Raw genomic sequence first — 230,686 nt, 5'->3', positions numbered from 1 at the left:
ATTATGAAATGGAACGTTTGCTGTTGGGTTTTGGAAATGGAATTGAAATCATTAAACCGGAACGCTTACGAAATAGAATGAAGACTATTTTAGAAAGAGCAATCAAGAAATATGATACCGCTAGTGATAGTTAAGACCATGTAATCAAATCGCTTAACCTCATTAATTAATTACTTTAGAAAACTTTCCGTTTAATGAATAATTACCCATAGACGTATTGCAAAAAATAATAGTCATCACAAATCCATCGTTTTCTACATAAATTTTAGTACCGGGTTGTGCAGTTGCTGCCGCTGGTCCACCCATGCCAAAATTCATAATATTTAATCTAGCTTTACCTTTAGAGAGGTTATTAAACGAATTAAAATTGCTTTCATTTGTTATGGTATATTCTCCAGTTAGAGGATAATTTGCATTAATTTCATTAAAGCTTACAAAAATTCTGGCGGCTGAAAAAGAACTCGTAGCTTCAAATTCTAAATTTCCACTTTCTGAATAATAAGCATCTTCATTTAATGAAACATTATTAACATTAAGTTGCCCAAAACCGTAATCAACTCGGTTTGGCTGCGTAGGATTACAAGGTGTAGCAACACCAGTGGTAAACTGATAGGATTCTCCGTAGCCTGCTCCCACTTCATTGACTCCGTATGCTCTATAAAAATAGGTTGTTGCAGGTTGTAAATTGCTATAAGCAATAAAAAATTCACCTAAACGATTTCCTATAACTACTTTAGTATCGTTTATTGTAGGATTTTCAGAAGTGCTTACAACCACACCATATTCTGTAACATCTTTTCCGCCTTCGGCAAGCACGATTCCACCTAAAATAGCACTATTTGTTAAAACATTTTCAGGTTCATACGAAATAACCAATGGAACTTTATAATTGATATTTTCAATTTCACATCCCGACAATAGAGAAACAAATAATACTAATGCAATAAACTTTTTCATTTGTAAAAAATTTTACCAAAAATATATAAATTGGTTTATATTTGCTAACTAAAAATTAAAAAAAGTCCTATTAATAAAATGAAAAAATATTCAACTGTTCTTTTATTTTTTATATTGTCTGCAAACTTCTCATTTGCTCAATTTGGTGGTAGATTTGGTTTTACAGCCGGTGTTACCAATTTTTCAACAAAGACAGAAATTTTATTTTCTAAATCGATGCCCGGTTTTAGTTTAGGAATGGTTGGTACTAGTGAAATTGCGGATAATCTGGATTTATTAGTTGAATTTAATTACAGTCAACATTACCTTAAATTAGTTGGAAGAGAAACACCGGAATCTACTCCGGAAGATATTAAATTCAAAATGGGAAATTATAACATGCCTGTTATATTCAATTATAATGTGTTGAATTTAAAAAACGACTTACAATTTGGTCTTCAATTAGGTGCTTCTGCCAGTTTGATGCATGAGATGAAATTAAACGATAGCGGCAAAGAAGATTATTATTTAGATCCATACTATCTTAAACCGTCTGATTTAGAATTTGACTCTACCAATGGGCAACTTTCATTCAATGCTTTTGCTGTAATGGGTGTAAGTGCTACCTATGAACGTTTTATGGTTAATTTTAGATATTTCAAAGGAATTACAGATCCATACAGACACGCTCCTTTTTATTTTCAGGCTGATGGTATTGATATAAAAGGAAAAGATAATTATTATAATTTCACCCTAATTTATTTTATAAATGAAGGCGGAGGATGGTAAAAATTGTAATTAAATGATTTGTAATTTATTATGAATTTAAAAAATCTTTCAGCTAAACAACTCCAACTGGCTTCCCTGTTCTATTGCCAATAATTTTTTCTTAGCAGACAATCCTCCGGCATAGCCCACTAATTCTTGATTACTTCCAATAATTCGATGGCATGGAATAATAATCGAAATAGCATTTGCTCCATTTGCCGAAGCTACTGCCCGAATGGCTTTGGGATTGTCTAGTTGTTTGGATAAACCCAAATAAGTTTGTGTTTTTCCATAATCAATTTGTTGTAACGCTTTCCAAACGGTTTGCTGAAAATCAGTTCCAATCAATAAAAGCGGTAAATCAAACGTTGTTCGCTTTTTATCGAAATAGGCTTCTAGTTGATTTTGAGTTTCGGTTAATAAAGGAGTTGATTCTTCAACAAATTCGGCTTCTAATGCTTTTAAAATTCGGTTATCTACTTCATTCCGCATTTTACGGTAACGCCAATCACACAAACAAAGTTGATTGTTGAAATCGCCTAAAACCAGTTCTCCAACGGGCGAATTATAATATTGAATGTGAATGGTATTGGGTTGCATTAACGTCTTTATTTATTGATTACTTTATTTCAATTGGTATAGATTATTTTAAAAGTTAGTTTTCACTATACATTTAAAACATCCTATTATTTATACATTTTTTCATAATATTCATCGGCCATGCGTGAAGAATCAAAAAATGGACTCACAGAATTTAGACTAGCTGAAACAATTGAATTCCATTTTTCTCTGTTGAGGTAATAGGTTGGAATGATTTCATTTTCCAGCACATTTAGTAAATTTTCTAAATCTAATGCGTCTTGTTCGTAGGTTGGCAATTGATAATCTACGGTTGGCAAAACAAACGAATTTATACCATTGTTATAGAATTCACAAATCCATCCATCATTGGTAGAAACGTTGACTGCTCCATTCATTGCGGCAGACATTCCGCTTGTTCCGGATGCTTCACGGGTAACTCTGGGTGTGTTTAACCAAACATCTGCCCCTTCTTTTAACTGTCGGGAAAGCTTTAGTTCATAGCCCGTTAAAACAGCCATATTACTAAACGAACGACTCAAATAGGCTAAGGAATTAAAGGTGTTTATCGCTCCATAATCCATGGGATACGGTTTTCCAGCAAAGATTAGTTGAATTGGCATGTTTGTGTTTTCCATTAATCGCTTAAACCTTACTAAATCTCGTGCAATTAAATCAGGTCTTTTGTATTCGGCAAATCTTCTTGCCCACACGATTGTGAGTAGTTGAGGGTTAAATAATTTTCCGGTTTGATCGGCCACTACATCAAATAATTTTTGCTTTAATCTGGTTTTTCGTTTTACTATTCCCGGCATATCGTTGGCTACTCTGTATTCTTCTAAAAACGGATCTGCCCAGAATTTTTTGTTTTGGGCATTGGTAATGTGTGTAATCGGACAAACACCTTCATAGCCTTCCCACATCATTCGAGAAACTTCTCCATGCAATTTTGATACGCCATTTGCTTTTTCGCTAAAGCGTAAACCTACTAATGTATGGTTAAATATACTATCATGAATACCTGAAATTGCTCTGACTTCTGCCATAGGTAATCCGCAAAAGAAACTTAAATTATATAAGAAATTAATGTCGTGTTTTTCGTTACCGGCTTCTTCAGGTGTATGCGTTGTAAAGACGAGTTTTTCTTTGAGTTTATCCAAATTATGTCCGAACTTTTTATATAAATAAAACGCACCCGACAAGGCATGAGCTTCATTAAAATGATACCTATCCGGTGTGTAATCTAACACATCTAAAAGTTTTGCTCCTCCGAGACCTAAAACCATACATTGAGCCACTTTTGCATTGGGATCTGAATCGTATAAACGGAATGTAGTAGATTGTGCTAAATAATCATTTTCCGGCAAATCGGTAGACAAAAAGAACATCGGTGCAGTTCCAAATGTTTCCGGATTTAGAAACATTGCTTTCACTAAAACCGGATGATTGCTGATTTCTATCGTAAATCGAATTCCTGTATCTTCCAGAAAATGAAAAATTTTTTCTTGAAACATGACGCCCATCATACGATCTTCTTTTCGGTATTGATCATAATATCCTTGTTTCCAAAGCACACCAATACCTATTACATTTTGTTTTAAATCGTAGGCACTACGCATGTGTGAACCGGCAAGAAAGCCCAATCCGCCGGAATATATTTTTAAACATTGATCGATTGCAAATTCCATACTGAAATAGGCTACCGATTTTTTATATTTTTTATTGAATGCATAAGGATGTTTAAACTGTGTTGGTAAAGTAGAACTCATGAGAAGTGAATAAATTTATTTAAATCGTTTAAAAAACTTGAAGTATTATTTCAAATGTACTAAAAAAGAAATTGGAATTTGAGAAAAAGTTATCCGCAAAATAGTAATTACTTTGCGGATAAATCTGTTTCTACTACTTTTACTATTTAACCAAGGAAACTTAATAAAACCCCTGCTGCAATGGCACTTCCAATCACTCCTGCCACGTTTGGTCCCATGGCATGCATGAGTAAATGATTAGTTTTGTCATATTCTAAACCAACCACTTGCGATACCCTTGCACTATCTGGTACAGCAGAAACACCTGAATTTCCAATTAATGGATTAATTTTATTGCCTTCTTTCAAAAACAAATTGAAAATCTTGGTAAACAGAACACCCGTTGTTGTTGCGATGATAAAAGAAACCGCTCCAATAGCAAAAATCCCTACCGAATTACCGGTTAAAAAAGTCGTTGCTTGGGTAGAAGCTCCTACTGTTAAACCAATTAAAATGGTTACGATATCGATCAAAGACCCTTTGGCTGTATCGGCTAAACGTTTGGTGACGCCACTTTCTTTTAATAAATTTCCAAAGAACAACATACCTAATAATGGAAGACCACTCGGAACAATGAATGTGGTGAGTAATAAACCAAAAATTGGGAACATAATTTTTTCATTTCTAGAAACAACACGTGGTGGTTTCATTCGAATTAATCGTTCTTTTGAAGTTGTTAATAACCGCATGATTGGTGGCTGAATAACCGGCACCAATGCCATATAGGAATACGCTGAGATGGCGATTGCCCCCATTAATTCCGGTGCTAATTTTGAAGATAAAAAGATAGCCGTTGGACCATCTGCTCCGCCAATGATAGCGATTGCACCCGCTTGTTCAGGTAAAAAACCTAAGGCTAAAGCAGCCATGTATGCTCCAAAAATTCCGAATTGAGCTGCAGCACCAATTAACATCAATTTTGGGTTGGAAATTAAGGCCGAAAAGTCAGTCATCGCCCCTATTCCTAGAAATATCAAAGGCGGATAGATACCTTTCATTACACCAAAATAAAGGTAATTAAGCACACTGCCTTCTTCATAAATTCCTATTTGAAGACCAGGAAAAAAAGGTACATTTCCAATTAAAATTCCAAATCCGATTGGAACCAATAACATCGGTTCATATTCTTTAAAAATAGCTAAATAAATAAAGACCAATCCAATTAAAATCATGAAGCCGTGCCCAATTGTAAAATTAGCAAACGCTGTAAAGGTGAAAAACAGTTGTAAATGTTCTACTAAAAAACTCCAAAACTCATTCATGATTTCTTATTTTATGGTAATTAAAACATCGCCTTCCATCACTGCATCATTAGTATTAAAATGAATTGCTTCCACCACTCCAGCTTTATCCGCTTGGATACTATTTTCCATTTTCATGGCTTCTAGTGTAATTAATTCTTGAGAAAGATTCACCGTGTCACCAACTTTTACATGCAGTTTCAAAATAACGCCCGGTAGTGGTGATTTGATAGTTCCACCACCTTTTGGAGCAGAAGGATTGCTTGTTTTTGCAATTGACTGAGAAGAATCTGTTGTTGGCACGGCAACGGAACGAACCAATTTTGGTGTTTTAGTAACCGATGATTTTTTTTCCAATTCAACCGAATAGGCAATTCCGTTAACTTGAACAGAGGCTAAATCATCTTCTAAGCTGTCAATTTTTACTTCGTAATTGTTTCCGTTTATTTTAAAATTAAATTTTTTCATTGCTGTTTATTTTAATTCCTTACGCATTCCATAGATTTTAGAATTCCATGGTGAATAGTTTCGGTTGATTTTTTTAATAGTTAACAAAGCCGTTTCATGGTCGTGCAATTCTTGTTGGTATAAATAAATAGCCATTGCCACTGCTGCACCTAATTCTAAAGTGGCAGCGTTATCTTTGGTTGTAACAGATTGATTTGTGTTGGAAGATGATTTTTTCCTAAAATCATAAGCAAAAAGTTTGGCTATATTTTTAAACATCAAATAAAGAAAGAGTAATGAGATAAAAACAACAGACATAGCCACCATGGTCATTCCAACCCCATACGGATCCAGTCGGGCAAACTCTGCCGCATCTTTGTGCGAACTAGCTTGTAATAAAATGAATAGATTGTTCATGTTACAATGGTAAATTAGAATGTTTTTTTGGTGGATTAACCACTTTTTTGGTTGCCAATGATTGTAGAGCCCGAATGATTCTGAATCGCGTATTTCGAGGTTCAATTATATCATCGATATAACCGTAGCTGGCCGCGTTATACGGATTAGCAAATTTTTGTTTGTATTCTTCTGTTTTATCGGCTATAAATTGAGCTCTTTCCTCCAGGTTTTCAATTTGCATGTATTCTTTTTGGTAGAGAATTTCAATAGCTCCTTTTGGTCCCATCACGGCAATTTCTGCATTTGGCCAAGCATAATTGATATCGCCTCTTAAATGTTTAGAGCTCATTACATCATAGGCTCCACCATAGGCTTTTCGAAGAATAATGGTCACTTTTGGTACTGTTGCTTCGCCATAAGCAAAAAGCAATTTTGCACCATGAATGATGATTCCTCCATATTCTTGGGTTGTTCCGGGTAAGAATCCAGGCACATCCACCAACGTAACAATTGGAATATTAAATGCATCACAAAAACGAACAAATCGAGCTGCTTTTCGGGAAGCGTTAATATCTAACACACCCGCTAAATAACTAGGTTGATTCGCTACAATACCAACCGGTTGTCCGTTAAATTTGGCATAACCCACCACAATATTTGGTGCATAATGACGATGAACTTCAAAAAACTCATTATCATCGGCAATAGCATGAATAACATCTTTTACATCATACGGTTTATTTGGATTTTCGGGAATAATGGTGTTTAAACTATCTTCAAAACGATCTATCGGATCTAAACAAACAGAAAGTGGTGGTTCTTCGAGATTATTCTGTGGCAAATAGCTCAATAATTTTCGAATAAGTAATAAACCTTCTTGTTCGTCTTCGGCAATAAAATGCGTTACACCCGATTTGGTTCCGTGTACCATTGCACCACCTAATTCATCATCGGTAACTACTTCTCCGGTAACGGTTTTTACTACTTTTGGTCCCGTTACAAACATATAACTGTTCTTTTTAGTCATCATAATAAAATCGGTCAGTGCCGGAGAATAAACAGCACCACCTGCACAAGGCCCGAATACAGCAGAAATTTGCGGAATTACGCCTGAAGCCATGATGTTGCGTTGAAAAACTTCGGCATAACCGGCTAAGCTTGTTACTCCCTCTTGTATTCTAGCTCCTCCACTATCGTTAATTCCGATAATTGGTGCTCCCATTTTGAGAGCCATGTCCATCACTTTACATATTTTTTGAGCAAATGTTTCTGACAATGAACCCCCAAAAACAGTGAAATCTTGTGAAAAAACATAGACTAATCTGGCATCAATGGTTCCGAATCCGGTTACAACACCATCGGCTAAATATTTCTGATCTTCCAGACCAAAATTGGTACAACGATGAGTGACAAACATATCAAACTCTTCAAAACTATTTTCATCCAGCAAGAGTTCAATTCGCTCACGAGCAGTTAATTTTCCTTTGGCATGCTGGGTATCAATTCGTTTTTGTCCACCACCTAATTTGGCTTCAGCACGTTTGTCTAATAAGGTTTTAAGTTGGTTTGTACTTTCCATTAGTCTAGATTTACAAATTATTATTTTCGCAAAGTTCCAGCAACACACCATGCGTTGCTTTCGGATGTATAAAGGCAATGTCTAAGCCTTCTGCACCTTTTCTGGGCGTTTTGTCGATTAACTGAACACCATTAATTTCTAACTCCGTTAAATTTTGTTGAATGTGTTTTACAGCAATGGCAAGGTGATGAATGCCTTCGCCTTTCTTTTCGATAAATTTACCGATAGGTCCTTCGGGATCTGTAGATTCTAATAATTCAATTTTTGATTGTCCGATTTGAAAGAAAGCAGTTTTTACTTTCTGTTCTTTCACTTCTTCAATAGTGTAGCATTTGAGACCAAGCATGTTTTCCCAAAAGGGAATAGCTTCATCTAAGCTTTTAACAGCAATTCCAATATGTTCTATGTGTGATAAATTCATGACCTTATTGTATTTAAAATATACAACAAAGTTAGAATGATATGAAATGTTAAAATCTGATAAATATCAGGTAAATGGATGGAATAGATTGAAAATTAGAATAGTTACTAACTATATCGATTGCGATAATAATTTAATATTTTAAACAAAAAAAAGAGACCTTAGTCTCTTTCCTATATTAATATTCTACCAATTCTGGCAACTCTATTTCAAATCGTTTTTTTTATAAATATTGATATTCCAATGCTTTCGTAGACGGAATTGGTGATTCTAAAGTACCTACTCTTGGAACGGGATCGTCGGAATGTTCAAAACAATTATACATTATCAAAAGATTGACGGTAATTGATGTTTTTATCAAAGTGAATAAAAAACGGCTACAGGAAATTCATGTAACCGTTTTTATTTGATTTGATTTGATTAGAACACTTTTCACATAAAGCAAGTTGAGCTTTATCAATCGTAGCAACACTTTCAACAGCATCAGTCATCACGCATTTTTTATCAGGACAATGTGGCAAACCTAAATTGTGTCCGAATTCATGAACGGTGACTTTCTTTAATCGCATAAAATGAACTTCTTTATTTTTATGTTGAATTCGAAAGGTTGAAACCACACAACTTTTCCCCGGACAATAAGCCAAACCCATAATTCCCCAATCTTCATATTTATGGGCAGGTTCTTTTACTTTTCCATTTTCTTTTTTTGAAGTTGAAATGTCTTTTTCGGTTAGACCGATAATATAATCTAATGAATCTGGAAGTTTTTCTTTTTGAAGTTTGATGATCTTATCGGCTCTGTAACGAGGCGATTTCACTTTAGTAAAAGTTGAAATGTCATGAGGTTTATTGGGTAAAATAATCGTTTCAACACCATAAAATTCATGAATAATTTTTGTGATAGTGTCTGTTTTGGTTTTTGAAAAATCAGCATACGGTTGAATGCCGACTTTAGTATCGGAAACTGATTTATTCTGACAACTGAAAAAAATTAAAATAAAAACAAAGCCTATTTTATTCATATGTTTTCATCACAATTTAAAATCAATTAAGAAGAGTAAGATTTAATCGTCTTTATCTTCTGTTAGAAAAGAATAAAAAAATAAATTACAGCCCAAATTCCAATAAAAAATAACCCTGGAACAAACACTGATTGAAATTTTGACTTTAACTCTTTCTTTACAAAAGCCAGATAAAGCACATAAAATATAAACAAAACAGTTAATATGATTGGAATAAAAAGATATGTCATAATTCAAAAAATAAAAATGTTACTACTCAAAAATACAAAAATTTAAAATAGATTTACAAAAAAAAGATGCAGTCTGACAACTTGAGACAGTTTTTTTTTTCGTTTTTTCTTACATGAAACAGTTGTTTTTTTTGTGTTTTTATATCTGATTTACATATGATTATATGTGAATTTCAAACATTACAATCAACGTCAAACATACTTTTAACTTATCCTTTTGACGATTTTATTTCAGAGAAATATCCCGTTCAGGTAGTTGACCAAGTTGTGGAGTTCATCAACATCCAACCACTGCTAAAGAAATACAGTAAAGCGTTATCATCCGAAAATGTTACTCAAAGTAATGTTGTATACTTATATGACTAACATCTATTCTTAATGTATTCTTAAACAAGTATCCTAAAATTAGTTTTAGTGTCAATCATTAGCTTGTGGAGATTTTATATCTATGTTTTATATTTTTTAATTCTAAGACATGTGCAAAATAAATCGTCTAAAGAATATTCCACATACAAAAAAACAGAAATGATGTAATAAAAATCTATAATTGTATAAGTCATGACAGAGATAATTATCTGAAATTTACACAATAAAATCAAACACTTAATTGCCATACACATGATAACTGAAAAAGCCATTGAAAACCTTAACACATTATTATGTATTAACAATGATAGAGTTGAAGGATATAAATCTGCCATTTACGAAGCAAAAGAAGTAGATATCAAAATAATGTTTTCAACATTAGCACAAACCTCTTTGGAGTGTAGAAAAGAGCTTATTCAGGAATTAAAAAAATTAGGAGGTAAAAGGAATAACGGATTTAGAGAAACCGGTAAATTCTTTAATGTTTGGAGGGAAATGAAAAAAGCAATTAAAAAAGATGATCGTCAAACAATTTTATATTCTTGTAAGCACGGAGAAAACGCAGTGCTAAGAGAATACCTGAAAATAATTAAAGGAAGTATTTCTAATCTAAACTTAGAATGTGAAAGTGTTCTTTCTAGGCAGTATAACATGCTAAAAGCAGACTATGAGAAAATTAATCAGTTGCATAACTATTTTCAAGAAGAAAAAGTTTAAAAAGTTAGAATTATTATTATTTCAATTTAAAAAATAACACAAGAAAAATAAACTATATGTCAAATTGAGCTTGCAATTATTTGTGGTTAGATTTTATGCAGGCTCATGCTGACATTTAAAGTTCTTTAAATGAATTATTAAAATGTTATTTGAACAATATAAAAAAATAATTTAACGTTTTATACTTATAAATTTTTTCATCAGGTAGACAATACTTACATTTGTAAAATAATTTATTTACTCCAAGCAATTATTCAGAATTAGCCGAAGTTCATTCTACAACTGATATTTTATGCCTTCCTAACTCAAATAATTCAGGTGAAATGTTTAGCTCTTTTAAAGTTAAATAAAAGAATTATTATCGTAAGCATTAAATTTGATAAAATTGTTGAAATGAGCATTTTCAGAATAGTATTTTCACTAACATGCTTGTTGTTTGCTCAGTTTATATGGGCTTTTGAACTTGATTTATCTGGCACAAACGAAAGCTGTCCGGGTAACGGATCAATTGAATTTGTGATTTCTAATGCAAATCCATCCGGAACAATTTCTTTTGTTGTATTTAAACTTCCAAACACAACAGTTCCCTATGCAACGCCAACAGCTCCTTTAATTAATGGTCTCGTTGCAGGAGAATATCTTGTTGTGGCAACTGAAACAGTTGAAAATCAAACCACAACAAAGCAAAGCACTATAATAATTACAAATACATTTACACCACTAACCTTTTCTGTTGGCTATATTAATCAATCTTGTAGTGATGTTAGTAATGTAACAGTAAGCGTAAATTCAGGTACAGCATCTAGTTTTGAAATTACTGCCGGACCTGTTTTGTTTCCACCACAAACTTCAAATGTTTTTTCAAACTTACCGGAAGGAACCTACTCAATTCGTGTTTTTGATGAGTGCGGAATTGCAATGGTAACAACATTTACGGTTTCCTATTCAGCCTCCGGATTAACTATTGGAAGTCCGGTTTTGAGTAATACATTTCCTCCTTCATGTGATTTCACAGTAATTACTAACCAAATTACTCCTGATACAGGAACTTCGATTGCTTATCCGTTACAAATTACATACACGATTTTTCCACCTGATGGCTCACCCAGTTATACCATCAACAAAACCATTACATCTGGAAATCCATTGGAAACATCAATTAATGAAACATTTCCAAACTTTAATTCTACAAATTTTAATTATTCTATTGAAATTACTGATAATTGTGGAACAATTACTAACCAAAATTTTATTGCTAATTTAACGGGTTCCGTTACCGTTACGTTGAATAGACAACCCTGTGATTCTAATTATTTTACAATTAATACGGCTAATTTCTCACCGCCTTTTCAACTAAATTTTGACATTGTACCACCGGGGTTTGTACCTGGAGATTTTAATGCAGATTACCCAGGTCCTTTTACTTCTAATGCTATTGTTTTTGGTGGAGCAGATAATTTGGTTCCGCTAGGAAATTATAGTTTTACCATTACAGATTCTTGCGGAAAAATTCAAACGGTCGCTTTCTCTGTCGTGCAAAACACTATTATCCCAAGTATTAGAACAGGAAATAATGGTTGCTATGAAAATAATGGTTTTATCAGAATAACTATACCGGTTAATGAAATTTTAGGTGCAACAGTAGTTGCTGCTCCTACTAGTTATCCTTTTCCTCTACCTCATGATGTTTCAAATCAATTAGTTAATGGAGTTATTGTTTTAGACCCGGTTCCGATTGGATTTTATGAAATAACAATTGTTGACGAATGCAATATTACATATATAATTGACGATATAGAAGTGCCGGTTTATGAAAATGAAGGTTTAGAAGTAACCGAAAGAGTTGGTTGTGAAGTTGGCAAAACATCAATCAGAATAGACAGCAATAATGCCAGTATTACGAATATAATTATTACAAATGCTCCCAGTTCATTTGAACAGAACATTCCGTTTAATGCTTCTAATTTTATTACATCCAATGATGGTGTGTTTTTTATGAATAATTTGCCTCCTGGTGAATATTCATTTGATGTGGATGACGAATGTGGTTTTTTTAATTCTATAACTGTTACATTAACTGAATATGTTATAAACAATTCTGCTTTTAATCCAATCTTTAATTGTGGTTCATTTGACGTGAATTTAAGTTTTTTGAGCAACGGAACAAATGGGCAATCCTTTTGGCTTCAAAAACTAATTGATCCATTAACAGATACTTGGGGACATCCTGCAACAAATGTAATTTATCCTCCTGATAGTACTCCAAATGCAACAAATTCAATCATATTAGCAAACAATACTACAAATTTCAACTTTGTTTTTAATGGCGAATTTCGAATTGTTAGAAAGTTTAATTCTTATAAAAATGGAAACGAAATTGCAAATCAGACTGCTGCAACCAAAGTTTGCTTAGAAATTTTTAATCCAAGTTTTGTATTTAATGAAGCCTTAGAAATTATTGATATTAATCGTTCTCCTTGCACAGACAATGGAACATTAGATATTGTCATTAATGCCATCGGACAAGCTCCCATTAATTATAAATTAATTCTAAAAGATGGCGAAATTATTAATATTGATAATGGTAACTCTCCTATTTTCTATAACCTTCCATTGGGTTTATATACTCTCCAAATAGAAGATTCATGTGGAAACATTAAAACGCAGGTTTTTGATGTAGATACTTTAAAATCAATCATTAATAGTCTTGACCCAGATGATATGACAGTTTGTGTTCCTTTGATTAGCAATAATGAACGGTTTAATCTGACTACACAAATCTCAACAATAATTAATCCGGATGACTTAAATGAATATACCGTTAGTTTTCATACATCGTTAACTGATTCTCAACAAAATCTCAATCCGATAACAAATCCTGAGAATTTTAACCCGGTTTCTAATCCGCAAACAATTTACACTAGAATTATACTCAACCTACTTCCCTCTTGTTATGAAGTCAAAACGTTTGATGTTTTTGTGGGACAGACTCCGTCAATTAATTTGAATTCTGATTACTTATTTTGTGATGAATTACCGTTTACGATAACCATTAACAATCCTTCTCCTAATACGGTTTATGAATGGTCAAATGGCACAATTGGAACTTCGTTTACTACCTCAACACCAGGTATATCGAATATAACTGTTACCGCGACAACAACTTTTACTGACTCCGATCTAATTTGTGAAAATAGTAAAGAAATTACAGTCTCTATTTCAGAACCACCGGTTATCGATTCGATTACAACCGTAGATTGGACAGAAAATCAAAATGAAATTACTATAAATTCAAATAACATTGGATTTCATACTTATTCTATAGACGGAATGAATTATCAAACTGAAAACACTTTTACCAATTTACTGCCCGGAGTTTATACAGTATATGTTCAAGATACGATTGGCTGTGGAACAGTTACAGAATTGGTTTGGCTTTTATATTATCCACGGTTTTTTACTCCAAATGGAGATGGATATAATGAAACATGGTTCATTAAAGATTCCGGTTTAGAAGAAAATTTCATTGTCCATATTTTTGACCGTTATGGAAAATTAATTACCGTTTTTAATTCAAAAAGCGAAGGTTGGGATGGAACTTTTAACGGTCAACCTTTATTTTCTACAGATTATTGGTTTATGATCTATAGAAACGACGGTCGTGTTCATAAAGGACATTTCAGTTTAAAACGTTAAATCACACTTTCAAATTTGATTAATTTCTGATTAATTTGATTCTTAACAAACTGTTAATTAGTGCATTTCGTCGAAAATGCACAATTTTAGTTGGCTAACCTTATTGTTTTATTTATCTTTGAAACAAGTTACCTTTATAGGGTTAAGAATAAATTTGGGAAGAAGCTCCTCTTTTTTGAGGAGCTTTTTTTATGATATTAAATTTATATTTTATAATTTTGAATCTCCAAAACAACAAATCCCCTTTTTAATATATTATTTGTATTTCGTTTTTTGCGAAATGCTATGTTTTATATAATTCCAAAAACCAAAAACCACTACACGTAAAAAGACTTTTGAAATCAAAAGTCTTTTTTTTGTTCAGTTTATTCCAAAAAAAAAGGTGAAATTGCTTTCACCCTTTTTGCCCCAAATTTATTCCATAAACTTAACCTACTTAACTTATGGTGAGTCAAAAGTATGCTAGTGTTCTAGTTAAAAAAAATAATTCTGTTAATAGGAATATAAAATCGATAAAAGGTTATTTTTCAAGCATTTCTAGTCTTTACTTCGTAGAGACACTATAATTCCTATACCTAAAGCAAGGGCGATAAACCCTAATGAAACCCATTCCGGGAATTTAATGTGATGTACCAATAGCATTTTTATACCTACAAATGAAAGAATTGCAATCAAACTATATTCCAGGTGAGCAAATTTATTAAGCATGTGCGACAAAAAGAAATACATGGAACGCAAACCTAAAATAGCAAAAATATTTGAGCTAAATACCAAAAAAGGATCAGGTGTAATTGCTAAAATTGCAGGAACACTATCTAAGGCAAACAAAACATCCATCAACTCAATTACGATTAATGCCACAAATAAAGGTGTAGCGGCTGTAATATGTCTCCGCTTAACAAAAAAATGCTCCTTTTCCATGTGCATGGTGATGGGCATTATTTTTCTGAGGTTTCGATAAATGAATGATTTTTTAGGATTAAATTGTTCTTCGTCTTTTTTAAACAACATTTTAGCCGCTGTAAACAACAAAAAGAGTCCAAAAATATAAGTCATCCAACTAAACTTATTGATTAGAATCACACCAAAGAAAATCATTAAACCTCTAAATACAATCGCTCCTAATATTCCCCAAAAGAGAACTCTATGCTGATATTTCTGTGGGATTTTGAAAGATGAAAAAATAACAGCAATCACAAAAATATTATCCACACTCAAAGATAACTCAATGAGATATCCGGTAATGAATTTCATCGAAGCAATGGCGGGCTCATAATTTTCAGGATTTGCTATGTGTTGATTTTGGTAGAGCCAATAAATAACACCCGAAAAAATAAAAGACATAGTGACCCAAATACCTGTCCAAATACCAGCCTCTTTTGAACTAATAATATGAGGGGTTTTATTAAAAACACCTAAATCTAAGGCTAAAAACAATAAAATGCACGCAATAAAAATAATCCAAACTGTCATATCTTTTTTGTGTAAATGTAATCAGAAATATGAATCAAAAAATAAAATTAATTTTCGGCTTGTTTGTCTTTTGCTTTTTGAACTTTGTCTTTCCAAGTGGCTGAAAGTTCAGTATAATCAATGAATTTTGCCGGTGGTTGACGTTGCAATCTTCCTTCGTTGAATGCTTTAATCAAAATACTCTCGATCAAAAAATCTTCGGTCACTGCAAAAGGATCATATTCTTCCTTTAAATTGATATCGAACACTTTTGCCGTGTTGCTTGCCCAGAAAGCTTTCCAACCACTTTTCAAATCCTTAACCAATGTATATGTTGTTTTTCCTGTTTGACGATGAATAAGTTTTACTAAAATTTGTCCTTGCTTGCGTGACAATTTTTTGAGTTGTTCTTCAAATTCGTTTTCAAGATAATTTTCAACTATTTTAAAATATTTCTTTTTTTCTCTTTCAGTTTTAAATTTGCCCATGTTTTGATTTAGCTTGGTCAAATTATCTGCTGCCGCTTTAGCATAAGGATAAACTTTTAACACACGTTGCTGTAGCAAAAGAAACTTTTTACGATCTTCATCCTCTTTATTTGATTTTTTTCCGGTGACAACAACTTCTTCTAAATCAAGCGATGTGCGAAGAATAGAATCATTACCAATCAAATAATAAATCACCGTAGAATCTTTCTTTGTCTCAGTTTCCTGACCAAAAGCAACGGTTGAAAAGAGTAAGCATACTAAAAATAGTAGATTGGGTTTCATTTTTCTCATAAATAAAAATCAAAAGTAAAGATTTATACTATAACTGTGTTATCTTATTTATATTTTAGCAAAAAAATACAAAATATATGTCTGCAAAAACCATACTAAAAAAATCATCGCTCACTTTTTTAGAGAATTATTTAAATAATGCTTCTCCAACCGGCTATGAATCTGAGGGTCAAAAACTTTGGATGGACTATGTAAAACCGTATGTTGACACGTTTATTACTGATACTTACGGAACTGCTGTTGGCGTTGTAAACCCCGATGCTCCTTATAAAGTTGTGATAGAAGGTCATTCGGATGAAATTTCATGGTATGTGAATTATATCACCGATAACGGATTAATTTATGTAATCAGAAATGGTGGTTCCGATCATCAAATTGCACCGTCGAAACGCGTGAACATTCATACCAAAAAAGGAATTGTAAAAGGAGTTTTCGGTTGGCCGGCAATTCATACCCGAAATCGTGGCAAAGAAGAAACGGCTCGCATTGATAATTTATTTATCGATTTAGGTTGTTCTACTAAAGAAGAAGTGGAAAAAATGGGTGTTCATGTGGGCTGCGTCATCACTTATCCGGATGAATTTATGGTGTTGAATGAAAATAAATTTGTTTGTCGTGCCATCGATAACCGAATGGGCGGATTTATGATTGCCGAAGTTGCCCGATTATTACACGAAAACAAAAAGAAATTGCCTTTTGGATTATACATTACAAATTCGGTTCAAGAAGAAGTTGGTTTGCGTGGTGCCGAAATGATTACCAAAACCATCAAACCAAACGTTGCTATTGTAACCGATGTTTGTCACGACACCACTACCCCAATGATCGACAAAAAAATTGAAGGTGAAACACAAATTGGAAAAGGTCCGGTAATCACATATGCTCCGGCTGTGCAAAATAATCTACGTGAATTAATCATTAACACGGCGGAAGAAAAGAAAATTCCGTTTCAGCGTTTAGCTTCTTCACGAATTACAGGAACAGATACCGATGCTTTTGCGTATAGTAATGGTGGAGTTGCTTCGGCCTTAATTTCGCTTCCTCTTCGTTATATGCACACCACGGTGGAAATGGTTCATCGCGACGATGTAGAAAATGTGATTAAGTTAATTTATGAAACCATACTGAAAATTGAGAATAATGAAACGTTCTCCTACTTCAAATAAAAATAACTAAAATTTAAAATTCCCGACTGTGTTTTTCGGGAATTTTTATTTTAAAAACGATAGATTTGCATAAAAATTAAAACAATGATTAATCCTTCTGCACAAGGTTGGGTAGATAAATTTTTCAGCAAATATTATTTGTTGAATTCGCCTTATTTATACAACACGAAGGATTTTTATTGCAGAACAAGAGAGACCGGATTTATTTACGGTCATGTTGTGAGTATTGATACTCTTGAGCCTTTATCTATGCAAGGTTGGACATCTGAGGAAGTTTCTAAAGTTGCGTTATTGAATACACTTTTTGGCATTTATCAGTTAACTGAAAAAAATCCTGAAAAAGGGAATTTTATAGATTTGACGTTGGATTTTTATAATCTCATGCATCCGAAGGGATTTTCGTTTTTTAAAAAGATTTTACCATCTGAAAGTAAAGCCATTCAATTGGAAAAAATCATCGATTCCAGAGTTCAAACGAATGATAATATTGTGAGCAAGAATTTTTCGCATATTGTTACGAATGCACTTTTGTTTATTGATGTTTTAGCCTTTCATAATTATTTGGTAAACGGTGAATTAACCAAAGGTTATGTTCAAAAACTAGAAGAAATTATTGTTGGTGTTGTTACATTTTCATTAACAACAAAATCAAACAAATCGCATTATGATGATTTATTGATTAAATTATTTGAAACCTCCGTTCGCTATACCAAATTTTCAGGATTCAAGATAAGTGATTTGAATGCATTGAATTTGGATTTCCTTCAAACCGATTTAGAAAAATATTATGTCATGGATTTGGCAGGAATGGCAATTTGGAGTGATGAAAAATTGGAAAAAAATGAAGTTGCTTTTTTATATGATTTAGGTTCTATTTTAAAATTAGAACGATTTTATATTGTTGAAAGTCTAATGGTGATTGATGAATTTATCAAGAAATACCGAGCTGATATTCCGTATTTTAATTATTCCAACCCTATTAAGCATTTTTATGATCAAACCACGCAAAGTGTGGTTATGCTCATTACGCGAAATAGAAAAAGATTATATAAAGAATTGACGGAAAGTAAAGATTTGGTTAAACTTCTCGCCGCCTCAACCACAAGAGAATTAGATGCCAATGAAAAAAAACGAATGAAAAAACAATTGTTGGATGTTTGCAAAACAATTCCATCATTAACAATTTTTTTGCTACCGGGCGGTAGTTTGCTTTTACCTATTTTAATAAAATTTATTCCGCAGATGCTTCCATCGGCATTTAATGAGAATTTGGATTAGAATTTCTAAAAATTAATTTCGTGTAAATTTTTCAATATAGTGTTCATTAATACCATCATTATTTTCATCATAATGATATTGATAAATTAAAGAATTCTCATTTAGTTCAATTATTTCTACTGTTCTACTTTCAGAACCATTAGAAATAGTCAGATTGTTGTTTGTTTTAACAAATGAACCAATCCAATCAACATCTTCTTCACAATCCCAAACATCTATACTTCTTATTTTATTTTGATCATAAAATTCAATATAATCTTTTCCACAAGGTTCATGATCGTCATAAGGAAATACAATATTATTAACTACAATTTCTTTATGAAACCATTTACCATAAATACTTTGTTGAGTTTGTGTAGATTCATCATCATTAGAGCAGCCTATTAAGGATAGTGAACTTAATACTATTATAAATTTTTTCATTTGTTATTTTTTTTAAAAGTGTATCCAATACGTAAATGTAAATCTAAAACAATTTCACTATCATTATCAATATAGCCGTATTGTTTTAAAAAATAATATCGATAACCAATGCCAATTCCAGTTTCAAAATTAAAATTGCTATTGGCAATGTTTCTTCTAATTCCCCATTTTGGAATGAATGACATTTGGTTGAAAACCTGTAAATTGTCTTTTCCTACTACAAACCAATCGGGATGATAACTAATAGAAGTTGTAAAAAAATTTGCACTGTTATTAGATATGTTTTTGTTTTTAGTTTCTCTTTTTTTAATGTTATAATACCATCGCGGTTCAAGACTAATTACTGGAGCTAAAAACAGTCCTGAATTTCCACCATACACATCTCCGCCAAAGATTCCTGCGTCAAATCCTATTTCACTCCGTAAAGCAATGCTCTCTGTTAGTTTTGTTTCATTATTAACCCAAGCTCCTAAAAGTCCTGTTTGTAAATTAAATAGTGAACTCTCTACCCCTTTGCTTTGAGAAAAACAAATAGTAAAACACATTGTTACGACTGATGTAAATAAAACTTTTTTCATTTTTTAAATTTTTATTTTAAAAGATAACACCCACCGAAATACCAAAACCACTTATATTATAATAGCCATTCTCTCTTAATTTTTCGATATGAACTTGTTTCGATTTTTTATAAAGATCAATAAAAAGAGATAAATTTTCGTCATATTTAAAAATTGCTCCCACTCCTAATTTTGAGGAGGTTCCATTTCCATTAAATGAATCAGACCATTTAATATTTTGTCCGGTTTGCAAGTAGGCAAACAAACTGTTGTCTGAATTTTTACTTGAAAACACCCTTAGATCAACGATATAAGGTGTTGACAGAAAACTTTTGTTTATGTTCCAATCTAAACTCATACCAACTGATAAAGCAACATGACCAAAAAATTTTATACCATGAATGGTATTTAGGTCAAAACTTAGACCATCAAAAGTTTTTATGCTATCCTTACTATAATTAGAAAAATAACTCTCTTTATTTTTTGTAATAGAAAGAGACGACATATTTATATATTCAATTTTAAACTTTTGGCTTTGTGAATAACCAAAAGCAAAATTAAATAGTAAGAATAGCATAAAAATTCTTTTCATTTTAGTTTATTCCGCAAATGCTTCTTTCGATTTTTAATGAGAGTTTTGATTAAAAGTTGATAGTATATTTATATAATGCTCCAACAATTACAAATTATCTATTTTATTAATCTTTTGGAATGATTCCTTGAATTTTCCATCTTCAAAAAATATAAAATTATCTATTTTCGATTCATTTGTAGTTAAACCATTTATAAAAAGAGGAAGATATTTTTCGGTTAAATTTGTATTGTAATATTCAACATCAATTCCATAAATAGATCGTTTTAAATTATAGTCAATAGACATTAATTTAGAATCATAATATTCTGCGACAACATATAATACAATATTATTTTTCAAACAACGGTCTTGAATAATATTTAAAGCATAACAAAATTCACTTTTGCATTTAGGTTTCCAAATGTAAATCAGTGCTTTTGAATGTTGATTCAAACATTTTTTTAAATTGATGTGATTGATACTAATAACTTTGTTTTCAATTGCTAAGTCACAGTCTGTCTCAGAATTATATTTTGTAACTAAATTGGGGTTTTCTTTAATTGTTTTATGATAATAACTGTAAAGCCCTTGAAAGCTTCCATTTATTTTGCATGAAGAAAATAGAAATATAATGTATATTAATATAATTTTTTTCATTCAAATCGAAAAAAATAAGTTTACAAACGAATGTAGAAAGATAACTTCAATTTTTTTTAAAATCAAAATTGCTTTATAACCTTCTAGAATAATTTTGTGGTCGTCAATTAATGCTATTTTCATGGCAGATAAATTATTGAATTTCAAATATAAGAAAATTATTAAATAATTCTTATAAAAAAAGCCATCCGAAGATGGCTTTATATTTAAAATTTCAACTGATAAACTTCGTCTAACTCATCGTTATTTTTGAAGTTTACACCTAAATCTGTTACGTAACCGGAATTCAATCCGTAAACCCATCCGTGAATCGTTAAATCTTGACCTGACTTCCAAGCCGACTGAACGATAGATGTTTTAGCTAAATCAAACACTTGTTCTTTTACGTTTAATTCTACAAATTTATTGAAACGATCATCTTCATTTTCAATGTCATCCAATTCGGCTTGATGAAAACGATATACATCTTTTATGTGTCTAATCCAGTTATCAATGACACCGATAGAACTATTTCCCATGGCGGCTTTTACACCACCACAGCCATAATGTCCGCAAACAATAACATGTTTCACTTTTAATGCGTTTACAGCATAATCTAAAACGCTTAGCATATTCATATCGCTATGAATAACCATGTTAGCAATGTTTCTGTGTACAAAAACTTCGCCTGGTGCTGCACCAATAATCTCGTTTGCAGGAACACGACTATCTGAACATCCAATCCATAATAAAGGTGGAGTTTGTCCTTTTGATAATCCTTCAAAAAAATTCGGATCTAATTTTAATTTATTTTCAACCCACTGCTTATTATTGTCTAATATTTTTTTATAAAACTCGCTCATTTTTATTTAATTTTAAATTATTTATTCTTTCTTAAGGGAAACATGCTGCCCTTCATCACTATTATCTAGATTATAGGCATCTTTAAAGCCAATTAAAACAACCTCAATATCTTCATCCACGGCTCTAATGTCTTTAAATTCTTCAATCAAATCAAGTACATCATGTGCAATATAAACCGTATCTGATGCATCAATCACTACTTTTGATTTTTCAGGTAAATTATTCAATGTGTTTTTGATTGCCGCTTTGTTTAAGAAAGAAACCTCTTGAGCCAATTGAATATGAATGACATCATCATCATGATAATCTTCTTTTTTGAACAAATAGGCTCGTTTGAAATTCCCTCTCAAAACAAAGAAAATACTAATCAGCATACCTAACGCAACTCCTTTAAGTAGATCTAAAAATACAACAGCTACAACAGTGGCAATAAATGGAATATATTGGTACTTTCCTTTTTTAATGAAATGGATGAAATGAGCAGGTTTAGCTAATCTGTATCCAATTAAAAGTAATATTGCTGCTAATGTTGCTAATGGAATTTTATTTAAAAAAGGAGCAATTGTGAGCACACTAATCATCAATAAAAGTCCATGAATAATTGCCGAAGATTTTGTTCTGGCACCTGCATTTGCGTTGGCAGAAGAACGTACAACAACCGAAGTCATAGGTAAACCACCAATTAAACCACTTAATAAATTACCAAATCCTTGAGCTTTTAATTCCACATTGGTGTTTGTAAAACGTTTGTATGGATCCATTCTATCAGCAGCTTCAATACACAATAATGTTTCAATAGAAGCAACAATGGCAATGGTTACACCTACTATCCAAACTTTAGGATTGCTAAGTGTAGCAATTGAAAAATCGGGAAGTACAAACATTTCTTTAAACTCTGTAAAAGAAGATGGTGTTGGCAACGAAACTAAATGATCACTTGATACTTGAAGTACACTTCCAGTTCTTATAAAAATTTCATTGATAATAATCCCTGAAAAAACAGCAATTAAAGCTGCCGGAACTAATTTTAAACTTTTTAAGAACGGAACTTTATCCCATAAAATCAAAATAGCTAAAGCTACTAATGTGATTATAATGGAACCGTAATTGATATAATTAAAAGCATCAACAATCGTTTCAAACATATTAGAACCACCTTTTTCAAAGAAAGAAGTATCTCCTTCGCTCACTTTATCATAGCCAACAGCATGCGGAATTTGTTTTAGGAAAATAATAATACCAATACCCGCAAGCATTCCTTCGATAACATTGGTGGGAAAATAATTAGATATACTTCCTGCTTTTAAAAAGCCTAATAAAAGTTGTAAAAGTCCTGCGATAATTACAGCGGTTAAAAAGATTTCATAAGCACCTAAATCGGTAATTGCTGTTAAAACAATGGCCGTTAAACCGGCTGCAGGACCGGTAACACTGATGTGAGATTTACTTAAAAATCCAACTATAATACCACCGATTACACCTGAAATAATTCCGGAAAAAAGCGGAGCACCGGATGCTAAAGCAATTCCTAAACACAAAGGAAGTGCTACTAAGAATACCACCAAACCGGATGCAAAATCTGATTTTAGGTGACCTAAAAGATTTGTTTTTTTTGTCATTGACCTTGAAAATATAATAATGAATAGATAGCAAAAACTGCTAATCCCGTTAGTTAACGTGGATTATTTCATTAAGATAAATCTGGAGGAGGAGAAAAGATTTCTTCTAAAACTGAATCATATTGAATATGATTTTCAGTCACAATTTTTTTTGAAACAGGCATCTCAAATCGAAGAGAAAAAACTTGTTTACAGGTTTTAATAGCTTCTTTTAAATTAAAAGATTTGTGAACTTCTTCTTCTTCTGACATATTATAAACCATAGAAACATCCGCATCATCATCATCTAATACTCCAACAATTGTGGGTAACGATAGGAATGTTACAAATAAAAATATAGCTATGTAAACAACTGTTTTCATTGTTGCAAATATAGTTTTTCAAAAAACTGTATCCGAATATTATTTTATAATTTAATGTAAATTTAACTATATTTCTTCTTCCAACCAAGCCTTCATCATCCACATTATTTTTTCTTGTTCTTTGATAAAATCGCTCATCATTGAGTTAGTTCCCTCATCTAATGCCTCATCTGATTGTTTCAAAATCACTCGTTCAATTTTTAACAATTGAGCTAATGAATTGACAACCAAGCTAACAGCTTCTTCATCTTTAGAAATATCTTTACCTACAAACAATTTATTATTTTTGATATAATCTTCAAATGTATGTAATGGTCTGCCTCCTAATGTTAGAATTCGTTCGGCAATTAAATCAATTTTCAATTGACTATCATTATAAAGTTCTTCAAATTTAACATGAAGATCAAAAAATCGTTTACCACGAATGTTCCAATGTAATCCTCTTAAGTTTTGATAATACACCTGAAAATTTGCTAATAAAATATTTAATTCGGCCGCCAATACCTCTGTTTTCTTTAAATCTAACCCTAAACTGTTCGTTTTCATTTTATTGTAATTTAAATTTTTTATACAATAAATTTACAAAAAAAATAAACTAAATAGTATAAATAAAATTGATAGTTTTTATCTTTGCATCAAATTTTACTATCAAAATGACAATTACTCAATTACAGTATGTTTTGGCTGTAGCCGAACACAAAAATTTTACATTGGCTGCCGAAAAATGCTTTGTTACGCAACCAACATTGAGCATGCAAATTCAAAAAATTGAAGAAGAACTCGGTATTCAAATTTTTGACCGAACTAAGAAACCTATTCAACTCACAGAAATTGGTCAGAAAATTGTAAATCAATCCAAAAACATCGTAAACGAAGCGAATCGAATTCAAGATATTGTAGATCAACAAAAAGGATTTATTGGTGGCGAATTTAGATTAGGAATTATTCCAACCGTTATGCCTACTTTATTGCCGATGTTTTTAAATAATTTTATTAAAAAATACCCGAAAGTCAATTTAATTATTGAAGAATTAAACACTGATGAAATCATTGTTAGGTTGAAAAATGGTCATCTGGATGCCGCTATTGCTGCCACTCCGTTGGAAGAAGAAAAAATTAAAGAAGTTGTTTTGTTTTATGAACCATTTGTGGCTTACATTCCTGAAAGTCATGCCGTTTTTGATAAAAAAGAAATTGAAGTTTCCGATTTAAATTTAGATGAAATTTTATTGCTTCAAGACGGACATTGTTTTAGAGACGGAATTTTGAATTTATGCAAAAACAATCCCGGAAACTCTGATAAATTTAATTTTCACATTGAAAGTGGAAGCTTTGAAACCTTAATAAAATTGGCAGATGAAGGATTAGGAACTACACTTCTGCCCTATCTTCATACGTTGGATTTAAAGGAAAAAGATAAAGCAAAGCTTAAACATTTTAAAGATCCGAAACCGGCTCGTGAAGTAAGTTTAATTTATCCAAAAAATGAACTGAAAATTCACATTATTGATGCCTTACGCAATGTAATTAGTGGCGTCGTTCGAGGAGCAATTGCTTTTCAGGACATTCAGATAATTAGTCCGATTCAAAAGAAGTAAACTAATTCAATAGGATTAGAATTCTATATATTTTGGTTTATCAGTCTAAAAATATCACGATTCTAAAACTAATTTTTTTGCCACGAATTACACAAATTAGCACGAATTAATTTGTGTAATTCGTGGCAAAGTTTTTAAAACATAAAAGATCATGATTTTAAACTATAATTTGAGACAATAAAAAAGGAGCTATTTAGGCTCCTTTAGTTTTTATAGATTAACATAAATTAAACAATTCTTTAGTTCTGGTTTTTCTTTTGTAAAGTTCAACAACCAATCTTTTAGTTGTTCAATTTCATAAGGCAATAATTGGTTCATTGCTTTTATGAGTTCTTTGCTAAAAAGTGTAGGATCAAAACTTACGCTTTCTAAGATTTTCTTAGTGTAAGCAAACATCGGTCTCGTCATTTTCTTCGTTTTTTTATGTAGCGTTTGGTTTTTAAAAAGAACGTTGTGTAAATTTAATAAATTTTAAAACACATCCCTTTTTTTTAACATGCCAATTGGCGAAAGTTTAACGATTATCGCCGTCTAAAAGGTTTCCTAAACCACCTAAAATGCTTCCTTCACCTTTCTGTTTTCCACCGCCTTGAGGAGCCGCAGCCCATATTCTGCCTGCTAATCTGCTAAATGGTAATGATTGCACATAAACAGTTCCCGGACCTTTTAATGTAGCAAAAAACAACCCTTCTCCACCAAAAATTGTATTTCGTATTCCTCCTACAAGTTGCACATCATAATCAACAGTTTGCGTAAAACCAACTACACAACCGGTATCAACTTTAATCATTTCGCCGGGTTGTAAATCAATTTTTGCCATTGTTCCTCCGGCATGAACAAAAGCCATTCCGCTTCCTTCTAATTTTTGCATGATAAAACCTTCGCCACCAAATAAACCGCGACCTAACTTTCTTGAAAATTCAATTCCGATTTTCACACCTTGATTGGCACACAAAAAAGCATCTTTTTGACAAATGAACTTTCCGCCAACAGCGTTTAAGTCAATTGGTAAAATCTTTCCGGGATAAGGCGAAGCGAATGAAATCTTGCGTTGATTAGGATAATTATTTTCGAATAAAGTCATAAACAAACTTTCGCCAGTGAGCAATCGTTTTCCGGCTGAAAATAGTTTGTCCATAATTCCGCCCGCATCGCTTCCGTCTCCAAAAATGGTTTTCATTCGGATGCCATCTTCCATCATCATAAAACCACCAGCTTCGGCAACGACCGATTCTGATGGACTTAAATTTATTTCAACATACTGCATTTCTTCACCGTAAATGGTGTAATCTGTGACTTTGTACATGTTTATAAGTTTAAATTTTAATAAATCATTTCCAGTAAAATAATTCTTCTAATAAAATAATCTGACATATCCGCTTTATAATAAACCAAGCCAAAAGCGATATTGCTATGGTCAATAAAACCTGCACTTTCTTTAATTTTTTGAAACTTTTTAAAAACCGTTCCTCTGTCTTGTAAATTATACAAAGCTTTGGTGTATTTTCCTAAATTATTGGGTTGAAGTTGCTTTAGAGCTTTCATAATAATTTCTTCATCAGAAAACTTTTCATAATCATTAAAACCGGAACAATTATTTTCAGTTTCAAAATCATATTCTACTTTACCAGATTGATTGAAACTTTTATATCGTTTTATTAATTTAGGATATTCTTTATCACAATTTAGCTTCATCACTACTTTATCATCTTTAGTCAAATTTGCTATATCACTGTGTTTATCTCTAGCTATCCAAACAGAATCAGGTTTTAGATAGATTTCTGAAAATAAATCACTATTAGAAAAAACAGTATACATTTTTTTGTGATTTGGATATTCTTTTAATGAATTTCCTTTTTTTATATACACTAAAAAATTATAATATGCTGAATCAAGACTTTGATTTTTGTAATGAACTTTCAAATAATTTTGCTCAAAATCCTCCAAAAGTAAATTAATTGTAGCAACATTTTTCTCTCCTAATTCTTTCTCAAATTCGACAATATCAGAATCAATATTCGTAGGTTGACAAGAATAAAATAAGACAATAACTAGTGAGCAAATTATACTTTTCATATCCTAATATTGATAAAACTTAACAGACAACTGATAACCAACAACAGACAACCTAACCTACTTCCACCCTCTCAACATCTCTCTTTTCCCAGGTGGTCCGGCCAACTTTTCAATTTGAAAACCTCCCTCTTTCATAGCATTTTTAATTGGTCCGCGGCAAGCATAGGTAACTAAAATTCCACCTTCTTTCAAAGCTTCAAACATTTTTGTGAAAATTTCTACACTCCACAATTCCGGTTGAACACGATACCCAAACGCATCAAAATAAATGATATCGAATTGATTTTTATCGTTTATTTCGTTGAATAATTGTTTTCGTTTTGTTAGTCGAAAGTGTTCTGAGATTGTTACATTTTCTTCCCAATCCGATTGATGCATCTTTTTAAATTCTAATTCAAATTGATTTGCATTCAACTGATTAACATAGTTCATTTGTAAAACTTCTTGAGCAGAAATAGGGAAACCTTCTACACCCACATAGTCAATGTTTTGATTGCTTTTCTGACTTTCTAAAAAGGTAATAAACGCATTCAAACCCGTTCCAAAACCAATCTCTAAAACAGAAACGGATTGCCCTTTGCAAAGTGACAATCCGTTTTTTATGAATACGTGTTGAGCTTCCTGAATAGCTCCGTGTTTCGAATGATAACTCTCTTCCCACTCGGGTAAATGGATGGAAGTTGAACCATCGGAAGTAATAATTATTTCTCTTTTCAATTGAAACTATGGTTTGAGTTGTAGCTTTTTTATTCTCGGAATTGGACCGGAACATTTTACTTCGTGACAAGAAATACAAGCCTGCACTGCATTGGAATAATGTTCTTTTGCATTTTCAGGATCTTTATAAATCATTTCCTGTGCTCTTAAAAATATATTGGCATTATCTCTAAAAAATTGATCATTTTCGGATGGATCGGTCATGATAGCTTTGTGAATATCCGCAAAATGCGATGGAAATTCACCTACCGGTTCGCCTTTTTCTATGCGTTCTTTCAGTCGTTGATTGTCCACATACATTTGTTCCATGAGCAAAGCCATTTCGGAAAGCTCATACATTTCGAACGATTTTTTCTCTGTTGTGGCAGTAGAATCAACTTTTTCCTCTGTAGATTCTGCCTTTTTCTGACAACTGATGATGAACAAAAGCGTACATCCAAAAACTAAAATTCTTTTCATTATTCTTTAATTAATACGCCATTGGATAAAAACGAATACGAAACTTTTGGTTCTGTAATCGAATCGATCGCTGCTTGTGATTTGCCGGCATCTTTGGCATAATGTTTTAATTCATCGACTGTTTCTACCGAAATGAAAGCTTTTCCATTTACAATTGCTTCACTACCGGCAGCGTTTAATGGCATAAAAAATCCATAATCTTTAAAACGAACAAACGCATTTTTGTCTTCATTTAAACTCATGTTCATCCAACAACCTTTCTTTTGGCAAACGTCTTTTATATCTGAACGGAATTTAACTTCAATGGTATCACCTTCTTTTAAGGTTTCATATTTAGCTAATAAATCTTCTTTCGAAATCACTCCATCTGCCGAAATTGAATCGCCAAACGTTTTGAAATTTTCAGTTTTAACTTCTGCTACTTCCTTTACTTCTTCTTTTTTACAAGCAATCATCGAAAAAACGGCAATAGCTACTAAAATTGTTTTTTTCATTATAGTATATTTTTCATTTAAAAATTGAATTACAAAAATAGTCAGTTTAATTCTTATGAGATTAAATTTCCAATAATTTTTAGTTCAAAATGCAAAATTCTCAATAATTTATATTCAGTTTAAAGAAATGTAAAAAAGTGGTTTGTTTTTGTGATGTTTTTATAAAACACTCAAAAAATTACTGTTTTTTTTATATTTTAGCCAATTCATAAACTACTTTTTACATTTTCATTATTTAAAATCGTAAAACACTGTTTATCAATTATTTAATTCAACTTTTCATAATAAAATCATATTTAAATGAGTTCAAATCTTATTAACGAAATCGATATAGTTAAAGCTTCAACGTCAAAAATCAGCAGTGTGGATTTTGAAAACCTCACTTTTGGAAATATTTTCACCGATCACATGTTGATGTGCGATTTTAAAGAAGGTGCTTGGCAAAAACCGGTTATCAAACCATATGAACCTTTTATGATTGATCCTTCTGCTAAGGTTTTTCATTATGGACAAGCTATTTTTGAAGGAATGAAAGCATATAAAGATGAAAAAGATGATGTTTGGATGTTTAGACCTGACGAAAATTTTAAGCGTTTTAACCATTCTGCTAAACGTTTGGCCATGCCGGAAGTAACCGAAGATATTTTCATTGGCGGATTAAAAGCTATTTTAGATTTAGAACGTGAATGGGTTAAAAAAGGAAAAGGAAACACATTATATATCAGACCTTTTATGATTGCGATCGGTTCGGGTGTTATTGCTCAACCGTCGACACAATATCGTTTTATGATTATTCTTTCGCCGGCTCGTTCGTATTATTCAGGGGAAGTAAAAGTTATCATTGCCGAACATTATAGTCGTGCTGCAAATGGTGGAATTGGTGCTGCGAAAGCTGCCGGAAATTATTCGGCACAATTTTATCCAACAAAATTGGCTAACGAAAGAGGTTTTCAGCAAATTATTTGGACAGACGATGCTACGCATACCAAATTGGAAGAAGCCGGAACGATGAATGTTTTCTTTAGAATTAATGACACCTTATATACAGCACCAACCGGAGAACGAATTTTGGATGGAGTTACTCGTAAAAGTTTGATTGATATTGCCAGACGAGACGGAATTGAAGTAGAAGTACGTTCGGTTTTAGTTACAGAATTAATCGAAGCTGCAAAAGATGGTTCTTTAAAAGAAATTTTTGGTGCCGGAACTGCAGCAGTAGTAAATCCAATTATTGGGTTTTCTTATCAAGATACATACTACGAATTGCCCAAAATGGAAAATTCGTATGCTTCACAACTAAAAGAAAAATTGACTAACATTCAATATAAATTAGCGGAAGATACTTTTGGCTGGACGGTCAAAGTATAGTTTTCTGTTATCAGTTGTCGGTTATCTGTTAAGGAAACCGACAACTGATTAAGATAAAATTAATATTAAATGAATAATTCAATTTCAATAAAATTTGGAGAACCTCTACACGGATGGATGGCTGTTGATATTTATTATCAAGATTTTCATTTAAATTTTAATGCATCAAATGTCTTAAATAACCCTATTTCAGAACTTTCAACTATAATAAACAATATAAAAGATAACGATTTACAGAGAATCGTTTGGTGGTTAGAGCCGGGAGCTTATTTTATTGATATTCAAAAAAACGGAGAAATTTTTAGCTTAAAAATTATTGAAACTGGAAATCTACACAATAGTAATTCTAGTAAATCTGAAATAATTACAATCCAGGGCAATGAAAACCAAATTTTAAAACCGATTTTTAAAGAACTACATCATTTTTATTCTCAAAATTACCATGAAAAACATTGGTAATTAGATTTAAGTAAAATCTATATTGATATTGAACAAAGTCCTTTACTGTTTTTATTTTAGAATGGCTTCAAAATTAGGTTTAAAGTAATTTGGTCCTTTAAGAACTTTTCCGTCTTCGCGATAAATTGGTTTACCGTTTTCATCTAATTTGCTCATGTTACTGCGTTGAATTTCGTCGAAAACTTCTTCGATTTTGTGTTGCAAACCGTGTTCAATAATGGTTCCGCACAAGATGTAAAGCATATCGCCCAACGCATCGGCAACTTCAACAATATCATTATTCATTGCAGCTTCGAGGTATTCTTCATTTTCTTCTTTCATCAAATTAAAACGAAGTAAATTTTTGTTTTCGCCTAAATTTATTGTTGGTTCTTCTTTAAAACCTAATCCGAATGCCGTATGAAATTCTTTGACGGCTGAAATTTGTTTTTGCATACTTTCTAATTTATTTCGATAAAAATAACTGTTTTTTGAATGTGGTTTGAAAGAGCTATTCAAAAACAATTAACTATTTTTGTTGAAAAATTAAAACTATGTTTTCAACCGGTCAATTGGTATTTGCAGGTTTCTTTGTGGTATGCTTTATAGCGGTGATGATTTATGTGTACCGAAAAGATTTATCGCTCCATAAAACTCATTACAAAGGAAGTTTTAAAGTGCTTTTAGGCTTTATTTTCTTCATAATTTTACTGTTTCTGATTAAAATTTATTTAAAAAAATAATCAAAATTTAAAAATCCCTATTTGTAGGGATTTTTTTTTGTAAATTACTTACGACTTTTGACTTCAACTTTAAAACTAAATACTATGACAGATGTTCGTTACACCGCAATTGGGCACATTAATGAAATTAGTAGAAAGCTCTTTCTAAACATTGGATTGCCCGTAGATACAAATAATAGCTATGAATTTGAAAGCTATAATTTAAGTTTAGCATTGCCTAAAAAAGAAACTCTAAACGTTGTCTTGACAAATTTTAAATTTGGTGAAAGAGAATTAGATCCAGTTGAAAATTATTATCATAAATTAGAAATCAATTTAGATGCTGATTTATTGCAGACGTATAGTAAAATTCCGATAAATTGTGAGAACCCACATTTGTTATTTTTATTAGTTCACGATGATGCTTTATATCCAGATGATATTAAAAATTTGCAGAAAAATATTCTAGAGTATTATGCTTTAGCAAATATCAAAAATACACACCTATCAAATGCATATCAAAAAGGCGATCCAGCATTAGCAGGAAAACCGAGAACTTTAGGAATGAGTATTATAAAGAGGTAATGAAATTAAAAAAAATTAATAAAATTATCCCACTTATTATTCTTCTAATAATGAGTGGGTTTGTCTTTTCACAGACTCCAGATTACAAAAAAGTTGAAAAAATGTCTGCAGAAGGCAGAAATTATTCCGTTATCAAATATTTAACTCCTTTTCAAACATTAAAAAACAAAGAAGAATTAGCAAAAGTCTATAAATACATGGCTTCGGCCTACAGCAAAAACAATCAAGAAGACAAATCTTTTGAATATTACACTAAATCAAAATTAAAATATTTAGAAGCAGGAAACAAAGAACAGTCGATGGAAGTTACATTAGACATCGCCTATCTATGTAGTACTCAAAATCATAACTTAGAAACTGCAAAAAAAATAATTCAAGAATACATTGTTTTTGCAAAAGAAACGGGTAAAGACAACTTGTTAGCTAATGGCTATTATAATTGGGCAACCTTACTGATTGAAGACAATCCTAATGAAAGTAAAATGTTTTTTAAAAAGGCTTTAGAACACAACAATAAAGCATTTAACGAAAAAACATATATAACGATTAATAATAATTTAGGAGTCTTATATAATGAAATGCTTCAAAAACCGGATTCAGCTTTATATTATTTTAATAAAAATTTAGATTTAACAATTAAAACAAATGATCTAAATGAAATTTGTACAAATTACATCAACATAGCGGGATGTTATTATTACAAAAGTGAATACAACAAGGCTATTGAGTTTTTAAACAAAGCGAATGAGTTAGAAATTAATGCTTATGTTGATAAAACAAAAAGTTTGATTCATAATTTCCTCTCTATTAATTATGAAGCTTTAGGTGATTATGAAAAAGGATACAAAAATCTATACAAACACACGCAAATCCAAAACAAAATCAATGAAGAATTACAGAGCATAAAAGTTTCCGAATTACAAATTTTCTATGAAACTAAAGAAAAAGATTTAGAAAACAAAGCATTAAAGAACCAAAATAGTTTATTGGAGAGTAAACGAAAAATAAATCTATTAGTGCTTTTTGTATTAATTGGTGTACTAATTTCGATTATCATAATTTCTTTATTAACGGTTAAAAATGCAAAAAAGAAACAACTAATAGCTGAACAAGAAAAACTGCTCGAAAAACAAAAGTTAGCCACCACCTTAAAAGAACATGAACTTCAAAACATTGATTTAATGTTAGAAAGTCAGGAAAATGAGCGAATAAAAATGGCCAATGAACTCCATGACAATTTAGGAAGTATGTTAGCAACATTGAAATTAAACTTCCAAAACCTTAAACGTCAAAAGGAAGGATTAATAGATGAAGAAAACAAACTCTACGAAAAAACGGATGATTTAATTGAAGAAGCCTATCAAAAAGTACGTGACATGGCTCATTTAAAAAATACCGGTATTATTGGAAATGAAGGTTTGGTTCCGGCTGTTAAAAAAATGGCCGATAAAATGAGTATTTTAAATCTTTTAGAAATAAATGTTATACCTTTTGGATTAAAAGATAGATTAGACAATAAATTAGAAGTCAGCCTTTTCCGTATGATTCAGGAATTGTGCACCAACATCATTAAACACGCCAAAGCCAGTGAAGTAAATATTTATCTAACCCAACATAACGGTACAGATATTAATTTAATAATTGAAGACAACGGTATTGGTTTTGATCCTAAAGCAGTAAAATCTAGCGAAGGAATGGGGTTAAAAAACATTGAAAAAAAAGTAGAACAAATGGGTGGTACTTTTTCTATTGATACTATTAAAAATAAAGGAACAACTATTATAATTGATATTCCACTATGATACGAATTGTAATTGCAGAAGACCATCAAGCATTAATTGATGGAATCAAACTCATGATTGAATTTGAGTCTGATATTGAAGTGGTTGGCGAGGCAAATGATGGCGAAGAATTAATCGAAATTGTGAAGCTAAAAAAACCGGATATTGTTTTAACAGATATTCGAATGCCAAAATGTGATGGAATTTGTGCCACCAAAGCTATCATGGAAAATTTTTCTGAAACTAAAGTTATCGGCTTTAGTATGTTTGAACAAACCGAAGCCATCAGTCAAATGCAAACTGCCGGAGCAAAGGGATATATTCTTAAAAATTCTTCGTTAAAAAAAGTATTAGAAGCCATAAGAACTGTAGCAAAAGGCGGAATTTATTTTGATGATGCCATCACCACCCACGATTGGCTAACCAAAGAAGAAATAATATTAAGTAAAAGAGAAAAAGAAATTTTACAACTCATCGGTGAAGGCAAAACATCACAAGAAATTGCAGATACTTTATTTATTGGCAAAACAACTGTTGACACACACCGTAAAAACATTATCAAAAAAATCAACATTCACGGAAAAACAGATTTGATTCGGTTTGCGGTTGAACGAAAATATGATTTTTAATATCTTCAAAAAACAAAGAAAGTCCCCACTACAAGGACTTTCTTCTAAATTTCCAAAAACTACTAACACGGTTAGAGTTATTAATTAACAAATTAACTAAGACAAAGTTAGTTTATATAGTTATACCAAAACATCCCTATAAGTAGGTATTTTTCAATTATTTTTTAGTTGAATTAGTATTGAAAATTATCCAAAAACTTCTTCCTTCTCGCCATCAAAACTAGCAAAAACCATACTTGGATGAGAATCTTGATGATACATATTTCCGTTTTTATCAATAGCAATTGCTCCAGCAAAACCATCAAAAGGCTTGAGTTCGTTGAAGGTTTTTTCAAAAGCCGCTTCCAATGAAAAACCATCTGTTACACGAGTGACAATTTTTGGTGCCACTGCCCCACTCACAATATCTTCGCCAACACCGGTTAGACTTACACCACAGAACTCATTGGCATAATTTCCGGCTACGGTTGCAGAATCCGAAATACGTCCCGGAATTTCAAAACCTTTTCCACCGGTTGAAGTCGCTACCGCAATTTTTCCATCATTATCTAACGCTACGCAACCTACAGTTCCCGTTCCGGTAGATTTTAATTTGGCTTCATATTCTGCTTTACGTTGTGGAATTTCAGTTGAAAAAGCTTCAAAACCATTTTTTCTGGCAAAATTTGTTGCTCCGCTTCCACCCAAAATTCGATCATCTACATTCATCAAAACTTCGGCTACTTGAATAGGATTTTTTACATCTTCAATATTAATTACGCCACTCATTTTCATAGAAGTTCCATCCATCAAAGCTGCACTCATTCTGATTTTTCCGTCACTTTGAATTTGCGAACCAATTCCGGCATTAAACAATTCGTCGTCTTCCAACAACGAAACAGCATAAACAACAGTTTCTAAAGCAGAATGTATTTGTAAATATTCATACGAATCTTTTACAATCTGAATTAATGCTTTTTGTTTTGCAATTTTCGTTTCGAGATTCGTTGATGATTCGGAGAAAAATCCGCCGTGAATGATTATTTTAGACATAATTGAAAATTAAAAAGAACACAGATTAAAGAAATTTTATACTTTTTATAATTTCTACAATCTGCGTCCCAAAATATTTAAAAAATTTACTATTAAATGTATTGCGAAGAATGAATGTGCATTTTAAACGTACTCAAATCAAACGTATCATGAATACTCAAAACATGCGTAACCAAATGATTGATTGAAATCGGCTGACCTAATTCAACTTGTGTTAAATTGGTGTCTTTAATCTCGCGACCATCTACCAAAATAACCAATCCGGAACCAATCGCTTCCATTTTTGTATTATTGGTGATTAAAAGTCCGGTATCTTCTCCTAAACCAATTCCCAATACTTTCGGATTACCAACAACCGCTTGAAACAAACGACCAATTCGGCCACGTTGAACAAAATGCGTATCAATAATTACATCATCAATTAAGCCCAAACCACTCGTGATTTTTACTTCACCTTTCAAAAGTGCTTCGTGACTACTTCCTTGATAAATCATATTATTGGATGCTGCCGCTGCTCCCGCAGAAGTTCCTGCATAAATAAAATGTTCGTTTTTATATTTATCCAAAATAATGTCATGCAACTTCGAACCGCCTAAAATAGATGACAATCGAAGTTGATCTCCGCCCGTAAACATCACAATATCTGCTGCTTTGATACGATCTAAAACTTCTTCTTCGCCGGCTTGTTCACGTCTTTCAATATGAAGCACATCTACGTTGGAAGCGTTCAAATATTGAAAAGCTTTTACATATTCAGGACCAACTTCTCTCGGAATTTTTGATGCAGTGGTGATGACTTCAATTCTTGAATTTTCTTTATGTTTTGATTCGTCAATGATACGTTTGATGATTCCTTTTTCAAAAAAATTCATATTTTTCGAAACATCTTTATCAAAACTCGATTCAGTAAAACTGCCTTTATCAACAGCTCCGCCAATAATAATTAATTTTCCTTTGGTATTCATGCAGCAAAAATAACAAAATCTTAAAACTAAATCGAAGTTTTACTATAAATGAATTCTACAAATAACAATTAATTCATTAATAATAGCAGAAATTAATGCTCCTTCAATAAAAAATTTAGAACCATAAAATTCTGAAAATCAAAACAAAAAATTCATTTTTAATGACAATTCAAATAAATTTTGATAAACCACACAAAAAAATTATTTTAGTAAAGTAAATATTTCTTATTTTTAACAAAATCATTACACAAAAACGAAACTAACCACTCTTTCAATTTAAGTTTTATGAAAATATTAAAAGTACAAGCTCTTCGCGGACCAAACATTTGGAGTGTTCAACGAAAAAAATTAATTCAAATGCGTTTGGATTTGGAAGAAATGGAACAATTCCCTACCAATAAAATTGACGGATTTAGAGAACGTCTCGAAGCAATGTTTCCTACAATGATTGAGCACAGATGTTCTGAAGGTGTTCGAGGCGGATTTTTTATGCGAATTGAAAGAGGAACTTGGATGGGACATGTCATTGAACATATTGCTCTCGAAATTCAAACCCTTGCCGGAATGGAAACCGGTTTTGGAAGAACCAGAGAAACCAAAACACCCGGAATTTACAATGTAGTTTTTAGTTATACCGAAGAAAATGTTGGAATGTTTGCCGCTGAAAGTTCCGTTAGAATTGCAGAAGCATTGATTGCCGGAACCGATTTTGACTTGGAAGCTGATATTCAAAAAATGAGGGAAATCAGAGAACGTGTTCGACTTGGTCCTTCCACCGGAAGCATTGTTGAAGAAGCCGTTTCAAGAGATATTCCGTGGATTCGATTAGGAACAAATTCATTAGTTCAACTAGGATATGGTGTTCATCAAATGCGTTTTCAAGCCACAATTACTTGCAAAACCAGCAATATTGCTGTGGACATTGCTTGCAATAAAGAAGAAACCAAACGTATGTTAGACATGGCTTCCATTCCGGTTGCCAGCGGTTCGATTTGTGTGGATGTAGAAGATTTGGAAGCAACAATCAAAAAAATTGGTTATCCAATAGTATTAAAACCCTTGGATGGAAATCACGGAAAAGGTGCATCAATCAATGTTGTGACATGGGAAGATGCTGTAGAAGGTTTAGCTCACGCTCAAAAATACAGCCGTCGTGTTATTGTTGAAAAATTTATCACCGGATTCGATTTTAGAGTTTTAGTGATTGATAATAAATTAGTTGCAGCCGCAAAACGTGTTCCTGCTCACGTAGTTGGTGATGGTAAAAAAACAATTCAAGAATTGATTGATATTACCAACCTCGATCCAAAAAGAGGTTATGGTCACGAAAATGTGTTAACCGAAATTACAGTTGATCGAGACACAACTGATTTGTTGGAAAAAATGAATTACTCTTTGGAAACTATTCCAAATAATGGCGAAACGGTTTATTTAAAATCTACCGCAAATTTGAGCACGGGAGGAACTTCGGTGGATGTGACCGACATGATGCATCCCGAAAACATCTTTTTAGCCGAACGAATTTCACGCGTAATTGGTTTGGATGTTTGCGGAATCGATATTATGGCAGAAAATCTTACTCAACCTTTAAAAGAAAATGGTGGTGTAATTTTGGAAGTAAATGCCGCTCCGGGATTCAGAATGCACTTAGCTCCTTCAGAAGGATTGCCTAGAAACGTTGCCGCACCTGTAATTGATATGCTTTATCCTCCGGGAAAACCAAGTCGAATTCCGATTATTGCGGTAACGGGAACGAATGGAAAAACGACCACTACCCGATTGTTAGCTCACATTGTAAAAAATAATGGTTATAAAGTTGGTTTTACGACTTCGGACGGAATTTACATTCAAAACCATATGTTGGAAAAAGGTGACACCACTGGGCCAATTAGTGCAGAATATATTTTGAAAGATCCAACGGTAGAATTTGCGGTTTTGGAAACGGCTCGTGGTGGAATTCTCCGATCCGGATTAGGTTTTAATCGATGTGATATTGCTTTGATTACCAATATTCGTGAAGACCATTTGGGTCTAAATGACATTGATAATTTAGATGATTTAGCTCGTGTAAAAAGCGTTGTTGTTCGAAGTGTAAAAAAAGACGGTTGGGCAATTTTAAATGCTGAAGATGAATATTGCATGAAAATTGCCAACGACTTAAGTTGCAACATTGCTTATTTTTCGATGGATGAAGATACGCCACTCGTGAAAAAATTGAGCAAAGAAGGAAAAATTGTAGCGGTTTATGAAAATGGTTTCATTACCATTAAAAAAGGAGATTGGAAAATTAGAGTCGAAAAAGCTCTTCATATTCCGTTGACGTTGGGCGGAAAAGCGAAGTTTATGATTCAAAATGTATTGGCTGCAACTTTAGCCAGTTATTTGTATGGATTTAAAACGGATGACATTAGTCTTTCCTTGCAAACGTTTATTCCGAGTGTGGCACAAACCCCAGGAAGAATGAATATTTTTGAATTTAAACGATTCAAAGTGATGATTGATTTTGCTCATAATCCTGCTGGTTATTTGGCTATTGAAGATTTATTAAACAATATCGAAGCGACAAGAAAAATCGGAATCATTGCCGGAGTTGGTGACAGAAGAGATGAAGATATTCGTGATTGTGCCGTAATTGCCGCTAGAATGTTTGACCATATTATCATCCGTCAGGAAAAACACTTGCGTGGAAGAACAGAACAGGAAATCATCGATTTAATTTTGGAAGGAATTCAAAAAGCGAATCGTCCGGTTACTTATGAAATTATTCCAAAAGAAATTGAGGCCATCAAACACGCGATTAATATTGCTGATGACGGAACTTTTATTACCGCTTTAAGTGATGTGGTTACGAATGCGATTGGAATTGTTCAGGAATATTTGGATAAGGAGAATGAGGAGAATTTGAATTGATTTGACATAAAACTTTGACAAAGTTTTGAACTTTGTCAAAGTTGAATGATAAAAAAATCCAAAATTAATTTAAACTTTAATTTTGGATTTTTTATTTTGAAAATTATTACGTTTTCTGTTTCTTTTTCTTCGCCGCCGGAAACAAAACGTTATTTAAAATTAATCGATAGCCGGGTGAATTTGGGTGCAAATCTAAAACGGTTGGTGCATCGCCTACTAAATGTTGGTAATCTTCCGGATCGTGACCACCAAAAAAGGTGAACATTCCTTTTCCTTTGGTTCCGTGGATGTATCGAGCTTCGCCGTTGTACTGATTTTGTCCCATCACTAAGACGTGCGATTTTACTAAGTCACTATCAAAAGAAGTAGTTTGTCCCATAAAACCTTTGACTAACATTGTATGATTTTGACAAAGCATCGTTGGAATCGGATCCCATTTGGCAGAATATTCCATTAAAGTGAAATAATCTTTTTCCATAGGCATTCGTCTTTTTGTCGTCATATCAATATCCGAGAATTCGTAAACGGTTGGTGTTCTTTCCAAAATAAAATCTTTAAAAGCAAAAGTTCTGGAATAATCTATTTTTGATTGATAATTGGGTTCGCTTTCGTCTCCATCAAACATCGGTTCACAAATATCAACACCTTCTGCAGAAAGAGCAATATCAAAACTATCGGTTGCCGAACACATCGCAAACATAAATCCGCCACCTATCACGAAGTCACGAATTTTTTTGGCTACAGCCAATTTAGATTCTGACACTTTTGAATAACCTAATTTTGTGGCTAATGCTTCGGCTTCTTTTTTCTGTTCAATATACCAAGGTGCATTTCGATAAGCTCCAAAAAACTTTCCATATTGACCGGAAAAATCTTCGTGATGCAAATGCAACCAATCGTATAAAAGCAATTGGTCGGATAACACTTCTTCGTCATAAACTGCTTTAAACGGAATTTCGGCATAAGTTAAAACCAACGTTACTGCATCATCCCAAGGTTGTTTTCCTTTTGGAGTATAAACAGCAATTTTAGGAGCTTTTTCTAACACCACCGATTCCATATTTTGGGATGGACTGCTTATTTCTTCCAAAATTTGATTGGCTTGACTTTCGGATAAAAGTTCAAAAGAAACCCCTCGAATCTGGCATTCTTTTCTAATTTCAGGAGCATCTGGTAATAAAAAAGAACCACCACGATAATTGAGTAACCAACTGGCTTTGTAATCATTTTCTAAAGCCCAATAGGTTATTCCGTAGGCTTTTAAGTGATTTTGTTGCGTGCTTTCATCCATCGGTAAAAGAATGAAATTGGCTTTTACCGACAGGGTAATCAAAAATATAAATAAGTAAAAAATCGTTTTTTTCAAAATCTGCAATTTTTTTAATTGGCAAAAAAAAGTTCTTAAGTCAAAGATAAACGATTTTGTGTGAAGAAAATGATAAAAAAATCATAACCATATAAGTCATGTAAGTATAAAGAAATAACTTATATGACTTATATGGTAAAAATTTAACTATTAAAACGGTACATCTGAATCGTCTTCTTCCGCATTCATATTACTTCCAAACGCTTCGTTGGCAGAAGGAAGATTTTTGGTTATGAAGGTAGTTTCTTCTGCATTCATTCGTGAAGGTAAATCGCCAAAACCGGATGAATAGTCATCTAAATTATCAAATTTACCAAGGTTTCCGATGAATTTCAGACGAATATTTTCTAAACTTCCGTTACGGTGTTTTGCGATGATAAATTCGGCTTGACCTTCTGTTGGCGAACGCTCATCGTCATCCCATTCATCAATTTTATAATATTCCGGACGATAAATGAACGATACGATATCGGCATCTTGCTCGATTGCACCCGATTCACGAAGATCGGAAAGCAATGGTCTTTTGCTGGAGCCACGCGTTTCAACCGCACGAGAAAGCTGAGAAAGAGCAATAACCGGAACGCTTAATTCTTTGGCTAATGCTTTTAAATTTCGAGAAATCGTTGAAATTTCCTGTTCCCGATTTCCGCCACCTTTTCCGCCACCGCCGGCAGTCATTAATTGAAGGTAATCGACTATTATTAATTTTATTCCGTGTTGGGATGACAAACGTCTCGCTTTTGCACGTAAATCAAAAATGGAAAGTGAAGGTGTATCATCAATAAAAAGTGGTGCTTTTTCAAGGTTTTTTACTTTCACACTCAATTGTTCCCACTCGTGTTTTTCTAGTTTTCCGGTTCTTAATTTTTCGGAAGACAATCCTGTTTCTGAGGAAATTAAACGCGTAATTAACTGAACGGAAGACATCTCTAACGAGAAAACTGCAACCGGTTGATGAAAGTCGATGGCCATATTTCGAGCCATTGAAAGTACGAATGCTGTATTATGTGTAACGGTCATGTCTTCTAATAAGAACAATCTGTTTCCGTCAATTTCAAAACCATAATAATCATCAACACAATCAAACTCGACTTTAATTCCAGTCACTTTCCAATCTACTTTAGAATTCCATTCTCTGGCTTTCTTTCGTTCTATTTTTGTTGGAATTTCATTGATGTTTCCAAAAATTCTCAATCGAAAAGCTTCTCCTTCAAATCCTGTTGATTTTATGGACGTTTTTTTCTTTTTTAATGAAGTTCTGTATCCTAACGAATCACATAAAAATTTAATTTGTCGGGCTAATTTTTCGTCTTTTTGAACGATTTCGAAACAATTGAATTCGGAAGTATAATAGCCATCTGCATCAATAATTCCTCCCAATAATTCTAATCTATTTTGTTTGGAATTGATAAGATATGATTGCGGAATATGCTTGTTTTGAATTAGATTTAATTTACGCAATTCCGTTTGAATACAAGTTGAAAATTCTTCGGATGTGTGTTTGTTTCTGTTAACAATTCCGTAACCATTTGTTTTATCTACTTGCTCATAGACCACTAATTCTGATTCTAAACGATTAGCGTAATCTTCTAAATAATGAATAACTTCGGCATCAATATTTGTAATTCTTTGGCTGTAAGAATGTCCATCGCCTAACCACAAACCAAGATAATAAGGCTCTAATGAAACTGGCTTTTCAGAAAAATCAACGGCAACTTTATATCCTTTATAATTTGATTTGAATTTTTCTGATTTTTCTAAATAATCTTTGACTGTGATATTTAAAACATCTCCTTTTTTATATCCACCTTCATTTCTACTTCTTTTTAACGAAAGTATATGGCTTTCATTTACTCGATAAGAAATGGCTTTATTTTGATGAATCCAATACATTTTTTCTCGACCACGAGCAATCGATTTTACCATTCTTGGATTAGAATCATCGCCCATCAGCAATTCTCCCGGTGCTATATCTTCAACTTTTTTCAATGTTCCATCAAACATAAGAACGTTTGTTCCTTTGCCTAAACATTTTCCCATACCCGGTCTTGCCGCAATAATAATCAAATCACTGGGTTGCCAACCTGAAGTTACTTTATCTAACTTATCAAAACCAGTTGCAACTCCACTCAATCCTTCTTTATTGGCAATTTCTTCGATTCTTTTTTTCGCTTGAATAACCAAACTTTGTGCAGTTTCAGAACTCCGTTTGATGTTTCCTTGCGTTACTTCGTATAATTTGGACTCGGCTTTGTCTAATAAATCAAAAACATCGGTTGTTTCGTCATAGGCATCTTGAGCTATTTCAGCTGAAATAGTTATTAAACGTCTCATTATATATTTTTGCAAAACTATCCTAGCATGAAACTCAATATGAGCTGAAGAGGATATTTTTTGTGTTAATTGAATCAAGTAAAAATCTCCCCCAGCAATTTCTAATTTACCTATACTCTTCAATTTTGCTGATACTGTCAATAAATCAATTGGTTCAGAGTCGGTAAATAACTGATAAATTGCTTCAAAAATAGCTTGATGTCTATTATCATAAAATGTTTCAGAAGTTAAAAGATCAATTACTTCATCAACTCCTTTTTTATCAATCATCATTGCACCAAGAACAGCCTCCTCCAAATCTCTAGCTTGTGGTTGTATTTTACCAGCATCTAAAGCAATCAATTTAGGGTCTTCACTTCTTTTATAACTTGTATTCTTATTACTATCCATTTTGCAAAATTAATTCTAATCTTCGATTAAAATTTTATAATTTATCCGAAAAAACCAAAACTTATGTTCATAAAAGCTTTCAAAATGTTCACAAGCGAAAAAAATAATGATATTCTTTTTTCGTGACAAAATCAAAAGTCTGACTGACAATATCTTGAAAATATTTTTCTTTACTATTTTAAGAAAAAAACAAAATTTGTTAAAAATAACTTTAACTGTTAACAACTTATTTTTATTGTTGATAACGCAAAAAAAATCCGAAGTTTCAGGGCTTCGGATTTTAGTATAATATTGTAAGAATTATTCTTTGAACTCGCCCATCTTACTGTATTTATCCATCCTTTGAGCCACTAGCTCAGTTGTTGATAAATCTTTCAATTCGTTGTATCCTTTGATAATATATTGTTCAACAGTTTTAAATGTTGTTTCTCTGTCGTAATGAGCTCCTCCAAGTGGTTCCGGGATAATTTCATCAATTAACTTCTGTTTTTTCATATCATAAGAAGTCAATTTTAAAGCTTCGGCAGCTTGTTCTTTATATTCCCAACTTCTCCATAAAATGGAAGAACAAGATTCGGGAGAAATAACAGAATACCATGTGTTTTCTAGCATATAAACTCTGTCTCCTACACCAATTCCTAATGCTCCACCGGAAGCACCTTCACCAACGATAACAGTAATAATTGGTGTTTTTAAACGCAACATTTCAAAAATATTTCTGGCAATTGCTTCACCCTGTCCACGTTCTTCGGCTTCTAAACCCGGATAAGCTCCCGGAGTGTCGATTAAGGTAATAACGGGAATTCCAAATTTTTCAGCCATTTTCATCAAACGAAGAGCTTTTCTGTATCCTTCCGGATTTGCCATTCCGAAATTTCTAAACTGACGTGTTTTGGTATTAAAACCTTTTTGTTGACCAACAATCATAAACGACTGACCGCCAATTTTTCCTAATCCACCAATCATTGCCTTGTCGTCTTTGAAATTTCTATCGCCAAAAAGCTCTAAAAACGTTCCGCCACACAAAGCTCTCACGTGATCCATTGTGTATGGACGACTTGGATGACGCGACAATTGTACACGCTGCCAAGCGGAAAGGTTTTTGTATATTTTTTTCTTAGTTTCTTCTAATTTTTTTTCGATTTGTTTGCACGTTGCGGTAACATCCACATTCGATTCTTCACCGATAATTTGGCATTTGTCCAATTGATCTTCCAATTCTTTGATAGGAAGTTCAAAATCTAAATATTCCATAGGTTTCGACAGATTTTAGTTTAGTTTGATTAGCAAAGATAGAATTTTATCTTGTTAAGAAAAGCTATTTTTAATGTTAAGTTTTAAAAAATTGAAAAATTAATCTCGTTTATTTTTAAGTCTGTATTTAATAATTCCGTTTAAAACGACGGTTAATAAAATTATAATTGCACCAAAATAAAATTCTTGGCTCATTTTTTCTTTGTCTTTAAAAATTAGCAGTGCCAAAATTATTCCGTAAATAGGTTCAAGATTAATAGTTAGCATTACTGTATATGGACTAATGAATTTCATCACTTTTACAGATGCGATAAATGCATACGCAGTGCAAACTGAGCTTAGAATAATTAAATAAACCCAATCTGATGGCTGTAATATAAAGAACTCTCTTGAAAAACTTCCCGTGAACAACAAATAAATTGAAAAACACAAAACACCTCCAAAAAGTTCATAAAATGAAATGACTGTTGAATCATACATTTTAGCATATTTTCCATTAATCACAGAAAAAAGTGCGGATAAAAAGGCCGATGTTAACGCTAAAATAATTCCTAAATAATAATCACCTTCAAAATTAAAAATGATATAAAGGCCACCAACTACGATTAATCCAAAGAAAACTTCATACCAAACAACTTTTCTTTTGTATAAAATAGGTTCTAAAAAAGAGGTAAAAAATGCTCCGGTAGACAAACATGCCAGTGTTACTGAAACATTTGACACTTTTATAGCTTTAAAAAAAGTTAGCCAATGCAAGGCAATTACTAATCCTAAAAGTAAAAAAGCAAATATTGTTTTGCGTGGGATTGTTAAATCAATTTTTTTATAAAAAATAAAAATTACAATAAATCCAACAGCCATTAGCATTCTGAACCAAACGAGCGGCAATGCATCAAGCGAAATTAATTCGCCCAAAATGGCTGTAAATCCCCAAATAAAGACAATTAAATGAAGATGTAAATAACTTTTTACGTTATCGTTTTGCATTTCTGAGCAAATAAATAGCTAATAAACCAAAAACAAAATTGGGAAACCAAACCGCTACGAAAGGTGGAATACTTGATTTTTCTGCCATCGTACCGAAAATTTTATCGAAGAAAATATAAGTAAATGCAATCACAATTCCGATGGCTAAGTTTACCCCCATTCCTCCTCTTCGTTTCATAGATGAAACTGCAACTGCAATAATTGTTAATATAAATGCTGCTACAGGTAAACTATATTTTCTATATAAAACAACTAAATAGGTATTGATATTTGCGTTACCTCTTGCCTTTTCTTTATCAATAAACCGAACTAAATCAGGCAACGTAAGCGTTTCCGCAATATAAATTACCGGTGTTAAATCTTCTAAATCGAAACTAAAAACAGTATCTTTTTTTTCTAATTTTTCTAAAACATCACCCAAAGGCCCAACCGTTCGTTTTTGATAATTGAACATTGTATAAGTGCTGTCTTTTTCATTCCATTTCAATCGATTAGCAGTTATTTTATATTCTAATTTTTCTTCTTTAAATTTTTCTAAAGTGAAATTGAAAGCCGTTTTTGAAACCGAATTAAAGTTGCTCACATATAAAAATTCATCATCACTAATCTGACGAAAAACATTCGAATTCTGTCTTATTTCTCTATTGTTTTTTAAATAAGTATAGCGAAAATCATTGAAACCTTTACTGGCTTTTGGCACAATAAAAAATCCTGCCAGCAAAGCAAAAACAGAAACTATACTTGCACCCATAATATAAGGTCTTAAAAATCTGGAAAAAGAAATTCCGGAACTCAAAATGGCGATAATTTCAGTATTATTTGCCAATTTTGAAGTAAACCAAATAACTGAAAGAAACAAAAAAATCGGAAATAATAAATTGGCAAAATAAACCGTAAAATCTAAATAATACATCGCAACGGCCGAAAATGGAACTTTACTTTCTAAAATTTTATTGATTTTTTCGGCTACATCAATCACGATACCGATGGGTATGAATAGCAAAAGCATCACCGTAAAAGTAGCTAAGTATCGTTTTAGAATGTATTTATCAATTATTTTCATTTAGAAAATGATGTTGGATTGTAGATTATTCGATTGTTAGATTATTCGATTTTTGGATTGTTCGATTTTTGGATATTATAGGCGTTGACTCATTTGCTTTACCATTTGCTCTTTCCAAACTCTGAAATCTCCTGCAATAATATGTTTTCTGGCTTCGCGAACCAGCCACATATAAAATCCAAGATTATGAATGGTGGCAATTTGTTTGCCAAGATACTCATTTGCAGCAAACAAATGGCGTAAATAGGCTTTTGTGTATTCTGTATCAACAAAAGTGATTCCCATTTCATCAATTGGTGAAAAATCATCTTCCCATTTCTTATTTTTAATGTTGATTGAACCGTTTGCTGTAAAAAGCATTCCGTTTCGTGCGTTTCTCGTTGGCATTACGCAATCAAACATATCAATTCCCAATGCGATATTTTCCAAAATGTTGATTGGCGTTCCCACTCCCATCAAATAACGAGGTTTATCTTGTGGTAAAATGGCAGTAACCACTTCGGTCATTGCATACATTTCTTCTGCCGGTTCACCAACTGAAAGTCCGCCAATTGCATTTCCTTGTGCTCCCGAATTGGCAATATATTCTGCGGATTGCTGACGTAAATCTTTGTAGGTACTTCCTTGAACAATTGGAAAGAAAGTTTGTTCATAACCATATTTAAAAGGAAGTTTTTCTAAATGATTAATGCATCTGTCTAACCAACGATGCGTCATATGCATCGAACGTCTGGCATAATTATAATCACATGGATAAGGTGTACATTCGTCAAAAGCCATAATAATATCAGCTCCAATTGTACGTTGAATTTCCATCACATTTTCAGGTGAAAAGAAATGATAAGATCCATCAATATGACTTTTAAACTTCACACCTTCTTCTTTAATTTTTCGATTAGATGAAAGTGAATATACTTGATAACCGCCACTATCAGTCAAAATATTGCGATCCCAATTCATAAATTTATGCAAACCTCCTGCTTTCTCAAGGATTTCGGTTTGTGGTCGAAGGTATAAATGATAGGTATTTCCTAATATAATATCCGGATTAATATCGTTTTTCAATTCACGTTGGTGTACTCCTTTTACAGAAGCAACGGTTCCAACAGGCATAAAAATAGGTGTTTCTATCACACCATGATCGGTGGTAATCGAACCGGCACGGGCTTGCGAATGAGGGTCAGTCGTCAATAAATCAAACTTCATATCTTTTTTTTACAATTGGCAAAGATAAAAGAATTCGTATTTGTTGCGTCTGTTTTATGAATAATTTATACAAGACTATCATAGGTTTACTAACAATTTATCTTGAAAACTTTCCCAAATTCTAGTTAACCGAATTAGTCAAAATATAATAATTGAATTACCTTTGCCGAAGTTTAACTTTTATCATAAAATGAAACCCAACACACAACAACTAAACGACTTTTCAACACAAGTCAGAAGAGACATTCTTCGCATGGTTCACGCCGTAAACTCCGGTCATCCAGGAGGTTCTTTGGGATGTACAGAATTTTTTGTCGCTTTATACCAAGTTTTAATGGACAGAAAAGAAGGCTTTGATATGGATGGAAAAGAGGAAGATTTATTTTTCTTATCAAACGGTCACATTTCGCCAGTTTTCTACAGTGTTTTAGCTAGAAGTGGTTATTTTCCTGTATCGGAATTAGCAACTTTTCGATTAATTAATTCAAGATTACAAGGACATCCTACTACGCACGAAGGTTTACCTGGAATTCGCATTGCATCAGGTTCACTTGGGCAAGGAATGTCAGTTGCTATTGGAGCTGCTTTAGCAAAAAAATTAAATAATGATTCACATTTAGTTTACTCGCTTCACGGCGATGGCGAATTGCAAGAAGGTCAAAATTGGGAAGCAATAATGTATGCTTCGGCTTATAAAGTGGATAACTACATTGCTACCATCGATTTAAATGGAAAACAAATTGACGGTGCAACCGACGAAGTTTTGCCAATGGGCGACATTAAAGCAAAATTTGTCGCATTTGGATGGGATGTTTTAGAAATCAAAGAAGGAAATAACATTGAAGCAATAATTTCCGGAATGACTGAAGCGAAAGCAAAAACCGGTAAAGGAAAACCTGTTTGTGTTTTATTACACACTGAGATGGGCAATGGTGTTGATTATATGATGCACACCCACGCATGGCACGGAAAAGCTCCAAATGATGAGCAATTAGAAAAAGCATTGGCTCAGAACTTACCAACTTTAGGCGATTATTAAAACTTTGAACATCTCATGAAAAAATATATAAATACAGGAAATAAAGACACTCGTTCCGGTTTTGGAGCAGGCTTGACTGAATTAGGTCAGAAAAACGAAAAAGTAGTTGCACTTTGTGCCGACTTAATCGGATCATTAAAAATGGATGATTTTAAAAAGAATCATCCTGAACGTTTTTTTCAAATCGGAATTGCTGAAGCAAATATGATTGGTATTGCTGCCGGATTAACTATTGGTGGAAAAATTCCTTTTACAGGAACTTTTGCTAATTTTTCTACAGGAAGAGTTTATGACCAAATTCGTCAATCGGTTGCCTATTCTGATAAAAATGTAAAAATATGTGCTTCGCATGCCGGACTTACTTTAGGTGAAGACGGTGCAACACACCAAATTTTGGAAGATATTGGTTTGATGAAAATGCTTCCGGGAATGACTGTAATCAATACCTGTGATTACAATCAAACCAAAGCAGCAACATTAGCTATTGCCGATCATCATGGTCCGGTTTATTTACGTTTTGGTCGTCCGAGCGTTGCCAATTTCACACCTGAAAATGGTGAATTTGTAATTGGAAAAGCTGTTATGTTAAATGAAGGAACAGACGTAACCATCATTGCAACAGGCCATTTAGTTTGGGAAGCTTTACTTGCTGCCGAAAAATTGGAAGAGAAAGGAATTTCTGCCGAAGTAATTAATATTCATACAATAAAACCATTAGACGAAGAAGCAATTTTAAAATCGGTTGCAAAAACGGGTTGTGTGGTTACAGCTGAAGAGCACAATATTTTAGGTGGTTTAGGTGAAAGTGTAGCGAGAACATTATCGTTAAACAATCCTATTCCGCAAGAATACGTGGCTGTTCAAGATAGTTTTGGCGAAAGTGGAACACCTGCTCAATTGATGGAAAAATATCAATTGAATTCACAAGCAATTATTGAGAAGACTGAAAAAGTTATCAAAAGAAAATAAATTACCCTTTTTACCTCAAAAAAAATCCCGATTCAAGATTTGAATCGGGATTTTTACATTTTAAAATGTTTTTTATTGACAACCTGAGTCCAAATGCTTTTTCAATCTATTTGGATCCACTTGATCACCAGTACAACTCGGAATATCATTAAATTGATAATATAATTGTGGAACTGTTCCAGGGATTTTTAACTCATTTCTGGTTAAAACACCATCGCCATCATCATCTGTATCTAAAAAATCAGGGATTCCATCACCATCTGAATCTTGGTTAAATAAACCGATATCTGTGACTCCAGAAGGATTATAATATTCATCTTTAGACAAAATCTTATCACGATCATGATCGTTATAATGCAAACTTTTTAACTTAATTTGAAAAACTAAGTTTTCATACGGACCAATATATAAACCTCTTGAATTATTAAAATAGCCTAAACCGGAAGGAATAAAAACGACACAATTTCCATAGTTTATATATGAAACAGTTCCATCGCCATTAACAATGGTTGTTTCAGGAGTTTTCATTAATGGCAAAACTTGTCTAAAACCAGCAATGAACTCTGCAGTACTCGACGGAAAAGAAGTCCAAACGGGGCTAGTTGCTCTATCAAATTCTTGATTTTCTAATGTCCAACCTCTATAATCCACAAAAGAAGAATCTATTGTTGTTGGTCGTTGCCCTCCTCCTTCATTTAACAAAATATAGTAAATTTTATAGTCCACTGGATCATCAATTCTACCTCCTTTGAGATAAGATAATCGTGTATCATTTTTTCTTGTAATAAATTGCAAAGGATAATCTGATTGGTCTTTTATCGAAGTATATTCTGAGCTGTTTTCTTCTGGAATTTTAGCAATCATTACATTCAAATCTGCATCAACAGTCATGTAATGTGTTTCAAGATATGTTTCAATAGATTCCGAATCAGTAGCATATTGCTCTGTTCTGTCTCTTGGAGGAATAATTTCACCGCCTCTATCATCATCATCTTTACATGAAAAAATCACTGTTGACAACACAGCAATTAATAAAACATTTTTAAATCTTTTTAATAGCATTTTTTTATACAATTTATTGTTTAGGTTTAGTAAAATATTATCTTAAAATAAGTGTCGCAAGATACAATTTTGATTTATTTTTGTATAATAATTAACGAAGAATTCTGAAAAAAGGTATGCGTATAGATAAATATTTATGGTGTGTTCGGTATTTTAAAACCCGAAATATGGTTACCGAACTATGCAAAAAAAACCATGTTACGGTAAATGGCCAAGTCGCAAAGCCTTCTCGAGAGGTTTTTCCGAGTGATGATGTTACTTTTAGAAAAGAACAAATTATCTATAAAATCAAGGTTTTAGCCATTCCTGAGAGTCGTGTGGGTGCCAAATTGGTTGATATTTATCGAAAAGATGAAACATCACCTGAAAGTTTTGCTCATTTAGAATTGCTAAAATTATCTAAAGAACACTACCGAAAAACCGGAGAAGGAAGGCCAACCAAAAAAGACCGAAGAGATTTGGAAAATTACACCGATGATACAATTGAATAATCTAAATCACCAAATAATTTCCTTTTTTCCCATTTCTTTTAAATACTGATTGGTTTTGCTAAAGTGACTGTTTCCAAACCAAAGTCCTCGATTGGCACTCAATGGAGAAGGATGTCCGGTTTCTAATACAATATGCTTTTTTCTGTCAATTTTGGCTCCTTTCTTTTTTGCAAATCCGCCCCAAAGAAGAAAAATAACGTTTTCTTTTTGGTTTGAAATTTTTTGAATTACCGCATCCGTGAAAGTTTCCCAACCTTTCTTTTGATGACTTCCGGCAGCCGATTGTCTTACTGTTAAAGTAGCATTGAGCAACAAAACACCTTGATCTGCCCATCTTTCCAAATTACCCGATGAAGGATATAGAATTTGTAAATCCTTTTCTAATTCTTTAAAAATATTTTGTAGAGAGGGTGGAAATGGAATGCCATCATTCACTGAAAAACACAATCCGTTGGCCTGATTTGGTCCGTGATAAGGATCTTGACCAATGATTACAACCTTTATCTTTTCAAATGAACAATGATTAAATGCCGAAAAAATTTCGTTTCTTTTTGGATAACAAACATGCTGATTGTATTCATTTTCAACAAAATGAGTTAAATCCTTATAATAAGGTTTCAAAAATTCTTCTGCTAAAACCGTTTTCCAAGAGGGATGTATTTCACTATGCATCTTAAATTTATTTAAACAATGATAAATATAGTTCTGACTTTGCTAACATCCAAATCAAACAAAGAAAAATTATCGCTAAATTTGCCTAAAATTGCTTTACAACTAAATGATTTCAATCACTGATAAAACCTTAAAAGATTTAGAATTTTCAACCATTCTGCAAACTGTTTCAGATCGATGCAATACCGAACTGGGAAAGCAGAAAGCATTGGAAATTGTTCCGTTTCGAGACAAAAATCTCTTAATGGATTCGCTTTTGCAAACATCTGAATATCTTTCATCTTTTTCCAACAATAATGCGTTGCCAAATCATGGTTTTGATAACATCAGTACGGAAATAAAATTTATTGGTATTGAAGATAGTTTTTTGGAAGTTGGCAGTTTTAGAAAAATTGCTCAATTATCGGAAACAACTAATACGATGTTGCTGTTTTTGAAAAAATTCAACGACTATTATCCAACTTTACATCAAAAATCATTGTCAATTGAATTCACCAAATTCATTGTACAAAAAATTGATGAAGTAGTTGATAAATATGGCGAAATTAAAGACAATGCTTCGCCGGATTTAATCAATATTCGAAGAGAAATGAGTTCTGTTCGTGGAAAAGTAAATCAAAGTTTTGGATCGGCGTTGAGTCAATATATCGCCCTCGGTTATTTGGATGAAATTAAAGAAAGTTTTGTAGAAAACCGTCGTGTTTTGGCCGTTTTAGCCATGTATCGAAAAAAGGTAAAAGGCTCTATTTTAGGAAACTCCAAAACGGGAAGTATTGCCTATATTGAACCTGAAGCTACTTTACGTTACTCACGCGAATTGAGTAATTTAGAATACGAAGAACGTGAAGAAATTACTCGAATATTAAAAAAATTAACCAACGATATTCGTCCTTTCAAAGAACTTTTGAGTCAGTATCAGGGATTTTTGAGTGATATTGATGTGATTGCCGGAAAAGCAAAATATGCGTTAAAAATCAATGCTATTTTACCAACAATAATTGAAGAAAAAAGAGTATTTTTAAGAGATGCCTACCACCCTATTTTATATTTGAACAATAAAAGCAAGAACGAAGTTACCTATCCACAAACTATTGAATTAAATAACAAAAGTAGAATTATTGTGATTTCCGGACCAAATGCAGGCGGAAAAACCATTTCGTTAAAAACTGTTGGATTATTGCAATTGATGTTGCAAAGCGGCATGCTGATTCCTGTTCACGAACGAAGTGAAACGTTTTTATTTGATAGAATTTTAACCGATATTGGCGATAATCAATCGATTGAAAATCATTTGAGTACATACAGTTATCGACTAAAAAACATGAATTACTTTTTAAAAAAATGTAATAATAAAACATTGTTTTTAATTGATGAGTTTGGAACCGGTTCCGACCCGGAATTGGGTGGTGCTTTGGCCGAAACTTTTTTAGAAGAATTTTATCATCGAGAAGCCTTCGGAATTATAACAACACATTATTCTAATTTAAAAATACTTGCCAATGAATTGCCTTTTGCGTCCAATGCCAACATGCTTTTTGATGAAAAATCATTAGAACCAATGTATAAGTTGATATTAGGTCAAGCCGGAAGTTCGTTTACGTTTGAAGTAGCACAAAAAAATGGCATTCCGTATGGATTGATAAATCGGGCAAAAAAGAAAATTGAAGGTGGAAAAGTTCGTTTTGATAAAACCATTGCTACATTGCAAAAAGAACGTTCTAAGTTAGAAAAAACTTCGATTAATCTAAAAGAAGAAGAATCGAAAGCCAGAGAAGAAGGTAAAAAGATGGAAACTATCAATGCTAAAATTCAGGATAAGTTAGAACGTTATCAAGAATTGTATGATGCAAACCAGCGTTTGATTTATATTGGACAGAAAATTGATGATCTTTCGAATAAATATTTCAATAACAAAGACAAAAAAGTGTTGATTGGTGAATTTTTAAAAATTGTTGAAATTGAAAATTCCAAACGAAAAAAAGCAACTGTTAAGGAAATAAAGGAAAAAGAAGTAATTCAAAAACAAATAATTCAGGAAGTTACCACAAAAATTGATGAAATTAGAGTTGTTAAAAAAGAAAAGAAAGCAAAAGCTTTAAAAATAGAATCTGAAAAACCAAAACCAATCTTAAAAATTGGAGACCGAGTTCGTATGATAGACGGAAAAGCAGTTGGAACGTTAGATGCAGTTGAAAAAAACAAAGCAACCGTTAATTATGGTGTTTTCACTTCAAAAGTGAGTTTAGATGCACTTGAATTAGTGGAAGCAAAAAAATAAAAAACTATGGAAGGATTACCACTCGATAAAAAAATAATTTTGTTTGACGGAGTTTGCAATTTATGTGATTCTTCGGTTCAATTTATTATCAAACACGATAAAAAAGATGTGTTTCGTTTTGTTGCTTTGCAGTCAGAATTAGGTCAAAAAATTCTAAAACACATTGGTGTTAATCCGATGAAAGTTGACAGTATCGTGCTTTATGAACCCGGTGTAGCCTATTTTCACAAAGCCGAAGCAGCTATGCGAATTGCTAAAGAACTTGATACTTGGCATAAAATTATTGGTTACTTATCGTTTACTGGAAGCTTTGGCAATTTTGTATATGATTATATTGCCAAAAATCGATACAAATGGTATGGAAAAAAAGACGAATGCATGATTCCGACTCCTGAATTAAAAGCAAAATTTTTATAACTGATAATTATCATAAAAAATCTGCTGTTTGGTTTTTAATTTTGACTTAACTTAAAACCTAACAAAATGATCAAACAGACTTTTGCTTTATACTCTTGGGATAACGGTGCTTTCATTATGATTGGTGTTTTTTTATTAGTCATCTTTGGACTAATTGGAGCTGTAATGCTCATGATGAACGAAAAAAACAAAAAGAAATAAGAAACTCTTATCGGAATTCTGAGCTTTTAGAACACGAATAGGTAATTATTAAAGCCACTAACTACACTAATTCGCACAAATTAATTCGTGTAAATTAGTGTAATTCGTGGCTCTTCTTTAGTCTAAATAGTTTTAAAAAATCCAACCCTACAGAAAAACTTCTGATAATTCTATTTTAAACTCGCCAAACTTTGCTCAATAGTGGCAATTTTTGCCAACGCATCTGCTTCTTTGTTTCGTTCGTTTGCAATAATTTCAGGTTTTGCATTGGCTACAAATTTTTCATTTGAAAGCTTCACTTGAACTGATTTCAAGAAACCTTGAATGTATTTTAATTCCTCTTCCAGTTTTTCAATTTCAGCCGCAACATCAATATTTCCGGCAATTGGAATAAAATACTCGTTTGATTTTACTCGATAAGTCAATGCTCCGTTTACTGTTTCTGTTACATATTCTAGGTTTTCAATATTTCCCAATTTTATAATTACAGCATCAAATGTAGTCGCATTTTTCTCGTTGTTGATTATTTTTAAATCAATACTATCTTTATTAGCAATGTTTTTTTGTTTACGAATGGTTCTTATGCCGGCAATCACTTCAATAACAAAATCAAATTCTGCAATTAAATCAGGATTTGTATTTTGCATTGTTGGCCATTCTGAAATAATCAATGCTTGTTCCGGAGTTCTTTCTGCAATGTATTGCCAAATTTCTTCCGTTAAGAAAGGCATAAACGGATGTAATAATTTCAAATTGGCTTCTAACAATTCAATCGCTTTATCAAAAGTTGCTTTGTCAATTGGTTGTTGATAAGCCGGTTTGATAATTTCCAAGAACCACGAACAGAAATCATCCCAAACTAACTTATAAATTCCCATTAAAGCATCGGATAATCTGTATTTTTCAAAATTATCTTCAATTTCTGCTAAAGTTTGTTGAAGTTTTGCTTCGTACCAATCAATCGCAATTTTTGATGCTTCGGGTTGAGCAATATCGGCAACTTCCCAACCTTTGATTAATCGGAAAGCATTCCAAATTTTATTGGCAAATGCTTTTCCGTTACTGCATAATTCCTCATCAAACATGATGTCGTTTCCGGCAGAAGCACTTAGTAATAATCCAACACGAACTCCATCTGCTCCAAATTTTTCAATTAAATCTAATGGATCAGGAGAATTTCCTAATGATTTAGACATCTTACGACGTTGTTTATCACGAACTAAACCCGTTAAATACACATTGTTAAATGGTTTTTTACCAGTATATTCATAACCTGCAATAATCATACGAGCCACCCAAAAGAATAAAATATCCGGACCTGTAACTAAATCATTGGTTGGATAATAATATTTAAAATCTTCATTTTCAGGGTCTAAAATTCCGCCAAAAACAGCCATTGGCCAAAGCCATGAAGAGAACCAAGTGTCTAATGCATCTTCGTCTTGTCGAAGTTCATTAAATTCTGTAATTATTATACCTTTAGTTTCTTCTAAAATTGCAATAGCTTCATATTTGTCATTTGCAACAACATAATCTTCCTTTCCTTCACCATAGAAATAAGCAGGAATTTGTTGACCCCACCACAATTGACGAGAAATATTCCAATCGCGAATATTTTCCATCCAATGACGGTAGGTGTTGTTGAATTTGCTTGGATATAATTTTACTTCTTCTGTTTCTAAAACAGCTTTGATGGCTGGCTTAACCAATTCATCCATCTTTAAAAACCATTGATCGGATAATCTTGGTTCAATGACAGCTTTGGTTCTTTCTGAAGTTCCAACTTTATTAATGTGTGTTTCCGTTTTAACTAAGGCTCCAATCGATTCTAGTTCTTTTGAAATTTCTTCGCGAGCTACAAATCTGTCTTTTCCTTGGTAATGCAATCCGAAACTGTTTAAGGATGCATCTTCGTTGAAAATATCGATGATTTCAAGATTGTGTTTATCACCTAAAACTTTATCATTAACATCGTGAGCAGGAGTTACTTTTAAGCAACCAGTTCCAAACTCAACATCTACATATTCATCTTCAATAATTGGAATAACTCTATTGCAAATTGGAATGATAGCTTTTTTACCTTTCAAATGAAAAAATCGTTCATCATTTGGGTTAATACAAATAGCAGTATCACCAAAAATAGTTTCGGGACGCGTGGTGGCAATGGTTAATACATCATTTGTACCTTCAACTTTATAATTGATGTAGTATAAATTTCCTTGACGTTCTTCGTGAATAACTTCTTCGTCGGATAAAGTAGTTTTTGCTTCCGGATCCCAATTTACCATTCTGTAACCACGATAAATCATTCCTTTATTATATAAATCCACGAACGATTTAATTACAGAGGCAGACATATCTTCATCCATAGTGAATTTGGTTCTGTCCCAATCGCATGAACAACCTAATTGTTTTAGTTGTTCGAGAATGGTTCCACCGTATTTATCAGTCCAATCATAAGCGTGTTTTAGGAATTCTTCACGTGTTAAATCGGATTTATTTATTCCTTCTGATTTTAATTTGGCTACCACTTTTGCTTCGGTTGCAATGGAAGCATGGTCAGTTCCCGGTACCCAACACGCATTGAAACCTTTTAAACGTGCACGACGAATTAGAACATCTTGAATCGTATTATTCAACATGTGTCCCATGTGCAAAACTCCTGTCACATTTGGTGGAGGAATTACTATTGTATAAGGAGTTCTGTGGTCTGGTTTTGAATGAAAATAATTGTTTTTCATCCAGTAATCATACCATTTTTTTTCGGCTTGCTTGGCATCAAATTGAGCAGGAATAGACATAAATATAAATTATATGGTTATAAATTGAAAAATCATCTATTAAATAAAAATTTCAATTTGGTCTGGTTTTTGTATTATGATGCAAAAGTAACGATTTAGTCAGAAGTATTAAAAAAGAAATTAGTATTTGTAGTTTGAATAAAAGTGATTATTTTTACACTACCCAAAAACACATAACCATGAAAAGAATTTTATTTTTTGCTGTATTTAGCTTTATTAGCTTGACTGCTTTTGCACAGAAAGGCCCGAAAATTGAATTTAAAGCCAAAGACAATACAATAGACTACGGAAAAGTTTATAAAGACAACGATAATGGTGTTCGTATATTCGAATTCACCAACACCGGAGATGCACCATTAATTATAACGAATGTTCAATCCACTTGCGGTTGTACGGTTCCATCTAAACCGAAAGAGCCAATTATGCCCGGAAAGTCGGATAAAATTGAAGTAAAATATAATATGGCAACCGGTCCAATTAGAAAAAGCATCACCGTTGAAACCAATGCTGTGAACGCTGATGGCGGAAAAGTTCACCTAAAAATAAAAGGCGAAGTTTTAGAACGTCCGGAAGTAAACCTGATGGAAAAGAAAAAAGTTGGCCCAATGCAATAAATTTAATCCCTTTGAAAGAAGGGATTTTTTTTACAAGATACTTTTCAAATAGAAAGTAAATTTGATTCGTCTGTTGCCACGATCAATTTCAAAAGTAATTTTTTTACCGTCTTCAGATTTTAGTAAAGCATTTACCTCTTGAAGAGAATACCTATCAACTCCATTTCCATTTATGGTTATAATAATATCTCCTTTTTTTAGTCCGCAAAGTTCTGCTGGAGAATCTTTTCGAATATGAGCAATGACATAAACCGGTTTTAATACAAATTTATATTTAAATCTGTCTTGACTACTGGTAGGACTTTCGTATGATGTATTGCTTTTGGTTGTTACTATTCTATTTAAACTAACTTCCTCTTGAATCCACTGCAAACCGGCATGATTAATTTCAATACCACTCATATTATATTCAAATGGTTGCTTATAATTTTTGTTCTTTTTTAGATAAATTTTGTTGTTTTTATAATCAAAAAGTAGATAAAATCGTTTAAAAATTTCTCCTCCAATCGAACCAATTCTGTTCTCTGCCCATCTAATATTTTGCAAAGAAGTTGAATCTGGTATAGCAACATTAGGGCTTCTAAAATTAAATGCTTCAAATTGAAATGAATCCAATTTTGTTCTTTTTCCAAAAATATCACCATTAAAACCTCTTCCTAAAAAATCATCAAACGTTTTATGTGGAAAATCATAATCTTTAATCTTGTTTGCAAAAAACCAAAAAGCATCACTATTTCCTAAATCTAAAAGCATTTTTCCATTTGTTTTTTGAGAATCTAATGTAAAGACCGAACTTAAATAGGGCTTATTGTTGTAAAAAGTAATAGGAAATTCATGGAATTTACTAATTTTTTTATGCTTAATTTCTTTAGAAGGATTGTGTATAAAAATTTTGTGTGTTATATAATTGATTTCAACTTTAAAATTTCTAAAGAATTGATAACCAATGATTCCATTTACCGGAATTGCTACACTGCTGGAAAAATTAAACTCTTCATCAAGAATAATATAAATATCATGCTTCTGATCGACGATAACGTCTTTAAAAACCACTTTATTTGTTGAAGATTTGAGTCCTTCAATAAAATTTGAACTTCCCAATCCTCTTAATTTTATTTTTTCAACATTATTAAATTTTAGTTCTTCTTTATCTTCTAAGCTAAATAATATTGTTTCTTCTACACCGGTATCAAGCAAAAAAATTAAATCAACTCCATTTACTTCTAAAGGAATAAAAATTAAATTATTGATTAGTTTAAACGGAATTGTAATTTTATCTTTTTTGGAATAATATTGAAATCCCTCTTGACTATGTACTGACATAGAAATTAAAAAAACTGAAAGAAGAACAAAAATGAATTTCATATGCAATATTTTAATAAAAATACAAATTTTGTCTTAAAAAAACAATTTGATTAAATATATCCTTAAAAAGCATTGGGTCTGAATAAAAAAAATTGCAAATTTGCATTTCAAAAAATCATCAGTATGCCTAAGATTTCTAAGAAAGGTCAGCAAATGCCGGAATCACCTATAAGAAAATTGGTTCCTTATTCTGAAATTGCTAAAAAACGAGGTACAAAAGTGTACCATTTAAACATTGGCCAACCCGATATAAAAACACCGGAAGTAGCCATGAATTCGATTAAAAATCTTGATATTAACGTTTTGGAATACAGCCATTCTGCAGGATTTGAAAGTTACCGCAGAAAATTAGCAGACTATTATCAAAAACATAATTTGCCAATTAATATTGAAGACATCATTATTACAACAGGTGGTTCAGAAGCCTTATTGTTTGCAATGGGAAGCACAATGGATACCGATGATGAAATCATTATTCCTGAACCTTTTTATGCCAATTACAATGGTTTTTCAACAGCATCAGGTGTAAAAGTTGTACCTGTAATTTCAACCATTGACGAAGGTTTTGCCTTACCTCCTATTGCTGATTTTGAAAAATTAATCACTTCAAAAACAAAAGCAATTTTGATTTGTAATCCCGGAAATCCAACAGGATATTTATATTCTAAAGAAGAAATTTTTCAATTAGCTGAATTAGTAAAAAAGCATGACTTATTTTTAATTGCTGATGAAGTTTACCGTGAATTTATTTATGATGGAGATGAACATTTTTCTGTTATGAACGTTCCTGGGATTGAACAACATGCGATTATGATTGATTCTGTTTCCAAAAGATACAGCATGTGTGGAGCTAGAATTGGTTGTATTGTTTCTAAAAATAAAGAAGTAATGGGTGCAGCAATGAAATTTGCTCAAGCCAGATTGAGTCCGCCAACGTTTGCACAAATTGCAAGTGAAGCAGCTTTGGAAACTCCTCAAAGTTATTTTGACGAAGTAATTACGGAATACAAAGATCGAAGAGACACTTTAATTGCCGAATTAAATCAAATTGAAGGAGTAAAAGTAGCTACTCCAAAAGGAGCTTTCTATTGCATTGCCAAACTTCCGGTTAAAAATGCAGATGATTTTGCACAATGGTTGTTAGAATCGTATGATTTTAATGGCGAAACTGTTATGGTTGCACCTGCAGCTGGATTTTATTCTACTCCTAATGTTGGTTTAGATGAAGTTAGAATAGCCTATGTGTTAAAGAAAGAAGATTTAATTAAATCTGTTAGAATTTTGAAGGAAGCTTTAAAAGTTTACAAGAAATAAGAGATTTCTTTTTATAAATAATCCCGATATTTTAAACAATGTCGGGATTATTTATTTGGTATTATTCGACTATTTCATTTCGAAACCAGCCTAAATTGAAATCATTAAATTGAAAATTTATTTCCTCTTGCAATGTAGTTTTGTTGAAAATCAAAACATCTGATTCAGTTATGATGATATAATGGTTTTCATCTTCAGTTTCTGAAATAATCATAGCAGGTTGAAATTGATAATCTATTTCTTCAACTTTAAAAAGTATATTTTTATTTGAAACACGAAGATATTCACCGGTATGAACTCCTTCATAATCTCCTTTTAACCATTCAGGCAAATTAAATACTTGCGTGTCAAGTTCTGTAGATTCAGGTTCGCATCCCATAACCATTAATCCTATCATAAAGACTACTATAATCCTTTTCATTATACAACATTTAGAAATAAACAGTTGTAAATCTAATGATTAGAAAAAGCAATAAACACTAAACTCGTTCAAATGAAGATTTAAACGTTTAATGCATAGCGAAGTGAATTTCATCGATAAAAAAAACTCTTGACGTTCATCAAGAGTTTTTTTTATTGATTATAATTCTATCTTTTTAATGAAAAATGTGCTTTAAATGTTTTGGTTTGATCGTTTTCCAGGTACTCTACTGTAAACCAGTAATCGGTTGAGGGTAGGTTTTCGCCGTTGAATGTTCCGTCCCAACCTTGACCTATAGGAACTATTTGTTTCAGGAATTTTCCATAGCGGTCAAATATATAAATTTTTGCGTTAGGATTGGTGTCTCTTAGCGAAAAAATATTCCAAGTGTCATTATAACCGTCTCCATTTGGTGTAAAGAATTTTGGATAATCTACAACAAATACTTCGATCGTAGCATCTTCACAACCATTTAAGTCTCGAACTGTAACAAGGTGACTTCCCGCACTCACGTTGGTAAACACATTACTGGTTTGAAATGGTCCGTTGTCTAAACTATACACATAATTCGCATTGCCTTGATCCGGAATCGTGATTCCGTTTGCAATGATCGTTATAGTGGCGTTGTCGGTAAAATAATTACTCTGCACATAACTCAAGGTAGCTTGCTCGGACTGAACCACATTCACTGTTATCGTGTTTGAACATTTTGGTTCCGTTTCGTTATTTGTAACAGTTAAGGTATAAGCTCCCGGAGTATTTACCGTCAAGTTTGCATCGGTACCTAGTTCATTGCCAAGTGAATCTGTCCATACAAAATTATGTGTTAATGGATCTAATCCACTCTCTAAAATAGCTTCTCTAATTACATCGCCTGTAATCGGATCGGTACAGATAAAGTCGTCTTGAACCGTTGGCTCAGGTATTTTATGCACTGTCAAGGTTACCGGAACAATGTTCGGACAGCCACTTTGCGTGTTTGGGTTCACCAAAACAGCATAGATTTCCTGACTAAAAGGAGTAGTGTTGACAAAGGCTGTTAAATCAGTTCCTGATAGTGCTCCACTATAATCGTTTTCTTCTGCTGCTTGCTGTGCTGCAGTAAGACTTTCAAAATAGTAAACCACTGTGCCTGCATAATTATTTGGTGGTGTTATAGTAGCTCCTAATAGTAGTGGCGTTACATCTGCATCTAAATTAAACGCAGCTAAACCATCGTTATCAGCATCTTGATCGTCACATTTGGTTACGGCCGGATCATCTACCGGAATTGGATTAGCAAAGGTTCCTTCTTCAATCACTAAATCTACTGTTCCAACAATAAAACATGCTGTGATTTTATTCTCTACTCTTACATAAATAGTCTCCGGTGTGCCTTGAACACTTGTACTTGGGTACGTGTTTGGCAATTGTGGACTACCCGCATCTGCATGAGCCTGTGATGCATAATACGTTACGCTAAAGTCGGCCTCAGTTTGATTGGCTCCCAAAACATCTTCATTGGCTAAACTTAATGTGAATGGTAAAATCGGTTGATCTATTGCCACACATTGGTATAAATTAACCGGCGAAACAATATCCGGTAGCGGATTAACAATCAATTGAAGCTCTACAATTTCATAACATCTTGGCTCCATCGGATTGGTTGGTATTCTGGTTACACGAACATAAATGGTTTGTGTATTTGGATTTGTACTGTCATAGCTAGTTGGAACAGGAATCGGATTAGTTTCTGTTTCTGCATCAGCATAACTCTCAAAATACGTCAAAGAAAACTCTGTTAAACTAGCTCCGTTTAAGATATAAATCGCTCGCTGAGTTAGATCAAAATTTTCTAAACCATCACCCGGATTATTGTCATCACACTCTTCTATCGGTGCCGGATCAAATAGTGGTTCCGGTCTTGGAATTACTCGAATGGTTAAAGTCGTAAAGCTCGAACATCCCGCCGCACTCGTCACTTTCACCCCTAAGGTTTGCACTGCTGCAACTGCATTAGTATAAGCCGTTGGGTCTTGAATTGCATTGACATTATCCAACGCATTTTGATAACTTGGATAATACGTAACGGTATAACCTCCTAAATTATTAGTAATTGCATTATTGCGGATAGTTAAGTCAAATACTGTAAATTGATTATTTGGTAAAGCCTCATCACACAACGATATCGGATCCGGTATGGTGAGTGCCAAAGGCAGGTTTACAATCAAATTGAAACTTCCCGTATGGAAACAACCTGTGGCAATATCAGTCACTCGTACCCAAATGGTTTGTGGATTGCTTGTGTTTTGATACGTTGTTATATTCGCAATGGCTGAAGTACCACCAATTGCATCAGCTTGTGATGTAAAATAAGCCACTTGATAATCTGAAGCAGCTCCACTTTGAGCAGCTAAGATAATGGGCGTTTGAACACTTAAATCAAAGGTACTAAAGCCGTTTTGCTGATTACCATCGGTATCACATTGAACGATATCCGGTAAATTTGTTGGTACTTCCGGGCTTGGGTTTACTACTAGTTCAAGCATCATCACTCGCACACAACCTGTTGTGTTATGCTCTGCTCGAACATAAATAAACTGTTGCCATGGCAAAATTGTTAAGTATGAAAGCGGTAAATCATTATTACCATCCAATGCCTCTTGCTCGGTTTCGTGGAAGGTAACAGTAATATCCGTTGCTCCATTGAGTAAGTCCGGTATAAGTGCTCCTAAATCAAAAGTAGCCAAACCGTCATTGTTGTCGTCACACAACGTGATTGGGTTAATCGGAATAAGTAATATTGGAAGTGGTTCTACTCGTAAATCTAAAGTAGTGGTCGAATAACATCCCGTAACCGGATTAAGCACCCGAACATGAATAGTTTGAACGTTAGACGTGTTTGTATATAATGTAGGTAACGCATTGGTGCCTTGTTGTGCTTGAAGCAACGTGAAATGGAACGTAACCACTAATCCTTGTTGTGTGCCCACAATCTCGGCAATGGCTTGCGTTAAATCAAATTCTTCCTCTTCATCTCCCGGATTATTGTCGTCACACAAGGTTAATGGTGTTGGCAAATTAGCAATCGGTAACGGATTAACAACTAATTCTAATGGTGCTACATCATAACAACCCGTGGCATTAATGGTCACACGAACCCAAATAGTTTGTGTTGAACTGCTATATGACGGTGGAAGTTGTGGTGTGCCAACAATTGCCTCCGCCTGGCTTGGGTGGAATGTTACCGTATGTAAACTTGGATCTAATCCGCCTAAAATATTAGTTAAACGAGAAGATAAATCAAATACTTGAACACCATCCGTATCATCATCACACAACGCATAATCATCCGGAGTCGTATTGATTACCGGGAATGGATTAACAATTAAATTAAACGTGGTAATTGAAGGACAATCGGTTGCTCCTGTATTTATCACTCGAACATATATGGTTTGAAGCCATGGATTAAGTGATAAATAATTTGCAGGGCTCAGTATCGGTGCTCCGCCTAATTGAGCATCAGTTAACGTCTCATGATACGTTACTGTTAATCCAGTAGCTCCGCCTGTGATAATATTTTCGGTTTGAGCCAAATTAAATAGACCTCGTCCATCATTATTATCATCACAAAGCACTAAATCAGGATGAGTAAAAATTAGTGGAGCAGGTGCAACGGTTACTGTAGCAGTTTGATTGAGCGGCACCGAACAAACCCGAATTGTATTGGTGAAAACACCAATTAACGTATAAGTGGTTGTTATGGTATAGGTATCTGTTATGGTATAAATACCGGAAGCATCTATTACTTGGGTTTGAACGCCTCCCGTATTGATGGTATATTCTATCGTAGATCCCGGTGTAGCGGTGAAAGTAATCGTGGCTTCTCCCGTTGGACATATTATTATATCGCCCGATACACTTGCTGTTGGCAAGGGTAACAACGTTACTGTACCTGAGCCACTTGTTGAGAAACAACCTGTTGTCGTATCGGTGATAACTACACTGTAAACACCTTCTACTGCTGTGTTAAAACTCGCTACATTGCCTGGGTTTGTGGCGTCAGTTGGCACTGTCCATACATAATCGTAGGTACCCGGTGTACTTGGCGTAGCAGTTAACGTGGCTAAATCTCCCGCACAAACTGTTGGAGAATTTACTGTTACTGTTGGATTTGGATTAATTGTTACTGTACCCGATGCACTCGCTGAAAAACAGCCGGTTACTGTATCAGTGATAATCACGCTGTAAACACCCGCAATTGTGGTGGTGAAACTCGCTACATTACCCGGATTGCTTCCGGAAGGAATTGTCCAAGCATAATTATAACTTCCTGCGATAGCCGGAGTTGCAATTACGGTAGCTGCTGTGCCATCACAAACACTTGGGCTATTAACTGTGACTGTTGGATTTGGATTTATCGTTACTGTGCCCGAAGCACTTGCGGAAAAACAACCGGTTACCGTATCAGTGATAATTACACTATAAACACCTGCAATGGCGGTTGTAAAACTAGCTACATTACCCGGATTTGGTCCTGATGGTACTGTCCAAACATAATCATAACTACCCGCTACTCCTGGGGTGGCTGTAACAGTGGCGGATGTACCATCACATACCGATGGACTATTAACACTTACTGTTGGATTTAGATTTATTGTCACTGTTCCTGAGGCACTGGCTGAGAAACAACCCGTAACTGTATCAGTAATAATAACACTATAAACACCTGCTATTGTGGTGGTGAAACTTGCAACATTACCAGGATTAGGCCCTGACGGAACGCTCCATGTATAATCATAACTCCCCGCGACTCCTGGTGTTGCTGTCACTGTCGCAGGTGTGCCTTCACACTCGGTTGGACTATTGACTATAACTGTCGGATTTGGATTGGATGTTACTGTACCCGATGCACTCGCTGAAAAACAGCCGGTTACTGTATCTGTAATAATAACACTATAAACACCGGGTATTGTAGTGGTAAAACTCGCTACATTGCCCGGATTGGTTCCGGAAGGAATTGTCCATACATAGTCATAAGTTCCTGCTGTGCCTGGGGTTGCAATGACAGTAGTCGCTGCTCCATCACAAACACTTGGGCTATTAACTGTGACTGTTGGATTTGGATTTATCGTTACTGTGCCCGAAGCACTTGCGGAAAAACAACCGGTTACCGTATCAGTGATAATTACACTATAAACACCTGCAATGGCGGTTGTAAAACTAGCTACATTACCCGGATTTGGTCCTGATGGTACTGTCCAAACATAATCATAACTACCCGCTACTCCTGGGGTGGCTGTAACAGTGGCGGATGTACCATCACATACCGATGGACTATTAACACTTACTGTTGGATTTAGATTTATTGTCACTGTTCCTGAGGCACTGGCTGAGAAACAACCCGTAACTGTATCAGTAATAATAACACTATAAACACCTGCTATTGTGGTGGTGAAACTTGCAACATTACCAGGATTAGGCCCTGACGGAACGCTCCATGTATAATCATAACTCCCCGCGACTCCTGGTGTTGCTGTCACTGTCGCAGGAGTGCCTTCACACTCGGTTGGACTATTGACTATAACTGTCGGATTTGGATTGGATGTTACTGTACCCGATGCACTCGCTGAAAAACAGCCGGTTACTGTATCTGTAATAATAACACTATAAACACCGGGTATTGTAGTGGTAAAACTCGCTACATTGCCCGGATTGGTTCCGGAAGGAATTGTCCATACATAGTCATAAGTTCCTGCTGTGCCTGGGGTTGCAATGACAGTAGTCGCTGCTCCATCACAAACACTTGGGCTATTAACTGTGACTGTTGGATTTGGATTTATCGTTACTGTGCCCGAAGCACTTGCAGAAAAACAACCGGTTACCGTATCAGTGATAATTACACTATAAACACCTGCAATGGCGGTTGTAAAACTAGCTACATTACCCGGATTTGGTCCTGATGGAACACTCCAAACATAATCATAACTACCTGCTACTCCTGGGGTGGCTGTTACAGTAGCGGATGTACCATCACATACCGATGGACTATTGACTGTAACGGTTGGATTTAAATTTATTGTCACTGTTCCTGAGGCACTCGCTGAGAAACAACCCGTAACTGTATCAGTAATAATAACACTATAAACACCTGCTATTGTGGTGGTGAAACTTGCAACATTACCAGGATTAGTTCCGGAAGGAACTGTCCATACATAATCGTAAGTACTGGCTCCTGATGGTGTGGCAGTAACTGTCGCAGGCGTGCCTTCACACTCCGTTGGACTATTGACTGTAACTGTCGGATTTGGATTGGATGTTACTGTACCCGATGCACTCGCTGAAAAACAGCCGGTTACTGTATCTGTAATAATAACACTATAAACACCGGGTATTGTAGTGGTAAAACTCGCTACATTGCCCGGATTGCTTCCGGAAGGAATTGTCCATACATAATCATAAGTTCCCGCTGTGCCTGGGGTTGCGATGACAGTAGTCGCTGCTCCATCACAAACACTTGGGCTATTAACTGTGACTGTTGGATTTGGATCTATCGTTACTGTGCCCGAAGCACTTGCGGAAAAACAACCGGTTACCGTATCAGTGATAATTACACTATAAACACCTGCAATGGCGGTTGTAAAACTAGCTACATTACCCGGATTTGGCCCTGATGGAACACTCCAAACATAATCATAACTACCTGCTACTCCTGGGGTGGCTGTTAGAGTGGCGGATGTGCCTTCGCATACCGTGGGACTATTGACTGTAGCGGTTGGGTTGGGGTTAACGGTAACTATTCCACTAGTAGAAACTGATTGACAACCAGTTGTTAAATCGGTTATAATCACACTATAAACACCCGGAATTGTGGTGGTAAAACTTGCAACATTACCCGGATTAGATGCAGGTGAAGGAACTGTCCATGCGTAATCATAACTACCGGCTACTCCCGGAGTAGCTGTAACGGTAGCGTCATCACCTTCACAAACAGTAGGATCATTAACCGTAACTATAACGGGTGGATGCACAGTCAAAGAGAAAAATGTAGTTCCAAAATTAGTGGTTGGATTGGCAATTTCTTCGACACGAACATAAATAGTTTGTGTTGTTCCATTATATATGTTTGCAGGTATAATTGCTGCAACACCTATATCCGCATCGGCTTGACTTGTATGGTAAGTAATGTTATGCAAACTTGCTTGTAATCCATTCAAAGCAGCTAAATCATTTTGTGTTAAATCAAAAATCTCAAATCCATCGCCCGAGGCATCATCACATAATGCTAATGGGTTAGCTTGAGGATCTAAACCACATGGATCCCATTGTATTGTAAAAGGTCTAATTCTATCACAACCTGTACTAAAGTCTGATACTGCTGCATAAATAGTTTGTGGGTTACTAGTTGCTACAAAAGCATTTTGAGTGGTAATCTGATCAAGTAATTGTTCCGCATCAGATTGAGAAGTATAGTAACCAATAGAAAATAAAAAAGGATCTCCACTTCCAACCATAACAGCATCATTTACTGTTAAATCAAAAAGATTTTCACACTCTTCTAAATCAATAGGGTCTGTACCTGCCTCAGGAAGAAAAACATTTATAGTAAAATCTTTTTCTACACTTGTAACTCCACTACATTGTGTGTATGTTGCTTGAGCAGTATAAACAGAAGTAACTGTAGGACAAACAGTTATTGTTGTATCCGTGCTGTATGGATTGCCATTTTCTAACCATTGAAAAGTAGTTGACGAAGGTCCAGAAGGTGTAAATCTAAATGCTCTGTTTGTTGCAGACCAAGCACCCGTATTAAATCCAGGCGGAGTATATGCTAATGTTCCAGCTGCATTTTGAATTCCAATTAAACCATTACCATTATTCCAAGTAGGACAAGGAGTTCTGCGTTGTACATAAACTTCAACAATATTGGAAATTTCATATAAAACTATCTGTGATGTTTGTAAACCAACACTATTAGCACATGAAAATTGCGGCATATTAGAAAAATTTGCTATAAATTTTCTACAGGGATATGTTCCTACAACAGCATATGTTGCACTTATTTGAGCGGGAGGTGTGGGAGTTACTGAAAAATCAGTATCTTGATATACACCATATATTGCATTTCTTATCGGAAAACCAGCATTTGGAATTGTTTGATTATATGCCCAAGGACAATTACTTCCTCCTGCTTGTGGATTGAATGTAATAACTCCATTAGTTCCAACATTTATACTTGTATATTGATTTCCAAAAAAACAAAAGACAAAAGGAGGATCGGCAGGATTAGGATTAGGAAATGCGAAAGGTGCAGACCATTGATCATCACCATTAACTCCACCCGGAGGAGGAGGATTTCCATACAACTCATTCCATGGAGCACCACTATTTATGAAAGGTGCTTGAGGACAAAAGTCGATTTCACTTACTGTGTATTGTGTTGTTGTTCCGAAATCTATATAAGATGCTGTTAAATCAATGCACTCATTTACGTCACAAGCTTGAGCTGAAATTGCATCACCTAAATCAACTCCACCCGCTGTAACTGTAGCACAACCATTCAAATTAATTGTAATGGTCACACTTCCTGTAAGTGGTGCTGAACAACCTGGAGGATTTTGAAAAATACTTACCAAAGTAAAAATAGTTGTAGTATTTAAAAAAGGTGTTGTGAAAGAAGCTGTACCAGCAGCATTAATTGGTATATTATAAAATCCACCAGAACTTGATGAAATAGTGAAACTGGTGTTGGGAGTTCCACTAAACGTAAGCAAAGTTGATCCAGGACAACTCGTTACATCACCACTTGTAAAAGAAGCAGTTGCGGAAATTGATTGAACGGTAACCGTTACCGACTTAGAAAGGTTACAAGTACTATTAGTTACAAACTGAATATCATCAATAGCAAAATCATTTCCGGCAACGGTAACAACTCTATCAAACATACATATTTCTGCTGTTGTAGCTACTCCTGAATTCCAAGTATAAGATCTTTGCACCCATCCACAAGTGGTAGTTGGAGCAAGATTTGAACCAATTGAAACACCATTTATTATCACATCAATATTGGCAGGATTAGGTGTAGCAACCGTTTGAATCCAATAGGAGAAGGTATAATTCTGACCCGGCGTTACTGGTACAGTTTGACACCAAACTTTATCGTTTCCAGAATTTGCAATTGAACCATCTACAACCATCATATTACCCGTTCCTGATGTATGATCTGTACAGTTAGAAAAACCTGCAAACCATGTTTGAGAATTTGTAACCACTGCATAAGCCCCCTGTACTCCAACCGGATTTACAGGATCTAAATATTGATAATCTGTTGTAAAACCCGTATTACCCAACGAAAAATCGCCGTTAAAAATTAAATTTCTTGGCGTAACCGAAGTTGAATTTACTGTATAAGTTGTTGTTGTAGTTGGGCTTACAATAACAGAAGCATTATTAGGATCGGTAAGTGATGGATCTGCTGGAACAGCTGTCCAAACATAATTTGCACCACCAGACGCAGTTAATGTTGCCGATTCACCTAAACATATCGTTCTATTTGGTGTAACTACTAAATCATTTGGTTGAATTATCACTATTCCTGATGCAGTAGCGGTATCAGCGTTAGAATCTGTCACAGAAGCTGTGTAAGTTCCGGGAGGGAGATTAATAAAAATACCCGTTGTGTTAGTAAGATTTACCGGGCCAGTAATTGAATAAGAAGTATAAGGTTGCGTTCCTCCTTGACCATAAACAACAATAGAACCATCATTTTCACCAAAACAAGATACATTAATAGATGAATAATTAATAGTTAGAGGTTCTAATCGTTCTAAAATAATTTCATCGATAGCAAAATCATTTCCAACATCACTTTGGTTAATATTGTATAATTCAAATCTTCTGTAAGGAGCACCAGGCTCTGAAACGGTATAATCAAAACTTACCTCTTGCCAGCCTGTTGAAGGTTCTGTTACAGTATAACTCCCTGTAAAATAAGTGGCTGCTGCAGCCATAACTCTAAAACCAATTTCAGGTTGCGGATTAGTGTTGTTTACAGAGCGAATGAAAAATCTAAAACGATATGTTTCACCTGCCTCCAATAATATATCTCCATTTGTTTTCCAAAAAACTTCTGACTGATTATGTGCTCCATCACACACCATCATTAAACCTGTTCCGGTTGTATAATCACCAGAATTGATAAAATTAGATGTGTTTAATAAATAAGGGTCATTGATAATTGCATACTGTCTCGAAACACTATTTGCCTGACCAGCTCCAGGATTTATGAGATTATAGTCGGATTGGAAACCGATTCCGGCTCCTTGCTCAAAATCACCATTTGGGATTAAATTTTGAGCACTTAAAAAGCTGATTAAAAGACAACTAAACAGACAAAATAGTATTCTTATATTCATAATTTGGAATTTTTAAAGCCGGAAATTTACATATTTTTAACTTAGAATTATCTTAAAATTTCTATTTTTTGCAATTCCTTTTATTACAACATAAAATTTCCGCATTTTGTTTATCTTTGCACACTTTACTAATACACCTATTTATATTATATTTTAATGAATAACAACGATATTTTTTCGGAAGAATTAGGAGACAATCATATTGGTACTTCAATCGAAAATCCGGTTCGTAAAGATGCTTTTGATTTAACCGATGATCAAAAAATTGAATTAATCAAAAAAGATGTAACCAATATTTTGACTACATTGGGAATGGATTTAACCGATGACAGTATGAAAGGCACTCCAAATCGAGTGGCGAAAATGTTTGTCAAAGAAATTTTTGGTGGATTAAATCCGTCACGAAAGCCGAGTTCTTCTACGTTTGAAAACGGATATAAATACGGAGAAATGTTGGTTGAAAAAAACATCACACTTTATTCTACTTGCGAACATCATTTGCTTCCTATTGTAGGAAGAGCTCACGTGGCTTACATTTCCAGTGGACAAGTAATTGGTTTGTCTAAAATGAACAGAATTGTGGATTATTTTGCAAAACGTCCTCAAGTTCAGGAAAGACTTACGATGCAAATTGTGAAAGAATTACAAAAAGCATTGAATACTGAAGATGTTGCTTGTGTGATTGATGCAAAGCATTTGTGTGTAAATTCAAGAGGAATCAGAGATATTGAAAGTAGCACGGTTACTTCGGAATTTGGCGGAAAATTTAAAGACGAAAAAGTTAGAAGAGAGTTTTTGGACTATATTAAATTGGAGACGAAGTTTTAGAGGGTTATCCGTTGTCAGTTATCTGTTCTCAGTTGTTGGTTTTTTGTCGATAATTAGAATTTCTATTGAATTCTGAAAATTTAGGTAAAGAAATCCGTGAAAATCAAACAATAGTGAAACTATCAAAATCTGTGAAAACCTGTGTTTAGCGTTAGCTAATTCGTTAAATCCGTGTTCCATTAAAGATTACAAAAAAAATTGAAAATTATATAAGTAATAATGAAGTTATACGAAAATCAAACCTTAAAAATATACAATTCGCTTTCGGGTGAAAAAGAAGTTTTTAAACCAATTCACGAAGGAAATGTGGGAATGTATGTGTGTGGACCAACGGTTTACAGCAATGTTCACCTTGGAAACGTGCGGACTTTTATGAGTTTTGATGTGATTTTTCGTTATTTTCTTCATTTGGGTTACAAAGTTCGCTATGTGCGAAATATTACCGACGCCGGACATTTGGAAAATGATGCAGAGGAAGGTGAAGACCGAATTGCCAAAAAAGCCCGCATCGAGCAATTGGAACCGATGGAAATTGTGCAACGCTATACAGTTGATTTTCATACGATTTTGCATAAATTAAATTTTCTTCCGCCAAGTATTGAACCTACTGCAACTGGTCATATTATTGAACAACAGGAGATTATACAAAAAATTATTGATAATGGTTTTGCGTATGAATCAAACGGTTCCGTTTATTTTGATGTAAAAAAGTTTAATGAAACGCATCATTACGGAAAATTGAGCGGCAGAAACATTGAAGATATGATTGCGAATACACGTGATTTGGACGGTGTTTCGGATAAAAAGAGTCCGCAAGATTTTGCCTTGTGGAAAAAAGCTGAACCACAGCACATTATGCGTTGGCCTTCGCCGTGGGGAATTGGTTTTCCGGGTTGGCATTTGGAATGTACGGCAATGAGTACTAAATATTTAGGTGAAAAATTTGATATTCATGGTGGTGGAATGGATTTGAAATTTCCGCACCACGAATGTGAAATTGCTCAAAACGAAGCATGCACAGGACATAGTCCGGTGAACATTTGGATGCACGCCAATATGTTAACGCTCAACGGAAAAAAAATGGCTAAATCCACAGGAAATTATATTTTACCAAATGAAATCTTTGAAGGAGGAAATCCTTTATTAACTAGAACTTACACCCCTAATGTTTTTAGATTTTGCATGTTAAAATCTCATTATAGAAATGTAATGGATTTTAGTGAAAAATCTATGATTGAAGCTGAAATAAATTTAAATTCAATACTTGAAGCCATTAAAAAATTAGATACAATTTCTCCATCCGAGTTTTCTTTTATTGATTATGAGTATACTTATTCTAATCAAAAGAATTTCGTTGAAGAATTTGAAAATTCAGCTTACAAATCATTAAATGATGATTTCAACACTCCTGTTTTAATCTCGCACCTGTTAACTATTTCTAAAGTTATTGAAAAAATTTATAATAAAATTGGAAACGCATCAATCAATAAAAAAGATTTGATAAGATTAAAAGAACTCATGAAATCATTTACTTTTGATATATTAGGAATAATTGACAAACAAGAAGAAAGTAATAATTCTGAAAAATTAGAAGGCGTTGTTAATTTGATGATTCAAATGCGAAACGAAGCCCGTGCGAATAAAGATTTTGCTCTTTCGGATCAAATTCGTGATCAACTTTTGTCTGTTGGAATACAATTGAAAGATGGGAAAGATGGGACGAGTTTTAGTGTGAATTAATCCTCCCCCCGACCCCCTCCGAAGGAGGGGGAGACGAGATGTTGAAAATTTATGCTAAATTGGTAGGTTTGAATCCACTTAAATCCATTATAGCTAGCTATTAAAATCAGCGGAAATCTATTAAATCTAAAAAATCCGTGTGCCATTGAGTTCGTTTTATTCAAAAACACCAAAATCAATGCTAAAAAAAATAATTCAGTTTCCTTTTATTTTTCTGATTCGATTTTACCAAGCTGTTATTTCGCCTCTTACTCCGGCGACTTGTCGATTTGAGCCTACTTGTTCGCATTATTCGGCAGAAGCAATTCAGAAACACGGCGTTATAAAAGGGATTTGGCTTTCTATGAAACGAATTTCAAAATGCCATCCTTGGGGAAAAAGCGGTTATGATCCGGTTCCCTAATTTCATTTTTTAAGAATTAATTAAATGTTCGAAATTGCAAGTTCAGCGAAATTCGTTTACATTTACGTCAAATAACATATTTATGGTTACATCGTTTTTGGCTTTTGTCTGGAATCCTTCAGAAGGAATTGAAATTGGTTCTTTTGTAATTCGCTATTATAGTTTGATGTTCGTGGTTGCTTTTGCATTAGGCTGGTATATTATGAAACACATTTTTATCAGAGAAAATGAACCATTGGAAAAATTGGACAGTTTATTTATTTACACTGTTGTTGCTACTTTAATTGGTGCCCGATTGGGACATGTGATTTTCTATCAATCTGAATTATTTAGAGAAGATCCATTGAGTATCCTCTTGCCTATTCGAACAAAACCTGAATTTGAGTTTACCGGATTTTCCGGATTAGCGAGTCATGGAGCAGCAATTGCTATTATTTTGTTTATGGTTTATTTTAGTAAAAAAATAATGAAACAATCTTTGTTATGGATGTTGGATCGCGTCGTAATTCCGGTGGCGAGTGGGGCAATATTTGTTAGATTAGGGAATTTTTTCAATTCTGAGATTGTTGGACATGAAACTAATTCTGCTTTTGGAATTAAGTTTGTTCAGGATTTTTACAGTAAGAATGATGCAGTTTTAAATACTAAAATAGCCAATCCGAAAGAAGCGTATAAAGCCATTTCTGATAATCCGGAGTTTTCTTATTTGTTAGATAAAGTTCCGGCTTTGCATCCATCGCAATTATATGAAGCGTTTGGTTATATTTTTGTTTTTCTGATTTTGTTTTTTATGTATTGGAAAACAGAGGCCAGAAAAAAAGAGGGTTTACTTTTTGGAATGTTCATGGTTTTACTTTGGTCAGTTCGATTTGTTGTTGAATTTGTAAAAGCCAGTCAAGGTGGTTTTGAAGAGTATTCAACTTTTAATGCGTTGACAACCGGACAATGGTTAAGTATTCCGTTTGTTTTGATTGGATTGTATTATATTTTTAGACCGAAGAAAGTGTAAATTTATTTATAAGTATCGTTATATAAACCGGCTTGATGTCGGTTTTTTTATTTTAGAAAAATAAATTAAAAACATTACTGCTATTTTTTTAAGAAAAATAAACGAATCGAGATAAATTGTGATTTATTCTTGACCGATGCAGAAAGGAACATGATTTCATTTTTTAGCCCCGACCCGCCTACCGGCAGGCAGGTTGAAGTGGAAATCTTTTTGTTGAGAGCTTTGCTCGTGAACAAAAAATTGGAACGGAAAGCGGGAATATGGTTTACTGAAAAAGCCCGAGCCATTCGCTTCTTACTGTTATCGGTTGTCTGTTATCGGTTGGTTGTCTGTTGTCTGTTTTCTGTTGACGGATAACAGACAACGGACAACAGTTAGTAATCTCCAAATATTTATTTATTGTGTCTAACGTGAGGTTTTTTGAAAAGATAAACGTTGAACTTTTTGATTGCTATGCAAAAAACAAAACCCGACACAAGGCCGGGTTTATATTGATAAGTAAATAATTTACTATTCTTCTTTCTTTAAAGCTCTTTTTCTTTCTTCTTCTTTATTAACTGTATCGGCCATTAAAGGAGTTGCAATGAATAAGGAAGAGTAAGTTCCCACCAAGATACCAACTAAAATAGCAAATACGAATCCACGGATGGTTTCTCCACCTAAGATAAAGATGGCAAACAATACGATTAACGTAGTTAACGATGTATTAACTGTTCTACTGATTGTTGTGTTTAATGCTTTATTTACTACTTGATTAAACGTTCCTTCTTCATGTGTTCCTAAGAACTCACGAACACGGTCAAAAACAATTACGGTATCGTTTAACGAATAACCAATTACAGTTAAAATTGCAGCGATGAATGCTTGGTCGATTTCCATGTTAAATGGTAAGTACTTCCAGAATAAAGAGTAAACCCCAAGTACGATGATCACGTCATGGAATACTGCTCCAACAGCACCTAATGAGAACTGCCATTTTCTGAAACTAATTAATAAGTAAAGGAAAACTACTAATAATGATCCTAAAACAGCCCAATATGAATTTGTTTTGATGTCTTCTGCAATGGTAGGACCAACTTTAGAAGCTTGCAAAATACCAATTTCTTTACCTTCAAAGTTAGTAACAAAATTTTCATAAGATGTGTTAGGGAAATAGGATTTTAATCCCTCAAATAATTTTTCATTCACTTCTTTATCAACTCCTTCACTCTCTTCGTTTACCTTATATTTAGTAGTAATTTTTAACTGATTATCATTACCAAAGGTTTTTGCTTCTACATTGGTTCCAAAAGTTTCGGTTAATGCTGAGCTTACTTCACTCGCAGTAACTTCTTTATCAAAACGAACTTGGAAAGTACGTCCACCCACAAAATCAACACCTTGATTTAATCCGTTAACAAAGAACAAAGAAACTAAAGAAATAATTACTAACACACTTGAAATAGCATAAGCAATTTTCTTTTTACTCAAGAAATCGATGTTCATATTTTTGAACCAATTGTGTGTCATTGGTGTTGAAAAAGAAAGATTTTGATTTTTCTTCACGCTCCAATCCAAGAATAATCTTGTAATGAAAATAGAAGTAAATAACGATGTTCCAATACCAATTAATAAAGTGGTAGCAAATCCTTTGATTGGACCTGTTCCGAATACTAATAAAATTAATGCTGTTAAGGCTGTAGTAATGTTTGCATCAAAAATAGAAGACATTGCACCTTTCCAAGTGAATGAATAGTTCACTGCTTCTTCTAATGTTTTGCCCGCATCTAATTCTTCTTTTGCTCGTTCAAAAATAATTACGTTTGCATCTACCGCCATACCAATGGTTAAAACGATACCGGCAATACCTGGTAAAGTTAATACAGCACCTAAACTTGCTAAAATTCCGAAGATAAACAAGATGTTTATTAATAAAGAGAAGTTAGCATAAATACCTGCTTTTCCATAATATAAAATCATCCAAAGAACCACTAACACCATTCCGATAAGGAAAGACAACATACCATCTTCAATAGCTTCTTGACCTAACGATGGTCCAACTACATCAGACTGAACGATATCTGCTTTTGCCGGTAATTTACCTGCTCTTAAAACGTTGGCTAAATCTTTTGTTTCATCAATCGTAAAACTTCCTGAGATCTCAGAACTTCCACCGGAAATTGGTCCCGATGAAACACCTGGTGCAGAATAAACAATATTATCTAAAACGATAGCAATACTACTCTTTTGAGTAAAAGCTTTACCCGTTAATTCTTCCCATTGTTTAGCACCTTTTCCATTCATTTGCATGGATACGGCTGGTTTTCCAAACTGGTCAAATGTTTCTCTGGCATCCACAACAACACCACCACTAATGGCTGGTTTTCCTACACGACCGTCAGATTTTAAAGCATATAATTCAACTGCTTCTACTTTTTCTTTTTTCTCGTTATCAATGGTAGTTGGTTTACCCCATACAAAACGAGCAAAACGCAACTCAGGTGACAATAAAGCTTTGCTGCTACTTCTATTTATATATTCATTGATTACAGCAGTATCTTTTGGTGCAAAATAGCCCAAAACAGGACCACCACCGTACGATATCATTTTATCAAATAAAGGATTATTACCTTTCGCGTTGGCTAAAGAATCTTTTGAAGCATCAGTTAATAAAGAGTCAATTCCAGTTTTAGTAGTTTCTTTTGTATCAACTTTTACTTCAGTTGCTTTTAAATTTTCGTTTAATTGACCTAAGAAAGGAGCAACTTCTTCAAATTTATGCGTTTCCCAAAACTCTAATTGAGCCGTACTTTGTAATAAATTTTTAATACGGTCAACATCTTTTGCACCAGGTAATTCTACTAAAATTCTTCCGGTTTCGCCTAATTGTTGAATGTTTGGTTGAGTAACCCCAAATTTATCGATACGTTTTCTAAGTACTTCAAAAGCACTTAAAACAGATTCGTTTACTTTTCTTTTGATAACTGCTTTAACCTGAGCATCAGTCATTTTTAAATCAATATCACCATCTAAGTTTTTGTTGAAGAAAACATCAGGTGAAGCTAATTTTACTCTTCCTTTTGATTCTGCATCAAAAGCTTCAAAAAAGGCATCCAAATAAGTTTGGTTTCCTTTGATATTTTTAGTTGCATCGGCTAAAGCTTTGTTGAAGACCGGATCTTGTGATTCATTTGATAATCCAACCAAAATGTCTTTTACAGAAATTTGAAGTATTACGTTAATTCCTCCTTCAAGGTCAAGCCCTTTGTTGATTTGCTTATCTTTTACCTCATTATAAGTATAATCTGTGAAACCTAAATTGAACACTTTTTCTCTACCGATTGAGTCTAAATATTTAGCTTCTTTAGCTACATCATCTCCGGCAAAAGCTTTGGCATCCGATTTAACTTTATTGGCCACAAAAGTGAATGAAAGTTGGTAAATACATACCAATGCAAATAAAATTGCGAAAAATTTAATAAGTCCTTTACTCTGCATTATTACTTGAATTAATTAATTTTTGTTGGTTAAGGTTTTGATTTATAAGTAAAAAGAAAATAAGTCATTCTTTTCGATTTTATAAAACGTGCAAATATATAATTATGAATAGGATTAACCAATTTATTTATCGATTAATCTCAAAAAAAAGACTGCAAAATTGCAGTCTCTTCTATATTATATGAAAAATGTTATGCTAAAACCGATTTCAAATCAGCATTCATTGCTCTAACTGCATCAGCACTTTTGGCAAATTTTGCTTTTTCTTCTTCGTTTAAGTCAATATCAACTATTTTCTCAATTCCGTTTTTACCGATAATACAAGGCACACCTATACAAATATCGCTTTGACCATATTCACCTTCTAAAAATACTGAACAAGGAATCATTTTCTTTTGGTCGTTCAAAATACTATCTACTAAATAAGCTACCGAAGCTCCCGGAGCATACCAAGCTGAAGTACCTAACAATGCTGTTAAAGTTGCACCTCCAACCATTGTATCAGCTGCTACTTTATCTAATTTTTCTGCTGATAAAAATTCAGAAACCGGAACACCATTGTAAGCTGCTAAACGAGTCAATGGAATCATCGTAGTATCGCCGTGACCACCAATTACCATTCCGTGAATATCATTGGCAGGTTTGTCTAATGCTTGTGACAAATACGTTTTGAAACGTGAACTATCTAACGCACCACCCATTCCGATGATTCTGTTTTTTGGTAAACCGGTTGCTTTCAACGTTAAATACGTCATCGTATCCATTGGGTTTGAAACCACAACTACGATTGCATTTGGTGAATGTTGCAACAAACTTTCCGCTACTGATTTTACAATTCCTGCATTAATTCCGATTAGCTCTTCACGAGTCATTCCCGGTTTTCTTGGAATTCCTGATGTAATGACAACCACATCACTTCCGGACGTTTTTGAATAATCGTTTGTGCTTCCTGATACTTTTGTATTAAAACCTAACGTGGTTTGTGTTTGCATGATATCTAATGCTTTCCCTTCGGCAAAACCTTCACGGATATCTAACAATACAATTTCGCTGGCAATTCTTCTGTAAGCAATTGCATCGGCACATGTTGCACCCACGTTTCCTGCTCCTACAATGGTAACTTTCATTTTATTGATTTTTTATATTTATATAATAATTTATGCGTCAATTTTTGCGTAAACTGCATTTTTCTCAATAAACTCTCTTCTTGGCGGAACTTCGTCTCCCATCAACATCGAGAAAACACGATCTGCTTCCGCTAAACTATCAATAGTAACTTGACGTAGCGTTCTGAAATCCGGATTCAATGTTGTTTCCCAAAGTTGTTCCGCATTCATCTCTCCTAAACCTTTATAACGTTGAATTGCAGCAGAACCTCCTAAACGTTGATTAATCAAATCACGTTGATCATCATTCCAAGCATATTCTTTTTTATTTCCTTTTTTCACTAAATATAAAGGTGGCGTAGCAATATAAACGTGACCGCCTTCAATCAACTCCTTCATAAAACGGAAGAAGAACGTTAGAATCAACGTAGAAATGTGACTACCATCCACGTCGGCATCACACATAATAACTACTTTATGGTATCGTAATTTTTCTAAGTTTAAAGCTTTAGAATCTTCAGCTGTTCCGATGGTTACACCCAACGCCGTGAAAATATTTCTAATCTCTTCGTTTTCAAACACTTTGTGATGCATCGCTTTCTCCACATTCAAAATCTTACCACGAAGCGGTAAAATCGCTTGAAATGCTCTGTCACGACCTTGTTTTGCCGTTCCACCAGCCGAATCTCCCTCGACTAAGAAAATCTCACATTTTTCTGGATCTTGTTCAGAACAATCTGAAAGTTTACCAGGCAATCCACCGCCACCTAAAACAGTTTTGCGTTGCACCATCTCACGAGCTTTTTTCGCTGCGTGACGAGCTTGTGCTGCCAAAATTACCTTTTGAACAATAATTTTTGCATCATTCGGATTCTCTTCTAAATAATTCTCCAACATTTCCGCAACCGACTGACTTACCGGAGAAACAACCTCACGGTTTCCAAGTTTGGTTTTGGTTTGTCCTTCAAATTGTGGTTCTTGTACTTTTACCGAAATAATAGCAGTTAATCCTTCACGGAAATCGTCTCCTGAAATTTCAAATTTTAATTTATCTAATAAACCTGAACTATCGGCATATTTCTTTAATGTACGGGTTAATCCCATACGGAAACCTTGCAAGTGCGTTCCACCTTCGTGCGTGTTGATATTGTTTACATACGAAAAAATATTCTCCGAATAACTTGTATTATAAACCAACGCCACTTCCACCGGAATTTCGCCTTTTTCATTATCCATGCTAATCACGTGCGAAATGATTGGTTCACGGTTTCCATCTAAAAACTTAACGAATTCTTTCAATCCTTCTTTCGAATGGAAAGTCTCAGTTACTAATTCGCCTTTGTCATCCAAATGTCTTTTATCACACATTGTAATCGTGATTCCTTTATTCAAAAAGGAAAGTTCACGCATACGAGCGGCTAACGTATCATAGGAAAACTCGATCGTTTGTGTAAAAATGGTTGTATCGGGTTTAAATGTAACCATTGTTCCGCGTTTGGTCGTTTCACCAATTTGCTTCACAGGATACATCGCTTTTCCACGTTCATACTCTTGTTCGTATATTTTACCATCTCTAAAAACGGTCGCTCTCAAATGGTCAGAAAGTGCGTTCACACACGAAACCCCAACCCCGTGAAGACCTCCGGAAACTTTATACGAATCTTTATCAAACTTACCTCCTGCTCCAATTTTGGTCATAACCACCTCAAGAGCCGAAACGCCTTCTTTTTTATGAATATCAACCGGAATTCCACGTCCGTTATCTTCAACCGAAATGGAATTATCTTCGTTTATAAAAACCGTTATGGTATCACAATGTCCGGCCAACGCCTCATCAATCGAGTTATCCACAACCTCATAAACCAAGTGGTGCAAACCTCTCACACCTGTATCGCCAATGTACATGGAAGGACGCATTCTCACGTGCTCCATTCCCTCTAATGCCTGAATACTATCTGCTGAATAACTATTCTTTTTGATTTCTTCGCTCATATAAATTTAATGCTAAAATGTATTTTTTGTCAAACACGCAAATATACGGAATTGTGAGGGATTTTCTATGTTAACTCCATCACAAAGAAGATAAGTTATTAACAAATTGTTGATTTATTTTTACTGTTTTTTGAAGATTTTTTCTCTGAAATTTCCAAGAAAAATGTTGATTTGGGCGTGCCCCTCCGACAAGCTACGGGTCAGGCTTTTCGTTGCAAGTCCTCGTCCAAAGGTTGGTTTTTGTCGGATTGTGCTCGGCTTCTTTTGTCGCCGGCACAACCCGCAAAAACTCAACCTTTGTCCTGCGGGCTTTTCACTTCAATCCTTCACGCGGGTGAGTGCTAGGGAAAGAATTTGTGGTTTGTTTTGAAATTTTGAATGAGGAAGAGTCAAATTGTTGGGGATTTGGTATATTTGATGAAAACAATTTATTAAAAATTACATATCTCCTATTGAATTTAAACTTTTGTAATAAATAATGATTTATTTAATTTCATATGAAATAGATTTGAACTGACAAAATATTATATGGAAAACAAAAAAAAACAACATTATGTATGGAAAGAATACTTAAGATCTTGGTGTAATTCTAAAGACCAAATTCATACTTACATAAAAAGCACAGATAAAACAATTATCTCGAACTTGACTGGAGTTGTGCAACAAAGATATTTCTATTCTCTAGAAGATTTCACAATTGAAGAAGAAGATAATCTTGAACTCTTGGTGAAAAATTTCAGTAATGAAAGTATGTTAAAAACAAATATGGTATTATTTGAACTTTATACTTCTTACTCAAAATCAAAGAGATTATTTGATAACGATAAAATAGCTAGTGAAAATAAATTTAAAATTGACGAATTATTACTTTCGTTAAAAACTAATGCGTTGGAAGATTTCCATTCGATAATTGAAAACTTAGGCAGCAAGATAATGCAAGTAAAATCTTTAAATGATTTAGCTTATTTAGACAATGAAGATGAAGAATTTAAAACTATGATGTATTTATGCATACAATATTTGAGAACGAAAAAACATAAGAATTTAATTGAAAAAAACATAATGAATTTTAATAACGTTATCCCAAAATACATTAATCTTATATCTCTATTATTCTCACAAATAATAACTTCTCATTTTTTGAACGATAAAAAGACGAGATATGTTCTTTATGAAAATTTAACCGACGTAGCTTTTATAACTTCTGATCAACCTTTATTAAATCTCTCAAAGGATAATAAAGATCAATTTGGTTTTCCATTATTATTTGAATTATTTTACCCTATAAATCCAAAAATAGCTATAATGATTAGTAAAATAGAAAAATATAAAAAGTATGAATGTATTAAAATAGACGAATCTAAAGTTAATGAATTAAATGAATTTGTGTTTAAAAACTCAGATGAATTTGTATTTTCAGTATCAGAAAATCAATTAGAGTATTATAAAAATCGCTTTCAATTTTAAAAATGTTAAGGATAAAGTATCAATATATTGTGTATTTAATATATTAGCTGAAAAATAAAACACAATAATTTTCTCACTTGAAAATTATAATTTTAGAATGAAGAAATCATTAAATTAAAATTATGAAAAAACTATTAATAATTGCATTGTTAATTTCCAATTATTGTCAAAGTCAGTGCAATGAAATGATTGTAACGAATGATGATGTATCTGAAACAACAACAATTAAATCTGAAAAAATAGTTATTAACGATTTATCAATAACAGTGTGGTGTTTCCCTCACAATAAGAGTCTATATATTTTAGATTTTATAGTAAAAGATAAATGTGTAGATTATGAGAGTGAAATAATTATTTGTTTCAAAAATGGAGAAAAAGTCAAGTGGTATAATACTTCATATAATTTTAATTGCAAAGGGCAAAGTGCTTTTAAAATATCTCAAAAAAACAAAAAACTATTTACTACAGAAGAAATATCATTAATTAGAGTTGGTACAAATAAAGAAAATTTTTATCAGGTTGAATTAAACGATGAAGAATCTGCATTTTTATTAAAAACATTACAGTGTGCATATAATCGAGAAGATTGGAGTAAGCTAATGAAATACAAGCAATAAGAATATAAGAAACATAACTTAATAAAAATTACATATTTCTATAAATAGAAAGTCTCCCAATTGTGTCATTTCGAGGCACGAGAAATCACATAAAATAAATAACCCAATATTTGCCTAGCGTAACTTGCTAAACGATATGTGATTTCTCCTATCGTCGAAATGACACAGAAAACCGCAAAATCATAAAATAGCAGAAAAAATACAATAAAAAAAGCGTTCCCCACAACGAGAACGCCTTTAACAAACAAACTAAACTTCAATCATAAATATTGTTATACCGGTAAATCCATTTTAGCAATTGAGGTATCTGCTTTTACGTGAGCCGCATTGGCTCTTCCACTTGGATCTTGGTTTTCTTGCCATTTCGGAATCCATTTTCGCACCGTTTGAGCAGCTGCCACTTGCGGAAAATGTTTGTGAAAAATTCTTCTGTAAAAGAACGCTTCTTTTGTAACTGGTGTGTTGTACGGATATAATTCTGCCGCTCTTTCAAATTCTTCCTCTGTAACTTGACTGGAACAATAATCAATTAATGTGTCAATCCAGTTATACCCTACTCCATCTGAAAATTGCTCTTTTTGACGCCATAAAACTTCTTCCGGTAAATACGGTTGTTCCGGTGTGTCAAATGCTTTACGAAGAATATATTTTTCAATTCCTTCATACGTTGACGGCATTTTTTCTTCCGGTTTCACTTTAATCGCCAACTCCAAAAAAGCTTTGTCTAAAAACGGAACTCTCGCTTCAAGTCCGTGAGCCATCGTCGATTTGTCTGCACGCAGTAAATCGGCTGTAAATAGCTTTTGCACACGCTCAATTGTTTCTTTCTGGAAATCTTCTACGCTTGGAGCGTTTCTAAAATATAAATAACCTCCAAAAATTTCATCGGCTCCTTCTCCTGAAAGCACCACTTTGATTCCCATATCGGTAATTGCTTTTGACAAAAAGTACATGGGCGTACTGGCTCGAACCGAGGTGACATCATACGTTTCCAAATGCCAAATTAATTTATCTAAAATCTCGATTCCTTGCTCTATGGTAAAATGAATTTCGTGGTGTTGTGTTCCTAAAAACTCGGCTACTTTTCTGGCTGCTTTGGCATCTGGAGCTTCGGCATCTAATCCAATAGAAAATGAATGAAGGGTTTTACCCATTTCTTTCATATAGCGAGAAGCGATGGAAGACGTTAACGAGGAATCTAATCCGCCGGAAAGTAAAACACCAATTGGCACATCGCTCATCAAACGCTTACGAACACTTTCTGATAACGTTTCACGGATAGCTTTTAAATCCAATTCTTCAACCGCCAACGTCTCATCTTCCCATTTCGGTTGATAATATTTGACAAAACCGGTTTCTTGCGTATAATAATGTCCCGGAGGAAAAGTGGAAAACGTTTTGCATTGATCGGCAATCGCTTTCATTTCGGAAGCAAAATACATTCTTCCTCTTTCATCCAAACCGTAATAAAGTGGTTTTATTCCGAGTGGATCGCGACCTGCAATATAATCGTCTCCATCAATTACTACGAAAGCAAACATTCCGTCCAACATATCACAAAAATCGTAACCGAATTTTTCATACAAATGCACAATGACTTCCGAATCGGATGTAGTTCTGAATTTGTGGTCTTTTAAAATTCCGTCTCTTAATTTTTGGTGATTGTAAATTTCGCCATTGTGAATCATCCAAGCAGATGAAGTTCCTTGAATAGGTTGTTTTCCGGTATGCAAATCAACGATGGACAAACGTTCGTGAGCTAAAAAATGACCATTTTCGGTGATGTGTATATCACTTTCGTCCGGACCGCGATGCGACATTCTTTTAGATAATTCCTGAACTAATGATTCGTCTTTTCCTTTTCCTATAATGGCTAAAATTCCACACATATTATTTTGCTTTTCTTATTATACTTTAATTATGAAGCAAAAATCAATAATATGTTTATTTATTTAAACACAAAGAACTATTTTGGTTATGATTTTAAACTAAAAATATTATTTTACAATAAAAATGAAACTTAAAAAATCAGATTTTGATGTTTTCAATTACAATCTTTAAATTTTATAAGATAGATTGGATTTTGTATGATACATTGTTGACCGAAATTTCATCTCCTGAAACACTCCCCATCAACATTTGAGCTAACAGAGCTTGAGGAGAAACAGCAAAAATGGTCTTCCCTTCTATTTCGACTTTTGGCAAACTAACCGAAATTAGAAAATAAATATCGTTGGCTAAAACCAAACTTCCAATTGAAACTTTTGTGTTGAATTTTTCAAAATCAATGGAATCAAAAATAGATTTGGCATCTAAGAATTCTTTTAATTTCTGATTCAATTTTTCTTGTTCCAAATGCATCATCGACAGAGCCGTTTCGTGTTTATCTCCCGCTGAACCTTTGGCATCGTTTTTTGCATCTTCGGTTAAATCAGTTATCATTTGTCGAAGTGAATCGATTTTGGTTTGGATGAAATTAGAATAGTAATGGATGATTTTTTGTTTCATTGAGAGTTGCTGAGTTACTGAGATTCTGAGTGGCTGAGTTTGAAAAAGTCCGCAAGGTTCATTTTAAACTTTGCGGACTTTGTGAAATCTTTGCGAACTTTGCGGTTAAATAAACTTAAAAATCAAATTTATAATTCGCTCCTAACACCACTTGAATTTGCTGAGCTGGGAAATTCATCCATCTTTCATACGACTGATTGAATAGATTGTTTCCTCTTAAAAACAAGGTCAACCGTTCGTTGTATTTATATCCCACGTTAGCATTCACATCAAAATAACTGTCTAAGGTTTTGGTTGTAAAAGCATAAAAAGCAGGATCATTCAAAATATCCGGTGCAATAACTTGGTCTTTTCTCTCGCCAACAAAAAACAAATTCAATCCCGCATACCATTTTTCGGTAATGTTGGCATCTACATTGGCACCAAAAGTGATGGACGGTAAATTCCAAACTTCAGCTTCATCTTTTGCAGAAAGACTTCTGAAAGTTCCATTGATTCCGGCTGAAATATTTTTAGACAAATCAGCTTTTAATTCTCCGAAAAAGCTGAATGTTTTTACGTCATCATACACTACATCAAATGAATTTCCAAAAGCATAAGACTCAACATTATTTGGTAAAGCAGGATCTACAGCCAACGGAAACACATTGTTTCTAAACAAAGCTTTATCGTTTTCTTGCATGTAGGAACCACGCACATTATAACTCACATTTCCGGCTAATTTGCCTTTTAAACCTGCAAAAACATCATACGGTTTGCTAGTTGGAGCTACATATAACGTTGGTGATAAAAACGGATTTTCGTTGGTGAACTCACGATACGAATTTTGCTGTAAATTTCCATCGGCTCCGGCATAAAAAATCATCAAATCGCCTACTAATTTATAGGAAGCCGTGATGTTTGGGTAGATAAAAAACTTGCTTTCGCTATGTTCTAAATCGGCACTATAAAAAAGTGAAACTCCTACATCAAAAGCCCAATCATCTTGCGTTAGCGAAATGGAAGGATTTAATCCGAAATTAGTGAAGCCGTATTTAATTTCATTCAAATCAAAATAATTGCGTTCAAAACTTCCTGAAACATAATCTACGATTACATTGGTTTTAACGGCAGCATCCATGATATCAAATTCAAACGAAGGCTTTACCAAAAAACGATTTTCGGCCGAACCGTAATTATCCCAAAAACGATTGTATTTCAAACTGGCTCCGTTGAAAAAACTGTCTTCAAAACCAATTTTTCCACCTAAATAAAAGTTATGATACGTGTGCGATGGATCGATTGCTACATAAAAAGCTTCGTCTCTGTTGTAATACGTTTGGTCAATTCCGTACCAATTATAAACTTGGTGTTGATAGCCCAAATCGGCATTCCAATTGAAATTGCGTTGCTGACTTCCATACGTTACATCAAGTGACGTGTTATAGAATTTATCATCTAAAATCGCCTCTTCAATTCCACCTTGGGAAGAGTGGTGACGTAACATTCCACCCACATAATCACTTCTACTCAATTGTTCTGTCACGAATAATTCACCAATAATTCTGCCATAATTACCAAAACCTAACGTGGCATAATTGCTGAACAATTTCTCTTTTTTAGGTTTATCTACACCCGCTGCTTTTCCTTTGGCCGGTGTGAATGTAGAAGCTACCGGAAAAGAAAAAATGTTGTATTGAATTGTTTCTTTTTTAGAGTTATCATCATCGTCTAAGGATGGTGTTTCTTTCACTTTAAACGCATCTGAAATAGTTGCTGAATAGGGCTTTACTACATTCACAACTTCGGTTCCGATGTTCTCGTCTTTCTTTTGAGCAAATCCGATTTGGCTTATTAAAAGTAAACCTACAATTGTTAATTTATATCGATTTGAAATCTTCATACTGTTTATTTTTTGTGGTCTCAATTTAGTTTTGAATGGATGAATTACGTTTTGATTCTTCTGCTTTAATAGCGTCTAATTCTTTTTGAGCTTCTTCCACAACATCTGCATAATCAGTGAAATTTTTAATCACACTTTCTAAAATGTAAGTTGCTTGGAAACTATCTTTCAAAGAATAGAAATTCTTCGCCATCAATACCAATCCTTTTGCACTAAAATATTTGTAACCCGAATAGTCTTTTGTCAATTTTTGGATCACATCATTTGATGGTTCAAATTTTCCTTCTTTATTTTTAAAATAGGCATCGTAATATAATGCCTCGGCGGCCAATTCACCTTTTGCAATGGCTTGTAATTTTGCATAAGCTGCTTTTGCTTTTACTTCATCATTGGTTTTGATGGCAGAACGAGCAACAATCATTTGAGCATCACTTTTGATTCTATCATCTACTTTTTGATTAGCCAAAACTTTATCAGCATACAAAACTGCATTAGTATAATCCTTCTGTTCATAATACGATTTCATCAAATTAGATTGTGCAAAAGTGATATTTTGAGGGAAATCGGCTTCAGTTTCCAAACGTTTTAAGGCTGGAATAGCTTTTACATAATCTTTTTTCTTCAAATGAATTTCGGTTAAACGAGCTAAACTTTGTTCGGTAAATTCACTTCTTGGTTTAGAAGCCACAAATTCATAGTGCGGAATAGCGTTGTTTTCTAAACCATCTGCAAAATACAATTGAGCCAAATAGAAATTAGCTTTCAGCGAATGAATTCCGTTTGGAAAACGAGTTACATAATTGCTAAATCCGGTAATTGCACCTTTTGGGTTGTTTTGCAAATATTGTTTTTCGGCAGATTCATACGAAGTATTGTCTAAATCGGCATCGGAAACTTCTACATAATCCAATGTTTTTACCCAATCGGCATATTCATTTACATTTCCGGTATCCACATAAATTTGACGAGCTGTGTTTACTGCTTCCAATGATTCCGGAGTTCGAGGATATTCTGCAGCTACTTTTTTCAGTTTTGTAATGGCCAATTGCGGTTTATTATCGTTGTAATAAATCAATCCCTGACGCAAAATAGCTTTCGCAGCAAATGAACCGTTTTTATATTCATTAACCAACTGATCGTAGGTTTTTAAAGCCAAATCAGATTTGTTATTGTTGGTATAAGTATTACCTAATTCAAACAAAACATCATCACGGTATTGTGATTTTGGATAACTTTTTAGGAACAAATTCAAATCTTCAATTTTCTTGTCATTTCGGTTTACGAAACCGTAGCTCAATGCTTTTTGATATGCAGCATAATCGGCATCAACACCTTTTAGCTCAATGGCTTTGTTGTACGCTTCCATTGCCGGCCAATATTTAGCGGATACGAAATGACTATCTCCCATTCGCAAATAACTGTCGTTCAAACGAACTTTATCGTCTTTTACGGCATCAATATGATTTTGAAAATAGGTTGCGGCTTGTTCGTATTCTTTCAACTTAAAATGCGTGTAACCAATGTTGTAATTGATGTTTTTGTATTCCGGAGTTGATTTAGCTTCGGCAAAACCAGTAAATTGTTTGAAAGTTATCATTGCATCGGCAAAATTATCCAACACATATTCGGTTTCACCTTTCCAGAAAGTGGCACGAGCGGTGAATTTTGCATCTCTTGGTTCTGCAATTGATTTTTTAAACATTTTCATGGCTTCAGTAAAATCGCCATCAGTATATAATTCTAATCCTCTATAAAAAGTAACTTTTTGATAAGCTGCTTTGTTTGAGAAATTTTTATTTTTTTCGATTAATTCTAATGCACCTTTATAATTCTTTGAAGTAATGAATGAATTAATCAACAAATTTTCAACTTCTAATTTGTTTGGATTATTAGGATATTTTTCTAAAAAAGCAGACAAAACACCCGGAATCGTTTGGTATGAATTTCCTATTTCATAACTCAATTTAGCATAATTTAAAAAAGCATCTTCTTGAATTTTTAAATCAAATTCCATTTCTGATGCATTTTTAAACGCATTTAAGGCTTGTTGCTTTTTATCTGTTTTTAAATAACTTTCACCTAAATGATAGTACGCATTTTGAGCAACACCATCATTTCCGTTGATAATTTTATTGAATTGATTAATCGCATTTTCATAATCACCTTGTTTGTAGTAGGAATATCCGAAAAGATAATAATCAGTATTGCTCCATTTTCCTTTTTTACCTTTATACTCTTTCAAATACGGAATGGCTTTGTCATATTGTTTTAAGTTGAAATAACTTTCACCAATAATTTTGTTTAACTCTGATTTTTCCATGGCATCACTTTTTGCCATCGCAGCAATTCCTAAATCGATTGCTTTTTGAAAATTTCCGAGTTTAAAGTTCATGTCTGCTTGATAGTACGACATTTTTTCTTTGTACTTCTGCTCGCCTTCTACTTGCTCAAAATATTCGTTGGCTACTTTGTAATCGTCTTTTTCATACGACATGTACCCTAAATAATATTTTGCTTGCGAGCCGTATTCTTTAGAATTGACAACTTTATTGAAATAACTGGTCGCTTCTTTTTTCTTTCCTCCTGTGAAGTTGGCATATCCTTTTTGGAAATTAAATCGTTCACGTTCACCTGCTGTTAAATTGCTTTCATCTACTTTTTCAAACCATTGCAACGCTTGTGGAAATTTTCCTTCATCAAAATAATAATGAGCTACTTCAATATAGGCTTGATTGTGTTTGGAACTTGTTGGATAATCCGCTACGAATTTTTCCATTAACAAATCGGCATTCGATTGATTAAGGCGAATGGCACAATTGGCGATGTAGTAGGCACAATCGGCTTGCACTTCATCGCTTATCTTTTCTTCACTTACTTTTTTGAAAATAATTTGAGCCGATTGATACTGTTTTTCTTTGTATAGTTCAATGGCACGATTATACTCTTTTAAATCATGAGTATAAATTTCTGTTTTTTGGGCTAAAGCGGTGAAATTTACCGCTATCCAAAATAGGAAAATAAACCAATTTTTCTTTTGCATGGGATTCAGTTTTGTTTAATTTACAAATTTAGGGTTTGCTTTGTGTAGTAACGAGGTAATGGTTGTGTTTATTATGAACAAGGTTTTAAACAATTGTTAATCCACACCCCCGACCCCTCTCCAAAGGAGAGGGGAGCCGAAACGCAGAAATATGTACTCTTTTTTCATAGTAAGTATAATTAAAACTCAGTTTCTCAGCATCTCAGCCACTCAGTAACTTATAAAAAAACTCTTTAAAAAAATAAAATTTTGAAAACCATCGTTAACTTAGTACTTTTACCACTTAAATTATAATTTATGTCGAATACGATCGCTTCTTTAAAAAACGTCAATATTTTTCAGGAACAAAACATGATTTTAAAAAATGTCTCTTTGGAAGTAAACCGTGGAGATTTTATTTATGTGATTGGAAAAACCGGTTCCGGGAAAAGTAGTTTTATGAAAACGCTTTATGCTGATTTGCCTTTAACAGAAGGCGAAGGTTCGATTGTAGATTTTGATTTAGCTAAATTGAAAGAAAAAGATATTCCGTATTTGCGACGAAAAATCGGGATTGTTTTTCAGGATTTTAAGTTGTTGCCAGACAGAAGTATTTTTGAGAACCTCGAATTTGTCTTAAAAGCAACCGGTTGGATTGAAAAAGCAGAAATGAAGCAAAAGATTGATGAAGTGATGGAAAAAGTGGGTATGAAATCAATGCTTCACAAAATGCCACATCAACTTTCGGGTGGTGAACAACAACGAGTTGCCATTGCCAGAGCTTTATTAAACGATCCGGAATTAATCTTAGCCGATGAACCGACAGGAAATCTTGATCCGCAAACCAGTGTGGAGGTTATGGAAGTTCTCAGAAAAATCAATCAAAACGGCAAAACGATTATTATGTGCACGCACGACTATGCATTGATTATGAAATTCCCTTCCAAAACATTGAAATGTGAAGACAGTACTATTTTTGAAGTGGTGCAAAGAACGGTTTAGATGCTTTCTATCCTGATTCCGACATATAACTATTTTGTTGAAAATCTTGTAAATACTTTACACAAGCAATGCATTTCTGAAAATATTGAATTTGAAATTATTGTTTTGGAAGATTGTTCCTCTGAAAATTATATTGCTCAAAACAAGACAATTTCTTCACTTACAAATTGTTTTTACGAAGCAAATCCCGAAAATTTTGGTCGCACTAAAACACGACAAATCTTAGCCAAAAAAGCAAAATTTGATTGGATTTTATTTTTAGATTCCGATGTTATTCCGGAAAATGAAACCTTCATAAAAAAATACATTTCCTATCTAAATAATTCAAATTTTGTAGTATTTGGTGGTTATAAATACCAAAACAATCTTCCGGAAGCCTCAAAAATATTACGTTATAAATACGGAAAACAAAGAGAAGAAAAACCTGTTTCTGTTAGAACTGAAAAACCTTTTCAATTTGTTTTTTCAGGTAATATGCTAATTCAAAAGGAATTATTTTTAGAATTAAATTACACTGAAAATGAAAAATTGTATGGTATGGATATTTATTTTGCCTATCAACTTTTTTCAAAGAAAATTACTCCTCTTCACATTGATAATTCAATTTATCATCTTGGTTTAGAAAGCAATGAAGTTTTTTTTGAAAAGTCGTTACAAAGTGTGATCTCGAGAAAGCAATTTTTAGCTGACAAACAAGGAATTGACTCGTTGAATCCACTTTTAAAAGCATATAAAAAATTAAAAAAATATTATCTTGATAAACCTGTTGTTATAGCATTTTATATGTCAAAAGGTTTTTTAAAATCGAATATACTCAGCAAGAATCCTAACCTACGTTATTTTGATTTATATCGTTTAGGTTATATTTGTTCTTTAAATTCAAAACAAAAAACATGAAATTAGCTCGTATTATTACAATTGATGATTTTGTGGAAACATATTGTAAATTAAAACAAAGAGGTTTTGCATTTATTTTGTCGAAGTTTACATTTAACGATCGCTTGAGAACTTTAAGTGCTTTTGATACTCCAAGAGATAAAACTTCAAATTGGTGGACTATTCCTTACATTTATAAAAGATGGTGTTTTTTGGTTAGTGGAAATACAGAAATAAATTTTCAAGATTATTTTTTTCAAAAATATTTTAAGGATAAAAAAGGATTAACAATTTTATCTTTAGGAACAGGTTCGTGTAAGTTGGAATTAGATTTAGCCAAACATTCTGAATTTGAGAAAATAGTATGCGTTGATATTGCAAAAAGTCTATTGAATAAAGCAGAAGAAATTGCAAATTCAAAAAACTTAACAAATATTGAGTTTTTATGCACAGATTTGTACAAGTATGATTTTCAAAAAGAATCTTTCGATTTAGTAATCTTCAATTCTTCCCTTCATCATTTTAAAGACATTGACAAACTTTTGTCTGAAAAAGTTAAATATTGCCTGAAAAAAGAAGGTAAATTAATGATAAATGAATATGTTGGTCCTGATAAACTTCAATTTACTGCAGATCAGATTAAGGTGATTAACCAAGGAATTCAGCTTATTGATAAAAAATACAGAAAACGAAGCGGAACAACTATTTATAAAAACAAATTTTATGGAAGTGGACTGCTGCGAATGTATGTTGCAGATCCTTCAGAATGTGTAGAGTCAAGTCAAATTTTACCTTCCATCAGAAAACATTTTACAATTCTTGAAGAAAAACCAATTGGAGGAAATATTTTAATGGGCGTTTTTAAAGATATTGCTTATAATTTTATTGAAATTGATTCTGAAAAAGAGAAAATAATGCAAAAGTTATTCGATTTAGAAGATGAATTCATAAGAGACAATCCTTCAGATTACTTGGTTGGAATTTATCAAAAACCTAATTAATGACTTTATTGTAAAGCATAATCCATTGCTGCATAATTTTTTCTCGATTGTATTTCTCGCTACTTTTTTTTGCATTTTTTCCCATTTGAATGCGTAAATTTTCATTTTCAATGAGTTCTATCACTTTGGTGGAAAATAATTCAATATCAAAACAAGAAATCAAAAATCCATTATGCTCATTTTCTATAATTGATGAAGGCCCTGTTGGAGCATCAAATGAAACACAAGGAAGTCCGCAACTCATCGCCTCTGTTAAAACCAGTCCGAAAGGTTCAATTCGAGAAGTCATCAAAAAAATTGAAGCCTCGGAATATTTTTCTTCTATTTCAGAAACAGGCTCATGCACAAAAATAGAATTACCTAACCCTTTTTCATTTATTGTTTTCTGAATATCAAATTCAGAAAATTTTTCTCCATAAACTTCCAAAGTCCAATCAGGATGTTTTTGATTTACTTTATCCCATATTTGAATAAGAAAATCAACTCCTTTCACTAGTTTTAGCCTTCCAACAAAAATAACTTTTTTATTTTGCAGAGAGCTTTGTTTTGAATTTGGAATTGTAATCGGATTCGGAATCACATACAAATTTTTTAAATTCCATTTTCGAGCTTCATTTTTGGAAAGCACTATAAAAGCATTAAACTTTTTTGAAGAAATACTTATTAAAATTTTAGAAATCCCGAGAATTCCAAAAAGTTTATTATTATCAGTAATAAGTTGGTCTTTGGTTGAATGAAGTTCATAAACTGTTTTAGCATTTTCGGGAATTAAAAAAGGAATTAAAAAGCCTTTGAGTCCGTTATCAGTGACAATAACCAGATCAGGATTTATTTCTTTATAAGTAGTTTGAATTAGTTTTTTGTAACTAAATAAATCAGAAACATTCTGTCTATCAATTTGAATGATTCTTTTATCTAAAGGAAAATAGATAGGTAGATTTTCAGAATTAGTAGTTAGTAGGTAAATTTCATATCCTATTTTAGCAAGATGATTTAGTCGAACAGAAAGACTTCGTTGTAGTCCTCCCGAACCATCGATTCTTGTTGAAATATATAAAATTTTCATATGTACTAATTAAAACAATTTCCAATTCCTTTTAAAGCCAAAACATTATACTTTTGACTCTAAAAAATCTTCAAAAACTCGAATATAATCTTCTTCTTCAAAAACCTCAGAAGCCAAAACCAAACAAACAGAACCGGAAGAAAAATTTTTGAGTTCTCGCCAAATTCCTTCAGTAATTAACAAACCTTCATAAGGCTTGTTTAGAGTTATCGTTTTTTCTGTTTGTCCATCATTTAAAATCACATCAAAACTACCGCTAAGAGCGATTAAAAATTCTTTTTGCTCAATGTGTGCGTGTCCGCCACGCTCTGCTCCTGCAGGTACGTCATATAAATAATAAACTCGTTTGATTTCAAACGGAATTAAATCATTTTCTATTACCGATAGATTTCCACGTGTATCAGGAATTTTTGGAATTGAAATTAGTTCACAATTAGTTACTGATTTTTTTATAGTCATTTTTTCCTAAAATTGCTTGTTTGTATAATTTTGATAAAACAGAAAATAAAATTTTTCTTTGTTTCAATTCAAAAAATAGTTTTAAAAGTATCCAAAATTTATAAGTTGAGCCAAAATTACGATAAAAAAAAGCTCCAGAATAATAATAAATTTCATGTTTGCTTAAAATAGCCGAAGAATGTTTTTCATCATGATAGCATAAAACTTCCGGAATGAAACCAATTGTTACACTTTCTTTTTTAAAATCTAACAAAAGTGAATTTTCTTCTCCAATCGCAAATTTTGCTCCTAATCCGAAGTTTTCATCATACAAAATAGTTGTCTTATCAAAAACACTTTTTCTGAAAACAAGTTCTACCGACATCGTGTTTAACACCTCAAATTTATTCAACCTTTTAATGAAATTTGTTGGATAGTTTCTTAAAAACTTCTTTTCAAGTGATTGAACCTGAAAACGAAATATGTTTTGATTGGGATAATTAGTAAACGAATTGATGATTTTTTGGACGAAATCATCTGCAAAAACCACATCATCATCGGTTAAAATAATAATTGGTTTTGATGCATTTTTTATACCTAGATTACGACTTTTAGATAATCCTATTTCAAATGAATTAACCACCTTAACCGATTCAAATTCAGAAGACAAAATGCTATTTTTATTAGTTTGGTTAATCACTAAAATTGAAAATTTTGAAAAATGATTCATCGGAAACATCGGAATCAAAAAATCCAACGACGTTTGGTTCATCGTTGAAATAATTATTTCCAAATCGTCCTGCGTAAATTGGTTTGTCAATTTGTTTTATATTTACACAAATATAAAAATTTCATCTTCATTAATGCGAATACTTTTAGTTGGAGAATACAGCCGTTTGCATAATTCCCTAAAAGAAGGGTTACAAAAATTAGGTCACAAAGTAATTATTGTGAGCAGTGGCGATGATTTTAAAAATTTTGAAAGTGATCTTTCAGTTAAAGCAACTTTTTTTTCAAGTTTTTGGTTCACTAGAAAATTGAGAAATGGCCTGAGACGATTTTTTAAATTTGATTTTGAAAAAATTGAAAGAGCTATTCGATTTTATTTAATTTTACCAAAATTAAAAGGATTTGATCATGTTCAATTGATAAATTCTGATGCTTTAGAACTCAATCCTACCATTTCTTTATTCTTTTATAAAAAATTATTTTCACAAAACAAGAAATTTTCTCTTTTGGTTTGTGGCGATGAAACTCCGGTAATTGAATATCTGTTAAAAAACGAAATGAAACATTCCATTTTGAGTCCGTATTTGAATGATTCATCTTTAAAAAATCAGTACAATTTTTCATTAAAATATGTCCAATCCAATTATAAAAAAGTTTTTAATTGGTTGAAAGAGAATGTAAATTCAATTATAGTTTCTGATTTGGATTATAAAATTCCGATGGAAAAGATGAATTACAAAGTAAATTTTATTCCAAACCCAATCAATACAGACAAAATAAATTTTTCTGAATTAAAAATTAATGAGAAAGTGATTATTTTTCTGGGAATTAATCGATTGAGTTTTATCAAAAAAGGCATTCATTTTTTTGAAGAAACGTTAAAAATAATTGAAGAAAAATATGATGATAAAGTAGAAATTATCATCACTGAAAATATTCCTTATCAACAATACATTTCATTGTATAACAAAGCTCACATTATTTTAGACCAAGTTTATGCCTACGATCAAGGTTATAATGCTTTGGAAGCCATGGCAAAAGGAAAAGTTGTTTTCACGGGTGCTGAACAAGAATTTGTTGATTATTATAAATTAACGGAACGAGTTGCTATCAATGCTTTGCCGGATGTGAATGAATTGGTAAAAGAGTTATCATTTTTAATTGAAAACCCTCAAGAAATTATCCGAATTGGAAAAAATGCGAGGGATTTTATTGAAAAGGAACATAATTATGTAAAGATTGCTGAAAAGTATTTGGAGGTTTGGGAGAATTAAATTCTTTTTCTAAAATAGAACAGCAACATAATGAAATAAATAAAATAAGTCACAGCATGAGCCAAAACTGCTCCTTCCGCATCAAAATGATTTATAGCAAAATAGCCTACTAAAATTAATGTAGAATACGAAAAAATTTCAGTAACAAAATAAGCAAATGTTTGTCTTTTTGCCAGAAAATGTAAGGCTAAAATCCAGGAGCAAACTTTAAAAAAATCGCCTACCAATTGCCAAAAAAATAATTCGGAAACGGGTTGAAATTCAGTTGTAAATAAAATCGAAATGATCCAGTTTTTACAAACGTAAATAGTAACAATTCCAACAAAAAAAACGGGAACAATTGTTTTAAAATAATTTCGAAATATTAATTTGGTCTCTACTTCATTTGAAACAGCAAGCTGTGGTAAAAAATACATACTCATCAACGAGGAAACAAAAAGCATGTAATAGCTTGAAATTCTACTCATTGATTCCCAAAATCCGGCAGTATCAATACCGGCAGTATCAATAAGGTGATTTCGTAAGAAAATATAAATCATTGGTCCGGTTATCGCCGAAAAAAGTGCCATTGCCGAATAAGAACTTAAGTTTTTAAGAATCCTTTTATCAAAAAATTTTAATTGAATAAATTGGAAAAACTTGATTTCTTTAAAAATAAAAAATGAAGCTATAAAAAAATTAGTTGTTGGAGCTAAAACCATAGCTAATAAAGCTCCTAAAACATTGTAATTAAAGACTAAAACTAAAGAAAACACAAACCCAATTATGTTTCCAATAATTGAGATGTAAACTACTTTTTTGTATTTTTCTAAACCATTGATTAAAGAAGTAAAAAAAAGAGAAAAACCGTAGAATGGTAAACTAAAAATTACGGCTTTAATGATTATTTCATATTCATTTTCTGAACTAAACAAATAGGATGTTATTGCTTCTCGAAAAATAAACAATCCGACTCCTAAAAGTAATATGAACAATGAAATTGTAATTGCTACTGTTGATATTAATTTCTTAAACTGCTCGTTATCTTCTTTAAATTGTGCTGTATATTTTATAATTCCGTTTTGAAAACCAAGTGTCGAAAAGCTTTCTAAAGAAGTTTGAAAATTACGCAAATTCCCAACCAGAGCCATTCCGGCCGGACCAACATAGATAGCCAACACTTTTGAAATGACTAGTCCAAATCCAATTCTTAAAAGTATAGCAAAGCTGTTCAATGAGGATATTTTGAACCAAGCTGCACCGACTATATCTTTTAAAAATTTCAATTAATATCGATTTATAACTTGAATAACATAACTCACTTCCTCTTCAGTTAACACCGGACTCATCGGTAAACTCAACACTTCACGATGTATTTTTTCTGTAATTGGGAAAGATAACGAATTAAATTCTTTCAACGCTTTTTGTTGATGTGGCGGAATTGGATAATGAATCATGGTTTCGATTCCGTTTTCTTTTAAATATTCCTGTAATTCATTTCTATTTTCTGTCCGAATTACAAACAAATGAAAAACATGATTAGTTGAACCATCATAAAAAGGTAACACAATTTTATCATTCTTAATTTCAGCTAAGTATCGACTGGCAATTTCTCTTCGCTTTTGATTATCATCATCTAAATCGGCTAATTTTACGTTCAAAAAAGCGGCTTGTAATTCATCTAAACGTGAATTTATTCCGATAAAATCATTGACATATTTTTTTTCTGAACCATAATTTCGCATCGCTCGAATGATTCTATTCAAATCATCATCATTGGTAACAACAGCTCCTCCATCGCCTAAACAGCCTAAATTTTTGGAAGGATAAAAACTAAATGCTTTTGCATTTCTAACTCCAAACTCCAAACTACTAACTCCTAATTCCGTACCGTGCGACTGTGCAGCATCTTCAATAACTAACAAATTGTTTTGCTTTGCAATGCCATCTATTTTATCCATTTCGGCTAATTGTCCGTATAAATGAACAACTAGAATGGCTTTGGTTTTTGAAGTAATTTTATCGGCAATTAAATCAGGATTCAAATTATAAGTTTCCAATTTGGGTTCAACCAAAACCGGAACTAAATCGGCTTGCAAAATCGATAAAATGCTAGCAATATAAGTATTTGCGGGAACAATAACTTCGTCACCTTTTTGCAATTTTCCTAATTCGATGTAGGCTTTAAAAATCAAAACCAATGCATCTAAACCATTTCCAACTCCAATGCAATATTTTGATTTACAATAGTTTGCGAAATTTTCTTCAAACAACTTACCCTCATCACCTAAAATATACCAACCGCGTTGCATGAATTGCTCCAACTTTTCCTGAAAAGCTGTTTCATACCGGTGATTGACTTTTTTTAAATCGAAAAATTTTATCATATAATTACTTCCTCTAATTTGGAATAATTTTTAGTTTGAACTTCATAAAAATCTTGCGTTAAAGTAGTAGCTCCAAAACTCTCCTTCCAATACGAAAGTCCGCCATTTAATTTTTTCCCTTGCTCTTCATTGGAAATTCCAAAATCAAAATATTTTTTATTTCTAAATATTTCAGTAATTAAATAATGATGAAGATAATCCAATGTTCCATATTCATTTTTAAAAGAGTTGGCAGAAATATATTGTGAATGAGCTACATTTTTACTTTCAAAAATTGTTGTTCCGCCAATTAATTCATTTTCTTTATAAACGTTGAATTGTCTTATGTTTGAAGGGAATTTACTTTTTAAAAACTGTATTTCTTCTAATGTATGAACTGGTTTAGCATTATGTTTATTCATTAAATTAGGAATCAAAATAGTATTCCAAAAAACTGAGAAATCATTTTCTTCTTTAATGATTAATTGATTTTTTATTCCTCGGTTTACACCTTCTATTCTGTTTTTTGCTATTGGTATTTCTTTTGACAAGTCAATAACAGCAAGCGTATCTCTTTTAATCAATTTGGCTTCAACTAAAAATAAAATATATTTCATTTCATCTGAAAAAAAATCACAATAAATCATTGGTATTTCTTTTAAAACCAATTTATTAATTCTGTTCTCATACAGTTGTTTTGAAAGTGATTTAAAAATTAAAATTACTTTTTCAAGCTTCAAATCATCCTTAAAGACCAATCCGCCATACGTTAAACCTTGGTGCGAAAAAACCTCATCTTCTACTCTATTTGCTGGCAAAACGGCCACCCAACCTATTCCATTTTCAACAATTAATGAATAATCCTCAAATCGATCTTGATGGTATTCCATAAAATCACGATGAAACAAAAAAGTGGCGTTTTTGGCTTGATTGATAAAATCATTCCATGCTTGGTAATCGGCTGAAGTATATTTTCTTATCGTATAATTTTGCACGAACTTCTGTTAATTTTTAATCTTAAACAATAAAAATAGTATCTTTAAAATCCAATTCAATAGTAAGATTCAATATGAAACGAAAATACAACTATTTTCTGTTATTGTGGGCACATTTTTTTGTATTCTCTGCAATGGCTCAAGATGTAACTTTCTATCAGCAGTTTAGCGGACGATATGATTTTACATTGATTGGAAATACGTTGAACACCGAAGAAAATAATCCAACTCAAATTTTTGATTTTTTAACTCAGTCTAGTGCTGAACTTAATTTAAGTCCGCAACAAACTGTTCTAAAAGCCTATCTCTACTGGGCAGGATCCGGAACAGGAGATTTTGACATTACACTAAATGGTACAGAAATTTCGGCAGAAAGAACCTTTAGCCACTCGCGTTTAATTTTTGGATTACCGTTTGACTTTTTTGCTGCATCTACTGATATTACTGAATTTATTCAACAAAATGGAAACGGCACTTACACCTTTGCTGATATAGAAATTTCTGAAGCTTTATTCCAACATTTTCCTTTTAGAACAAATTTTAGTGGTTGGGCAATTGTAATTATTTATGAAGATAATAGTCTTCCCATTAACCAAATTAATCTATATGATGGTTTGGAGGGTTTACCTACTCAAATTGATTTTGTGTTAGATAATTTATTAATTACCAACAACTTAAATTCTAAAATTGGTTTTTTAGCTTGGGAAGGCGATACGGCTCATCAAAACAATGAAAACATCAGAATTAATGGCAATATTGTGGAAGAATTGCCTTTGAATCCGATGAACAGAATTTTTAATAGCACCAATACAATTACAGGAAGCTCCGATTTGTATAATATGGACATTGATGTTTTTACTTTAGATGAATTTGTGAACATTGGTGATACTTCGGCAAATTTAAGAATTACTTCTGGTGGTGATTTTGTATTGATTAATACTGTTTTAACCAAATTTACTACCGAATCCATCGATGCTACCATTGAAATTGACTGGGTTCAAGTTGAATGTGATAATCGGAAAATTGAAATTGACTATGCTGTTTACAATTTATTATCCAATAACCCGCTACCAATTAATACACCTATTGCAATTTATGCAAATGGTATTTTGGTCGGTACAACGTTTACTACGATTGAAATTACTCAAAATCAAAGCGAATCAAATTCTATAATTATTCAGATTCCTGACACAATTCCTTCTCCCTTTGAACTGACTTTTTCTGTGGATGACGTTGGCGATGGAACCGGAATTATTATTGAAACAAACGAAGAAAACAATGATTTCACTGTTGATGTTAATTTGTCAATTTCAACTTCATTGCCACCCATTGAACCCTTTAAATCTTGCAATATTGGTTTTGGAAGAGGTTCATTTAATTTAGAAGAATTAGCCAATCAATTAGCAGAAATATATGAAGATGAAATTAGTTTTCACGAAAACCTTTCTGATGCACAACTGGCAATCAATTCAATTTCTATACTTTCAAATTATCAATCTGAAACACCTAAAAAACTGTATATCAGATTAGAAACAAATCCTTGTTCATCAATAACTTCAGTTGATTTAGAAGTGAGAAATTGTCCACCAATCGTATACAACTTCATTTCAGCAAACGAAGACGGTTTTAACGATTATTTTTTTATTGACGGTTTGCGAAACATTTTCTTGAACTTTCAAATTGAAATTTACAACCGTTGGGGACATTTAATTTGGAAAGGAAATCAAAACACCGAAGATTGGCGTGGCGAAGTTTCAGAAGAAGTAAAATGGAATGGTGATATTTCGGCAGACGGAACCTACTTTTATTTACTCTTTCTAAATGATCCGGATTATCCAAAACCGCTGCAGGGATTTTTGTATATCACTTATTAAATAAACTTTCAAAAAACATACTTTGTATTTCATCGAATCATCAAACAATTTCACATCGAAATAGTTCTCAAATAGTATCTTTGTAAAAAATTGCTGAAAACTTAATGATGAAACTAAACTTCAATTGTATTACGTTTCTATTGTTCTTTCTATTTTCTATCGCTTTAAGCGGACAGGAATTAAGTCTTTATCAGCAATTTAACGGTAGATTTGATTTTACTTTTATTGGAAATACTTTAAATACTCAGGAAAATTTGGGTATTTTAAATTCTCCTTGTATCATTAACACTTCCTCTTCTGCTCAATTAGAATTACAACCGGATGATACCTTGGAAAAAGCTTATTTATATTGGGCGGGCTCAGGTCCGGGTGATTTTAACGTTAAACTCAACAACATTGATATTGTTCCCGATCGAACTTTCAATTTAACGGAAACTTTTTCCGGTTTGATTTTTTTTAGTGCATTTAAAGACGTTACAGAACAAGTAATCTCTACCGGAAATGGAGAATACACACTTTCAGAATTAGATTTAAGCAATATTATCCCGAATTATTGCCCGAATGCTACCAATTTTGCCGGTTGGGCAATTATTGTAGTCTATCAAAATGATAACTTACCAATTAATCAACTCAATGTTTATGATGGATTGGATTATATTGGTGGAGGAAAATTAAGCCTAAGTTTTTCACTCAACAGTCTCAATGTAATTGATAATATTGGTGCAAGAATTGGCTTTGTGGCTTGGGAAGGCGACTCAAGTATTTCTGTAAACGAAACCCTTCGTATTAACGGAAACATTCTGAGCAATCCACCATTGAATCCGGCCAACAATGCTTTTAACGGAACAAACTCCATCACCGGCAGTAACGAATTGTTTAATATGGATTTGGATATTTATGAAATCCAAAATTTTATTCAACCCGGAGACCAATCGGCAGAAATTGCACTAACGTCCGGGCAGGATTTTGTGATGATTAATGCAGTTGTAACGAAGTTAAACAGTCAAGTTCCTGATGCTACTATTGTGATTGATGATTACATTCTAACTTGTGATTCCAGAGAAATTACAGTTGATTACACTGTTTACAATTTAGAATCAACGAATCCGCTTCCAGCCAATACTCCAATTGCCATTTATGCCAATGATAGTTTAATTGGAACAATCGCAACTATTGATGTTATTGAAGTTGGCGAAAGTGAATCCAATTCAATAATTCTTCAAATTCCGAATGAAATTCCAACCGTTTTTGAATTGACATTTTCTGTGGATGATATTGGAAATGGAACAGGAATTGTGAATGAAATTAATGAAAATAACAACACTGATGTGGAAGAGATTTCACTTTTGCTTTTACCTGAATTTACTATTTTAGAACCGATTTTTAGTTGTAATGAAGGTTTTAGTATCGGAACTTTCGATTTAACTTCAATTGAAAATTCACTGCTTATTGATTTTTCTAATACCATCACCATCCATGAAACTTTATCGGAAGCCGAGACAAATCAAAATTCAATAATAAACCTGAGTAATTATCAAGCAAATAGCGGAACTATTCTTTATATACGAATTGAAAACGAATTCTGTTTTAGCATTACAACTATTGAATTAAGAACAAAAAACTGTCCACCCACAGTTTATAATTTTATTTCGGCTAATGAAGACGGCTTTAACGATTTTTTCTTTATTGATGGTTTGCGAAACATTTTCTTAAACTTTCAAATTGAAATTTACAACCGCTGGGGACATTTAATTTGGAAAGGAAATCAAAACACCGAAGATTGGCGTGGCGAAGTGACCGAAGAAGTAAAATGGAATGGAGCTATTTCGGCAGACGGAACTTACTTTTATCTTTTGTTTTTGAACGATCCTGATTATCCAAAACCGTTACAAGGATTTCTCTATATTACACGTTAGGCCTTACCAACAGTTGGTAAATACCATTTGAATTTCACAGCCATTAAACGAATGGTGATAATGACTAACGAAGTGACTAAATACAAAATATCGTTATTCAAATTGAAATACTTTAATGCAAAAAACACCATTCCACCAATAATACAGATAGTGGCATAAATTTCTCTTCTAAAAATAATTGGGATTTCATTACACAAAATATCACGAATTACTCCACCAAAGCAAGCAGTCATCGTTCCCAAAGCGATACAAATAATGGGATGCAAGCCGATTTCAATTCCTTTTTCTAAACCAATTAATGTAAAAACACCTAAACCAATCGTATCAAACAGAAAAAGTGATTTTCGCAAGCGATCTAATTTTTTTCTGAAAATAAGTGCTAGGAAAAAACCGAGTGAAATCATATACACATAGGTCAAATCTTGCATCCAGCCCACTGGTGTTCGTCCAATGAGTACATCACGCAAGGTTCCGCCACCAACGGCTGTTACAAAAGCAATAATAAAAACCCCAAACGGATCGAGTTTTTTATTCAAAGCTGTTAAAACACCGGAAATTGCAAAAGCCATAGTTCCGATAACGTCGAGGAGATGAAACATTTTAATAATTCATTAGATTGGCTGCAAAGGTAGAAGTTCTTTTTATTTTTATATGTTTGTTGAAATAGGTGTTTTAATCTTTTTTATAAGGAAGCTCATTTTTAACAATTCTATCAAAATCACTCTCAAATAATCGATCTTGAATAATTCTATATTTTTCAAATTCGCTTTCTGCATGTGCTTTGGCTATTTCTGCTGTCACTTTTCCAGCATTTTGCAATATTTCTCTATCGGTAGCTTCTATAAATTTATTTAAACGACTTTCCCAATCTTCCATTGTCATAGGAATTTGTCTTAGTGCCATATCTTCTGCAATATCTAAATAAGCCGAAACCAAACGTTGTAATTGTTGTATTTCGTTTTCGGTTAAATAGTTTTTTGCTACTACTACATCAAATTTTTGAATTTTACCATTTGGTGCATCTTTCCAAGTGGTTAGACCCATATTTTCTTTGTTATGATTTGCTCTCTCCACAATTACTTCAGATGCAGTTTGTCCGTGAATTGCCCAATGTAATTTATTTTGTACTACGGCAAAAAATCGTTTGGTACTTGTTGCATTAACATCATAATCAATAGCAGTTACATAAATATCAGTTATTTTTTGATAGAATTTACGTTCGCTAATGCGAATTTCCCTTATTCGTTGTAGTTGTTCTTCAAAGTATTTTTTTCCAAGAATAGTACCGTCATTTTTGAGACGTTCATCATCCATAGCAAAACCCTTAATGGTAAACTCTTGTACTATTTGTGTTGCCCATTTACGAAATAGTACGGCTCGCTCAGAATTTACTTTGTAACCTACAGCTATTATTGCTGAAAGATTATAGTGTTGCGTAGTATAGTTTTTACCATCTTTGGCAGTTATTCGAAAATTTCGAATAACTGAGTTTTCGTCTAATTCATTATCTGAAAATATTTTTTTAAGATGATAATTGATGGTATGCGTTTCTACATTATAAAGTGTAGCCATCATTTTTTGTGATAGCCAAACGTTTTCATCAACATATATTGCATCAACACCTCCTTCTCCTGTTGCTGCAATAAATGTTAAATATTCAGCTGAAGAAGAACGAACAATTGATTTTTTTTCTTTACTATCTTTCTTTTTACTCATTTCACTTTCTTTTCTTGCGTGTTTTGGCTTATATAAATGTATGTTTCGTTGGCTATCACATATTCTGCGTGTAAAAACTATAATCTTTCAAAACAGTTTTAATAAAATCGGTGTCGTTTCCGGAAATATTTTTAACTCCGGTTACTTCTTCAATTTTTTTGCGAAGTTTAATTAACGTTGCAAAATCTCTTTTCACAATGGCTACGTTGAATGTTTCTTTGATAATGCGGGCATCGTTGTCGCTTAACTTAATAACCAACGGATAAGTTGGTACATAAGCAGTATCAATTTCTTCTAAAATAGTGTGATTTATACTGATGTCGTTTTTCAAACTAATCACAGCAGTTCCCGCAGTCATATCGCCCAATCGTTGCGTTTTTGAACTGGTAATCATAGCAATTAAACCTACAACTCCCCAACTCAAATTCACATCAATAATTCTAAACAACCATCGCATTAAATAATCGCCAAATGAAGCTTGATAACCATCAATTTTAACGACTTTCATTTGCAACAATCGTTTTCCAATGGTCTGACCTTCCAAAATACTTTCAAAAATCAATGAATAAAATATAACCGGCGAATATACCACAATAATTATGGCATAATAAGACCAATTATCTAAACCAAGCATCCGTTGATTTAATCCGAGATAATAAAAAAAGATACTCCATATCACAACTGAATAAGCTACTTTAACCAGTAAATCAAGCAAATAGCCCAACATTCTGTGACCAACAGAGGCTGCTGTAAAATTTATAGTAACATTTTGTGTAGTCGTAATAGATAATTCTGACATATTTTATATTTTAGCAAACCATGAGAGAAGTTGCATTCATAAAGCAAAATAAAGCAAAATGGCTTGAATTTGAACAAGCTATTTTTGGTAAAGCTAAGAAAAATCCCGATGAAATGGCTAGTTTATATATCCATTTGGTCAATGATTTGTCGTATGCTCAAACCTATTACCCTAAAAGTAAGACGGTTGTCTATCTCAATCACCTTGCTTCGCAAATTTATCAAAAGATTTATAAAACCAAGCGAACAGAGCAAAATAGAATTGTTTATTTTTTCTCTACCGAAGTACCGTTGATTGTTTATGAATACCGAAGGTACTTGGTTTATGCGTTTGTTTTATTCTTTTTATGTACTGGAATTGGCGTAATTTCCGCTAAATATGATGTTGATTTTGTTCGACTCATTCTTGGTGATAATTATGTTAATATGACCTTGGAAAATATTAAAAATGGAAATCCGGTAGCCGTTTACAAAAGCGGAAGTAACTGGGGAGGATTTATCGCCATTACGATGAATAACCTTTATGTAGGTGCACAATGTTTCATATGGGGCATATTTTTTGGCGTGGGCACTTTTTTTATTATGCTTCAAAATTGCATTATGCTTGGTTCGTTTCAATATTTTTTTTATCAAGAAGGCGTTTTTTGGGAAAGTGTTCGAGGAATCTGGATACATGGTTCTATGGAAATTTTTGCCATTGTAATCGAAACAGCTGCAGGATTTATTTTAGGAGCTTCAATCCTATTCCCAAAAACATATTCCCGAATAAATTCATTCAAGATTGGTTTCAAAAACGGATTAAAAATATTTTTAAGCACTATACCGTTTACTATTGCCGCTGGGTTTTTAGAAGGTTTTGTAACTCGTTATTCACTCGAAATGCCCAATTGGCTTAATGTGGTAATCATCTTAAGCACATTAAGTATCATTTCCTTTTATTTTTTAATTTTCCCGTTCATCGTTCATCGAAAAATGAAAACTTTTCAATTAAAACCTTAAAACTATGTTTCAACTTTTCAAAAAACGAAATTTTAGCGATTACATCAGCGACACGTTTACCTTTTTTAAAGTAACCGGAAAACATTTTTTTAAAAATTATTTTATCATTAACGGAACACTTTTAATTCTGTTGATGGTGCTCACCTATTTTGTCTTTAAAGTCTATTTTGAAATGATGTTTGCCAATATTGGTGTAGATGCTCCGAATTTTCTTGAAGATTATTTCAACAATAACATTGGTCTAATAATAGGTGTATTTCTAATGTTTTTCTTTTTACTTCTTTTTGTTTCTCTAATAAATTACTCCTTTCCTGTACTTTATATGAATTTATATGAAAAACATAAAGGTAGTAATTTTGAATCCAAAGAAATTGTAGCCGAATTAAAATCAAAATTTGGAAAAATTATTACATTTTTTTTAGTGATGATTCTTTTAAGCTTAACCGCCGGATTAATTATTATGGGATTATTGTTTGCGTTGATGTTTATTGTCATTGGTTTCTTTTTAGCTTTAATAGTATTTCCCGCAATGTTAGCCTTAGTTCAATTGAGTTTTTATGAATACATGAATGCTGAAATTGGTGTTTTTGATGCTTTAGGAAAAGGTTTTGAAAAACTAAAACAGAATTTTTGGCCAATTGTTGGTTCTACACTTGTGATGTATGTTATTATTTATATTGTTATGTTGATTTTTACAATGGTTCCTTATATAATTGGAGTTGCAAGTCTTTTTACTAACATAGAAAACCAAGGTTCACAAGAAGAAACATTATCTTTTGTTTCTATAATGATGGTTCTTTTTATGTGTCTATCAATATTATTTACCTATATTTTGAATAACTTATTATTAGTTAACAATGGAATAATTTATTACAGTTTAAGAGAACAAAACGAAAACAAAAACACATTGAGCGATATTGATTTGATTGGAACTGATAGTGAATAAAATCCTTTACATATTCTTTCTATTTACTTGCCTAAATTCATTTTCGCAAGATACGTTGACCTATGAAGAAATTACTGAAGAGAAGATAATTTTCACGGAAAAAGATATCAAATTAGATTCCTCAAACCTTGAAACCAGAACATTTGAAGAAAATTTTAAAGACAACTACCAAGACAGCGAATACATTTATGAACAAGCTGTAAAAGAATCCAATTGGTGGGATCGGTTTAAACAATGGTTAGCTGATTTTTTCAAAAGTCTTTTCAATTTAAGTAGCGACACCGTTTCCGGGAAAGTTGTCGACATTCTTATAAAATCGCTTGCCGTTATCCTAATTGTTTTTGTAATTTATTTGATTGTAAAAGCAATTATGAATGGCGAAGGACAATGGATTTTTGGAAAATCATCCGACAAAAAAGTAATTCATTATGAAGATATTGAGAAAAATATTCACTTAGTTGATTTTGAAAAACTGATCAAAGAAACCCTGAAATCAGGCGAACAACGGTTAAGCATTCGTTATTATTACTTATGGCTTTTGAAAAAAATGAGCGATAAAAATTTGATTGAATGGGATATTGAAAAAACAAATTCAGACTATTTGTATGAAATAAAAGAGCAAACATTAAAATCTGATTTTGAATATGCTTCCTATTTGTACAACTATATTTGGTATGGCGAATTTGAATTAGACGAAACAACCTTTGAAAAAGCAAAAGCCGCTTTTGAAAAAATTATCAAATCCATCTAATGAGTAGAACGATAAAAATATATATTGTTTTTTTAGTGGCAATGATGGCATTGATTGTTGTGGTGGATGCCAATCGTCCGCGACCTATTAATTGGATGCCAAGTTTTGATATTAAATCGAAAATTCCATTTGGTTTAAAGGTTTTTCAAGAAGAAAATGACAACTATTTCAAAGGCGATTCAATTGCTGAAATTCGTGTCACTCCTTATGAGTTTTTTGATGCCTATTATGATTTTGACACCTTAGTAAACACCTACACCATCAAAGGAACTTTTCTGTCTATTGATAATTATTATAATATAGACGAATCGTCAACCGATGAAATTTTATACTTTGTATCGCATGGAAATGATGCTTTTTTGAGCATGAGTTCGTTTTCTCAAAAACTTAAGGATTCATTAAAATTTGAAATTCAAAATCATTATTTCAAAGATCGAATTGAGGCATCTTTAGCCAACAAAAAATTAGATGACAAAGAATATCAAATGAAAATGGGTGTTTCCGGCTATCATTTCTCCACTTTCGATACATTAAAAACTACTGTTTTAGGTTATCAAAAAACCAACGATTCCACGTATGTAAATTTTGTAAAAATTCCGCATGGAAAAGGTAATTTTTATTTGCATACGCAACCTTTCGCCTTCACAAACTATTATTTGCTAAAAGACCGAAATTATCAATATGCAGAAAAAGTGTTGTCCTATATTCCAAAAGGAAATGTTTTTTGGTATCCAAACAAAACCTATAATAGTTCTGTTTCCGATTCGCCTATGCGATTTATTTTGAGCAATGAAGGACTAAAATGGGCGTGGTATTTATTTTTAATCGGAATGATTATCTTTATGATTTTTAATGCCAAACGAAAACAACGCATCATTCCCATCATAAAACCATTAGAAAATACAACGGTCGATTTTACCAAAACCATCGGAAATTTATATTTTCAAGAAGGAAATCACGACACCATCATGGAAAAGAAAATTATCTATTTCCTTGAAAAAATTCGACAAGATTATTTAATTGACACACAGAATTTAGACGAAGATTTTATCAAAAAAGTACATCAAAAAACAGGAAAAGATATCACTATTATTGAAAAAGCGGTTTTGCTCATCAAACGACAACGAAAAACATTTAAAAGCACCGAAGCCGATTTGATTGAGTTGAATGGAGTGCTTGAAAAAATTTTAGATAATAAAAAATAAAGTAAAAAAAATATAGATATATGGAAGAAAACCTAATCCCATCCCAACAAGACGACACCGTCAACTTTGAATCTCGCATCGACCTCAAACCCTTGCAAGAAAGCATTCAAGCCATCAAACAAGAACTTAACACCGTGATTGTTGGTCAACACAAAATGATTGATCAATTGTTGGTTGCAATCCTTTCAAATGGACATGTGCTCTTGGAAGGTGTTCCCGGTGTGGCCAAAACTATTACCGCCAAATTGTTAGCCAAAACATTGAGCATTGGCTTTAGCCGAATTCAATTTACACCCGATTTGATGCCATCAGATATTTTAGGAACTTCTGTTTTTGACTTAAAAAAATCTGAATTTGAATTTAAAAAAGGCCCAATTTTTTCAAACCTTATTTTAATTGATGAAATCAATCGTGCTCCTGCCAAAACACAAGCCGCTTTGTTTGAAGTAATGGAAGAACGTCAAATCACCATCGACGGAACCACTTATGCAATGACCGCTCCTTTCTTAGTAATTGCAACCCAAAACCCAATTGAGCAAGAGGGAACGTACCGCTTACCGGAAGCTCAACTCGACCGATTTCTGTTTAAAATCAACATAGATTATCCAAAATTGGAAGAAGAAATCAACATTCTTCAAAAAGAACATGCGTTATTGAGCGAAAATAAATTAGGTAATATCAAAACCTTACTAACAGCGGAAGATATTCAAAAATTTCAAGTCTTAGTGAAACAAGTTATTGTAGAACCTAACTTGTTGGAATACATTGCAAAACTAGTTGTAAACACAAGAGAAAATGGCTTTTTATATTTAGGAGCTTCTCCTCGGGCATCGATTGCAATTTTGAATGCTTCTAAAGGATTTGCGGCTCTTCGCGGACGTGATTTTGTAACTCCCGAAGATATTAAAGAAGCAGCTATTCCTGTTTTGCAACATCGGGTAATTGTTACACCGGAACGCGAAATGGAAGGCATTACCAGCAAAGAAATCATTCAACAAATCATTGAATCTATCGAGATTCCGAGATAATTTTTACCATTTTGAAAAAAGGTTTTAAACAACTTTATATCAACAATTTCTTTTTCTACTTGCTGGGAGGCATCGTGGCAGTATTTATTGTGAGTTTCTTTTTTCCCGTATTTTACAATGTCGCTTGGTATTTTCTGATTATAACATTATCCTTTTTTGTGTTGGATATCATCATTCTTTTTAAGGCCAAAACCGGAATTGAAGCCACCCGAATTGCTCCGGAAAAATTATCGAACGGTGATGAAAATCCCATCAGCATTTCCATTCGGAATTATTACACGTTTGCAGTTTTTTCAATGATAATTGATGAAATTCCGTTTCAATTTCAAGTGCGAAATTTTGATATTAAACGAAAAATAAAAGCTTCTTCACAAGATGACATTCAGTATTTCCTTCGTCCGGTTGAACGAGGAGAATATGTGTTTGGCAACTTGAATGTCTATATTTCTTCGCCTTTGCGAATAATTTCTCGCCGATTTAAGTTCAATAAAGACCAGATGGTGCCCACTTATCCATCCTACATTCAGTTACGAAAATATGATTTGATGGCTTTTTCTAACAATTTGTTTCAATACGGTGTGAAGAAAATCCGCCGAATTGGTCATACGATGGAATTTGAACAAATCAAAGAATACATTCAAGGCGATGACATCCGAACATTGAATTGGAAAGCTACGGCCAAGAAAAACAGTTTGATGGTCAACCAATTTCAAGACGAAAAATCACAATCCGTTTACATGATTATCGATAAAGGTCGTGCGATGAAAATGCCGTTTAATGGACTGAGTTTACTGGATTATGCAATCAATGCTACGCTGGTTTTATCCAATGTAATTCTCAAAAAACACGATAAAGCCGGCATGTTTACGTTCTCCAAAAAAGTAGAGAACAGAGTCGTTGCCGAAAAACGTTCATCGCAAATGCAATTGATTATGGAATGTTTATACAACATCAAAACCGACTTTTTCGAGAGCGATTTCAGTCGATTATATACCGATGTAAAGAAAAACATCAACCAACGAAGTTTACTTTTACTCTACACCAATTTTGAAACGTTGGATGGTTTGCATCGCCAACTTCCTTATTTAAAAGGAATTGCAAAAAATCACTTGCTCGTGGTTGTCTTTTTTCAAAATACGGAACTCAACGACCTCATCCACAAAAAAGCCGAAACTGTTCAAGAAGTTTACGACAAAGTTATCGCCGAAAAATTCATGTTTGAAAAACGTTTAATCGTCAACGAACTCAAAAAATACGGCATTTATTCCGTCCTCACCCAACCGGAAAACCTGACTTTAGATACAATTAATAAATATTTGGAGATAAAGGCAAGAGGAATTTTGTAACTGTTGTGGCTATTAAAGCAAATTTTTATGATTGATAAAAACAAATATAACTTTAAATGGGGAAACAATTTATTAGATATTAATACTTTGAGTCCTGATAGCAGTTTTTATTATCAAATAAAAGTACCTTTTGATTATTATTGGAGCCTATTTTTGACTAAAATTTCATTTCTTGATGAAAATAAAAACATCATATATTACAATAAAAATGCATTTGTTAGTCCCTTAAATTCCATTAATGAAAATATTCTAAAGTATGTTATGTTTTCCAATGATGGACAGTTTGCTTATTTCTTAGAAAGAACCAAATTAAATAATTTAAGCCACATACTTTTAGATTTAAAAAACCTCAAGTTTAAAAAAGTAGAATGGAATTCCGAAAAAAATTCATCAAAATTAAATTGTGATGAAAACGGATTTGAAGTTGAAAACCTTTTCCTATTTGATAAAACGAACTGGCTTCCAACACTGAAAGACAAACGAAAAGAAAGAAATTTTTTTGGATTTAAATTATGGAATCCTAAAATTTAAAAGTTTTTGATGTATTGCAAATTTGTAATGTACAATAAACCGCAAAGTTCGCTAAGATTTACGCAAAGAGCAAAAAGAAAAAGCAAATCATTGAGGTAAAAGAAACTTAAAAACAATTTTTAGCGAACTTTGTGAAATACTTTGCGAACTTTGCGGTTAAATAAAAAACATAATCTTACTTGAAAACAATCACTTCCGCACAAAACCCATTCATCAAATCACTCGTTCAATTGCAGGAAAAAGCTAAAACCCGCAAACAAACCGGCACATTTTTAATGGAAGGCAAACGCGAAATTGAATTGGCCGTAAAAGGTGGTTATCAATTAGAAACAATTTTATTCTTACCTGAATTGATTTCTGAAAAAGACCTAAAAAAATTCGCTGTTTCAGATTGCATTGAAATTTCAAAAGAAGTCTATCAAAAGTTAGCTTACCGAGACACAACCGAAGGAATTCTAGCCATCGCCAAATCAAAATCGCATCAATTATCAGATTTAAAACTATCTGAAAACCCACTAATTTTAGTTGCAGAAGGAATCGAAAAACCAGGAAATATCGGAGCTTTATTACGAACTGCCGATGCGGCTAACATTGATGCTGTGATTATTGCCAACCCAAAAAGTGATTTATACAACCCAAATGTCGTTCGCTCAAGCGTTGGTTGTTTGTTTACCAATCAAATTGCAATTGGCACGACCGAAGAAGTGATTGCTTACTTAAAAAAGAATAGCATAGCTATTTATTCGGCTACGCTTCAAAACTCGAATTCCTATCATACAGAAAATTACACTGCTCCTACCGCTTTGGTCGTTGGTACAGAAGCAACCGGCTTAACTGAACAATGGCGAACAGAAAGCAAACAAAACATCATCATCCCAATGCAAGGTGAAATTGATTCAATGAATGTTTCTGTGGCAGCGGCTATTTTGTTGTTTGAAGCGAAAAGGCAGAGAGGGTTTTAGACTTTTATTCGTAAAAATATACAATTTAAAACTTTGGTACGAAGCTCTTAAATTTTTTAAAACTCCATGTTGTTGTATAAATAAATTCCAATTTATAACTTTCTGATTCATATAATCTTACGAAATTCAATTCCAATTTTGGGAGAGTATAGACTTTGCTGTAATAAAATACGATATGTCTATTTTTTGGAGACAAACTACCATCATGAGTATTTTCTTCGCTATTTTTAAAAGAATCTATTTTAAATAATTCTACTAATTTATTATACTCCTTTTCAGAATCTTTTAATGCATTGGCACCTTTAAAAAATATAGTCATATAAATTAAATACTGACCCGTTTGATTATAATGTTTTTCATCATAGAGATAGGTAACATTATAAGTTCCCTTCTCAAAAGCTGATTTAATCATTGGATGTTGATTAAAAGAAGAAATATTTTTTTCTACAGCAGGTTCATAATCATAATTCTTTTCAGGCGAGTAATCAAATAAAGCTCTATCTGTCTTTTTTTCAATTTGCTTTGGTTTGTTAGTAAAATCATATTCTAAAAATAACTTGCTCAAATTATCATAAGGACTATTACTTGTCTGAGAATTTATATCTGTATAAATCAATAGAAAGAGCAATAATATTAAAAATTTCATATTAAATCACTTTTTTAAAATTTAGATCATCAACCAATTCTTTGAGCTCAAATTCAGGCATCTTCACTACACATTCAATAGAATTATCATCCTTATTTATAACTAAAACTCCAATTTTATCCGATTCGTATCCAACTGGTTGAATAAAATATTCGAAATTTTCTCCTTGAATTGACTTCACTGCATCTTTAAACCAGCCATAATCTGCGATATAAGTAATATTTTCCTTTTGAAAAGTAATAATTTCTTTCCCTAAAGTGTTCCACAATGAAACGCGTAGCATATAAAAACCAACAAATCCAAAAAAGAAAAGAAATAAAACATATTTAATATGAAATTCCTCTCTTGCAATAAGTAAATAAGAAATAGTTAGTATAGGAAAGAAAAAGCATAAAAAGGTAACAACATATAACGTTAATCTAATTATAAATGGTGATTTTTTTACTTTTAAAACTAACTGATTTTCAATAAATTCAAATTGTTTCATCGTTTAATTAAATTTAATATTCAAAAATAACTATTTTAACAATCCTAAAATCAAAATTAAAAACAGTTTAAACATTATTATTTCATTAAATAATGTCCCTTTTCCACTTGCACAATTCAAATCAATTTTCTACTTTTAGTAGATGAAGAACATGCCATGACAGAAATAGATATTGAACTTGAAAACAAAGCCATTGCTAAGGAATATAAAGAATTGCTCCGCATTAGTTATCAAACACTTACACCGGAAGACAAAAAAATAATCCGCAAAGCATTTGATGTGGCTGTTGATGCCCACAAAGACCAACGACGCAAATCGGGAGAAGCCTACATCTTCCATCCTATTGCTGTGGCAAAAATTGTAGCTTCCGAAATTGGTTTGGGAGCCACTGCCATTGCCGCTGCCTTAATGCATGATGTAGTTGAAGATTCACCTACCACGGTTGCCGAGATAGAAAAAATGTTTAATCCTAAAATCGCTCAATTAGTTGATGGATTAACCAAAATAGCCAAAGTAAAAACCGATCAGGAAATTTCGATGCAAGCCGAAAATTTCCGTAAAATGCTATTGACGTTAAACGATGATGTTCGGGTAATTCTCATCAAACTGGCCGACCGTTTGCACAACATGCAGACGATGGAATCGATGGTGGATTATAAGCAAGCCAAAATAGCTTCGGAAACACTTTACATCTATGCTCCGTTGGCTCATCGTTTGGGATTGTACAACATCAAATCGAAATTAGAGGATTTGGGTTTAAAATATACCGAACCCGATGTATATGCCGACATTGTTGGCAAAATGAAAGAAAGCAAAGAAGAACAAGAAGACTATATTACTTCGATTTCTGATGTTTTAAAAAAATCTTTAGACGAAGAAGGCATCGAATACACCATCAAAGGTCGTCCGAAATCAATTTATTCCATCCGCCGAAAAATGTTGGCTCAAGGGGTTTCATTTGATGAAGTATATGACAAATTTGCGTTGCGAATTGTCTATAAATCCAATCAACATGATGAAAAATTCGTGGCTTGGAAAATTTATTCTATTGTAACCGATCATTACCGTCCGAGTCCGAGCCGACTACGCGATTGGATTTCTTCGCCAAAATCTACGGGATACGAAGCTCTTCACATAACAGTCATGGGACCAAAAGGTCGTTGGGTTGAAATACAAGTTCGAAGTGAGCGAATGGATGAAATTGCTGAAAAAGGTTATGCGGCACATTATAAATACAAACAAGGAATTTCAGAAGAAAACACCTTAGATACTTGGCTTAATTTATTGAAAGAAGCACTTGAAAATTCAACATCCAATGCAGTTGATTTTGTGGAAGATTTTAAGTTGAATTTGTATTCCAAAGAAATTTATGTTTTTACTCCAAAAGGTGAAATTAAATCGCTTCCCAAAGGAGCAACTTCGTTAGATTTTGCATTCAGTATTCACTCCGAAATTGGCGTGAGAACCCGTGGAACGAGAGTAAACGGGAAATTAGTTCCGTTGAATCATGTTCTAAATAGCGGTGATCAAGTAGAAGTAATTACCTCTGCAAATCAAAAACCCAATTCGCATTGGTTAGATTATGTGACTACTTCCAGAGCAAAAAATAAAATTAAAAATGTTCTCAACGAAGACACCAAAAAAATAGCTGAAGACGGTAAAGAATTGTTAACCCGTAAATTGCGTCATCTAAAGGTTACTTTAAATGAAACTACAGTTAATGAGCTTGTTGTCTATTTTAAACTTAAAACAAGTTTAGATTTGTTTTATCGAGTAGGAGTTGGAACAATCGATAATCAACAATTAAAAGATTTTGCGGCTCAAAAAAGTAGCACGCTGATGAATTTCTTCAAGAAAATGAAGCGTTCACCAAGTGTGGCTCCTGAACAAATTCAAAAATATGAGCTGAGCAAAAATTTTGATATGCTTGTTTTTGGTGCAGAACAAGACAAATTGGATTATAAATTATCAAGTTGTTGTAATCCTATTCCGGGTGATGATGTATTTGGATTTTTAACCATAAATGATGGTATAAAAGTGCATAAAAAAGATTGTCCGAATGCCATTAGTTTACAATCAAATTATGCTTATCGGATTATTCAAGCTAAATGGATTGATTCGTCTCAAGAGGATTTTAAAGCGGTTTTAAAAATTACAGGAATGGATACTTTAGGATTAACCAATGAGCTTACTAAAGTGATATCCAACCAGATGCATGTAAATATTCAAAGTATTTCCTTAAGTGGAGATGCTGGGATTTTTAACGGACAAGTAACAGTGGTTGTTCAAAATAATACTATTTTAAAACGCTTAATTGAGAACATTAAAAAAATTGATGGCATCGATAAAGTTACCCGCGTAAACAATGCAAAAATGAATTAATTATTGACATTTGTTGTTAATAATCTCAGTTGAAATATAAATCAGATAATGGTCAAAATATAAAAATAGTGTATCTTTGCAGATATGGAAAATCCTATGGAAAATAACAAAAATCAGGATATCGTAAAAAACGTTTTTACCAAGTTTTTGGAGGAAAAAGGACATCGGAAAACCCCCGAACGTTATGCAATTCTTCAAGAAATATACAATAATTTGGAGCATTTTGACATCGAATCATTGTACATCAAAATGAAAAATAAAAACTATCGTGTAAGTCGTGCCACGTTATACAACACCATTGAACTACTTTTAGATTGTGGTTTGGTGAGAAGACACCAATTTGGGCAAAATCAAGCTCATTACGAAAAATCATATTTCGACAAACAGCATGATCACATTATTATGACTGACACCGGCGAAGTAATTGAATTTTGTGATCCAAGAATTCAACAAATTAAAAAAACAATTGAAGAAATTTTTGGTATCGAAATACACAATCATTCTCTTTATTTATATGGTAATAAAAAAGCGGTTGCTACAGAAAGTCCTGTAGTTCCATCAGAATAAACTAAAACACAACTAAATCCGGGAAAACTTCCCATAAAAAACAACCAACTAAAAAATGACTGTAGATTTATTGCTCGGCCTGCAATGGGGTGACGAAGGAAAAGGGAAAATTGTAGATGTTCTAACTTCAAAATATGATATCATTGCTCGCTTTCAAGGTGGTCCGAATGCAGGGCACACACTAGAATTTGATGGAATTAAGCATGTTTTGAGAACTATTCCATCCGGAATATTTCATAAAAATGCCATCAACATCATTGGAAATGGAGTTGTAATGGATCCTGTCGTTTTTCAAAAAGAATTAGAAGGCTTGGAAAAATTTAATATGGATGTTAAATCTAAATTATTGATTTCCAGAAAAGCACATTTAATTTTACCTACTCATCGCTTGTTGGATGCCGCTTCGGAAGCTTCCAAAGGAAAAGCAAAAATAGGTTCTACTTTAAAAGGAATTGGTCCAACGTATATGGACAAAACCGGTAGAAACGGAATTCGTATTGGCGATATTGAACTGGCCGATTTTAAAGATCGTTACCGTTCTTTGGCAGACAAGCATGAAGCCATGATTGCTTTTTATAATGTGGATTTAGAATACGATTTAAAAGAAATGGAAGATGAATTTTTTGCTTCCATCGAAGTTTTAAAATCATTGACTTTTATTGATAGTGAAGAATATTTGAACCAAGCCATTAAAGCCGGAAAATCAATTCTGTGTGAAGGTGCCCAAGGTTCATTATTGGATATTGATTTTGGAACATATCCATTTGTAACCTCTTCAAACACAACAGCGGCCGGAGCTTGTACCGGATTAGGAATTGCTCCAAACAAAGTGAAAGATGTTTTCGGAATCTTCAAAGCATACACAACTCGCGTTGGAAGTGGCCCTTTCCCTACCGAATTATTTGATGAAGACGGTCAAACTATGGCAAAAGTAGGCAATGAATTTGGTTCTGTTACCGGAAGAGCGAGACGTTGTGGTTGGTTAGACTTAGTTGCTTTGAAATATGCCGTTCAGGTAAATGGCGTAACTGCTTTATATATGATGAAAGGCGATGTACTTTCGGGTTTCAAAAAACTAAATGTATGTACTGCTTACAAATACAAAGGAAAAGAAATTAGCCATCTTCCATACAATATTGAACCGGAAAATGTGGAACCAATTTATACTGAAATGAAAGGTTGGGAAGCTGATTTAACCGGAATGACTTCGTATGAAGAACTTCCTCAAGAGTTAAAAACATATATCGAATTTATTGAAAAAGAAGTAGAAGTTCCTATCAAAGTGGTTTCCGTTGGACCTGATAGAAAACAAACTATCTTAAAATAAAAAAAATCCCATCTGCTCAGTAGATGGGATTTTTAATTTACAACTAACCTAAACCAATTTTTATTTTTTTGAATGATTTTTTAAAAGTTCAATCGCTTCTGTTGCTTTTGAATTTTCAGCATGATTCAATGCTGTAAAACCTCTTTCATCTTTACTTTTTATATTTGCTCCTTTTTCTAAAAGCAATTTGATAATTTCAACTTGATTGTAACGGGCAGCATACATTAACGGAGTTAATCCGTTTGTAGTTTCGTTAATATCGGCACCGTATTCGATGAATTTTTTAACCACTTCAACTTCCCCTTTGCTGATTGCTACACAAAGTGGAGTAGCATAATATTTTGCATAAACACTAACTTCTGTTTTTGAAGAAGTTATGTTTCCATTGTTAGCTGCATTAGCTAATGTACCAAAACCCAAAAGGGCAATTCCTAAGTAAACAATTGATTTTTTCATGATGTTCGTTTTTTGATTAATGATTGATTAATTTTTTGATGATTGATATAGTAATAGACGACAGCTATTTCTAATTGTTACATTGTTAAATATTTATAACATATCTTTAACATTTCTAAATAAGAAAAAGCCAGACAATTGCCTGGCTTAATTTTCATAATCTATTGATAATAGTGCTATTTAAGGTATTTCAAGACATTTACTTCAATTCTTTCATGAATATTAGAAATATCAGCTTTAACAAACTTTTCACCAATTATATTTTCGTACAATTCGATGTATCGTTCTGAAACGGTTTCAATATAGTCATCAGTCATATCCGGAATTTGCTGACCTTCTTTTCCTTGAAAACCATTTTCAATCAACCAACGACGAACGAATTCTTTAGAAAGTTGTTTCTGTTCTTCATTATTATTTTGTCTTTCTTGATAACCTTCTGCATAAAAATAGCGAGAAGAATCAGGAGTGTGAATTTCATCAATCAATACAATTTTCCCGTCTTTAGTTTTTCCGAATTCATATTTCGTATCTACTAAAATTAATCCTCGTGAAGCAGCTATTTCCGTTCCGCATTGGTATAATGCACGAGTATATTTTTCTAAGATGAGATAATCTTCTTCAGAAACAATTCCTTTTTCTAAAATGGCTTCACGAGAAATATCTTCATCATGCGAACCATTATCTGCTTTGGTTGTTGGTGTAATGATTGGTATTGGAAATTTATCATTTTCTTTTAATCCTTCAGGCATTTCTACTCCACAAAGTAATCGTCTTCCTACGGAATATTCTCTGGCAGCATGACCGGACAAATAACCTCTTATTACCATTTCCACTTTAAAAGGATCACACAAATGTCCGATTGCGACATTAGGATCTGGAGTTGCAATGAGCCAATTAGGAACAATATCTTGCGTTAATTGCATAAACTTTGTAGCAATTTGATTTAGAATTTGTCCTTTATACGGAATTCCTTTTGGCATGACAACGTCAAAGGCAGAAAGTCTGTCAGTAGCAATCATGACAAGAATTTCATCGTTAATGTTATAAACCTCTCTGACTTTGCCTCGGTAAACCGATTTTTGGTTGGGAAAATTGAAATTAGTAGTCGTAATTGTGTTCATGATTGTGTGTTGTTGTGAAGTGCAAAAATAGAAATTATAACTCACTTTTTATTCATGAAAAGCTTTAAAAATTTGTATAAAAAAAGGATAGCAAATGCTATCCTTTTGAATTTATTATGTCCAAATATTAGAACATAATATTATAAGTAACTCCTAAACCTACCACTTGAATGTCGATATCATTTTCGGCAAACGTGTGTTGATAGTAACCATAGAAATTCCATTTTTCATTGTGGTAACCAATTTGTGGACTTAAATATAAACCACCACTGTTGTCATTGGCATTGGTTAAAAATCCGTAACCGAAATCTGCTCCTACAAACAAACCTGCTGGCTGAGCGTAATATCTTGCGAAACCGGCTAATGGAATTAAACCAAAATCTTCTGCTTCATCTTTTCCAAAAAAATGATTGTAACCAGAAGCTATACCAATCCCAAAACTAGGATTTACCAAATACTGCCCTCTAACGTCTGCTCCTACAGTAAAAGAGGCTACGTCTGCTGTATCACCAATTGGTAGACCAACATTTAATCCTGCTTTGAACCATGAATTGTCAGGCGTAATTTTCACTTCTTGTGATTGTGAAAAAGCAAAACTTGCTGTAAACAAACTGAATACTAAAAAGATTTTTTTCATTTTTAATTTATTAATTATTGTTAATTACTATTACATAGTCAAATACTGTGCCGAAAAGTAAATATTTTCTTATTTTATTGATTGTAAGCACATTACAAAATGTCAGTAAAAACAAAAAAGCCTTCCCATTTGATTTAAGGAAAGGCTAAAGTTATCTTGATAAATAAACGTTTTAATAAAATTAATCCAAATTCTCAATACTTTTATAAGCGTCAATCACTTTTTTAACTAATCTATGACGAACGATATCTTTGTCATCTAAGTATAAAATACCAATTCCTTCCACATCTTTCAAAATCAGAATCGCTTCTTTTAGTCCGGAAATAGTTCTGCGAGGTAAATCAACTTGTCCAGGATCTCCGGTAATGATGAATTTAGCATTTTTTCCCATTCTGGTTAAAAACATTTTCATTTGCGAATGGGTAGTATTTTGAGCTTCATCTAATATCACAAATGCATTGTCTAATGTTCTTCCACGCATGAAAGCCAGAGGTGCAATTTGAATAATTCCTTTTAAAATATAATCTTCCAACGTCTGTGGAGGCAACATATCTCGCAATGCATCATATAAAGGTTGCATATACGGATCTAGCTTTTCCTTCATATCACCCGGAAGAAAGCCTAAGTTTTCACCAGCTTCTACCGCGGGACGGGTTAAAATAATTCGTTTTACTTGTTTTTCTTTTAATGCTTTTACAGCCAAAGCCACACCGGTATATGTTTTTCCAGTTCCGGCCGGACCAACTGCAAAAACCATATCATTTTTATTAATCAACTCCACCATTTTTTGCTGATTAGGCGTCATGGCTTTAATGAGTTTCCCGCCAATACCATGAACCAAAATTTTATCATGATCCGGCATTCGCTGTTCTTCCTGCGAATTACTCTGAATCACTCGATCAATAACATTAGCATCAATATTATTGTAACGGGTAAAATGAAGCATCAATCGGTTGAAGCGATTTTCAAATTCATCTAACACTTCCTTCTCGCCGTAAGCCTTCAAGGTGGTTCCTCGGGCTACAATTTTTAGCTTTGGATAGTATTTTTTGATGGTTTCAAGATGGGTATCTTGAGCTCCCCAAAACTCTTTTGGGGCGATGTCGTGTAGTTCAATAATTCTTTCGTTCAAAAGCAACAGTTTTAAAATTAAAAAATAGTTTTTAATTAGTAGATTTGCATCACTCAAATTTAAACAAAAAACTTCGTAGGTTCTACGAATAGTTATAAACAAAAAAATGTCAATAATTACGCTTACGACGGACTACGGACTCAAAGACCATTTTGTGGGTGCTTTGAAGGGTAAAATTATATCTGAATTTCCGGATGCCAAAATTATAGACATTTCGCATAACGTCGATCCGTTTAATGCTTCCGAAGCGAGTTACATCATACAGGCTTCGTACAACAGTTTTCCTAAAGGAACTGTTCATTTAATTGGTGTTGACGCCGAACGCAATGCCGAAAACGAACACATTGCCATGAAATGGAATGACCATTTTTTTGTGTGTGCCGATAACGGAATTTTGAGTATGCTATCCCAACATATTATACCAGAAAAAATTGTGGCCATTAACATTCATGATCGCTTATCGCAAGATGCAACCGATATGGATGTATTTAAAACTGTTGCTTGTCATCTGGCAAAAGGAGGCTCATTGAATGTGATTGGTAAAGAAATTACAGCTCTAAAACAAATTACCGATTTACAACCAATTGTGTCTAAAGACGGGAATTCAATCCGTGGAAACGTAATTTATATTGATCATTTTGGAAATATTGTCATTAATATATCTAAAAAACAATTTATTGAATTAGGAAAAGGAAGACCGTATGAAATTGATATTAAGCCAAGACCATTAAAAACAATTTTACCTAATTATTCATCAATTGCTGTTTCAGATAAGTTTCCGATTAAATATTATGAAGGAGAAAAATTGGCCATTTTCAACGAAGCTGGTTATTTAGAAATTGCCATATTTAGAAGTAATGCTGCAACCGTTGGTACAGCAACAAGTTTATTAGGAATTGGTTATCGAGACACCATTACCATTAATTTTAAATAAATAACTATGTTTGTTCGAATCGTAAAAATGAGTTTTCACGAAGAAAATATTCCGAAATTTTTGGAAAATTTTGAATTAATGAAAGAAAAAATACGAAATGCCGAAGGAAACCGTTTGTTAGAATTGTATCAGGATAAACAAAACCCTGAAATTTTTTTTACCTATAGTTATTGGGAAACCGAAGCCGATTTAGAAAACTATCGCAATTCTGAACTATTTTATGATGTTTGGCAGTTTACCAAAAAATTATTTAATGATAAACCGGAAGCTTGGAGTGTGGATAAAATGGTTTCGCTTACTTAATCGAAAATTATTCAATAATATATGAAAGCAATTCTTCTACGGGAAATAAAATCATTCTTTGGCTCACCCATTGGTTACATGGTGGTGGCGATATTTTTAATCCTTAACGGACTTTTCCTTTGGGTGTTTGAAGGTGATTTCAATATTTTAAATAGCGGTTTTGCCGATTTGAATCCGTTTTTCACATTAGCTCCTTGGATTTTAATTTTCTTGATTCCCGCAGTAACCATGCGAAGTTTTTCGGATGAAAAGAAACAAGGAACCATTGAATTACTTTTAACAAAGCCATTAACAAGTTGGCAAATTGTAAACGGAAAATTTATTGGAGCATTTGTTTTGATAATTATAGCGTTAATTCCAACGTTGGTGTATGTTTTTGTCATTTCCAATTACGGCTCTCCTACAGGAAGTTTCGATTTAGGAAGCACAATTGGTTCCTATTTTGGTTTACTTTTCTTGGTTGCTTCCTACACTTCTATTGGATTGTTTACCTCTACCCTATCAGAAAATCAAATTGTTGCGTTTATCATCGCTGTATTTTTGTGTTTTCTGTTTTATTTTGGGTTTGAAGGAATTTCAATACTATCCGCTTCTTTTTCAGATTTTGTTGCTTCATTGGGAATGGATTTTCATTACAAAAGCATCAGTCGCGGTGTAATCGATACTCGCGATGTTCTCTATTTTATTAGTGTGACGGTTTTATTTTTGGCAGCAACAGTTTATCAACTTAAATCCCTGAAAAACTAATGAACACGCAAACTAAAAAAAATATACTCCCATTTTTACTGCTTTTGGCAGTAATTATTGTCATTAATATAGTTGGAAATTTCTATTTCAAACGATTTGATTTAACCCAAGATAAACGCTATACTTTATCAGAAAGCACCATCAAACTAATCGAAAACATTGAAGAACCTGTTTTTATTGATGTTTTTTTAGATGGGAATTTTCCTCCGGAATTCAAACGTCTTCAAAACGAAACCAGACAAATTTTAGAAGAATTTCGCAGTCATAATTCCAATCTAATTTTTCAATTCACAAATCCGTTGGAAGACGAAAGTCAAGCTCAGCAATATGTTGAAGAGTTAGTTAGACTAGGTTTTATTCCCACCAACATCAACAGCAACAAAAAAGGTAAAAAAGAATTAATTCAAATTTTTCCTTGGGCGATTGCCAATCAGAATGAAAAATCGGTTCGCGTACCACTTTTGATTAATAATTTCGGAAATTCTCCTTCGGAAAACATCAACAGTTCTGTGCAATTATTAGAATTTGCTTTTGCCGATGCGATTACCAAAATCACCACCGAAAAGAAAAAACGAATTGCGGTTTTAAAAGGAAACGGACAATTGGCCGACAAATACCAAGCTGATTATTTATTGAATTTGAGAGAATATTATCAATTAGGTGAATTTAATTTGGATTCGTTGCAAGATAATCCACAAAAAATCCTGGAAAACCTGAATCGTTTTGATGCTGCTCTTATTGTTAAACCGACTGAAGCCTTTTCGGATAACGAAAAATACATTTTAGATCAATTTGTGATGAAAGGTGGAAAAACAATGTGGTTGATTGATAAAGTTGTAGCTGATATCGATTCGCTTCAAAACGAAAACAGTTCAACTTTAGCTTTTCCAAGAGAATTAAATTTAGATGATTTATTTTTTAAATACGGAGTCAGAATCAATTATCAATTGGTGCAGGATTTACTTTCAACACCCATCACCGCTCAGTCGGCTCAAGGTGATGTTCCAATTGATTGGTTATATTCGCCAATTATTAAATCAGATAACAACCATACTATCAACAAAAATATCAATCTTATTAAGTTAGAATTTGCCAATACGCTTGATACGTTAAAAAATGGCATTAAAAAAACTGTTTTACTTAAAAGTTCTCCTCAATCCAAAGCAGTTGGTGCTCCTTTAGAAATGAATTTATATGAATTTATGGAGGAATTAGATGAGCAATCGTATAACAAAGGCAACCAAAATATTGGTGTTCTTTTAGAAGGAAAATTTACTTCCGGTTTTAAAAACAGAGTCAAACCTTTTTCTTTAAATACCAATTTAGAAGATGGAAAGGAAAATAAAATGATTGTGATTGCCGATGGTGATATTGTTAACTATAACTACGTTAACAAAAAACCTTTAAACGGCGGCATCGATCAATGGACGCAACAAGTTTATGGCAACAAAGAATTTTTGTTGAATGCCATGAATTATCTGTTGGATGACAGCGGACTTATTAACATTAGAAATAAAGAAGTAAAATTAGCTTTTTTGGATAAAGAAAAAGTAGCCAAAGAATACACCTATATTCAACTGTTAACTGTTGGAATGCCAATAGTGTTGTTGTTTCTTTTTGCAGTTTTGTTCGCTTATTTGCGAAAAAGAAAATATGCCCGATAGATGTTAATAAAATACTTTTTTTGTTTCAATACTTACCTTTATATTTGTGGGATATAAAAAATAAAAACCGAAATGAAATTTATAGTATCGAGTTCGTATTTATTAAAGCAACTACAAGTTTTAGGTAGTGTGATTAACAGCAGCAATACACTACCAATTTTAGATAATTTCTTATTCGAATTAGACAATAATCAGTTGATTGTTTCTGCTTCTGATTTAGAAACAACCATGTCTGCCACTCTTGAAATAGACAGCAAAAGCGAAGGAAGTGTAGCCGTTCCTGCTAAATTATTATTAGAAATTCTAAAAACATTCCCGGAACAGCCTTTAACATTTACTGTTGAAGAAAACAATACTATTGAAATTAGTTCAAATTCAGGAAAATATGCCTTGGCTTATGCTTCGGGTGACGAATTTCCAAAAGCAGTTGTGTTAGATGATCCATCTTCTACTTTAGTGCCTGCAGAAGTTTTAGCAACAGCTATTAGCAAAACCATTTTTGCTGCCGGAAACGACGATTTACGTCCGGTAATGTCGGGAGTATTCTTCCAATTTTCTCCGGAAGGATTAATTTTTGTAGCAACCGATGCTCATAAATTAGTAAAATATTCTCGCACAGACGTGAAAGCTTCTGAAGTGGCCGATTTTATTATGCCTAAAAAACCATTAAATATCTTAAAAGGTATTTTGGGAACTTCAGACAGCGAAGTAAAAATTGAGTACAACGACAGTAATGCCGTTTTCTCATTTGATAATTACATGTTAGTTTGTCGTTTAATTGATGGAAAATATCCAAACTACGAAGCGGTAATTCCAAAGGAAAACCCAAATAAATTACATATCGATAGAAGTCAGTTTTTGAGTTCAGTACGTCGTGTGGCTATTTTTTCTAACAAAACTACACACCAGATTCGTTTAAAAATTGCCGGAACCGAATTAAATATTTCTGCAGAAGATATAGACTACTCAAACAAAGCAGAAGAAAGATTGACGTGTGATTATCAAGGTGATGATTTGCAAATTGGTTTTAACTCTCGTTTTTTAACAGAGATGTTAACCAACCTTCAATCGGATGAAATTCAATTAGAAATGTCATTACCAAACCGTGCAGGAATTCTAACTCCGGTTGACGGATTAGACGAAGGCGAAGTAATTACAATGTTAGTAATGCCGGTTATGTTGAATAACTAATTTATTAAAAATATTCAAAAAGCTGTAATTCATTTGGGTTACAGCTTTTTTTTATAAATGAAAATAAAATTAATTAACTTTTCCGTCTCAGTTGATTTTAAGACTATAATCAATTTAAAACTTAAATAAAATGGCTACAGATTATAATTTTGAGCAGATATTTACTGATGTAGCATTTGAAAATTTATCCATCAGATACAAAGAATTTGAACAATGTACGTTTAGAAATTGCGATTTTACACAATGTGATTTTGCCGGAGTCATGTTTGTAGAATGCACTTTTTATGATTGTAATTTTAAAGAAACTAAAATCAATTATGTTTCATTGAGAGATGTTCAATTTATTGGATGTGATTTTACATCGGTGAATTTTGCGATGACTGATCAAGTGATTTACAATTTTAATTTTACAAATTGCCTATTGGATTATGCTCAGTTTTATGCTTTAAAACTAAAAAAAATGCAGTTTATCAATTGCAGTATGATTTCGGTTGATTTTATGAATAGCGATTTAACCGAAGCTTTATTTGACAATTGCAATTTAAGAAGAGCTGTTTTTATTGATACAAACCTTCAAAAAGCCGACTTTTATTCGAGCTATGATTTTGTCATCGATCCGGAAAAAAATAAAATGAAAAGAGCAATCTTTTCTACCGAAGGCTTAAAAGGATTGCTCTCAAAATATGATTTGGTAATCAAATAATTATTTCAAAATAATAAATTCGCAACGACGATTAATCGAATGTTCCACTTCCGAACAATTATCTCCACATTTGATTAATTGCACACGTTCGCCATACCCTTTTGATCGCATACGGTTTCGGCTAATTCCGTTTGAAACTAAATATTCCAGTGCTGCCCCTGCTCTATCGTGCGACAAGCGTAAATTGTAAGCATCTGAAGCTCTTGAATCGGTGTGAGCTCCTAATTCAATTTCCATTCGAGGATATTTTTTCATAATAGCAACCAAAACATCCAATGTACGAGCTGCTTCTTCTTTAATATCCCATTTATTCAAATCAAAATAAATGTTTTCCAACTGAATATAAACTAATCCATCGTCTTTGGTTACAATAATTTCTTCGGCATCATCATACGATTCAATTTCTAATTCAATCGTAAAACGCACTCTTCCATCATCGGTGGTTTCAAATGTTTCTTCTTTTGATATGTAAAAATCTCTTTCTGCTACGATTTTATACTTCGTATTGGGCTCAGAATTAAACACATAATCTGCATCTGCACCTACCACTAATTGACCGATTAATTTATCATCCATATCATATAAAGTAACCGTTGTGCCAGGCAATAATTCTTTGGATATTTTATCTCGAACATCACCTTCTACAACAAATCGTCGTTCATTTTCTTCTCTAATAAACGAATAAAGATTATCTGTTCCTTTTCGGTTGGATGCAAAATAACCCAAGTTTTCTTCGGCTTTTAAAACATAAGCAAAATCATCCATTCCGGTATTAATAGTTTCGCCTAAATTGATTGGCTTTCCAAATTCATCGCTGTAAACTCGTGCCATAAAAATATCTAAACCACCCAAACCTTGCAATCCATCGGAAGCAAAATACAACGTGCCATCTTCTGCCACAAAAGGAAATTGCTCTCTGTGAATGGTGTTAATATTATTGCCTAAATTTTGAGGTTCTGTAAATCCTCCATCTTCTAAAATATCAACATAAAATATATCAAATGAACCCAGAGATTCAGGTCTATCGCTTGAAAAATACAACTTCTTTTCATCCACACTTAAAGCGGGATGTTGTGTGGAAAATTGTTCGCTGGAAAAAGGTAATTCTGTTACATTTGTCCATTCATTTTCAACAAATTCAGCTCTAAAGAGTTTAACCGAAGCAAACTTTTCTTCACCAACCTGAACTTGCTTATCATTAGTTCTACTAAAATACATTGTTTTGCCATCTTTTGTAAAAACAGCGTTACTTTCATGTGTTTTGGTATTGATTTTTTCTGAAAAAGGTTTGATATTTTCTAAGATTCCAGCTTTTGAAACTGTTGCTTCATACAAATCTAAATAAGGTTTTTCGTTCCATTTATAGAGTGGACTATCTTCACTTCTTAACGAAGCAAAAACAACTTTTTCTCCAAAAAAAGAAATTCCGAAATCGCCTGTACTAGTGCTTCTTGTCATTTGATTAACCTTATAATTAAAAGGTACAATATTGTTAAGATGCTCTTTAAATTTTTTGGTATCTACCGGATATTTCAAATAATCGCTCATAATTTTATCGCCTCGTTCATAGTCATCGATACCTCTTAAAGCATGAGCATAGCGGAATAAATAATCCGGTTTTACGCTGTCTTTGTATTTAAAAACCAAATTACCATAATTGTCGGCAGCAAATTTCATTTGAGCATTGTAGTAATAACAATCTCCTAAATTTTGAAGCACTTTTTGATCTTGCTTTTCCTTAAATTTTTCATACATTTTTGCTGCTTCGACATACGCTTTATTGGCAAAAAGTTCATCTGCCTTTTTAAGCGTAGGTTTTTGAGCCAATAAAATCTGACTTATTAGCAAAAAGAAAATTATGTATCTGCTGTTTCTCATTTTAATTTCTTTAGAAAAAACGTGGGGATTTATCATAACCATTGCTACTTCCTTTCTTGTTCAAATCAAATAGAATCATAATTTCATGACTTCCGGAATTGAAATTCCCCAAATTAGAAAGCGTATAATCATAAGCATAACCAATTCTGAGTGACGGAGAAATTTTAAAATTCACTAATCCACTCACAGAATCATCCCATCTATATCCTGCACCAATTTCAAACACATTATTAATCAAAAAATTTGTTGTAATATCTAAAGACATTGGGGCTCCGGTTGCTGCTTTGGTCATAAAAGCGGGTTTGAATTTCAAATTATCATTCAAATTAAATACATAACCTCCCGTTAAAAAGTAATGGATTTCTTCAACACCGGTTGCTATAATTCCATCTTCTCTTTCTAAATGTTTAGTTCGCAATAAATTCGGACTGGATAAACCTAAATAATAATTCTCACCAAAGTAAAAAGCCCCTACTCCAACATTGGGAAAAGTTCTGCTTAAATTATTGGCAAAAGCCGGATCGGGAAGATCATCTGAATAAACAAATCCGTCAAAACTTGTATTAAAAAAAGTGGCTCCTCCTTTTATTCCAAAGGAAAGTTTGTTGGTTTCATTTAATTTTAAAACATAAGCAAAATCAACAAAAACATTGGTTTCATTCACCACATCACCAATTTGATCGTGGATAATAGAAAGTCCCATTTCAATTTTTTTAGCAATAGGCGAATGAGCAAAAAATGAACCGGTTGTTGGTCCGCCTACCGATCCAACCCACTGTGCACGATAAAGAGCTCCAAAATTAATTACATCCGGATTATCGGTTGCATAAGCAGGATTGAGCACACTCATATTGTACATATATTGTGTGTATTGTGGATCCTGCTGAGCCGTTGCCATCATTGACATCAGAAGTAGGAATAATTGAATTTTATATTTGATAAGTTTTTTCATAATTATCTGCTTAAATAAACCCTTCCTTGCAATGGTTCTCTAATTCCGTCATTAAAATTGATGATAAAGAAATAGACTCCGGCTGGAAGTTTGTTGCCGCCAACTTGAATTCCTTTGTCTGATGTTCCATCCCAATCTTGAGAAGCTGCATTTCCTTTGTAAAGGATGCTTCCGTAACGATTGAATATTTCTAAATCGAAATTCGGATATAATGTTCTGATGTTTTTAATCACAAAAAAGTCATTAATTCCATCATCATTAGGTGAAAATCCATCGGGAATGATAATATCTGTACAATCTCTAATGGAAACTGTTACCGCTAATCGAACCGTACTTCCGCAACCAGTTGAAGATTGAAAGGAAGCATAATAAACTTGTCCATCAACCAAAACAGTTGAATCAGAATAAGCATTTCCATTCAAAGGAGCATCATACCAAATAATGGTTTGGTCACTATCGATGTTGTTGCTTAAATTGGCAATGGTGGCATTATCATCTTCACAAAATGAATTTCCGCCTTCAATAAGTTCTGGAGTTTCTACATTTTCTATGCTTAATGTTACTGAATTGAAAGTATGACCAGATGTGCCACAAGCATTCCCTGTATTAGAATTTATTTGATTGATGGAAAGTGTAATTTCACCTGCATTTATTAAAATGGTGGATGGAATTACAAAGCTAGCTTGTCCATTCAAAAATTCAACAGAAATTGTTTCGTTATGTGTAATTGCTCCTGTTATTTGATAAGTTAATTGGTATGTTCCATTTGATAAGTTTGTTGCATTTGTTATAGTAACGGTTCCGTCTGAATTTGCACAAATTGCGGAAAGTGAAACCAATGCTTCAGTTATGGTTGCCGCAGGTAAAATTTCAAATGAAACTGAAACAGCCGGATTCAAATTATTACAAGGTAAAGTTTCACTTGTAATCGAATTAAAAGTCAACGTATAATTTCCTGCCGTTGGAAACACAGAAGCAGGAACTGTAAATTGACCTGAACCTCCGTTAATAGTAACATCTCCTGAATTTCCTGTAATCGGATTTGCATTCGGAATGGAATAAACAAATTGATATGTTCCATCAGCCAAATTAGTTGCTCCCGAAATTTGAACGATAACTTCCGTTCCAAGACAAACATTTTGAACAGTTAAGTTAGTATTTGCCAAAGTTAATAATGGTAAGATTTCAATTTCAAAAGATAATCCGGTTAGTACCGTTCCACAATTTGTAACCGTGTTTAAAATCGAATTAAATGCCAAAGTGGTAATTCCCGGATTTGCCAATTGTGCGGTATCTATTTCAAAACTTACTTCGCCATCAACAACCGTAAATAATACGATTTGATTGTCTACAGAATTACTTCCTGAAAGTGAATAATTCAATGAATAATTTCCATCTGCTAAATTGAAAATGGTAACCGTTGAATTTTCTCCTTGACAAATAGGTGAAAGAACAATCACGTCTTCCGGAAGAATTTCCGTTCCTTGAATAATTGTTAATTGAACAGGTTCGGAATCGGTATTACAATCGGTTGTTACTGTATAAATAAAATTATACGTTCCAGGAGATAAATTAGTAATTGTTAACACATTTGAAACTGTGTCGCCTTGATTATCTGTCCAACTTCCGCCAACTTGTTGAGTTCCATCTAATAATGTATTCAAATCAAATGTTCCTTCTGAAGCACAAACACTTTGAATTCCTGTAAAAGTTCCTGCATTAGCAGTAGAATTAACATCTACCGTTACACTTGCTGTGCTATTCTCACAAGGAAATGTTCCAATAATCGTATAAGTATAAATTCCCGGTTGATCAATGCCCGGTGTGAAAATTCCTATGCCACTCGCTAGTTCTGGGAACCATTCACCTCCTATTTCAGGATTGTTGCCTAAAAACGTGAATAAATCAAAACTTGGGTCGTTTTCACAAACAGTTGTGGCTCCATCAGTTCCTGCATTTGGAATCGGGTTGATAGTTACCGTGACTGTTGTGCTTTGTGGATCACATGGCCCTAAATCATTTACCGTATACGTATAAACACCTGCTGTATCTTGAGTCGGGTCGAAAACGCCTGTGCCACTTGCAAGTGCCGGTAACCAAGTTCCGTCCGCATCGGGAGTTCCTCCTAAATAATTAAATAAATCTTCCGGTGCTCCGTTTTCACAAAAGGGTGCTACACCTGCCTCTCCCGGATTTGGAATTGGATTAACCGTTACTGTTATAGTAGCTGAACTATCCTCACACGGTAGTGTGCCGATAATCGTGTACGTGTAAACACCTGCTGTATCTTGGGATGGGTCGAAAACTCCTGTCCCACTCGCCAATGCCGGTGACCATGTTCCGCCTACTTCAGGATTGTTTCCAAGTAGAGTGAATAAATCAATTGCCGCATCAGTTTCACATAAAACAATCGCATCACTTGTTCCTGCATTTGGAATCGGGTTGATGGTTACCGTGACTGTCGTGCTTTGCGGATCACATGGACCTAAATCGTTTACCGTATACGTATAAACGCCTGCTGTATCTTGAGTCGGGTCGAAAACACCTGTGCCACTTGCTAACGGTGGTGACCAAGTTCCTCCTGCATCAGGTGTGCCGCCTAAATAATTGAATAAATCATCTGCCGGTGAGTTTTCACAAAATGGTGCTGAACCAGCTGTGCCCGGATTTGGAATTGGATTAACCGTTACTGTTATAGTAGCTGAACTATCCTCACACGGTGGTGTGCCGATAATCGTGTACGTGTAAACACCTGCTGTATCTTGGGCGGGGTCGAAAACTCCTGTACCACTCGCCAGTGCCGGTGACCATGTTCCGCCTACTTCAGGATTGTTTCCAAGTAGAGTGAATAAATCAATTGCCGCATCAGTTTCACATAAAACAATCGCATCACTTGTTCCTGCATTTGGAATCGGGTTGATGGTTACCGTGACTGTCGTGCTTTGCGGATCACATGGACCTAAATCGTTTACCGTATACGTATAAACGCCTGCTGTATCTTGAGTCGGGTCGAAAACACCTGTGCCACTTGCTAACGGTGGTGACCAAGTTCCTCCTGCATCAGGTGTGCCGCCTAAATAATTGAATAAATCATCTGCCGGTGAGTTTTCACAAAATGGTGCTGAACCAGCTGTGCCCGGATTTGGAATTGGATTAACCGTTACTGTTATAGTAGCTGAACTATCCTCACACGGTGGTGTGCCGATAATCGTGTACGTGTAAACACCTGCTGTATCTTGGGCGGGGTCGAAAATTCCTGTACCACTCGCCAGTGCCGGTGACCATGTTCCGCCTACTTCAGGATTGTTTCCAAGTAGAGTGAATAAATCAATTGCCGCATCAGTTTCACATAAAACAATCGCATCACTTGTTCCTGCATTTGGAATCGGGTTGATGGTTACCGTGACTGTCGTGCTTTGCGGATCACATGGACCTAAATCGTTTACCGTATACGTATAAACGCCTGCTGTATCTTGAGTCGGGTCGAAAACACCTGTGCCACTTGCTAACGGTGGTGACCAAGTTCCTCCTGCATCAGGTGTGCCGCCTAAATAATTGAATAAATCATCTGCCGGTGAGTTTTCACAAAATGGTGCTGAACCAGCTGTGCCCGGATTTGGAATTGGATTAACCGTTACTGTTATAGTAGCTGAACTATCCTCACACGGTGGTGTGCCGATAATCGTGTACGTGTAAACACCTGCTGTATCTTGGGCGGGGTCGAAAACTCCTGTACCACTCGCCAGTGCCGGTGACCATGTTCCGCCTACTTCAGGATTGTTTCCAAGTAGAGTGAATAAATCAATTGCCGCATCAGTTTCACATAAAACAATCGCATCACTTGTTCCTGCATTAGGAATTGGGTTAATCGTAACAGTTACTGTCGTGCTTTGCGGATCACATGGTCCTAAATCATTTACGGTATACGTATAAACGCCTGCTGTATCTTGAGTCGGGTCGAAAACGCCTGTGCCACTTGCAAGTGCCGGTAACCAAGTTCCGCCCGCATCGGGAGTTCCTCCTAAATAATTAAATAAATCTTCCGGTGCTCCGTTTTCACAAAAGGGTGCTACACCTGCCTCTCCCGGATTTGGAATTGGATTAACCGTTACTGTTATAGTAGCTGAACTATCCTCACACGGTAGTGTGCCGATAATCGTATAGGTGTAAACGCCTGCTGTATCTTGGGCGGGGTCGAAAACTCCTGTCCCACTCGCCAATGCCGGTGACCAGCTTCCACCTACTTCAGGATTGTTTCCTAAAAGGGTGAATAAATCGATAGCTGCATCAGTTTCACATAAAACAATCGCATCACTTGTTCCAGCATTTGGAATCGGATTGATGGTTACCGTGACTGTCGTGCTTTGTGGATCACATGGTCCTAAATCATTTACGGTATAAGTATAAACGCCTGCTGCATCTTCTGCCGGATTGAAAACTCCTGTGCCACTCGCTAACGGTGGTGACCAAGTTCCGCCTGCATCAGGTGTACCGCCTAAATAATTGAATAAATCTTGTGGTGCTCCGTTTTCACAAAATGGTGCTGAACCTGCTGTACCCGGATTTGGAATTGGATTAACCGTTACTGTTATAGTAGCCGAACTATTCTCACACGGTGGTGTGCCGATAATCGTATACGTGTAAACGCCTGCTGTATCTTGGGCGGGGTCGAAAACTCCTGTGCCACTCGCCAATGCCGGTGACCATGTTCCACCTACTTCAGGATTGTTTCCTAAAAGGTTGAATAAATCGATTGCTGCATCAGTTTCACATAAAACAATCGCATCACTTGTTCCTGCATTTGGAATCGGGTTGATGGTTACCGTGACTGTTGTGCTTTGCGGATCACATGGTCCTAAATCATTTACGGTATAAGTATAAACACCTGCTGTATCTTCTGCCGGATTGAAAACACCTGTGCCACTTGCTAACGGTGGTGACCAAGTTCCGCCTGCATCAGGTGTACCGCCTAAATAATTGAATAAATCTTGTGGTGCTCCGTTTTCACAAAATGGTGCTGAACCTGCTGTACCCGGATTTGGAATTGGATTAACCGTTACTGTGATTGTAGCCGAACTATTCTCACACGGTGGTGTGCCGATAATCGTATACGTGTAAACGCCTGCTGTATCTTGAGTCGGGTCGAAAACACCAGTGCCACTCGCCAATGCCGGTGACCAGCTTCCGCCTACTTCTGGGTTGTTTCCTAAAAGGGTGAATAAATCGATTGCTGCATCAGTTTCACATAAAACAATCGCATCACTTGTTCCTGCATTTGGAATCGGGTTGATGGTTACCGTGACTGTCGTGCTTTGCGGATCACATGGACCTAAATCGTTTACTGTGTAGGTATAAACGCCTGCTGTATCTTCTGCCGGATTGAAAACACCTGTGCCACTCGCTAACGGTGGTGACCAAGTTCCGCCTGCATCAGGTGTACCGCCTAAATAATTGAATAAATCTTGTGGTGCTCCGTTTTCACAAAATGGTGCTGAACCTGCTGTACCCGGATTTGGAATTGGATTAACCGTTACTGTTATAGTAGCCGAACTATTCTCACACGGTGGTGTGCCGATAATCGTATACGTGTAAACGCCTGCTGTATCTTGAGTCGGGTCGAAAACACCAGTGCCACTCGCCAATGCCGGTGACCATGTTCCACCTACTTCAGGATTGTTTCCTAAAAGGTTGAATAAATCGATTGCTGCATCAGTTTCACATAAAACAATCGCATCACTTGTTCCTGCATTTGGAATCGGGTTGATGGTTACCGTGACTGTCGTGCTTTGCGGATCACATGGACCTAAATCGTTTACTGTGTAGGTATAAACGCCTGCTGTATCTTCTGCCGGATTGAAAACACCTGTGCCACTCGCTAACGGTGGTGACCAGGTTCCCCCTGCATCAGGAGTTCCTCCTAAATAATTGAATAAATCTTGTGGTGCTCCGTTTTCACAAAATGGTGCTGAACCTGCTGTGCCCGGATTTGGGATTGGATTAACCGTTACTGTTATTGTAGCTGAACTATTGTCACACGGTGGTGTGCCGATAATCGTATACGTGTAAACACCTGCTGTATCTTGGGTTGGGTCGAAAACACCGGTGCCACTCGCCAATGCCGGTGACCAGCTTCCGCCTACTTCAGGATTGTTTCCTAAAAGGGTGAATAAATCGATAGCTGCATCAGTTTCACATAAAATAATCGCATCACTTGTTCCTGCATTTGGAATCGGATTGATGGTTATTGTAAGAGTTGCTGAAGCAGGCGGACATTCAGTAGAAGAATTTACACTGTAGGTAAAAATATAAGGACTTCCTGATAATGATAATTGCGATAAATCTAACGTTCCTAAATTTCCATTAGTTGTAGAAAAGGGCCCTGTCCAAATCCCTGTATTAAAAGGAGTTCCTCCTAAATAATCAAATAAATTAACAAAATTAGTAGTAATAAAATCATCTTCACAAAAAGAAACAATACTATCTTCAGTACCGGCATTATTTTGAGGCTGAATAGATACTAAAACCGCTAATCTTTCTATACTTTGACAAGGAAGATCAACTGTTGTGGCATAGTACGTCTGACCGTCAATCAACGGTGTGTTTAAGGCTAATGGTATTACAGATGTATTCGTTAAATACCAATTATTATTACCCGATGCAATTAAATTAGCGACCGTTGGAGGATTTGAAGGGTCTTGACAAAATGTTTGAATTGGAGGACCAGTTGGAACAGGAACTACTCCGATTGTTACAAATACAGAAAATCGAGATGTTTCGCAACCAGTATCAGGATTGGTTTGACTCGCATAATATATTGTATTAGGAATTATGATAGTGTCAGGTGTCAGCGGAGTTCCTCCATTTGCAACGTTATACCACTGAATATTGTTTCCTGATAAAATTAGAGTAGAAATAGTTGCTTGCTCAGGAAAATCAACACAAGGTCCTTGAAAAGGAGATCCGGTGGGTGCGGAATAAATGGTTACTGTGACTTGAATTCTTGTTCCACAATTTCCAGCCGCATTATCTGCATAATAACTCTGCCCATTAACCAATGCTGAACTTGAGCCCAGAGGTGTTGGGGAAGTTGATGATTCAAACCAAGCCACCCCTCCTCCATTATTTGTCGCCTGCAAGCTTGCAATAGTTGGGGATTCAACATCACAAAAAGACTGATTTAGATTGGTTACCGTTGGACATTGAGCAAATGCTACACTTCCTGAAAGCAGTAAAATAATCAGTAATAATTTACTATTAACTAAATTTTTAAAGTTAAAAGGAATACTTATTTTGTAAAAATAACCCATAAATGATTGAGTTTATTGTCTTTAATTCGCAATTTTTGTATTTGAATCTTTATCAAATTGGAGAATATAACCGCCCTTGTTAGAATATCCACCGTTTGAATCTTTAAAATAGTGAAATTTATGATTTAACTGTTCTGAAATTTCATCTTTTGCCATTGCTTCAAAATTTTTGTCTTGAAACAATCGAACTAAAGCATCAAACGTTACATCAAAACCTTTAATGACTTCATCAGACGCTTCAAAACTATATTTTCGTTTAAAATCGGCTTTAAATTTTTCAACTTCATTAAAATTATTTCGATCAGAATAAGATGGATAAATAGTATTTAAAGCTTTAAATCGCATTTCCGAAAAACCTTCTTTTTGAATTGATTCTTTGGGTTCTAATAAGGCTAACTGAATGTTATACTCTTTAGAATGCTTCAATAATACAGTGGTAGTATTTAAAATTAAACCGGTTTTATCGGTGTTGAGGAGAACGAAATTTTTTCTATTTAAAATTAATTCTTTGGTTAATGCTTCATCTTCTAAAACATCTTTCTCTGAAATTTTAACAAATCTTGCTTTTGGAAAATTTTGTAAAATAAAATCGTCATTCAGTGCACTCACTGCATCACTCACAACTACTAAATTTCCGTTTTTATCTGAAATATATTTTAAAACCATCAATGCTAAATCATTTTTGGAAGGAATACTAACATAAGTTGTTGCTGATTTTTGAGCACTTACTTCGAAACTATTTACAAGAAATGGAATAGTATTCTTAGCTGAAAATTCAGCAATTTTTTCTGAATTAATTCCTTCCGAATAATAAAAAACAGCTTTTGATTTGTCAACATTATTTTTCTTTAAAGAAGAAACATCTGCTTTGCCATCTTTACTAACTTCAATTTGAATGTTTTTCAATTCTACCATGACTCCCATATTTTTAAGAGAATCGATTGCTAAATTTGCACCGGCAAAAAATTCAATTTCTTTGGTTGGTTCTGCAATTGGGTTTTGAATAAAACTCAAGTACTTTTCAGATGAAAATGATGTTAAAAAAGTAATTTCCTTTTTCTCAATTTTGTTGATCGTTTTTAAAAGACCGACAGCTTCAACTTTGTTCTCAATTACAGAATTGGTTTTTGTTTCAGAAATCGTTGTCTCAGGTTTTTTATATTCCGAAACTTTATCAGAAGGCATTTTTATAATTGTTCCTGCTTTTACACCTTCATTCAAAATCGGATTCACTTCAATCAATTTATCCTGAGAAACTCCTGCCATTCTTGACAATCCAAACAATGTTTCTTTAGGTTGAATTTCATAATCAATCCAATTATTATTTGTTGATTCTGAGTTAACCGATTCTTTTTCAACTACTTTTACTTCCGGTTTTTCTTCTTTTTGAGGTTCTGAAATCACTACTACTTCTTCAACTTTCTCTATTTTGGTCGGAGTTTCAACAATTTCTGGTTCCGATTTTGGAGTTTCTACAACTTTTACTTCCTGTTTTGTTTCTTGTTTTTGAACTAAATTTGAAGAAATTCTTCCCGGTATAACAATTCGTTGTCCGGTTTGAAGCATTCGAACAATTTGTGGATTCTTTTGTTCTAATTCTCCAATTGTTACGCCATATCGTTTTGACAAACCGTATTTTGTTTCACCTTCTTGAACCAAATGAAATTGATTGTTTTCATTTTCTTTTACTGTATTTTTAACCGGGATTCGAAGAATTTGACCGCTTCTCAAAATACCAACCAAACTATTTGCATCCACCAAATCATCAACTGTGAGTCCATATCGTCTGGAAATTCCGTACAAAGTTTCTCCGGGAAGAACTTCGTATGTTTTAAATTCTGAAGTTGTAGAATTTGAAACTATACTTATAGATTTCGTTGGGTTAGAATCAACTCCTCCCCTGATTTCCAATTGATGTCCCGCTTGAAGCATGTTAACAATATGCGGATTTTGTCTTTCTAATTCGCTTATAGAAACTCCGTATCTTCTGGAAAGTCCAAATTTAGTTTCTCCAAATTCAACCTTGTGATAAATAACTCCGTCAGAAGATTTGTTAGAACTACTCTCTGTTTTTACAGTATTTGATGTTGATTTAATAACTGAATTTGGAATAATAATCACTTGATCCTCTTTGATCCCATCAAAAATATCAGGATTCAGTTGATATAAATCGTTTGGTGTTACTTTATATTTTCTGGCAATTGAAGATACTGTTTCGCCTTTAATAACGGTATGTTTGGAAGTGTTTTCCTGAGCGAACCCAAAAAAAACACTCAATTGAAATACAATTAAAAACAGTAAAGTATGTTTGTTCATTTGTTGAATTTGCAATAGTAAATAAAAACTTACTTTTAATGTATAAATTTAAAAAAAAACCTTCAGAAGTAAATCACTTCTAAAGGTTATTATTAAGATTGTTATTAACAATTTTTTAATAAACAAAAATGGCTCTTTCGCCCATAAAATCATTCACTTCATTTGCCACTTCTTCGATGATTTCTTCGTTTGTATGATTCATAATTACTCTATCAATCATTTCCACAACGGTTTCCATATCTTCTTCCAACAAGCCTCTGGTAGTAATTGCTGGTGTTCCCACTCGAATTCCAGAAGTTACAAAAGGTGATTTATCATCAAAAGGAACCATATTTTTATTTACTGTGATTTCAGCTTTTACCAATGCATTTTCCGCTTCTTTTCCGGTGATGTTTTTATTTCGTAAGTCAATCAGCATCATATGGTTATCTGTTCCACCTGAGATGATATCATATCCTCTTTTTACAAATGCTTCTGCCATTGCTTTTGCGTTCTTTTGAACTTGTAATGCATATCTGAAAAATTCATCCGACAAAGCTTCGCCAAACGCAACTGCTTTTGCAGCGATGATATGTTCCAATGGTCCGCCTTGATTTCCGGGAAAAACAGCGGCATCTAACAAAGAAGACATCATTCTGATTTCTCCTTTTGGTGTTTTAATTCCGAATGGATTTTCGAAATCTTTTCCCATTAATATCATTCCACCACGAGGTCCGCGAAGGGTTTTATGTGTTGTGGTCGTAATAATATGACAATGCGGAACCGGATCATTCATCAAACCTTTGGCAATTAATCCGGCTGGATGTGAAATATCGGCCAACAAAATCGCACCAACACTGTCAGCAATTTCTCTGAAACGTTTGAAATCCATATCACGAGAATAAGCAGAAGCTCCTGCAATAATCATTTTCGGATTTTCTTTTGTGGCTATTTCCTGAATTTTATCATAATTTAATCGACCCGTTTCTTTTTCAACTCCGTAGAAAACCGGATTGTATAATCTTCCTGAAAAATTTACAGGAGAACCGTGCGTTAAATGTCCGCCGTGTGATAAATCAAAACCTAGAATTTTGTCTCCGGGTTTTAAACAAGCAAAAAATACGGCTGTATTCGCTTGCGAACCAGAATGTGGTTGCACATTTGCGTAATCAGCTCCAAATAAAGCTTTTGCTCTGTCAATAGCAATTTGTTCAACTTGGTCCACCACTTCGCAACCGCCATAATAACGTTTACCTGGGTAACCTTCGGCATATTTGTTGGTTAACACAGAACCTGCTGCTTCCATGACTTGATCGCTCACAAAGTTCTCTGATGCAATCAATTCTAATCCGTGAATTTGTCTGTCTTGCTCATCTAAAATAAGCTCAAAAATTTGTTCGTCGCGTTGCATTTGATAATATTTCGTTAAATTGAGCTCAAAATTACGAAAATCGTTTGTTAAATTAATAGTTAATAATATATTTGATTGATAATTTTTCAACATTTAATAAACACCCAAATATGCCTATAACAGCAAACAACCCGAACAGAAAATCTTGGATAGATGTCCAAACCGACAGCGATTTTCCTATTCAAAATATTCCTTTTGGCGTTTTTTTAACCAAAGATGATATTATAACGATTGGTACACGAATTGGAAATTGTGCCATCGATTTAGGAGCTATGCAGCAATTAAACTATTTTGAAGGCATTGAATTGACCGACGATATGTTTATGCAAGACACGTTGAATGATTTTATTTCGGATGGAAAGAAAACGTGGCGATTGGTGAGAAACCGAATTGGCGATTTATTTGACAGTGAAAATCCAAAATTAAGAGATAATAAAGCTCATCGAGATATCATTATTTTTGATATTAATGAAGTTGAAATGCAATTGCCGGTTTTGATTGGCGATTACACTGATTTTTATTCCAGTAAAGAACATGCTACCAATGTGGGGAAAATGTTTCGTGATCCTGAAAATGCGTTATTGCCAAACTGGTTACATATTCCGGTGGGTTATCACGGAAGAAGTTCTACGATTATTCCGTCAGGCATTCCGGTGCACCGTCCGATGGGACAAACATTGCCAAATGGCGATACACAGCCGGTTTTTGGTCCTTCACGATTAGTGGATTTTGAATTGGAAATGGCTTTTATTACAACTGATGCTAATATTATGGGCGAAAATATTCCGGTTTCAGAAGCGGAAGATTATATTTTCGGAATGGTTTTGTTGAATGACTGGAGTGCAAGAGATATTCAAAAATGGGAATATGTGCCACTCGGACCATTTTTGGCGAAGAATTTTGCCTCGTCCATTTCGCCGTGGATTGTTACTATGGATGCGTTGGAACCTTTTAGAACGAAAGGTCCACAACAAGAACCTGCTCCACTTCCTTATTTACAACAAAAAGGAAAAAAAGCATTTGACATTAATTTAGAAGTATATTTAACTCCTAAAGATGGCGAATCAAATTTAATTAGCAAATCGAATTTTAAATATATGTATTGGTCGATGGCTCAACAATTGACTCATCATACTTCCAATGGTTGTAAAGTGAATTCGGGCGATATGATGGGTTCGGGAACGATTTCCGGACCAACTCCTGAAAGTTTTGGATCGATGTTAGAACTGACTTGGGGAGGAAAAAACCCAATCAAGTTATCAAATGGAACCGAACGAAAATTTATTGATGATAATGATACGGTTACGATGAAAGGTTACTGCAAAAACAGTCAGTTTAGGATTGGGTTTGGCGAAGTTTCGAGTAAGTTGCTTCCGGCTTTTGTGAGAAAATAAAAATTGGCTCCGGTTTTTGACCGGAGTTTTTTTTTTCCTCCCCCGACCCCCTCCGAAGGAGGGGGAGACGAGATGGATATGCAGGATTATATCTTACTTACTTTCTTTTGTCTTTCGTCTTTCGTCTATTTTCTTTTCTCTATTTTCTCCTTTTACTTCTTTGATAGCACAGATTTCTAGCCCGGAGTGTAGTGGAAAGCCTTTTGCAGTCTTGTTGTATTTTTTCTTGGCGAAAAAAAGCGACCAAAGGAAGCTCTTTTTTTGCCTTAGAAAAAAACAACAAGACAAAAAAGCTTGGAACGGAAAGCCGGATTAGCTTCAAAAAAATAATATATTTGCTAAAATTTTAACAGATGAAAAAAATTACTTTTTTGCTTGTACTTCTTATTTTGGCTTCATGTGGTGTGAAGCAAACGACTAACAGATTGACTTCAGGCGATTATGACGGTGCGATTCAATCTGCGGTGAGTGGCTTGCGTGGCAACAAAAATGCGAAAGGAAAGCAGGATTATGTTTATTTGCTTGAGGAGGCATTTGCCAAAGCGAAAGAGCGTGATTTGCGAAATATTGAAACGTGGTCGAAAGATGCGAATCCGGCGAATTTGGAGAAAATTTTTAACACCTATATAAATTTAAACAACCGACAGGAGTTGATTCGGCCGCTGCTTCCGCTGAAATTATTGAACGAAGGCAGGGATGCGATTTTTCCGATGGAGAATTATTCAACTGAAATTGTGGACAGCAAAAATGCTCTCTCTAATTATTTGTATACGAACTCAAAAAATGCGTTGAAGTCCGCAAATAAACTACAAGCAAGAAATATTGTGGATGATTTGGTTTATTTGAATCAGATTAATCCGGGCTTTAAAGATGTGAACAGTTTGTTGGAAGAAGCTCGTTTTAAAGGAACTGATTTTGTACACGTTTACACAAAAAACGAGACGAATATAATGATTCCGGTTCGTTTACAAAATGATTTATTGGATTTTAGCACCTATGGTTTAAACGATAAATGGACGGTTTATCACAGCAATAGACAGCAAGGAATTGTGTATGATTTCGGAATTATTTTGAATTTCAGAGAAATTAATATTTCGCCTGAACAAATTCGCGAAAAAGAAGTTACGCAAGAAAAACAGATTAAAGACGGTGTAAAAAATCTGGTGGATGCAAATGGAAATATTGTTCGCGATAGTTTAGGCAACGCGATAAAAGTAGATAAATTTATAACGGTGAAAGGAACGGCTTATCAGTTTACACAATTCAAAGCTTGTCAAGTGACGGCGAAAGTGGATTATATTGACTTTAATAACAATCAGTTGATTAATGCGTATCCGTTAGCAAGCGAGTTTATTTTTGAACATATTTATGCCACTGTTCGTGGTGATCGACGAGCTTTTGACGAACAATTTATTTCGTATTTTGGACGAAGAGCGGTTCCGTTTCCGAGTAACGAACAAATGGTTTATGATACGGGTGAGGATTTGAAAATGAAGTTGAAGGATATTATTAGTAGAAATAGGGTTAGAAGGTAAGTTTCAGTCGCAGTTTGCAGTCGCAGTCGCAGTCTCAGTCGCAGTTTGCAGTCTCAGTCGCAGTCTCAGTCGCAGTTTACAGTCGCAGTTTACAGTCGCAGTTTACAGTCTCAGTCGCTGTTATTGTGATAAATTAATAAAATTTTGAAGTACTGATAATTGTAAAAATCTTAATAGCAAGTTGATGGAAGAACCTTGTGATAACTAAATCCTGAAAACTGCGACTGAGACTGTAAACTACCCCAAAATCCTCTTCAAACTCCCAACATCAATCCCATCGTGCGATTCATCATAAACACATTTTCCTTTTTTAATCAAAAGGATTTGTGGTGATTGATGCATAACGTCAAATCGATTGGCAATTTCGTTTGAAAGGGTTCTGTATTCTAATAAGTCTAAAAAATAAGGTTGTAAATCTTCTTCTGAAAAAGCGTATTCGTTTTCAAAGTTCTTCAACGCAAAACGACTGATGCTGCATCGCGTACTATGTTTAAAAATCAAAACCGGTTGTTGATAGGATAATTCGATAAGTTCATTAAGCTGACCTAAATCGGTTAGCATCCTCCATCCTGCTTTGGATGAATTTTCCTCTTCTGAATTCCCGAATAAATTAGTAAAAAAACTCATTTTAATACGAATACAATGGAATTAACTATTTAAAAATCACTTTTATTACTAAATATAATAAACTTCAAAAAAAACATAATCATTCAAAAATATGTTTGCGAACAATCCTATTAGTTCCACAACTAATTCCTGATTTGTTAAAAAAATCAATATCTCTACAAATTTCAAAATATCCTTTGCTGGTATATCTTAATTTCCAGTTTTGACCTCCATCAAAGGTTTCATAAACACGATAAAATTTTAAATGAGGTCCTGGAGCATTTTCATCTGATGAAATACCAATACCAACGTCGTTATTTATGAAATAAAGTTTTTCCATTTGCGTTGTTGCACCTGTGTCTATCCAATTTTCTAAATCATCTGAATAATACACTTTTTTAATAAAGTTATATTCTCCTATTACATTTAATCCAATTAAATAACCCCTATTTTCACTAACTAACTGACAATCATAAATTACTGGATCATTGAACACTGAAAAATTGTAAGCGTTGTTATGCTTTTTTATCAAAGTAGGATCATAATTACTACCAACATACCCATAAGCTAATAACGAATTGTTATAAACATCTAAAGAATCAAAATCAACAGAATTGCCTGTATCATTATTGTTGGGACAGTCGTACGCTAAATTAAAATTCAAATTATCTAAAGTTTCATAAATATCCCCTTTAATAGTCAAAAAGTAACCATTATTAACAGAATTAAAGTGAATTTTGGCTATATAATTATTATTACCATATTCCGGAAATGAAAAAACGATATTGAATGTGGTGCCTCCATCATTTGTAAAATAAATTTTCTTTGCTGTGGAAACCCAACCTCGATTTTCATCAACAAAACAGACGTCTCTTATACCTTCATAGAAATTATGCTTATATATCCATTCATATCCTCCATCTGAAGATTTAAATAATTTAGTCTCTCCTCCCGCATAAATAATATTTTCATCAATCATTTCGACGTTTGAAATAGTTTCACCGCCAAAACCGTTAGGTCGAAGTTCAAATGTGCCAATTAAATTGAACTCTATCTGTGGTGTACTAATTTTGTCTGGTAAAAATTTTAATTTTATATTTTCATTGTGCAAAATAGGAACAACAACTCTTATTTCATCATTATTAATATAAATTGGTTGAGCTATTACTGATGTTTCTGGTGATATAAATACAATTTTATTAATTTCACTTAAATTACTTCCCTTAAACACAATTGTATCTGCAATTCTTACTTTTTTATTACTAGGTAAAATTTCTGATATTGAAGAAATTATAGGTTCTACTTCATCTTTTGAACAAGAAAAAAGAAGTACTGTAAGTAAAAATAATAAAAATGATTTTTTCATAACAAATAATATCAAAATATAGTAAAACAAACTTACATTAAAATTTTAATAAAAATCAGAAAATTTCTGACGATAAATGCTTCTTTAAAAAGAGTCTCCAAATTTGTCTTAAAAACAGACTTTTTGTCGCTAATCAAGCTGTAAACATTCAAAAATCAGTCATTTTGTCTTCTTTTTTGAATTGGAATACATATTGACATTAGCACAACAAAGATATTAAAAATCAATTTAGAAATCATCTGATAAAAAATATACAGTATTATGAATTTAAAAAATTTAACCATTAAATCGCAAGAGGCTTTGCAACAAGCTCAGCAAATTGCACAAGGTTTTGGTCAGCAACAACTGGAAAACGAACATATTTTTAAAGGAATTTTAGAAGTTGATGAAAACGTTGCTCCGTTTATTTTGAAAAAAATGAATGTGAATGTCAACTTGTTTTCACAAATTTTAGATAGTACGATTCTAAGTTTTCCAAAAGTTTCCGGGGGCGAAATTATGCTTTCCCGAGAAGCAGGAACGATGTTGAACGAAGCTTCCATCATTGCTAAAAAAATGAATGATGAATATGTTTCAATCGAACATCTACTCTTAGCCATTTTCAAATCCAAAAGTAAAGTCGCTCAGATTTTAAAAGACCAAGGTGTAACTGAAAAAGGTTTGGAAGCCGCCATTTCTGAATTGCGAAAAGGCGAACGAGTAACGTCTGCTTCTGCCGAAGAAACGTATAATTCTTTGAATAAATACGCCAAAAACCTCAACGAATTAGCCAAAAACGGCAAACTCGATCCCGTAATTGGTCGTGATGAAGAAATTCGAAGAGTATTGCAAATTTTATCCCGAAGAACCAAAAATAACCCTATGTTGGTTGGTGAACCCGGTGTTGGTAAAACCGCCATCGCTGAAGGTTTAGCCCACCGAATTGTAGATGGCGACGTTCCCGAAAACCTAAAAGACAAAATCGTTTTTTCGTTAGATATGGGTTCGCTAATCGCCGGTGCAAAATACAAAGGTGAATTTGAAGAACGCTTGAAATCCGTTGTCAAAGAAGTCATTGCTGCCGAAGGCGACATTGTCTTATTCATTGATGAAATCCACACGTTAGTTGGTGCCGGCGGTGGCGAAGGTGCGATGGATGCCGCAAACATTTTAAAACCAGCTTTGGCTCGTGGCGAATTGCGTGCGATTGGTGCAACGACTTTAGACGAATACCAAAAATATTTTGAAAAAGACAAAGCTCTAGAAAGACGTTTTCAGAAAATTATGGTCGATGAACCGGATACTGAAAGTGCGATTTCGATTTTACGTGGAATCAAAGAAAAATATGAAACGCATCATAAAGTGCGAATTAAAGACGAAGCGATTATTGCTGCCGTAGAATTATCGCAACGCTATATTTCCAACCGATTTTTACCGGACAAAGCCATTGATTTAATGGATGAAGCCGCTTCGAAACTTCGAATGGAAATCAATTCAAAACCCGAAGAATTGGATGTGTTGGATCGTAAAATAATGCAATTGGAAATCGAAATTGAAGCAATTAAACGCGAAAATGATGAATCGAAATTAAAAATTTTAGGATTAGAATTAGCCAATTTAAAAGAAGAACGCAACGAGATTTTTGCCAAATGGAAATCCGAAAAAGAAGTTGTCGATAACATCCAAAACGTGAAAATTGAAATTGAAAACTTCAAGTTAGAAGCTGAACGTGCCGAACGTGAAGGCGATTACGGAAAAGTAGCCGAAATCCGTTACGGAAAAATCAAAGAAGCTCAAGAACGTTTGGACAAATTACAAATTCAATTGCAAGAAAATCAATCCGGAACTTCATTGATTAAAGAAGAAGTAACCCGTGAAGATATTGCCGAAGTCGTAGCCAAATGGACCGGCGTTCCCGTGACCAAAATGCTGCAAGGTGAACGCGATAAATTATTAAAATTAGAAGACGAATTACACCACCGTGTCGTTGGTCAGGAAGAAGCCATTGAAGCCATTAGCGACGCCGTTCGCAGAAGCCGTGCTGGATTACAAGACATGAAAAAACCCATCGGAACGTTTCTTTTCTTAGGAACAACCGGTGTCGGAAAAACCGAATTAGCCAAAGCGTTAGCCGAATATTTATTTGATGACGAAAATGCAATGACCCGAATCGATATGAGCGAATACCAAGAACGTCACGCCGTAAGTAGATTAGTAGGTGCTCCTCCGGGATATGTGGGTTATGACGAAGGCGGTCAGTTAACCGAAGCCGTGCGTCGCAAACCGTATTCAGTAGTATTATTAGATGAAATTGAAAAAGCTCATCCTGATACTTTCAACATATTATTACAAGTGTTGGATGAAGGTCGATTAACCGATAACAAAGGTCGCGTAGCCGATTTCAAAAACACCATTATCATTATGACGTCAAATATGGGAAGTCATATTATTCAAGAGAAATTTGAAAATCTCTCCGGTGGAATTGAAGCGGCAACCGAAGCCGCCAAAGTAGAAGTGTTAGGTTTATTAAAACAAACCGTTCGTCCCGAGTTTATCAATCGTATTGATGAAATCGTAATGTTCACACCATTATCCAATGCAAACATTCGAGAGATTGTTGGTTTGCAATTAAAAAGTGTCACCAAGATGTTAGCTCAGCAAAACATCACAATGGATGCCACTCCGGAAGCAATTGATTATTTAGCGAAGAAAGGCTATGATCCACAATTCGGAGCAAGACCGGTGAAACGAGTTATTCAACGCGAAGTATTAAACAAATTATCAAAAGAAATTTTGAGCGGAACCGTAAAAACCGACAGCATTATTTTGCTCGACAGTTTCAACAACGAATTGGTTTTTAGAAACCAAAGTGAATTAGTAAAGTAAAAGAGTTTTTATACTTAACCACATAGATACATAGGGAAAAAGTGTCGGATAGACCAATTATTGGTTTCACATAGCTATGCTTTTCTCAAATTGAGTGAAACATCTTTACGAGTAACAAAAACCTATGTTTCTATGTGGTTCAAAATAAATATAGCTAAATATAATTTTTAAAGTAAGTAGTTTTTTTATATTGATTAGTTAATTGGAAAGCACCAATTCGGAAACGGATTGGTGTTTTTTTTATCAAAATATTCACAGCAATTATATACTTTTATCACGAAATTTGAGTTTTATATTCATTAAACAAAACGTATGAAATTATTAATATGCCTATTAGCATTCACGCTCACTTCCTTTGCACAAACCAATGCGGAGTATGCCAAAAAATTAAATCACACCGTTTCCGGAGAAAAAGTCTATTTGGAAAGCGAAGTCGATATCAAACCCAAATTAATGTATGGTGAAAATGCGATGCAACGATACATCGCAAGAAACCTAAAGCAAGACATTAAAGAACCCTTAGTTCCCAAAATTGTATGTAGTTTTATTGTAGAAATCGACGGAACCATCTCCGACATCCAAGTATTAAATTCTATCTCAGCTCATTACAAAGCACAAACCATCAAAGTATTCACCAAGTTTGACGAACCTTGGTATCCTGCCGTCAAAGACAAAAAGCAAGTGCGTTGCCAATATGTTTACACTATCAATTAATTCTGACAATCAAAATCAACTTAATTTAAATTTCATCAGGTTAAAAAAAATCTAAATCTTCTTCAAAACTTTCTCAATTGTTTAAATTTGTAATTCAACTTTAAAACAATTGTTTTGCGTATTTCACTCTTTTTTCTTCTCTTAGTTAACCTTTCTTTCAGCCAAAAAGTAAATTTTGAAACAACTGTTGATGATGCTTTTCATAAAGCCAAAAAAGAAAATAAATTGGTTTTTATTGAATATTACAATGAAGAATGTACCATTTGCAAAAGCATAGAGCCATTGTTTTCCAACAAAGAAATGGCTGATTTTTACAACAAAAATTTCATCAATTATAAAATCAACACCAAAGGCGGATTGCAAGGAAAAGACAGTCTTTTTATGGCTGAAACAAAAATAAAATTTCAAGGCGTTCCGTATTTTATGTTTTTTGATCAAAACAAAAATTTCATTCACTATTCCGGAGCCAAAAGCGATGTAAACTATCTGTTAAACATTGGTAAAACGGCACTTAATCCCGAAGAGCGAACCGGAAGTCTCAAAGCAAAATATGATGCCGGAGACCGAACCATCAAAACGCTGTATGCTTATGCTGATGTTGCTCTGCTGTATCAGGATGATGAACTGGGCAATTTGATTTTAAACGAATTATTCGAAATTTATCCCAAACAAAATCTAGGCACACGACAGAGTTATTTGATTCTAAAAAATTCTGTTTTCTCAATTGATAATGGATTTTTCATCTATTGGTATCAAAATCGATCCAACCTAAAAGACTTTGAAAAAGGTTCAAAAAGTGGTGAAGAAATTAAAGTGTTAGAGCGAATTGTATTGGAATCCATTCAAAAACAAAAAGCAAATTGGGATTTAAATCAAATCAAAAAAGCAAAAGAATATACCGTCGGATTAGGATTATCTAAAAGTGGAAATGATTTTTTATGGGAAGAAGAAGCTCAATTGCTCATCAAAAATAATCAACATTCCGAAGCTGTTTTGTTGATGCAATCGCTGTTAGAAGAAAGTAAAAACAACCTTTTTTCCACTTTATACATGACTGAAATTTTCATCAATTTCACACAAGATAAAACGACTTTACAAACCATTTTATCCGAATTGGAAAAACTAACTAAGCAAGAAATGGACGTTGAACAAAAGGCCGACTTATACTATCAACAATTGCTTTGCTTAAAAAAATTGAAAGAAGACAAAAGGTTTGCCGAATTAAAAAAAGTAGCTACAAAATTTTATTCAGATCATAAATTAGACACTACCAATCTAAACAAAATATAAAAAAAAACACCAACCGGCACAGTTGGTGTTTCAACTTAACAAACTAACTAGAGATCTATTGCGAATAATAGATTCTGTTTATCGGTATGATAGTTCCTTGTTTTAAAATCACTTTGTCGTCTGTAATTCCCCAAATGGTAGTATCTACTACCCGTTTTGACAAATCGTCTTCAAAGTAAATTTTGGTCTTAATGTGTTCTAAATTGCCGAGTGCCAACGCTCGTGAAAGTCCGGCAATTCTGGTTCTTTTTAATTGTTTGTCTTCTAAAACATCTTCCTTCGGAAAATGTAATAATTGAATCGTCTCTTTCTCGATAGGCTCAAAGAAAGTGGTAGCAGTTTCTATCATAAATAGGATTATTAATTATAAAATTTAAATGTCCTATAAATTCTATTAATCGGAATACCAATACCTTGGGTCAAAATTACGCGGTTTTTCGTAACACCACATACTTTTGCTTCCACAACCTTCTTGGACTGATTGTCTTCAAAGTAAATTTTAATTTTAAAATAATCAAGATTACCGAATGTTAAGGCCATTTTCAACTCAGAGAGCCGTTGAAGAATTGCTTCATTTCTACACAAAACATCGGACTTAGGGAACACGAGAGAAGAAATTTTCTCGTTTTCGATGGATTCGTAAACAGTAGCCATAAATAGTCAATTTAGGTTAATAATAGATTTAAGGGGAATCAAATTTAACATAAAAATTTAAATAACAATATTTTTATTGATATTTTTTTAATTATTTTCTAATGAATAATCAAAATTCAGAAAAATTACTCTATTTTCTGAACTCATCCAACGTGAAACCTGAAACTTTTAAACCCTTAAACTTTTAAACTAATTTAATTGGGCGTGCCCCTCCGCAAGCTCCGGGTCGGGCTATCGGCTGCAAGTCCTCATTTCGCCTACGCAAGCTACGGCTACATTCCGGGCTTTCCGCTACTATCCCTCACGCGGGTTGGGTGCTAGGGTGAGAATTTGGTTTTTTTGAAATTGTTTTACGAGAAATGTTAATTTGTTGGAAATTTGATATATTAGCGGAAATATAAAAGATGATGTTTGTCATATCAATCCTCTTTTTTGGTTTGATTAGTCTGATTTTGTCAGGCAATGTATAAATTTGGTAGAATTACTAGAACATTATGGCTAAAAATGAACGTTTAAAAGAAATTATTCAAAAAGCACAGGAAGAATATTCGGATAAATATTTTATGTTTGCTATTCCAGGATTTCTATCAAGAAATTTTGTAGCATATTGTGCGATGAAACAAGATTTAGAAATTTTGCTTGAGTATATAGAAGAATTAACATCTAAAGAACATTCAACTATTTTGAAGTCCTCATTAACATATGGAATTATTACCTTGTATGGAAAGTGTTACACAGACGCAAGCCACTTTAAATCTGCTAAATTAGAAGCCACTGATTTGTTTAAAGAACACTCTAAACATTTAAAAACACATAATGAGTTAATGAAAATGCGACATCATTTTATTGCTCACAGAGGTGATACAGAAAACGAAATAATCATTTCATTTATGCTTATGGATAAAAATCCAGAAGGTGAACAAAATCAAATTAGATTTAAGCGTTACAAACAAGCTGGGTTTTCAGGTAAAACCCTATTAGAAATTAAAGAATTAGTCTTGTTCATTATAGATTGTTTAATTCCTAAAATTCAAAAAGCAGGAGATAAACTTCACAAAGGTCTTCTTGATATTTTCACCCCAGAACAAATAAATTTAATGTTAATGAACAATGCAAAGTAAACTCTTGTAACAGCTAAAAAATCCGCTCTCCGTCTCCAGACTTCGGAGCATTTACTTAAACTCACACTTAGCAAACCACACGTTATCTACTTTATGTGATTTCTCCTATCGTCGAAATGACACAATGAACACAGTTTTACGAAAGTAAATCTTCCAAGCAAAAACCCACCAAAACTCATTCCCAAAAAACTTTGTGTCTTCCCTCCTTCGTGGCAAAAACAAAAACCTAAAAACCAAAAAAAAACCCACCCTTATTTGCACAAGGATGGGAAAAATTGCTATGAAAAAGAATCTACTAGTTTCCTAGTAAAGTTCAAATGTAAATATTTTTTTCAAATTATGAAAACATATCCTTAACTTTTTCAAAAAAAGATTTGTCTGTTTTTTCAGGGTGCGGAATGAAATTCTCATCCGTGAGCATTTTCTCAAAAAACTGGCGTTGCTCTTTGTTCAAAGTCTTTGGTGTCCAAACATTTATATGCACCAACAAATCGCCATTTCCATACGAATTAATACTCGGAATACCTTTTCCTTTTAATCGCAGAATCTTCCCGGACTGAATTCCTTCTTCCAGTTTAATTCGCACTTTTCCGCCTACGGCTTCAATCTCTTTAGAAACTCCTAAAGCAGCTTCAGCCACACTGATGTATAAATCGTAATGAAGATTTTCGCCTTCACGTTTCAAAAATTCGTGTTCAATTTCTTCAATGGCAACAATCAAATCGCCTGGAATTCCGTTGCCCGGAGCATCATTTCCTTTTCCGGAAACTTTTAATTGCATATCATTCACAACTCCTGCAGGAATTTTAATTGATACCGTTTCGTCTTCCAAAATCATTCCTTGCGAGTCTGCATCCGCCGGTTTCGAACTGATCGATTGACCCGCTCCACCACACGTTGGACACGTAGTAGCGGTTTGCATTCTACCCAAAATTGTATTAGTTACTCGCAAAACTTGACCGGAACCATTACACGTTCCGCACGTTTTATAAGAGACACCCGGAGCTTGGATTTTACGTTTTACTTTGACTTTCTTTTCAACGCCGTTGGCAATTTCCTCTAAAGTAAGTTTTACCTTAATTCGCAAATTACTTCCTTTCATTCGTCGCTGACCTCCGCCACCGCCAAATCCGCTGAAACCGCCAAAACCACCACCAAAAATATCACCAAACTGACTGAAGATGTCATCCATATTCATTCCGCCACCGCCGCCAAATCCGCCATTTCCATCAAAAGCAGCGTGACCATATTGATCATATTTCGCTTTTTTGTTTGGATCGCTCAACACTTCATACGCTTCAGCAGCTTTCTTGAAATTTTCTTCAGCATCTTTGTTTCCGGGGTTTTTGTCAGGATGATACTCGATTGCTTTCTTGCGATAGGCTTTCTTAATTTCCTCTGCAGAAGCACTTTTGGAGATGCCTAATATTTCGTAATAATCTTTTTTCATTTTCTATAATTCGAAATTTTTATTTTTTTCCCTTTTTTATTTCCTCGTACGGACAGGTCACGACCTGTCCCTACTGGCCAATAATCACTTTTGGAAAACGGATTATTTTGTCGCCTAATTTGTATCCTTTTTCAATTACATCCACAATTTTACCTTTCAAATCGTCTGATGGAGCAGGAATTTGAGTAATCGCTTCTGCAAAATCGGCATTAAAAACATCACCTGCTTTAATTTCAACTTGCTCTAATCCTTTGGATACAAGGGTTGATTTTAATTTTTCGTGAATCAATTCCACACCTTTTAACAACACTTGATCTTCGGTGGTATCACTTTTAGAAATTTGAATCAAAGCTCTGTCAAAATCGTCCATAACCGGCAACATGGCTTGTAAAACTTCTTGATTGGCAGTTTTAAACAAATCCATTCGTTCTTTGGCTGTTCGTTTTTTAAAGTTTTCAAACTCGGCAAAAAGGCGTAAAAACTTGTCTTTTTCTTTGGCTAAGTCTTGTTCAAGTCTTTCTTCGTTTGATATTTCGATAGTTGGAACCTCAGTATTTTCTAGATTTTGCTCGTTTGAAACTTCGTTTTCAATGATCTCCTTTTCAATATTATCTGTATTCTCCTGATTCATATTTTTAAAAAATTTTTTAAACATTTTGTTGTTTGATTTTTTGGATTGCAAAAGTACTGCCAATTGTTGAAAAATGTCAAATTGTCAGCGTAAAATATTCGCTTTAAATTTATCATTCAAAAATTGAAATAAAAAAATTTAGTATTTCTTTAAGAATAATGTGCCTGTTCGTTTTCTACTTTTGTTAAAATTAAAAAACTTATTCACTATGAAAAAAACCATTTTAAGCTTAGTTGTATTAGCAACTCTATCTTTAACTTCTTGTAAAAATGACAAAGTTGAATCTACTGAAGCCGTTGACGCAGCTGTAGCAACTGAAGAAGCTTCAACTTACACTGTTGATGCATCAAAATCTACGATCGAATGGGTTGGTTCTAAACCAGCCGGAAAACACAACGGAACAATTGCTCTTTCAAAAGGAGAATTAGCGTTAAATAACGGAAAAGTTGAAAGTGGTAATTTTACTATCGATATGAATAGTATTACTGTTTTAGATTTAACTGCCGCAGACGGAAAAGAAGATTTAGAAGGTCACTTGAAAGGTTTAGGTAAAGAAGAAGATGCAGATCATTTCTTTAATACTAAAAAATTCCCTGAAGGAACTTTTGAAATTACATCTGTTGCAACGGTTGATGCCGTTACTACTGTTTCAGGTAATTTAACTTTAAAAGGAATTACTAAACCGGTTTCTTTCCCTGCTACAATTGCTGTTGATGGAGATAATGTAACATTAAACAGTGAAACATTCAAAATCGACAGAACGCAATGGAATGTAAACTACGCTTCAAAATCTGTTTTTGACGATTTAAAAGATAAATTCGTAAACGACGAAATCGAATTAAAAGTTAGCATTACTGCAACAAAATAATTATTAATTCATCTTACTAATAACAAGAAGCTCCTCAATTGAGGAGCTTCTTTTATGACAACAAATTATCTAATGTTTTGGCTAAATCGCGGTATCGAAATTGAAATCCATTTTTCTCTGCTTTTGCCGAACTCACATTTTGACTTGAAAATAAAAGTTCGTGCATTTCGCCCAACACCAATTTCATGGCAAACTTCGGAATGTTTGGCATAAATAATGGTTTGTTGATTGTTTTAGCAATGGCTTTTGTTAATTCTGCATTGGTTACCGGATTGGGTGCTACGCCATTAAAAACACCTTCCCACTGGTTTTGAACGGCGAAGAAATACATTGCAGCTAAATCTTCCACATGAATCCACGATTGCACTTGTTTTCCTGATCCAAAAGGAGAACCTAATCCTATTTTGATTGGTTTTAGCATTTCGGTTAAAGCTCCTCCTTTTTTTGATAAGACCAAACCGGTTCTGAGTTTACAAACTTTGATGTTTAGTCGACTGAAAACATCCACGCTTTCCTCCCACTTCATCACCACATGACCTAAAAAGCCATCATCAATGGATTTGTTTTCTTCGGTGTAAATGTGATTTAAACTGTCAGGATAAATTCCAATCGCAGAAGCAGAAACAATTTGTTTCACTTGATTGGGATGATTTTTTAAACAAGTGTATAATAAATTAGACGAAAGCGTTCGGCTTTCAATAATTTCCTGTTTATAATTAGTTGTCCATCGTTTGGAGACAGTTGCTCCGGCCAAATGAATGATGGCATCCACGCCCATTAAACAATTTTCATCAATAATACTTTGATCCGGATTCCAATAGAAACCCTGATAATGCGGTTTACTTTCGATTTTTGATTGAGAAGTGGTGAGGTAATGAATCTCATTTCCTTTTTCTAATAACAGGGCAATCAATTCTTTGCCAACCAGTCCAGTAGCACCTGTGATTAATATTTTCATAGCTTATTTTTATACAAAGTTACAGGCAAACGGTCTAAAAGTAAAGTTAATTAGGATTAGTTTAAGGGTTGTCATAGAAGGCAAAAAGGAATAAACTATTGTTTTAAACGCACACTCCATTCGAATTCCATTTCAGAAACTTGATCACCTCTTTCATCTCTTCCGAAAGATTTCATCCAGAAAGTTTGTCCTTCTCCGGTTGCAATAGTTCTTTGAATAGCTTGCTCAATTAAATGTCCGTCTTTGCAAACAAAAGTGATTCTTCCGGTAGCTTTTTTGGTAAAGTTACCTTTGTTATTGGCTACAAGCATGGAAATTTTTTTACCACTTTTCTTAATTTGATACATTACTAAAGCTCCCGTTGAAAGCTCTGCAGCCATTGCCTGAACAGCAAAATACATCGAATTAAACGGATTTTGATTAAACCATCGGTGTTTGACTGTCACAGTACATTGGTCGTTATCCAACGATTTTGCTCGAACGCCACACCAAAAAGCGGAAGGTAATTTAAAAAATAAAAATGTATTGATATTTCCGGCTGTAAACTGCATAAACACTGATTTTTTTGGTAAATATAAGCTTTATTTCAATAACTTTAAATTGTTAATTTTATGTTAAATATCAGTACTATGCGTAACACAATACCTTTTTTTAGACATATATTTGCATAGGATATTATTATATACTTTTAATTATGACATCACAAAACGAAAAAACAACAGCAGCATTATTGCATTTAAGTGCATTTGCAAAGTATCTTATTCCTTTTGCAGGAATAGTAGTTCCCTTGATTATTTGGCAAACAAAGAAACATCAATCAGAGTATGTTGATGAAAACGGAAAAGCAGTTGTCAATTTTCATTTAAGTATTTTGGCATACAGTATAGTTATTGCCATTGTATTAGGTATCTTTTTTATTGGCTCAATAGCAAACTACATCGAAATTGAAAATGCAGGTGGCGATGTTATTCCGATTGATTTAATCACAGCCGGAATTATCTCATTATCCGTTTTAGGAATTTGGACCATTGCAGAATTCATTTTGGTTATTTTAGGAACCGTGAGAGCTAACGAAGGATCTGTTTACAAATATCCGTTTACCATTAATTTTATCAAATAAGAGTTTCAATCATCAAATCAATCATCGCCGAAAGGCAAATCAATCAAATCAAAAAACGAATTAGTTAAACTAAAAATCTTATCATGAATTATGAATATTGAAAACACAAAAGCCCAGATGCGAAAAGGTGTTTTAGAGTTCTGTATACTTTCAGTCTTAAAGGAAAAAGAAGCCTATACCTCTGAAATTTTAGACACCTTGAAAAACGCTAAATTGTTGGTTGTGGAGGGTACAGTTTATCCGCTCCTAACCAGATTAAAAAATGACGGATTACTCAACTATCGTTGGGAGGAATCAACTTCGGGACCGCCTAGAAAATACTACGCCCTCACCGAAATAGGAAAACAATTTTTAACCGAACTAAACAGCACTTGGGGAGAATTATCAAACGCTGTGAACACCATAACCAATCAAAAATAATCGTCATGAACAAAACAGTAAATATAAATTTAGGAGGTTTATTCTTTCACATAGACGAAGATGCCTTTCAAAAATTAAATCGTTATTTCGATGCTATAAAACGTTCGCTTTCAAACTCATCCGGTCAAGATGAAATTATGAAAGACATCGAAATGAGAATTTCGGAAATTTTTACCGAAAACAAAGAAGCAGACAAACAAGTAATCAACCTCAAAGATGTTGATGCTATGATCGCCGTAATGGGTCAACCGGAAGATTACAGAATTGAAGAAGAAGGAGAAGCTACGCAATCTAACTTTAATACCACTTCTAAATCTTCTAAAAAATTATACCGCGATATAGATAAAAACATTTTAGGTGGAGTTTCTGCTGGATTAGGTCATTATTTTGGTATTGATGCTTTGTGGATTCGTTTAGCCTTAGTATTAATCGTAATTGCCGGGGTTGGATTTCCAATCTTTCTCTACATTTTGTTATGGATTTTGATCCCTAAAGCACAAACGACGACCGAGAAACTTCAAATGACCGGAGAACCGGTTAATTTGAGCAACATCGAAAAAAAAGTTCGTGAAGAATTTGCCTCTTTTTCAGAAAAAGTAGAAAATGCAGATTACGAAAAAATGGGAAACGCAGCAAAATCGGGAGCTGAAAAAGTAGGTTCTGCCATTGGAGAAGTGTTTATGACCATTTTCAGCATTTTTGCTAAATTCATCGGAGCTATTATTCTAATGTTTTCCATATTTGTTTTAGGTGGAGTGTTAATTGGTGGATTTACATTCGGTTCAACCACATTTGTAGATATGCCATGGCAAAGTTATTATGATGCCGTAATTGTGAGCGAATTTCCAATTTGGTTGGTAGTAATTTTAAGTGTTTTAGCAATCGGAATTCCGTTTTTCTTCCTACTTATTTTAGGATTAAAACTGCTAATTACAAACATGAAATCAATTGGAAATGTTGCAAAATATACGTTGTTAGCGTTATGGTTAATTGCAGTTGGAATTTTAATTTCATTCGGAATAAAACAAGCCACTGAAATTGCCTACAACGGAAAAATCGTGCAAAAAGAAACACTGAACCTAATGCCAAATGATACGTTGGATATTCAATTTAAATTCAACGATTATTATGCTAAAGATTTTCATTACAATGATTTTGAAGTAACGCAAGATGAAAACGGTAACGACATCATCTATTCAAATCAAATCAGTATTGAATTGATTTATACTGACGAAGCTCAACCCTATTTGCAAATTGAAAAAAGAGCAGAAGGAAAATCAATGACTGAAGCCAAAAAAAGAGCAGAAAAAATAAATTATGCTTTTAAATTTGAAGGAAATAAATTAATTTTAGACAATTATTTCATTACCGATTTAAAAAACAAATACAGAAGTCAGGAAGTTGAATTGTATTTATACTTGCCACAAGGAACAATTCTAAGACCCGATAGCACTGTACAACGTTTTGATTCATCAAACAATGGCTTTTTCAATTTGCATTACAGCTCAGAGGACTACATCTATAAAGTGACCAAAGAGCAAATCAAGTGCCTGAACTGTCCGATTGAAGAAAACGAATACAACGATGTTGAAACAGATGCAACAGACGATTCAGTTTCTTCAACTGTAACAATCAGCACCGATGGCATACATATCAAAGAGACCAATAAATCAGAAGAAAAAAGAAAATTCAAAGGTTTAGAAATCAATAAAGAAGGTGTAATCATAAAAACAAACAAACCATGATCAAGTTTATCGTTTACCTTACCAAAACAGTTGTTGCATTAATCACAGCTCTTTTGTTTGCATCCTGTCAATTTAGTTTAGATTTAGGCGATGCTGTCAAAGGAAGCGGAAACGTTACAACGGTAAACCGACCCGTAACCGGTGAATTCACCAACATCGAAGTATCACACGGAATCGATGTAGAAGTAACGCAAAGCGATTCAAAATCTATCCAAGTAAAAGCCGATGACAACATTATCGAGTTCATCACAACCAATATTATAGACGGAACATTAAAAATAGCAATGGAAAAAAGTGTCAAAAACACCAAATCCAAAACCGTTTTTGTGTCGTTGCCAAACATCGAATCGCTTAGAACGTCCAGCGGAGCTTCTATAAAAAGTAAAAACACTCTCGTTGTGAGCTCACTCGAAACAAAAGCATCCAGCGGAAGTGAAATAAAACTAACCGTAGAAGCCGAAAGACTTACTTGCGACTCCAGTAGCGGAAGCGAAATCGAAGTAAAAGGAAAAGCCTTAAAACTCGAAGCAGAATCATCCAGCGGAAGCGACATCGAAGCCGACGAATTGCTCACCAACGATGTGACTGCCAAATCGTCCAGCGGCAGCTCCATCGATGTGCATCCCATCTTGAGTTTAGACGCAAAAGCTTCGAGCGGAAGCGATATAAAATACCACAACACACCCAAAACCGTGACCAAAGTAACCTCTTCTGGTGGATCCGTTCGTTCAAATTAATTAGGAGCGAGTGGCTTGGGCTTCTATGCCATCCATGTTCCTGCCCTCCCTATTATCCACGCAAAAGCGTGGGATAACCGGTCGGTCAGGGCTAGAAAGTGAACTATAGGCTACTAAAAGCGTGCAAAAAATCATATCTTTACAAACATCCCGTTTAAAAATCGGGATGTTTTTTTATATTTGCTTTATAAACTACATCAAAATGAAAAAATTTCTAATCCTATTCGCAGCTATTCTTTTTTCCACCGTAACATGGAGTCAAAAAAAAGAAAAACTCAAAGCCTCTAAAATTGTAACCATCTCACAAAAAGAAATTGGCAACTTCGACAGCCTCGAAGTAGAAGACGACATTGATGTTTTTATCGTAAAAGGCGATCAACCTTCCATCGAAATTGAAGCAGACGACAACACGCACGAATCCTTTGACATCAAACTAAATGGAACAACCCTTCGCATCGGATTAGTGCACAATATTTCCGGAGCAAAAAAAACCAGTATCCGAATAACCTACACCGATAGTTTTAAAATGCTGGTTGCCAAAGGCGATGCCAATGTAACAGCCCTAGCCGATGTAAAACTTAGCCAAGTTACATTCAAATGCTATGACGATTCACGTTTATTTTTAAATGCAGATTGTGCCAATTTTACTTTGATTGCCAACGATAAATCAAAAATTGAAATCAACCTAAAATCCGATGATGCTATTTTTGAATTAAGCAAAAATACAAACGTAAAAGCCTTAGTTCGTTCTTCTAATTTTAAATGCGATATGTATCAAAAAGCAGCTGCCAACATCGAAGGCGACATCAACGATTTAAAACTAAGAATGGATAACAGCTCCGATTTTATTGGAAAAAATTTAGTAGCTCAAACCGCTTCAGTCATCACAGAAGGAAGTTCAAAAAACAGTGTTCAAGTAGCCAGTAAACTTGTTTTAGAATCTTCAGGTAAATCCGCAACAACTCTTTATGGAAATGCAACTATCGAAATCAAACGATTTGCAGACGAATCTTCACTCAACAAAAAACTATTAAAATAACTTTCAGTCAATTTTCTGAACACAAATAATTAAAGTAAAAGCCACGAATTCCACTAATTTACACAAATTAATTCGTGTAAATTAGTGGAATTCGTGGCTATTTTTTTAGAATATTAAATTCTATTTAATCTTTACTTGCCAAATAACGTTCAGCATCCAAAGCTGCCATACAACCGGTTCCGGCTGCAGTAATGGCTTGTCTGTAAACATGATCGGCAGCATCTCCGGCAACAAAAACACCTTCTACATTGGTTAATGCTCTTCCGGGAACGTTGATGATATATCCGGTTTCGTCTAGTTTTAAATAATCTGCAAAAATGTCGGTGTTTGGTTTATGACCAATGGCAACGAAAAATCCTGTAGCAGGAATTTCAGTTTCCACTCCGGTAGTTCTTTCTTTTACTAAAACGGAAGTTACAACTTGTCCGTCACCTTTTACTTCAACGGTTTCGGTATTTAATAAAATCTCGATATTTTCAGTTTTGCGAACTCTTGCTTCCATAATTTTTGACGCACGGAATTTCTCGCTTCGCACCAACATAGTTACTTTTTTACATAATTTTGATAAGTAATGAGCTTCTTCACAAGCCGAATCACCTGCTCCAACGATTACAACTTCTTGATTTCTGTAAAAAAATCCGTCGCAAACGGCACAAGCAGAAACGCCACCACCCATTTGCAAATAATGTTGTTCCGATGGTAATCCTAAATATTTTGCCGAAGCTCCGGTAGAAATAATTACAGTTTCACAATGAATTTCTTTCGTATCATTTACCCAAACCTTATGAATCGGTCCCGAAAAATCAACTTTGGTTGCCCAACCATCACGAATATCCGTTCCGAAACGTTTGGCTTGCTCCTGTAATTGAACCATCATTTCCGGTCCGGTCACGCCATCAGGATAACCCGGAAAATTTTCAACTTCGTTGGTAGTTGTTAATTGACCACCGGGTTGCGTTCCTTGGTACAAAACCGGAAACATATTGGCTCTGGCAGCATAAATTGCAGCCGTATAACCTGCAGGACCGGAACCTATAATTAAGCACTTAACTTTTTCTATTGTATCAGACATAATTTTGATTTCTAAATTTCGATGCAAATGTAAGTTTTAAATAAAAATTAATTCTTAATTGTTGATTAGTTTTAATAATTTTTGAATAGTATAATTTTATTTAAAATTAGGTTTGGTAAAACTAATTTTAATAGTATATTTGCACCCTCTAATAGAGAAAATTTATTTCTTTTGCGGGGTGTAGCGTAGCCCGGTTATCGCGCCTGCTTTGGGAGCAGGAGGCCGCAGGTTCGAATCCTGCCACCCCGACCACCAAAATCCTTTCCACGATGTGGGAGGGATTTTTTGTTTTCTGAACCGTCAAGTTTGCTTGTAAGGTTGGAAAACAAAAAAATAACTCAGAGCAAAGCTCAAAGGATTTTGGTGAGCAACATTTCCTTAATTCAGGTTCATGGAATAATCCTGCCACCCCGACCACCAAAATCCTTTCCACGATGTGGGAGGGATTTTTGTTTTCGGTAAAAATAGCCCACGGTTTAAACCGTGGGCTGGGATTATGTTGCTAGCAAATAATATTTTTATGAAAAACTAAAAAAAAGCCCACGTTTTAACCGTGGGCTTAGACTCTATAAATATAATTTTAATAAAAATTTTACCTCGAATAATTCGGAGCCTCCTTAGTAATCGTCACATTATGCGGATGGCTTTCCCCTATTCCACTCGCTGTAATTCGAACGAATCTGCCTGTTTCTTGTAAAGTCGGAATATCTTTTGCTCCACAATAACCCATTCCGGCACGAAGACCGCCAATGAATTGTTGCATACTTTCGTTTAATTCTCCTTTGTATGGAACTCGTCCTACAATTCCTTCCGGAACAAGTTTCTTCACATCATCTTCCACATCTTGAAAATAACGGTCTTTTGAACCTTCTTGCATTGCTTCCACCGAACCCATTCCGCGATACGATTTGAATTTTCTTCCTTCAAAAATAATAGTTTCACCAGGCGATTCTTTTGTTCCGGCCAATAGCGAACCTAACATCACACAATCGGCTCCGGCAGCAATCGCTTTCGGAATATCTCCTGTGTAACGAATTCCGCCATCCGCAATCACCGGAACTCCGCTACCCTTAATGGCAGCTGCGACTTCCAACACCGCAGAAAACTGTGGAAATCCAACTCCGGCAACCACTCGTGTGGTACAAATTGAACCTGGTCCGATTCCAACTTTCACGGCATCAGCTCCGTTTTCAACTAAATATAAAGCCGCTTCGGGTGTAGCGATATTTCCAACCACCACATCCAAATCTGGAAACTTAGCTTTCACTTGTTTCAAAACCGTTACCACACCTTGCGTATGTCCGTGAGCTGTATCGATTATAACCGCATCCACACCGGCATTCACCAAAGCTGTAGCACGTTCTAACGCATCAGCCGTTACGCCAAGAGCAGCAGCCACACGCAAACGACCGAATTTATCTTTATTGGCAATTGGTTTTTGAGTCAGTTTTGTAATATCCCGAAAGGTAATTAACCCAACCAATTTGTAGTTTTTATCAATCACCGGAAGTTTTTCAATTTTATTTTGTTGCAAAATTCCTTCTGCTTGTTGCAAAGTCGTTCCTTCCTCAGCTGTGATTAAATTTTCAGCCGTCATTACTTCTAAAATCGAACGGGAGTTTATCTTTTCAAAACGCAAATCACGATTTGTCACAATTCCTTTTAAAATTCCGTTTTCATCCACAACCGGAATTCCGCCAATGCTAAATTCACGCATTGCTGCTTTTGCATCGCCAACGGTTGCTGTTAAAGGTAAAGTGACAGGATCCAAAATCATTCCTGCTTCTGCTCGTTTCACTTTTCGAACTTTCGCAGCTTGTTGCTCGATGGACATATTTTTATGCAAAACGCCAATGCCGCCTTCTTGAGCCATCGCAATCGCCATCGAACTTTCGGTCACCGTATCCATTGCAGCAGAGGCAATTGGAACATTCAGCGTAATATTTCTGGAAAATTTAGATTGAATACTTACTTCGCGGGGTAAAACTTCAGAGTAGTTGGGAATCAGCAGAACATCATCGTAAGTTAAACCTTCGCCGATGATTTTTGTTGTGTGTGCTTTCATTGTTGCAATTTGTAGTTAAATTGCGTGCAAATATACAAAATTTAACGATACAAAATACGATGAATTAGCGGTTAAATTTTGATGGTTTTTCTATCCGAACCAAAAAATAAGAAACCATACAATAATAGGTTGCCAATTGGAAGAAAATATTAATGTAATTAAACATATCAATCGGTTCAATGAAATGATAAAACGAATAAAATACGTCAGAAATCACGATACACAAAGCCATAATCGAAAAATACAATGCCGCTTTTGAAGCTTCTGAAAAGAAATTAATCAATGAAAGCACCGTGAGAATCAGCAATGTAAATCCGTAAAACAAAAAGATAATGTAACGTTCTGTGGATTCCGGTTCAATTAAATCGATGATAGAAAATAAGACAAATAATAAGAAAATGACAATCAAAACTCCTAAAACAATATTAGAAAGCGAAAGTTTTTGCGGAACTAAATCATCAATTCCGAATTTAATCAGAATGCAATAACTAATAAAAAAGCAGAGAATTATCCATAAAACATCAAAATCAGGATCGAGTAAAACCAAAATATCACCCACAAAACAAGCTAACAACGAAACGGAAAACCACCAATTTATTCGCTTAAATCGATGTTGTAAATAATAAAAATAAATCGCCGGAATTACGATTGGTTTCGCAAATAATTCTAATTCCTGTAAATCGAAAAGTACGGCAATCACCACCAATAAACTGGATATGAGATACAGGTACAACGCCGGTTTTTGCTTATTCATCGACCAAATGTATAAAAACTTTTTGCAAGATGAGAAGCTATTCCGTCTTTCCGCTCCAATTTTGTTTGTTCCGGTTTGTTTTTCTACAAAATCGGGAGAGCTTCCGTTGGTTGCTTCCCGCTTTTAAGAAAAAACTAAACCGCAACTGCACAAAGATTTCCGCTGCAATACGGGCTAGGGAATTGTGCTGTTAAGGAATTATTCCTCAAATATTTCTATTTCCAAAGAAGAAATACGATTCAATTCATCAATCTTGAAATTTTTATATCCTAATTCAAGTTCATCACGTTCTTTAGTTCCTAACTTTCCATAATTTTTCTCTTTGAATTCTTCGAGAGTTGATTCTATTTTATTTTTTGTATTCGGGGCAAAGAACCGCCACTTTTACCAAACCCGTGTTACTGCTTCGATTTTTTTCTATAGCCCTGTCTTTCAGTCGATTATGCTTAAAAAACACGTTGACTTATTGATGTCGGCTTATTCATTCACTGAAATTTCTTTAATTAAGTCAACTATTTTGTTGTTACTAAACTGTGTCCTAAACTCAATTTTCACTTTGCCGTCAAAGAATTTTTCAGCGTGTTTAATCTTGAATTTTTCTTCGTCCCGTAGTCCGTCTTTGCTGTTTACATCTTTTGTCTCCACGATAAAGTTTAGCTTTTGCTCACCGTCTTTGAATTTTAAAACATAAGCAAAGTCAGGCGAATAGCTTTTTCCGCCAGCAACAGGAATTTTAATTGAGTTCTTTGGAATCTTAGTAAACACAATCACTTCCTTTATCTCGGTTTTGATGTTTGATTTTTCTAAGTCAGAATCGAAATACAGTTCATCAAAAAAGTAAGATTTGGCAACACCTTCATCTGAAAACAAAACGCCAACATCAGAAGCAGAAATCTCTTTTAGCACATTTCCTTTCTCGTCTGTTAGTTTGGTTGGGTGTATATTATTTGAAACTTTTTTATACTCAATGCTAAATTTATCAATAGCGTTTGCCATTAAGTAATGGTCAAAGTTTTGTTTGATGATTCTAAGCGTTGTTTGATTTAGGAATTTGTTTATGTCCGTTCCTGCATCAATGATTGATTGATGAAGTGTCTTGATGTTAATGTTCAGGATTTTTGAAAGTTCTTTCAGAAAATCGCTGTATTTCATTATTGAAATCGTTGCTGTCTTTCTGTTATAAACCGATTCAGGTTCGTTTGCAACTGCCTTGTTGTCCTTGATTTCAATTTTTGAAATTCTTTCGTTGATGCCGTCTGATGTGAAATTGTCTTTTTGTGCTTTTAAAAAGTCTGTAAACAGAGTTTTGAAACTTGCTTCATTGTCAAACTTGTATTCAAGAATTACTTTTTCATTTAGCTTTTCCCAAAGGTCTTTCAACTCTTGATATTTTTCTATTCTGACAACAACTCTCTTTTTTGGGTCTGTTGCTTTGCGAACTTTGTTAGAATTAACGCCTTCAAAAATTTTCGGGTAGTTTTGTTTAATAAAATCGAAACCACCTGTTTTAAATGAATTTGTTCTTGTAACAACATTGTTTGAATCTAAAACTTCTAAGAGTTCATCTTCGGTTGTTTCGTATAGTTCGCAAATTTTCTTAATCATTATATCAGAAAGTTTGTCAGGAACTATTTCTATTGATATTGCTCCAGATTTCTGATTGATTTCGTTTACAAGTTTGTCAACAAAATCACTTTCTGTGAAGTCAACAAAGTAGTTCAGATAAAATTGTTCGTCTTTTACACGGTTGCCATATTCGTTTACAGGCAAACGCAAACCACGCCCAACTTCTTGTAATTTTGAAATTTCACTGCCACTGCTTCGGAGTTTACAAATCTGAAAAACATTAGGATTGTCCCAACCTTCACGCAAAGTCCATTTAGAAAAAATAAAACGTCTTGGATTTTCTAAATCAAGCATTGCTTGTTTGTCGTGCAAAATTTCGTTAATCTCTTTTTCAATAGCTTCGTCTTTTTCTGTATTGTCTTTTGAGAAATAACCAGCGTGTGTAATGGAAAGGTCAAGCAAAGTTTTTTCAAGGTATGCTTTGTAAAAAACATCTTTTTCAGTTTTTAGCAGTTCCTTTATTTCTAATTCAATGTATTGTTCAACGGTTTTTCGGATATATCCGTCTTTGTTTCGGTATTCGTCTATGTTGTCAATAAAAAACAGCGTAAGCGGTTTTATTTTCACATCTCTTGTTAGCAATGATTTTTCGATTTCAAAATGGTGCTTGATTGCCTTTTGAATCATTGTTTCCTGCAACTTTTCAGCATACGAATAAGGGTTGATTTTATCACCCTTTTTCATTTCTAAACCATTGGATAAAACTACCGTGCTTTTATTTAAGTTTTCAATTACCAAATCCGACATTTCGGGATGAATCTTTTTTAGACTATCCTTTTTTGAAATTTTTACAGTTTTCTTCTTGTCGTTTTCTGTTAATTCAAAACTGGCTTCTGTGCCGTCAGAATCAATAAACTTTACTACTGCGTTTTTTCCACTGTCAAATTCTGTGATGTGCCCAATTACTCCTTTTACCAAATTTCTGTTGAATGAATCTACTGCGGTTAAAGTGTAAATTAAATTTTCATATCCTTGAAAAGTTGCACCATATCGTAAAATAAATTGGGGTTTCATTTTTTGAATGTTTTCCCAAGTTTTAGTGCTTGTTCCGAACTTGTGAGGCTCATCAATAATCATAAATGGCTTAGTGGCTCCAACTGCATCAAAAGGAACAGTGTATTTGTCAAAAAGTCCTTTGTCAAAACTCTTTTGCATTGTTTCAGAGTTAATCATACCTGCATTGATAATCATAACTTGAATACTGTTTTTTTCAAAATTACCTGCATTTACAAAACTTGTAACTGCTGGCGGTATGAAAGACTTTTTGCTTTTGTTATTTTTTAGACTTTCTACAATATGCAAGTGAAGCGTCTTTCCGTATTGCTCTTTGAAATGCTCACGGCTACTGTCCGATTTTAAAAAATCAATTGTGCCCGCTTTGATTGAAAGAGTAGGAACAACAACAATAAATTTAAAAATGCCGTAATTTTTATTGAGTTCAAAAATGGTTTTGGTATACGTGTAAGTTTTTCCTGTTCCAGTCTCCATCATTATATCAATGATGTTGCTGTTACGCTTTATTTTTTCATCTATACCGTTACTTTCTTGAACGGCTCTTAAATTTTGTGGGTAAGCCCAATCGCTTAAAAAATCAAATGCAGGATTGATGAAGTTTTTATCTGCTTCTGCTGGCTGAACAAAACTAATATTCTCAAACACGGCAATAGAACTTTCTACAGCGTGAGATTGATGATTCAGATTCTTTTCAAAATTAAATCCTTTCATATTAATATCTTGTTATAAAGTCAATATCAATATTTTTCTTATTGGCGTATGACTTTACATTTTCAGAAAGTTCACGTAAATTTTTACTGTCAAAGTGATAACCAAATGTGATAATTGATGTAGGATTGAATTTCTTGTCTGAATCAATTTTTTCTAAAAGATTTTTCAGATTATCAGTCGTAAAACCTTTATTCATCAAATACAACTTACCGTTGCCATAATAAGCGGTGTAACCGCTTAAATCAACCATTTCTAATTCTTGTGTTAAAGCAATACCGTCATAAGTTTTCCAAGTTATAAGCAAGGCTTTAATATCATCTTCGGTGAGTTTACTTTCATCAAACAATTTTGTTTGATTATCCAATTCAGTCGATTCAAAATCGTAATCTTCCCAAATAGGTGTTGTTTCAAAAATTTTGAAACCAAGGTCTTGTTGTTTTAAAGATTTGATTTCGGCATTTAGTTGTTTGATTTTTTCTTCTTTATCATCTAAGTCTAATTTACTTTCAAGTTCTTTAATCTCTTTGATTTTTTCTGATTTTTTAGATTCTACACTTATTAAATGTTTTTTTGACGCTCTGATAATTCTTTCCTTAGTTATTTCATAAATAGTTGGGTTATCTATTTTTAGCTCATTTTTTACAAAATCAAAAGCATCTTTATCTTTTTTCGGGTCAATTGGTTCTGGTAATTGAGCTAAAATAAATTTTCTTTTTTCAATGTTTTCAACATTCAATTGCATCATTGCATCTGCCGTAGTTCCCGAACCTGCAAAAAAATCTAAAACAATGTCATCTGACGATGACCCAATTAATATTAAATCTTTAATGAGGTCAATCGGTTTTGGATTTGCAAAATATTTATCTCCAAGTAAACTTTTTATTTGAGCCGTTCCATTTCCACTACTGTATTCAGCTTTATAAAATATGGTTTTAGGCTTTTTAGAAGGCAAGTCACCTAAAGAAGGTCGTTGTTTTTTATAAATACCAATATTACCATTCCTTGAAACAATTATGTTGTTTGGCTCATTTTTGACTTTATCTTTACTCCATCGCCACGACATTTCTTGTTCATTTGTTATTGGATATATTGTTGTTAGTTCACCAGTAAACTTTTTTGGGGGATTATCATCTTCAGTAACATAAACTGTGTTATCAGAATCAATGAAAATTGGATAATATAAATTAGGTCTCTTTGCTCTTGGTGCATTTGTGCCTGTTGCTTTTAAATTAGCACCTTGCTTGTAAAAGCCAACTTCATCTTCTGTCCAATCTTCTAAATCATCATCACTTACGTTAAATTGATTAAGAGTTGTTTTAAATTTATTTTTAGAGTAAACAAGTGTGTATTCGTGAGTTCCTGCAAAACCAAATTCATCATTATTTCCCTTTAAGTTCATTATTGTAGGCAATTGTGCTACGAAATTTTCTTCTCCAAAAATTTCATTATCTAATAACATTTTTAAAGTAGCAACTTCACTATCATCAATTGAAATAAAAATAACTCCATCATCTTTAAGAAGTTGTTTTGCTATGTATAAGCGTGGATACATAAATGTAAGCCAAGCCGAATGGCTGTTACTTTTTTGTTGAGTAAAATCTAAAATCCGTTTTGCTTTTTCTTCGTCAACCCCAATAAGTTGTTGTAATTCTTTTACTGTAAATTTTCTGTCGTCTTTATATAAAAAACCATCGCCACCTGTATTGTAAGGTGGGTCAATATAAATCATTTTTACTTGTTCGTAGTAGGTGTTGGAAAGATGTTTTAAGACTTCTAAGTTGTCGCCTTTAATAAGTAAGTTTTCTGAATTTGCGTTTTCTGGTTTACTGTTGTGGGTTTCGTCTGCTTTTAGCAAAGTTGTTGCAGGGTCGCTTGCCAAAAGTCTTGCATACGATTTTCCAAGCCAGTCTAATCCATAACTTTCCGTTGAAAAGTTGATTTCCTTTTCAGTTAGGTTGTTTTTGAATTTTTCTAATTGAAAATTTCCGTCTTTGTCAAAGCATTGAGGAAAGTTTATTTTCAATGCTTCCAAATCTTTGTTCGGCACTTTTATGTCGGTCGTAATTTTTTGTTCTTTACTCATTAGATCTCCTTTTAATGTCGTTGTCAGTCAATAGGTCTTTTACGTTCACGCCAAGTATTTTGGCTATGTCGTAAAGCACTTCAATACGTGGTTGCTGTCTGTTTTGCACATAGGCGTTAACCATATTGTAGCTTTTGCCCAATTGTTCGGCAAGCCAAGTTTGCTTAATTCCTTTTTCGTCCAGCACTTCTTTTATTCTGTTCATTTGTTCAAATGATGTCAAGTCGCAAATATAGTTTTAAAATATTTTATATCTCATTTTGCAAGATAAAAAGCAATCAGAAAATTTTCAACATTCTTGTCCGTGCGTTGGCAAAAAATAGCTCTTTTGTTTTTTTGAGCGTTGGCTTTTTACTCTGAGCAATAACTAATAAAGATCATCAAATTGTATAAAATTTGATGAAATTGTTTCATACCAATTTAAACAATTTCAATTCTAATCAAACTTTCATTTATTGCTAATTCCCAATCATCCCCAAAAAATCCTCTTCACTAATAATTGCAATTTTTAATTGATTGGCTTTTTCCAATTTTGCCGGACCCATATTTTCTCCGGCAACCACGTAATCCGTTTTGGTAGAAATGGAACTTCCTACTTTTCCGCCATTATCTTCGATGGCTTTCTTTAAATCATCACGAGAAAATTTTTCAAAAACACCGGAAACTACGAACGTTTTTCCGGCAAACTTATCACTTACTTGTGTGTTTTTTTCAACTAATTCAAACTGAATTCCAACCGCTTTTAAACGTTCTATGGTTATTCTATTTTCAATATTCTCAAAAAATTCAATGACACTTTGGGCTATTTTATCACCAATTTCATCTACTAAAATCAAATCCATCAAACTGGCATTCGCAATAGCATCAATATTTTTATAATGTTTCGCTAACTTTTTAGCAACTGTTTCGCCTACATACCGAATTCCCAACGCATACAAAACCCGTTCAAACGGAACTTCTTTTGATTTTTCGATTCCGTTGATTAAATTCTCGGCACTTTTTTGAGCCATTCGTTCCAACGGAAGAATTTGTTCGATTTTTAAATCATACAGATCCGCATAATTTTTCACTAAACCATTTTGATAAAGCAACGCAACCGTTTCGCCGCCCAACCCTTCAATATCCATCGCTTTTCGGGTAATATAGTGCTGAATTCGACCAACAATCTGTGGCGGACAACCATAAAAATTCGGACAATAATGATTGGCTTCGCCTTCTTTTCGCTCTAAAGCAGTTTGGCATTCGGGACAATTAGTAATGTAAACCGTTGGAAAAGATTCGTTTCCTCTTTCGGCAACGGCAATAATTTTCGGAATAATTTCGCCTCCTTTTTCAACAAAAACTTTATCGCCAATGCGAATATCTAATTTTTCAATTTGATCGGCGTTGTGCAACGAAGCTCTTTTCACAATCGTTCCCGCCAATTGAACCGGCTCTAAATTCGCCACCGGAGTAATCGCTCCCGTTCTTCCCACTTGATAGGAAATAGAATTTAATCGGGTGGAAACTTGCTCCGATTTGAATTTATAAGCCATTGCCCAACGAGGCGATTTGGCCGTATAACCCAATTCGTCCTGGTGTTGAAGACTGTTTACTTTGATTACTACACCATCTGTTTCATACGGTAAATCGTGTCGATGAACGTCCCAATAGGTGATGAATTCCAACACTTCTTGCATATTTTTGGCTAATTTGGCTTGATTTGGCACTTTAAAACCCCATTTTCGGGCTGTTTCCAAACCTTCAAATTGTGTTTTGAACGGAAGATTATTTCCCACAATAAAATACAACAAACAATCCAACGGACGTTTGGCGACTTCGGCACTGTTTTGTAATTTTAAACTTCCGGAAGCTGTGTTTCTTGGGTTGGAATAAGGTGTTTCACCAATTTCAATTAACTCTTGATTCATTTTTTCAAAACCGGAAAAAGGCAAAATAATTTCACCACGAATATCAAATTTTGGCGGATAATTTCCTTTTAATTGCAGTGGAATGGAACGAATGGTTTTTACATTATTTGTCACCTCATCACCTTGAAAACCATCTCCACGCGTCACGGCTTTTTTTAATTTTCCGTTTTCGTAAGTAATGCTGATGGAAGCTCCGTCATATTTTAATTCACACGTATATTCCAAATCAACATTTCCTAATATTTTTTGAATTCTGATTTCCCAATCCATTAAATCTTCGGTTGAATACGAATTATCCAATGAATACATTCGATGTTCGTGAGCAACGGTAGTAAAATTTTTAGTAATACTTCCTCCTACTCGTTGCGTTGGCGAATTTTCATCAAAAAACTCAGGATGTTGGGTTTCTAAATCTTGTAATTTTTTCAGTAATTGATCAAATTCAAAATCGGAAATAGTGGGTTTATCCAACACATAATAGTTGTGGTTGTGCTGATTAAGTTCGTTTCGTAAGGCTTCAATTATACTCTTATCATCCATAATTACAAAAAAGAATTTGCTTTGTTTTTAGCTCGTCTAAAGTAGCAATTCTAAATTAATTTTTTTCAATTTAAATAAAAAAACCACTCGTTGCGGAGTGGTTTTCGGGAAATGTTCGGAGGTAATTATTTTTGGATAATAATAAAATCGGATCTTCGGTTGGCAAAATGCTCATATTCAGAACATTTTACACCGTTACTACATTTGTTTTTTAATCGGCTTTCGCCAAATCCTACCGCACTTTCAATGCGGGAAGGGTCAATTCCTTTGGAAAGAATATAGGTTTGAGTGGATTTTGCACGAGCATCAGACAATTTCATATTATACGCGTCACTTCCTCTGGAATCGGTGTGTGATTCGATTTTGATTTTTACTAATGGGAATTTTTCCATCACAAAAACTACTTTATCTAATTCAATTTCCGATTCTTTTCGGATGGTTGCTTTGTCGTAATCAAAGAAAATTGGGTTGATGCTGATTTTTTCAATTCCGTCTTCTTTTACAATTAAATCGTCGTAATTACTGAGTTCAAAATTAACATCTTTCGTTTCAATTGCATCCTCTTTGGTAGTTTCCATTTCCTTTTGCTCACTGCTGTGATTTTCTTTGGAAGCCTTTATTCTAATGGCTTTTCCGCAAGGAACTTTAACCAAATAATCCCCTGCAGAATTGGTTTGTACTTCTGTAATTAAATCATCAAATGCATCATACACCTGAATAATGGCTTGATCAATCGCTAATTTTGATTTTGTATTAATTACTTTTCCGGAAATTAACTGACTACATTCATGTTTAGATTTTGTAAAATAATAAATGTCATCGCATCCTTTTCCTTGTGCTCGGTTGGAGGAAACGTAGCCAAATTTTTCTTCTTCATCTAAAATAAAAGCAAAATCATCTTTATTGCTGTTGATGGGAGAACCCAAATTTCGTGGGTCTGAAAACTTCAAAGCTCCAAAAAATTTGCTTTCATAGATATCTAAATCGCCCCAGCCATAATGTCCATCTGACGAAAAGTAAAGTGTTCCGTTTCTGAAAAAAGGAAACATTTCATTTCCGATGGTGTTGATAGTTGGTCCTAAATTTTGAGGCGAACCCATTGTTCCGTCTTCGGCAATTTGAACCACATATAAGTCGGTTTCGCCATATCCGCCGGGCATATCGGAAGCAAAAAACAACCATCTACCGTCTTCGCTTAAGGAAGGATGACCAACAGAATATTTTTTACTATTGAAAAAAACACTTTCTGATTTGACCAATTTTTCTCCTTCTAATGTCCCTTTTATGATTTGAAAATTGTTGGTTCTAGTCTCATCAATTACCGGTTTTTTCTTTTTTACGATGTTGGTGGTAAAAAAGACAGTTTTTAAATCCGGTGTAAACGTTGCGGTAGCTTCATGGTATTTGGTCATGATGTCTTGCAAAAAAATGGATTCGTTGAATAGACTTCCATCGGCCATATTTCGTTCCGCAACATATAAATCCAAGAAGGGTTGTTTATTCCATGAATACAATTTTTGATTGAATTTTGTAGTATCACGACTGGATGTAAACACCACTTTTTCACCATAAAAAGCAACTCCAAAATCGGCTTTAGTTGAATTAATATCTAAATTTTTAACAGCATACAATGGTTTTGTATTAGCTAAGCTATCCATTTGTTTTTTCTGCTTCACATACCGTTGAATTTCTTTTTGGTCTCCTTTTTTGTTGAGAAATTCTTTGGTTAACTTATCTGCCATATCATAATCTGTGACACCTTTCATGGATTGAATGTACCGCAGAAAATAAATATCTGTCATATTTTGACCTTGCACATCATAGAGTTTTTGATACCATTTTAAAGCATTTCGATTATCATCAATAAAATAATAGGAATCCGCCACATTTCTAATCGTTTGTGTGGAGGGTTTTTCTACATTTTGAAGATATTCTTCATACATTTTAGCCGCATCCACATACGCATAAGTACTAAAAAGTTGATCGGCTTTTTTTAATTTTGATTGTGCAAAAGTGAACGTTACACAACATAAAAAACTAAGTATATATAGGTTTTTCATACGCTTGGGATTTAGAAAAATCGTGGTGATTTAATTTGTTTTGGACTTTTTTGCAATTGATACCTTAGGATAAATTCATGTGATCCGTCGTTGTACTTATTAAGCTCAGTTACACTGTAATCAAAAGCATATCCGATAAAAAAATTGTTCGATATTTGAAAACCAAACAAAGCACTCACAGAATCATCCCAACGGTGCGATGCTCCAACTGTAAACTTTTCCTGAATTAAGAAATTTGCCGAAATATCATACGTAATGGGAGCTCCACTAACTGCTTTCGCTAAAAACGCAGGTTTGAATTTCAGGTTATCCGATAAATCGAAAACATATCCTCCTATCAAATAATAATGAAGTCTTTCTGAAACAACAGATTCTTGGATGTCATCATAATAATCACCTCGAATAAAACTTGGCACAGAAGTTCCTAAATACCATTTTTCGGTATGCAAAAACAGTCCGGCTCCTAAGGATGGATTTATTTTATTGTCAATGTTATTGTTTAAAAGAGCATCAACAGGATCATAATATTGACCTTTTGTCCAGTCTATATTCATCATTCTGGCTCCGGCTTTTAAACCAAAAGCAAGCTTAGTTCGTTGTGATAAGGCTATGGTATATGAAAAATTAGCATCCATGTAGAGTTCTCGGGAAGGCCCTAGTTTATCATTAACAATGCTTAATCCTAACCCCACATTTTCGTTTCGTAAAGGAGAATGAATTGTAAAAGCCTGTGTTTCAGGAGCACCATCTATTCCTGTCCATTGCGAACGATGTAGAAGAACAGCTTCCAATGCTCCGGTTGAACCGGCATAAGCCGAATTTACTGTCATGGCATTATACATGTATTGCGTATACCCCGGGTCTTGTTGTGCAGTACAAACGATTGTGAAAAATAATCCAAGTAATGCTATGTACGTTTCTTTTATATATAGTTTCATAATTTTAATTTTTAATTAATTAAGCAGATGTGAATTAGATTAACAGAATTATCGTATGAATGATAGCCATCCTGTTTTTACTATTCCATCTTCACCAATATCAAGAACGTAGTAGTAAGTACCCCCGGTAATTTTTCATCTCTGGTTACTACACCGGAAACGTTTGCTGTTCCATCCCAATTGTTGTTATATCCGTTTTGAGAGAAAACTAATCTGCCGTAACGGTTGTAAACTTCTAGTTTGTTGTTTGGGAAATTTTCGATACAATCAATTCGGAATGTTTCATTTGCTCCATCTCCATTTGGACTAAATTCGTTGTAAACAATTAGACATAAAGGCTCAACTTCTGCAGAGGCAAAGTTATTATCTGGATCTAAATCAATTGGGTTTGAAATGTCTATAAATGCTGTGTTGAGATAATCTCCGGAAGAAAGCACCTCAACAGTTATGACAAGTGTGGCACTTTGATTGCCGTTTAATAAAGGAATAGTCCAAATTCCACTTACATTGCTATAAGTTCCAAGGGAAGCAGTAGCACTTACGAAAGAATATCCAGAAGGAATAACTTCGCTCACAATTACATCTTGAAAATTACCTGATCCTACATTACTTACTGTAATTGTAAAATTCACATTTTGACCAATTGTTGGTGTTGGATTATCAACTGTTTTGGTAATTGTTATGTCTGAACAAGTGATGATTGAAATCGTCATGCTTGCTGAATTTGTTCCGCTACAATCATCTGAATAAGTTACGCTAACATTTCCGGTTGAAATAGCCGTCCATGAAACCGTTACAAAATTATCTGTGGATTGTCCGCCCGAAACGATTGTTCCGTTCAAAACCGTCCAATTATAATTAGACATTCCTGAATTTGTGGTATAAGTCACTTCTTCAAATACACAAGCCGATTCTCCTCCACCTTGAATAAAAGCGGCTTCACTTGACGAAAATGAAACGGTAATGGCTAATCGAATGGAACTTTCACAACCTGAAATTGGGTCAACCAATGCCGCATAATAAGTTCCTGCTGTTAATGGAGTTGTGATGTTTAAAGCTGTTCCTCCGGTTAGAGAATTATACCAAATTACACCAATTTCATTCACTTGAATGGAGGCGATTGTTGGATTATCAACAGAGCAAAAATCTTGGGCGTTGTTGGTAGTTGTTGGTGTTGGCCCATCGGAAACAGTAACTGTAACTGCTAATCGGATTGAACTTTCACAAGCCACTATTCCATCAAAAGAAGCATAGTAAATTGCCCCACCTACTAATGCTTCCGATGATGAAAGAACAGTTCCTCCGGTTGGGGAAGCATACCAAATGATATTGGATTCATTCACTTGAATATCTGCTACCGTTGGATTATCTATCAAACAAAAATCTTGTGTGGAATCGTTTGTTGTTGGTGTAGCGGAATCGATTATGTTAACGGTTATCGCTACTCTTTCAAAACTTTCACAACCTGAATTTGCTAAAAATGCTGCATAATAGATTGCTCCATCAACTAAGACGGTTGTTAGAGATAAAGCAGTTCCACCAGATGGAGAATCATACCAAACAATCGTTGATTCATTTACTTGAATATCGGCAACAGTTGGGTTATCTATCAAACAAAAATCTTGCATTGTATTGTTTGTTGTTGGTGCAGATGGATCATCAATCGTAATAGTAATTGCTAATCGAATTGTACTTTCACAACCACTTATTACATCAAAAAGTGCAGCGTAATAAATTCCTCCGTTCACTAAAGAGGTTGAAGAATCTAAAGCAGTTCCATTGGTTGGAGTTGCATACCAAACAATATTTGTTTCATTCACTTGGATGTCTGCAATGGTTGGATTATTTATTAAACAGAACGTTTGATTGACATTATTCGTTGTTGGGGTTGGAAGGTCAGTAATGGTGACAGAAACAGCCAGTCGAACAGAACTTTCACATCCGGTAATAGCATCCGTTAAGGAAGCATAATAGGTTGTGTTATTCACTAAATTATCTGTTAAAGCAAGAGCAGTTCCTTCCGTAGGGAAATCATACCAAGTAATAGTTGGTTCATTTACTTGAATGTCTCCAATCGTTGGATTATCCGTTAAACAGAAATCCTGCATAGTATCATTTGTGGAAGGTGTTTCTGTATCATTTAATGTTACTGTTATGGCTAATCGAATGGAACTTTCACATCCTGTTGCCGCATCGGTTAAAGAAGCATAGTAAGTCGCTCCGTCAACTAAACTGCTCATCACATCCAAAGCTTCTCCGCCTGTTGGAGCACTATACCAAACCACATCGGCTTCGTTTACTTGAATATCACCAATAAAAGGATTATCAGAAATACAAAAATCTTGTGTTGAATCGGTTGTGGTTGGCGTTGAAGCATCATTTACAGTTACGGTTATTGCTAATCGAACGCTGCTTTCGCAACCGGTTGAAGCATCAAAAGCAGCATAATAAATTGAACCAGAAACCAATGGCGTACTGGATGGTAAAAGGATTCCTCCTACGGCAAGATCATACCAAACTATGTTTGTTTCATTAATTTGGATCGAAGCAAGGGTTGGATTATCGGCTAAACAAAAACTTTGATCAGTATTATTGGTCGTGGGTGTTCCCGAATCATTTACAGTAACAATTACAGGTTTGAAATCTCCTGTTTGATTTAAACAGGTTGCATCGGTTGACATTCCAACATAATATGTGTAAGGACTGTTAGCATCGGTTAAACCGGAAATAGTAAGTTGTCCGTTTGGTAAAAATGTAAAAGTGGCACCATCAACTACTAATCCGTCTGTAATTGGTTGCGAATTATCATTGGAAAAGAACCAAAAAAATTGAGGATTTAATTGTGATGATGAAGGTGTTAAAACTGCATCAGTATTTGCACAAACTAAAACATCACTCACATTTATGTCAGCTTCAGTTGAAGAAGGTAAAATAGTTAATGAAACAGTCATTCTATCCGCCTCTAACGTTTGACAATACTCATCCGAACTTAATCCGACAGAATAAGTATAATTTCCAGCTGCTAAATTTGGAATAACTAATGTGGCTGAACTTTCATTTGGAATTAAAACCGTATTTGTTCCATCAAAAACATACCAGTAAAAAATTGGGTTAGTGATTGTCAGTGAATTATTTAATTCAGCTTCTAACGTAATTGAACCCACATCGCTACACAACGTAGTTTCACTTGATCCATTAATTAATACTTGTGAAATGGAATTGGCAGGAGCATTTTCACCAACCACTACAGTTACGACTCCTCTTTCATAAGCCGGACAACCGAAGCGAATGGGTTGAATATAATAAGTATAAGTTCCTGATGGTAATGTTGACGGAACAGTATAGGCACTTCCTGTTGACACAATATTACCATCAATAGGAGCGTCATACCAAATAAAAGTAGCACATTCTATTGGATTTACAGATAATCTAACAATATCATTCTGACAAACTTCAATAGTATTGTTCACATCTGCCCCAATAACAGAAGTATCAGCCACTCTTTTTACATAATGAATTCGTAAAATATCTAAAACAGAAGCAACACCACCAAGTCTGATTTTTATTTTATCATAAACTTGTGTTTGCGGACTCACGATCATTACAGCTTCTGTTCCTCCGTTTAAAAGTGTTAAGCTCAATAACGTTGATTCATTATCTAACGGTAATCCAATTGGAGAATCGCCTAAATACATTTGTATGGTAAAACCAGTTAGCAAATTCATACTTAAAACAGTGGAAGGATTTGACAGAACTATATGAAGTGAATCTCCTTGTAAAGTAGGTGTTCTAAATTCTACTGTTAATTCTGCTGCTGCCAAAATCCCCGCTCCACTAAACATGGTAGCATACGTAGCTTCATCATCATCAATCGAATTTAATGCATCCGAAACACCAACTGTTGCTGTTGCCACACCAACTCCTAAATCAAGTGCTCCAAAAAAGACATCCTTTATATTATTTGGGCTACAAACCAGTTGTGTAACCTGTTTATCATAATACGCTTCGTAAACTTTTACATTTTGAGCAATACTGAGCAATGAACCCACAATTATTCTAACACCATCGTAATCCTTTGGACCAGTATTATCCGAAGGAATAAAAGAATATTCAAAAACATTTTGACCAGACAACAAATTTAAAAGCGAACCTGAAATAGGTTGCAAAACACCTATTTCAATTGGTATTCCTTGTGCATTTCTTTTTGTTCCAATAACAGAATAAGCTCCGGCTAGAATTAATCCACTATATTCTGAACCCAATTTTAACTTAACAGGCGTTCCTGCAGAAATGGTTTCATTCCATTGCAATGTTTGCCATGTCGTTCCGACACCTAACAACCCTAGACCGGTAACCATTGTTGAAAAGGTTTGTGGATTTCCATCAACAGCTTGACTTGCATTAGCTACACCACCCGTCAAAATTGAACTCCAATTTTGTGTATTTGCATAAACTCTTTCGGTTAATAATGCACACTCATTTGGATTAGTTACTGTTAGGAAAATTGTTCTGCTCACAAAACAATTTCCTATTGTTGCAACGGCAGTATAAGTATAGAAGCCAATTGTATCAAACGGACCAACCGTTGTTGAGTTTACTTGATTTCCATCTGAATCAAACCAAACAACTGTTCCGGTTGAAGTAGCTTGCAAACTAAAAGTGTTACCCTGAGCAACCACATAATGTGTTCCTGAAACTTCTAACGTTGGAACAGGATTAATGGTAACAGCTACTTGTTCAATAGATGAAGAACAAACCTCGCTGAGACTAGTTGACTGAATAAAGTAGATTCCGCTTGTTGTAATTGAAGAAGCTTGTTCTTCTGTTATCGGATTCGAATCAGCATCAAAAAATTTATATTGTATATCGGCAGAATTATCAAAATTAAGAATCGCATCACGAAGATTCACGCTTCCGCATCCTTCAATTGTTGAAGAAACTTGTAGAATTAAAGAAGAATAATAATTAACGGTTACTTGTTTTAAGGTGTTGATTTCATTTTCACATAGACCATCAACCGTAATCGAAATGTAATAGTTGTACGGTGAATCGATTTCATTTAAACCGGAAATAGATAACTCGCCGGTTGTCTCATTTTTTACATACGTAACACCAGCATCGCCTGAAAAACCGGTGGTAATTTCTTGTGTTTTTAATTGATCTTTATAGTATTTAAAAACGGCTCCCCCAATTGATGACGAAGGAGAAAGCATAATCACACCATTACAAGCAACAAGTTCATCAGGAATTGTTATGTCGGATGCTAATGGTAAATTGACAACCACAACATCCACTTTTAATCGGATGGATTCTTCGGGACAACCAATTCTTTTTGAAGAAACATAAAAAGAAGTGTTTGAATTTAAAACAGGTGTTACAAATACTTCACCGGATGCTGTGGTGGCTAAAATTGTTCCTCCGGTGGGTTGGCTGTACCAGTTTAATTCGGTTCCCACGCCGGTTTCAGCAATTAATGGTGCTGTTGAACCGGCACAAATTTTCGCATTTAAAGAGAATTCATCCGTAATTACCGGTGGTGCCGGAGTACGAATAACATCATATAAATCAAGACTTTGTGTGAGTTGTACATTTAATAATGAATTGTATCGAACGGTTATTCTGTTCACTGTTGCATTAGGAGCAAACGGAATTCTTGCTACTTGATTACCTTGTAGCAAAGTGAGTAAATCTAAATTTAAAAGTGAATTTAAATTGACGGTTTGCACCACAGTTGGTCCGTTAGACGCAATGATTTGAATGTTGTTGGCAACACCTAAAGCAAGTAGTGAAGGATCAACTCGCATTCTAATATAAAATCGATCGGTGGGTTCTGAGAGACCATCAAAATAAACTGTTTGTTCGATAGAAGCAGCAACAGCCAAAATTCCTAAACTAAGTCTGGAATAATTGTTTTGATTAGCATCCAATACAAAATGAGGATTTGCTACTCCTGCTCCACCCAAACCTAATAAATCAAGATTTAAGCCCGAACCTTCAAAAGAAGTGTAACTCGCTCCGCCACAAACATCCGGAGTACCAATGTAATAAACACCAAAAACATCCAACCGTTTTGTATTATTGAGTCCAACTAATGAACCAACTCGATTGGTTAATCGGATTCTGTCATAGGATTGATTAGGTGTAATAGCTATAAAATAATCGTTGTCTTTATTCACTACAATCCGTAATCTGTTTGTTGAAAACTGACTGATGATTTGACTATTTCCTTCTAAAACGACTGAACCACCGTTTTTAGCTTGAACTGTAAATTCTTGATTTCCGATTAAAATACCGCCTACAACATCCGATAATAATCCGCCAAGGCTACCTCCTAATAAAGCGGGTAGTAAATTGTCGTCGGTTTGAATTTTTACGAATGAAGTGGTGTTTGCCGGTAATGTAGATGGAAATTGAATTTCCAAATGACCGGAATAAGCTCCTATTCCCAAGGCTATTCCTGAACTGGCTCTTACTCTGGCTCGCGTGGTTAAATTTCCATCAATTGAATTATTTGAAAAATCAACATTGCTTTGACTTGAAATAGTTGTTGCAAATTCGGGGACAGATTGAGCATGAATCCCATGTTGAAAAGCTATGTAGGTTATAAAAAGTAAAACATACTTTAAACCTGCTTTTCTTTGAAAAGTAGTAGTAAATTGCATAAGCGTTTAAAATTTAGTTAATATTAAATTTGGGGTTGATAACAAATTTTTATAAACTGCTTTGTGGTATTTGGTCTTTTTAGTTGAAAATTGGGAGTGGAATACTCTGATAATTTGTAGGCATTGAAAAGTAAATTATTGCTAGGGTTTTTGAAATTTACAGAATTTAATTATAATAGTTTTCTATGTGTTTTTTTATAATACAAACTTGTTAATTTCCCTGTTTTATATCATTAATTTTTATCATTTTTATTAATTTATTAATTTATTAAGAAACATTGTAAAATGAATCTGCTTAAAATTAATCAGATTTGATATGCTTATTTTACGGAAAAAATGGCTTTTTTTTACGGTTTTTTAGAAGTGTTTAACCGTGTTTTATAATAATCAAAACAAACCAAATGAATTTAAATTATTGATTTTCAATTATTTAAAAAATATATTAATAATTTTATCACCTTAAAATCATGAAATTGTTAAATTTATAATAGGCTAAAAAGTAAACAAAAATTGAAAATTATGAAATAAAAACCTGCAAAACAGTTCCGTTCCCTGGTGAAGATTTTAGTTTAATAACACCATTAATTAATGATACACGTTCACGAATATTATGAATTCCGATTCCGTTTAATTTTTTTGAAATTTTAAACCCTTTGCCATCATCTTTTATTTCTAAATAAAGTTGACTGTTTTCAGTTTTTGATAGTAAAACTTCACAAGTTTTTGCTTCTGCATGTTTGTGTACATTAGACAAGGATTCTTGTATAATTCGGTAGATATTTATTTTATTGATATTTTCAATTTCATTCCATACTTCTGCATCAGAGCATTTAAAATAAAAATGCGTTAAGCCTAGTGAATTTGTGTCTTCTACTAAAGTTTGAATCAAATCAGTAAAATCATTGCTATTAAATAGAGTATTTCGTTTTAAATCATGAGAAAGCGATCGAATTTCATTTTCAATTTCCTGTAAATTAAAAATGTAGCCTTTTCGTTTTTCTACTATTTCCTCGGTGTTTTTATTATTAAAAAAACCCAAATTCATTCGAACACTATACAAACGATTCATAATACCATCATGAAGTTCTTTGGCAATGATCGACTTTTCTTGTTCTTTTGCTAATACAATTCTTTCTTGTTGTTTATTTAATAAATCATTCAATTCTTCATTCGCTAATGTTTGATGTTTTAAGTAATAAAGTTCTTTGTTTTTAGAGTGAATATATCTTATGATAAGCAGAATAAACAATACTAAAACTATGATTCCGGCAACTAAGATAATACGTTCATTGTATTTAGTTAATGCTTTATTTTCATCCTGTAATGCTGAAGTTTCATATTCGATACGAGCAAATTTATTTCTGGTTTTGCGTTGTTGTTTAATTATACTGTCATTTACAGAAATGTATAAATTTTTATAATACAAATTGTTATCACTTATTTCAGAGAGCAATAATAATGATTTTAATAATTCATGCTGGTTACCAAACTCTCTTGAAATTTTATAAGCCTCTTTTAAATGTTCGTATGCTGTTGAAGTATCTTTAGTAAGCAGAAAAAACTCTCCTAAATGTATCTTTGTATAAATTATTCCGGTATTATCATTTAAACTATCTGAAATTTTTAATGACTCGTTTAACAAATCTTCAACTTCTCTAAAATCACCGCTTTTCATTTTAGAATAAGCCAAATTGCTCATAATAACTGCATAATAAGCCGGCCATTTCGTTTTATTTTCCTGATTTAATAAAGGTTTTAAAAGAGAAATTGATTTTTCATATTGTCCTTGAATATCGTATAAATTACAAATATTAATGACCGAAGCAATGTTATAATTATTGATTATATCTTTGTCTTTATTATTTTTTTTTAAAATATCTAATTCTCTTAAAGCCAAATTATGATAATGTAGTGCTTGCTCATAATTTTCTAATTTTTCAAGACAATTTCCCATCAATGTATAACAGGAATATTTGAGTTTATATTTATTAGATTTTTTTAAAACAAATAAAGCTTTAGACACTTCTATTTCACTTTCTAAATAATTTCCGGAATAAAATAAAACATACGCTTTGTTGAATTTCATTCTACCAACTCGTTCTGCATCGCCAATTAAGTCATAAACGTTTTCAGCTTTTAGATAGTAATAAAAGGCACTGTCTTTGTCAGTTTTTTCAAAAGTATCACCAATGTAATAATAGGATTTTGCCAATAAAGCGGAATCTTTAGCGGTTTTCGATAGGTTCAAAGCTTTCCGACTGTATTCGTAAGATTTCTGATTCAAAGAAAGATAGTAGAACTCTTCCGCTAGCACTAAAAATTCATTTATGGTAAGTGAATCATTTTCTTTGAGCGATAATAATTTCCCAACTGAATCAAGGTAAATCGCTTTTTCATTGTGATTTAAACCACTAAAATAGACCTCGTCAAAAAATTTTTGATTGAAAAAATTTTGATTAGTTGAATTATCATTTTTGCATCCTATTATTAAAAATAGTAAGAATAGAAGAAAAAATATGTTAGAATTCAAATTTAATTTATTGAGTTTAATTTAGTAAAAATAGAAAAAAAAGCCACACGATTGATGTGTAGCTTTTAAATAAATGTTGATTATCCTTTATCTTTTGGATTAATAGGATTTCCTTCGGCATCATAAATAATTTCTGTGGAAGAAACTCCATTATCTTGATTGTTTTCTTGAAAATCATCTGAGCTGCAAGAAATTAATAAACACATTGCACTCATTAGTCCGAAAATTGTAATTGTTGTCTTCATAATTTTGTTATTTTATTTCGTTAAATTTGAGGTCTAAGCTAGATAAATAACACAGCTTCATTTTACGGACTTTCCGTAATTTTACTTATATTTGACATAGATTTTAACTTATTCGATTTAAATAAATGTGGTTATGGAAAATAACAATACAATTCTTATAGTCGATGATCATCCGATGACAGTTGATAGCTATATCAATCTTTTAAGTGATGTAGATGGTTTAAGTAATGCTTGTTTTTTAAAATCTTTCAGTAGCCAAGACGCTTTTCAAAAGATTAATTTTTGCAATGCTCAAAATGGCAAAATTGATTTAACTCTTTTAGATATAAACCTTCCTCCTTTTGAAGAATATAATATTTTTAGCGGAATTGAATTAGGAAAATTAATCAAACTGCGATTTCCAGAATGTAAATTGATTTTTTTAACGATGCGAAGTGAGCCGCTTTTGGTTGATAAAGTCCTAAAAGATTTGTGTCCGGAAGGATTTATTTCGAAGAATGATATCAATTTTGAAACATTTCCGCAGATTTGTAAAAAAATTGTTGAAGGAGATTTTTATCGAAGTGAAACCATCATCAATTCGCAACGCGAACTTTTCAAACGAAATATCAATTGGGATGTTTATGATAGTCAAATTCTTCTTTTGATTGCTGATGGTGTAAAGACGATTAATATACCTGAATATGTACCGCTTTCAATGAGTTCTATTGAAAAAAGAAAAGCGAACATCAAAGCTCAACTCATTAACGGAGTTGGAAATGACAAAGAATTAATTCATTCTGCCAAAAGATTAGGCTTGATTTAATTACGAAGCTGGATTAACAATTTTATCAATTTGTTGGTATAATTGTCCGTCACTCAAAATTGCTCCTTGTTGGATAATGTCAAAAATAGCGGCATTTCGCTCGCCTTGGTATTCTTTTCGACCAACGTGAATATCGATTAAATCAGTAAACATATTTTTTACCATCCATTCCAAACCTTGTGAAGTCATAAAATCTACTTCGGGTTCCAATGTTTTCAAAACAATGGATTTGACTTCTTTTTCCAAACAATGAAACATAAAAATATGGTTTTTAGAAAAATGCTCTAAATAATTGGTTTGAGCTAAAACACCTTCCCAAATTAAATCTGAGAAAACGTCCAATTCTTGCTCGGCAATTTCAGGTTTATTGGTTTTAATTTCATCCCATTCTTTTTTATCAATGGATTGTGTAGCTAAAAAATTAGCAAATTCTTGATGAAGGGCTTCGAATTGTTCTTTGGTTAGTCTACTGTATTTCATTTTTCTCGCTTTTTATTGTCTCGCAAAGTCGCAAAGACGCAAATTTTTGATAACTTTAATTTTATTCTATTTCATTTTTATACATCGTCGAACTTTATTTCTCGCTTTTTTTTTCTCGCAAAGTCGCAGAGACGCAAAGTTTTAAAGTCACATATATTTTTGTTTTTTTTATTTAAAGACCATTTGCAATTCTGGTAATGCCGTTTTTAATTAATGGAACATTAAAATTCACTATTAAACCTAATTTACAATGTGTGATTTTTAAATAGGTCAAAAGTTGTTTTGGGGTAACTGTTGATAGTTGTTCGACTGATTTTAGTTCAACAATTACTTTTTCTTCTACAATTAAATCCGCTCTGAAACCAATATCCATAACCAATTCATCCCAATAAACCGGTAGTGCTTTTTGTCTTTCAACATTTAACCCTAATTTCGTTAACTCATAATATAAAATCTCTTCGTAAACACTTTCTAACAAACCGGGTCCTAGTTTTTTATGTATTTTAAAACATAAATCTACAATAATTGTGGCTATTTCGTTTTCTGTCATATTTATTTTTTCTTACTGGTAGTTTTTGTTTGTTTCTCGCATTTTTTTGTTTCTCGCAAAGACGCAAAGACGCAAAATAAATATTGCTGATAAAATCTTTTTTTAAACTTGCAGTTATAATGTCAAAACTAATAAATAAAATCTCTTCGTCTTTAAAACTTTGCGACTTTGCGACTTTGCGAGAAAAATAATATTCATCTTTGTACGAAACAAATTATTCATTATCTAGTCAAAATGTTGACATCTCAAAAACTTTGCGTCTCTGCGTCTTTGCGAGGAACTTAATACAACGTTGTGAGAAACAAAATTTAACCGATAACATCTAGCTTAGCAAACCGCAGCAACAACTTTTTTATCCCACCCACATCAAATTTAATCTCGGCTTTTTTATCGGCTCCTACTCCTTCGAGGTTTAAAACTTGCCCTTTACCGAATCGTTCGTGCATTACGATGTTACCGGGAACTAAACCAGAATCAAATAAATTATTCCCTGATGGTGCGTTACCGGAAACGGGTTTTAATTTTCTAATTGTTGACGAAGGTTCTTCGCCATATTTTTTGGGTGGCGTTCCATTAGTTGGTTTCGCCAATCGCAATCTTGATTTGTCCACATCGCCAAAAATATCATTGTCAATCATTGGTTTGTAGCGATAACCGGTTTCTACTGCACTGATATATTCTAAATAGCGATCGTCAATTTCTTCGATAAAACGAGAAGGTTCGCTGTCCATTAATTTTCCCCAACGATAACGAGATTGAGCATAGGTTAAATAGGCTTGATGTTCAGCTCGGGTTAATGCGACATAAAACAAACGTCGTTCTTCTTCCAATTCGCTACGTGTATTTAAACTCATTGCACTTGGAAACAAATCCTCTTCCATTCCAACGACAAAAACGGTTGGAAATTCTAATCCTTTGGCTAAGTGAATGGTCATTAAAGCTACTCGATCATCGTCGCCGGTATCTTTGTCTAAATCGGTTGCTAAGGCTACATCTTCTAAAAATTCTGATAATGCTCCTCGTGCTCCATCAATTTCTTTTTGTCCTTCGATGAAGTCTTTGATACCGTTGAGTAATTCTTCGATGTTTTCAATTCTCGCAATTCCTTCCGGAGTTCCGTCTTTTTTGAGTTCTTGCACCAAACCGGTTTTTTTAGAAACGTGATCGGCAAGAAAAAAAGCATCTTGGTTTTCGTTGATGACTTGAAAACTTTTAATCATCATCACAAAATCTTCCAGTTTTCGTTTGGTTCCGGAATTGAGTTTGAGGTCAATTTTATCAATATTTTCCATTACTTCAAAAATGGAACGCTTGTAATGATTGGCTGCAACAGTTAATTTTTCTATCGTACTGTCACCAATTCCACGAGCAGGATAATTGATTACTCGCACCAATGCTTCTTCATCTTTTGGATTAATAACCAATCGTAAATAACACAAAACATCTTTGATTTCTTTACGTTGGTAAAAGGATAATCCGCCGTAAATTCGGTATGGAATGTCACGTTTTCGCAACGCATCTTCCATCGCACGGGATTGAGCATTGGTTCGATATAAAATAGCGAATTCACCGTTTTTCATTTGGTTTCGCATTTTTTCATCGAAGATTGTTGAAGCGACGAATCGACCTTCTTCACCATCTGTAATGCTGCGATTGACTTTTATTTTTGGACCGTCTTGATTGTGCGTCCAAACGACTTTGTCCAATTTGGTTTTATTTTTATCGATGATGGAATTCGCTGCTTCGACAATATTTTTAGTCGAACGATAATTTTGCTCTAAGCGAAATAATTGCACATCAGCATAATCTTTCTGGAAATTCAGAATGTTGTTGATGTTGGCTCCACGAAACGCATAAATACTTTGAGCATCATCACCCACCACACAAATATTTTGAAAACGATCAGACAATGCTCGAACGATTAAATACTGTGAGTGGTTGGTATCTTGGTACTCATCCACCAAAATATAGCGAAAACGATCTTGGTATTTGGCCAACACATCCGGAAAACGATTCAGTAATTCGTTGGTTTTTAATAACAAATCATCAAAATCCATTGCTCCCGATTTGAAACAGCGTTCTACATAATTGTTGTAGATTTCACCTATTCGTGGTTTTTTGCTCATCGCATCTTGTTCCATCAATTCCGGATTATTGAAATAGGCTTTTACGGTGATTAATGAATTTTTATAGGATGAAATTCGGCTAAAAACTTGTTTTGGTTTGTAAATATCTTTGTCCAGTTGCATTTCTTTGATGATGGCTCCGATTAAGCGAACACTATCCTGAGCATCATAAATGGTGAAATTGCTTGGATAACCTAATTTTTCAGCTTCAATACGAAGAATTTTAGCAAAAACGGAATGAAACGTTCCCATCCAAAGGTTCTTAGCTTCGTTGCTGCCCACGATATCGGAGATACGTTTCTTCATTTCGCGAGCCGCTTTGTTGGTAAACGTGAGCGATAAAATGTTGAACGCATCAACTCCAAGGCTCATTAAATAGGCAATTCGCATCGTGAGCACACGTGTTTTTCCTGATCCTGCACCGGCGATCACAATCATTGGTCCGTCTTTTTGTAGCACGGGTGCACGTTGAGCTTCGTTGAGTTGATTTATATATTCTTGTATCATAGTTTTTTTAGCAAAGCTCAAAAATAAGCTTACTTATGATTTATTACAATTAAAATTGTAACGAATTATCAACTAAAATTCTATTTTTGCAGTAAACGTTCTAGCCCCGATTGAAGTGGAAAACATTTTTTTGGAAAATCTATTTTTTCTTGGCAAAAAAAAGCGACCAGCGGAAGCTCTTTTTTTGGCATTAGAAAAAAAGATTTTGCGAAAAAATTTTGGAACGGAAAGCGGGAAATAGCTCCAAATTTAAAAACTAAAAAATATGGAATCAATTAAGTGGATTGAACTTTTATCGTATACTTTGCCGGCGATTATTACCGGAATTGTGGCTTATTCATTTTTTCATTTGCATCATAAAGGTCTGGAAGACAGGCGAAAACATTTGATGCGAAAGGCGTTGCAAAAGGAGTCGTTACCGATTCGTTTACAGGCGTATGAGCGAATGGTTTTGTATTTGGAACGAATAAATCCGGCGAAATTGTTGATTCGCGTGGCACCGTATTCGGATGATAAAAACACGTATGAAAACCAATTAATTCAGCAAATTGAGCAAGAATTTGAGCATAATTTGACGCAACAAATTTATATCACGGAAGAGTGTTGGACGGTGATTACGACCGCAAAAAACACGATTATTCAATCGATTAGAAAGTCGAATATGAGTGACCGTGTGGATTCTTCACACAAGTTGAGAGAGGTGATTTTGAGTGATTTATTAGACAAGCAATCGCCTAGTTATGTGGCAATTAGCTATTTAAAATTTGAGGTGATTCAGATGATGAGTTAGTTTTCGAGTAATCGTTTTAACTGACCTTGTTCGGCGGAATTTAACGTTGGCAACATATCCTGAAAGAACTTTTTGTGTCGTTCGGTTTTGATTAATTCCCGAATTTGATTGCGTGCAAAAAGTGTAAACTGCCATTTGTGATGTGTGGTGGCGTTGACCAAATTTTGAAGAATATTTTGGTCGTTTGGATTCAGAAAAAGCAAATTTGTTAACGCATTTTGGCGTATTGAACTTTCGTATTTTGGAGAAGAATAATTTAGTAACTCATCATAAAAATTCACTTTGTTATTAACTTCGTAACCTTCTGAAATTAAGGCTAATGTGAGCCAAAGAATTCGTAAATTCTTATCATTAAATCCGACCCAATTTTTTGACAAATTGAGATAGTATTCTTGACGTTCGGGGAATAATTTCCATAACGTTCCAAGTGCAATTTCTTTGGTGATATAAGAATCATCGTTGAGTAACGTTTCATATTCGGACTGAAAATTACGTGGAATTTCGATCATAATGCGAGAAACAGCTTGTCGAATTTTTATGTTTTTGGATGCTAATGCGAGGTCTAACAATTGTTCCTTTTCTTCAAACGGAATTTCTGCCAATTGAAAAATGACCTCTTCTTTGATGGGATAAAAATCGTTGCTTTTTAAAATGGTTTCAAACAATGCTGCCTTTTCAGCAAATGGTTTTGGTTGTAGTTGAACCAACTCCAAATACGATTTCATAAAGGCATTTTTCTTTAGTAAGTCGAGAGCTTGATTGACTTCAAAACCTGATTTTTCAAGCCAATTTTGTTGAAAAGTTGCTGTGTCAAAATTGGAAACTGCGTTGACTTCTTTTAGAAAATTAGTTGTATTGACGTTTCTAAAACCATATTTTTTCAGGTAATTTTTGACTGCTTTTTGAAAATTTTCAGCTCCGATGTTTTCACGTAAATAATGCAAAGCCCAAGCTCCTTTTTGGTAAAATGTGAGCGAACTTGCTTTTTCATTTAGTAATGGAATAGTATCAGTTTTGGAGGCTTTTTGCAAACGCTCGGCCATTTCATACAATTCCCATTGAAAATAATCGTCGCCAAAAAGTTCTTTTTCAGACAACAAAGCATAGTAAGTGGCGAATCCTTCCTGCAACCAATGGTGTTTTCCGGTTTCGGCCGTGATGAGATTGCCAAACCATTGGTGAGCGAGTTCGTGTGCGTTGACGTTGATATACGTTTTGTCATTAAAACCGATATCATCCACCACAAAATCTTGTGAAAAAATGGTGGAAGTGGTGTTTTCCATACCGGAATACAAAAAATCACGAACGGGCACTTGTCGATAAATTTCCCAAGGATACTTCACGTCTATTTCTTGTTCAAAAAAATCGAAAATTTGAGTGGTGTATTTGTACGTTGTTTCAAATTTATTAGCATCTTTTTGATCTAAATAAAATTCTAATGGCGTTCCCGATTTGGTTTTAGTGGTTTGTTTGGTGAATTTTCCGATTGCCATCATTACTAAATAGGACGACATGGGTTTGGACATCTGATAGTTCCAATTTTTGATATTGCTATTGTTATTGATATTTTTCAACTTTCCATTTGATAAAACTGTAAATTTTTCATCAAATTCAATCGATAAATTAAAGATGATTTTCTCGTTCACATCATCAAAACTAGGCAACCAATGACTCGTGTATTTTCCTTGACCTTGCGTCCAAATTTGTAAATTTTCGCCTTCTCCAATAAAATAAAGAGTTTGTTTTGGAATGGCTTTGTAATTAAAAGTAAGCGTGTTTTTTCCTTTTTTAAAACCTTCAAATAATTGTAACGCTTTTTGTGAATTTTTGAAATTTACTGATTTTCCGTTGATTTTTATGTTAAAAAATTCCATTCGAATAGCATCAATTGCAATCGTATCAATGGAAGACAAAACCTGAAATTCGTAGTTTACTTCACCTGAAATTGATTTTTCAATCGGATTCGGTGTTAAAGTGGCATGTACCGTTTTGAAATCAACTTTTTGAGATTGTTGAGCGAAATTGATGGAGAAAAAAAGTAAAAAAAGGTACCGCATGAATTTTTTAAATGATAAACAAAGATACATAGTTTCGTTTTGATGATTTATAAGTTTAAGAAAATCAATAGAAATTTAAAAATTCAGCCAAATAACTCCACAAAAAAAGCCTCGAGTTTCCTCGAAGCTTTGAATTTCTGGGTGAAAGACGGGTCTCGAACCCGCGACCTTCGGAACCACAATCCGACGCTCTAACCAACTGAGCTACAATCACCATTTGTTTTTGCGAGTGCAAATATAGTGTAAACCTTTAATTTTACAAAGATTTTTACAATAATTTACATTAAATCTTCTAAGCTGTTGACAGCCACATATCTTTCAACTGTAAATCCTTCTGCAAAATCAGTTCCGATAAGTCTTCCCAAGTCTTGCGAACGGTATTTTATGCTGTCTAAAAAATTTTGAGTGGCTATAGGTGTAACCTTTTCATTAGATTTTGGATTATAGAATTGCGAATCATACGCCATAATTGCTTCCACTTTTTTATCCATAAATCCTGTTATATCAACCACAAAATCAGGTTTTAAATCTTTCCATTGAATGTAATGATAAACAACATTTGGTCGCCAAGCTTCTTGGTTTTCGCCATCCAAAACGGTTTCAATTCGTTTTAAGCCGGATAAAAAACAAGCATCAGAAACCAATTTTGCTCCTTTTCCGTGATCAATATGACGGTCATCCACCGCATTGCATAATACTATTTTTGGTCGGTATTTGCGAATCATTTTTATCACTTGCATTTGATGTTCTTCATCATTTTTGAAAAAACCATCCCGCATTTTTAGGTTTTCACGAACAGAAATTCCTAAAATTTCGGTAGCTTTTGCTGCTTCTTTGTAACGGATTTCTACTGAGCCACGTGTTCCTAATTCGCCTTCGGTTAAATCGATGATTCCGACTTTTCTTCCTAACGAAATTTCTTTAGCTAATGTTCCTGCACAACCTAATTCCACATCATCCGGATGGGCTCCAAAAGCCAAAATATCAACTTGATTATTCATTTTATAAAATGGATTTCATGATTTGTGATTTATGTTCGGTTTCAAAAAATTCATTCTCCGGATTACTTTCTCCGGTGATTCCACAACCGACATAAATGTTTATTTTATTCTCTTCAACTTCTAAACAACGTAAATTTACAAAAAGATTGGCAGATGCTTCTTCTTCATTCCATAAACCTAAATAACCGGCATAAAATTTTCGGTCATAATTTTCATTTTCTGAAATGAACTGCAATGCTTTTTCTTTTGGAAAACCACAAACTGCAGGCGTTGGATGTAAATTTTGAATGATATTTTTGGTGTTTTCTATCGAATGAACTTCACCTGAAATAATTGTTTTTAAATGAACTAACGAACCGGCTTCTACTGTGAATGGTTCTGAAACTTTTACAGAAAGCACTTCTTTGTGCAAGTTATCTAAAATATAATCCGTCACAATTTGTTGTTCCTGAATTTCTTTTGACGACCATTTTTCAAAACTATTTTTTTGATGTGTTCCTGCCAATGAAACGGTTTCAAAATGATTGTTTTCCACTTTAATCAATTGTTCCGGTGTGGCTCCCATCCAACAACCAATTTTCGGATGAAAAAACAAATAGCGAAAAGCTGTTGGATAACGATTGGCTAAACGCGAAAAAGTTTCAATCAACTCAATCTTTTTTTCAATTTCAATTTTTCTGGAAAGAACAACTTTTTCAAAATTGCCATTTTGTATTGAATTTAAAGCTTTTTGAACAATATCTTCGAAATGCTTCTTTTCATTTTCAGAATAATTTATCAAAACTTCAGTCTGATTTGCAGAATCAAAACTAAATTCTTCTTCCATAAAATCTGAACCCTCAGAAGGAATTATATGTTTTTCATCATCAAAAGAGACAAAAACAAATCCGCTTTGACCTTTAAAATCGTAAATAAAATCATCCTTTTGAAATAAACCATAAAGTTTGTTTTGATTCGGAAGTAAATACAAAACAAAAGGCAATCTTAATTCCAAGTGCTTTTTTACTTTATCCAACATCGTTAGTGATTGTTTTTAGGTAAAACAATGTTTGACAATTTGCAAAGACAGATTAGTTTTCCTTCTTCATCTTCAATTTTAATTTCCCACAGATGAATACTTCTTCCTTGATGAATAATTTTGGCAGTGGCAAAAACAGTTCCTTCTCGTTTACTACGTAAATGGTTTGCAGAAATTTCAATGCCACGCACTTCTTGTTTTTCGGCATTCACAAATAACATCGAAGCGGCACTTCCTACACTTTCTGCCAAGGCAACCGAAGCTCCGCCGTGCAACAATCCCATCGGTTGATGAATACGTGAATTTACCGGCATTTTGGCTTTTAAAAAATCTTCTCCCACATCAACAAACTCAATTTCAAGGGTTTCCATTAATGTGTTTTTACTAAAATCGTTGCACGTTTGAAGAATTTTGGCTTTGTCAAGTGTCATCTTATCTATTTTTGGGTAAAAATAAAGATTTTTAAAAGGTGTATAAACTAAAATACTCTTAAATTCGTTTTATAATTTGTTTTTGCTAATTCAATTTAATGGTTAATTTTACCAAAAATCAGACTCATGCGTAATTTACTTTTTCTATTTTTTATTATTTCTGCCATTTCACTGACTTCTTGTCGAAATGATTTTGAATTTAAACCCAGTTCTGGTGGATTAGAATTTTCAAGAGATACTGTTTATTTTGATACTGTTTTCAGTAATATTGGCTCAAGTACATATACATTAAAAGTGTACAACCGTTCGGATGAAGATATTAGTATTCCATCCATTCGTTTAGGAAAAGGATTAGATTCTAAATACCGCATGACCGTTGATGGCATGGTAGGCAACAACCGCATTTTTGAAAATGTGGAAATGCTCGCCAAAGACAGTATGTATATTTTTATTGAAACTACGGTGGATATCTCAGAAGCCAATCCAACCGATTTTTTATATACCGATCAAATACTTTTTGGTCAAGGAACTTCAGAGCAAAAAGTAGAATTGGTTACGTTAATTCAAGATGCTTATTTTCTTTATCCGCAACGTTTTGATGATGGATCATATGAAAATATAAACATTGGTGGAACTCCACAGCGTGGATTTATTTTAGATGAAAACGACCCAATTAACGGAAATGAATACATTTGGAATAATTCAAAACCCTATGTCATTTATGGTTACGCAGCCGTTCCTGCTAACAAAACATTAGTTGTTGAAGCTGGGGCCAGAATTCATTTTCATGCGGAATCAAGTTTGATAATTGGTGACCAAGGTAGTATAAAAGTCAATGGAGGAATTTCTAATAATCCTGATAATCCATTAGAAAGTCATGTCATTTTTCAAGGTGACCGATTAGAACCTTTATATGAAGATGTTCCGGGACAATGGGGAGCAATATGGTTGACACAAGGAAGTAAGAACAATGAGTTTACAAATTGTATTATTAAAAACGGCGTAGTTGGACTTTTAATCGACGGAAACACCGGTTTAACAAATCCTGAAGCTGATGTTAAATTAAGGAACGTGCAAATTTACGATCATTCTAATTTTGGAATTTTAGCAAGAACAGCTTACATTAAAGGTGAAAATGTAGTGATAAACAGTGCCGGAGAAATTGCCTTAGCTTGCTCTTATGGTGGTAAATACAACTTTAATCATTCTACTTTTAATAACAATTGGGCAAGTTCTAGACAAGTTTCTGTGTATTTGAATAATTACATTGAAGGTGCAAATCCTGAAGTGCAGCCTATGGAAGAAGCGACGTTCACCAATTGTATTATTTATGGTTCAAACCAAATTCAAATGTTGATTGATAAGGTTGATCATCCAATATTTGACTATAAATTTGATCATTGTTTGATAAAATTTAATAACATTAACAATGTTTACACGAATAACGAGCTATATCAATTTACTACTGACTCAGAACACTATGTAAATTGTATTATCGCAACAAATAATTCTGTGGCAAATCCTCGGTTTTTAAATGTAAATACAAACAAATTAATTATTGGCGATGATTCTGCTGCCAAAGGAGAAGCAAACCCAAGTTTTTCAACATTACCTGATATTTTAAATCAACCGCGAAATCCACCATTAGATATTGGAGCTTATAATTCGACAGTTTTTGAAGAAGATTAATTACACTAAACTTTTATTTCTGATTATCACATTTTCTCCATTTGTAGAATAGTGATAACTAGAAAAAGATTTATTAATGGCTTTGAAAAAAGGTTCGGAACATCCTTCATCAATCCAATCATGTAATTCAATCAATACAATTTTATTTTTAGGCAACCACTTTTCGAAATTGGTAGAAAAAAGCTGTCTTTCGCTAGTTTCAATATCTATTTTTACAACATCCACTTCATTGAGTGAATATTTTTCAAAAAGGGTATCCATGGATATAGCACTAATAGATCCTTTTTCAATATCTTCTTCTACAACCAAACCCCACTTTCCTGAATTATATTTATCATATACTTTTAATTTGGTATCTTTATTCCAAAGTCCAGAATTTTCACAAAAAATATCATTATAACATGAAATATTAGTCTTTAATAATTCAAAATTTTCAGGATCAGGTTCAATACAAATTATTTTTGCCTCAGGATATCTATTTTTCATTAATACAGCAAACAAACCCACGTTTGAACCACCATCAATAATTACTTTTGGTATTAAATTAAAATCAATATCATATTCTTTTTTAACAAAAACTTGATAGAAAGTTCTAATATCAGAAGTACCAGGTCTTAGTTTAATTGGGTATTTAATTCCAGGCACTTTTAATGAGCTTACGATACCTAATTTTAATTTAAGATAAATTTCTATCCCTTTAATTATTCCAAACTGTCTTCGGTATTGTTTAAATCTACTCATCTATATGTTTTTATTCTATTTAATTTCAAGTTGCTAAAATAAGATAAATAATAATAAAAACAACAATTGATTTTGTGTCAGTATAATTTATAAATTTGTTATATTTTTAATTAAATTTTAAAATTATGAAGAATATTTTACTTTCAGCGTTAACAATAATATTGTTATTCTCTTGTGGAAAAAAAGAGGAAACCAAAACAGAAACAACTGTTGTAAAAGACACAACTGTCGTAGAAGAAAATACGTTAACTATTCCAGATTCTACTACAATTAGCAATGCGTGGAATGACTACATGACACCTGGAGAACCTCATAAAATGCTTATATTAGACAGTGGAACATGGAATGAAGAAATGACCATGTGGATGAAGCCAGGTGCAGAACCTACAAAAAACACAATGACAGCAGAATCAAAAATGATTTATGGTGATCGCTTTCAGGAAACTACTCACAAAGGTGATTTTATGGGAATGCCATTTGAAGGAAAAAGCACGTTGGCCTACAACAATGCTTCACAAGAATATACTTCTACTTGGATAGATAATATGAGTACAGGAATTATGGTAATCACTGGGAAATATGATGAAGCAACTAAAACTATCAATTTTTCAGGAACTACAGTCGACCCAGTTACCAAAAAAGAAAAACCAATTCGTGAAACGTACACTTTTGTAGATGAAAACACCCGTAAAATGGAAATGTTTGATGTTGATTATAGTGGAAAAGAATACAAAAGCATGGAAATTATCATGACAAGAAAAAAATAAATTTTTGCTAATTTATATTTTAATAGACTGTTTAACTGACAATCTTTTTACGTTTCTTGCCTGTATCGGCAAAAATTATTACTTTTGAATAGTGATAAATTATTTCTTGCCGATAAAAATCAATCAAAATGAAATATAGTTCTGTTAAAGATTTTGCTATAAAATGGAATATTCCAGAAAGAACAATCCGAAACTATTGTACAAACGGTAAAATTGAAGGTGCTTTTTTAACGGGTAAAACTTGGAACATTCCTCACGACGCAAGTTTACCTGTCAAAAAAAATAAGAAGGAAAACAATCTCTTACTTTTTCAATTAAAAGAGCAAAAAGAAATGAAGTTGAAAGGTGGTATTTATCATCGAACACAAATTGATCTCACTTATAATTCAAACCGCATTGAAGGAAGCCAATTATCACACGAACAAACTCGCTATATTTTTGAAACAAATACAATTGGAATTACCGAAAGTATAAATATTGACGACATCATCGAAACAACAAATCACTTTCGTTGCATAGATTACATCATTGACAAAGCAAATACAAAACTTACAGAACACTTTATCAAAGAACTTCACTATCTATTAAAGTTTGGAACATCAGACAGTAATAAAGATTGGTTTAAAGTGGGAGATTATAAAAAAATGGCAAATGAAGTAGGTGGACATCAAACTTGTCCTCCCGATCAAGTAGCACTTCAAATGAAAAATCTATTGAAAAACTATCATTCAATCGAAAACAAAACAATAATCGACATCATAGATTTTCACTATAAATTTGAAAAAATTCATCCTTTTCAAGATGGAAATGGTCGTGTTGGACGATTAATTATGTTTAAAGAATGTTTAGTAAATAATATTGTGCCTTTCATTATCAACGAATCAATTAAATTTTATTATTATCGAGGACTTAATGAATGGGAAAATATTCCGGAATATTTGACAGATACTTGCCTGTCAGCACAAGATAATTATAAAAATATTCTCAATTATTTTAAGATTCCTTTTTTAGAAAATTAAAATATTTTTGTTTAAAACTTAGTGAAAAAATATACTTTGAAACTACCTTTTTTCGACGTAAATTTGCACCTACAACAACACAAATATTTTTCATATGATTCATTTCTTCGGAAACGAAAGTACTAACGTTTTTGCCGTTCAGTCGCAAAACGAACTTTCGGCTCAGGACATCGCAAAATTAAACTGGCTTTTTGGCAATACAAATAAAATAGAAAAATCCGTCTTAGCGGATTTTTTTGTTGGCCCTCGTGTCGCTATGATTACGCCTTGGAGTACCAATGCTGTGGAAATTACGCAAAATATGGGTATCGATGGCATCATTCGAATCGAAGAATTTCAAAAAGTAGAAAGCAATCATTCTGACTTTGACCCGATGTTATTTCAAAAATATACTGAATTGCATCAAGACATTTTTGCTATCAATATTCAACCCGAATCCATCAAAGATATTGAAGATATTGCGGCTTACAACAAACAAGAAGGGTTGGCTTTAAGCGAAGAAGAAGTTAATTATTTGAATACGTTAGCTATCAAATTGAAACGTAATTTAACGGATTCCGAAGTTTTTGGTTTTTCACAAGTTAATTCAGAACATTGTCGTCACAAAATTTTCAACGGAACATTTGTGATTGATGGCGAAGAAAAATCTTCATCCCTATTCAAATTAATCAAAAAAACATCTGCTGAAAATCCAAACGATATTGTTTCGGCATACAAAGATAATGTCGCTTTTATCAAAGGTCCGAAAGTGGAACAATTTGCTCCAAAAAGTGCCGATAAACCTGATTTTTATCAAACGAAAGATTTCGATTCTGTTATTTCGATAAAAGCAGAAACACATAATTTCCCAACTACGGTTGAACCTTTCAACGGAGCAGCAACCGGTTCTGGTGGCGAAATTAGAGACAGACTTGCCGGTGGACAAGGTTCATTACCATTAGCAGGAACAGCAGTATATATGACTTCTTACTCTCGTTTGGAAGAAAACCGTCCGTGGGAAAATGCGATGGAAGAACGAAAATGGTTGTATCAAACACCAATGGATATTTTAATCAAAGCTTCGAATGGTGCTTCAGATTTTGGTAATAAATTTGGTCAACCGTTAATTACCGGTTCTGTTTTGACTTTTGAACACGAAGAAGATGCCCGAAAATTAGGTTTCGATAAAGTGATCATGTTGGCGGGCGGAATTGGTTACGGAAAAGCCGACCAAGCTCAAAAACAAGAACCAAAAATTGGCGATAAAATTGTGATTTTAGGTGGTGAAAATTACCGAATCGGAATGGGCGGAGCTGCTGTTTCCTCTGCCGATACAGGAGCTTTCGGATCAGGAATTGAATTAAATGCTATTCAACGTTCTAATCCGGAAATGCAAAAAAGAGCTGCCAATGCCATTCGTGGTTTGGTTGAAAGTGACGAAAATCCTATTGTTTCCATTCACGATCACGGTGCGGGCGGACACTTAAACTGTTTATCGGAATTAGTTGAAGCAACCGGAGGATTAATCGACTTAGATAAATTACCTGTGGGCGACCCTACTCTATCTGCCAAAGAAATAATTGGCAACGAAAGTCAGGAACGAATGGGCTTAGTCATCGGTCAAAAAGATATGGATACGTTGAAACGCATTGCCGACAGAGAACGTTCGCCAATGTATCAAGTGGGTGATGTAACCGGAGATAATCGCTTTACATTTGAATCGAAAACAACGGGAGCTAAACCAATGGATTTTGAATTGGCCGATATGTTCGGAAGCTCTCCAAAAGTGATAATGAATGATGTTTCGATAGAACGAAATTTTACCGAAATTAATTATAAAGAAACCGATTTTGAAGCCTATTTAGAACAAGTTTTACAATTAGAAGCTGTTGCTTGTAAAGATTGGTTAACCAACAAAGTTGATCGTTGTGTTGGTGGAAAAGTAGCCAAACAACAATGTGCCGGACCGTTACAATTGCCTTTGAACAATGTGGGTGTAATGGCGTTGGATTATAAAGGAAAAGAAGGAATTGCGACTTCAATTGGTCATTCACCTGTTTCTGCCTTAATCGACCCAACTGCCGGAAGTAGAAATGCAATTGGTGAAGCTTTGTCAAACATCGTTTTTGCTCCATTAAAAGATGGTTTAAAAAGTGTTTCGCTCTCTGCCAATTGGATGTGGGCTTGTAAGAATGAAGGTGAAGATGCTCGATTATATGAAGCAGTTGAAGCGTGTTCAGAATTTGCCATCGAATTAGGAATCAACATTCCAACCGGAAAAGATTCGCTATCAATGAAGCAGAAATATTCCGATGCCGAAGTAATTGCTCCCGGAACAGTAATTATTTCTGCCGCCGGAAATTGTAATGATATTACAAAAGTGGTTGAACCCGTTTTTCAAAAGAATGCCGGTTCAGTTTATTATATTAATTTGTCGCAAGACGAGTTCAAATTGGGTGGATCTTCTTTTTCACAAGTTAGAAATGCAATTGGTAAAGAAACACCAACCATCAAAAATGCAGCTTTCTTCAAAAAAGCATTCAATGTCATTCAGGAATTAATCAAAAATGATGAAATTGCTGCCGGACACGATATTGGAAGTGGTGGATTGATTACGACACTATTAGAAATGTGTTTTGCTGATAACAATTTGGGTGCGAAACTCGATTTTTCATCATTTGAAGAAAAAGATGTAGTGAAAATTTTATTCGCAGAAAACATCGGAATTGTGCTTCAGGCGAATGATGATAATGTTTTTGAATCATTTTTGAAAGAAGAAAATATCACTTTTCATAAATTAGGAAATGTTACTGAATCGAATGTTTTAGAAATTGAAAATTATTCGTTAGACATTTCAAAATTGAGAGATATTTGGTTTAAAACTTCCTATTTATTAGATCAAAAACAAACCAAAAACGGAAATGCAACGGCACGATTTATCAATTATAAAATGCAACCGTTGCAGTATCAATTTCCATCTCATTTTAATGGGAAAAAACCGGAAGTTGATTTTTCAAAACCAAGACCAAAAGCAGCGATTATTCGTGAAAAAGGAAGTAATTCTGAACGCGAAATGGCAAACGCAATGTATTTAGCCGGATTTGATGTAAAAGATGTACATATGACCGATTTAATTTCAGGTCGTGAAACATTGGAAGAAATTCAATTTATTGGTGCTGTGGGCGGATTTTCAAATTCAGATGTGTTGGGTTCTGCCAAAGGTTGGGCCGGAGCATTTTTATACAACGAAAAAGCAAAAACAGCATTGGATAATTTCTTCAAACGAGAAGATACGTTGTCTGTCGGAATTTGCAATGGTTGTCAATTGTTTATGGAATTGGAAGTCATCAATCCTGAACACGAAACTCACGGAAAAATGCATCATAACGACAGTCAGAAACACGAAAGTATTTTTACATCTGTGAAAGTTCAGGAAAACAATTCGGTAATGTTAAAATCATTAGCAGGAACTACGTTAGGCGTTTGGGTTTCACACGGCGAAGGAAAATTCAAATTGCCGTATGAAGAAAGTCAGTATAATATTGTAGCCAAATATGGTTATGAAAATTATCCTGCCAATCCAAATGGTTCCGATTTCAACACGGCGATGATGTGCGACAAAACCGGTCGTCATTTGGTAATGATGCCACATATAGAACGTTCAACTTTTCCTTGGAATTGGGCTCATTATCCAAAAGACAGAAACGATGAAGTTTCACCTTGGTTAGAAGCGTTTGTGAATGCTAAAAATTGGTTGGAAAACAAATCGTAAATCATCTAATTTATTAAAATTATATTTCGTTTATTTCATAAAAATCAAGGAGTTGACAAATTTCAACTCCTTTTTTTATTAAAATGATTTGAAAATGATTGTTTTTTCTCTAATTTGCATCAAATTCCATTAAAGATGATTCAAATAACCCGACTTTTTGATTTTCCGTATTACCAACTTGCTAAAAATAATGTTCCTGATTGCTTGGTTACCAAATACAATGGCGAATGGGTGAAAACTTCTACGCAAGAATATGTAGATAAAGCCAATGCGATTTCAAGAGCTTTTATTCGTTTAGGAGTTCAAAAAAATGATAAAATTGCTATCATTTCTTCAAACAACAGAACGGAATGGAATATTATGGATATTGGATCGCTTCAAGTGGGTGCTCAAACGGTGCCGATTTATCCAACCATTGCAGCGGAAGATTACGAATACATCTTAAATCATTCTGAATCCAATTATTGCATCGTTTCTGACCAAGTGGTTTATGATAAATTAATTGCTATTAAAAATAATGTTCCTACTTTAAAAGATATTTATTCTTTTGATGAAATTTCAGGTTGTAAAAATTGGAAAGAATTGTTAGAATTAGGTTCAGACAAATCCAATCAAGATGTGGTTGAAGACCGAAAAAACAATGTAAAACCGGAAGAATTAGCCACAATCATTTACACATCCGGAACCACAGGAAGACCAAAAGGCGTAATGCTTTCTCATAACAATATTGTTTCAAATGTGTTGGATAGTGCTCCGAGAATTCCTTTTGCAGAAGGAACAAGCAAAGCCTTGAGTTTTCTACCCGTTTGCCATATTTTTGAACGATTGATTTTATACATTTATCAGTATTATTCGGTTTCGATTTATTTTGCAGAAAGCATCGAAAAATTGACCGACAATTTAAAAGAAGTTCATCCAAATGTGATGACGGTTGTTCCGCGTTTATTGGAAAAAGTTTATGATAAAATTTATGCCAAAGGAGCCGAACTAACCGGAATTAAAAAAACACTTTTCTTTTGGGCAATTAATTTAGGTTTACGTTATAAACCTTATGGACAAAATGGTTGGTTTTATGAAAAACAACTTGGCATTGCCCGAAAATTGATTTTCAGTAAATGGAAAGAAGCCTTAGGCGGAAATTTAGATGTGATGGTTTCCGGAAGTGCTGCACTTCAACCTCGTTTAGCTCGTGTTTTTGCCGCTGCGGGAATTCCGGTTATGGAAGGGTATGGTTTAACTGAAACCTCTCCTGTTATTTCTGTAAACGATATGCGAAATGGTTTATTCCGTATTGGAACAGTTGGGAAATTAATTAAAAATGTAGAAGTAAAAATTGCGGAAGATGGTGAACTACTTTGTAAAGGTCCAAATGTAATGATGGGTTATTATAAAGATGAAACACTAACTAATGAAGTCATCAAAGACGGCTATTTTCACACTGGTGATATTGGTGAATTTGATTCGGATGGTTTCCTAAAAATCACTGACCGTAAAAAAGAAATGTTTAAAACATCCGGAGGAAAATATATTGCTCCACAATTAATTGAAAACCGATTAAAACAATCTTTCTTCATTGAACAAGTAATGGTAATTGGTGATGGCGAAAAAATGCCGGCTGCTTTCATTCAGCCTAATTTTGATTTTGTTCGTGAATGGGCAAAAAGACATCATGTTACTATTTCAGATTCCAATGAAGAATTAGTCAATAACACAAAAGTTATCGAACGTTTTCAAGAAGAAGTTGATCATGCAAACGAAAAATTCGGTAATTGGGAAAAAATCAAACGTTTTGAGTTAACCCCCGATGTTTGGTCAATTGATGGTGGACACCTCACTCCTACTATGAAATTAAAACGTAAAATTGTAAAAGAAAAATACAAACACCTTTACGAAAAAATTTATAATTCATAATTCAAAAGCTCTCCTATCCGAGAGCTTTTTTATTTTTTTAAAAACACTTAACACAATAATAACAAGCAAATTAATTAGGATTTCGTAATTTAGACAAAACTTAAATCAATACTTATGAAAAGACACGCAACAGCCGTTTGGAACGGTTCAGGAAAAGAAGGAAAAGGAAATTTAACCACGCAAAGTACCGTTTTAAATAAGACACAATATTCATTTGGCTCTCGTTTTGAAGAAGGAATCGGAACCAATCCTGAAGAACTTATTGCTGCCGCTCACGCAGGATGTTTTACGATGAAACTTAGTTTCAATTTAGGAGAAGCAGGTTTTGAACCTACCGAATTAGAAACAAAATGCCAAATTACGTTTGAAGACGGAGCTGTAACAAAATCACATTTAATTCTAAAAGCAACCATTGACAAAATTTCAGAAGAAAAATTTGCTGAATTAGTGAAAGATGCTGAAAACAATTGTCCGATTTCTAAATTGTTGAATACAGCTATTTCTGCAGAATTTACATTGAATAAATAATTCAATTTATTAACTAAAAATTTATAAAGACGGACTAATATCCGTCTTTTTCTTTTAAATAGTTTACAGTAATCGAATTTTACCAATCTAATTCATATCAAACTAAAAAATGTTAAATTTTTAAATTTACTATGCATGCATAATAAATTTTTATTATCTTTGAAAACGTTTGCGTAAACTATGAAAGATAAAACAATAGATTATATTCTTCGAGCCACTTGGCAATCAGTTGCCAGAATGTACAACGAAGAAGCTTCTAAATTTGATGGTTCAATGGCTATCGGATTTGCTTTGCTTAGCATCGATAAAGAAGAAGGAACGCCTTCCTCCTACATCAGCAACCGAATGGGAATGGAAGCCACGAGCTTAACCAGAACCTTGAAAACCTTAGAAGAAAAAGGCTTAATCATTCGCAAAAAAAATCCCGATGATGGTCGAGGTGTTTTAATTTACCTCACCGACTTAGGAAAAGAAAAAAGAGAATTATCCCGAAATACCGTATTGAAATTTAATGAAGTCATCCGTCAAAATGTATCCGACGAAAAACTGCAAAATTTCATCGAAGTCGCTGATGTGATTACGGAATTGATTAATGAGAAGAAGATTTTTTAGGATGGAAGTTTTAAGTCACAGTTTTCAGTCACAGTTTACACACAATCTTGTCATTCCGTAGGACACGAGCGATAGCGAATTGGCAAAGCAATCTCCGTTAGGTTGACTGAAGTTGAAATAAACTGAATAATTAGAAATAATGAAATCCACTTAAATCCATTTTCGCTAAGCGAACAAAAAAATCAGCGAAAATCCATCTAATCCACCTAATCCGTGTTCCATTAGATGAAAAGTGAAATGTAAACTTTAAAAGATAAAACAAACAAAAACCAGCGGAAACTTGAACTCGCAACCCGCAATAAGAAATAAAAAATGAAAAGAACTATCAAAAAAGTGGCTGTCATCGGTTCCGGAATCATGGGCTCCGGTATCGCTTGTCATTTTGCAAACATTGGTGTAGAGGTGTTATTATTGGATATTATTCCAAACGCACTCACCGAAGCTGAAGAAAAGAAAGGACTTACGTTAGAAAGCAAAGCGGTTCGCAATCGTATCGTAAATGAAAGTTTGGCGAATGCTTTAAAATCAAACCCCTCTCCTATTTACAGTCAGAAATTTGCCAACCGAATTACAACCGGAAATACTACGGATGATATGCCGAAAATCGCTTCGGTAGATTGGATTATCGAAGTGGTTGTGGAAAGATTAGATATCAAAAAACTCGTTTTCGAGCAAGTTGATAAATATAGAAAAGTTGGGACATTAGTAACTTCCAACACATCCGGAATTCCGATTCAATTTATGAGCGAAGGTAGAACAGAAGATTTCCAACAACATTTCTGTGGAACGCATTTCTTCAATCCTGCCCGTTATTTAAAGTTGTTTGAAATCATTCCCGGACCAAAAACGAGTCAAACCGTTTTAGATTTCTTAACAAATTACGGTTCACAATTTTTAGGAAAAACTTCGGTCGTAGCCAAAGATACTCCGGCATTCATTGGTAATCGAATTGGAATTTTCGGCATTATGAGTCTGTTTCATCAAGTAAAAGAAATGGGTCTCACCATCGAAGAAGTTGATAAATTAACTGGTCCTGTAATTGGTCGACCTAAATCGGCTACGTTCAGAACCGTTGATGTGGTTGGTTTGGATACGTTGGTTCACGTGGCAAACGGAATTCACCAAAATTGTCCGAATGACGAAGCTCACGATTTATTCAAATTGCCTTCTTTCATTGATAAAATGATGGAAAATAAATGGTTGGGAAGCAAAACCGGACAAGGATTTTACAAAAAAGAAGGAAAAGAAATTTTATCCTTAGATTTAGATACTTTAGAATATAGAGCAGCAAAAAAAGCATCATTCGCTACCTTAGAATTAACCAAAACCATTGACAAACCAATTGATCGTTTTCGTGTTTTAGTAAAAGGAAAAGACAAAGCAGGTGATTTTTACAGAAAGAATTTTGCTGCTATGTTTGCGTATTGTTCAAACAGAATTCCTGAAATATCAGACGAATTATACAAAATTGATGATGCAATGAAAGCCGGTTTCGGTTGGGAAAATGGTCCATTCGAGATTTGGGACAGCATCGGAGTTGCCAAAGGAATTGAGTTGATTAAAGCCGAAGGTTATGAACCGGCAGCTTGGGTTTCAGAAATGGTGACCTCAGAAAATGCTTCTTTTTACACAGTTAAAAATGGAGCTACTCATTATTATAGTATTCCAACCAAATCTCAGGAAAAAATTCCGGGTCAAGATGCGTTTATCATCTTAAATAATATTAGAGAAAGCCATAAAGTTTGGGGTAATTCCGATGCCACAATTCATCATTTAGGTGATGGTATTTTAAACTTAGAATTCCATTCCAAAATGAATACGATTGGTGGTGGTGTTTTACAAGGCATCAACAAAGCCATCGATTTAGCCGAAAAAGAATATAATGGATTAGTGATTGGAAACCAAGGAACTAATTTCTCTGTGGGTGCTAACATCGGAATGATTTTTATGATGGCTGTCGAACAAGAATATGACGAATTGAATATGGCTATAAAAATGTTCCAAGATACGATGATGCGTTGCCGCTACTCCTCTATTCCTGTTATCGTTGCTCCACATGGTATGACACTTGGTGGTGGTTGTGAAATGAGTATGCACGCCGACCGAGTTGTTGCTGCTGCAGAAACCTATATTGGTTTAGTTGAATTTGGTGTCGGTGTAATTCCCGGCGGCGGTGGTTCCAAAGAAATGACCGTTCGTGCCTCCGATTTATTCCGTAAAAATGATGTGGAATTAAATGTTTTACAAGAATATTTCCTAACCATCGGAATGGCAAAAGTAGCCACTTCTGCTTATGAAGCTTTTGATTTAGGTATTCTCCAAAAAGGAAAAGATATTGTAGTTGTGAATCGTGATCGTCAAATTGCGGTTGCAAAACAAGTCGCTTTACAAATGGCAGAGCAAGGTTACACACAACCCGTTCAACGCAAAGACATAAAAGTATTAGGAAAACAAGCTTTAGGAATGTTCTTAGTGGGAACTGACCAAATGCAAGCCGGAAAATACATTTCGGAACACGATCGAAAAATTGCCAACAAATTAGCGTATGTAATGGCAGGTGGCGATTTATCAGAACCGACTTTGGTGAGTGAGCAGTATTTGTTGGATTTAGAAAGAGAAGCTTTTTTGAGTTTGTGTACCGAGAGAAAGACTTTGGAGAGAATTCAATTTATGTTGACTAAAGGAAAACCATTAAGAAATTAGTATTAAGGCGGAAGTATTAAGTATTAAGACCGATAAAGAATAATATATGCACAATTTTGAAAAACTGAAAATCTGGCAAAAAGCAATTGATATTGCTGTTGAAGTTTATGAAATTTCCCTATTACTTCCCAATGATGAAAAATTTAATTTAATACACCAAATTAAAAAATGTGCAGTTTCTATACCTTCAAACATTGCAGAAGGTTCAGGAAGAAATCATAATAAAGAATTTATTCAATTTTTAGGTATAGCAAATGGCTCAACATTCGAATTAATAACGCAATTGATCCTCGCTAAAAGACTAAAACTTATAAAAGAAGAAATAGTACAACCGATAATAAGTAAGTTAGTTGAAGTTTCAAATATGAACTTTTCCTTTCAAAAAACATTAAAAACAACATAATTAATTAGGAGGAATGTCTTAATACTTTAGTCTTGAAACTTAATACTACTGTCTTAATACTTAATACTCCAATCTTAATACAAAAAAAAATGAAAACAGCATATATAGTATCAGGATTTCGCACTGCAGTTGGTAAAGCTCCAAAAGGAGTTTTTCGTTTCAAACGTCCTGACGAATTAGCAGCCGAAACAATTGAACATTTAATGGCTCAATTTCCCGACTTCGACAAAAAACGCATCGACGACGTGATGGTTGGAAATGCAATGCCCGAAGCCGAACAAGGGCTAAACGTAGGTCGCTTAATTTCCTTAATGGGATTAAAGGTAACCGATGTTCCAGGTGTAACTGTCAATCGTTATTGTGCATCCGGTTTAGAAACCATCGGAATGGCGACAGCTAAAATTCAATCCGGAATGGCCGATTGTATCATTGCAGGTGGAGCCGAAAGTATGAGTTTTATACCAATGGGTGGCTATAAACCAACACCGGATTATGCCGTTGCCGCATCGGGTAACGAGGATTATTATTGGGGAATGGGTTTAACTGCCGAAGCTGTAGCAAAACAATTTAACGTGTCTCGTGAAGATCAAGACGAATTTGCTTTTCATTCCCACCAAAAAGCTTTAAAAGCTCAGGGGGAAGGAAAATTTGACAAACAAATTGTCCCAATCACAGTTGAGCAAACGTTCATCAATGAAAATGGTAAAAAAGAAACTAAATCCTATGTCGTAAAAAAAGACGAAGGTCCAAGAGCAGATACAAACGTAGCAGCCTTATCAAAATTAAAACCGGTATTTGCCGCTGATGGTTCTGTAACAGCTGGAAACTCTTCACAAATGAGTGATGGTGCTGCTTTCGTATTAATTATGAGTGAAGAATTAGTAAACGAATTAGGAATAAAACCTATCGCAAGATTAGTCAATTTCGCCTCTGCGGGTGTTGAACCAAGAATTATGGGAATAGGTCCGGTAAAAGCAATTCCGAAAGCATTAAAACAAGCAGGTTTGACATTAAATGACATCGACTTAATCGAATTAAATGAAGCTTTTGCGTCACAATCGTTAGCCGTTGTTCGTGAATTAGGATTAAATCCTGATATCGTGAATGTAAATGGTGGTGCAATTGCCTTAGGTCATCCACTTGGTTGCACAGGTGCAAAATTGTCTGTTCAATTGTTTGATGAGATGCGTTTAAGAGGAAGTAAATACGGAATTGTGAGTATGTGTGTAGGAACTGGTCAAGGAAGTGCGGGAATTTTTGAATTGCTTTAATTAAGAAAGATTCCGCTTTTTGTCATTCCGACGAAGGAGGAATCTCGTAATAATTGAGGAAATACTTGATGAGATTCCTCCTTCGTCGGAATGACAAGATTGCGAATAAACAATTGATAAAATAACTATCAAAAAAATAATAAAGAATAATGAAAGACATAACAAGAGGCGGACAGTTTTTGGTAAAAGAAACCAAATGTGAAAACGTATTCACACCCGAAGATTTCTCAGAAGAGCAAATTATGATGCGTGATTCGGTGAAAGAATTTGTAGACAAAGAAATTTGGCCAAATAAAGACCGATTTGAAAAGAAAGATTATGCATTTACCGAAGAAGTAATGCGAAAAGCGGGAGAAATGGGCTTTTTAAGCGTTGCCGTTCCTGAAGCTTACGGCGGAATGGGAATGGGATTTGTAGATACCTGTTTAGTATGCGATTATATTTCTGGAGCAACCGGCTCATTTTCAACTGCTTTCGGAGCTCACACCGGAATTGGAACAATGCCAATTACATTGTACGGAACCGAAGAACAAAAACAAAAATACGTTCCAAAATTAGCTTCAGGTGAATGGTTTGGAGCCTATTGTTTAACCGAACCGGGTGCAGGTTCTGATGCTAATTCAGGGAAAACAAAAGCTGTTTTGTCAGCAGACGGAACACATTACAATATTACCGGACAAAAAATGTGGATTTCCAATGCAGGATTTTGTTCTGTTTTCATCGTTTTTGCAAGAATTGAAGACGATAAAAACATTACCGGTTTCATTGTAGAAAATGATCCATCCAACGGAATCACGATGAACGAAGAAGAGCATAAATTAGGTATTCGTGCGTCTTCTACTCGTCAAGTGTTCTTTTCAGACACAAAAGTTCCGGTTGAAAATATGTTAGCCGCTCGTGGTGAAGGTTTCAAAATTGCAATGAATGCCTTAAACGTAGGTCGAATCAAATTGGCAGCTGCTTGTTTGGATGCTCAACGTCGTGTGACTTCTAACGCAATCAATTATGCTAATGAAAGAATTCAGTTCAACACACCAATCGCTCAATTTGGAGCCATTCGTTATAAATTAGCTGAAATGGCGACTTCTGCTTATGCGGGAGAAAGTGCTACCTATCGTGCCGCAAAAGACATCGAAAACAGAATAAAAATTCGTGAAACAGAAGGTGCAACACATCAAGAAGCCGAATTAAAAGGTGTAGAAGAATTCGCTATCGAATGTTCCATTTTAAAAGTAGCTGTTTCCGAAGATGTTCAAAATTGTGCCGATGAAGGAATTCAAATATATGGCGGGATGGGATTCTCCGAAGACACACCGATGGAAAGTGCATGGAGAGACGCTCGAATTGCTCGTATTTATGAAGGTACAAACGAAATTAACCGTATGCTTTCTGTTGGAATGCTAATCAAAAAAGCTATGAAAGGTCACGTTGATCTTTTAGGTCCAGCTATGAAAGTTCAGGAAGAATTAATGGGAATCCCATCGTTTGACACACCGGATTATTCAGAATTATTTTCGGAAGAAAAAGAAATGGTTGGCAAATTGAAAAAAGCCTTCTTAATGGTTGCCGGAGCTGCCGTTCAAAAATACGGAATGGATTTGGATGCACACCAACAATTATTGATGGCTGCAGCCGATATGTTAATCGAAATTTATGTGGCCGAAAGTACAGTTTTACGAACTGAAAAATTAGCCAAAAAAGTAGGCGAAGACAAAGCAAAAGAACAAATTGCAATGGCAAAATTATACTTATACAAAGCCGTTGACGTAGTTTCACAAAAAGGAAAAGAAAGTATCATTTCGTTTGCCGAAGGCGATGAACAACGAATGATGTTGATGGGCTTACGTCGCTTTACAAAATATACCAATATGCCAAACATAGTTGGTTTAAGAGAAACGATTACCACGAAATTAGTAGCTGAAAACAGTTACTGTTTCTAAAAATTTTTAGTTTAGTTGTTGATTAAAGGCCACGTTTGAAAAAGCGTGGTTTTTTTAAATCAAAAAGCTCCGAAAATTTCGGAGCTTTTTTTATACCTTGTCTTATTATTTCTTTAAATTCTTTTGCTTTTCTGCCTCTTCCATCATTTCCTGCATTTTGCGTTGGAAACGATTCATCGTTTTTGGCTTTGTTTTATTTTCTTGAATTTGAGCGTGAATTTTCTTCTCATCAATAATATAGTTCTTAATTACTAACATGATTCCGATGGTAATTGCATTCGATATAAAATAATACAAACTCAATCCGGAAGCAAAATTGTTAAAGAAAAACAACATCATTAACGGAGAAATATAAATCATAATTTTCATAATTTTCCCCATATCAGGCATACCTTCTTGTGGCGGCGTACTCATCGCTTGGTCACCTGTTGTCATTTTCATATAAAAGAAAATAGCAATAGAAGCCAAAATAGGGAACAAACTCACGTGATTTCCATAAAAAGGAATGTAAAATGGTAAATCGATAACTGAGTCAAACGAAGATAAATCATCTGCCCAAAGGAAGCTTTTTTGTCTTAAATCGATGGCTGACGGGAAGAAACTAAACAACGCATAAAACACCGGAATTTGCATAACAGCAGGCAAACAACCTGCCATCGGATTTACTCCTGCTTTGGAATACAATTTCATTGTTTCCTGTTGCTTTTTCATCGGATCTTTTGCATATTTTGCAGTCAATTCTTGAATTTCCGGACGCAAAACTTTCATCTTAGCTTGAGAAAGATAGGACTTGTAAGTGAAAGGCGACATCACTAATCTTACTAAAATAGTTAAGATGATGATAGCAATTCCGTAAGGTAAAAATCCAATTAATAAGTCGAAAGTTGGTATGAAAATGTATCGGTTAATCCATCCGAACATTCCCCATCCTAAAGGAACAATTTCATCTAAATTTTTGTCGTAATTATTTAAAATATGATAATCAGCCGGACCGTAGTACCAATTCATATCATAATTAAGTTCACCATTTTTAAACGCTAACGGAACCGAAGCTTTAAATTGTTTAGTGAATAAGGTATCAATTTCTTCGTCTTTAACTAAATTTTCTGAAACAACAGTTGCCTTTTTAAATGCTGTGTCAGTTAATAGAACAGAAGTGAAAAAATGTTGTTTGAAAGCGATGTATGTAACATCATCAGGATCATCCGATTTAGAATCTCCTTGACCTAAATAATCATCTTTTCCTCCTTCATATTCAAAAATAAGTTCGGTGTAACGATTTTCATAACTTACACTTTTCTCATTTCGATACGTTTTGATTTTCCAATCCAAATTTACAGGATTCGATGAATTTAAAACCGTATTTAAACCTTGTGAACGAATAGCAAAATCGAGCATATAATCGTTTGGTTTCAACACGTAACGGTATTCTAAAAACTGATTTGCACCCGCTTTTAAACGAAAAGTTACGACTTGATTTTCACCTTCTTTGGTTAAAGTTGGTTCAAAAAACAAATCTCTTGTGTTTAATGTACGATTATCGTTGGTTTTTAATTCGATGTTAAAATCGGCATTTCCATCTTTAATTAAATGAACTGTTTTGCCTGAACCTTTTCGGAATTGTTCGAATTCTTTCATTTCAGCTTCAACGATATAACCACCTTTGTTGGCAATTTTTAATCGTACCACTTCATTTTCGATAGTTGTAAATGCTTCCGTTGCAGATGGAAGTGAGGCAGAATAAGCAAAAGAACCCAAACTGCTTTGCAATTGAGCTACTTGAACTGAATCTGAAACCGGTGCAACCGTTTTTGTTTCAGTTGTATCAACCTTAGCTGGAGCAGGTTTTTGTTTAGCTTCAACTTGTTCTTGTTGAGCTTTCTTGGCTTGTTCTTCGGCTTCTTTTTGTTGACTGTTGTACATCACCCATATCAGAATTACGAAAATTAATCCGAATCCGATTATCGAGTTTAAGTCTAATTTTTTTTCTTCCATTTACTTACTTATTACTTATTTACGTTTCAAATTTAGGCTGAAACGGCTTTATGTTCAACAGCTGCTTTTACAAACCCAACAAAAATTGGATGCGGATTGGCAACTGTACTTTTATATTCCGGATGGTATTGAACTCCGATAAAAAACGGATGGTTATCCACTTCGATAATTTCAACCAAACCGGTATCTGGATTGATACCACTTGCTTTTAAACCTGCTTTTTCTAACTGTTCTTTAAATTGACCGTTAAATTCAAATCGATGACGGTGACGTTCTTCAATTTGGTCTTTTCCATAAATTTGATGAGCCAAACTTCCTACTTGAAGGTCACATTTCCAACTTCCTAAACGCATGGTTCCGCCTTTGTCGGTAATGGTTTTTTGCTCTTCCATCAAATCGATTACGGCGTGTGACGTTTGCGAATTCATTTCGGTTGAATTGGCATCTTCAAAGCCTAAAACATTTCTAGCATATTCAATTACCGCCATTTGCATTCCTAAACAAATTCCGAAAAACGGAATATTATTTTCACGAACGTAACGAACGGCTTCAATTTTTCCTTCAATTCCTCTTTCTCCAAATCCGGGTGCGACTAAAATTCCGTCGAAATCACCAATTTTTTCAGCAACATTCGATTTATCAATATATTCTGAATGTACACTCACAATGTTCACCTTCGTCTCGTTTGCCGCACCCGCGTGAATAAACGCTTCTAAAATTGATTTATATGAATCTTGTAATTCTACATATTTTCCAACCAAACCTATATTAACGGTATGCTTTGGATTTTTCAATTTGTATAAAAACTCGTTCCATTGTTTCAAATCCGGAGTGGTTTTTTCGGGTAAATTCAACTTTTTCAAAGCCACTTTATCCAAACCTTCTTCCAACATTAAATTCGGGACATCATAAATCGTTGATGCATCAATCGACTGAATAACCGCTTCACGTTTTACATTACAAAACAAAGCCAATTTCTGACGCAATTCATCAGATAATTCATGTTCTGTTCTACAAACCAAAATATCCGCTTGAATTCCGCTTTCCATCAATGTTTTAACGGAATGCTGTGTTGGTTTTGTTTTCAATTCACCTGCTGCAGCCAAATACGGAATCAACGTTAAATGAATGACGATTGCATTTTCCTCGCCCAATTCCCATAACAATTGACGAACAGACTCGATGTAAGGTAATGATTCAATATCACCAACAGTTCCACCAATTTCGGTAATTACGATGTCAAAATCACCTGAATTACCCAACAATTGCATTCTTTCTTTAATTTCGTTGGTAATGTGTGGCACAACTTGCACCGTTTTACCTAAAAATTCGCCTCTTCGCTCCTTTTCAATCACAGAAAGATAAACTCTTCCGGTGGTTACGTTGTTTGCTTGCGAAGTGGGTACGTTTAAAAATCGTTCGTAATGACCTAAATCCAAATCGGTTTCTGCACCATCATCCGTTACATAACATTCGCCGTGTTCGTATGGATTTAATGTTCCCGGATCGACGTTGATATACGGGTCGAACTTTTGAATGGTTGTTCGATAACCTCTGGCTTGCAATAATTTTGCTAACGAAGCCGCAATAATTCCTTTTCCTAAGGAAGAAGTTACGCCGCCGGTAACAAAAATATACTTTGTCTGATTCATTGTGTTGTTGTGTTGTTTAATTTTTGGAGGGACAACTCGCGAGTTGTCCGTACCAGTAGTTGTAATGATTTGAATTTGTTGCAAACATCCAAAACGGTGCAAAAGTACGATTTAATTAGTCAATGTAAAAATGAAATATTGAGATTATGATGTAATAATTGAATTTAAAAACAATTCCTTGCAAATCAATCATTAAGGCTTTGGAAATTTGACTTTTATGGTTCGAATTAAATGTTCTAAACCATTTAATTTAAGTTCATAAATCAATTGAAGTTGTTGGCCGAGTTCGCCTTTTGGAAAACCTTTGTTATGATACCAAACCACATAATATTCAGGAAGATCAATCAAATAGCGACCTTCGTATTTTCCGAAAGGCATTTTGGTATGTGCTAATTTGATGAGTTGTTTTTGTTGATCCATGCTAGTCCTTATATTTAATAATCTGTTAATTCTGAATCCCTAACCCCACTCCATCACTCAAAACTACTTCACCATTCCTAATATTTGAGCCATTAAACGTATCAATTGCAATTAAATTGGCTCCATCCAAATCAAGATAATCCGCAAAAGAGGCCAACGCAATTCCGGCAGAAATACCAACTGTAGATTCAGTCATGCAACCTATCATAATTTTAAAATTCATCTTTTTTGCTTTTTGAATGATTGATAACGATGGAGTCAATCCGCCGCATTTCATGACTTTAATGTTCAGCGTTTTGTAATGAGGTTTTAATAATTCCAAATCATCAATGGATTGCAAATCTTCATCCGCCATCCAATTGGCAGAACTATTTTGAGATAAGTTTTTATAATTTTCTGCACCTTTTGGCATCGGTTGTTCGAAATACAAGAATTTTGCTGAAAGTGGATCGTTTTGAATGAAGTCACATATTTCTAATGAAAAACTTCCATTGGAATCGATGCTGATTTTCTTTTCGGTAGCCAACAATTTATCTCGCAAAGAAGTGGACCACGAATTGACTTTTACTTTACAATATTCCCAATCCGATTCAATTATTTTCTTAAGTTGAATGTCTTCCTCATCCATACTAATTGTAATCGAAGATTGAGGAAAATGAGTTATTTGTAGTTGATTTAATTCGGAAAATGTTTTGTTTTCAAGTTTTCCATACAAATCCCAAAACGCACAATCTATCGCAGATTGTAAAAAGGGATGAAGTGAAAAAGTTGTTAGTTTCTTGAAAAAATCAACCGGATGTTCAATTGAAAAAGTTGTGAAAATTGATTGAATTCGCTCTAAATCATTCACAAAATCATCTAAATGAATGTGATAATAATCAATTTCAGTACATTCACCAAAACCGGTTTTTCCGTCAAAATCAATAGAAACAATTAATGCTTTTCTGAAATTATATACACCATAAGCAATTTTGAAAGGTTCTTTCAGTTGATGTTGCACTATTTTCCATTTTAATTGCATAGGATAGAATTAGGAAAATTTCTGAAAGTTTGACTGCAGAATCTGAAATAAATCAGATGAAACAAAAAATGGCAAGCGACCTACATCGCACCGCTACAACCACATACCTTTGCTGTGTTCCCACCCTGGAGGAGTTTGCAGGAGCTGGTCGTGTAGGACTTGCCGCTGCAAATATACAATCTTTTTATGTTTTTGCAAGGAAAATAGTTCGATTCAAATTGTTATATTTGTCGATATTATTACGAAATTCTCATGAAAAACTATAACTTATTCTCATTCATTTTATTAGCCGTTCTTTTTTCAAGCTGTGAAGACTCTAAAAAAGATAAATCAGGTTTATTTTTATTGAATACTACTCAATCAAAAGCACAATTTTCAACTGATGAAAAAGCTGTTTTGACAATTTCCAACACAAAAAACAAATCAATTGATAGCATTGTTTACTTTGCTAACGATAAAAAAATAGGTTCTGTTGACGGTGCAAAAAACATTGAATTTCCGTTAACCGATGAAAAATTAGGTTATCAAAATTTGAAAGCCTTGGTTTACTATGAAAATGACTATGCCGAAGCGACACACCGGATTGAGCTTATTTCGAAAATTGAACCAAAATTACTTAAGTACACATTGGTAAACACCTATCCGCATGACATTAAAGCGTACACGCAAGGACTTGAATTTCATCGTGACACGTTATACGAAGGAACCGGAAACGGTGCTGGAAATACAACCCGAATAAAAGGAATTTCGAGTTTACGTAAAACCAATTACAAAACCGGAGAAGTATATAAAATCGTGGAACATCCCGAAGCTATTTTTGGTGAAGGAATTACCATCTTAAACAACAAAGTGTATCAATTAACCTGGCAAAATTTGGTTGGATTTATTTATGATGCGGATACATTTAAAGAAATAAAACGTTTCAATTATTCTAAACGAATTGAAGGTTGGGGCTTATGTAACGACGGAAAATCACTCTATCAATCAGACGGAACGGAGAAAATTTATACTTTAAATCCGGAAACCTTGCAAATTGAAGGAAGTATCAACGTGTATTCCGGTGCCAATAAAATAAAATCGGTAAACGAATTGGAATGGATCGATGGAAAAATCTACGGAAACATCTATCAAAAAGATGCTCTGGCTATCATTAATCCCAAAAATGGAGCGGTAGAATCAGTGATTTATTTGGGTGATTTAAAGAAATTGGTTACCCAACATCCTGATATTGATGTATTAAACGGAATTGCTTACAACCCAAAAACAAAAACACTCTTTGTAACGGGCAAGAATTGGGATAAAATGTTTGAGATTCGTGTGGAGGAATAGTTGTCAGTTATTCGTTTTCGGTTGTCGGTTTTGAAAAAATTTACTTTAATTCTTCTATTTTCTTACCAACTATATTTAAGAGTAATTCAGTAGCATGGAAAAAATCCTTATAAGAATTATTTTTATCATTTTTATCTAAACCCCAAACATTGTATTCTGTATAATTATTGAACATGCCCCCTATTTTGATACTTGTATCAGAGCCGTCCAACCCGACTCTATTTTCATTCAACAAATCCTTCGATTGAATTTTTAGAATGGCATCAAAAACCTTTTTATATTCCTTATATTTTATCTTCTTTTGTTCTGTTACATTATTGATTGTTGATATCACCAAGAATTGATCTTCACTTAATGCATAAATCTCTATTCTAATAAAACTGTCTAAAACAATAGAATTACCATGATTAAATTCGATTTTTTCAGCATATAATGATTGAGAAAACAAATTATTTAAACTAAAATAGATTAGAAAAAAAGATATAAAAAAGACTTTCATACTATGCAAATAAAATTAAACTATGTAAATCAAATAAATTCAACAAATAAAACAAAACCTTCCAGGTTTTAAACAGACAACAGTTCTAATGAAACTCCCCAAACACCTTCGTCGCTTCATTATAAGCACTTTCAAAACTCATCGGACTGGTGTTGGTATTTTCTTTTTGGGTAGTAAAATACGATAATAATTTCTCCGTAGGCATATTTCCGGTTAGGTCATCTTTAGCCATTGGGCAACCACCAAAACCTTGAATGGCTCCGTCAAATCGGCGGCAACCGGCTTTGTAGGCAGCATCCACTTTCTCAAACCATTTATCGGGAGTTGTGTGCAAATGAGCTCCAAACTCAATTTCGGGATATTTTGTGATGAGATTGGAAAACAAATAATCTATTACTTCCGGTGTAGAACTTCCTACGGTATCGGAAAGCGATAAAATTTTTACACCCATTCCAGCCATTTTTTCTGTCCACTCGCCTACTATTTCAACGTTCCACGGATCGCCGTACGGATTTCCAAAACCCATTGATAAATAAGCCACCACTTCTTTGTTTGATTTATCGGCAATTTCTAAAATTTCGTTTAATGTTATAATTGATTCCGCAATAGTTTTGTGTGTATTTCGCATTTGAAAATTCTCTGAAATCGAAAACGGAAAACCTAAATACTGAATTGCTTTGTGTTCCGAAGCCAACTCTGCTCCTCTCGTGTTAGCAATAATAGCCAATAGTTTGCTTGTTGTTTGCGATAAATCCAATCGTGCTAAAACCTCCGCTGTATCAACCATTTGCGGAATAGCTTTTGGTGAAACAAAACTCCCAAAGTCCAACGTATCAAAGCCAACCCGCAAAAGCGATTGCAAATAAGTTACCTTTCTTTCCGTAGGAATAAACGTTTTAATGCCTTGCATGGCATCGCGTGGACATTCAATTATTTTTACTGGTTGCATAGGAGTTCAAATATAGGAAAGAAATTTTTCCTACGAAATCGTTTTCAATGAAAATATTATATCTGTTGAATTCATTCAAATAATAGCATGATTATTAAAGATTTAAAAAAAAATAGCAGTTTGTATTTTCTCTTTCAAACAGTAAAAAATCAGTATGACAATTATCATTTTTTTTTTAAACCAACACCAATACCTTTGAATTATATTTTTACTTCGATAGTGAGAAGTTAGGATGAAAATGTTCTCATTTATTCTTAACTTTTTACTGTTTTAAAAAAAGCGTTAAAAAGATGTCATTGATTCAAAAATATAATGTTCCAGGTCCGCGATACACCAGTTATCCTACAGTTCCTTATTGGGATGAAGACGGTTTTTCGGTAGCCGATTGGAAAGAAACCCTTCAACAATCATTTGTGCAAAGCAACACTTCCGAAGGAATTAGTTTATACATTCATTTGCCTTTTTGCGAGAGTTTGTGTACGTTTTGTGGGTGCAATAAACGCATTACTAAACGTCATGATGTGGAACATCCTTATATTGATGCCGTTTTAAAAGAATGGCAACTGTATTGCGAAATATTACCCAAAAAACCAATTATCAAAGAAATCCATTTAGGTGGTGGCACCCCGACCTTCTTTTCACCCGAAAATTTAGAACGATTGATTAATGGTTTATTTGAAAATGCAATTAAGCACCCGAATCACGAATTTAGTTTTGAAGGTCATCCCAACAATACCACACGAACACATCTTCAAAAATTATATGATTTGGGCTTTCGCAGAGTTAGTTTTGGCGTTCAAGATTATTCCGAAAAAGTGCAAAAAGCGATTCATCGTATTCAGACATTTCATGATGTGGCCAAAGTGACTTTTTGGGCGAGGGAAATTGGTTATACTTCGGTTGGTCATGATTTAATTTTTGGGTTGCCGTTTCAAACCGTTGAAGATGTGATTGATACGATTGATAAAACCAATTCACTACAACCCGATCGATTGGCTTTTTACAGTTATGCTCACGTTCCGTGGATAAAAGGAAATGGCCAACGCGGTTTTAAAGATGAAGATCTACCGAAAGATGAAGAAAAACGCCAGTTGTATGAATTAGGTAAAAAACGCCTTTCCGAAAATGGTTATCACGAAATCGGAATGGATCATTTTGCATTGGAAACAGACAGTTTGTATCATTCGTTTCAAGAACGAAAACTGCATCGAAATTTTATGGGTTATACCTCATCTAAAACACAAGTTATGATTGGTTTAGGCGTTTCATCCATCAGCGATAGTTGGTACAGTTTTGCTCAAAACGTAAAAACATTAGAAGAATATTATGCCTGTTTGGAAAAAAATGAATTGCCGGTTTTTAGAGGTCATCTTTTAACCGATGAAGATTTGATTATTCGCAAACACATTTTGAATATTATGTGTCAATTGCATACTTCTTGGCATGAATATGGTTTTTATTTTTCTGAAATCAATCAAGTACTAGAAAGTCTGAGTGAAATGGAACAGGATGGATTAATTATCATCACCAATCATTCATTATCTGTAACCGAAAAAGGAAAGCCTTACATTCGAAATATTTGCATGGCTTTTGATTTACGGATGAACCGAAACAAGCCTGAAACAAAGTTGTTTTCGATGACGGTTTAGAAAAAATAATTTTTCAAACTTGTAACTTTAAATTGAATCTTCACGTAAAATAATCATTAAATGAGATGATATGTGGAGTTTTGGAACACAAGCTATGAATACTGTTATGAAAAATAACAGAGCTTTGTTACGCAAACGCCATTCTTTTATTGAACATCGGACAGACTACTTAAAAACAAAACTAAAATACGCTGAAATTTGCGGTGAAAATTTTAATCATAAAACTGCTACTCCAGAAGAATTAGCAACTATTCGGAAAAAATTTATTTCTAAACAGAAAAAACGCTCCATCATCAATTTAGTTCTTTTCACTTTTATTATTTTAATTTGTGTGCTTTTAACCTACGAGTTTTATTTATACAATGAAAAGAACAAGCCTGTTGTTACAGAAATCATCCCATCTGAAACTAAGAAAGCTTTTCGATTATTAATCAAAGACGGAGATGAATGGATGGAAACCGGAAACTTTGAAAATGCCATTTTTAGATACAAAAGTGCCGCAAAATTAATTCCAAATCAATTTGATGTTGAATACCGAATTTGTTTAGGTTATGCTTATTTATGCAGGTATGAAAATAGTGAATGTGAGCAAGGCAAAATTGAACTTGATAAAGCGATTTCCAATTTTCCTAATCAAGAAAAATTAATGGATTTAAAGAAATATTACTAAAAAGCCCGACTTTCATCGGGCTTTACGTTTGTTTGTTTGTTTGTTTTGAATTTACACTTCTTGTAATTCTTTTTTGAATGACTTAATCAATTCGTTTTGAATTTCATAAGGCACTTTATCATAATGCGAAAACTCCATGGCTATCTTAGCTCTTCCTTGTGATATCGAACGAACAGCGGCCGAAAATTCATGCATTTCTGCAATTGGAATTAACGCTTTAATTTTGGTAAAATGTCCTTCTGCATCCATTCCTTCTACCAGAGAACGATGCGATTGAATGGAACTCATCACAGAACCGGTTATTTCATCCGGAGCTGTAATAATTGTGGTATAAATTGGTTCTAACAATTGCGGATTGGCGTTCACAAAATTTTCTTTAAAAGCCATCATTCCGGCAATTTTAAAGGAAAGGTCGTTACTATCCACTGCGTGCATTTTTCCGTCGTAAACAACAACACAAACATCTTGCACGTGTGAACCTGTGAGTGGTCCTTCCTGCATTTTTTCCATAATTCCTTTAAGGATGGAAGGATGAAAACGCGTATCGATCGCACCGCCAACAATACAATTATAATAAACTAATTTTCCGCCCCAAGGCAACTCGATTTCTTCTTTTCCACGGATGGAATAGCCTTTTGGATCGGGCGTATCTTTTGAAAAAGGATAAATCTTCATCGAAATTTCACCAAATTGCCCTGCTCCACCGGATTGTTTTTTATGACGGTAGGTTGTGTCTGCTTCCGTTTGAATAGTTTCGCGGTAAGCCACTTTTGGTTTTTGAAAATTGACTGATAATTTATAGGTGTTTTCCAATTTCCATTTGATAACGGCCAAATGAAGTTCTCCCTGACAGTGCAAAAGTGTTTGTTTTAATTCGGCAGAAACTTCTACTTGTATACTTGGATCTTCTTCTACTAATTGGTGTAAAGCAGATGATAATTTTTCTTCTTCTCCTTTTTTAGTTCCTTCTACAGCGATGGTAAAAGTTGGTGTTGGAAATTCGATTGGTTTAATTGCAATAGGAAATCCTTTTTCGTGAAGTGTGTTATTAGTATGTGTGTTTTTTAATTTTAAAGTCGCACCAATATCACCGGCAGTTAATTCGTCTACAGCAATTCTTTTGTTTCCTTCCATTTCAAACAACTGCATGATTTTTTCTACTTGACCGGTTTCTTCATTAGTCAATTCGTCGCCAACTTTTACAGTTCCGGAAAGAACTTTAAAGAAACTTAATTCGCCAACATTTGGTTCTGCAATTGTTTTATAAATAAAAATGGCTGTTTTACCTTTATCGGAACATTCTATTTCACGGTTATCAATGGTTAATCGAGGTGGCATTTCGTAAGCTGACGGACAAACGTTATCAATAAAACCCATTAATCGACCACCGCCCATATTTTGCTTGGCTGAAATACAAAAAACAGGAAAAATTTCGTGTTTAATCAAGGAATGATGTAAACCTAATTTCATTTCGTCTTCATTTAATTCTCCTTTTTCAAAATAGTTTTCCATCAATTGTTCGTCATTGGCGGCAATGGTTTCAATTAATTCTTTGTGTAACTGAATGGCTTTTTCTTTTTCGGAATTTGGAATTGGTAATTTTTCCGGTTTTCCGCCTTCGGGAGGATATTGATACATGACCATGTTGAGCACATCGATCACAGCATTAAAATTTGGCCCTTGATTTACCGGATATTGAACAATGACAACTTGATTGCCAAAATGAGCTTTAGCTTCGGCTACTGTTTTATCGAAATCGGCTTTCTCATGATCCAACTGGTTTACGGCAAAAATGGTTGGCAACTTGAATTCATTGGTATATTGCCAAATAATATCGGTCCCAACTTCTACACCCATTCGAGCATTAAGAAGCATTAATCCGCATTCTGAAACCCGCATTGAAGCAATAATATCGCCTGATAAATCATCATAACCGGGTGTGTCTAGAATATTGATTTTGTAGCCTTTCCATTTAGAATTAAGTAATTTTGAAAAAAGTGTTTTTCCTTTTTCATGTTCAATATCTGTATAATCGGCAATGGTATTTTGATCTTCCACGGTACCACGGCGATGAATTATACCTGATTCAAACAACATGGTTTCTGCCAAGGTGGTCTTACCGCTTCCGGTATGCCCGAGTAAAACCACATTTTTTACGTGCTTGCTGTCAAACTGTAACATATCCTAACTTTTTTTATAATTAATACTATAAATTTCGGATTTATTAGGGATAAAAAACATGATTAAAATCAGGTACAAGCATAAAAAAAGCGGACAACATTTTGAGTTTCTGTCCGCTAAAAAAAAAATTGGAAAACTAAAAAATTTATTAATGGCAATCCGGATTTGCCTGAACGATTAAATTTGTTGTTTTTGGAGAAATATAGGGTATGTCTAATCCCATTCCACGGATGATGAATAATCCTCCAATGATGATTACCATGATGGGAATGAATTTTTGAATTTTGTTTCGAACCGGTACTGTTATAAAATTTGAAATCAGCACCACGGCACTCATCATTGGAATTGTTCCTATTCCGAATAAAATCATGTAGGATGCTCCGAGCCATTCGTTTTGCATAGCGATTGCACCAAAAAGTGCGGCATACACCATTCCGCATGGTAAAAATCCGTTTAATAAACCGATGGTAAATAAGGCATCAAATGTTTTCTTTTTGAATTGAGCTCCCAGATGACTTTTTACTTTAGAAATCAACTTATAAATTGGTTTAGAAAAGTTGTATTGAGCCATTTTTTTTTCGGGAATAATGACAAAAAGAATCATTAAAACACCGACTAAAATGGATAATTGTTGTTGAAAACCGGCAAGAAAAAGTCCTTTTCCTAAAATTCCAAAAAACAAGCCTAGCATTCCGTACGCAGTTAATCTACCTAAATGATATAGAAAAAGTTGAAAAACTCGTTTAGCTGCATTGTTTCGATCTACCGGAATCATCATGGCTATTGGGCCGCACATGCCGATGCAATGGAAGCTGGAGAGTAAACCAAATATGAGGGCGGTGTAGAGCATGTCTGTTGTTGGTTGTCGGTTGTCTGTTGTTGGTTGTCTGTTGTTGGTTGTCTGTTTTCTGTTTTACGGTTTTGTTTCCAAGTAGGCGATTTGTTTCCTTTTTAGCCCCGATTGCAGTGGAAATCTTTTTGTTGGCGAGCTTTGCTCGTGAACAAAAAATTGGAACGGAAAGCGGGAATAGGGTTGGCTGGAAATGCCCGAGCCATTCGCTTCTTATCCGTTGTCGGTTGTCTGTTGTCGGTTATCGGTTCTCGGTTGTCTGATAACGGACAACGGATAACTGACAACTGTCTATAAATAAATTGTTTTCTTTGTTAATATTTCTTTTCCTTCGTAAGTCCAATCAATGGAAATGTCCCAGCGACCGCCCACCAAATTGTTTTTAGGTATGAGCAAATGTGAACCGGAAAGTGAAATCGGAACTTCAAAATCCAGTTTCTGGTTAGACGGTCTGTAAAGGGACACTTTTCCTTTGATTTTTGTGGCATCTATATCTGTTGGGAAAACGATTTTTAAGCCGTCTTCTTGAGCGATAACTTCTACGGGAAGAGCTAAATTTTTGTCGTTTTGCTCTTTTTCCATTCGTTTTTCAAAAACGAGTTCTTGTTTGTAATATTCTTCTACAACTAACTCGTTGTCATATTTACTGTCTGATTGCACTTTGAACACAAAGTATAAAATGAATGTCATAAACAATGCAAATGCAATTACGATTCCTGTTCCCCAATTTATTTTCATAATTTTTGTTTTTTTACATCGGACTGAAGTCCGATGAAAGTTAGCTAAAGCAAGAAGATTAATTGAAGCTTCTTGGTCCCATGAAGTTTGTTGTGGTGGTTTCAATTAAATTTTCACCATCGTAGACTTCAATTTTTATTTTTATTTTGTCACCTTCCAAATAGGCGGGATTGATTTCTATGAACAATGTTCCTTTGGCAATTCCGTCTGGTTTTACTTTTACTTTTGGTTTTCCTACCAAAATAATTTTACCTTTTGGTTCTATTAGTTTAAACGTAACTTCATCAAATTGTTTGGTTGTTTTATTGACGATTTTATAGGTATAAACGTTGCTAATATTTTCCCCTTTATGTTGAAAAAGTTGTCCTGGAAGTCTCAAAACAGTGGCTTCCACATCATTTCTCAAAAATAGCATTCCGATTAAAACACCAATTAAAATTACTAAAACTGCGGCATAGCCTTTCATTCTTGTGGTAAAAACGAATTTTTCTTTTTTTACAATTTCGTTTTCACTGGCGTATCGAATTAAGCCTTTTGGTAAACCAACGCTTTCCATGATGGTGTCGCATTCGTCGATACACGCTGTGCAATTG

The 230,686-nt window shown here is 33.9% G+C and carries 183 protein-coding genes, 2 tRNA genes and 1 other RNA gene (2 of these 186 cut by a window edge); 79 read left to right on the top strand and 107 right to left on the bottom strand.

Annotated features, from left to right (window positions below):
* Nucleotides 1–134 carry the 3' portion of a helix-turn-helix transcriptional regulator gene (locus M0M57_RS13445; protein WP_248433550.1) on the top strand. The gene continues 892 nt to the left of window position 1, outside the view, so the window shows 134 of its 1,026 coding nt (coding positions 893–1,026); its start codon lies beyond the left edge, outside the window; the stop codon is at nt 132–134.
* A 28-nt stretch (nt 135–162) separates the two neighbouring features.
* Here the strand turns inward: M0M57_RS13445 and M0M57_RS13440 are convergent, their stop codons facing one another.
* Nucleotides 163–957, bottom strand: a complete 795-nt coding sequence (locus M0M57_RS13440) for a fibronectin type III domain-containing protein (protein ID WP_248433549.1) — start codon at nt 955–957, stop codon at nt 163–165.
* Between the two features lie 78 nt (nt 958–1,035).
* Between M0M57_RS13440 and M0M57_RS13435 the strand changes: the two genes are divergently transcribed.
* Complete coding sequence (locus M0M57_RS13435) at nt 1,036–1,725, top strand: outer membrane beta-barrel protein (protein WP_248433548.1); 690 nt, start codon at nt 1,036–1,038, stop codon at nt 1,723–1,725.
* 48 nt (nt 1,726–1,773) lie between these two features.
* On the opposite strand, the gene M0M57_RS13430 is transcribed toward M0M57_RS13435, so the two are convergent.
* The 8 genes from M0M57_RS13430 to M0M57_RS13395 all read right to left on the bottom strand — a co-directional run bounded on the left by M0M57_RS13430 (nt 1,774) and on the right by M0M57_RS13395 (nt 9,200).
* Nucleotides 1,774–2,304: a methylated-DNA--[protein]-cysteine S-methyltransferase gene (locus tag M0M57_RS13430; RefSeq protein ID WP_248433547.1), complete on the bottom strand. Its 531-nt coding sequence runs from the start codon at nt 2,302–2,304 to the stop codon at nt 1,774–1,776.
* An 86-nt stretch (nt 2,305–2,390) separates the two neighbouring features.
* Nucleotides 2,391–4,052 (bottom strand): alpha-glucan family phosphorylase, encoded by a 1,662-nt coding sequence (gene glgP / locus M0M57_RS13425; RefSeq protein ID WP_248433546.1) that lies wholly within the window; start codon nt 4,050–4,052, stop codon nt 2,391–2,393.
* Between the two features lie 146 nt (nt 4,053–4,198).
* The gene (locus M0M57_RS13420) at nt 4,199–5,353 is read right to left on the bottom strand and encodes a sodium ion-translocating decarboxylase subunit beta (RefSeq protein ID WP_248433544.1); all 1,155 of its coding nucleotides are present in this window, start codon (nt 5,351–5,353) and stop codon (nt 4,199–4,201) included.
* A gap of 6 nt (nt 5,354–5,359) precedes the next feature.
* Complete coding sequence (locus M0M57_RS13415) at nt 5,360–5,800, bottom strand: biotin/lipoyl-containing protein (protein ID WP_248433543.1); 441 nt, start codon at nt 5,798–5,800, stop codon at nt 5,360–5,362.
* 6 nt (nt 5,801–5,806) lie between these two features.
* Nucleotides 5,807–6,196 (bottom strand): OadG family protein, encoded by a 390-nt coding sequence (locus M0M57_RS13410; protein ID WP_248433542.1) that lies wholly within the window; start codon nt 6,194–6,196, stop codon nt 5,807–5,809.
* Between the two features lies 1 nt (nt 6,197).
* Nucleotides 6,198–7,757: an acyl-CoA carboxylase subunit beta gene (locus M0M57_RS13405; RefSeq protein ID WP_248433541.1), complete on the bottom strand. Its 1,560-nt coding sequence runs from the start codon at nt 7,755–7,757 to the stop codon at nt 6,198–6,200.
* A gap of 10 nt (nt 7,758–7,767) precedes the next feature.
* Entirely contained in the window at nt 7,768–8,178 is a 411-nt protein-coding gene (gene mce, locus M0M57_RS13400) for a methylmalonyl-CoA epimerase (RefSeq protein WP_248433540.1), read from the bottom strand.
* Nucleotides 8,179–8,555: 377 nt separating this feature from the next.
* A complete protein-coding gene (locus tag M0M57_RS13395) occupies nt 8,556–9,200 on the bottom strand; it encodes a matrixin family metalloprotease (protein ID WP_248433538.1) in 645 nt (214 codons plus the stop codon).
* A gap of 848 nt (nt 9,201–10,048) precedes the next feature.
* On the opposite strand from M0M57_RS13395, the gene M0M57_RS13390 reads away from it, so the two are divergent.
* Together M0M57_RS13390 and M0M57_RS13385 are read left to right on the top strand one after the other, a co-directional pair.
* Nucleotides 10,049–10,513, top strand: coding sequence for a PA2169 family four-helix-bundle protein (locus M0M57_RS13390; protein ID WP_248433537.1), 465 nt, complete (start codon nt 10,049–10,051; stop codon nt 10,511–10,513).
* 393 nt (nt 10,514–10,906) lie between these two features.
* The gene (locus M0M57_RS13385) at nt 10,907–14,209 is read left to right on the top strand and encodes a T9SS type B sorting domain-containing protein (RefSeq protein ID WP_248433536.1); all 3,303 of its coding nucleotides are present in this window, start codon (nt 10,907–10,909) and stop codon (nt 14,207–14,209) included.
* A gap of 537 nt (nt 14,210–14,746) precedes the next feature.
* Here the strand turns inward: M0M57_RS13385 and M0M57_RS13380 are convergent.
* Both M0M57_RS13380 and M0M57_RS13375 read right to left on the bottom strand, forming a co-directional pair.
* A complete protein-coding gene (locus M0M57_RS13380) occupies nt 14,747–15,682 on the bottom strand; it encodes a TerC family protein (RefSeq protein WP_248433535.1) in 936 nt (311 codons plus the stop codon).
* 47 nt (nt 15,683–15,729) lie between these two features.
* Entirely contained in the window at nt 15,730–16,431 is a 702-nt protein-coding gene (locus M0M57_RS13375; RefSeq protein ID WP_248433534.1) for a DUF4294 domain-containing protein, read from the bottom strand.
* An 86-nt stretch (nt 16,432–16,517) separates the two neighbouring features.
* Here M0M57_RS13375 and M0M57_RS13370 point away from each other — a divergent pair, with 86 nt between their 5' ends.
* A complete protein-coding gene (locus M0M57_RS13370; RefSeq protein ID WP_248433533.1) occupies nt 16,518–17,606 on the top strand; it encodes a M42 family metallopeptidase in 1,089 nt (362 codons plus the stop codon).
* 84 nt (nt 17,607–17,690) lie between these two features.
* Nucleotides 17,691–18,884 carry an LETM1-related biofilm-associated protein gene (locus M0M57_RS13365; protein WP_248433532.1) on the top strand — a complete coding sequence of 398 codons (1,194 nt, stop codon included), beginning with the start codon at nt 17,691–17,693 and terminating at the stop codon, nt 18,882–18,884.
* A 12-nt stretch (nt 18,885–18,896) separates the two neighbouring features.
* Here the strand turns inward: M0M57_RS13365 and M0M57_RS13360 are convergent, their stop codons facing one another.
* The 8 genes from M0M57_RS13360 to M0M57_RS13325 all read right to left on the bottom strand — a co-directional run bounded on the left by M0M57_RS13360 (nt 18,897) and on the right by M0M57_RS13325 (nt 24,465).
* Nucleotides 18,897–19,307 (bottom strand): lipocalin family protein, encoded by a 411-nt coding sequence (locus M0M57_RS13360; RefSeq protein ID WP_248433531.1) that lies wholly within the window; start codon nt 19,305–19,307, stop codon nt 18,897–18,899.
* Entirely contained in the window at nt 19,304–19,885 is a 582-nt protein-coding gene (locus M0M57_RS13355; RefSeq protein WP_248433530.1) for a hypothetical protein, read from the bottom strand. Before M0M57_RS13355 ends, M0M57_RS13360 begins: the two co-directional genes overlap by 4 nt.
* Nucleotides 19,886–19,901: 16 nt before the next feature.
* Nucleotides 19,902–20,456, bottom strand: a complete 555-nt coding sequence (locus M0M57_RS13350; protein ID WP_248433529.1) for a hypothetical protein — start codon at nt 20,454–20,456, stop codon at nt 19,902–19,904.
* 87 nt (nt 20,457–20,543) lie between these two features.
* The gene (locus M0M57_RS13345; RefSeq protein ID WP_248433528.1) at nt 20,544–21,095 is read right to left on the bottom strand and encodes a hypothetical protein; all 552 of its coding nucleotides are present in this window, start codon (nt 21,093–21,095) and stop codon (nt 20,544–20,546) included.
* Between the two features lie 206 nt (nt 21,096–21,301).
* On the bottom strand, nt 21,302–21,937 hold the full coding sequence (can, locus tag M0M57_RS13340; RefSeq protein ID WP_248433527.1) for a carbonate dehydratase: 636 nt from the start codon (nt 21,935–21,937) through the stop codon (nt 21,302–21,304).
* Between the two features lie 21 nt (nt 21,938–21,958).
* A complete protein-coding gene (locus M0M57_RS13335) occupies nt 21,959–23,557 on the bottom strand; it encodes a SulP family inorganic anion transporter (protein ID WP_248433526.1) in 1,599 nt (532 codons plus the stop codon).
* 71 nt (nt 23,558–23,628) lie between these two features.
* On the bottom strand, nt 23,629–23,919 hold the full coding sequence (locus M0M57_RS13330; RefSeq protein WP_248433525.1) for a hypothetical protein: 291 nt from the start codon (nt 23,917–23,919) through the stop codon (nt 23,629–23,631).
* 66 nt (nt 23,920–23,985) lie between these two features.
* Nucleotides 23,986–24,465: a Dps family protein gene (locus M0M57_RS13325; protein ID WP_248433524.1), complete on the bottom strand. Its 480-nt coding sequence runs from the start codon at nt 24,463–24,465 to the stop codon at nt 23,986–23,988.
* A 107-nt stretch (nt 24,466–24,572) separates the two neighbouring features.
* Here M0M57_RS13325 and M0M57_RS13320 point away from each other — a divergent pair, with 107 nt between their 5' ends.
* The gene (locus tag M0M57_RS13320) at nt 24,573–25,517 is read left to right on the top strand and encodes a LysR substrate-binding domain-containing protein (protein WP_248433523.1); all 945 of its coding nucleotides are present in this window, start codon (nt 24,573–24,575) and stop codon (nt 25,515–25,517) included.
* Nucleotides 25,518–25,727: 210 nt separating this feature from the next.
* Here the strand turns inward: M0M57_RS13320 and M0M57_RS13315 are convergent, their stop codons facing one another.
* The 6 genes from M0M57_RS13315 to M0M57_RS13290 form a co-directional block, all read right to left on the bottom strand.
* Nucleotides 25,728–25,925, bottom strand: coding sequence for a hypothetical protein (locus M0M57_RS13315; RefSeq protein ID WP_248433522.1), 198 nt, complete (start codon nt 25,923–25,925; stop codon nt 25,728–25,730).
* Nucleotides 25,926–26,031: 106 nt separating this feature from the next.
* Entirely contained in the window at nt 26,032–26,823 is a 792-nt protein-coding gene (locus tag M0M57_RS13310) for a TIGR00266 family protein (protein ID WP_407647434.1), read from the bottom strand.
* A 17-nt stretch (nt 26,824–26,840) separates the two neighbouring features.
* The gene (locus M0M57_RS13305) at nt 26,841–27,593 is read right to left on the bottom strand and encodes a hypothetical protein (RefSeq protein WP_248433521.1); all 753 of its coding nucleotides are present in this window, start codon (nt 27,591–27,593) and stop codon (nt 26,841–26,843) included.
* A gap of 57 nt (nt 27,594–27,650) precedes the next feature.
* Nucleotides 27,651–28,310, bottom strand: coding sequence for a tRNA (5-methylaminomethyl-2-thiouridine)(34)-methyltransferase MnmD (gene mnmD / locus M0M57_RS13300; RefSeq protein ID WP_248433520.1), 660 nt, complete (start codon nt 28,308–28,310; stop codon nt 27,651–27,653).
* A 6-nt stretch (nt 28,311–28,316) separates the two neighbouring features.
* Nucleotides 28,317–28,769, bottom strand: coding sequence for a hypothetical protein (locus M0M57_RS13295; protein ID WP_248433519.1), 453 nt, complete (start codon nt 28,767–28,769; stop codon nt 28,317–28,319).
* Complete coding sequence (locus M0M57_RS13290) at nt 28,769–29,263, bottom strand: DUF4920 domain-containing protein (RefSeq protein ID WP_248433518.1); 495 nt, start codon at nt 29,261–29,263, stop codon at nt 28,769–28,771. Before M0M57_RS13290 ends, M0M57_RS13295 begins: the two co-directional genes overlap by 1 nt.
* A 300-nt stretch (nt 29,264–29,563) precedes the next feature.
* On the opposite strand from M0M57_RS13290, the gene M0M57_RS13285 reads away from it, so the two are divergent.
* The gene (locus M0M57_RS13285; RefSeq protein ID WP_248433517.1) at nt 29,564–30,631 is read left to right on the top strand and encodes a branched-chain amino acid aminotransferase; all 1,068 of its coding nucleotides are present in this window, start codon (nt 29,564–29,566) and stop codon (nt 30,629–30,631) included.
* A 69-nt stretch (nt 30,632–30,700) separates the two neighbouring features.
* On the top strand, nt 30,701–31,090 hold the full coding sequence (locus M0M57_RS13280) for a hypothetical protein (protein WP_248433516.1): 390 nt from the start codon (nt 30,701–30,703) through the stop codon (nt 31,088–31,090).
* A gap of 51 nt (nt 31,091–31,141) precedes the next feature.
* On the opposite strand, the gene M0M57_RS13275 is transcribed toward M0M57_RS13280, so the two are convergent.
* Nucleotides 31,142–31,525, bottom strand: a complete 384-nt coding sequence (locus tag M0M57_RS13275) for a pyrophosphohydrolase domain-containing protein (protein ID WP_248433515.1) — start codon at nt 31,523–31,525, stop codon at nt 31,142–31,144.
* Between the two features lie 371 nt (nt 31,526–31,896).
* On the opposite strand from M0M57_RS13275, the gene M0M57_RS13265 reads away from it, so the two are divergent.
* From M0M57_RS13265 to M0M57_RS13255, 3 genes are all read left to right on the top strand, one after another.
* Nucleotides 31,897–32,376, top strand: coding sequence for a hypothetical protein (locus M0M57_RS13265; protein WP_248433512.1), 480 nt, complete (start codon nt 31,897–31,899; stop codon nt 32,374–32,376).
* Between the two features lie 101 nt (nt 32,377–32,477).
* Complete coding sequence (locus M0M57_RS13260; protein ID WP_248433511.1) at nt 32,478–34,178, top strand: tetratricopeptide repeat-containing sensor histidine kinase; 1,701 nt, start codon at nt 32,478–32,480, stop codon at nt 34,176–34,178.
* The gene (locus M0M57_RS13255; RefSeq protein ID WP_248433510.1) at nt 34,175–34,786 is read left to right on the top strand and encodes a response regulator; all 612 of its coding nucleotides are present in this window, start codon (nt 34,175–34,177) and stop codon (nt 34,784–34,786) included. The genes M0M57_RS13260 and M0M57_RS13255 overlap by 4 nt, the downstream gene beginning before the upstream one ends.
* 186 nt (nt 34,787–34,972) lie before the next feature.
* On the opposite strand, the gene M0M57_RS13250 is transcribed toward M0M57_RS13255, so the two are convergent.
* Together M0M57_RS13250 and M0M57_RS13245 are read right to left on the bottom strand one after the other, a co-directional pair.
* Nucleotides 34,973–35,818: an isoaspartyl peptidase/L-asparaginase gene (locus tag M0M57_RS13250; protein WP_248433509.1), complete on the bottom strand. Its 846-nt coding sequence runs from the start codon at nt 35,816–35,818 to the stop codon at nt 34,973–34,975.
* 92 nt (nt 35,819–35,910) lie between these two features.
* Complete coding sequence (locus tag M0M57_RS13245; protein ID WP_248433508.1) at nt 35,911–36,783, bottom strand: cyanophycinase; 873 nt, start codon at nt 36,781–36,783, stop codon at nt 35,911–35,913.
* Between the two features lie 285 nt (nt 36,784–37,068).
* Here M0M57_RS13245 and cphA point away from each other — a divergent pair, with 285 nt between their 5' ends.
* Nucleotides 37,069–39,693, top strand: a complete 2,625-nt coding sequence (gene cphA / locus M0M57_RS13240; protein ID WP_248433506.1) for a cyanophycin synthetase — start codon at nt 37,069–37,071, stop codon at nt 39,691–39,693.
* 106 nt (nt 39,694–39,799) lie between these two features.
* Here cphA and M0M57_RS13235 read toward each other — a convergent pair whose 3' ends face one another.
* The 6 genes from M0M57_RS13235 to tgt all read right to left on the bottom strand — a co-directional run bounded on the left by M0M57_RS13235 (nt 39,800) and on the right by tgt (nt 48,293).
* A complete protein-coding gene (locus tag M0M57_RS13235; protein ID WP_407647489.1) occupies nt 39,800–40,984 on the bottom strand; it encodes an asparagine synthetase B in 1,185 nt (394 codons plus the stop codon).
* Between the two features lie 225 nt (nt 40,985–41,209).
* Nucleotides 41,210–43,783 carry a replicative DNA helicase gene (gene dnaB / locus M0M57_RS13230; protein ID WP_248433503.1) on the bottom strand — a complete coding sequence of 858 codons (2,574 nt, stop codon included), beginning with the start codon at nt 43,781–43,783 and terminating at the stop codon, nt 41,210–41,212.
* A 300-nt stretch (nt 43,784–44,083) separates the two neighbouring features.
* Nucleotides 44,084–45,037, bottom strand: a complete 954-nt coding sequence (locus M0M57_RS13225; RefSeq protein WP_248433502.1) for an acetyl-CoA carboxylase carboxyltransferase subunit alpha — start codon at nt 45,035–45,037, stop codon at nt 44,084–44,086.
* Between the two features lie 99 nt (nt 45,038–45,136).
* On the bottom strand, nt 45,137–46,024 hold the full coding sequence (locus M0M57_RS13220) for a DMT family transporter (RefSeq protein WP_248433501.1): 888 nt from the start codon (nt 46,022–46,024) through the stop codon (nt 45,137–45,139).
* Nucleotides 46,011–47,087, bottom strand: a complete 1,077-nt coding sequence (locus M0M57_RS13215; protein ID WP_248433500.1) for an LptF/LptG family permease — start codon at nt 47,085–47,087, stop codon at nt 46,011–46,013. Before M0M57_RS13215 ends, M0M57_RS13220 begins: the two co-directional genes overlap by 14 nt.
* 75 nt (nt 47,088–47,162) lie before the next feature.
* The gene (gene tgt / locus M0M57_RS13210) at nt 47,163–48,293 is read right to left on the bottom strand and encodes a tRNA guanosine(34) transglycosylase Tgt (protein WP_248433499.1); all 1,131 of its coding nucleotides are present in this window, start codon (nt 48,291–48,293) and stop codon (nt 47,163–47,165) included.
* Nucleotides 48,294–48,483: 190 nt separating this feature from the next.
* Here tgt and M0M57_RS13205 point away from each other — a divergent pair, with 190 nt between their 5' ends.
* Nucleotides 48,484–49,332, top strand: a complete 849-nt coding sequence (locus tag M0M57_RS13205) for a transketolase (RefSeq protein ID WP_248433498.1) — start codon at nt 48,484–48,486, stop codon at nt 49,330–49,332.
* A gap of 15 nt (nt 49,333–49,347) precedes the next feature.
* Nucleotides 49,348–50,301 (top strand): transketolase family protein, encoded by a 954-nt coding sequence (locus M0M57_RS13200; RefSeq protein ID WP_248433497.1) that lies wholly within the window; start codon nt 49,348–49,350, stop codon nt 50,299–50,301.
* 72 nt (nt 50,302–50,373) lie between these two features.
* On the opposite strand, the gene M0M57_RS13195 is transcribed toward M0M57_RS13200, so the two are convergent.
* Nucleotides 50,374–51,363 (bottom strand): FKBP-type peptidyl-prolyl cis-trans isomerase, encoded by a 990-nt coding sequence (locus M0M57_RS13195; RefSeq protein ID WP_248433496.1) that lies wholly within the window; start codon nt 51,361–51,363, stop codon nt 50,374–50,376.
* A gap of 116 nt (nt 51,364–51,479) precedes the next feature.
* Here M0M57_RS13195 and M0M57_RS13190 point away from each other — a divergent pair, with 116 nt between their 5' ends.
* Nucleotides 51,480–51,854 (top strand): RNA-binding S4 domain-containing protein, encoded by a 375-nt coding sequence (locus M0M57_RS13190; protein ID WP_248433495.1) that lies wholly within the window; start codon nt 51,480–51,482, stop codon nt 51,852–51,854.
* 6 nt (nt 51,855–51,860) lie between these two features.
* On the opposite strand, the gene M0M57_RS13185 is transcribed toward M0M57_RS13190, so the two are convergent.
* Nucleotides 51,861–52,526 (bottom strand): uracil-DNA glycosylase, encoded by a 666-nt coding sequence (locus tag M0M57_RS13185; RefSeq protein WP_248433494.1) that lies wholly within the window; start codon nt 52,524–52,526, stop codon nt 51,861–51,863.
* Nucleotides 52,527–52,632: 106 nt separating this feature from the next.
* Here M0M57_RS13185 and M0M57_RS13180 point away from each other — a divergent pair, with 106 nt between their 5' ends.
* The 3 genes from M0M57_RS13180 to M0M57_RS16710 all read left to right on the top strand — a co-directional run bounded on the left by M0M57_RS13180 (nt 52,633) and on the right by M0M57_RS16710 (nt 55,422).
* Nucleotides 52,633–54,804 carry an endonuclease MutS2 gene (locus M0M57_RS13180; protein ID WP_248433493.1) on the top strand — a complete coding sequence of 724 codons (2,172 nt, stop codon included), beginning with the start codon at nt 52,633–52,635 and terminating at the stop codon, nt 54,802–54,804.
* Nucleotides 54,805–54,810: 6 nt separating this feature from the next.
* Nucleotides 54,811–55,221, top strand: coding sequence for a thiol-disulfide oxidoreductase DCC family protein (locus M0M57_RS13175; protein WP_248433492.1), 411 nt, complete (start codon nt 54,811–54,813; stop codon nt 55,219–55,221).
* A 66-nt stretch (nt 55,222–55,287) separates the two neighbouring features.
* Nucleotides 55,288–55,422: a hypothetical protein gene (locus M0M57_RS16710; protein ID WP_256466602.1), complete on the top strand. Its 135-nt coding sequence runs from the start codon at nt 55,288–55,290 to the stop codon at nt 55,420–55,422.
* A 170-nt stretch (nt 55,423–55,592) separates the two neighbouring features.
* On the opposite strand, the gene M0M57_RS13170 is transcribed toward M0M57_RS16710, so the two are convergent.
* A complete protein-coding gene (locus tag M0M57_RS13170) occupies nt 55,593–58,223 on the bottom strand; it encodes a valine--tRNA ligase (RefSeq protein ID WP_248433491.1) in 2,631 nt (876 codons plus the stop codon).
* Nucleotides 58,224–58,402: 179 nt separating this feature from the next.
* On the opposite strand from M0M57_RS13170, the gene M0M57_RS13165 reads away from it, so the two are divergent.
* Nucleotides 58,403–58,837: a DUF1573 domain-containing protein gene (locus M0M57_RS13165; protein ID WP_248433490.1), complete on the top strand. Its 435-nt coding sequence runs from the start codon at nt 58,403–58,405 to the stop codon at nt 58,835–58,837.
* 30 nt (nt 58,838–58,867) lie between these two features.
* On the opposite strand, the gene M0M57_RS13160 is transcribed toward M0M57_RS13165, so the two are convergent.
* Entirely contained in the window at nt 58,868–60,202 is a 1,335-nt protein-coding gene (locus M0M57_RS13160; RefSeq protein WP_248433489.1) for a PDZ domain-containing protein, read from the bottom strand.
* Between the two features lie 123 nt (nt 60,203–60,325).
* Between M0M57_RS13160 and M0M57_RS13155 the strand changes: the two genes are divergently transcribed.
* Nucleotides 60,326–61,516: a pyridoxal phosphate-dependent aminotransferase gene (locus tag M0M57_RS13155; protein ID WP_248433488.1), complete on the top strand. Its 1,191-nt coding sequence runs from the start codon at nt 60,326–60,328 to the stop codon at nt 61,514–61,516.
* Between the two features lie 61 nt (nt 61,517–61,577).
* Here the strand turns inward: M0M57_RS13155 and M0M57_RS13150 are convergent, their stop codons facing one another.
* A complete protein-coding gene (locus M0M57_RS13150) occupies nt 61,578–61,937 on the bottom strand; it encodes a hypothetical protein (RefSeq protein ID WP_248433487.1) in 360 nt (119 codons plus the stop codon).
* A gap of 167 nt (nt 61,938–62,104) precedes the next feature.
* Nucleotides 62,105–72,331, bottom strand: coding sequence for a T9SS type B sorting domain-containing protein (locus M0M57_RS13145; protein WP_248433486.1), 10,227 nt, complete (start codon nt 72,329–72,331; stop codon nt 62,105–62,107).
* A gap of 156 nt (nt 72,332–72,487) precedes the next feature.
* On the opposite strand from M0M57_RS13145, the gene folE reads away from it, so the two are divergent.
* The 4 genes from folE to lgt all read left to right on the top strand — a co-directional run bounded on the left by folE (nt 72,488) and on the right by lgt (nt 76,311).
* A complete protein-coding gene (folE, locus tag M0M57_RS13140) occupies nt 72,488–73,159 on the top strand; it encodes a GTP cyclohydrolase I FolE (protein ID WP_248433485.1) in 672 nt (223 codons plus the stop codon).
* 219 nt (nt 73,160–73,378) lie between these two features.
* Nucleotides 73,379–74,899, top strand: a complete 1,521-nt coding sequence (cysS, locus tag M0M57_RS13135; protein WP_248433484.1) for a cysteine--tRNA ligase — start codon at nt 73,379–73,381, stop codon at nt 74,897–74,899.
* 178 nt (nt 74,900–75,077) lie between these two features.
* Nucleotides 75,078–75,302 (top strand): membrane protein insertion efficiency factor YidD, encoded by a 225-nt coding sequence (gene yidD, locus M0M57_RS13130; protein ID WP_248433483.1) that lies wholly within the window; start codon nt 75,078–75,080, stop codon nt 75,300–75,302.
* Nucleotides 75,303–75,384: 82 nt separating this feature from the next.
* On the top strand, nt 75,385–76,311 hold the full coding sequence (gene lgt / locus M0M57_RS13125) for a prolipoprotein diacylglyceryl transferase (RefSeq protein WP_248433482.1): 927 nt from the start codon (nt 75,385–75,387) through the stop codon (nt 76,309–76,311).
* Between the two features lie 510 nt (nt 76,312–76,821).
* Here the strand turns inward: lgt and secDF are convergent.
* From secDF to gyrB, 3 genes are all read right to left on the bottom strand, one after another.
* Complete coding sequence (gene secDF, locus M0M57_RS13120) at nt 76,822–79,788, bottom strand: protein translocase subunit SecDF (protein WP_248433481.1); 2,967 nt, start codon at nt 79,786–79,788, stop codon at nt 76,822–76,824.
* Nucleotides 79,789–79,979: 191 nt separating this feature from the next.
* Nucleotides 79,980–80,915 (bottom strand): malate dehydrogenase, encoded by a 936-nt coding sequence (gene mdh, locus M0M57_RS13115; protein ID WP_248433480.1) that lies wholly within the window; start codon nt 80,913–80,915, stop codon nt 79,980–79,982.
* A 30-nt stretch (nt 80,916–80,945) separates the two neighbouring features.
* Nucleotides 80,946–82,886: a DNA topoisomerase (ATP-hydrolyzing) subunit B gene (gene gyrB / locus M0M57_RS13110; RefSeq protein ID WP_248433479.1), complete on the bottom strand. Its 1,941-nt coding sequence runs from the start codon at nt 82,884–82,886 to the stop codon at nt 80,946–80,948.
* A gap of 528 nt (nt 82,887–83,414) precedes the next feature.
* Between gyrB and M0M57_RS13105 the strand changes: the two genes are divergently transcribed.
* Both M0M57_RS13105 and M0M57_RS13100 read left to right on the top strand, forming a co-directional pair.
* Nucleotides 83,415–84,353, top strand: a complete 939-nt coding sequence (locus tag M0M57_RS13105) for a DUF4238 domain-containing protein (RefSeq protein WP_248433478.1) — start codon at nt 83,415–83,417, stop codon at nt 84,351–84,353.
* A 122-nt stretch (nt 84,354–84,475) separates the two neighbouring features.
* Nucleotides 84,476–84,970 carry a hypothetical protein gene (locus M0M57_RS13100; RefSeq protein ID WP_248433477.1) on the top strand — a complete coding sequence of 165 codons (495 nt, stop codon included), beginning with the start codon at nt 84,476–84,478 and terminating at the stop codon, nt 84,968–84,970.
* A 272-nt stretch (nt 84,971–85,242) separates the two neighbouring features.
* On the opposite strand, the gene asnB is transcribed toward M0M57_RS13100, so the two are convergent.
* The 4 genes from asnB to M0M57_RS13080 all read right to left on the bottom strand — a co-directional run bounded on the left by asnB (nt 85,243) and on the right by M0M57_RS13080 (nt 92,400).
* Nucleotides 85,243–86,859, bottom strand: a complete 1,617-nt coding sequence (gene asnB, locus M0M57_RS13095) for an asparagine synthase B (protein WP_248433476.1) — start codon at nt 86,857–86,859, stop codon at nt 85,243–85,245.
* Nucleotides 86,860–87,034: 175 nt separating this feature from the next.
* Complete coding sequence (locus tag M0M57_RS13090) at nt 87,035–87,478, bottom strand: hypothetical protein (RefSeq protein ID WP_248433475.1); 444 nt, start codon at nt 87,476–87,478, stop codon at nt 87,035–87,037.
* Between the two features lie 115 nt (nt 87,479–87,593).
* Entirely contained in the window at nt 87,594–89,360 is a 1,767-nt protein-coding gene (locus M0M57_RS13085) for a TonB-dependent receptor (protein WP_248433474.1), read from the bottom strand.
* 25 nt (nt 89,361–89,385) lie between these two features.
* Nucleotides 89,386–92,400 carry a tetratricopeptide repeat protein gene (locus tag M0M57_RS13080; RefSeq protein ID WP_248433473.1) on the bottom strand — a complete coding sequence of 1,005 codons (3,015 nt, stop codon included), beginning with the start codon at nt 92,398–92,400 and terminating at the stop codon, nt 89,386–89,388.
* Between the two features lie 297 nt (nt 92,401–92,697).
* On the opposite strand from M0M57_RS13080, the gene M0M57_RS13075 reads away from it, so the two are divergent.
* From M0M57_RS13075 to M0M57_RS13065, 3 genes are read left to right on the top strand one after another with little or no spacing between them, the layout of a single operon-like run.
* The gene (locus M0M57_RS13075; RefSeq protein ID WP_248433472.1) at nt 92,698–93,381 is read left to right on the top strand and encodes a cell division ATP-binding protein FtsE; all 684 of its coding nucleotides are present in this window, start codon (nt 92,698–92,700) and stop codon (nt 93,379–93,381) included.
* Nucleotides 93,382–94,278, top strand: a complete 897-nt coding sequence (locus tag M0M57_RS13070; protein ID WP_248433471.1) for a glycosyltransferase family 2 protein — start codon at nt 93,382–93,384, stop codon at nt 94,276–94,278.
* Nucleotides 94,275–95,258 carry a class I SAM-dependent methyltransferase gene (locus tag M0M57_RS13065; protein WP_248433470.1) on the top strand — a complete coding sequence of 328 codons (984 nt, stop codon included), beginning with the start codon at nt 94,275–94,277 and terminating at the stop codon, nt 95,256–95,258. Before M0M57_RS13070 ends, M0M57_RS13065 begins: the two co-directional genes overlap by 4 nt.
* Here M0M57_RS13065 and M0M57_RS13060 read toward each other — a convergent pair.
* From M0M57_RS13060 to M0M57_RS13050, 3 genes are read right to left on the bottom strand one after another with little or no spacing between them, the layout of a single operon-like run.
* Nucleotides 95,251–96,324 carry a glycosyltransferase family 4 protein gene (locus M0M57_RS13060; protein ID WP_248433469.1) on the bottom strand — a complete coding sequence of 358 codons (1,074 nt, stop codon included), beginning with the start codon at nt 96,322–96,324 and terminating at the stop codon, nt 95,251–95,253. The genes M0M57_RS13065 and M0M57_RS13060 overlap by 8 nt on opposite strands.
* A 45-nt stretch (nt 96,325–96,369) precedes the next feature.
* The gene (locus M0M57_RS13055; protein ID WP_248433468.1) at nt 96,370–96,783 is read right to left on the bottom strand and encodes a sugar 3,4-ketoisomerase; all 414 of its coding nucleotides are present in this window, start codon (nt 96,781–96,783) and stop codon (nt 96,370–96,372) included.
* A complete protein-coding gene (locus M0M57_RS13050; RefSeq protein WP_248433467.1) occupies nt 96,758–97,582 on the bottom strand; it encodes a glycosyltransferase family 2 protein in 825 nt (274 codons plus the stop codon). The genes M0M57_RS13055 and M0M57_RS13050 overlap by 26 nt, the downstream gene beginning before the upstream one ends.
* Nucleotides 97,583–97,625: 43 nt before the next feature.
* Here M0M57_RS13050 and M0M57_RS13045 point away from each other — a divergent pair, with 43 nt between their 5' ends.
* On the top strand, nt 97,626–98,765 hold the full coding sequence (locus tag M0M57_RS13045) for a glycosyltransferase family protein (protein WP_248433466.1): 1,140 nt from the start codon (nt 97,626–97,628) through the stop codon (nt 98,763–98,765).
* On the opposite strand, the gene M0M57_RS13040 is transcribed toward M0M57_RS13045, so the two are convergent.
* The 3 genes from M0M57_RS13040 to M0M57_RS13030 are packed head-to-tail and all read right to left on the bottom strand — an operon-like array spanning nt 98,762 to nt 102,105.
* A complete protein-coding gene (locus M0M57_RS13040; RefSeq protein ID WP_248433465.1) occupies nt 98,762–100,030 on the bottom strand; it encodes an O-antigen translocase in 1,269 nt (422 codons plus the stop codon). The two genes, M0M57_RS13045 and M0M57_RS13040, sit on opposite strands and share 4 nt — an antisense overlap.
* The gene (locus M0M57_RS13035; RefSeq protein ID WP_248433464.1) at nt 100,031–101,131 is read right to left on the bottom strand and encodes a DegT/DnrJ/EryC1/StrS family aminotransferase; all 1,101 of its coding nucleotides are present in this window, start codon (nt 101,129–101,131) and stop codon (nt 100,031–100,033) included. It lies immediately after the preceding gene.
* Entirely contained in the window at nt 101,128–102,105 is a 978-nt protein-coding gene (locus M0M57_RS13030) for a GNAT family N-acetyltransferase (RefSeq protein ID WP_248433463.1), read from the bottom strand. The genes M0M57_RS13035 and M0M57_RS13030 overlap by 4 nt, the downstream gene beginning before the upstream one ends.
* A 74-nt stretch (nt 102,106–102,179) precedes the next feature.
* Between M0M57_RS13030 and M0M57_RS13025 the strand changes: the two genes are divergently transcribed.
* Nucleotides 102,180–103,979 carry a gliding motility-associated C-terminal domain-containing protein gene (locus M0M57_RS13025; RefSeq protein WP_248433462.1) on the top strand — a complete coding sequence of 600 codons (1,800 nt, stop codon included), beginning with the start codon at nt 102,180–102,182 and terminating at the stop codon, nt 103,977–103,979.
* A gap of 104 nt (nt 103,980–104,083) precedes the next feature.
* The gene (locus M0M57_RS13020) at nt 104,084–105,895 is read left to right on the top strand and encodes a gliding motility-associated C-terminal domain-containing protein (protein ID WP_248433461.1); all 1,812 of its coding nucleotides are present in this window, start codon (nt 104,084–104,086) and stop codon (nt 105,893–105,895) included.
* Here M0M57_RS13020 and M0M57_RS13015 read toward each other — a convergent pair.
* The 3 genes from M0M57_RS13015 to M0M57_RS13005 all read right to left on the bottom strand — a co-directional run bounded on the left by M0M57_RS13015 (nt 105,892) and on the right by M0M57_RS13005 (nt 108,410).
* On the bottom strand, nt 105,892–106,494 hold the full coding sequence (locus M0M57_RS13015) for a trimeric intracellular cation channel family protein (protein ID WP_248433460.1): 603 nt from the start codon (nt 106,492–106,494) through the stop codon (nt 105,892–105,894). The genes M0M57_RS13020 and M0M57_RS13015 overlap by 4 nt on opposite strands.
* A gap of 73 nt (nt 106,495–106,567) precedes the next feature.
* Nucleotides 106,568–107,611 carry a virulence RhuM family protein gene (locus M0M57_RS13010; protein ID WP_248433459.1) on the bottom strand — a complete coding sequence of 348 codons (1,044 nt, stop codon included), beginning with the start codon at nt 107,609–107,611 and terminating at the stop codon, nt 106,568–106,570.
* A gap of 55 nt (nt 107,612–107,666) precedes the next feature.
* A complete protein-coding gene (locus tag M0M57_RS13005) occupies nt 107,667–108,410 on the bottom strand; it encodes an RDD family protein (protein WP_248433458.1) in 744 nt (247 codons plus the stop codon).
* A gap of 20 nt (nt 108,411–108,430) precedes the next feature.
* Between M0M57_RS13005 and M0M57_RS13000 the strand changes: the two genes are divergently transcribed.
* The 8 genes from M0M57_RS13000 (at nt 108,431) to M0M57_RS12965 (ending at nt 116,177) form a co-directional block, all read left to right on the top strand.
* Nucleotides 108,431–109,408 carry a stage II sporulation protein M gene (locus M0M57_RS13000; protein WP_248433457.1) on the top strand — a complete coding sequence of 326 codons (978 nt, stop codon included), beginning with the start codon at nt 108,431–108,433 and terminating at the stop codon, nt 109,406–109,408.
* A 4-nt stretch (nt 109,409–109,412) separates the two neighbouring features.
* Nucleotides 109,413–110,354, top strand: a complete 942-nt coding sequence (locus M0M57_RS12995; RefSeq protein ID WP_248433456.1) for a hypothetical protein — start codon at nt 109,413–109,415, stop codon at nt 110,352–110,354.
* A complete protein-coding gene (locus tag M0M57_RS12990; protein WP_248433455.1) occupies nt 110,347–111,105 on the top strand; it encodes a DUF4129 domain-containing protein in 759 nt (252 codons plus the stop codon). The genes M0M57_RS12995 and M0M57_RS12990 overlap by 8 nt, the downstream gene beginning before the upstream one ends.
* Complete coding sequence (locus M0M57_RS12985; RefSeq protein WP_248433454.1) at nt 111,105–112,310, top strand: DUF4350 domain-containing protein; 1,206 nt, start codon at nt 111,105–111,107, stop codon at nt 112,308–112,310. Before M0M57_RS12990 ends, M0M57_RS12985 begins: the two co-directional genes overlap by 1 nt.
* Before the next feature lie 20 nt (nt 112,311–112,330).
* Complete coding sequence (locus tag M0M57_RS12980; protein WP_248433453.1) at nt 112,331–113,338, top strand: AAA family ATPase; 1,008 nt, start codon at nt 112,331–112,333, stop codon at nt 113,336–113,338.
* Nucleotides 113,339–113,349: 11 nt separating this feature from the next.
* A complete protein-coding gene (locus M0M57_RS12975) occupies nt 113,350–114,684 on the top strand; it encodes a DUF58 domain-containing protein (RefSeq protein ID WP_248433452.1) in 1,335 nt (444 codons plus the stop codon).
* Nucleotides 114,685–114,711: 27 nt separating this feature from the next.
* On the top strand, nt 114,712–115,215 hold the full coding sequence (locus tag M0M57_RS12970; RefSeq protein ID WP_248433451.1) for a hypothetical protein: 504 nt from the start codon (nt 114,712–114,714) through the stop codon (nt 115,213–115,215).
* Nucleotides 115,216–115,394: 179 nt separating this feature from the next.
* Nucleotides 115,395–116,177: a TrmH family RNA methyltransferase gene (locus M0M57_RS12965; protein ID WP_248433450.1), complete on the top strand. Its 783-nt coding sequence runs from the start codon at nt 115,395–115,397 to the stop codon at nt 116,175–116,177.
* Between the two features lie 25 nt (nt 116,178–116,202).
* On the opposite strand, the gene M0M57_RS12960 is transcribed toward M0M57_RS12965, so the two are convergent.
* The gene (locus M0M57_RS12960; protein ID WP_248433449.1) at nt 116,203–116,823 is read right to left on the bottom strand and encodes a hypothetical protein; all 621 of its coding nucleotides are present in this window, start codon (nt 116,821–116,823) and stop codon (nt 116,203–116,205) included.
* A 1-nt stretch (nt 116,824) separates the two neighbouring features.
* A complete protein-coding gene (locus M0M57_RS12955; RefSeq protein ID WP_248433448.1) occupies nt 116,825–117,310 on the bottom strand; it encodes an acylphosphatase in 486 nt (161 codons plus the stop codon).
* Nucleotides 117,311–117,466: 156 nt separating this feature from the next.
* On the opposite strand from M0M57_RS12955, the gene M0M57_RS12950 reads away from it, so the two are divergent.
* From M0M57_RS12950 to M0M57_RS12940, 3 genes are all read left to right on the top strand, one after another.
* Entirely contained in the window at nt 117,467–119,692 is a 2,226-nt protein-coding gene (locus M0M57_RS12950) for a RelA/SpoT family protein (RefSeq protein WP_248433447.1), read from the top strand.
* 96 nt (nt 119,693–119,788) lie between these two features.
* Complete coding sequence (locus M0M57_RS12945) at nt 119,789–120,259, top strand: Fur family transcriptional regulator (protein ID WP_248433446.1); 471 nt, start codon at nt 119,789–119,791, stop codon at nt 120,257–120,259.
* Nucleotides 120,260–120,314: 55 nt separating this feature from the next.
* Nucleotides 120,315–121,586, top strand: coding sequence for an adenylosuccinate synthase (locus tag M0M57_RS12940; protein ID WP_248433445.1), 1,272 nt, complete (start codon nt 120,315–120,317; stop codon nt 121,584–121,586).
* Nucleotides 121,587–121,646: 60 nt separating this feature from the next.
* On the opposite strand, the gene M0M57_RS12935 is transcribed toward M0M57_RS12940, so the two are convergent.
* From M0M57_RS12935 to M0M57_RS12920, 4 genes are all read right to left on the bottom strand, one after another.
* The gene (locus M0M57_RS12935; RefSeq protein ID WP_248433444.1) at nt 121,647–122,042 is read right to left on the bottom strand and encodes an ankyrin repeat domain-containing protein; all 396 of its coding nucleotides are present in this window, start codon (nt 122,040–122,042) and stop codon (nt 121,647–121,649) included.
* Between the two features lie 176 nt (nt 122,043–122,218).
* Nucleotides 122,219–123,163, bottom strand: coding sequence for a phosphoribosylaminoimidazolesuccinocarboxamide synthase (locus M0M57_RS12930; protein ID WP_248433443.1), 945 nt, complete (start codon nt 123,161–123,163; stop codon nt 122,219–122,221).
* Between the two features lie 127 nt (nt 123,164–123,290).
* Complete coding sequence (locus M0M57_RS12925; RefSeq protein ID WP_248433442.1) at nt 123,291–123,800, bottom strand: hypothetical protein; 510 nt, start codon at nt 123,798–123,800, stop codon at nt 123,291–123,293.
* A 181-nt stretch (nt 123,801–123,981) separates the two neighbouring features.
* On the bottom strand, nt 123,982–124,932 hold the full coding sequence (locus M0M57_RS12920; RefSeq protein WP_248433441.1) for a PhoH family protein: 951 nt from the start codon (nt 124,930–124,932) through the stop codon (nt 123,982–123,984).
* A gap of 106 nt (nt 124,933–125,038) precedes the next feature.
* Between M0M57_RS12920 and M0M57_RS12915 the strand changes: the two genes are divergently transcribed.
* The 6 genes from M0M57_RS12915 (at nt 125,039) to M0M57_RS12890 (ending at nt 130,474) form a co-directional block, all read left to right on the top strand.
* Nucleotides 125,039–125,866, top strand: a complete 828-nt coding sequence (locus M0M57_RS12915; RefSeq protein ID WP_248433440.1) for an SAM hydrolase/SAM-dependent halogenase family protein — start codon at nt 125,039–125,041, stop codon at nt 125,864–125,866.
* Between the two features lie 6 nt (nt 125,867–125,872).
* Complete coding sequence (locus tag M0M57_RS12910; RefSeq protein WP_248433439.1) at nt 125,873–126,169, top strand: putative quinol monooxygenase; 297 nt, start codon at nt 125,873–125,875, stop codon at nt 126,167–126,169.
* Between the two features lie 21 nt (nt 126,170–126,190).
* Entirely contained in the window at nt 126,191–126,916 is a 726-nt protein-coding gene (gldF, locus tag M0M57_RS12905) for a gliding motility-associated ABC transporter permease subunit GldF (protein ID WP_248433438.1), read from the top strand.
* A complete protein-coding gene (gldG, locus tag M0M57_RS12900; RefSeq protein WP_248433437.1) occupies nt 126,916–128,580 on the top strand; it encodes a gliding motility-associated ABC transporter substrate-binding protein GldG in 1,665 nt (554 codons plus the stop codon). Before gldF ends, gldG begins: the two co-directional genes overlap by 1 nt.
* Nucleotides 128,581–128,652: 72 nt before the next feature.
* On the top strand, nt 128,653–129,771 hold the full coding sequence (gene dnaN, locus M0M57_RS12895) for a DNA polymerase III subunit beta (protein WP_248433436.1): 1,119 nt from the start codon (nt 128,653–128,655) through the stop codon (nt 129,769–129,771).
* Nucleotides 129,772–129,901: 130 nt separating this feature from the next.
* Nucleotides 129,902–130,474, top strand: a complete 573-nt coding sequence (locus tag M0M57_RS12890; RefSeq protein WP_248433435.1) for a pentapeptide repeat-containing protein — start codon at nt 129,902–129,904, stop codon at nt 130,472–130,474.
* Here M0M57_RS12890 and M0M57_RS12885 read toward each other — a convergent pair whose 3' ends face one another.
* The 5 genes from M0M57_RS12885 to glyA all read right to left on the bottom strand — a co-directional run bounded on the left by M0M57_RS12885 (nt 130,475) and on the right by glyA (nt 144,317).
* The gene (locus M0M57_RS12885) at nt 130,475–132,352 is read right to left on the bottom strand and encodes an OmpA family protein (RefSeq protein WP_248433434.1); all 1,878 of its coding nucleotides are present in this window, start codon (nt 132,350–132,352) and stop codon (nt 130,475–130,477) included.
* Nucleotides 132,353–132,362: 10 nt separating this feature from the next.
* The gene (locus M0M57_RS12880; RefSeq protein WP_248433433.1) at nt 132,363–133,304 is read right to left on the bottom strand and encodes a PorP/SprF family type IX secretion system membrane protein; all 942 of its coding nucleotides are present in this window, start codon (nt 133,302–133,304) and stop codon (nt 132,363–132,365) included.
* 2 nt (nt 133,305–133,306) lie between these two features.
* The gene (locus M0M57_RS12875) at nt 133,307–140,611 is read right to left on the bottom strand and encodes a T9SS type B sorting domain-containing protein (protein WP_248433432.1); all 7,305 of its coding nucleotides are present in this window, start codon (nt 140,609–140,611) and stop codon (nt 133,307–133,309) included.
* Nucleotides 140,612–140,632: 21 nt separating this feature from the next.
* Complete coding sequence (locus M0M57_RS12870; protein WP_248433431.1) at nt 140,633–142,927, bottom strand: muramidase family protein; 2,295 nt, start codon at nt 142,925–142,927, stop codon at nt 140,633–140,635.
* Nucleotides 142,928–143,042: 115 nt separating this feature from the next.
* A complete protein-coding gene (glyA, locus tag M0M57_RS12865) occupies nt 143,043–144,317 on the bottom strand; it encodes a serine hydroxymethyltransferase (protein ID WP_248433430.1) in 1,275 nt (424 codons plus the stop codon).
* A gap of 110 nt (nt 144,318–144,427) precedes the next feature.
* Here glyA and fahA point away from each other — a divergent pair, with 110 nt between their 5' ends.
* Entirely contained in the window at nt 144,428–145,711 is a 1,284-nt protein-coding gene (gene fahA, locus M0M57_RS12860) for a fumarylacetoacetase (protein WP_248433429.1), read from the top strand.
* A 353-nt stretch (nt 145,712–146,064) separates the two neighbouring features.
* A complete protein-coding gene (locus tag M0M57_RS12855; protein WP_248433428.1) occupies nt 146,065–147,246 on the top strand; it encodes a hypothetical protein in 1,182 nt (393 codons plus the stop codon).
* Between the two features lie 237 nt (nt 147,247–147,483).
* On the opposite strand, the gene ytxJ is transcribed toward M0M57_RS12855, so the two are convergent.
* Both ytxJ and M0M57_RS12845 read right to left on the bottom strand, forming a co-directional pair.
* The gene (gene ytxJ, locus M0M57_RS12850; RefSeq protein ID WP_248433427.1) at nt 147,484–147,873 is read right to left on the bottom strand and encodes a bacillithiol system redox-active protein YtxJ; all 390 of its coding nucleotides are present in this window, start codon (nt 147,871–147,873) and stop codon (nt 147,484–147,486) included.
* A gap of 79 nt (nt 147,874–147,952) precedes the next feature.
* A complete protein-coding gene (locus tag M0M57_RS12845) occupies nt 147,953–149,218 on the bottom strand; it encodes a WD40/YVTN/BNR-like repeat-containing protein (protein WP_248433426.1) in 1,266 nt (421 codons plus the stop codon).
* 261 nt (nt 149,219–149,479) lie between these two features.
* Here M0M57_RS12845 and clpB point away from each other — a divergent pair, with 261 nt between their 5' ends.
* From clpB to M0M57_RS12830, 3 genes are all read left to right on the top strand, one after another.
* On the top strand, nt 149,480–152,083 hold the full coding sequence (gene clpB / locus M0M57_RS12840; RefSeq protein WP_248433425.1) for an ATP-dependent chaperone ClpB: 2,604 nt from the start codon (nt 149,480–149,482) through the stop codon (nt 152,081–152,083).
* A 312-nt stretch (nt 152,084–152,395) separates the two neighbouring features.
* On the top strand, nt 152,396–152,797 hold the full coding sequence (locus M0M57_RS12835) for an energy transducer TonB (protein WP_248433424.1): 402 nt from the start codon (nt 152,396–152,398) through the stop codon (nt 152,795–152,797).
* A gap of 114 nt (nt 152,798–152,911) precedes the next feature.
* Entirely contained in the window at nt 152,912–154,087 is a 1,176-nt protein-coding gene (locus tag M0M57_RS12830; protein ID WP_248433423.1) for a TlpA family protein disulfide reductase, read from the top strand.
* Nucleotides 154,088–154,142: 55 nt separating this feature from the next.
* Here M0M57_RS12830 and M0M57_RS12825 read toward each other — a convergent pair whose 3' ends face one another.
* Both M0M57_RS12825 and M0M57_RS12820 read right to left on the bottom strand, forming a co-directional pair.
* Complete coding sequence (locus M0M57_RS12825) at nt 154,143–154,436, bottom strand: hypothetical protein (protein ID WP_248433422.1); 294 nt, start codon at nt 154,434–154,436, stop codon at nt 154,143–154,145.
* A gap of 11 nt (nt 154,437–154,447) precedes the next feature.
* Nucleotides 154,448–154,741 (bottom strand): hypothetical protein, encoded by a 294-nt coding sequence (locus tag M0M57_RS12820; protein ID WP_248433421.1) that lies wholly within the window; start codon nt 154,739–154,741, stop codon nt 154,448–154,450.
* A 494-nt stretch (nt 154,742–155,235) separates the two neighbouring features.
* On the opposite strand from M0M57_RS12820, the gene M0M57_RS12815 reads away from it, so the two are divergent.
* Complete coding sequence (locus M0M57_RS12815; protein WP_248433420.1) at nt 155,236–155,862, top strand: hypothetical protein; 627 nt, start codon at nt 155,236–155,238, stop codon at nt 155,860–155,862.
* A gap of 337 nt (nt 155,863–156,199) precedes the next feature.
* Here M0M57_RS12815 and dnaJ read toward each other — a convergent pair whose 3' ends face one another.
* Complete coding sequence (gene dnaJ, locus M0M57_RS12810) at nt 156,200–157,312, bottom strand: molecular chaperone DnaJ (protein WP_248433419.1); 1,113 nt, start codon at nt 157,310–157,312, stop codon at nt 156,200–156,202.
* 70 nt (nt 157,313–157,382) lie between these two features.
* On the bottom strand, nt 157,383–157,967 hold the full coding sequence (locus tag M0M57_RS12805; protein WP_248433418.1) for a nucleotide exchange factor GrpE: 585 nt from the start codon (nt 157,965–157,967) through the stop codon (nt 157,383–157,385).
* Nucleotides 157,968–158,151: 184 nt separating this feature from the next.
* Between M0M57_RS12805 and M0M57_RS12800 the strand changes: the two genes are divergently transcribed.
* Nucleotides 158,152–158,811, top strand: a complete 660-nt coding sequence (locus M0M57_RS12800; protein WP_248433417.1) for a YceI family protein — start codon at nt 158,152–158,154, stop codon at nt 158,809–158,811.
* Nucleotides 158,812–158,863: 52 nt separating this feature from the next.
* Here M0M57_RS12800 and M0M57_RS12795 read toward each other — a convergent pair whose 3' ends face one another.
* The gene (locus M0M57_RS12795; protein ID WP_248433416.1) at nt 158,864–159,769 is read right to left on the bottom strand and encodes a TIGR01777 family oxidoreductase; all 906 of its coding nucleotides are present in this window, start codon (nt 159,767–159,769) and stop codon (nt 158,864–158,866) included.
* A gap of 95 nt (nt 159,770–159,864) precedes the next feature.
* The gene (locus M0M57_RS12790) at nt 159,865–160,320 is read right to left on the bottom strand and encodes a DUF4442 domain-containing protein (protein ID WP_248433415.1); all 456 of its coding nucleotides are present in this window, start codon (nt 160,318–160,320) and stop codon (nt 159,865–159,867) included.
* 143 nt (nt 160,321–160,463) lie between these two features.
* Between M0M57_RS12790 and M0M57_RS12785 the strand changes: the two genes are divergently transcribed.
* The 5 genes from M0M57_RS12785 (at nt 160,464) to M0M57_RS12765 (ending at nt 164,830) form a co-directional block, all read left to right on the top strand.
* Nucleotides 160,464–160,889 (top strand): DUF4870 domain-containing protein, encoded by a 426-nt coding sequence (locus tag M0M57_RS12785; RefSeq protein ID WP_248433414.1) that lies wholly within the window; start codon nt 160,464–160,466, stop codon nt 160,887–160,889.
* Nucleotides 160,890–160,979: 90 nt separating this feature from the next.
* Nucleotides 160,980–161,309 (top strand): PadR family transcriptional regulator, encoded by a 330-nt coding sequence (locus M0M57_RS12780; protein WP_112086973.1) that lies wholly within the window; start codon nt 160,980–160,982, stop codon nt 161,307–161,309.
* Between the two features lie 5 nt (nt 161,310–161,314).
* Nucleotides 161,315–163,054 (top strand): PspC domain-containing protein, encoded by a 1,740-nt coding sequence (locus M0M57_RS12775; RefSeq protein ID WP_248433413.1) that lies wholly within the window; start codon nt 161,315–161,317, stop codon nt 163,052–163,054.
* On the top strand, nt 163,051–163,791 hold the full coding sequence (locus tag M0M57_RS12770; RefSeq protein ID WP_248433412.1) for a head GIN domain-containing protein: 741 nt from the start codon (nt 163,051–163,053) through the stop codon (nt 163,789–163,791). Before M0M57_RS12775 ends, M0M57_RS12770 begins: the two co-directional genes overlap by 4 nt.
* 202 nt (nt 163,792–163,993) lie before the next feature.
* Entirely contained in the window at nt 163,994–164,830 is an 837-nt protein-coding gene (locus tag M0M57_RS12765) for a GIN domain-containing protein (RefSeq protein ID WP_248433411.1), read from the top strand.
* A 124-nt stretch (nt 164,831–164,954) separates the two neighbouring features.
* On the opposite strand, the gene trxB is transcribed toward M0M57_RS12765, so the two are convergent.
* Nucleotides 164,955–165,902: a thioredoxin-disulfide reductase gene (trxB, locus tag M0M57_RS12760; protein ID WP_248433410.1), complete on the bottom strand. Its 948-nt coding sequence runs from the start codon at nt 165,900–165,902 to the stop codon at nt 164,955–164,957.
* Nucleotides 165,903–166,076: 174 nt separating this feature from the next.
* Here trxB and M0M57_RS12755 point away from each other — a divergent pair.
* Nucleotides 166,077–166,154: transfer RNA gene (locus tag M0M57_RS12755), tRNA-Pro, on the top strand.
* A 340-nt stretch (nt 166,155–166,494) separates the two neighbouring features.
* On the opposite strand, the gene guaB is transcribed toward M0M57_RS12755, so the two are convergent.
* From guaB to M0M57_RS12700, 11 genes are all read right to left on the bottom strand, one after another.
* Complete coding sequence (gene guaB, locus M0M57_RS12750; protein ID WP_248433409.1) at nt 166,495–167,967, bottom strand: IMP dehydrogenase; 1,473 nt, start codon at nt 167,965–167,967, stop codon at nt 166,495–166,497.
* A 64-nt stretch (nt 167,968–168,031) separates the two neighbouring features.
* Complete coding sequence (locus tag M0M57_RS12745; RefSeq protein ID WP_248433408.1) at nt 168,032–168,721, bottom strand: lysoplasmalogenase family protein; 690 nt, start codon at nt 168,719–168,721, stop codon at nt 168,032–168,034.
* A 477-nt stretch (nt 168,722–169,198) separates the two neighbouring features.
* Complete coding sequence (locus M0M57_RS12740; RefSeq protein WP_248433407.1) at nt 169,199–172,072, bottom strand: type III restriction-modification system endonuclease; 2,874 nt, start codon at nt 172,070–172,072, stop codon at nt 169,199–169,201.
* 1 nt (nt 172,073) lies between these two features.
* A complete protein-coding gene (locus M0M57_RS12735; RefSeq protein WP_248433406.1) occupies nt 172,074–174,155 on the bottom strand; it encodes a site-specific DNA-methyltransferase in 2,082 nt (693 codons plus the stop codon).
* Nucleotides 174,148–174,360, bottom strand: a complete 213-nt coding sequence (locus M0M57_RS12730) for a helix-turn-helix domain-containing protein (protein ID WP_248433405.1) — start codon at nt 174,358–174,360, stop codon at nt 174,148–174,150. The genes M0M57_RS12735 and M0M57_RS12730 overlap by 8 nt, the downstream gene beginning before the upstream one ends.
* Before the next feature lie 253 nt (nt 174,361–174,613).
* On the bottom strand, nt 174,614–176,605 hold the full coding sequence (ligA, locus tag M0M57_RS12725; RefSeq protein WP_248433404.1) for an NAD-dependent DNA ligase LigA: 1,992 nt from the start codon (nt 176,603–176,605) through the stop codon (nt 174,614–174,616).
* 125 nt (nt 176,606–176,730) lie between these two features.
* The gene (locus M0M57_RS12720; RefSeq protein WP_248433403.1) at nt 176,731–178,665 is read right to left on the bottom strand and encodes an OmpA family protein; all 1,935 of its coding nucleotides are present in this window, start codon (nt 178,663–178,665) and stop codon (nt 176,731–176,733) included.
* 11 nt (nt 178,666–178,676) lie between these two features.
* A complete protein-coding gene (locus M0M57_RS12715) occupies nt 178,677–179,603 on the bottom strand; it encodes a PorP/SprF family type IX secretion system membrane protein (protein ID WP_248433402.1) in 927 nt (308 codons plus the stop codon).
* An 80-nt stretch (nt 179,604–179,683) separates the two neighbouring features.
* Entirely contained in the window at nt 179,684–186,265 is a 6,582-nt protein-coding gene (locus tag M0M57_RS12710; protein ID WP_248433401.1) for an Ig-like domain-containing protein, read from the bottom strand.
* Between the two features lie 517 nt (nt 186,266–186,782).
* Complete coding sequence (locus tag M0M57_RS12705; protein ID WP_248433400.1) at nt 186,783–188,795, bottom strand: tetratricopeptide repeat-containing sensor histidine kinase; 2,013 nt, start codon at nt 188,793–188,795, stop codon at nt 186,783–186,785.
* A gap of 80 nt (nt 188,796–188,875) precedes the next feature.
* Nucleotides 188,876–189,040 carry a hypothetical protein gene (locus M0M57_RS12700; RefSeq protein ID WP_248433399.1) on the bottom strand — a complete coding sequence of 55 codons (165 nt, stop codon included), beginning with the start codon at nt 189,038–189,040 and terminating at the stop codon, nt 188,876–188,878.
* A gap of 133 nt (nt 189,041–189,173) precedes the next feature.
* Between M0M57_RS12700 and M0M57_RS12695 the strand changes: the two genes are divergently transcribed.
* Nucleotides 189,174–189,845 (top strand): response regulator, encoded by a 672-nt coding sequence (locus tag M0M57_RS12695; RefSeq protein ID WP_248433398.1) that lies wholly within the window; start codon nt 189,174–189,176, stop codon nt 189,843–189,845.
* Here M0M57_RS12695 and M0M57_RS12690 read toward each other — a convergent pair whose 3' ends face one another.
* The 3 genes from M0M57_RS12690 to M0M57_RS12680 all read right to left on the bottom strand — a co-directional run bounded on the left by M0M57_RS12690 (nt 189,846) and on the right by M0M57_RS12680 (nt 193,505).
* Nucleotides 189,846–190,325, bottom strand: a complete 480-nt coding sequence (locus M0M57_RS12690) for a DUF6495 family protein (protein ID WP_248433397.1) — start codon at nt 190,323–190,325, stop codon at nt 189,846–189,848.
* Nucleotides 190,326–190,497: 172 nt separating this feature from the next.
* Nucleotides 190,498–190,875 (bottom strand): GxxExxY protein, encoded by a 378-nt coding sequence (locus M0M57_RS12685; RefSeq protein WP_248433396.1) that lies wholly within the window; start codon nt 190,873–190,875, stop codon nt 190,498–190,500.
* 308 nt (nt 190,876–191,183) lie between these two features.
* Nucleotides 191,184–193,505: an ATP-dependent helicase gene (locus tag M0M57_RS12680; protein WP_248436757.1), complete on the bottom strand. Its 2,322-nt coding sequence runs from the start codon at nt 193,503–193,505 to the stop codon at nt 191,184–191,186.
* A 268-nt stretch (nt 193,506–193,773) separates the two neighbouring features.
* Here M0M57_RS12680 and M0M57_RS12675 point away from each other — a divergent pair, with 268 nt between their 5' ends.
* Entirely contained in the window at nt 193,774–194,298 is a 525-nt protein-coding gene (locus M0M57_RS12675; protein ID WP_248433395.1) for a DUF7935 family protein, read from the top strand.
* Here the strand turns inward: M0M57_RS12675 and M0M57_RS12670 are convergent.
* From M0M57_RS12670 to M0M57_RS12650, 5 genes are all read right to left on the bottom strand, one after another.
* The gene (locus M0M57_RS12670; protein ID WP_248433394.1) at nt 194,295–196,355 is read right to left on the bottom strand and encodes a M1 family metallopeptidase; all 2,061 of its coding nucleotides are present in this window, start codon (nt 196,353–196,355) and stop codon (nt 194,295–194,297) included. The genes M0M57_RS12675 and M0M57_RS12670 overlap by 4 nt on opposite strands.
* Nucleotides 196,356–196,494: 139 nt before the next feature.
* Nucleotides 196,495–196,570: transfer RNA gene (locus tag M0M57_RS12665), tRNA-His, on the bottom strand.
* Between the two features lie 63 nt (nt 196,571–196,633).
* Nucleotides 196,634–197,356 (bottom strand): bacillithiol biosynthesis deacetylase BshB1, encoded by a 723-nt coding sequence (gene bshB1, locus M0M57_RS12660; RefSeq protein ID WP_248433393.1) that lies wholly within the window; start codon nt 197,354–197,356, stop codon nt 196,634–196,636.
* A 1-nt stretch (nt 197,357) separates the two neighbouring features.
* Nucleotides 197,358–198,374, bottom strand: coding sequence for a chorismate-binding protein (locus M0M57_RS12655; protein WP_248433392.1), 1,017 nt, complete (start codon nt 198,372–198,374; stop codon nt 197,358–197,360).
* A 2-nt stretch (nt 198,375–198,376) separates the two neighbouring features.
* Nucleotides 198,377–198,805 carry a PaaI family thioesterase gene (locus tag M0M57_RS12650; RefSeq protein WP_248433391.1) on the bottom strand — a complete coding sequence of 143 codons (429 nt, stop codon included), beginning with the start codon at nt 198,803–198,805 and terminating at the stop codon, nt 198,377–198,379.
* 126 nt (nt 198,806–198,931) lie between these two features.
* Between M0M57_RS12650 and M0M57_RS12645 the strand changes: the two genes are divergently transcribed.
* Nucleotides 198,932–200,494, top strand: coding sequence for a hypothetical protein (locus M0M57_RS12645; protein WP_248433390.1), 1,563 nt, complete (start codon nt 198,932–198,934; stop codon nt 200,492–200,494).
* On the opposite strand, the gene M0M57_RS12640 is transcribed toward M0M57_RS12645, so the two are convergent.
* Nucleotides 200,495–201,235: an FkbM family methyltransferase gene (locus M0M57_RS12640; protein WP_248433389.1), complete on the bottom strand. Its 741-nt coding sequence runs from the start codon at nt 201,233–201,235 to the stop codon at nt 200,495–200,497.
* Between the two features lie 125 nt (nt 201,236–201,360).
* Between M0M57_RS12640 and M0M57_RS12635 the strand changes: the two genes are divergently transcribed.
* The 10 genes from M0M57_RS12635 (at nt 201,361) to M0M57_RS12590 (ending at nt 216,140) form a co-directional block, all read left to right on the top strand.
* Nucleotides 201,361–202,002, top strand: a complete 642-nt coding sequence (locus M0M57_RS12635; RefSeq protein WP_248433388.1) for a DUF1579 domain-containing protein — start codon at nt 201,361–201,363, stop codon at nt 202,000–202,002.
* Nucleotides 202,003–202,130: 128 nt separating this feature from the next.
* Nucleotides 202,131–203,021, top strand: a complete 891-nt coding sequence (locus tag M0M57_RS12630) for a Fic family protein (protein WP_248433387.1) — start codon at nt 202,131–202,133, stop codon at nt 203,019–203,021.
* Nucleotides 203,022–203,115: 94 nt separating this feature from the next.
* A complete protein-coding gene (gene purL, locus M0M57_RS12625) occupies nt 203,116–206,772 on the top strand; it encodes a phosphoribosylformylglycinamidine synthase (RefSeq protein WP_248433386.1) in 3,657 nt (1,218 codons plus the stop codon).
* A 135-nt stretch (nt 206,773–206,907) separates the two neighbouring features.
* On the top strand, nt 206,908–208,683 hold the full coding sequence (locus M0M57_RS12620) for an AMP-dependent synthetase/ligase (protein ID WP_248433385.1): 1,776 nt from the start codon (nt 206,908–206,910) through the stop codon (nt 208,681–208,683).
* A gap of 114 nt (nt 208,684–208,797) precedes the next feature.
* Nucleotides 208,798–209,211 carry an OsmC family protein gene (locus tag M0M57_RS12615; RefSeq protein ID WP_248433384.1) on the top strand — a complete coding sequence of 138 codons (414 nt, stop codon included), beginning with the start codon at nt 208,798–208,800 and terminating at the stop codon, nt 209,209–209,211.
* Between the two features lie 180 nt (nt 209,212–209,391).
* Nucleotides 209,392–209,823 (top strand): MarR family winged helix-turn-helix transcriptional regulator, encoded by a 432-nt coding sequence (locus tag M0M57_RS12610; protein WP_188363186.1) that lies wholly within the window; start codon nt 209,392–209,394, stop codon nt 209,821–209,823.
* A gap of 312 nt (nt 209,824–210,135) precedes the next feature.
* Nucleotides 210,136–212,526, top strand: a complete 2,391-nt coding sequence (locus M0M57_RS12605; RefSeq protein WP_248433383.1) for a 3-hydroxyacyl-CoA dehydrogenase/enoyl-CoA hydratase family protein — start codon at nt 210,136–210,138, stop codon at nt 212,524–212,526.
* Between the two features lie 46 nt (nt 212,527–212,572).
* Nucleotides 212,573–212,929: a four helix bundle protein gene (locus M0M57_RS12600; protein ID WP_248433382.1), complete on the top strand. Its 357-nt coding sequence runs from the start codon at nt 212,573–212,575 to the stop codon at nt 212,927–212,929.
* A gap of 89 nt (nt 212,930–213,018) precedes the next feature.
* Nucleotides 213,019–214,200 carry an acetyl-CoA C-acyltransferase gene (locus tag M0M57_RS12595; RefSeq protein ID WP_248433381.1) on the top strand — a complete coding sequence of 394 codons (1,182 nt, stop codon included), beginning with the start codon at nt 213,019–213,021 and terminating at the stop codon, nt 214,198–214,200.
* A 149-nt stretch (nt 214,201–214,349) separates the two neighbouring features.
* Nucleotides 214,350–216,140, top strand: coding sequence for an acyl-CoA dehydrogenase family protein (locus M0M57_RS12590; RefSeq protein ID WP_248433380.1), 1,791 nt, complete (start codon nt 214,350–214,352; stop codon nt 216,138–216,140).
* A 105-nt stretch (nt 216,141–216,245) separates the two neighbouring features.
* Here the strand turns inward: M0M57_RS12590 and yidC are convergent, their stop codons facing one another.
* From yidC to ffs, 5 genes are all read right to left on the bottom strand, one after another.
* Entirely contained in the window at nt 216,246–218,135 is a 1,890-nt protein-coding gene (yidC, locus tag M0M57_RS12585; RefSeq protein WP_248433379.1) for a membrane protein insertase YidC, read from the bottom strand.
* A 32-nt stretch (nt 218,136–218,167) separates the two neighbouring features.
* On the bottom strand, nt 218,168–219,787 hold the full coding sequence (locus M0M57_RS12580; protein ID WP_248433378.1) for a CTP synthase: 1,620 nt from the start codon (nt 219,785–219,787) through the stop codon (nt 218,168–218,170).
* A gap of 192 nt (nt 219,788–219,979) precedes the next feature.
* Nucleotides 219,980–220,207, bottom strand: coding sequence for a DUF3820 family protein (locus tag M0M57_RS12575; protein ID WP_248433377.1), 228 nt, complete (start codon nt 220,205–220,207; stop codon nt 219,980–219,982).
* A 25-nt stretch (nt 220,208–220,232) separates the two neighbouring features.
* Nucleotides 220,233–221,228 carry an enolase C-terminal domain-like protein gene (locus M0M57_RS12570; protein ID WP_248433376.1) on the bottom strand — a complete coding sequence of 332 codons (996 nt, stop codon included), beginning with the start codon at nt 221,226–221,228 and terminating at the stop codon, nt 220,233–220,235.
* A gap of 67 nt (nt 221,229–221,295) precedes the next feature.
* An RNA gene (ffs, locus tag M0M57_RS12565) (signal recognition particle sRNA small type) lies at nt 221,296–221,393 on the bottom strand.
* Between the two features lie 87 nt (nt 221,394–221,480).
* On the opposite strand from ffs, the gene M0M57_RS12560 reads away from it, so the two are divergent.
* Nucleotides 221,481–222,557 carry a glutaminyl-peptide cyclotransferase gene (locus M0M57_RS12560; RefSeq protein ID WP_248433375.1) on the top strand — a complete coding sequence of 359 codons (1,077 nt, stop codon included), beginning with the start codon at nt 221,481–221,483 and terminating at the stop codon, nt 222,555–222,557.
* A gap of 40 nt (nt 222,558–222,597) precedes the next feature.
* Here M0M57_RS12560 and M0M57_RS12555 read toward each other — a convergent pair whose 3' ends face one another.
* A complete protein-coding gene (locus M0M57_RS12555) occupies nt 222,598–223,056 on the bottom strand; it encodes a hypothetical protein (protein WP_248433374.1) in 459 nt (152 codons plus the stop codon).
* A gap of 85 nt (nt 223,057–223,141) precedes the next feature.
* Nucleotides 223,142–224,005 (bottom strand): hydroxymethylglutaryl-CoA lyase, encoded by an 864-nt coding sequence (locus tag M0M57_RS12550; protein WP_248433373.1) that lies wholly within the window; start codon nt 224,003–224,005, stop codon nt 223,142–223,144.
* 290 nt (nt 224,006–224,295) lie between these two features.
* On the opposite strand from M0M57_RS12550, the gene hemN reads away from it, so the two are divergent.
* Together hemN and M0M57_RS12540 are read left to right on the top strand one after the other, a co-directional pair.
* Complete coding sequence (hemN, locus tag M0M57_RS12545; protein ID WP_248433372.1) at nt 224,296–225,654, top strand: oxygen-independent coproporphyrinogen III oxidase; 1,359 nt, start codon at nt 224,296–224,298, stop codon at nt 225,652–225,654.
* Nucleotides 225,655–225,760: 106 nt separating this feature from the next.
* Nucleotides 225,761–226,324, top strand: a complete 564-nt coding sequence (locus tag M0M57_RS12540) for a hypothetical protein (RefSeq protein WP_248433371.1) — start codon at nt 225,761–225,763, stop codon at nt 226,322–226,324.
* A 51-nt stretch (nt 226,325–226,375) separates the two neighbouring features.
* Here M0M57_RS12540 and M0M57_RS12535 read toward each other — a convergent pair whose 3' ends face one another.
* The 4 genes from M0M57_RS12535 to ccoG all read right to left on the bottom strand — a co-directional run.
* Nucleotides 226,376–228,505, bottom strand: coding sequence for an elongation factor G (locus M0M57_RS12535; protein ID WP_248433370.1), 2,130 nt, complete (start codon nt 228,503–228,505; stop codon nt 226,376–226,378).
* Between the two features lie 148 nt (nt 228,506–228,653).
* Complete coding sequence (locus M0M57_RS12530; protein WP_248433369.1) at nt 228,654–229,355, bottom strand: sulfite exporter TauE/SafE family protein; 702 nt, start codon at nt 229,353–229,355, stop codon at nt 228,654–228,656.
* Nucleotides 229,356–229,646: 291 nt separating this feature from the next.
* Nucleotides 229,647–230,093, bottom strand: a complete 447-nt coding sequence (locus M0M57_RS12525; RefSeq protein WP_248433368.1) for a FixH family protein — start codon at nt 230,091–230,093, stop codon at nt 229,647–229,649.
* A gap of 58 nt (nt 230,094–230,151) precedes the next feature.
* A protein-coding gene (ccoG, locus tag M0M57_RS12520) for a cytochrome c oxidase accessory protein CcoG (protein ID WP_248433367.1) crosses the window boundary here: on the bottom strand, nt 230,152–230,686 show its 3' end. 884 nt of this gene lie beyond the right edge of the window; 535 of the gene's 1,419 nt are visible here — the last part of the coding sequence; its start codon lies off the right edge, out of view — the gene reads right to left on this strand; it ends in the stop codon at nt 230,152–230,154.

This window comes from Flavobacterium azooxidireducens (genome assembly GCF_023195775.1).
GTDB classification, from domain to species: domain Bacteria; phylum Bacteroidota; class Bacteroidia; order Flavobacteriales; family Flavobacteriaceae; genus Flavobacterium; species Flavobacterium azooxidireducens.
This window is presented reverse-complemented; position numbering and strand designations above follow the sequence as displayed.

Coding starts and splice junctions, on each gene's coding strand:
- folE (WP_248433485.1), top strand. CDS start 72,488: ATGAATAACAACGATATTTTTTCGGAAGAATTAGGAGACAATCATATT.
- M0M57_RS13255 (WP_248433510.1), top strand. CDS start 34,175: ATGATACGAATTGTAATTGCAGAAGACCATCAAGCATTAATTGATGGA.
- M0M57_RS12685 (WP_248433396.1), bottom strand. CDS start 190,875: ATGACAGAAAACGAAATAGCCACAATTATTGTAGATTTATGTTTTAAA.
- M0M57_RS12645 (WP_248433390.1), top strand. CDS start 198,932: ATGCGTAATTTACTTTTTCTATTTTTTATTATTTCTGCCATTTCACTG.
- M0M57_RS13360 (WP_248433531.1), bottom strand. CDS start 19,307: ATGAAAAAATTTATAATAGTATTAAGTTCACTATCCTTAATAGGCTGC.
- purL (WP_248433386.1), top strand. CDS start 203,116: ATGATTCATTTCTTCGGAAACGAAAGTACTAACGTTTTTGCCGTTCAG.
- M0M57_RS12950 (WP_248433447.1), top strand. CDS start 117,467: ATGACAGAAATAGATATTGAACTTGAAAACAAAGCCATTGCTAAGGAA.
- M0M57_RS13145 (WP_248433486.1), bottom strand. CDS start 72,331: ATGAATATAAGAATACTATTTTGTCTGTTTAGTTGTCTTTTAATCAGC.
- M0M57_RS12650 (WP_248433391.1), bottom strand. CDS start 198,805: ATGACACTTGACAAAGCCAAAATTCTTCAAACGTGCAACGATTTTAGT.
- dnaJ (WP_248433419.1), bottom strand. CDS start 157,312: ATGAAAAAAGATTATTACGAAATATTAGGCATCTCCAAAAGTGCTTCT.
- guaB (WP_248433409.1), bottom strand. CDS start 167,967: ATGAAAGCACACACAACAAAAATCATCGGCGAAGGTTTAACTTACGAT.
- M0M57_RS12735 (WP_248433406.1), bottom strand. CDS start 174,155: ATGAGTAAAGAACAAAAAATTACGACCGACATAAAAGTGCCGAACAAA.
- M0M57_RS13160 (WP_248433489.1), bottom strand. CDS start 60,202: ATGAAATTCATTTTTGTTCTTCTTTCAGTTTTTTTAATTTCTATGTCA.
- M0M57_RS13235 (WP_407647489.1), bottom strand. CDS start 40,984: ATGGATGAAAGCACGCAACAAAATCACTTAAAAGCCTACGGAATAACC.
- M0M57_RS12595 (WP_248433381.1), top strand. CDS start 213,019: ATGAAAACAGCATATATAGTATCAGGATTTCGCACTGCAGTTGGTAAA.
- can (WP_248433527.1), bottom strand. CDS start 21,937: ATGAGCGAGTTTTATAAAAAAATATTAGACAATAATAAGCAGTGGGTT.
- M0M57_RS12670 (WP_248433394.1), bottom strand. CDS start 196,355: ATGCGGTACCTTTTTTTACTTTTTTTCTCCATCAATTTCGCTCAACAA.
- M0M57_RS13290 (WP_248433518.1), bottom strand. CDS start 29,263: ATGAAAAAAACAATTTTAGTAGCTATTGCCGTTTTTTCGATGATTGCT.
- mdh (WP_248433480.1), bottom strand. CDS start 80,915: ATGAAAGTTACCATTGTAGGAGCAGGAAACGTGGGTGCAACATGTGCC.
- M0M57_RS13035 (WP_248433464.1), bottom strand. CDS start 101,131: ATGATAAAATTTTTCGATTTAAAAAAAGTCAATCACCGGTATGAAACA.
- M0M57_RS13045 (WP_248433466.1), top strand. CDS start 97,626: ATGCGAATACTTTTAGTTGGAGAATACAGCCGTTTGCATAATTCCCTA.
- M0M57_RS12775 (WP_248433413.1), top strand. CDS start 161,315: ATGAACAAAACAGTAAATATAAATTTAGGAGGTTTATTCTTTCACATA.
- M0M57_RS13250 (WP_248433509.1), bottom strand. CDS start 35,818: ATGTCTAAAATAATCATTCACGGCGGATTTTTCTCCGAATCATCAACG.
- M0M57_RS12655 (WP_248433392.1), bottom strand. CDS start 198,374: ATGTTGGATAAAGTAAAAAAGCACTTGGAATTAAGATTGCCTTTTGTT.
- M0M57_RS13065 (WP_248433470.1), top strand. CDS start 94,275: ATGAAATTAGCTCGTATTATTACAATTGATGATTTTGTGGAAACATAT.
- M0M57_RS12610 (WP_188363186.1), top strand. CDS start 209,392: ATGAAAGATAAAACAATAGATTATATTCTTCGAGCCACTTGGCAATCA.
- M0M57_RS13075 (WP_248433472.1), top strand. CDS start 92,698: ATGTCGAATACGATCGCTTCTTTAAAAAACGTCAATATTTTTCAGGAA.
- M0M57_RS13355 (WP_248433530.1), bottom strand. CDS start 19,885: ATGAAAAAAGTTTTATTTACATCAGTCGTAACAATGTGTTTTACTATT.
- M0M57_RS13390 (WP_248433537.1), top strand. CDS start 10,049: ATGATAACTGAAAAAGCCATTGAAAACCTTAACACATTATTATGTATT.
- lgt (WP_248433482.1), top strand. CDS start 75,385: ATGGTTACATCGTTTTTGGCTTTTGTCTGGAATCCTTCAGAAGGAATT.
- M0M57_RS13385 (WP_248433536.1), top strand. CDS start 10,907: ATGAGCATTTTCAGAATAGTATTTTCACTAACATGCTTGTTGTTTGCT.
- secDF (WP_248433481.1), bottom strand. CDS start 79,788: ATGCAGAGTAAAGGACTTATTAAATTTTTCGCAATTTTATTTGCATTG.
- M0M57_RS13305 (WP_248433521.1), bottom strand. CDS start 27,593: ATGAAAAGTATAATTTGCTCACTAGTTATTGTCTTATTTTATTCTTGT.
- M0M57_RS13055 (WP_248433468.1), bottom strand. CDS start 96,783: ATGACTATAAAAAAATCAGTAACTAATTGTGAACTAATTTCAATTCCA.
- M0M57_RS13395 (WP_248433538.1), bottom strand. CDS start 9,200: ATGAATAAAATAGGCTTTGTTTTTATTTTAATTTTTTTCAGTTGTCAG.
- M0M57_RS12640 (WP_248433389.1), bottom strand. CDS start 201,235: ATGAGTAGATTTAAACAATACCGAAGACAGTTTGGAATAATTAAAGGG.
- M0M57_RS12800 (WP_248433417.1), top strand. CDS start 158,152: ATGAAAAAAACCATTTTAAGCTTAGTTGTATTAGCAACTCTATCTTTA.
- trxB (WP_248433410.1), bottom strand. CDS start 165,902: ATGTCTGATACAATAGAAAAAGTTAAGTGCTTAATTATAGGTTCCGGT.
- M0M57_RS12960 (WP_248433449.1), bottom strand. CDS start 116,823: ATGAAATTTTTAATATTATTGCTCTTTCTATTGATTTATACAGATATA.
- M0M57_RS12635 (WP_248433388.1), top strand. CDS start 201,361: ATGAAGAATATTTTACTTTCAGCGTTAACAATAATATTGTTATTCTCT.
- M0M57_RS13325 (WP_248433524.1), bottom strand. CDS start 24,465: ATGAAAACGAACAGTTTAGGGTTAGATTTAAAGAAAACAGAGGTATTG.
- M0M57_RS12935 (WP_248433444.1), bottom strand. CDS start 122,042: ATGAAAAAATCAATTGTTTACTTAGGAATTGCCCTTTTGGGTTTTGGT.
- M0M57_RS12820 (WP_248433421.1), bottom strand. CDS start 154,741: ATGGCTACTGTTTACGAATCCATCGAAAACGAGAAAATTTCTTCTCTC.
- M0M57_RS13335 (WP_248433526.1), bottom strand. CDS start 23,557: ATGACAAAAAAAACAAATCTTTTAGGTCACCTAAAATCAGATTTTGCA.
- M0M57_RS12630 (WP_248433387.1), top strand. CDS start 202,131: ATGAAATATAGTTCTGTTAAAGATTTTGCTATAAAATGGAATATTCCA.
- M0M57_RS13285 (WP_248433517.1), top strand. CDS start 29,564: ATGAGTTCAAATCTTATTAACGAAATCGATATAGTTAAAGCTTCAACG.
- M0M57_RS12890 (WP_248433435.1), top strand. CDS start 129,902: ATGGCTACAGATTATAATTTTGAGCAGATATTTACTGATGTAGCATTT.
- M0M57_RS12745 (WP_248433408.1), bottom strand. CDS start 168,721: ATGAATAAGCAAAAACCGGCGTTGTACCTGTATCTCATATCCAGTTTA.
- M0M57_RS13315 (WP_248433522.1), bottom strand. CDS start 25,925: ATGACGAGACCGATGTTTGCTTACACTAAGAAAATCTTAGAAAGCGTA.
- M0M57_RS12970 (WP_248433451.1), top strand. CDS start 114,712: ATGATTGATAAAAACAAATATAACTTTAAATGGGGAAACAATTTATTA.
- M0M57_RS12925 (WP_248433442.1), bottom strand. CDS start 123,800: ATGAAAAAAATCTTTTTAGTATTCAGTTTGTTTACAGCAAGTTTTGCT.
- M0M57_RS12615 (WP_248433384.1), top strand. CDS start 208,798: ATGAAAAGACACGCAACAGCCGTTTGGAACGGTTCAGGAAAAGAAGGA.
- M0M57_RS13080 (WP_248433473.1), bottom strand. CDS start 92,400: ATGCAAAAGAAAAATTGGTTTATTTTCCTATTTTGGATAGCGGTAAAT.
- M0M57_RS13345 (WP_248433528.1), bottom strand. CDS start 21,095: ATGAAAAAAATTATATTAATATACATTATATTTCTATTTTCTTCATGC.
- M0M57_RS13205 (WP_248433498.1), top strand. CDS start 48,484: ATGAAACCCAACACACAACAACTAAACGACTTTTCAACACAAGTCAGA.
- M0M57_RS12995 (WP_248433456.1), top strand. CDS start 109,413: ATGTTTCAACTTTTCAAAAAACGAAATTTTAGCGATTACATCAGCGAC.
- ytxJ (WP_248433427.1), bottom strand. CDS start 147,873: ATGAGTTTTTTTACTAATTTATTCGGGAATTCAGAAGAGGAAAATTCA.
- M0M57_RS16710 (WP_256466602.1), top strand. CDS start 55,288: ATGATCAAACAGACTTTTGCTTTATACTCTTGGGATAACGGTGCTTTC.
- M0M57_RS13265 (WP_248433512.1), top strand. CDS start 31,897: ATGACAGATGTTCGTTACACCGCAATTGGGCACATTAATGAAATTAGT.
- M0M57_RS12980 (WP_248433453.1), top strand. CDS start 112,331: ATGGAAGAAAACCTAATCCCATCCCAACAAGACGACACCGTCAACTTT.
- M0M57_RS12805 (WP_248433418.1), bottom strand. CDS start 157,967: ATGTTTAAAAAATTTTTTAAAAATATGAATCAGGAGAATACAGATAAT.
- ligA (WP_248433404.1), bottom strand. CDS start 176,605: ATGGATGATAAGAGTATAATTGAAGCCTTACGAAACGAACTTAATCAG.
- M0M57_RS13405 (WP_248433541.1), bottom strand. CDS start 7,757: ATGGAAAGTACAAACCAACTTAAAACCTTATTAGACAAACGTGCTGAA.
- M0M57_RS12540 (WP_248433371.1), top strand. CDS start 225,761: ATGAAAAATAACAGAGCTTTGTTACGCAAACGCCATTCTTTTATTGAA.
- M0M57_RS12780 (WP_112086973.1), top strand. CDS start 160,980: ATGAATATTGAAAACACAAAAGCCCAGATGCGAAAAGGTGTTTTAGAG.
- M0M57_RS12580 (WP_248433378.1), bottom strand. CDS start 219,787: ATGAATCAGACAAAGTATATTTTTGTTACCGGCGGCGTAACTTCTTCC.
- M0M57_RS12815 (WP_248433420.1), top strand. CDS start 155,236: ATGGCTAAAAATGAACGTTTAAAAGAAATTATTCAAAAAGCACAGGAA.
- M0M57_RS13330 (WP_248433525.1), bottom strand. CDS start 23,919: ATGAAAACAGTTGTTTACATAGCTATATTTTTATTTGTAACATTCCTA.
- M0M57_RS12550 (WP_248433373.1), bottom strand. CDS start 224,005: ATGCAACCAGTAAAAATAATTGAATGTCCACGCGATGCCATGCAAGGC.
- M0M57_RS12870 (WP_248433431.1), bottom strand. CDS start 142,927: ATGAACAAACATACTTTACTGTTTTTAATTGTATTTCAATTGAGTGTT.
- M0M57_RS12575 (WP_248433377.1), bottom strand. CDS start 220,207: ATGGATCAACAAAAACAACTCATCAAATTAGCACATACCAAAATGCCT.
- M0M57_RS13010 (WP_248433459.1), bottom strand. CDS start 107,611: ATGAGTAAAAAGAAAGATAGTAAAGAAAAAAAATCAATTGTTCGTTCT.
- M0M57_RS12555 (WP_248433374.1), bottom strand. CDS start 223,056: ATGAAAGTCTTTTTTATATCTTTTTTTCTAATCTATTTTAGTTTAAAT.
- M0M57_RS13175 (WP_248433492.1), top strand. CDS start 54,811: ATGGAAGGATTACCACTCGATAAAAAAATAATTTTGTTTGACGGAGTT.
- M0M57_RS13170 (WP_248433491.1), bottom strand. CDS start 58,223: ATGTCTATTCCTGCTCAATTTGATGCCAAGCAAGCCGAAAAAAAATGG.
- M0M57_RS13150 (WP_248433487.1), bottom strand. CDS start 61,937: ATGAAAAGGATTATAGTAGTCTTTATGATAGGATTAATGGTTATGGGA.
- M0M57_RS12845 (WP_248433426.1), bottom strand. CDS start 149,218: ATGAAAAAATCATTTTTATTATTTTTACTTACAGTACTTCTTTTTTCT.
- M0M57_RS13350 (WP_248433529.1), bottom strand. CDS start 20,456: ATGAAAAGAATTTTTATGCTATTCTTACTATTTAATTTTGCTTTTGGT.
- M0M57_RS13275 (WP_248433515.1), bottom strand. CDS start 31,525: ATGCAAAAACAAATTTCAGCCGTCAAAGAATTTCATACGGCATTCGGA.
- M0M57_RS12985 (WP_248433454.1), top strand. CDS start 111,105: ATGAGTAGAACGATAAAAATATATATTGTTTTTTTAGTGGCAATGATG.
- M0M57_RS12590 (WP_248433380.1), top strand. CDS start 214,350: ATGAAAGACATAACAAGAGGCGGACAGTTTTTGGTAAAAGAAACCAAA.
- M0M57_RS12825 (WP_248433422.1), bottom strand. CDS start 154,436: ATGATAGAAACTGCTACCACTTTCTTTGAGCCTATCGAGAAAGAGACG.
- M0M57_RS12570 (WP_248433376.1), bottom strand. CDS start 221,228: ATGCAATTAAAATGGAAAATAGTGCAACATCAACTGAAAGAACCTTTC.
- M0M57_RS12600 (WP_248433382.1), top strand. CDS start 212,573: ATGCACAATTTTGAAAAACTGAAAATCTGGCAAAAAGCAATTGATATT.
- M0M57_RS12710 (WP_248433401.1), bottom strand. CDS start 186,265: ATGCAATTTACTACTACTTTTCAAAGAAAAGCAGGTTTAAAGTATGTT.
- M0M57_RS12795 (WP_248433416.1), bottom strand. CDS start 159,769: ATGAAAATATTAATCACAGGTGCTACTGGACTGGTTGGCAAAGAATTG.
- M0M57_RS13380 (WP_248433535.1), bottom strand. CDS start 15,682: ATGACAGTTTGGATTATTTTTATTGCGTGCATTTTATTGTTTTTAGCC.
- M0M57_RS13435 (WP_248433548.1), top strand. CDS start 1,036: ATGAAAAAATATTCAACTGTTCTTTTATTTTTTATATTGTCTGCAAAC.
- M0M57_RS12785 (WP_248433414.1), top strand. CDS start 160,464: ATGACATCACAAAACGAAAAAACAACAGCAGCATTATTGCATTTAAGT.
- M0M57_RS12855 (WP_248433428.1), top strand. CDS start 146,065: ATGAAAAAAATTACTTTTTTGCTTGTACTTCTTATTTTGGCTTCATGT.
- M0M57_RS13020 (WP_248433461.1), top strand. CDS start 104,084: ATGATGAAACTAAACTTCAATTGTATTACGTTTCTATTGTTCTTTCTA.
- glyA (WP_248433430.1), bottom strand. CDS start 144,317: ATGCAACGCGACGAACAAATTTTTGAGCTTATTTTAGATGAGCAAGAC.
- M0M57_RS13165 (WP_248433490.1), top strand. CDS start 58,403: ATGAAAAGAATTTTATTTTTTGCTGTATTTAGCTTTATTAGCTTGACT.
- M0M57_RS12930 (WP_248433443.1), bottom strand. CDS start 123,163: ATGAACACAATTACGACTACTAATTTCAATTTTCCCAACCAAAAATCG.
- dnaN (WP_248433436.1), top strand. CDS start 128,653: ATGAAATTTATAGTATCGAGTTCGTATTTATTAAAGCAACTACAAGTT.
- M0M57_RS12605 (WP_248433383.1), top strand. CDS start 210,136: ATGAAAAGAACTATCAAAAAAGTGGCTGTCATCGGTTCCGGAATCATG.
- cphA (WP_248433506.1), top strand. CDS start 37,069: ATGAAAATATTAAAAGTACAAGCTCTTCGCGGACCAAACATTTGGAGT.
- M0M57_RS13370 (WP_248433533.1), top strand. CDS start 16,518: ATGTCTGCAAAAACCATACTAAAAAAATCATCGCTCACTTTTTTAGAG.
- M0M57_RS13085 (WP_248433474.1), bottom strand. CDS start 89,360: ATGAAGATTTCAAATCGATATAAATTAACAATTGTAGGTTTACTTTTA.
- fahA (WP_248433429.1), top strand. CDS start 144,428: ATGCCTATAACAGCAAACAACCCGAACAGAAAATCTTGGATAGATGTC.
- M0M57_RS13190 (WP_248433495.1), top strand. CDS start 51,480: ATGCGTATAGATAAATATTTATGGTGTGTTCGGTATTTTAAAACCCGA.
- gldG (WP_248433437.1), top strand. CDS start 126,916: ATGAACACGCAAACTAAAAAAAATATACTCCCATTTTTACTGCTTTTG.
- M0M57_RS13280 (WP_248433516.1), top strand. CDS start 30,701: ATGAATAATTCAATTTCAATAAAATTTGGAGAACCTCTACACGGATGG.
- M0M57_RS12880 (WP_248433433.1), bottom strand. CDS start 133,304: ATGAAAAAACTTATCAAATATAAAATTCAATTATTCCTACTTCTGATG.
- M0M57_RS13215 (WP_248433500.1), bottom strand. CDS start 47,087: ATGAAAATAATTGATAAATACATTCTAAAACGATACTTAGCTACTTTT.
- M0M57_RS12715 (WP_248433402.1), bottom strand. CDS start 179,603: ATGAAACTATATATAAAAGAAACGTACATAGCATTACTTGGATTATTT.
- dnaB (WP_248433503.1), bottom strand. CDS start 43,783: ATGGATAGTAATAAGAATACAAGTTATAAAAGAAGTGAAGACCCTAAA.
- M0M57_RS12940 (WP_248433445.1), top strand. CDS start 120,315: ATGACTGTAGATTTATTGCTCGGCCTGCAATGGGGTGACGAAGGAAAA.
- M0M57_RS13100 (WP_248433477.1), top strand. CDS start 84,476: ATGAAAAAACTATTAATAATTGCATTGTTAATTTCCAATTATTGTCAA.
- M0M57_RS13295 (WP_248433519.1), bottom strand. CDS start 28,769: ATGAAAAGAATTTTAGTTTTTGGATGTACGCTTTTGTTCATCATCAGT.
- M0M57_RS12700 (WP_248433399.1), bottom strand. CDS start 189,040: ATGAAGACAACAATTACAATTTTCGGACTAATGAGTGCAATGTGTTTA.
- M0M57_RS13245 (WP_248433508.1), bottom strand. CDS start 36,783: ATGAATACCAAAGGAAAATTAATTATTATTGGCGGAGCTGTTGATAAA.
- M0M57_RS12695 (WP_248433398.1), top strand. CDS start 189,174: ATGGAAAATAACAATACAATTCTTATAGTCGATGATCATCCGATGACA.
- M0M57_RS12560 (WP_248433375.1), top strand. CDS start 221,481: ATGAAAAACTATAACTTATTCTCATTCATTTTATTAGCCGTTCTTTTT.
- asnB (WP_248433476.1), bottom strand. CDS start 86,859: ATGTGTGGAATTTTAGCCATTATAGGAAAAGGAAAAGACGAATCATTA.
- clpB (WP_248433425.1), top strand. CDS start 149,480: ATGAATTTAAAAAATTTAACCATTAAATCGCAAGAGGCTTTGCAACAA.
- M0M57_RS13105 (WP_248433478.1), top strand. CDS start 83,415: ATGGAAAACAAAAAAAAACAACATTATGTATGGAAAGAATACTTAAGA.
- M0M57_RS12910 (WP_248433439.1), top strand. CDS start 125,873: ATGTTTGTTCGAATCGTAAAAATGAGTTTTCACGAAGAAAATATTCCG.
- M0M57_RS12740 (WP_248433407.1), bottom strand. CDS start 172,072: ATGAAAGGATTTAATTTTGAAAAGAATCTGAATCATCAATCTCACGCT.
- M0M57_RS12720 (WP_248433403.1), bottom strand. CDS start 178,665: ATGAAAAACCTATATATACTTAGTTTTTTATGTTGTGTAACGTTCACT.
- M0M57_RS12730 (WP_248433405.1), bottom strand. CDS start 174,360: ATGAACAGAATAAAAGAAGTGCTGGACGAAAAAGGAATTAAGCAAACT.
- cysS (WP_248433484.1), top strand. CDS start 73,379: ATGAAGTTATACGAAAATCAAACCTTAAAAATATACAATTCGCTTTCG.
- M0M57_RS13365 (WP_248433532.1), top strand. CDS start 17,691: ATGATTAATCCTTCTGCACAAGGTTGGGTAGATAAATTTTTCAGCAAA.
- M0M57_RS13260 (WP_248433511.1), top strand. CDS start 32,478: ATGTCTGCAGAAGGCAGAAATTATTCCGTTATCAAATATTTAACTCCT.
- M0M57_RS12945 (WP_248433446.1), top strand. CDS start 119,789: ATGGAAAATAACAAAAATCAGGATATCGTAAAAAACGTTTTTACCAAG.
- gldF (WP_248433438.1), top strand. CDS start 126,191: ATGAAAGCAATTCTTCTACGGGAAATAAAATCATTCTTTGGCTCACCC.
- M0M57_RS13070 (WP_248433471.1), top strand. CDS start 93,382: ATGCTTTCTATCCTGATTCCGACATATAACTATTTTGTTGAAAATCTT.
- M0M57_RS12875 (WP_248433432.1), bottom strand. CDS start 140,611: ATGGGTTATTTTTACAAAATAAGTATTCCTTTTAACTTTAAAAATTTA.
- M0M57_RS12915 (WP_248433440.1), top strand. CDS start 125,039: ATGTCAATAATTACGCTTACGACGGACTACGGACTCAAAGACCATTTT.
- M0M57_RS13430 (WP_248433547.1), bottom strand. CDS start 2,304: ATGCAACCCAATACCATTCACATTCAATATTATAATTCGCCCGTTGGA.
- glgP (WP_248433546.1), bottom strand. CDS start 4,052: ATGAGTTCTACTTTACCAACACAGTTTAAACATCCTTATGCATTCAAT.
- M0M57_RS13410 (WP_248433542.1), bottom strand. CDS start 6,196: ATGAACAATCTATTCATTTTATTACAAGCTAGTTCGCACAAAGATGCG.
- M0M57_RS13375 (WP_248433534.1), bottom strand. CDS start 16,431: ATGAAACCCAATCTACTATTTTTAGTATGCTTACTCTTTTCAACCGTT.
- M0M57_RS13005 (WP_248433458.1), bottom strand. CDS start 108,410: ATGTCAGAATTATCTATTACGACTACACAAAATGTTACTATAAATTTT.
- M0M57_RS13180 (WP_248433493.1), top strand. CDS start 52,633: ATGATTTCAATCACTGATAAAACCTTAAAAGATTTAGAATTTTCAACC.
- tgt (WP_248433499.1), bottom strand. CDS start 48,293: ATGAAGTTTGATTTATTGACGACTGACCCTCATTCGCAAGCCCGTGCC.
- M0M57_RS12690 (WP_248433397.1), bottom strand. CDS start 190,325: ATGAAATACAGTAGACTAACCAAAGAACAATTCGAAGCCCTTCATCAA.
- M0M57_RS13415 (WP_248433543.1), bottom strand. CDS start 5,800: ATGAAAAAATTTAATTTTAAAATAAACGGAAACAATTACGAAGTAAAA.
- bshB1 (WP_248433393.1), bottom strand. CDS start 197,356: ATGAATAATCAAGTTGATATTTTGGCTTTTGGAGCCCATCCGGATGAT.
- M0M57_RS13090 (WP_248433475.1), bottom strand. CDS start 87,478: ATGAAACAAAAAATCATCCATTACTATTCTAATTTCATCCAAACCAAA.
- M0M57_RS12885 (WP_248433434.1), bottom strand. CDS start 132,352: ATGAGAAACAGCAGATACATAATTTTCTTTTTGCTAATAAGTCAGATT.
- M0M57_RS13015 (WP_248433460.1), bottom strand. CDS start 106,494: ATGTTTCATCTCCTCGACGTTATCGGAACTATGGCTTTTGCAATTTCC.
- M0M57_RS13220 (WP_248433501.1), bottom strand. CDS start 46,024: ATGCAAAACGATAACGTAAAAAGTTATTTACATCTTCATTTAATTGTC.
- M0M57_RS12530 (WP_248433369.1), bottom strand. CDS start 229,355: ATGCTCTACACCGCCCTCATATTTGGTTTACTCTCCAGCTTCCATTGC.
- M0M57_RS13320 (WP_248433523.1), top strand. CDS start 24,573: ATGACAATTACTCAATTACAGTATGTTTTGGCTGTAGCCGAACACAAA.
- M0M57_RS13155 (WP_248433488.1), top strand. CDS start 60,326: ATGCCTAAGATTTCTAAGAAAGGTCAGCAAATGCCGGAATCACCTATA.
- hemN (WP_248433372.1), top strand. CDS start 224,296: ATGTCATTGATTCAAAAATATAATGTTCCAGGTCCGCGATACACCAGT.
- M0M57_RS13195 (WP_248433496.1), bottom strand. CDS start 51,363: ATGCTATTAAAAAGATTTAAAAATGTTTTATTAATTGCTGTGTTGTCA.
- M0M57_RS12790 (WP_248433415.1), bottom strand. CDS start 160,320: ATGCAGTTTACAGCCGGAAATATCAATACATTTTTATTTTTTAAATTA.
- gyrB (WP_248433479.1), bottom strand. CDS start 82,886: ATGAGCGAAGAAATCAAAAAGAATAGTTATTCAGCAGATAGTATTCAG.
- M0M57_RS13060 (WP_248433469.1), bottom strand. CDS start 96,324: ATGAAAATTTTATATATTTCAACAAGAATCGATGGTTCGGGAGGACTA.
- mce (WP_248433540.1), bottom strand. CDS start 8,178: ATGAATTTATCACACATAGAACATATTGGAATTGCTGTTAAAAGCTTA.
- M0M57_RS13310 (WP_407647434.1), bottom strand. CDS start 26,823: ATGTACAAAGTCACAGATTACACCATTTACGGTGAAGAAATGCAGTAT.
- M0M57_RS12765 (WP_248433411.1), top strand. CDS start 163,994: ATGAAAAAATTTCTAATCCTATTCGCAGCTATTCTTTTTTCCACCGTA.
- M0M57_RS13225 (WP_248433502.1), bottom strand. CDS start 45,037: ATGGAATATTTAGATTTTGAACTTCCTATCAAAGAATTGGAAGATCAA.
- M0M57_RS13200 (WP_248433497.1), top strand. CDS start 49,348: ATGAAAAAATATATAAATACAGGAAATAAAGACACTCGTTCCGGTTTT.
- M0M57_RS13185 (WP_248433494.1), bottom strand. CDS start 52,526: ATGCATAGTGAAATACATCCCTCTTGGAAAACGGTTTTAGCAGAAGAA.
- yidD (WP_248433483.1), top strand. CDS start 75,078: ATGCTAAAAAAAATAATTCAGTTTCCTTTTATTTTTCTGATTCGATTT.
- M0M57_RS12525 (WP_248433368.1), bottom strand. CDS start 230,093: ATGAAAATAAATTGGGGAACAGGAATCGTAATTGCATTTGCATTGTTT.
- M0M57_RS12675 (WP_248433395.1), top strand. CDS start 193,774: ATGGAATCAATTAAGTGGATTGAACTTTTATCGTATACTTTGCCGGCG.
- M0M57_RS12620 (WP_248433385.1), top strand. CDS start 206,908: ATGATTCAAATAACCCGACTTTTTGATTTTCCGTATTACCAACTTGCT.
- M0M57_RS12535 (WP_248433370.1), bottom strand. CDS start 228,505: ATGTTACAGTTTGACAGCAAGCACGTAAAAAATGTGGTTTTACTCGGG.
- M0M57_RS13420 (WP_248433544.1), bottom strand. CDS start 5,353: ATGAATGAGTTTTGGAGTTTTTTAGTAGAACATTTACAACTGTTTTTC.
- M0M57_RS13025 (WP_248433462.1), top strand. CDS start 102,180: ATGAAACGAAAATACAACTATTTTCTGTTATTGTGGGCACATTTTTTT.
- yidC (WP_248433379.1), bottom strand. CDS start 218,135: ATGGAAGAAAAAAAATTAGACTTAAACTCGATAATCGGATTCGGATTA.
- M0M57_RS13000 (WP_248433457.1), top strand. CDS start 108,431: ATGAGAGAAGTTGCATTCATAAAGCAAAATAAAGCAAAATGGCTTGAA.
- M0M57_RS12955 (WP_248433448.1), bottom strand. CDS start 117,310: ATGAAACAATTTGAATTTATTGAAAATCAGTTAGTTTTAAAAGTAAAA.
- M0M57_RS13440 (WP_248433549.1), bottom strand. CDS start 957: ATGAAAAAGTTTATTGCATTAGTATTATTTGTTTCTCTATTGTCGGGA.
- M0M57_RS12770 (WP_248433412.1), top strand. CDS start 163,051: ATGATCAAGTTTATCGTTTACCTTACCAAAACAGTTGTTGCATTAATC.
- M0M57_RS12835 (WP_248433424.1), top strand. CDS start 152,396: ATGAAATTATTAATATGCCTATTAGCATTCACGCTCACTTCCTTTGCA.